The sequence below is a fragment of the Streptomyces sp. NPDC058274 genome (assembly GCF_042881375.1).
GTDB lineage: Bacteria > Actinomycetota > Actinomycetes > Streptomycetales > Streptomycetaceae > Streptomyces.
This window is the reverse complement of sequence record NZ_JBHVXW010000003.1, coordinates 90,142-253,438: the sequence shown is the minus strand read 5'-3', so window position 1 is coordinate 253,438 and position 163,297 is coordinate 90,142. Positions and strand designations below refer to the sequence as shown.

Below are 163,297 nucleotides of genomic sequence, written 5' to 3'. Positions count from 1 at the left end.
CGCGCGGGTGCGGCGGGCCCCCCCCCCGCGGGCGGCGGGGGGGCGGGGGCGGTGGTTGCCCGCGGGGGGGGGGGGGGGGCGCCCCCCCCCCCCCCCCGCCCCGGGTTCGTCAGGCGTTCGGGTCGAAGGCGATGCCGGCCGGCTTGGCCTTCTCCAGGTGGTAGTTGAAGTTGCCGTCCTTGAGGCCGAACACCGCGCTTCCGAAGTTGGCCTGGCTCAGCTTGTCGCGGAGGCCCGCGGGATAGCCGTTCCAGCCGACCAGCCTCGGGAACTGCCAGGAGTGGTAGTGATTCTCCGGCGGCTCGTCGTTGGCGTTCGCCGGGCGGAAGCAGTGCGTGCCCACGCCGTCCTTGTGGTAGACGGCCTTGGGGTGCGTCCCGTCCCACCGGATCTGGTCACGCGGGTAGACGTTGAAGTTGCCGTGGGCGGAGGTCGAGACGTACTGGGCCTGGTTGTTCTGCACCCACACCACGACGTGCTCCCAGTCGTTGCGGTGCCCGCCGAGGCTGCTGCCGACCACGGCCTGGTCCTTCTCGAAGTACAGGCCGTACATGATCGCGCACCAGCCGTTGTTGCACTTCTCGCGGGAGTACCCGTTGGTGTTGTCGAGGTCCCAGGAGTCGCGGCACTGGCCGTTCAGCGCACCGCTCGGGTTGAGACCCGGGTTGATCGTCCCGTCGGGACCGATGGCCGGCGTGGGGTAGCAGCCGTCCGTGTCGTAGTCGTAGGCCGGCTGGAAGGTCTGCTCCAGCCCGTCCGCGTTGGCGGGCAGGGCCGTGGGCGGGTCGGCGAGCGCGGTGCCCGAGAGAGCGACGACGAGCGCGACGGCGCTGCCGAGGATGAACGAGACCTTGCCGATACGCGAGGTTGTCTTCACTACTGCGTCCTCCTGGTCGACCGCGGGGTGGGGGCAGGCGGTCGTGTTGGCATGCCCAGATCAGCTTTTCGGGCAGCGGCCGACAGCACAAGCATCAGGGGGTGTCAGAGTGATGACGGATCAGCCAACCCGCGTCAACCAATGCGGGGAACGGGCCAGTTGGGGGCATTCGGACAGAAAGAAGGGACGCGCGGAGGCGGCCTCCGCGCGTCCCCGGGGGGAACGGGTCAGCACTTGTCCGGGATCAGCAGCCCCAGGAGAGGAATCCCGAGGAGGGTCACGCCGAAGTCGTTGTTGGCGCATTCCTTGTAGTCGCCGTAACTGCTGTGGTTGCCGCGGTTCACGCTCTCTGCGGCGTGGGCGGTCGCCGTCGTGCCACCGAGGACGGCGACGCTCAGCAGGAGGCCGGTGAGCACCGTGGTGGTGCGCTTCATGTAGGTCATGAGCACATCTTCAGCACACCGAGGCGATACACCCCTTTTGTCACGGCTGTCCGGGTGAACAAGATCCCCCGTAGGCCTGTCGGAGCGGGCCAATTGGCGGTGCGGGCGCGGGCTCCTGGAGGGGCGGCGAGCCCAGGACTCGCGGGTGTGCCGTGACCCGCCCCGGTCAGGCGAGCCGTCCGCCGCCGTCCACGTGCACCACGGTGCCGGTGACATACGGGTTGGTGAGGGTGAACAGAACCGCCTGGACGATGTCGTCGGGGGTGCCGACGCGGCGGGCGGGATTGCCCTCGGCGACCTGGCGCAGGAAGGATCCAGGTACGGCTGCTGGACCACCGGCACTCGGCGGAGTTGCACGACACGATGACCGCAGGCCGCGCAGACCTCGCCGTCGGGCCCCGGCCGCCGCGCTGGGAAGGGCTGCTGCGCGAGCTGGGCACCGAGGAGTTCGTCGTGGTCGTCGCGGCGGACGACCCGGCCGCCCGTCAGGGCGCCACCCGCGTACGGCTCGCCGACCTGGCCGAGCGCAGCTGGGTGCACTACGCCACGGGCAACGGCCTCGCCGAGATCCTCGACCGGACCTGCGCCGCCGCCGGATTCCGTCCCCTGACGGCGGTCCGCACCGAGCAGACCGCCGCCGCGCCCCTGCTCGCCGCGGCGGGCCTGGGCCCCGCGCTGGTCCCCGCCAATGTCATCCCACCGCACTTCACCGGCCGGCTGCTCCGCCCCGACCCGCCCGTGCGCCGCGCCCTGACCGCCTACGCCCGCCCGCATCCGGACCCGCTGACGACCGCCTTCCTCGACCTGCTCGCCGCCCACGCCCGTGTGCTGCCCCCACATGTGCAGGAGCACCTCGGCCCCGGCCTGGGCACGGACTGACGCCATGTCCGAGTGGCGGCCCGGTCCGGGCCTCCTCCGTCAGGGGGCCGCGCCCTGGAGCGCCGCTTTCAGCAGGCCGAATACGCCGTCCTCCGTGACCTCGCGCGGATTCGGGTAGGCCTGGCCGGCGACCTGCGTGGCGGCGAGCGCCAAGTCGGCCTCGGTGAGCCCGAGTTCGGCCAGCGAGCGGGGCGCGCCGAGCCGGCCGGCGAGGTCGCGGAGGAAGCGCGGGACGTCGTCGGTCGCCAGGGTTCGTTCCAGGGCGGCGATCGCCCGGGGCGCGGCGGGCGCGTTGTAGGCGAGGGCGTACGGCAGGACGACCGTGTGCGTCTGCGCGTGCGGCAGGCCGAAGGTGCCGCCGAGCACATGGCAGAGCTTGTGGTGCAGCCCCATGGTCGTGGCACCGAGGCAGGACCCGCACAGCCAGGCTCCGTACAGGGCACGGCCGCGCGCGCCGAGGTCGTCGGGAGCGGCGGCCACCGCGGGGAGGGCGCCGGCCATGGCCCGTACGCCCTCCTCGGCCATGAGGGCGACCAGGGGCGAGACGTCGGGCGCGTACAGCGCTTCGGCGGCGTGCGCGAGGGCGTTGATGCCACTGGTCACGGAGAGGGGCACCGGGAGGGAGAGGGTGAGCTCCGGGTCGTAGACGACGCCGCGGGGCTGGACGACGGGGTCGCGGCCGGTGCGCTTGGCGCCGTGTTCGGTCAGGCCCCAGACGGGGGTCATCTCCGAGCCGGAGTACGTGGAGGGCACCGCGATGAGCGGCAGGCCGGTGCGCAGCGCGATCGCCTTGCCGAGGCCGATCGCGGAGCCGCCGCCGACCGCGACGCACCCGTCGGCGCCCGCCGCCCGGACCACCTCGACGGCCCGGTCCGCGACCTCCACGGGCACATGCATCCTGGCGCCGGCGTGCAGCCCCGCGCAGCTGTCGCCGAGGGCGTCGGCGACCGCCCGCGCGGTGGCCTCGCCCCGGCTGCCGCACACCACCAGCAGCCGGCGCAGCCCGAGCCGCGCGGCCGCGTCCGGTGTCGCGGACACCGCGGCGCCGGGCCGGAAGACCACCCGGGCCGGCGGGGTCTCGTATGCGAAGTCGAGCGGTGCGTCAGGGGTGCTCATACCGGCTCCAGTACGAGGTCGAAGCGCGCGTGGCGGAACGGGTTCGCGACGCCGAACTCCCTTGCCAGGGACGGGTCGTCGGTCTGCGTGAAGTCCTGGACCAGGCTCTCCTTGACGGCGAACACGGCATCGGAGTCGAGGTAGTCGCTGCCCGCCACGAAGATGTGCGTCGTGACGGGGGTGTGCCCCGCGGCCGAAACGATGAAGTGGATGTGGGCGGGCCGGAAGGGGTGCCGGCCCGTGGCACGCAGCAGGGCGCCGACCGGGCCGTCGGTGGGGATCGGGTACGGGCTCGGGACGCAGGTGCGGAACCAGAACCGGCCGTCGCCGTCGGCCGTGAAGAGTCCCCGTCCGTTGCCCGGCGGCTGGACGTCCGGCTGCTGTACGTCGTAGTAGCCCTCGGTGTCGGCCTGCCAGACGTCGAGGACCGCGCCGGGCAGCGGGGTGCCGTCCGCGGCCAGCACCCGGCCGCTGACCACGCACGGCTCGCCGCCGCCCACCAGGTCGATGTCCGCGCCGAGCGCGCGGACCGGTGACTCGGTCAGGTGGAAGGGGCCGAGGACGGTGGACTCGGTGGCGGCCGGGCCGCGGTGGCCGTTGACCGACTCCACCAGCATCGAGACGCCCAGCACGTCGGACAGGAGGATGAACTCCTGCCGGGTGTCGGTGCACGTCTGGCCGGTCGCGGTCAGGAAGCCGATCGCCCGTTCCCACTCCGCGATCGTCGGCTCCGTCTCGCGGACGAAGGCGTGCAGGTGGCGGGTGAGCGCGGTCAGCAGCGCACGCAGCCGGGGATCGGCGGTGTCCCGGAGGCTGTCGACGACTGCCTCGGTGAGGCCGGCGTCCGCGGTGAGGCCGGCGGCGTCCGCCGGGCGTACGGATGGGGTGGAGCCGGTGGTGTCGGTGGATTCGGTCGTCATTCCACTCCCCTGGTCCCGCGGGTGATCGCCTCAGGCACGGTCCGAGGATCCGCCGTCGCGCGGGTGTCGGCAACCGCGCGTGCCCTGCGGGCTCCCGAGCGGGCGCCATTGATCACCACCACGTCGTACGTGCCGAGCGGGGCAGGCCGGCCGCGAGGGCGCCGCTGCGGAGACCCGCGGCGACCGCGAGCCCGGCGCCGTGACGGCCCGGTCGTCCGGGAGGGCTGGATGCGTCTCGCGGGTCCGCGCTCGTGGCCATGGCAGGTCGCTCCGGCGTGGCGGTGAGGACGAGGGAAGGGCGGAAGGGCGGAAGTGCGCGCGCCGTCGGCACCTGGGGTCAACGGCCTTCTGACACCACGGTTCTGATGCACAGTCAGGAATGTCGCGCGAGGGTCCTGTGAAGTCAGGGCGTGCGGAGCGGCCGCCCGCCAGGGCCTCAGGAGGCGTCGGCGAGCCAGGGCCTGACCTGCCTGCGCGCCTCGTGCAGACGGGACTTGAGCGTCCCGAGCGGGATGCCGATCCGCTCGGCGACCTCGGCGTACTCCAGCTGGCAGATGTCCCGGTAGACCAGCGGCGCCACCAGGTGGGGGTGCTCCCGCTCCAGGCGCTCCAGCGCCTCCAGCAGGTCGATCCGGGAACCCGCGATCACGCTCGTGGTGCGCGGATCGGCCTGCTGCGTCGCGTCGACCGGCACGGGCTGCTCGAGGGCCCTGCGCTTCAACTCGCGGTACTTCTGGCGCGCGCAGTTGGCGACCACCGTGTACAGCCAGGTACTGAAGCGGCTGCGGCCCTCGAAGCTGGTGATCTTCCGGGCTACTTGGAGGAGGACGTCCTGCGCCGCCTCCTCGGCGTCCTCGCGGCAGGGCAGGAAGCGCCCGCAGCGCCGGACGACCTCGGGCCGGACACGCTGGAGCAGCTCGTCCAGCGCCGCCCCGTCGCCCCCGGCCGCACGCAGCGCGAGCTCCTCGGTCCCCGCCGCGTCCTGCACTGGATGCTCCCCTCCGTGTCGCTCAGAGGCCAGGCATGATAGTCGCATGCACTCCCTGGAGCGGGTCGGCCGCTACCGCCTCGACCGGCGCCTCGGCGCGGGCGGCTTCGGCGTCGTCTGGCTCGCCCACGACGACGAGCTGGAGGCCACCGTCGCCGTGAAGGTGCTCTCCGAGAACTGGGTCGACCACCTGGACGTCCGGGAGCGGTTCCTCTCCGAGGCGCGGCTGCTGCGCCGCGCGGACACGAACCGGGTCGTCCAGGTCTACGACATCGGTGAACTGCCGGACGGCCGGCCCTACTTCGTCATGGAGTACGCCGACGGCGGCACCCTCGCCGACCGGGTCGGGGCGGGACCGCTGCCCGTGGCCGAGGCGCTGCGCATGACCGCCCTCGCCGCCCGGGGAGCCGCCGCGCTGCACGAGGCCGGCATCGTGCACCGGGACATCAAGCCGTCGAACGTGCTGCTGCGCTCCTCGGCGGCCGGCGACCGGGTCCTGCTCGCGGACCTCGGGCTGGCCAAGAGCCTGGCCCAGGCGTCCGGGCTGACCATGGCGGCGGGTTCGGCCGGCTACACCCCGCCGGAGCAGGCCGAGCCGGGGTACGGGATCGACGCGCGGGCCGACATCTACAGCCTGGGCGCCCTCGGCTATCACCTCCTCACCGGCACGGTCCCCGGCCCGCCCGGGAAGGTCGTCCGCCCGGACCGGCTCCGTACGGACCTGGACCCGGACGTCACCCGGGCCCTGATGCGCGCCCTGGAACCCGACCGTGAGCGGCGCTGGCCCACCGCGCCGGGTTTCGCCGACGAGCTGGACCGGCTGGCGGAGCAGGCGTCGCGCGGCGGCGCCCGCCGGCCGCGGCGCCGGCGCCGGACCGTGCTCACGGCGCTGGCCGCGGCGGTCGTGGTCGGTGCCGCCGGGGTGACCGTCGCGCTGGTGACACGGCAGCCCCCGCCCGGCCCCGTGCGCGTCGCGGACGCCTCCGGACGGGTCTCGGTGGAGGTGCCGGACGACTGGAGCCGGCAGCTGCGCGAGTCCGGCTGGAATCCGCGGGCGCTGGGCCTGCGGGACGCGAAGGAACCCGGACTCGCCGTCGCGGACGACCTGTCGGCATGGCAGGACCTGACCACGCGGGTCAGCGGGGCCTTCGTCGGACTGAGCGGACACGGCGACGTCACCGCGCAGGTCCGCACGATCGCCCACAACGACTGCCACTACGAAGGCAGCCGCCCCTACACCGGCGCCCACTGGCACGGGCTGACCCGGACCTGGAGCGACTGCCCGGGCAGCGGCTCCGTCACGGAGGCGGGGCTCACCGCCGCGGACGGCGATCCGCAGCCGCAGGTGTACGTGCAGATCCGCCAGGCCGACAGCGGCAGCACGGCCGCCGACCGCGTACTGGACTCCATTCGGGTCGGATCCTGACGGCACTGCGCAACAACTGCGGAACCTGCCTGTCGATTCGGCGAACTTTTCCGTACCTCAGTGCATCGGACACTGATGACGGGGCACAACGCGCCGTGTGCACGCGCCGAGCGCGGGCAGTGACGATCAAGGAGTTGTGGCATGGCGACCTACCGGCACGGTGACGCGGACAGGGACCACTCCGGCGCGGTTCCCGCACGTCGCCCATCCCCCCACGCTCGCCGCGCGGCATGGCTGGCAGGCATCGCGCTGCTCGGTGCGCTGACCGCCTGCGGCACTGACGACGGCTCGAGCGGTGCTCCGCAGAAACTGCCCGGTACGGCCGAGCCGGCCTCCGGCGACCGTACGACAGAGGCGACTTCGAGCCCCACCGCCCACCCGGCCGACAGCGCGGCCCCGACCGGATCCGGCAAGGCCACGAAGTCCGGCTCGGCCACGGCCTCGACCGGGAGCGGTGCCACCGGCACCCGCTGCCACACCTCCGAGCTGAACGCCTCGGTCGGCAGGAACGACCCCGGCGCCGGGCAGGAGAACTTCCCGCTCGTCCTCACCAACGCCTCCCAGCGCACCTGCACGCTGCGCGGCTTCCCGGGAGCGGCCTTCGTCGACGCGTCGGGCAAGCAGCTGGGCCCCGATCCGAAGCGCTCGTCGGGGTCGCCCACGACCATCACGCTGGCCCCCGGGCGGAGCGCGTCGGCCGGTATGACGTTCAGCAACCCCGAGGTGAGCGGGGCGAAGTCGGCCATGCCCGCCGCGCTCCTGATCACCCCGCCCGACGAGAAGGACCCGCTCAAGGTGAAGTGGACGCAGGGCGAGGTGCCCGTGTCCGGCAACTCCTCGTCCGTCTCCCTGACGGTCGTCCGCCCCGGCACCACCGCCTGACCGGGACTCCCCGCCGGACCTCCCGATCCATCCGGCGGGTCCGGCGTGTGCCCGGCTGCATGGACGCTGTCGAGGAGGCCGTCGAGCACATCGCCGCGTACGACGACGTACGCAGGGCGTTCTTCCGGCAGTTGGTGGATTGGATTGGCTGCAAGCACAGGACCCGGCGGTGCTGCGCAAGCTGCGTACCCTCGCTCCGGGTCAGTCGCCGCTCGGCGGCCGGCCGGAGTTCCTGGGCACCGCGGCTGCGCAGACGGCCGGGTCCTGATCTTGCTTCGGTGTACGTTCCCGCGCGGGACGTCAGTGCCTGCCGCCGCCCCCGTCCCTGCCGGAGCCGCCGTCGTGGCCGGAGCCGCCGTCATACCCGGAGCCGGAACCGGACCAGTCGTACTCTCCGGTGCCCGGGCAGTAGTAGTACGTAGAGCAGATGCCCCACGCGGGAACCGTGGCCGAGGGCGTCGGCTCCGGGGTGGCGGCCGGCGCCGAGGGCTTTGCCGTGGGCTCGGGTATGGGCGTCGGCTTCTTCGCGGACTGCGGGACGGGCTTGAGCGCGGGCGGCTCCGGGTCGTCACCGGCGGCCCAGTTGACGGCCTCCATCTGGAGCGAGGGGGACGACGTGTCGAATGTCCAGTGCTGGGCCGGCCCGTCCTTGCGGAGCTTGAGGACCAGGGGGGCCTTGCTCTTGGCGGAGCCGGGTGCCAGCGCCAGGTCCTGGTTCCAGCGCGGCACCAGGGTGCCCTGGACGGTGAAGTCGTAGCGCACGTTGTTGATGCTCGGCTGCGACGTGCCCGCGCAGGCCTCCAGCCGCAGCTCGAAGCCGAGACGGGAGTCGAGGCAGAGGTCGGGGGCGGCCAGATCGCGCAGCAGTCCGTCCGCTCCGTACGACCACTCGCGGCTCGCGGTCGAGGAGCACGGGGCGAGTTCGGCCTCCGCTCCCTTGACCGCCTGCTTGCCCGCGAGACCGATGCACTCTCCGGTCTCCTCGTTGCGCAGCCGGCCCCGCACGGCCCCGTCCGCGGCGTCGCCGGTCCCGATCCAGGACTTGCTCCCGCCGGGCGCCGTGTCCTTGCCGGTGCCGGGGGTGCCCGAAGAGCCGTCGTCGGCCATGCCGTTGGAGTCACCGCCGGCCCACAGGACCAGCGGGACCACGATCAGAGCGCTCAGGGTCAGCACGGCCAGGGCGATGTTCCGGCGCCGCGGGGCACGGCGGGCCCGGCGCGACGGCGGCGCGGAGCCGGCGTTGGTGGCACGTCGCTGTGCGGGCTCGGCCCGGCGGCCCTGCGGACGCGCCGGGGCGCGGGAGGAGCGGCTCTTCGGCTGCGGGGCACGGCCCGGGAGACGGGTGTCGCCTTCCGCGTCCACCGCGTCGGCCGGTATGCGCGGCACCTCGACGATCGCGATGGCACCCCCCGGCCTGGTGTCGACATACGCCTCGGCACCCCAGCCGATCACGGCCTCGGCCAGCGGAAGGGCGAGCGGGCCGTGGAACTGGTTCAACTGGTCGGCGGCATGGCGGCAGTGGGCACAGCCGGCCAGATGACGCCGGAGATCACGGTCGAGATTCAGGCCGCCGCGCCGGCAGGAGACGTCCAGCAGCCGGTTGTAGCGGCGGCACTCCTCGGCGGGGGCCAGTTCGCGGTGGATCTCCAGGCAGCTTTCGCGCAGGCGCTCCATGGCCCGCTGCAGTTCGTCGGAGGCGTCCTCGGTACTGAGGCCCACCAGCCCCGCCGGCACCGCCAGTTCCTCGGCCTCGACCGTGGTGTGCCACAGCAGACAGCGGGCGGGCTCCGAGAGCCGCTGGAACGCCCGGGACAGCAGACGCCGGTTCACCGGCGGGAGGAACCGCGCGGTCCGCTCGCCGGAGGCGGAGCCCGCCAGCAGTTCGGGACTGAGCATCTCCCGCCGTTGGTCCCTGTCCCATTCGGCCGCCATACGGCGGACGGTGACCAGCAGAAGCGGTCGCCAGGCCGCCGTCGGGCCGGTCGCCCGCAGGGACTCGCCGAACAGTCGGGTGAATGCGGCCGTGGTGAGCATTCCGGCGGGCCGAACACCATTCGTGCACAGCCGTGAGAAAGTAAAGGCCGCTTCCCAGTGCCGGTCCAGGAGTTCTCCGGCGGGATAGTTCGCCGGCCCCTTCCCCGCGGTCTTCTTCAGGTCCGCCGCGAGCTGAGCATCCGTGACTTCGAACAGACGAGCGGGACCGAGGGAATTCGACTGAGCTCCATCATTCACGTCCGCTTTCCTCCCAAAGGTAACGCAGGAATTAGTCCATACCAATGGGTATGTAGCCCACCCGACGAAGCGGAGGGACTACCCATGTGGGGGGTGCGCACCAGGAACGCCCCCCTCGGCCGGCTCTTTTGAAGCGAGGGGCGAACAGATGTGCAGCCAGCGCGCCAACGGAATCCAATTGTCTGCACACTGACAGGGGCACACCTTTGCACAGGGCACCGAGCCGGAACAAGTGATGACGCCGATTCGCGTATTCCATCAAGATCACGGTGATTGACGAGGCGTCAGAAGTGGCTCGGTGAAAGCAATTCGACCCCGACGCAAACCGGATCCAAGTCCACCGAATCACCGAATGGTCTATACCGGCCAACGCCACTTGAACATGAAAGGGATGCCGTACTTACCAATGAGTAACGGGTCTTGCGCCTGATGGCCGGGGCACTCGCTCGGGGCGGAACAGCCGGCGGCCGCCGGGAAACCCTGTCGGCTCCCGGCGCCCGGGACGCTCAGTGGCGCAGCAACTGAGCCTCGGCAAAGTCCAGTACGCCGTCGCGCCAGACCAGCCCGCGCAGATCCCGTACGACGACGGAGGCGTCGGTGGCCAGGGCGCGCTGCCCGACACCGATGACCGTCGCGCCCGCCGCCGTCCCCGCCTCGGCGCCCGCGGTGCTGTCCTCGAAGACGACGGTCTCCGCCGGGTCCAGGCCCAGGTGCCCGGCCGCCGCGCGGTAGCCGTCGGGGGCCGGCTTTCCGTGCCGGACGTCGTCCGCGGTGACGAGCACGGGCGGGGAGGGCAGTCCGGCCGCCGCGAGCCGGGCCCGGGCCAGGACGGTGACACCGGAGGTCACGACCGCCCACCGCTCTTGCGGCAGGCTCTCCAGAAGGGCGAGGGCTCCCGGGAGCGCGGTGGTGGTGGCCGCGGCCTCGACCTCCAGCCGGTCGATCTCGGCGAGCGCGGCCGGGCGCTCCCCGGGATCGGCCACCAGCAGCGCGACGGTGTCGGCCGAACGGCGGCCGTGCACCATCGCGGTGACGTCCCGTGGGGAAAGCCCGCGGGCTCGGGCCCACTGCCCCCAGGCCAGGCCGACGCCGTGGTCGGAGTCCACGAGGACACCGTCGTTGTCGAAGAGCAGGCCCTCACAGGGAATGCCGAGGACGGGGCCGGGACGGGACGAGTCGGTCATCAGCGCTCTCCGGAGTCGTGTGGGAGTGCGGTCCGGGGGTGCGGTCCGGGTGGTCTCAGGTGACGGGGCGGTTGCGGTAGCGGCCGACGAGTTCGCGCGCGGCGGGCTGCATCCGAGCGGGCGGCAGGCCCCGGGCCAGGAGCGTCAGATCGTCGAGGACCATGTCACCGATGCTCAGGAAGGCTTGCGGGATGCCGCCCGCGCGATGCGCGGAGAGGACCAGCCCCTCCAGCCCGCGCACCGGATCGTCGGCGGCCACCGGCTCGTCCGGCCACACGTCGATGCCCGCCAGGAGACGGCCGCGCGCCACGTGCGAGAGCAGCGCCGGATAGTCGACGACCGGAGCACGGCTCACCAGGATCAGCCGGGCGCCGTCGGGGAGCAGTGCCAGCTCCCGCTCCCCGATCAGCTGACGGCTCTCGTCCGTGACGGTGGCGAGGACGAACACGAAGCGGCTGCGGGAGAGCGTCTCGTCCAGGCCGGCAGGCAGCACGCCGAACTCCCGCAGGGCGCCCGGCGGCAGCCAGGGATCGTAGACGCGGAGGGTCGGCCGGAACGGGACGAGCAGCCGGTGCAGACTGCGGCCCAGGTTGCCGAAGCCGATCAGGCCGATGTCCGAGCCGTTCAGGAGTACGGCGTCGGCGTTGCCGTCGGAGACGTACCGCTCCCTGCCGGCGCGGAAGGCGCGGTCCTCCCGGCTGATGCCCCGGGCCAGATCGAGCGCGAGGGCCAGGGCGTACTCGGCGACGGCCTGTGCGTAGGCGGGCCCGCAGCCGAGGACGTGAACACCGCGCGCGAAGCAGGTCTCGTAGTCGACGTTCGGGAAGAAGTTGCCCTCGACGTTCAGCAGGGCGCGCAACGCGGGCGCGCGGGCGAGCCGTTCGGCGGGCAGATCGGGCTGGCCGATGATCGCGAAAGTCTCGGGCAGGATTTCGTCGAGGGCCTTCTCGGAGGGGTCGCCCTCCAGGTCCACCACGGTGAAGCGGTCACGCAGCAGATCCAGGGCGCCGGGCGTGAAGATGCGGTCGGTGCGCTGCGGGGCGGGGCGCAGGACGACGACCGGCTTGCCGGCCACGGCGCCGGGAGGCGTGGGTGAGCTGCTCACATGACTCCTCTGTCCTGGTCATTCTCTCCTGTTCCTCCGGCACGCGCCGGAGAGGTCAGACGCGCGGCCGGTTGATGAGGCGGGAGAGCACGATGACGCTCTCGGTCCGCTCGATGACCCGTGCCGCCCGGACCCGTTGGACGGCGCGCTCCAGGTGCGGGATGTCGAGCGCCATCATGTGGACCATCGCGTCCGCGGCGCCGGAGACCGTGTAGGCCTCCACCACCTCAGGCACGGTCTCCAGGTCCCGTTGCAGCTCACTGGGTGTCGGATTGCCCTTGCAGTACACCTCGACGAACGCCTCGGTCCGCCAGCCGAGCGCCTGGGTGTCGACGAGCGCGGTGAATCCGCGCACGGTGCCGTCGGCGACCAGCCGGTCCAGCCGTCGCTTCGCTGCCGGCGCGGAGAGCCCGGCGGCCTCCCCGATCTCTGCGTAGGTGCTGCGCGCGTTGCGCAGCACGCACCGCACGATGCTCTCGTCGATGGCGTCCATGCCCATGTGATCCCACCTTCCTCGCACGCAAGATTTCGCCATACGGATCGTGTTTTCGCAAGAAAGGCATCTCAACGGAGAACAAACGGCGATTGATTGCGCACTCCGCCCGCTCATAGCATCCACACACCCCCATCGACGCATGGCAGGCGACAGGAGTGTGCGGTTTGCGCGCGAGGCTCAGCGCGGAGGAGTCCGCCGCCCTGGAAGCGGTCGACGAGGCGGCCGTCGCCGCACTGCTGCTCGACGTGCTGGCCGTGCCCAGCGTGACGGGCAGCGCGGCGGAGTCCGAACTCCAGCACCATCTGGCCCGGCATCTCGACCGGCTGGGCCTGGACGTCGACCTGTGGCCGATGGACCTGGCCACCCTGCGTTCCGACCCGGACTTCCCGGGCACGGAGGTGCCGCGGGAGGAGGCGTGGGGCCTGGTGGCGACGCTGCCGGGCGCGGCGGACGGCCCGACCGTGATCCTCCAGGGCCATGTCGACGTGGTGCCGCCCGGCGACCTCACCCAGTGGGCCGGCGACCCGTTCGTGCCGAGGGTGCGCGGGGATGTCGTACACGCCCGGGGCGCCTGCGACATGAAGGCCGGTGTCGTCGCCAACATCGCCGCGCTGGCGGCGATCCGCGCCTGTGGAGTACGGCTGGGCGGCAGCGTGACCGGCCACTTCGTCGTCGGCGAGGAGGACGGCGGGCTCGGCGCCTTCGGGACCCTGCGCCGCGGACACCGCGGTGACGCCTGCGTCATCACCGAGCCGACCGGCGGCACCCTGATCACCGCCAACGCGGGCGCCCTGACCTTCCGTGTCACCGTGCCCGGCCGGTCCGCGCACGCGAGCACCCGGGACGCCGGTGTGAGCGCCATCGACGCCTACACGCCGATCGGCGCGGCGCTCGCCCGGCTGGAGGTCGTACGCAACAAGGTGCCGGACCCCTTGATGGCCGAATACCCCATCCCCTACTGCCTGTCCGTCGGCATGCTGCGGGCCGGGGACTGGGCCAGCAGCGTGCCGGGCCTCCTGGTCGCCGACGGGCGACTGGGGCTGCGGCTCGGTGAGGAACCCGCCGCGGCACGCGCCGAGTTCGAGCAGTGCGTGGCCCGGGCGTGCGCGGACGACCCGTGGCTGCGCGACCATCCGGCCGTCGTCTCCTGGACCGGCGGGCAGTTCGCCAGTGGCAGGCTCGCCCCCGGGCATCCGCTGCGTGAGGTGGTCGGCACCGCGCACGCGGACGCCTCCGGTTCCCCCGGCCCCCGGGAGCGCGGCGCGCCGTACGGGAGCGACTTGCGGCTCTACGCGGCGGCCGGCATACCGACGCTTCAGTACGGCCCCGGCGACGTGCGCCTCGCCCACGGCCCCGGCGAACGCGTATCGCTCGCCGAAACCGTCGCCGTCACCCGCACGCTGGTCCTCACGGCGCTCAGGAAAGCGGGGACCCGGTAACGGGAGGCGGCCGTGACCGAAGCCTCGGGAACCCGCTAACAGGAGACGGCCGCTCACCGAAGCCTCGGGAACCCGGTAACAGGGAAGCGGCCCCGGCCCGCCTGAACCGCGGGAGCCCGAGACGCCCGGTCCCACCGGGAGCCGCCCGGACAAGCGCCCGGCCCACCGGGACCGGCCGGCGGGAAGCGCCCGGCCCACCGCGACGACCGAGTGCGGACGCAGGACGTCACCGGCTCGGGCGGGTCCGCCAGCCGTGGTCGACCGGGCCCGCGCCCGGCCCACCGCGACGACCGAGTGCGGACGCAGGACGTCACCGGCCCGGGCGGGTCCGCCAGCCGTGGTCGACCGGGCCCAGGCCCGCGCCCAGGGCGAAGCCCGCGGCGATCGCACCCGTGACGTACTCCTTCGCCCGGCGTACCGCCTCCGGTACCGGATACCCCTGCGCCAGGCCGACCGCGATCGCGGAGGCCAGGGTGCAACCCGTGCCGTGTGTATGGCGGTTGTCGTGGCGCGGGGCCCGCAGCCAGTGCTCCTCGCTGCCGTCGGTCAGCAGGTCCACGGCCTCGCCCGGCAGATGACCGCCCTTCACGAGCACCCACCGCGGCCCGAACTTCAGGAGCCGTTCCGCGGCCCGGCGCATGTCGCCTTCACTCGTCACCGAGACGCCGGTGAGCTGCGCCGTCTCGTCGAGATTCGGGGTCGCCACCGTCGCGACCCGCAGCAGTACGGTTCGTACGGCGTCCAGCGCGTCGTCGGCGAGCAGCCGGTCACCGTGCTTGGAGACGCTCACCGGGTCCACGACCACGGGTGCGGCGGTGTCCGCGAGCAGCTCGGCGACGGTCTCGACCAGCAGGGGCGAGGCCAGCATGCCGGTCTTCACCGCCTGTACGCCGATGTCGTCCACGACGCTGCGGTACTGCGCCCGCACCGCCTCGGCCGGCAGCTCCCACGCCCCCTGGACGCCGAGGGAGTTCTGCGCGGTGACCGCGGTCAGCACGCTCATGCCGTGCGCGCCCAGCGCGAGCATCGTCTTCAGGTCGGCCTGGATGCCGGCGCCGCCCCCGGAGTCGGATCCGGCGACGGTCAGGACGCGCGGCGGCGCGACGGAGGCTGCCGGAACCGAGGGGGTCGCGGCGGCCGGCGAGTGGGCGGGCTGGGTCATACCCGGGCCTCCTTCGAGGCACCGCGGCCGAGGCCGAGGCGCAGCGGGGCGTACACGGCGAGCGCCACGACGAAGGCCACCCCGTAGGCGAGGTCGGCGCCGTGCAGGGCGTCGGCCACCGGACCCACGTACAGGCTGGTGCTCATGAACGGGACGGCGGCGGCGAAGGCGACGACGAACGCCGTGAGCGCGGGCCACCATGGCTGCGGGCGGGCGCTCTCGGCGGCCAGGTCGACCGGGGCGCCGGCGCGGGCCCGGGCGCGGACGAGCCAGTCGACAGCCACGATCGCGACGAATCCCGGGATCCAGTAGCCGACGAGCAGCAGCACGTTCTGGAAGCGGGTGGTGGTGTCGGCCGCGTGCATCCACAGGACGAGCGGGAAGCCGAGGACGGCGGCCAGTGCGGCGGCGACCGGGCGCGGCAGGCGCACCCCCATGGTCTGCAGGGCCAGCGAGCCGCTGTAGTCGTTCATGGCGTTGCTGGACAGGGCCGCGAGCGCGACGGCGAGCAGGCCGAACGCACCGAGGACACCGCCGCCGAGCAGGGTGTCGACGCCCCCGGCGGTCTGGTCGGTGAAGACGGACGCTCCCCACAGGCCCAGCGCCTGGACGGCCACGAAGGACACGCTGACCCCGAGCAGCGTGCACCAGAACATCCGCGGCCGGGACGCGGTGCGCGGGAGGTACCGGCTGAAGTCACTGGCGTAGGGGGCCCAGGACAGCGCGAGGCTCAGCGCGATGGTGCAGGTCAGGACGAACGCGCCGGCCCGGTCGGCGCCGTGGACCGTGGCGACGGCGGTCGGGTGGCTGCCGTTGAGCAGCTTGGCGGTCAGCGCGGCGAAGGCGGCGGCGAGGGCGAAGGTCATCACGGTCTGGAGCCGGTGGATCGCCTCGTATCCGAGGACACCGAGAGCTCCTTGGGCGGCCATCACGACCAGGACGCCCAGCCAGAACGGCCAGCCGCACAGCTGGGCCAGCGCGTCCCCGCCGAACAGGCCGATCAGCGCGTCCCAGGCGATCGAGGACAGCCACTGCAGGGCGCCCGGCACCGCGACGGCCCGGCCGAACGCCAGCCGGGCGAGCGGGAGTTGCCCCGCACCGGTCTGACTGCCCCAGGTGCCGAGGTACGCGGTCGGCACCGCGCCCAGGAGGGTGCCGAGGACGACGGCGGTGAGGGCGGTGGCGAAGTCGAGGCCGAGCGCGACGCCGACGGTGCCGGTGAACACGCCCGTCATGGTCAGGTTGGGGGCGAACCACACGGTGAACAGCCGGGCCGGGCTGCCGTACCGCGCGTCCTCGGGGACGGGTGCGATGCCACGGGCCTCGACCCGCAGATCACCGGGAGCGGCGGGCATCCGCCCGTCGAAGACGCGCTGTGGGGCCCCGACGGCCACCTCACCGCGGGCATGCGGCCATGACATGAGACATCCCTCCGCCAGTCCTAACTGGTTCAGGTTCGACGGGTGTGATCTCAGCCCTCGTGCGGGGCACCCCGTGTCCGGTACGCCGGCCAGGATAGCCCGGCGCGCGCGTACGTCCAGGTGGTGGGGGTGGACAGTGGCCGAGCACGGTCCGCGGACGGTGACCGGGCCGGTGCGGCGGGTCACGGCCGCGCCGCACGGTCCCGAAGTGCGCCTCGGGAGGGACGCCTCGGTGTGAATACCGTGATACGCGGACGACGTTCCCTTTGTCCGGGAGGGCGGGCTATGGTGACGCCCTGACGGGATCTTGAACAGAGGGGGCGCAGGTGGAGAACCTCGCGCGGGCACGCCGCGGCCGGCCGCCCGGGACCGGGTCGGTGGAGGGCGAGCTGACCGGCCGCCAGCAGGCCATCATCGAGTTCATCAGGACCGAGGTGGCTCGGCAGGGCTACCCGCCGTCGATGCGCGAGATCGGCGAGGCGGTCGAGCTGGCCAGCACCTCCTCGGTCTCCCACCAGCTGTCGGTGCTGGAGCGCAAGGGCGTCCTGTACCGCGATCCGCACCGGCCCCGCGCGTATCAGGTACGGCCCAGCTGGGCGCCGAGTCTGGACGCCGAGCGCGGGCCGGAGCCGGCCGCAGTACCACTGGTGGGCCGCATCTCCGCGGGCACGCCCGTCCTGGCCGAAGAGGCGATAGAGGACGTCTACCTGCTGCCGCGCCAAATAGTCGGCGACGGCGATCTCTTCGCGCTGACCGTGAGCGGCGACAGCATGATCGAGGCGGCCATCTGCGACGGCGACGTGGTGGCCGTCCGCCGCCAGGACAGCGCCGATCACGGCGACATCGTCGTCGCGCTCCTGGAGGACGAGGCCACGGTCAAGCAGCTGCGCCGGCAGGACGGTCAGGTGTGGCTCATGCCGCGCAACTCCGCCTACGCGCCGATCCCCGGCGAGGACGCGGTGATCCTGGGCCGAGTGGTGGGCCTGATGCGCCAGTTGTAGCGGCGACAGGGGGCCTGACCCGCCGGCGGCGGCTACGGGGACACGGCGGCCACGCGGGAGCGGTGCAAGCGAGAAAAGGCCCCCGCGGGCTCTCGCCCGCGAAGACCCTTCGCACCGTCGGGACGACAGGATTTGAACCTGCGACCCCTTGACCCCCAGTCAAGTGCGCTACCAAGCTGCGCCACGTCCCGGTGCGCTCGCCGCGGTGAACCGCGTGATCGCGCGAACAGCACTTTACCGCACACCACGGGCCGGTCCGCCGGGGGCGCGGGGGCGGCACCGGGGCCGGCGCGGGACAATCGGAACATGAACGGGACTCCCAGGGCCGGGACGGACGGCCGACGCGACCGGGACGCGGAGGGACGGGCACGCAATGCCCGTCCCCGGGACGGTCTCGGCCGGCCCCTGCCGTACGGCACGGACGGGGTGGAGCGGCAGCCCGAAGGGGTCGTACGCAGTCCCGCGGAGACGGTCGTCGAGGCGCAGGCGCTGCTGGCGGCGGGCAAGCCGTTCCACGCGCACGAGGTCTTCGAAGACGCCTGGAAGTCGGGCCCGGCGGACGAGCGCGCGCTGTGGCGCGGGCTGGCCCAGCTCGCGGTGGGGCTGACCCATGCGGCCCGGGGGAACACGACGGGCGGCGCCCGGCTGCTGCGACGCGGGGCGGACGCCACCGAGCAGTGGGCCGCCGAATCCGGACAGGACAGTCCGTACGGGATGGATCTGGCGGAACTGGCGGACTGGGCGCGGAGGTTGGCGGGGGTCGCGGAGCGGGACGGTACGGCGGTCGACGCCGTGGCGTGGGCACCGCGACTGCGCGGGAGCGAACCCGGATAGTCGCGGAGCGGGACGGTACGGCGGTCGACGCCGTGGCGTGGGCACCGCGACTGCGCGGGAGCGAACCCGGATAGACCGGCTGTCAGTGGCGTGGGGCAGACTCGGGGCGTGCGAAAGATTCATGTCATCGGAATCGGGGCGGGCGATCCCGACCAGCTGACCCTGCAGGCGGTCAAGGCGCTGAAGAGCACGGACGTGTTCTTCATCCTGGACAAGGGCGAGGTGAAGTCCGACCTCGTCCAGCTGCGCCGTGACATCCTCGACGCGCATCTGCCGGAGGGGGCGTACCGGCTGGTCGAGGCGCGCGACCCGGATCGCGACCGGGCCGCCGGGGGCGCGGCCTACTCCCCCGCCGTCGGTGACTGGCGCAGCGCCCGCGCCGCCCTCTACGAACGGCTGATCGCCGAGGAGTTGGGCGAGGACGGCAGCGGCGCGTTCCTGGTCTGGGGCGACCCCGCGCTGTACGACAGCACGCTCGGCATCCTGGAGGAGATCCTCGACCGGGGCACGGTCGCGTTCACGTACGACGTCGTTCCGGGGATCAGCAGTGTCTCGGCCCTCGTCGCCAGGCACCGCACGGGACTCAACCGGGTCGCGCGCCCCGTCCAGATCACCACCGGGCGCCGCCTGGCGGAGGGCTTCCCCGAGGGCGTGGACGACGTGGTGGTGATGCTCGACGCCCACCAGGCCTTCCGGGCGTACGCCGACCAGGACATCGACATCTACTGGGGCGCCTACATCGGCACCCCGGACGAGATCCTCGCCTCGGGGCCGATAGCCGAGGCGGCCCCCCGCATCGAGCGCCTGCGCGCGGAGGCCCGGGAGCGCAAGGGCTGGATCATGGACACCTACCTGCTGCGCAGGCGTCCGCGGGGCTAGGGCGTGTCCGTCGATCACGGCGGAGACGCGGAGTGTGGCACGTACATCCGACTGCCAAGGCGCCGCGGCTTCCCCTTCACCGTGATCGACCGGACAGGTACCGGCGTTCACGTACGCCGGGCGGATCTCCCGGCATGCACACGCCCTGCCCCGATGTGAGGGTGACCCTGTGACGACCACAGAGGAATCCGCGCCGCCCGCAGCCCCGGCGCCCGAGCCCCCGGTGCTGGACTCACGGCGCCGCAACATCGTCTTCGTGACGATCATGCTGGGCATGTTGCTCGCGGCCCTCGACCAGACGATCGTGGGCACGGCCCTGCCGACCATCGTGTCGGATCTCGGCGGCGCCGCGCACATGTCCTGGGTGGTCACCGCGTATCTCCTCGCGGAGACCGTGGCGACGGTGCTGGTCGGCAAGTTCGGTGACCTCTTCGGCCGCAAGCTGGTCTTCCAGGCGTCGGCGATCATCTTCATCACCGGCTCGTTCCTGTGCGGTCTCGCCACGAACATGTCGCTGCTGATCGCCTGGCGGGGAATGCAGGGCATCGGCGCCGGCGGGCTGATGGTCACGGCCATGGCCCTGATCGCCGATGTGATCCCGCTGCGCGAGCGCGGCAAGTACCAGGGCGCGATCGGCGCCGTCTTCGGCGTGGCCACCGTCATCGGGCCGCTGCTCGGCGGGCTGTTCACCGACCATCTGACCTGGCGGTGGGCCTTCTACGTCAACGTGCCCATCGCGATCGTGGTGGTGATCGCCGCGGCCCGCACGATTCCCGTCGTGAAGTCGGCCGTCCGGCCGGTGATCGACTATCTGGGCATCGCCCTCGTCGCGGTCGGCGCGAGCGCGCTGATCCTGGCGACGAGTTGGGGCGGCAACGAGTACGCGTGGGGCTCGGGCGTCATCATCGGCCTGTTCGTGGGCGGCGTGATCGCCCTCGGCCTCTTCTGCTGGGTCGAGACGCGCGCCGCCCAGCCGATGCTGCCGATGCGGCTGTTCACGAATCCCGTCTTCTCCGTCTGCTCGATCCTCAGCTTCATCGTGGGCTTCGCGATGCTCGGCGCGATGACCTATCTGCCGAGCTATCTCCAGTACGTCGACGGCGACTCGGCGACGATCTCCGGCGTCCGCACCCTGCCCCTGGTCATCGGCCTGCTCATCGCGTCCATCTTCAGCGGCAACGTGGTCAGCAAGACCGGGCAGTACCGGTTCTTCCCGATCATCGGCGCCCTGGTGATGGCGCTCGGGCTCTACCTCCTCTCCCTGATGGGCCCGGGGACCAGCACCTGGCTGTCGTCCGTCTACATGTTCGTGCTCGGCACCGGGATCGGTCTGTGCATGCAGGTGCTGACGATCGCCGTGCAGAACACCGTCGAGTACTCCGATCTCGGTACGGCGACATCGGGCGTCACCTTCTTCCGGACGCTGGGCAGTTCGTTCGGCACGGCGGTGTTCGGCACGGTGTACACCAACGCGCTCAAGCCGAACCTCGCGGACGGGGTGCGGGACGCGACGCGGACCGGTGCCGCCGACGCGGCCGCGATCGCCCAGGCCTCGCAGAGCCCGCAGGGGCTGCACAGACTTCCGTCGGCCGCGGCCCGGCCGATCATCCAGGCGTACGCCGACACGATCCACACCGTCTTCCTCTGGGCGGTGCCGGTCGCGCTCCTGGGCTTCCTGGTGGCCCTGTTCCTCAAGCAGGTGCAGCTGCGGGACAGCGCGCGGATGGGCTCGACGGACATGGGCGAGGGTTTCGCGTCCCCGTCCAGCGCGGATTCGCAGCGGCTGCTGGAGGCGGCCGTCGGAAAGATCATCGGCGGTACGGAGCTGGACACCGCCCGGCGGATCGTGCTGGATTCCGACACCCGGCTGGATGTCGCGGGGGCCTGGGCCGTGATGCAGGTCGAACTGTTCACCCGGATGGTCGGCCACGCCAACCTCGGGCTGATCGCCACCCGCCGCCACCTGCCGCCGGAGGTCCTGGTGCCGGTCTTCGACCGCATGGTCGACGAGGGCTACCTCACCCGTGACGGTTCGCTCTTCTCGCACACCGAGGCCGGCCGGCGCGAGGCGGACGTGATCGGCAAGGCCTGGGGCACCTGGCTCGCCCAGCGCGTCGAGCAGGACATCGGCCGCCCGTCCGGCGCGGATCTCCGGGCCGCGGTCGACAGCATCGCCAAGCGCCTCCTCGCCGAGGACCTGGCCAACGGTTTGACCACCCGGGTCCGTGCCCTGGCCCCTGCCGCGTCGGCCTGACGACCGGGGTCGGGGTCTTGGCCCTTGCCGCGTCGGCCTGAGCACCGGGGTCCGGGCCTTGGCTCCCCGCCGCGTTGACCTGACCACCCGGGTCCGGGCCTTGGCTCCCGCCGCCTCGCCCGCCTACCCCGGTCCGGGACTGGCCCCTGCCGCGTCCGCCTGACCACCCGGGTCCGGGGCTGGCCCCTGCCGCGTCCGCTTGACCACCCGATCGGGGCCTCGGCTCCCGCCCGCGTCGGCCTGCGGATCCGCGCCTGGGCCGGCTCACGGTGCGGCGAGGCGCAGCCGGTCCAGTACTCCGGCCACGTCGGGCACCGCGAGCACGCCCTCAGGCAGGGGCGGACGGCGTACGACGACGACCGGGAGGCCCAGTGCGCGCGCGGCCGTCAGCTTCGCCGAGGTCGCCTCTCCCCCGCTGTCCTTCGTCACCAGGACGTCGATGCGGTGCTCGCGCAGCAGGGCCGTCTCGCCGGGCACGGTGAACGGGCCGCGGGCCAGCAGCACCCGGGTGTGCGGCGGCATGGGCGGCTCCGGCGCCTCCACCGACCGTACGAGGAAGTGGAGTCCGGCCAGGTCGGCGAAGGCCGCGAGGCCCAGACGACCGGTCGTGAGGAACACCCGGCGCCCCAGGCCCGGCAGCAGCTCGGCCGCGGCGGCGAGGGACGTGACCGGGTGCCAGCGGTCGTCGGCATGTGGCCGCCACCCCGGGCGGCGCAGGACCACGGCCGGGACGCCGGTCGCCGCCGCGGCCCGCGCCGCGTTCGCCGTGATGCCGTCGGCGAAGGGGTGGGTGGCGTCGACGACGGCGTCCACCCGGTGCTCGCGCAGCCAGGCCGCCAGCCCCTCCGCGCCGCCGAACCCCCCGATGCGGACGTCCCCTTCGAGCGCTCCGCGTCGCGACACCCGTCCCGCGAGAGAGGTGGTGACGCGCACTCCGGGGCGTGCCGCCAGCCGGGCGGCGAGCTCGCGGGCCTCGGTGGTACCGCCGAGGAGGAGGAAGTGCGGGGACATGGCGTCGAGCGTACGGGGACCGCCTGTCGCTGCACCGCCGGGTGCCGGACTGCCCGGCGACGGGCCGGCGGACGACGGACGACGGACGACGGCAAGGGCAAGGGCAAGGGCAACGGCAACGGCAACGGCAACGACAACGGCAACGGCGGTCAGCGCAGCAGGAGCTGGACCCCGCCGACCACCGTCGCCGCGATCACCAGCCGCTCGAACAGCCGCTGGTTGATCCGGTTCACCGCCCACTTGCCGAGCAGCGCGCCCGGCAGCACGAACACCACCAGCGCCGCGTCGAGCAGCAGGGACTTCCCGTCGATCAGGCCGAGCCCCACGCTGAAGGGCACCTTGGAGACGTTGACGATGAGGAAGAAGAAGGCCGAGGTGCCCAGGAAGCCGAGCTTCCGGAAGCCCGCGGAGAGCAGATACATCGACATCACGGGACCGCCGGCGTTGGCGACCATCGTGGTGAAACCGCCGAGGACGCCGTACGAACGCGCCTTGACCCGGCCCGTCCGTGTCGCCACCGAGTCGGGCTCGTGGTCCTTGGCCGCCCTCCGGCGCCACAGGGTGACCGCGGCCATGAACAGCAGGATCGCGCCGATGGAGGTGCGGACGGCTGCGTCGTCGGCCCAGACGAGGAACAGCGTGCCGAGGACGACGCCCGCGGCGACCGCTGGGAACAGCCGCCACAGGGTGGGCCAGTGGGCGTGCCGCCGGTAGGCCAGGACGGCGAGGATGTCGCCGACGATCAGGACGGGCAGCAGGGCGCCGGTGGAGGCGCGGGCCGGCAGGACGGCGGCGAAGATCGCGAGGCTGACCGTGTTGGCCCCGCTCACGGCGGTCTTCGAGAAGCCGACGAGCAGAGCGGCCGCGGCCAGCGCGGCGAACTCCCAGAGGGATATGTGCCAGAGCGTCATCGTGTTCATGCGGGAACCGATGCTATGCCCACCTATCTCGCCGCCGTAAGGACCGTCTCGCCAGGTGGCCCCTTCCGCCGGGGTCAGCCGCCGTACCGCGTCCGCAGTTCCCGTTTGAGGACCTTCATGCTCGGACCGAGCGGCATCTCGTCGGTGAACTCCACGCGGCGCGGGTACTTGTGACGGCCCAGGTGCTCCTTGGACCACTCGGTGATCTCCGGGCCGTCCGCCGTGGCTCCGGGTGCGCGGACGACGACGGCGCACACCTCTTCGCCGTGCAGCTCGTCCGGCAGACCGATGACGGCGACCTGCGCCACCCCCGGGTGGCGCATCAGGACCTCCTCGACCTCCCGCGGATACACGTTGTAGCCACCGCGGATGATGATGTCCTTCTTGCGGTCGACGATCCGCAGGAAGCCGTCCTCGTCCTTGGTGCCCAGGTCGCCGGTGCGGAACCAGCCGTCGACCATGGCCTCGGCGGTCGCCTCGGGCCGGCCCAGATAGCCGGAGAACACGTTGTGCCCGCGGACGACGACCTCGCCGAGCTCTCCGGGCGGCAGCAGCTCGATGCGCTCCTCGGTCTCCGCCCTGGCGATCTCGACGTCCACGCCCCACAGCGGGTGGCCGATGGTGCCCGCCCGCGTCCCGAACAGCGGCTGGTTGACGGTCGCGGTCGGCGAGGTCTCCGACAGCCCGTACCCCTCGTAGATCCTCGTACCGAACGCGGCCTCGAAGCGCTCCAGGACGGCGACGGGCAGCGAGGCGCCTCCGGAATGGCACACGCGCAGTTCCGGGAGCGTGTCCGCGGCGGCCGCGGCCGCGGCCAGGGCGACGTACATCGTCGGCACGCCGTGGAAGGTGTTGACGTCCTCCTTGACCATCAGCTCGATCGCGCGGGCCGCGTCGAAGCGGGGCAGCAGCACGAGGGTCGCGCCGGCCCGCCAGACGGAGTTCATGGAGACGGTCTGGCCGAAGGCGTGGAAGAGCGGGAGCGCGCCGAGGGCGATGTCGTCGGGGCGGATGTCGTTGGCGTCGAAGGCGTTGACGGTCGCGTTCATCACCAGATTGAAGTGGCTGAGCACGGCGCCCTTGGGAACGCCCGTGGTACCGCTCGTGTAGAAGACGACGGCGGGGTCGTCGGCCTGGCGGGTGACGTACGACGGCAGCGGTTCGGCGTCCGCCGCGAGGGTCTCGAACTCGGCGCCCAGCGTGACGACCGGCACGCCCGCCTCCCGCGCGGCCTCCGTCCCCGTCGTCGCCTGCGCCGGATGGCAGAGCAGCAAGCTCGCCCCGCTGTCCTTCAGCACGTGCTCGACCTCGGCGGCGGACAGCAGCAGATGGACGGGGACCACGACACCGCCGGCCGCCGCGATCGCGTAATAGGCGGCTGGGAACTCGGCGGTGTTGGGCGCCATCAGCGCCACCCGGTCCCCCGGCCGGACGCCCAGCCCGACGAGGGCACCGGCCTGGGCACGGGCGCTTCGCCACACCTCGGCGAAGGTCAGGCGCAGGTCGCCCTCGACCAGCGCCGTCTTGTCCGGGCGGCGCCGGGCGTTCTCGGCGAGGATCGCGGCGAGGGACAGGGTTGCCATGGAGGATTGCTCCGTTTCCTTGCTGGTGCGGCTCTGGACCAGGGACTGCGGGTACGGAATCAGCGGCCCGGCGTCGTACGCCTCGGGGGTGGCCGAGCGTGCCGGCACCGCCGGTCGGGTTGACCAGGTCCGGATCGATGCCGGGGGGTCCACGGAGGCCGGCGCCCGGGCGGGCTGCCGCGGAAGGGACGGGACGCACGACAGGACTCCTGACGGACACCGGATGGACACCGGACGAAGTGACGATCCACCGTGTTAATTAGCACTGCTAGTTTTCGGCTATAGACCGGCGCCCCACCCCCTGGGAAGCTCTCCCCGCAGCCGGACCGCCGCACTCCGCCACCAACGGATCCGGCCGGTTTCCTCCCTTCCGCCCCGGGGCACCCGCGCCCCATGGACCGAATGCGCGAGGCGGTGGACGGCCCGTCGCTGCGTGCCGCCGGCACCGGGGAGCCCGCGCCGCACGTGGCCCCCGGCACGCCCGAAGAGTGGCACGCGGCCCCCGGCACGCCCGAAGAGGAGACACGATGACCGACGCCCTCGAGCTCGACGCGCTGTGGGCCGAGTTCCACCGCGTGGTGAACATGACCTCCCAGGAGCTGGCGGCCTGGCTCCGGGTCCAGGACGCCGTCGAGGACGCCGAGCCCCCGCCCGAGCACGCGGGCACGCCCACCGGAGAGCACGTCCTCGGGATCCTCCAGAAACGCCGCACCGACCTGACCGAGGACGACATCAGCGTGATGTACGAGGTGGTGGACACCGTCACCGAGGAGACGGACGAGGAGCAGGACCGCGCGGCCGACGACGAGCGGCGCCGCCACCGGCTGATGACACTGGGCCACGACCCGCTCAAACCGCCTCAGTAGGGCGTACCCACGAGCGACGGACAGCGAGGTGCACCATGGGCGAGCGGCAGCGACGCGTGATCGAGGAACTCGTCACCTCCTACGGCCGAACGTACGCCGAGGAAGCGGGCATCACCCTGCGGAACACCCCGCAACCGCTGTACCGCACCCTTGTGCTGGCCTGTCTGCTCAGTGCGCGCATCCGCGCCTCCGTCGCCGTCGCGACCAGCCGCGCCCTGCACGACGCGGGGCTCCGCGACCCCCGCCGCATGGCCGACGCGACCTGGCAGGAACGGGTCGACGCGCTGGGCGCCGGCGGCTACCGGCGCTACGACGAGCGGACGGCCACCCAACTCGGCGACGGAGCACGGCTTCTGACGGAACGCTGGGGAGGCGATGTGCGCCGTATGCGCGCCGAGGCCGACGGTGACCTCGACCGGCTGCGCGGCCTGCTGCGGGAGGTACCCGGCATCGGACCCGCGGGGGCGGACATCTTCCTGCGCGAGGTCCAGCGCGTCTGGCCGGAGGCGGCGCCGTACATCGACGCCAAGGCTCTGTCGGGGGCGCACCGGCTGGGGCTCCCGGAGGACCCGGGCCGGCTCGCCGGCCTCTCCGGTGACACCGAACCGGCGGTGCTCGCGGCCGCGTTGGTCCGCGCCGCGCTGGACAAGCAGGTGGCCGAGGAGGTCCTCGGCAGCGTCCGGTGACGAGGACGTCCTCACGCACGCCGCGGCCCTGCTGCCCGCAGCCCTGCCCGCAGTACGCGGTGTCCCGAAGTTCTGCGTCAGTCCTCGGAGCCGGCCGCGCGGACGAAGAGGCAGAACGGATGACCCGCCGGGTCGAGCAGGACCCTGACGTCGTCCTGGGGCTGGAACTCGGCCGGAGTCGCCCCCAGGGTCACGGCACGGTCGACGGCCGCGGACAGGTCGTCGACCTCGATGTCCAGGTGGAGCATCATCTGCTGGGCGCCGGGGGCGGACGGCCAGCGCGGCCGGACGAACCCCGGCTCCGTCTGGAACGACAGGCCGGCCCCGCCCTCCGGCGGAGCGAGCGTCACCCAGTCGGGCTCGTCCGCCCGTACCGTCCAGCCGAGCAGGTCCCGGTAGAACGCCGCCAGCTCACGGGCGTCGGGCGCGTCGAGCACGGACGCGGACAGCGTGAAACGCGGTGGAGTCTCCACCCGGTCACGCTACTGGCAGGGACCCCGACTACGGAACGTGACGCTTCAGCGGGCGGGGCCTGCTCCTCCCCCCTTACGTTGGGCGGGCAAGCACCCCCCCCACCCAAGGAGAAGCCATGGTCGACAAGGGCGGTATGGACAAGATGAAGGGCAAGGCCAAGGAGATGACCGGCAAGGTCACCGGCGACCGCGAGCGCGAGGTCGAGGGCAAGCTCGAGCAGGCACGCGGCGAGGCCAAGAAGGTCCGGGGGAAGGTGCAGGAGCGAGCCCAGGAGACCGGCGACTCCATGAAGCGCGACCGCCACTGACGCCCCCGGTGGGGAGGCTCCCGCGAAGCCGGCGGCCAATGCCTCCCCACCGGCCCCGCGGAGCGAGCCGCGGACACCTCCCCACCGGTCCGGTGGGGAGGTCCGCTGTGCCGGACCGCGGTCGTCTCGAACCGGCGAGCCCAAGGGTGCCGGTGTGCCGCCCTCTTGACGGCACACGAGCCCAACGGCGCCGGTATGCCGCCCTCTTGACGAACACCGGCACCGGCTCTGTCAGGCGGCCGGCGCCGGGGACGCGTCGGCCTCGGCCAGTTGAGCGGTCAGGGTCGCGCGGGCGCGGGCCACTCGGGAGCGGACGGTTCCGACGGGGCAGCCGCTGATCTCGGCCGCCTCCGCGTAGGGCAGGCCCGTCAACTGGGTGAGGACGAACGCCTCACGGCGTTCGTCGGGCAGTGCGGCAAGCAGGTCGAGGAGTGCGATGCCGTCCTCGAAGCCGGGCAGGCCGCGCGGCTGCGCGCGCTCGGCGGTGGGCCGCCAGTCCGGCAGGTCGGCCGGCCGCGGCCGGGTGGCGGCGTACCGGAGGCTGTCGACCACGGCGCGGCGCGCGATGGACAGCAGCCAGGCACGCGCCGAGGAACGGCCCTCGAAGCGATGCAGGCTGCCGAGCGCGCGCAGGAACGTGTCCTGGGCGAGGTCGTCGGCGGCCTGGGGGTCCGCGGACAGATGGGCGACGTACCGCACGACGTCACGGTGCAGGGCACGGACGAAGCGGTCGACGGCGTCCGGGTCACCGCCGCGGGCGGCCAGCGCCCAGGCGGTTGTCGACTCGTCGCTCGATGCCGTTCGCCGGCCGGCGTCGCGCGGGGCGGGCAGGGCAGGAGTGATCACCTGGAGTCCTTCTCGGTCATCCGGGTCCGCACCGGCCGGCGCTCTCGCGAGGACGCGGTGGCACGTCGGCGTCATGGCGGGAGGGCGGCGGGCACGGTGGTCCGGCGCGGGGGGTGCGGCCGTACGCGGAGGTACGGCCGAAGCCCGAGGCACGCGGGCGGCACCTCGGGGAACCGGCTGTCTCAGACGACAGCGGTCCCCACGGGCGGGCCCCGGGAGGTGATCGCGTGAGCGAGCAGGAGCCGCCGCGGCACCCACCGCTCATGACCACGGCGTCCGCGGATCCGCGGACGGTGCGGCGGCGTGGGCAGGGCGAGCAGCAGCCGCAGGGGTGCCGCCAGCCGGCCGGCCACGGCCCGCAGAATACGGAAGACGGCGCGCTCGCCGTGCGCGAGCCAGAGGCCGCACAGCAGCGCGGCCAGCAGGTGGGCGGTGAGCATGCCGACCGAGGACATGCCGAACAAGGACATGGCCCCCATGCCGTGTCCCGGTTGCGTCATGGGGCCTGCGCCCATGTGCCCCAGATCCATGGCATCCATCGAGACCGCATGCCCGGAACCCATGTGCATGGCGCTCATGGGACCAGCGCCCGTGTCATCGCCCATGGAGCCCATCGACATGGAGCCCATCGACATGGAGCCCATCGACAAGGAGTCCATCGACATGGGGTCCATGCCTGCCGGGCCCGGAGCCCCGCCGGAGGACAGCGGCTGCGCGAGTGAGAACGCCGTGTGGAGCAGCCCTTGCGCGACGACCACCACGGAGACGATCAGCACCGGTCCGCGTTCCCGGCCGGTCAGACTCCAGCCGGCACCACCGGTCACCACGGCTCCCCCGGCCATCGCCCACCAGGGCACCGAGGAGCCGGACATCATGACGTGTCCGAGGGCGGCGAGCAGCACGCAGACGACCGCGAACACCGCGGCCCGAACCGTGCGAGAACCCCATCCAGCAGTCATGACGGGCCTCATCCTCGCATTCGGAGCTCGGGCGTCATGGTCGGGTACGGAAATCGACCTGTGCGTCACTCGATCCGGAAGGCGTGATCCGCAACAACCGTCAGAAGATGCCCTGTCCCGGTACCAGGACTCCGCGCGGGTCGTACGTGTTTCTCGCAGTGGCCAGCCGACGCCAGGTGGGGCCGAAATGCTCGCGCCAGTCAGCCCGGTCGAAGGGGATGGAGCCGACCGGGTACTGGGTGCCCCCGGCCGCGTGGACAGTGTCGTAAGCCGTGCGGTTGGCGGCAAGGAGACGGTTGACGGTCACCGTGTCATCGGGCGGGGTGGTGCGCAGGACGGCCAAGAGGTACGGCACCGGGTCGTCGGGAGTGCGCAGCAGCGGAGTGTGGAGCCGCTCGCGCAGCAGCGGGTAGACAAGGACGACGCCTGAGCCGAGATCGGCCGGGGTGAGGTCGTCCAGCACGGTGGTGACGAGCGCCTCTGCCGAACGCCCCGGCAGCAACAGGTTGAGCCAGGGGTGGGCGTGCGACCAGAGTCCCGCCTCCTTCAGCGCGGCGACGCCGGGGGCGAGCCGGTCGAGGAAGTCGTAGTAGGCGAGGTCCGACGTCTGAACCCCGGACGGGGTGTGCCGCAGCCCGCGCAACAGTGCGCTGTCGTCAGGGGCGGGACCGACGGGTGGTCCGTAGGCGACGGCTTCCAGGAGGTAGCCACGGAAGTCCCCGTTGGCGTCCGCGGTGACCTGGCCCTCGACATAGGCGAATCGGCCTTCCCGCACGAGCAGTCGCTGGTCGTCGAGGAAGGTCCGCAGGTCGTCGTACGGCAGCAGGTAGTGGCGCACGGTCTCGGGGGCGCGGACCAGACGCAGGGTGGCGCCGACGATGATGCCGCACTGGCCGAGTCCGGCGAGTACGGCGAGGAACAGGTCACGGTGGCGGACCGGGGAGCAGGTGACGAACTCCCCGGCGCCGGTGACGACTTGGAGTTCGGTGACGTTGTCGACCTGGGCGCCGTGCCGGTGGGTCTGGCCGCCGAGGCCGCCGACCGACAGCGTGCCGCCGACGGAGAGTTCGAGGTAGTCGGTGAAGGTCGGGGGTGTGAGTCCGTGGGCCGAGGTGGCCTTGGCCACGTCGCTCCACTTGGCACCCGCCCCGACTGTGACCGTCGTACTCCGGGGTCCGACCGAACCAATGGCGTCGAGCGGTGTGGTCTCGATGACCAGGCCGCCGTCGACCTGCGCCTGGCCACGGGTGGCGTGCCCCTGACCGCGTGGGGCGCACGGCAGCCCGTGTGCGTTGCAGAAGCGGACCATCGCGACGACATCCCTGACGGAACCCGGCCGCAGTACCGCGGCCGGACGCCGATGGACGATGTGACCGAAGTCGTCGGCGGCAGCGTTGAGCGACGCCTCGTCCGTATGCACAGTCCCGTCCAGCGGCGGGAGTTCGGTCAGCGGGCGGTCGGACGCGCCGACCGCCCAACTGCGCGTGAAGGGGTCCAGCCCGATCACCGCGGCACCGGTGGCCACGAGGCCGTGCAGTGCGGTACGTCGCGATGGCGTCCGGGGCATGCGCGCCTCCTGGGGCGGGGCCGAATGATGCGGGCAACGGCCGTCAATACTAGGCCCTGTCGTGCGGAGCAGGTCGGCTACGGACGAGAGCGCCCGCACCCCGGTACGATCAGCCGGACCGGCCCTGTGCCGGCGGGGTCGCGGGCCGGCTCCCCGCGGAGCGTGGGCCCCACGACAAGGGTGAAGCGGTCTGCCCGGGTCACGTTCCGGGCCGTACGACACACTTCACGAATCCGGCCGGTTTTTTGGCGAGTTGGCGGAATCCCGCGTCGAGGTCGTCCAGTGGGACCTGGTGGGTCAGCAGTGGCTCCAGGGTCAGCCGCCGGTCGGACATCAATTGCAGTCCCTCACGGAGTGCTTGGAGCTGTCGGTGGCGCTGGGGGGTGAAGCCGTTGACGATGGTGACGCCCCGGTACCAGAGCTCGATGTCCAGGGCGCGGGAACCGTGATGGTGGTAGCCGGCGATGCACAACACGCCGTGTTCCGCGGTGAGTTCACCGGCCAGCTGCAGACCCCCGGCCGATCCCGTGAGCTCGACGACCATGTCGAAGGAGCCGGGTTCGGCATCGGCGGGCGCGCATCCGGCGTGCGCGCCGAGACTGGTGGCGAGGGCACGGGCCTCGGGTCGCCGGTCGACGCCCACGAGATGAACCGGTGCGGCGGCCGCGGCCACTTGGACGGCGATCAGTCCCATGAAGCCCAGCCCGACGACAGCGACCCGCCGCCCCGGAGTCAGGCCGCATCGGGACAGCGCCTCGACCACGCAGGCCACCGGCTCGCCGAGGACGGTGTCGGCGTTCAGGTTGGCGGGAAGCGGGACCAGATCCCTGGCCGGGACGTGAACAGCCTCGGCGAGGGCCCCTGTTGCGAAGCCGGTGACGTATTCACCGACGGTCCATCCGTGGACCCCGGGGCCGATCGCGCTGATCTCACCGGACAGTTCGTGTCCCAGGCGGAGGGGCGTGCCTCCGTCGTGTCCTGTCCAGGCGGGCAGTTCGGAGGTGCACAGACCGCTCAGCACCGTACGTACGACGACTTCGCCGGGGCGCGGCGGGGTGTCGGGGCCCTCGACGGACTCACTCGTGCGGGCGGAGATCACTTGGGACCAGCGCATGTCAGTGGCCTCCGTTCAGTGCCAGGGTCAGGGCTCCGCGCGCCGGCGGGGCGGTGAGCAGATGCGGTGCGGTCCCCGGCAACGCGTCGGCGAGACGGTCGGTGACAGCGGTCCAAAGGCGCGGCCGGCCGGTGATGACGCCGCCGGCAAGGACGACGGTGTCGGTGCGGGCACCGCGCTCGGCCAGGCGTATCACCAGGTCGGCCAGAGCGTGGCCGCCCTGTGCGATGACGTCGCGGGCCAGGGCCGAGCCGTCGTCCGCCGCGTTGAAGACCGCGTGGGTGTGGCGCCCCCAGGTCTCCACGCCGCCGTCCCAGCTCATCGCGGCGGCCAGCGCCGGGAGGTCCGCCGCGCCGTAGGAGCTGAGCAGTGCCTTCGCCAGAGGATCCGCGGAGAGGTCGGTGCCGGTGTCGGCGTGGGTGAGAAGCGCGCGTGCGGCCTCGCGCACCAGAGCGGAGCCGGATCCCTCGTCGCCCAGGACCCACCCCCAGCCTCCCGCGGACAGCCGGACGCCGGTGTCGCGATGCCGCCCGACAGCGATGGAGCCGGTGCCCGCGACGACTCCGATGCCGTGCGCGAACCCGGCTGCCGGGACAAGGAGTTCGGCGTCGTTGACGACGGTCACCGGGATGTCGCCCAGCGCGGTGCGCATGGCTCCGGCGAGAAGTGCGCACTGCGCGGTGGTCTCGCAACCGTGGGCGCCGACGGCGACGCGGACGAACTCCGCGTCGCCGGCGATGGCGCTCAACCGGGCGATGAGCCAGTCCGCCGCCCGGTGGAGATCGCGGGTCTGCCAGTCGGTGCTCGGGAGGGTGACATCCTCGGTCACCGTGTGAGTGACGGCGTCGGCGAGGAGGATGTGGGTTTTCGTGCCGCCGATGTCGATGCCTACGACGATGGGCGTCATGCCCTGCGCTCCTCGGTCTCGGTGTTGCCCGTGCGGTACTTGAAGGGGGTCGGGGTCATCCGACGGGCTCCTCGCTCTTCGTGTCGGCGTGGTGGAAGACGAAGTCCTCGATGTCCACGCCACGTGCCTGGGCCAGCGCGCCCGCGAGGCGCTGCACGACGATCGTCTGCAGGACCGTGCGGACCGGCTGGGAGAGGTGACCGGGGATCGGGGCGACGTGGAGCAGGCCGGCGCCGGTGAGGGGTGCGCTGGTGAGGGCGAGGGTGGGGTGGCCCGCCTCGGCCAGCGTGCGGGCGAGGTCGAGTTCGCGGCCGTCCCCGACCGTGACGTGCAGGGTCCCGCCCGCCGACTCCATGGCGCCGTGCAGGTAGTTGCGGGTGGCCAGAGCGGTGGCGGGCACCCGGCAGACCTCGCGCAGCAGAAGCGCTCCGGCTTCCGTGACGCTGCGTGCGGCCCCGGAGGCGACCAGGTCCGCGGCGACCGTGTCGGCGGCTCGTACGGCGAACTCGTCGACCGTGGTGGCGATCGCCCGCTCCTGTTCCTCCAACAGCCCCGCGATGCCCGCCCATTCGGCGGTGACCTGTGCCGGCTGCCGGCCGGTGAGGGCTCGGGCGATCATCGTCAGCGCGATGAGCGTGCCCGTGTAGCCGACGGTGGAGGCGTAGCTGTCGGGTTCGCTGCCGAGGTCGATACGGTGCGCCGCACTCTCGGCGAGCGGCGAGGACGCCGCGTTGACCAGGGCGGCGCGGTGTTCGCGTGGGACCTGGTCGAGCGCGTCGAGTGTCTCGGTGCTGCGGCCGGACTGCGAAACGCCGATGACGAGGTCCGCGTCGGCGAAGACCGCCTCGGGCACGAGGTCACCTGCGAGTACGCGGCGGGCGGGCAGACCGTGCTCCTCCAGCAGCCGTACGGGCAGCGCGAGCGCGGCATGGCTCGCGCCGATGCCGGTGAAGACGGGACGCCGAGCCGCCGACATGCGGCTCGGTACGTCGAGTTGAGCGGCTACGCGGGACACGATCCGTGCCAGGGCGGCGGGTTGTGCCGCTCGGCCCTGGGAGTACGGAATGGTCCCTTCGGGAGCTGCGGGCACGGGAGTTCCTTTCATGGGGGCGCCCCGATGTCGGCGCCGGGTTGCGACTGCGGATGGCGTCAGGTGCCCGACGGGCGGCACGCGGCCGGCTTGGTGTACGAGACCCGCGGCTCGCGCTGTGAGACGTACGAAGGGTCGGAGGTGGGCGGAAGGCGGACATCCGCCCAGCCGGCACACGGGTGCCTGGTGCCGGGACGGTGATCAGCCCGCTGCGCCGGCACTTACCGTTCGCACGTCGCAGGAGGGCATCGCCTCAGGCTGACCCGCCCCGTGCGAACGACGTCCGCAGCCGGTACCGGTCACCCCGATAGGTGATGGTTGTGATCAGCACGACCCGCCCCTTGGCGTCCGTCATCGCCGACTCCATGACGAGCACCGGATCACCGGGAGCCATGTCCAGGTGCGGAGCGAGGTCGGCGGGACAGCCGCGCGACTCGACCATCGACTCGGCGTTGACGGGTTCGGATCCGGTCGCGGTCAGTTCGTCCAGCATGGATGCGTGGGCGAAGTCGACGTGCGCCAGGCCGGGGGCCAGGTTCAGCGGGACCCGCGAGGAGTCGACGCCGATGGGCAGCCCGTCGAGCATCCGGACCCGGTCCAGCCGGAAGAGTTCCGTCCCTGCGGCCACCCCGAACTCGTCGCCCTCGTCGAGCGTGGCCGGGCTGACGTCTGCGCTCAGCACCAGCGAGGAGGGCGTCAGACCCTTGCGGCGTGCGGTCTCGCTGAACGACTCCAGGAAGTTGGGCCATTCCCGGTCGGTGCCGCCGTGTTCCGCGACGTACCAGCCGCGGCCGTGCGAGGACCTGAGCACCCCCTTCTCGACCAGCTCACGCAGGGCGCGCCGCAACGTGACACGGCTGATGCCCAGTTGACCGCAGAGCTCACGCTCGGCGGGAAGGCGACGTCCGGCCGGGAGCGAACCGTCCTTGACCCGCTGCTCGATCGCCGCGACGGCCTGGACCCACAGGGGTTCGTGATGGTCCGCGGCGATGGGCGCCAAGGTGTCCTCAGGCGTCGTGTTCACCGTGTCCTGACCTTCCCTTTTTCCTGCAGCTTTTCCTGCGGTGTCGAATTCGCGTGGGTTCCGGTCCGTTGTTCGCTTCCGGTCCATTGTTCCATTCGGGCGCCCCGTTTCATCCGGCCAGTCGGTCGAAGGCCGCATCGAGTTCCTTGTCGGTACGCCGGCGCCCGGGATCGCCGTCGAACCAGTCGACGATGCCGACGGCGCCCCGGCGGAAGGGCGTGCCGGGCGTGAACTGCGGGAGCAGCCGGTGGAGTTTGCTGTTGTCGTAGATGAGGGAATGCCGGAAGTCCTCCGTGAGTACGGTCCCCATCCACGGGATCTCGCGGCCGATGTCCTCGCTGGAGCGGTGCACGAGCAGCGGTTCGACGCCGGCGGCGCGGGCCAGCGTCGTGTGGATGCCGTCCCAGGTGAGGAGCTCGTCCGAGGTGATGTGCAGGGATTCGCCGGTGAGCCGGTCGTCGCCGAGCAGCCGGGTCAGGGCGTGGGCGAAATCGCGGGCGTGCATCAGGTTCCACAGCGAGGTGCCGTCGCCGTGCACGACGGTGGGCAGTCCGCGTCGCCAGCGGTCGATGGCCGTCCAGCCCGCGAGGAGGGGCACCACCGTCTCGTCGTAGACGTGCGCGGGCCGGATGATCACCGCGGGGAATCCGTCCCGGTGGTAGGCGCGTTCCAGGGCGTCCTCGCACTCCAGCTTCAGCCTCGGGTAGTCGAAGTCCGCGGCGCGGCGGGCGGAGGACTCGTCCACGGGGAGGCGGGGCGCGGGACGGGCGTAGACCGAGCCGGTGGAGATGAAGACGTACTGTCCTGTCCTGCCGGTGAAGCGGGCGACGTCGGCGGCGATGTCGTCGGGGTGGTAGCCGATGAAGTTGACGACGACGTCGAAGTGCTCGGTCTCGGCGAGCGCGGTGTCCATCGCGGCGCCGTCGCGGACGTCTGCCTGCAGGTGCCTGACCTGAGGCGGGACGGGTCGGCGCGTGTCACGGCCCCGCGTGACGATCGTCAACTCGACGCCCTGCCCGGCGAGGTCGGATACGCAGGCGGCGCTGAGGACGCCGGTGCCGCCGAGGAAGAGGACGCGCATCGTGGAACTCACCGCTTTCCGCGGGCCAGGCCGCGCCCGACCAGATGGGTGTAACTGCGGCCGAGGAGTTCGTACATGTCGTGGTGGGAGCGGTCCATTTCCACGATGTTCCAGCGCACGGCCGGGTTGGCGCGGGCGGCGGCCTCCACATCCACGACTCCTTCGCCGAAGGGCACCATGTGGTCGTCCATGCCGCGCGCCGGCCCGTCCTTGAGGTGGACGGAGAGGAGACGCTCGCCGAGCGACGCGGCGAGTGCGGCTGGATCGACGCCCCCGGTGTGGGCCCAGTAGGTGTCGAGCTGGAGGAGCACGGCGGGGTCGAGCGCGTCGAGCAGGATGTCGTACGCGGTACGGCCGTCGAAGACGTTGCGGAACTCCGCGAAGTGGTTGTGGTAGGCGATGGTCAGGCCGCGAACGGCGGCGTTCGCGGCGGCGCGGTTGATGCGCTCGGCGCCGCGATGGAGGGCGTCGAGAGTCGTGAACTCCTCGGGCTCCAGGCTCCACACGAGAGTGCCGGCGCCCAACGCCTCGTAGGTGTCGAGGATGTCGTCGGCGTCCTCGCCCACGGGGAAGGGGGCATGGGCGCTGCACAGGACCAGACCCAGGGCGTCCAACTCGGCGTGTACTCGGGCGGGTTGGTGTCCGTACAGGCTGATCGTCTCGACCGCCGGATATCCGAGTGCCGCGACCTTGGCCAGGACGCCCAGCAGGTCGTGGGCCGCCTCGCTGTGCAGCGACCACAGTTGCGCCGCGATCACGGGCGGCGGGGACGTGGTCATGCGCGGTCTCCGATCGTGCGCCCGTTGCCCAGCGGCCAGCGGGTGGACCAGCTGTCCACGCTGTCCACGTCGTCGAGCCCGGCGGCCCAGAGTGCGGCCTGTCGCACCAGCTGCCGGAAGCCGGGGCTGCCCCAGGCGCGCGGGTCGTGGCCGAGTGCGCTGTAGCAGACCCGGCCCGCGCCGTGCTCGCGCACGTAGACGAGCGGTTCGGTGTAGCCGTCGGGCCGTTCGCGGTCGGCGAGGACCTGTACGTCGTCGGCGTACTCCAGGACGTAGTACTCGTCGTCGATGGCGAAGTCGTCCAGGTGGCGGGTGACGGGGTGCTCGGCGCGGATCCGGACGTCGAAGCGGCCTTCGGAGCCGGAGTCGCCGTGGGAGAGGTATCGGGACCCGATGAGTTCGTACGCCGTGCGGTCCGCGTCGAGGCCGCCCTCGCCGAAGCCGAAGAGGTTGCTGGCGTGCAGCACGACGAGGCCCTTCCCGGCGGCCACCAGGTCGGCCAGTGCCTTCTGCTGGCGCGGCTCGAAGACGGTCGACGAGCGGTACAGGACGTACACGTCGGCTTCCGCGGTGGCGGGCATCGGGTCGGTGAAGCGGTCGAGGCCGACGGCGCGCGCCGTGGACAGTCCGGCTTCGGTGACGATCTCCTGGAGCGCCAGGGCGGCGCCGATGAGGTCGTGGTGGAGGTCGGTTCCCTCCACCACCACAAGGGCCGAGGCGGAGCCTCGCAGTTTCATCCGGGTCCTTCCTGGGGACGGCCGCGTGCGGGGCGCGGCCGTGCGGTGCGGTTACGCCTTCTGTGCGGACTCGGCGTACTCCTTGGCCATCCGGTCGCCGCCGTTCTGCTTCCAGGTGCGCACGGCGTCCTTGAGGCTGGAGGCGGGTGAACGGCCCAGCGTGACCGCGGTGATGGCGTCCTTCATCTGCTGTTCGAGGGAGGCGCCCTTGGTGTCGTACGTCGCGGAGTAGAGGTGGGCGGCCGGATTGGGCAACAGCAGCGGTGCGGCCTTGGACTGCCACGCGTGGTACATGGCGTCGACGCCCGGGGCGCCCTGTGGGTCGCACAGCACCTGGGGTCCGCCCGCGATGTAGGCGAAGCCGAGGTCCTGTTCGCGCTGACCCTGCTTGCTGAGGACGGGGGCCTTGTCCTTGACCGTGTAGTCACTGCCCTTGACGCCGTAGCTGAGGACGAAGGACTCCTGCGAGCCGAAGGGGGAGGCGAGGTAGTCCAGGACGCTCAGGAAGCGGTCGATCCGCTTCTTGTCGCTGGTCTTCTTCAGCATGGTGATGGCGTAGGCACCGGTCCCCTGCCAGTAGGTGGCCTTGCCGCCGTCCTTCTCGAACGGGGGGATCATGCTGAACTTGACGTCGTGGTCGTCGAAGGTGATACCGACCGAGCGGTTGCCGTCGACCATGACGGCGATCTTCCCGGCGCGGAACAGAGCGCCGCGCTGCACCTCGCTCATGGTCGCGGTGTCGGGGTGGAAGTAGCCCGCCTTCTTCAGGTCGGCGACGGCGGAGACGGCGGGTATGAACTGCTCGTGCTCGAAGTGGGAGACGAAGCTGCCGTCGCCCTTCTGCGTCCATCGGTTGGGCACGCCGAAGATCATCATCATGTTCTCGACGGTCTGCATGTCGTTGACGACGCCGCAGAACGCGTAGACGCCGGCCTTGTGGTCGGTGACGGCCTTCGCCATCTCCTTGAACTCGGCGAGCGTCTTCGGTTCGGGGTTGGCCCCGGCCTTCTGCAGTACGTCGATCTTGGCGAAGAGCTGGCTGGTGAACGGCGGGTCCGACTTCGGGACGGCGTAGAGACGGCCGTTGAGGTAGCCGTTGAGCCAGCTCGCCTCCTGGATGCCGGCGAGATTGGGGTACTTCTTCACCGCGTCGCCCGACAGGTATTCGCTGAGGTCGGTGAACTGGGCCTGGGCGAGCTGAGGCAGGCGGGACACGTTCATGCCCATCGGCACGGACACGACCTCGGGCAGGTCGTTGCCGGCGACGAGTGCGGGGAACTTCGTGCCGAAGTCGGCGTACGGCACTCTGAGCGGCTTGAGCTGGAGGTCCAGCTCCTTGTTCAGCAGCTGCCAGTAGACGTTCTCGCCGAGCGACGGGGCGGGCTGCCCGTAGGTCATGACCAGGAACTCGAACTCCTTGCCGTCGCCGGGCGCCTGCTTCACGGTGCGTGCGCCGTTCAGCGGGAAGGAGGCGTAGACGTCCATGACGCCTTGCGCGGTGCCGGGCAGGAGGGGCTTCGGCTTGTTCGCCGGCTCGACGTAGGTGGGGATGGGAACGGCCTTGCCGGCGGGGGCGGCGCTCACCCCTGTGCCGTTGGAACACGCGGTCAGCGCGGACAGCGAGGTGGCGCTCAGCGCGGTGAAGGCGGCGCCCTTGAACAGGGTGCGGCGGCTGAGCTGGGGGTTGATCGGCATTCTGTCTGTCTCCTAGCCCTTGATGGCCCCGGTGAGCATGCCTTTGGACATGTGCTTGCTGAGGAAGGGATACGCGCACAGGATCGGAAGCGTGGCGACGACGACCAGCGCCATCTGCATGGCCTGGGCCGGCGGCAGGTCCTGGACCGCGGTGTTCTGCGAGGTCGTCGCGACGCTGCTCGCCAACACGAAGTTCCGCATGACCAGTTGGAGCGGCCACTTGTTGGAGTCATTGAGGTAGAGCAGCGGATCGAAGTAGTTGTTCCAGTAGCCGACGGCGATGAAGAGGCCGACGACCGCGATCACCGCCTTGGACAGCGGCAGCACGATGGACGCGAAGATGCGCCACTCCCCCGCCCCGTCCATCCGCGCGGCGTCGAAGAGTTCCTGCGGGATGGCCTGGATGAAGCCCCGGACGATCACGATGTTGAAGGCGCTCACGGCGCCGGGGATGATCAGCGCCCAGTAGGTGTCGAGCATGCCGAGCTGCTTGACCATCAGGTAGACGGGGATCATGCCGGGCGCGAACAGCAGCGTGAGGAGCACGAAGGACAGCAGACCGCGCTGGAAGATCGCCCCCCGGCGGCTGAGGCCATAGGCGGCGAGGACGGTACAGACGAGGCTGAAGGCCGTGCCCACCCCGGTGACGCCGACACTCACCACGATCGAGCGGGCGACCCCGGTTCCGTCGAAGATCTGCCGGTAGGCGGCGAAGGACACGCTGGTGGGCCACAGTACGTAGCCGCCGTTGGCGTCGATCTGCTGTCTGGTGGCCAGACTGGTGGAGACGACAGTGAGGAACGGGAAGATCACCACGGCGGCGATCAGGAACAGCGCCAGGCCCTTGAGCGCGAGCGCGATCGGCTTTGGCTTGCCCTGCCACACAGGGCGGTGGACGAAGGAACTCATCGCCGGTAGATCCCTTCCTCGCCGAAGCGGTGGGCGAGCTTGTTCGCGGCGAGCACGAGGGCGAGGCTGACCACGCCCTTCAGCAGCCCCGCGGCGGTGGCCACGCCCCAGTTGCCGTCCTGGACACCGTTGAAGTACACGTAGGTGTCGATGACTTCGGCGGCTCCAGGGCCGACCGCGTCGCGCTGCAGCAGGATCTGCTCGAAGCCGACGGTGAGGGCGTCGCCGAGCCTGAGGATCAGCATCAGGATGATGATGGGGCGCATGCCCGGCAGCGTGACGTGCCAGAACCTGCGCAGCGCGCCGGCGCCGTCGATGGCGGCGGACTCGTACAACTGCGCGTCGATGGCGGCGATCGCGGCGAGGAAGACGATGGTTCCCCAGCCGGCGTCCTTCCAGATGGCCTGCGAGGTGAGCAGGAGCTGGAAGGTGCTCGGGTCCGACATGATGCCGATGCCGCTCATCCCGTGGGTGACGAGGATGCGGCTGATGATCCCGCCGCCGCCGAGCATCTGCTGGAACAGGGCGACGATGATCACCCAGGACAGGAAGTGCGGCAGATAGATCACCGACTGCACGAAGCTCTTCACCGCCGGCATCGCCACCGAGTTGAAGAGCACGGCGATCAGGATCGGCACGGGGAAGAACAGAAGCAGTTGGAGGAAGGTGATCTCGAAGGTGTTGCGCAGGGCGCCCCAGAAGAGGTCGTCCTGGAAGAGCGAGGTGAAGTTGTCCCAGCCGACCCACTGCGACTGGGTGAAGCCGAGGAACGGCACGTAGTCCATGAACGCGACGACACTGCCGAGCAACGGTATGTAGGTGAACAGCAGCAGGACCAGGACGGCGGGGGCCGTCATCACCAGCAACGGCGAGTCCTGGCGCAGGCGCGTGACGAAGGACTTGGCGCGAGCCGCGCGCGACGTCTTCCCGGCCTTGTTGTGCGGTCCGGTCTTCTTGTGCGGTGGGGAGTGAGCCGGCCGGTCCTGCAAGGACTCGGCCGGGCGTGACTGCGCGGCGGCATTGACGGTCATAGGGACCTCTCGACACTGGGAACTGCGCAGATACCAGAAGAGTTTGGGGAACGTACCACTTGAACCAAAGCAATACAACAAGTAGCGTCGCGGCGGGACTTGAACGACGATCACCCTTCACCGGCGACAGTTGGGACCCGTCTTGGACGCCTTTCGAGCTCTGTTGCCCCGCCCCAAGAAAGCCCAAATCAGCGCCGGTCACTGCACGTTGACAGCCGACGCGACCATCGAAGGGGCCCACTCACCGCTGGCCGGAGCCATGCTGCGGAGCTTTCTCTCCGAACTGCTCCATGGCCCGATGTCAGGCATACCAAGCAATACCACTGAGTACACACAGGTATTACTCACGGACGGGGCGGAGGGCTACGGCCCCGGGGCTCACACCCTGCGTATCTCATCCGCCCGGGTCGAGATCACGGCGGGTGACACCGAGGGGGTCGCGAACGCCCTGACCACGCTGCGCCAGTTGCTGCCCGACGCGGTGCTCCGTCGCGCGGCCACCCCGCCACCCGACGGCTGGCGGGTGCCCTGCGGGGTCATCGAGGACGAACCCGTCTTCGTCTGGCGCGGCGCCATGCTCGACGTCGCCCGTCACTTCTTCCCCAAGCGGACGATCCTGCGCTACGTCGACCTGCTGGCCGCCCACCGCTTCAACCGCCTGCACCTGCACCTCTCCGACGACCAGGGCTGGCGGGTGGAGAGCCGCCGCCACCCCGAGCTGCACACCACCGGTTCCTGGCGCACCTCCACCCGGCTCGGCCCCGACGGCCCCGACGACGGAACCCCGCACGGCGGCTACTACACCCTCGACGACCTCGCGGAGATCGCCGGCTACGCCCGGCTGCGCGGCATCACCCTCGTCCCGGAGATCGACGTGCCCGGGCACACCTCCGCCCTGCGCGCGGCAGCACCCCAGCTCGGCCGCCCCGGAGAGCCGCAGGCCGTGCTCGACACGGTGTGGGCCGGCGGCACCTCGATCGCCCCGGTCGCGCTCAGCGAGACCTATCTGTGCGACGTGCTGGCAGAGATCGTCGAGGCGACCGGCGCACCGTACGTCCATCTCGGCGGGGACGAGTGCGCGATGGACTGGTGGGCCGAGGATCCCGAGGTGGCAGCGGCGATGGCGGCGGCCGAATGCGCCGAACCACGCGAGATGCACGGCCATTTCCTGCGTTCGCTCGGCCGCTTCCTGGCCGGTCTCGGCGTACGGATGATCGTCTGGGACGAGGGATACGTCACCGGAGGCGTACTGCCCGACACGATCGTCATGGCCTGGCGGGGCGACGAGGCCGCGGGGCGGGCCGCGACCACCCACGATGTCGTGCGCTCCCCGCTCTTCCCGACCTACTTCAACTTCGACCAGTCGGACCTCGACGCCGAACGCCGGTCGGAGGGCGGCCCGATCACCCTGACCGACGTGGCACACTTCGCGCCCGCCCCGGCCGCCTGGTCCGAGCAGCGGCGGGCCCACGTCCTCGGCGGGCAGTTCCAGATCTGGACCGAGTGGGTGCCCGACGAGCGGTACCTGGACTATCTGGCCTTCCCGCGCGCCTGCGCGCTCGCCGAAGTCCTGTGGTCGGGCGGCATCCCGGACGCCGCCGACTTCGACGCCAGGCTCGTACGCCAGCTGCGGCGGCTCGACGCGCTGGGCGTGGAGTACCGGCCACTCGCCGGTCCCCACCCGTGGCAGACCGGCGGCACCGGCGTATGGAAACGCTCCTCACCCGGCCGGATCGAGGAAACCCGCAAGTGGCTCGACTCCATCTCCGACCAGCCCTGACAACCGGCCTTCGCATGACCACAAGACCGGAGAGAGTCCCGTGACAGACATCCTGATCAGCCATGTCGGCTACAACACTGCTGCGTCCAAGAAGGCGATCGTGCTGCTCAACACCCCGGGCACGGAGGCGGAGTTGCCTGCCACGGCGACTCTGGTCGGCGAGGGCACCCGGCGGCAGCTGCCGGTCGGCCCGGTGGAAGCCGTCGACCGCTGGTCCGTCGGCTCCTTCCGCCGGATCGACTTCTCCGAACTGCGCACCGCAGGCACGTACCACATCGAGTACGGCGCCGATCGCTCCGCCGACTTCCGCGTCGACGCGTGCCTCCTCCAGCAGAGCACGCTCTCGGACGTCCTGTACTACTTCCGCTCGGTCCGCTCGAGCGGCGCCATCGACCGCAAGGACCGCCACGCCCGCTTCTACGGGGACGATTCGGGCCGCACGGTCGACGCGCGCGGCGGCTGGCTCGACGCCTCGGGCGACTTCAGCAAGTTTCTCAGCCATCTCAACTACACGCGCATGATGAATCCGCAGCAACTCCCCTTGTGCGCCTGGGCGTTCATGGAGACGCGGGACACCCTCGCGGACCGACAGCCGCGCCTGCACCGGACACTCGGCGACCGTCTGCGCGACGAGGCGCTGTTCGGGGCCGACTTCCTGGTCCGCTTCCAGTCCCCGGAGGGCTACTTCTACACCGCGATCTTCGACGCCCTCACCAAGGACCTCGACGAGCGCGTCATCAACGCCCCGCTCCAGGAGTGCGTGCGCACCCAGCGCTGGCAGGCGGCCTACCGTCAGGGAGGCGGCCTCGCGATCGCCGCCCTGGCCCGCGCCGCCACACTGGACGACCACGGTGACTTCGACAGCTCCGCGTACCTGACCGCCGCCCGCCGCGGCTTCGAGCATCTGGAGCAGCACAACAAGGAGTACTTGTACGACGGCGAGGAGTCCGTCATCGACGACTACTGCGCCCTGCTCGCAGCCGTGGAGCTCGTACGCGCGGGCACCGGCGAGCCCGATCCCGTACTCCTGGCCGCCGCCGAGCACCGCGCCGCCTCCCTCGCCGACCGCTACACCGACTCGGGACACGGATTCGGCTATCTCGTGGGCGATGTGACGGGGCGTCCGTTCTTCCACGCCGCAGAATCCGGACTCCCGGCCGTCGCCCTGCTGCGCTTCGCCGACATCTGCGCGGACTCCCCCCTCGCCCAGGCCGCTCGCACCACCGCACTCTCCTTGATGCGCGACGCGGCCACCCTCGCCGACGAGGTGGCCAACCCCTTCGGCTGTGTACGCCAGTACGTGCAGCCGACCGGCTCCGCGCCGCGCACCAGCTTCTTCTACCCGCACGACAACGAGACCGGGTACTGGTGGCAGGGCGAGAACGCCAACATCTGCTCGGTGGCCTACGCGGCCCAGCTGGCCGCCGAACTGCCCGACTGTCCGCCGGAGTTGCGCCCTCGGCTGCTGCGCCTGGCGGAGGACCAACTGCACTGGGTGACCGGCCTCAACCCCTTCGACGCCTCCATGATCAAGGGGATCGGACGCAACACCGTCGACTACCACCCGGACTATCCCAACGTCCCCGGCGGCATCCTCAACGGCATCACCTCAGGCTTCGAGGACGAGCACGACATCGCCTTCATGCCCGAGCACCACCGGGACACCGGCAACAGCTGGCGGTGGACCGAACAGTGGATCCCGCACTCGGCCTGGTTCCTGCTGGCCTCGGCGGCGGCCCGATGACCGCGGTCCCACATTCCTTCGGTCCAGCCGTCGTACGCCCTTTCCATCCGGCCGACCTGCCCGGCATGTACCGGGTGTGCCTCAGGACCGGCGACTCGGGACGGGACGCCACGCCGCTCTACCGCGACCCCGATCTGCTCGGCCACGTCTATGCCGCTCCCTATCCGGCCGCCGACCCCGCCCTCACCTTTGTCGCCACCGACGAGCAGGGTCTCCTCGGATACATCGTCGCCACGGCCGACACGTACTCCTTCGAGGTGTGGCAGGAAGAGCACTGGTGGCCCGGTCTGCGCGCCCGCTACCCTCCCGCGCTCGCCGTGGACCCGGGGGACAGGACGCATGACTGGCGCCGCGTGGACCATCTCCACCGGACCCGGCCGCACCGTCACGACCTGTACGTCCGCCACCCCGCGCACCTGCACATCGACATCCTTCCCCGCGGCCAGGGCAGGGGGCTCGGCCGCCGCCTGGTGAACGCGCTGACCGCCGCCCTGCGTGGCAGCGGCGTACCGGGGCTGCACCTCGGCGTGGGCAGCGGCAACCCGGGGGCCCGCGCCTTCTACCTGACGGTCGGCTTCACCGAGCTCAGCCGCCAGGAATGGGGCTCACAGATGGTGATGGCACTGGACTGAAAGCCGCCGAGATCCGTCGGACCAGCCTGGCCCGCGAGCAGCGTGACCGCCGTCAGCGGAGTCATGGCCGGGCGCGCGCCCACGCCGTCCGAGTGCGGGCGCGGGGCAGGTTCGTTCTCGCTCACAGCGCCGCCGCGCGCCGGCCCCGTCGCGCCATGGGCGCGGCCGACGCGCGGACCGCGCCGAGGACCGTCATGGCCTGCATTGCGCGCGTACGTCAGCCGAGGACCGTCATGGCCTGCGTTGCGCGTACGTCAGTGGCACGCGGGCCCGTCGCCGTGACCGCGTCCGTTGCTGTTGCGCGGCACGTCCAGGGTGGGATTGCGGTCGAAGAAGCCGACGGGCCTGAGCGTGAAACCCGTGTGGTCGACGGGCATGACGGGCCAGTCCTCGGGGCGCGGGAAATGGGTGAGCCCGAAGGTGTGCCAGAGCACGATGTCCTCGCCGTCCACGCTGCGGTCGGCGGCCGTCCAGGCCGGCAGCCCGGCGCCGCCCGGGTGCTGGTTGACCAGGTCACCGGCCGGATAGCGCTCGTCGTCGGCGTGCCGGGTGACCCAGAGGTGCTTGGTCGCGAAGGCCGCCCGCTCGGTGACCGACGCCGAGTCGTCGGCCAGCAGGGTGGGCAGACCCTCGGGCATCAGGGCGTAACCGACCGGCTGCCCAAGGCGGTTGGTCACGTCGGGGTTGACGATGTGCCAGACCCGGCCCTTGCTGCCGTCCGCCTGCCGCTGCGCCCGGCTCTCCGCGCCGAGGCGGGTGACCTGGCGGGCGAAGGCGTTGCCGTACGGGTTCTTCTCGCTGATGGGGATGCGGACCGCGTCGACCTCGTCGACCGCGTTGCGCTGCCCGTCGACCGCCATGTCGAGGCGGGCCGAGAACAGGTGCTGGTGGAAGGGGGCACCGAGGCCGGGGGCGATCTCGGTGGCGAACTCCCGTCCCTGCTCCGAATATCCGGAGGTGAAGACGACGCCGGTCGCCTTGGCCTCGCACTCGATGGTGCCGTCCAGGTAGAGGTACCAGTAGAAACCGTAGTCGTAGTTGCCGACGGTGGTGAAGAAGGAGATGACCATCCGGCGCTGGCGGCGGGTCTCGTCGGAACCCGCGAAGAGGTCGCTGTGCTTCCACAGCACCCCGTGGTCCTCCTCATGCATGCAGATCGCGTTGCGGATGACGGACGGCTCACCGAGCTCGTCGGCGATGGTCACGTCCGTGTAGTGGATCTCACCCAGGCAGTCGCAGCCCAACTCCAGGGAGTTGGTGTACCGGCCGAAGAGGTACTCGCCCTGGTCGAAGTAGTTCTGCCAGAACCGTACGGGAGAGGCGTCGGCGTACGGGACGACCATTTCGGCGATCGAGGCACGGTGCACCACCGATCGGTCGCGCCCCAACTCCCGGTCGTAAAAGGATATCTGATGAAGCGTCAGCCCCTCGCGGACGTTGAAGCCGATGCGCAGCGACCAGTTCTCCCAGCGCAGCAGCCCCTCCTCGACGGTGAAGGAGACACCCTCGGGCTGCGTGATCTCGATGGGCTTGAGGGTGGTGCGGGCCGGCCCGGTGTACTCGGGGTCCTGGAAGTTGCCCGACTCCTTCGGCACGGCGAGGAGTTCATGGTCGATGATCTCCATGACGGTGCGTGCGGTGAGGTCGACATACGCCACCAGACCGTCCACGGGGTGGGCCCACGGGTGGTCCTGCTCATGGTCCTGATGGAAGCCGAAGCTGCGCACGATCCGCCGGCCTGTCTCGCCCTCGTATCCGTAGTGCCCCGCCGAAAGCGGGCACGCGCGTACGGTCCCGGGAGTCAGGCCCCGCCTGGCGAGCGCCGCCTGCCAGCCCTCGTCGACGTCGAGGATCTCCTGACAGATCTCGAACTCCGAGTCCAGAATGGGCAGTTGACCGGCTACCGAGGTGTCGATCTTCTCGAAGCTGTCGATCGCTCCGCGGGTGACGGAGACAATCGTGTCGTACGAGTCGCCGTTCGCGCGGTCGAGCAGCATCACCCGCAGCCTTCGGTCCACGGGACCGCCGGGGGTGAAGGCGAGCAGGTCGGCCTTGGCGGGCTCCTCGGGGCCGACGAAGACGAACCGGATGTCGCCACCGAGGTGTCCGGCCGCCTCCAGTACGGCGCGCGCGGTGCGTATCTCGTCGGCGGTGAGCAGCGCGAGGGGGTGGCTGGTCGTCATGTGTGCCCTCCTGGGACGGGGACCGGGGCCGGCCTGGGGAATGTCAGGTCACGCGGAGACAGGCAGTTCGGCGGGGACGGTTCCGCGGTGCCTGCGGGCCCAGCCGAACACGAAGGCGGCAGCGAGCAGGCCGAGCAGCGCGGATGCGAACGCGGCCGAACCACCGATCAGCAGGGGAAAGTTGAGCAGCGTCAGGACAAGGAGCACAAGGAGGCCCGCGCCACCGAGTGCGGGCGCCCAGAGAGTCTGCCAGCGGCGGGTGTCGCTGCGCGTGCGGCGGAAGTAGACCACCACCGCCACGCAGGTGAGCAGCATCAGCACGTCGACTCCCACACTGGCGAGGCCGCCCATCCAGGTGAAGACCTCGGTGATCGGGTCCATCCCGGCGAGGGCGAACACCGCGATCAGCACGACCGCGCTGCCCGACTGGGCCAGCGACGCCGCATGCGGCGAGTGATGGCGGGCGTGGGCGCGGCCGAGGCCGGCGGGCAGCGCACCATGGTCGGCGAGCGAGTGCACATAGCGGGCGATGACATGGTGGAAGGAGAGGACACAGGCGAACAGACTGGTCACGAACAGCACTTGGGCGAGGTGCTCGGCGGGCGAGCCCAGATAGCGGTGCACGGTCGTCATCAGCATGCTCTCCGGATCGCGGCGCGCCTCGGCGACCGCCCCCTTGTCACCCCAGGCGGAGATCAGCGCCCAGCTGGAAAGCGCGTAGAAGACTCCGACGAGAGCGAGGGCGAAATAAGTGGCGCGCGGGATGGTGCGGTCGGGGTCGCGGGCCTCGCCGCGGAAGACGGCGGTGGCCTCGAAGCCCAGGAATCCGGCGATGGCGAAGGTGACGGCGAGTCCCGGCGCTCCCGAGGTGAGCCGGTCGGGGCTGATCAGCGCGGTGGACAGGCCGTGCTCGCCGCGCACCAACACCGCCATGTTGAGCACGAGGACGATGCCGACCTCGCCGGCCATCAGCACACCGAGGATCCTGCCACTGAGGTCCACCTGGCGGTGGCCGAGCACACCGACCACCAGGGCGACCGCTCCGGCCCAGGCCCACCAGGGCAGATGAGGGCAGCCGTACGACTGGACGAGACTGTCGAGCGCCACCCCGATGTACCCGTACACCGCCGCCTGGATCGCGGTGTAGGTGACGAGCGCGAGGTAGGCGGAGCCGAGCCCCGCGCGCCTGCCGAGGCCCTGGTCGACGTACGCGTAGAACGCTCCCGCCTCCTTGACGTGTCGCGCCATCGCGCAGAAGCCGACCGCGAAGAGCAGCAGGACCACACAGCACACGACGAAGGCGGTGGGGAAAGCGGCGCCGTTGCCGAGGGCGATACCGAGCGGAACGCTGCCGCCGACGACGGAGAGCGGGGCGGCGGCCGCGAGAACCATCAGCACGATGGAGGCCGTGCCGAGGGAGCCGCGGAGGGCGGGCGGTACGGTCGCGGTGGGCGGGCTCGCCGTACTGGTCATCGCGGGCTCCTCTGCGATCGCGGGTGCCGGAAGCGGCTTGTGCCGCAGTCTCAACAGCGCGCGTTGCCGGGCCGTCACGCGTCGGTGAAAGCCCCCCGCACACCGAACGGGAGAGCGCCGCGTCCGCTTTCCCGTTCCGGAACACGCCCCGGCGATCTGCCGCTCATGCGGCCGAAACAGAGCGGTCCTACCGTGCGCCTCGGCACCACCGGCACCAGGGCTCGGAAGGGGCGGTTGATGAGCGTCCACGGCACGGCTGCTCCTCCCCTGCTGCGCGGCCGTTCCCCCGTCGGCGGGCTCGACCGGCGCTCGCTCGGCCCGCTACCGGTCCTCGCCCAGTCGGTCTCCGCCGTCGCGCCGACCGCCGCGATGGCGACCACCCCGGGTCTGGTCAGGGCGGACACCGGCGTCTCGGCCGTGTGGTCGGTGGCACTGGCGACGGTCCTCGCGCTGCTGGTCGCCGCGTGCGTACGGACCTTCTCGCGCCGGATGGCCGCACCGGGCGCCCTCTACTCGTTCACCGCCAAGGGGCTGGGTCCGGCCGCCGGGTTCTGCTGCGGCTGCGCGCTCCTCATCGGGTACGGGGTGCTCGCGATGGGTGCCCTGATCGGCTCGGGACTGTACGCAGAGCAGTTCCTGGCCCGTCTGGACATCTCGCCCGGACCACCCCAACTCCCGGTGGCGGCCGTGGTGTTGGGGGCCGGGATCGTCGTCGGGTGTTTCCTCGTGCGGGGCGTGCGCCTGTCGGCGGGGCTGGCGCTCTGCCTGGAGGCGGCGTCGATCGTCCTGGCGCTGACGTTCTTCGCGGTACTGCTGGTGCGTCACGGCGCTCATCCCGATATGCGGCAGCTCACCCCGCCGGTCTCCGCGCCGGGTCCCGTGGTGGCCGGGGCGCTGCCCGCCTTCGCCGCGTTCATCGGCTTCGAGAGCGCCGCCGCGCTGGGCGCCGAAACCCGGCGGCCCTTCCTGACGGTGGGGCGGGCGGTGCGGTGGACCGTGGTCTGTTCCGCCGCACTGTTCCTGCTCGCCGCCTACGCCCAGGTCCTCCCCACGCCCAGGCAGACCTCGGTCCGGCTGCCGGCCCTGCTCGATCTGGGCGTCTCCCTCTCCTTCTTCGCCTGCGTCATGGCGTCGGGAACCGCGCTGGTGCGGCTGCTGTTCTCGATGGGACGCGAACGGATGACGCCGCGCCGCCTGGGCCGTACCCACCCCACCCACCGCACCCCGCACATCGCCATCGCCGTGGTCCTGCCGGTCCTCGTCCTCGTCCCACTGGCGTTCATCGCGGCGGGTGCGGCACCGCAGGTGCTGTTCGCGCGCCTGGTGAACCTCTGTGTGTACGGATTCCTCACCGCGTACGCCCTGGTGTGCCTGGCCGCCCCCGTCTTCCTGCACCGCATCGGCGAGCTGACCCGCGGCCCGGTGGCCGTCGCGGTGCTCTGCGTGCCGTCACTGCTCGCCGTCCTGCTCGCCCACGCGGCGACCGGCGGTGCCCTCGTCCCGTCCGTCTTCGTGGCGCTGATGGCGGCGGGGACGGCCCGGTTCCTGTGGATGCGCCGGCGCGATCCGGGGAGTGTCGGGGCGATCGGCGTGTACGACGAGACGAGCGTCGCCGACGTGTTCCCCGGGCCGCCCCGGTGAGCGGGGAGACGCTGCCTCTCAGCGGCCGCCAGCCCCGCGCCGTACGCAACGCGCTTTCGGTACTTCAGCAGGTGGCCCGGGCAGGGCCCGGGGTCACCGCCAAGGAGATCTCGGCGGCCCTGCGCCTCGCGCCCGCGACAACGTACCGGCTGCTGAACGTGCTGGTGGAGGAGGAGTACCTGGTGCGGATGCCGGATCTGCGCGGTTTCGCGCTGGGCCGCAGGGTCTCAAGCCTGGCCGGACCCCGGCCGGCACACGAGGTACCCGCCGCCGCGCATGCCGTGATCGCCCGGCTGCGGGACCAAGTGCGCTTCGGCGTCCATCTGGCCGGTTTCACCGAAGGTCTGGTCCACCTCACCGACCCGGACCCGGACCATCCGCCGGCCGACGGCGGCCTGCTGGCGGAGCTGGCGCGCATACGCGACGACGGGCTTGCCGTACGCCGCTTCGCGCTCGGCCCGCACCATGCATGTCTGGTTCAGCCGGTCCGCAGCGCCGCGAACGGACGGCTGGCCGCTGCGCTGGCGGTGTGCGGGGCGGCCGGCCGCCTCGAAGCGCCCGACGACCGGCTCGTACACCAATTGAAGCTTTCAGCCGAGGAGTTGGCGCTCCTCGTGGTGTGAAGCTCTCCCAGGCGCGGTGAGGGGCGGCAACTTTATCCGCTGCGGGTGGCCGGCCGAGCCTCCGGCTGCCCGGGAACCTGCCGGGGATGTGCGTCACTCCCGCGCAGCTGCGGCTGCCCTGCTGAGCGGGCACCGACGACGTCCCGAAGCGGTCGGTGCGGTCACCGCGCGCTCTGCCGCTGGGGACCGTCAGCTCGGACCGAGCGGGATCGACCGCCTGGTCCCCCACCGGCCCCGGAAACGAGTGAGAGGCAGTCTCGGGATGCCCCGATACTGCCTCTCACCTGCGACTCTCACGAGTCGGGACGACAGGATTTGAACCTGCGACCCCTTGACCCCCAGTCAAGTGCGCTACCAAGCTGCGCCACGTCCCGGCGCCCGTCTGACCTGGGCTTTCCCCTGGCTGAACGTGCACCGAAACAATACCGCACTCGGGCCGGTGGTCGCGCACCGCTTTATTTCGGGGCCGGCGCCCCTCGCGGGCGGGACGAGAGGTGTCGCTTGACCTCAAGTTTGGTCGAGGTTGCACGATCGTCGGCATGACGACCACGACGCAACGCGACGACCCGCGATACCGGTACGCGGACCTGCCCCGGCTGATGGGGCTGATGACCGGCGACGAGAAGCACGGGCCCGCGGCGACGTCCACGCTGGACGCGCTGTGGGTGCTCTACGACCAAGTGCTGCGGGTCGGTCCCGACCGGGCCGAGGACCCGGAACGGGACCGGTTCCTGCTGTCCAAGGGACACGGTCCGATGGCGTACTACGCCGTACTCGCCGCCAAGGGCTTCGTGCCCGTCGACTGGCTGCCCGGGTTCGGCGCGTACGACTCTCCCCTGGGCCACCATCCGGACCGGGTGCTGGTACCGGGCGCCGAGATCGGCAGCGGCTCGCTCGGGCACGGGCTGCCGATCGCGGTCGGCATGGCGCTCGGGCTGCGCGCCCAGGGGCTGGGCGAGCCGCGCGTGTGGGTGCTGGTCGGGGACGCCGAGCTGGACGAGGGCAGCAATCACGAGGCCATCGCATATGCCGGGCCCGCGGGTCTGGAGCGGCTGCACACCGTCGTGATCGACAACTCCTCCGCCAGTCACGCCCGGCCCGGCGGCATCGCCGCCCGGTTCGAGGCGGCGGGCTGGTCCACCCGGACCGTCGACGGGCGTGATCACCGGGCCCTGTACGACGCCTTCACCGCACCTCATCCGGGGCGCCCTCACGCCGTGGTCGCCCGGGTCGAGCCGAAGTCCGCGTGAGCCCGCGGGCCTGGGTGCGGGTCCGAGCCGGATACCGGATGCCGGATACCGCTCGCGCCTCGCCGGCCCCTGCGCCCGTGGCCCCGCATTTCTCCGCCGAACAGTCATCTCATCTCGTAGAAGGACCAGCCCATGGACACCATGCGTGACCGTTTCGCCCCCGTCGTCTCGCGGCTGCTCGACGAGGATCCGCGGGTCGCGGTCGTCCTCGCCGAGATCGGCAAGGACGGCTTCGCGGAGGCCCGGCGACGGCATCCGGACCGGATGATCAACGTCGGGATTCGCGAACAGCTCCTCGTGGGCGCCGCATCGGGACTCGCGCTGACCGGGCTGCGGCCCGTGGTGCACACGTTCGCGAGCTTTCTGGTCGAGCGGCCGTTCGAGCAGGTCAAGCTCGACCTCGGCCATCAGGACGCGGGCGCTGTCCTGGTGAGCGCCGCCGCTTCCTTCGACTGGCCGGCCGGCGGCTACACCCACATGTCACCCGGAGACGTGGCCCTGCTCGACACGCTGGACGGCTGGACCGTTCACGTCCCCGGGCACCCCGACGAGGCGGAGACGCTGCTGCGGCACGCGGTCGCCGCCGGCGACGACAAGGTGTACGTGCGGCTGTCCGTGCAGGCGAACACCCGGGGACTCGCGGTCGACGGGACGCGGTTCCGCACCGTCCGCGAGGGACGCGCGGGCGTGGTCGTCGCGGTGGGCCCGATGCTCGACGCCGTGCTCGACGCCACGGAGGGACTGGACGTGACGGTTCTGTACGCGAGTACCGTCCGCCCCTTCGACGCGGCGGCGCTGCGCCGGGCCACCGAGACGGCACCTGCGGACGTCGTCCTGGTCGAGCCGTACCTGGCCGGTACGTCGACGGCCGCCGCGAACGACGCGCTCGCCGAGCTGCCCCACCGTGTCCTCGGCCTCGGCGTCGGGCGCCGCGAACTGCGCCGGTACGGCAGCGTCGACGAGCACCTGGCCGCCCACGGGCTGGACGCCGGGGCACTGCGGGAGCGGATCGGCGGGTTCGTCGGCGCCGGGGCGCGTGTCTGACCGTTCGACGCGGAGCACTCAGCCGGCCGGGCGCCCCAACTCCGGGTACGCGTCGAGGAGTCGGGGCGGGGCCGCCTGGCGCCAGGAGTCGGCCAGGATGTCGTGGAGTTCGGCCTCGTCCTCCAGCACTCCGAGGCGTACCCGGACCCAGGCGAAGCCCGCCTCGTGATCGGCGATCCAGAACTTCCCGGGCTCGGCCAGGGTGAGTTCGTCGCGCTCCTCCTTCGGGCAGCGCACCGCGATCGACGTCTCCTCCTCGGGCAGCGTGGCGAACATCTTGCCCGCGACCCGGAAGGTGGGCATGTTCCAGGCGACCTTCTCCGCGGTGTCCGGCAGGGAGAGGGCGATACGGCGTACGTCTTCGGCATCCGGCATGCCTCGCACCGTAGCCAATGCCACCGACAATCACCTGGTGGGGCCGGGGAGACCCGGGTGCGGGTGCCATCCGGCTAGTACGAGGGCAGGGTGACCGCCCGCCGACCGCAGTCCGGCTCCGGTGCGGTGACGGCCCCGATCGCGAGGCACCCGCGGCAGCCGCCCTGGCGCCCGGAGGCGTCAGGCGCTGAGCACCCCCGCCCCCGTCCGCTTGTAGAAGATCGTCGTGGGATGCAGCGTCCCCCGCGGCGTCGCCGCGTAGTCCGGGATCGCCCCCACCCGGGTCCAGCCGGCCGACCGGTAGAGGGACTCCGCGGGGCTGTCGGTCTCGGTGTCGAGGTGGAGCAGGGTCACGCCGGCCGCGGCCGCCGCCTGCTCCGCGGTGGCCAGCAGCGTACGGCCGAGACCTTGCCCTCGGCCGTCCCGGTGCACCATCAGCTTCACGAGCTCGGCGCGGTGGCGGCTGTTGGGCTTGTCGGGGAAGGCCAGGCCGACGGTGCCGAGCACGCGGCCCGCGGAGCGCGCCACCCAGACGGCGAGCTGCCCGGCGGCGACGGCCGCCGCCCGCTCCTCCCACCAGGCGACGGCCGCCGCGCGGTCGAGCGGGGCGAGGAATCCGATGGAGGCCCCGCCGTCCACGGTGTCGGACAGCAGGTCGGCCAACTCCTCGGAGCAGGCTATGAGTTGTGCCGCGTCGAGGCGGGAGACGGTCGTCACGGCAGGACCACCACCAGCGCGTAACGGACCTCGTCGGGGCCGGGGCACCGGAAGCGCGTCGGCCCCCACACCCGCATCCGCAGGCAGTCACCGGCGTCGAGATGGTGCTCGACGTCCTGGGCCGTCACGTCGAGCGCCCCGTCCAGAACCCAGATGTGCTGCTCGAGACCGGGCACGGGCGGGCGGTCGTACGCGATGTCCGCACCGGCCGCGAGCCGGCCCTCGACGAGTTCGCCGCGCAGTCCCGCGTGCGGCGGCGACACCGATCGCCGTACGAAGCCGGAGGCCCGGTCCTTCCAGATCGCCTGGTCGGCCGCCCGGACGGTCAGGGCCGGTTCCGCCTCGACCTCGCTGAGCAGCTGCGACATGGTCCGCCCGTGGACGTGGCACAGACGGTTCAGGAGCGAGGCAGTGGGACTGATCTCCGCGCGCTCGGCCCGGGACAGGGTCGAGCGGCTCACCCCGCTGCGCTCCGCCAACTCCCCGAGGGACCAGCCGCGTTCGGCCCGCAGCTCGGCCAGCCGGGCGGCGAGCCGGGCATCGACGGCGTCCTCCACATCGTTTCCCATATTCGGGATGCTATCCCATATTTGAAACGCGATCAGGTCGCCCCTCCTTCGCGCCCGGGAACGCGCCTCCAGGAATCGTCCTGCCGACCGAAGGGCGGCCGGGTCGCGGCGCGAGCCCCGACCCCTCAGGTCGCGGCCTTGGCCAGCGCCTCCAGCACCGGCCGGATCAGCGGATGATCCTCGGCACCCCGGCGTACGGCGGCGAAGACGCGGCGGGTGGGGGCGGTGCCGTCGACCGGGCGGACGACCACACCCGTGAGATCCATGCCGCGCAGGGCGGACCGGGGCACCAGGGCGACGCCCGCGTCGGCGGAGGCGAGGGCGACGACGGCCCGGAAGTCGTCCGAGGAGTGCTCGAGGCGGGGCTGGAATCCCGCGCTCTCGCAGGCCAGGACGACCACGTCGTGACACGGGTTGCCGGGGTAGGGCCCGATCCAGGGGTCCTTGGCCAGTCCGGCGAGCGGGACCTCGCCGGCGTCGGCCAGCGGGTGGGTGACCGGCACGACCGCGTCGAAGGGCTCGGCGTACAGCGGGACATGGGTGAGACGCGGGTCGTCCGCGGCGGGGGCGCCCCGGTACTCGACGGCGACCGCGACATCGACCAGCCGGTCCAGGACCATCGGCAGACTGGCGTCCCCCTCGGCGTCCTGGACGCGGACCCGGATACCGGGTGCGGTGGTGGCGAGGCGGGCCAGCGCGGGAGCGACCACCAGGCCGATGCCGGTCGCGAAGGAGGCGACGGTGACCGTGCCCGCCGCGCCCGAGCTGTACGCGGCCAACTCCGCCTCGGCGCGCTCCAGTTGGGCCAGGACCACATTCGTATGACTGAGCAGGATCTCGCCGGCGGGCGTCAGCCGTACGCCGCGGGCGCTGCGCTCGACGAGCCGGTGACCGGTCTCCTGCTCCAGGGCGGCCAGCTGCTGGGAGACCGCCGACGGGGTGAGATAGAGCGCGGCGGCAGCCGCCGTCACCGTGCGGTGGTCGGCCACCGCACGGAGGATGTGGAGCCGCCGCGCTTCGATCATGTGACCGATTCTCTCAGGTCACGCGGGCCTTTGAGCCCTCACGCCCGTCCGCCCGGACCGACCCGTGGATACGGACACTCGGACCGACCCGTGGGTACGGACACTCGGACCGGCCCGTGGGTACGGACACTCGGACCGACCCGTGGATACGGACACTCGGACCGACCCGTGGGTACGGACGGCGCCCGGCCGGACCTCCGGCGCCGGCCCCAGGCCGGGCCGCCGTACGGACGCCCGGCCGGGCCGCCGTACGGGCGCCCAGGCCGGACCACGGGAACGGACGCCCGGCCGGACCGCCAGTACTGGTGCCCCGGCCGGCCCGCGGGTACGGGCCTCCCGGCGCCCGCGTCAGCCTTCGAGTTCCGCGCGTGCCGCCATGAACGCGTCGACCGCCCGGTTCACGTCCTCGCTCGAGTGCGCGGCGGACAGCTGCACCCGGATCCGGGCCTGTCCCTGCGGCACCACGGGGTACGAGAAGCCGATCACGTACACGCCACGCTCCAGGAGCAGCTCCGCCATCCGTCCGGCGACGGACGCGTCGCCGATCATGACGGGGGCGATGGCGTGGTCGCCGGGGAGGATGTCGAAGCCCTCGGCGGTCATCCGGGAGCGGAACAGCGCGGTGTTCTCGGCGAGCCGGATCCGCAGGTCGTCGGCCGACTCCAGCAGGTCCAGCACCTTCAGCGAGGCCGCCGCGATCACCGGGGCAAGCGTGTTCGAGAAGAGGTACGGGCGCGAGCGCTGGCGCAGCAGGGCGACGATCTCGGCGCGGGCGGCGACGTAACCGCCGGACGCGCCGCCGAGTGCCTTGCCCAGGGTGCCGGTGATGATGTCGACGCGGTCCATGACGCCGTGCAGTTCGGGGGTGCCGCGGCCGCCGGGGCCGACGAAGCCGACGGCGTGCGAGTCGTCGACCATGACCATGGCGTCGTAACGGTCGGCGAGGTCGCAGATCTCGCGCAGCGGCGCCACATAGCCGTCCATCGAGAAGACGCCGTCGGTGACGATCAGCCGGCGCCGGGCGTCGGACGCCTCCTTGAGCTGGGCCTCCAGGTCGGCCATGTCGCGGTTGGCGTAACGGAAGCGACGGGCCTTGGACAGCCGGATTCCGTCGATGATCGAGGCGTGGTTGAGCGCGTCGGAGATCACCGCGTCCTCGGCGCCGAGCAGGGTCTCGAAGACGCCTCCGTTGGCGTCGAAGCATGAGGAGTAGAGGATCGTGTCCTCCTGGCCCAGGAACGTGGACAGCCGCTGCTCCAGTTCCTTGTGCACCTCCTGCGTACCGCAGATGAAGCGCACGGACGCCATGCCGTAGCCCCAGCGGTCGAGGGCCTCGTGGGCCGCGGCGACGACCTCGGGGTGGTCGGCGAGACCGAGGTAGTTGTTGGCGCAGAAGTTGAGCACCTCGCCGGGGCGGCCGCCCGCGGTGACGCTGACGGTCGCGGACTGCGGGGTGCCGATGACCCGCTCGGGCTTGTGCAGGCCCGCGGCGCGGATCTCGTCGAGGGTGGTGCGGAGATCGTCGCGAACAGAGTTGAACATGGGGGACTCCATAAGGTGCAGAGGCAAACCGAGCCGGAAGATCAGGCAGTCCAGTCGAGGATGACCTTGCCGCCGCGGCCGCTCGCCGCGTCGGCGAACGCCGCCTCGTAGTCGCGGTAGCCGTACCGGCCGGTGATCACGGGGGCGAGGTCGAGGCCGCCTTCGAGCAGGACCGACATCGCGTACCAGGTCTCGAACATCTCCCGGCCGTAGATCCCCTTGATCGTGATCATCGAGGTGACGATCCGGGACCAGTCGACCGGGAACTCCTGGGAGGGCAGGCCGAGCATCGCGATACGGCCGCCGTGCGTCATGTTGGCGAGCATGTCGCGCATCGCCTCGGGCCGCCCGGACATCTCCAGGCCGATGTCGAAGCCCTCGCGCAGGCCGAGGGTGCACTGGCCGTCGGCGATGGTCGCGTCCGAGACGTTCAGCGCGAGGCTCACGCCGATCTTGCGGGCGAGGTCCAGCCGCTCCTCGCTGACGTCGGTGATGACGACGTTGCGGGCGCCGGCGTGGCGGGCCACCGCCGCGGCCATCAGGCCGATCGGACCGGCGCCCGTTATCAGGACGTCCTCGCCGACCAGCGGGAAGGAGAGGGCGGTGTGCACGGCGTTCCCGAACGGGTCGAAGATCGCGGCGACATCGAGGTCCACGGGAACGCGGTGCACCCACACGTTGGCGGCGGGCAGCGCCACGTACTCGGCGAACGCGCCGTCGCGGCCGACCCCGAGTCCGACCGTGGCCCGGCACAGGTGGCGGCGACCGGCCAGACAGTTGCGGCACCTGCCGCAGACCAGGTGGCCCTCGCCGCTCACGCGGTCGCCGGCCTTGATGTCGGCGACGTCGCGGCCGGTCTCGACGACCTCACCGACGAACTCGTGCCCGACGACGAGCGGGGTGGTGATCGACGCCTGCGCCCAGCCGTCCCAGTTGCGGATGTGCAGGTCCGTACCGCAGATCCCGGTCCTGAGGACCTTGATCAGTACGTCACCGGGGCCGATGGACGGTTCCGGGACGTCCGTGAGCCAGAGGCCGGGCTCTGCCTTCTCCTTGACGAGCGCCTTCAACGCAACGGCTCCTGTGGGTGAGTCCCGGACCCGGGCATGCCGAAGGAGCCCGTACCGGGGAGGGGGTGAGAAAGACGGGGTGAGATCCCGTAGAAATCTGCCGTACGGCGGTGCCCCCGGTCCATCGAGGTTTTCTTAAGCGCCGCCCCAGCTTTCCTTCACGCCTCACCGAAACCGGGCCCTGCCGTCGCCGGGTACCCGCACGGATCCAGCGGTCCCGGCGGTGCACGGCTGTCCGTCCACCGCCTACCGCGTCTGCCCGCGCTCGAAATAGGCGACGAGGCCGGGATCGAGCGCGGGTACCTCGCGCGGGGAGCCGCCGTCCCGCAGCGACTGGGTGGCCCGGAAGCCGGCGGCGACCGCCATCCGCGCGGCCACCGGCGAGGTGTCGGTGCGGCCTCCCTCGCGGACGAACCGCAGGAACTCGTCGATCAGCAGCGGATCGGCGCCCCCGTGCCCGCCGTCCTGCGCGGCATCCGGCACCGGGTACTCCGCGTCGGCCCGCTCCCGGTAGCCGGAGCGCCGGGTGTTCCAGACCTTCACCACTGCCCCGGGCCCGTCACCGAAGTTCTCCAGCCGGCCCGCGTCGCCGATGACGGTGTAGTTGCGCCAGTAGTCGGGCGAGAAATGGCACTGCTGGTAGGTGGCGAGCACGCCGTTGTCGAGACGCATGTTGACCAGTGACACGTCCTCGACGTCGATCACGGGATTGAGCGCCCGCTGGGTGCGCGGGGGCCAGTGGCCGTCCTCCGTGTACCAGTCGTCGGCCTTCGGCTCCCCCGGTGGCCGGCGGTGCGGCAGATCGCCGTAGACCATGAGATCGCCCAGCGCCTGCACCTGCCGGGTGTAGCCGCCGGCCAGCCAGTGCAGTACGTCGATGTCGTGGGCGCCCTTCTGCAGCAACAGGCCGGTGGTGCAACGGCGTTCGGCGTGCCAGTCCTTGAAGTACCAGTCGCCGCCGTAGCCGACGAAGTGGCGTACCCACACGGTCTTGACGACGCCCAGGTCGCCGCGCTCGATGAGGTCGCGCATCCGCCGGATCACCGGCATGTGCCGCATGTTGTGCCCCACGTAGAGCCGGGTGCCCGTCTCGAAGGCGGTGCGCAGGATGAGGTCGCAGCGCTCGATCGTGATGTCCAGCGGCTTCTCGACGAGCACCGGCCTGCCCGCGCGCAGCGCTGCGCAGGCGAGGTCGGCGTGGGTGTGGTCCGGGGTGAGGACCAGCACGGCGTCGACGTCCGGGGCGTGGAGTACCTCGCGATGGTCGCCGACGGTACGGACGCCGGGGATGCGGTCGGCGGCACGGTCCCGCAGCACGGGGTCGTGCTCCGCGACGACGGTCACGCGGGAGCCCCGGCCGGGGCGGTGGGCGATCCGGGCGAGCGAACCGCGCAGGCCGAAGCCGAGCACGCCGAGACGCAGGTCGGTCATGGTGCCCCTTTCCGAGCGGTGGTACGGGAAGGGAAGGGCGGGGTCAGATGCCGCCGCTCTCCCGGCGTTCGAGCTCCGCGACCAGTTCCGCCGCCATCGCCTTGATGGTCTCCAGGCCTGCCCGGCCCCAGGGGCGCGGCTCGACGTCGACGACACAGACCGTGCCGAGGGCGATGCCGGTGCGGTCGATGAGCGGCGCGCCCAGATAGGAGCGGATGCCGATCTCGTCGACCACCGGGTTCCCGGCGAACCGCGGGTAGTCACAGACGTCCTCCAGGACCAACGCCTTGCGCCGGACCACCACATGGGGGCAGAAGCCGTAGTCGCGCGAGAGTTGGCGGCCCAGCGTGCGCTTGCGGCCGTCCGCGGCCACGGCGGTGGTGAGCACAGCGCCGGAGCCCGCGCCGTCCGGGGTGTGCAGTCCGGCGAAGAACTGCCGGTTCTCGTCAATGAAGTTGACCATGGAGTAGGGCGCCGCGGTGACCTCGGCGAGCCGGCGGGCGAACGCGTCGAAGGCCGGTTCGGCCCGCTCCCCCAGCCCGAGCCGGCGCAGCCGCCGTACCCGGGCCGGCGCGTCCTTGTCCTCCGGGGTCAGCAGCAGACGACCTGCCGGGCGCGGCGGGTCGTAACTCATGTGCGTGCTCCCTGATATGACGGGTGCTCAGCTGAGAGCTCCCTGACCTGGTCATAACTCACCTATGGGCTCCGTGACTCGGGGTGCGCGTCGGCGCGTGGGCGATGAGGTGCCGTACCAGGGTGAGCAGGGTCTGCACTCCGGAGCTGGAGATCCGGGCGTCGCAGCGCACCACGGGCACCTCGGGATCGAGGTCTATGGCCGCGCGCACCTCCTCGGGGTCGTAGCGGTACGAGCCGTCGAACTCGTTGATCGCGACGATGAATCCGAGGCCGCGCTGCTCGAAGAAGTCGACCGCGGCGAAGCAGTCCTCGAGCCGGCGGGTGTCGGCGAGGATCACCGCGCCGAGCGCGCCTTCCGAGAGCTCGTCCCACATGAACCAGAACCGCTGCTGCCCGGGGGTGCCGAACAGATAGAGCACGTGTTCCGGGTCGAGGGTGATGCGCCCGAAGTCCATCGCCACGGTCGTCTCGACCTTGTTCTCGATGCCGTCGAGATGGTCGGTCGCGGCGCTGACCGTGGTGAGCAGCTCCTCCGTACTCAGCGGCGCGATCTCGCTCACCGCGCCGACGAAGGTCGTCTTGCCGACTCCGAACCCTCCCGCCACCAGGATCTTCAGTGCGGTGGGAAAGGGGTCAGAGCTGTCGTCGTAATCCATCGAGCACTGCCTCCAGAAGAGACCGGTCAGTGGGGTTGTGGTGGAAGGCGGGAGCCTTGGTGGTCAGTGCCCCGCAGTCGACGAGGTCGGACAGCAACACCTTGGTGACCGCGGCCGGCAGCTTGAGATGCGCGGCGATCTCCGCGACCGAGACGGGTCCCCGGCACAGTTCGAGCGCCTGGGCGTGTTCCGGGCCGAGGTAGCCGAGCGGGGTTGCTCCGGTGGCCCTCACCTGAGACAGCAGATCGAGCGCGGTCGTCGGCCGGGTCCGGCCGTTGCTGACCGTGTAGGGGCGTACCAGGCGTCCGGCCGCATCATCGAGCCAGGGCCCGTCGCCGGCCGCGGTCACGCTCAAGGCCTCGACGCCGAGGGTTCGACGGCGGCCTGCCGGGGCGCGGTCATCAGATACGGGCGGACGCTCTTGACCAGCATCGCCATCTCGTACCCGAGCACCGCGGCGTCGGCCTCCCGCCCGGCGAGCACGGCGAGACAGGTACCGGAGCCGGCCGTGGAGACGAACAGCAGCGTGGAGTCGAGTTCGACGACGACCTGTCGTACGTCGCCGCCGTCCCCGAAGCGGACGCCCGCGCTGCGTCCGAGCGAGTAGAGACCGGCGGCCAGCGCGGCCATGTGGTCGGCGCTGTCCGGGTCGAGGCCGTGGACGGACTTCACCAGTCCGTCGCAGGAGAGGAGTACCGCGCTCTTCGTGTGCGGTACGCGCTGCACGAGGCCGCTCATCAGCCAGTCGAGATCGGATACATGGGCGGTCGGCGCGTCGCTCGCCATGGTGGATCGACTCCTTGGAATACGAAGGTCCCCGGGAGCGGGGTGAGTGGGGGTGAGGCTGGAGTGGGGGGTGAGGAGAGCGCTCGTCATCCGGCCGGTGTGCTCCCGTCGTGCCGGGCCGTGCGGTCGGGCGCGGGCGCGCTTTCCCGTGTCCCGCGCGCCTCGTAGTGCGCGGACGCGTGCGCGGAGCGCGCTTCGCCTATGTGCCGCACGTCCGCGGACGGTCCGTCCCAGTGCGTCGCCTCCCTGTGCGCCGCAGTCATGTGGCCGGCGTCCACGTGCGCCGCAGTCGTGTGGCCGACGTCCATGTGCGCCGCGTCCATGTGCGCACCCTCCATGGCGCGTCCGTCCAGGTCTGCCGCCCTCAGGTGCGCGACACCCTGGTCCGTCACGTCGGCGGGTGACACATCGGCGGGTGACACGTCGACGGGTGACACATCAGTGAGTGACACATCGGCGGCCGGTACGTCGAGACGGGTGTGGGCGTCGGGAGGCGCGGGTACGCCGGCATCCCCGAGGCCCGCCTCTCTGCGGCCGGTCTCCACAGGGCCGGTGTCGCCCTGGTCCGTCTCCCGGTGCGCGGCTGCCTCCGCGAGCCCGATCCCGCGCTGGAACGCGGCCATCAGACCTGGATCGTGGCCGACGTGCTGGTCGGCGTCCGGCCGGGGCAGGGGCGTGGGGCCCCCGCGCAGTTGGGGCGCGAGGTGTTCGTGCGCCCGCCGCCGGGGCAGCTGCGGTTTACCCATGGTGCCGCGTACCGTGCCGCCGCGCGGGGTGGGCGGCACTGACGTGTTCCCGTCCACCGTCGGCCGGTGCTCCGGGCGGACCCCGGGCAGGGCCTCCGCGGGAGTGGGCCGCTGCGGACGGGCGCCGCGCATGGGCAGCGGAGCCGGACGGCCCCCCTCGGCGGCGGACGCCCCGGGCAGGCCGGACGGCGGACCGGGCAATGCGGACGGTGCGGGATCCCGTCGCGGCGCCGACGGCTGTCGCGCGGATCGCGGCTCCCGTGCCCCGCTCGCCTGCCCCGGCACGGAAACCGGCGCGGGGGCCGAAACAGGGGCCGAAACGGAGGCAGACGCGGAGTGCCGGACCGGCTCCGGTTCCGAGACGGGCGCCGAAGTCGTCGCGTACTGCGGGCTCACCGGGACCCGTGGCGCCCCGGTCGCCTCCTGCGGCTGCGGGTGCGGACGCGCCTGCACCGGCTCTCCGGGCGCCCCCGGTGCCGTACCCAGGAGCGCCTGTGGCACGACGAGTACGGCCTGGACTCCGCCGTAGATGTTGGTCTGGAGCCGGACATGGATGCCGTGCCGCCGGGCGAGCTGCGAGACCACGAAGAGACCGATGCGGCCGTCCTGCAGCAGGCTGGCGACATTGACCTGGTCGGGGTCGGCGAGCAGCGCGTTCATCTTGCTCTGTTCGCCGACGGGCATGCCCAGGCCCCGGTCCTCGACCTCGACGGCGAGCCCCGAGGTGACGAGATTGGCGCGCAACAGGACCTGGGTGTGCGGGGCCGAGAAGACCGTGGCGTTCTCGACGAGTTCGGCCAGCAGGTGGATCACGTCGGCGACCGCGTGCCCGCGCAGGGTGCCGTCGATCGGCGGCACCAGCTTGACCCGCGAGTACTGCTCGACCTCGGCGATCGCGGACCGCAGCACCTCGGTCATGGAGACCGGGTTGCTCCACTGCCGGCGCGAGACGGCGCCGCCGAGGACGGCGAGGTTCTCGGCGTGGCGCCGGATGCGCGTGGCGAGGTGGTCGACGTGGAAGAGGCCCTTGAGCAGGTCCGGGTCCTCGATCTCGTTCTCCAGCTCGTCGAGGATCGAGATCTCGCGGTGCACGAGGGACTGGAGCCGCCGGGCCAGATTGACGAAGACCTCGACCTTCTGTTCGCTGCCCGCCTGGCTGGAGAGTTGGGCAGCGTGGACCACCGCGGTCATCGCGCCGTCGCGGGCGCGTGCCAGGTCGGCGGCGAGCAGCTCGAAGTCGTCGGCGTCCGCGGGCGGACCGCTGCGCGGCCTGCGGGCGGGCGGCCCCTCGCCGCGGCGCAGTGCCTCGACGAGGGCGCGCAGATCCGCCTCGCCACGGGCGCTGGTGCGGCGCAGGGCGCCGAGACGTTCGCTCATGGACCGGGCGGTCCGGTCGGCCGCGAAGGCGCCGATCACGATCCCGGCGAAGGCCACGCCCACGGCTCCGGCGAGGATCGTCCACAGGGTCGGGCTCGGCCGTACCCCGGTGGTGCGGACGGTGAACAGCACCGCGGCGCAGCCGCTGAGTGCCACCGCGACGGGCGGCAGGACGGCCAGGCGCAGCAGTTGGGGCCGTATATGGGTCTCGGGCAGTGGCGGAGTGGCACGGGTGACGGGTCGTCCGTGCCGCCCGCCCTCACGGCGGTCTGCGCGTGCGGCCGGTGCGCGAAGGTGAGACATCGGCGTCCTCGTACTGGTGCGTCGGGGGCAGGGGGAGGCTCCCGCGGGTCTGCGCGACTCGGGCGTGCGCCATCGCGGTGCCGGTCGAGAGGGCCGAAGAAATCGGCCCTGCGTCGCCCGACGGCCACTCACAGTAGTCGCCAACGCATCATGTGCGGTGGGCAGTTGACAAAGTCCCCCGCAGAGGGTCCCGCTCTGGTATGAGGTGTCGCACGACAGACCGATACCGTCTCGGACGCCCGTTCGCATGGGACGCCGACGCCGATCAGAGCTGTTCAGAAGCAGTCACGAACAGACGGCGAGGGCCGAGGAGCACTGCGCTCCTCGGCCCTCGCCCTCCAGCCTTCTCCCTGCCGCGGTCACCCCGCGGGGACGGTCTCCGGCTCTCCGCTGCCGTCGGCCGACACCTGCGGAGGGTTACCCGGTGTGGTGCTCGTCGTCGTGGCGACAGCCTTCGCGAGCGTGGCCCAGCCGCCCCTGGGTTCGACCGCGACACCGCGCCACCAGGGCTCGGACGGAATGGTCTCGGCCGTGGGTTCGAAGGGCTCTCCGGGGTGCGGCAGGGCGATACGGGCGCCGGCCGCCTCGGCCGCCTCGATCGTGCCCTCGCCCGGCTCCACCCAGGGGTGGGTCGCGAGGTTGAACGTGGCCCAGTGGATCGGCAGCATCGCACCGGCGGGCCGGCCGCCCTGGAGATCCAGATGGGCCCGCATGCCCTCCTGGGGCGTCATGTGGATGTCCGGCCAGAACTCGCTGTACGCACCGATCTGGATCATCGTCAGGTCGAACGGGCCGTGCTCGGCGCCGATGTCCTTGAAGCCCTCGAAATAGCCGGTGTCGCCGCTGTGGTAGATCCGGTGCTGGTCGCCCGCGACCGCCCAGGAGGCCCAGAGGGTGTGCTGCTGGTTGCGCAGGCCCCGCCCGCAGAAGTGCCGGGCCGGGGTGGCGGTCAGGGAGAGGCCGCCGATCTTCGTCGATTCGTTCCAGTCCAGCTCGCGCAGGCGGTCCGCGGAGACGCCCCAGCGCTCCAGGTGCGCGCCGACGCCGAGCGGCACCGCGAAGACGGTGTCCGTATCGGCCAGCGCCTTGATGGTGGGCAGGTCGAGGTGGTCGTAGTGATCGTGGGAGATGACGACGACGTCGACCGGGCCGAGGGCGGCCAGCGGGAGGGGCACCGGGTGCAGCCGCTTGGGTCCGGCGAAGGCGAACGGGGAGCAGCGGTCACCCCAGACCGGATCGAAGAGCACCCGGTGCCCGTCGATCTCCGCGAGAACGCTGGAGTGTCCCATCCAGGTGATCCGCAGCCCACTCGCCGGAGGCTTGGCGAGGTCGGCGACGGTCGTGGGGTGCACGGGCACCGTGCCGGCCGGGGCGCGGTGGGCGCGCTCCTCCTTGCGGAAGAAGACCTTCGCGAGCTCGATCATGGATCCGTCGGGGCGGATGCGGGCACCCTGCGGATTCTGGAAGACACCGTCCGCGAAGTTCGGCGATCTGCGGATGCGCTCCATGCGCTCGCCGGCAGGATCCGCGCCGAAGGCGGCGGGCCGCAACGAGCGGAGCCCGGAGCTCAGGGAACGGAAACCGGTCACGGTTACCTCCAGGTGGAGTCGGTCTGGCATTCCATTATGGTCCGCCCCGCCGACAGCGCCGGGTCCAGCGGGTGACAACACGGTGTCCCCGGGGTGCAGGGCACAGCTGTCCCGTGAACGGCACCCGCCCCGAGGGCCGATCAATCGTTCGACTGTCAACGTTGACACAGGAGTCACGCACTCCGGATACTGACCCGCGATTCAGTTGCCGTCGTCAGCTGCCGGCCACGGTCACCGCACCGGAACGCCCGGAGTTCCGGCCACGGCCACCGCACCGGAACACGACAGGGCACCGCCCGCACAAGGAGACCGCATGACCGCCCGCGACGACGCCCCGCTGCTGACCCTCACCTGGACCGACCATGTCACCGGACGCCGGGGCCATCTCGTCGTCGACCGGCTCGTACGGGGCGTCTCCAGCGGCGGGCTGCGGATGCGGGAGGGCTGCACGCTGGACGAGGTCGCCGGACTCGCGCGCGGTATGACCATGAAGGAGGCCCTCCACTACAACCCCGAGGGCCACTACGTCCCGCTGGGCGGCGCCAAGGGCGGCATCGACTGCGACCCGCAGGACCCTCGGGCGTACGGCGTGCTCGTGCGCTATCTGCGGGCCATGCGCCCGTACCTCGAGAGCTGCTGGACCACCGGGGAGGACCTCGGCCTCAGCCAGGACATGGTCGACCGGGCCGCCGCCGAGGCGGGGCTCGTCTCGTCCATCCAGGCCGTGTATCCGCTGCTCGACGACGAGGCGACCGCGCGGCGACGGCTCGCTGACGCCTTCGCGGTCGAGGTGGACGGCATCGGACTCGACGAACTGGTCGGGGGCTGCGGTGTCGCCGAGTCCGTGCTCGCGGCCCTGGACCGGGCGGGCGTGCCGTACGCGGGTACGCGCGTGGCCGTGCAGGGGTTCGGCACGATGGGCGGGGCGACGGCGCGGTTCCTCACGCGCGCGGGGCTCACCGTGGTGGCCGTCGCCGACATCAAGGGCACGATCGGCAACCCGGAGGGGCTCGACATCGACGCCCTGCTCGCCGCGCGCGACGCGTTCGGGACGGTCGACCGCGGCGCCCTGCGGCCAGCCGACCGTGAACAGCCCGGTGACGCCTGGCTGCACACGGACGCGGAGGTCCTGGTCCCGGCGGCCGTCTCGTACGCCGTCGACACAGACAACCAGCGCTGGATCAAGGCCCGTTGGATCGTCGAGGCGGCCAACATGCCCGTCCTGCCCGCTGCGGAGACGCTGCTCGCCGCGCGCGGGGTGACGGTCCTGCCGGACGTGGTCGTGAACTCCGGTACGAACGCCTGGTGGTGGTGGACGCTGTTCGGCGACATCGGTCCGCACGCGGACGAGGCGTTCGCGTACACCCGGCGCTCGATGCGCGCCCTCATCGACCGGGTGCTGGCCCGCGCGGAGGCCGACGGCACGACTCCCCGGGCGGCCGCACAGGCCATCGTCGCCGACCGGCTGCCGGTGATCGCGGAGCGTTTCGGCTGGTACCGGTGAGGCTCCTCGGTGGAGTCGGCCCCGCGCCGCAGGGGTGGCCCGCGACGGATTAGGGTTGCCGCGTGGCGAGAGTGCGGTTGAGTGTGGGCGAGCGGCGCAAGGAGTTGCTGCTGGCCGCCATCGGGCAGATCGAGGCGCGGGGCATCGCGGCGGTGCGGATCGCCGATGTGGCCGCCGCGCTCGGCGTGAGCAACGCGCTGGTGCTCTATCACTTCTCGACCAAGGAGAAGCTGGTCGCCGAGGCGTTCACGTTCGCGGCCGAGGCCGATCTCGCCCGCCTGCGCAAGCTGGTCGGCCGTCGTACGTCGGCGCTACGGCGACTGCGGGCGGCGGTGCGCTGGTACGCGCCGACCGGTCAGGCCAAGGGCTGGCGCCTGTGGATCGAGGGCTGGGCCGCGGCACTGCGCGAGCCGGTGCTGCGGGAGGTCACGCAGGATCTCGACCGGCAGTGGAAGGCCGCGATCACCGAGGTGATCGCCGAGGGTGTGGCCGCGGGCGAGTTCCGCTGCCCCGACCCGGCGAGCGCCGCCCTGCGCCTCACGGCCCTGCTGGACGGGCTCGCCGTACAGATGACCGCGTATCCCGGTGCGGTCTCGCGGGCGCGCACACAGGAGTGGGTCGACGAGGCACTCGCGCGCGAACTGGGGCTGGAGCGCGAGGCGTTGACCGCGTCGACACGCTGAGCCGTGCACACGTCCGGGCTTCCGCACGCACGTTGAGCACCGCAGTCGCGTAGGCCTCTCCGCATCCCTCCGGAGCGGCGACCGGTCCCGACGCGCGCACCGGAAGCCGCGCCGCGCCGCCCGGGCAACCGCGCCGAGATCGGCCGCGACGTGGTGGCCACTCCACGGTGGGCCACACCGTGGCGGGTGGGCCACACCGTGGCGGGCCGGCCGCCTCAGACCGCCGACGCGATCCACGTCTTGATGTCGTCCGGCGACAGACTCCCCTTCGCCGCCACGTGGTCGCCGGAGGACTCACCGCGCAGCCGGCGTCCGATCCAGGGCACCAAGTACTCGCGCGCCCAGTGGATGTCGTCCCGGCGGACCTCCAGCGTGCCGCGCGGCGGCAGCGGGGGCCAGGCCTGGTCCGGGTCCGCCGGTACCTCCAGGCCGAGCACCTGGCCCGCGCGCAGCGCGACCCGGGTGTGGCCCTCGGGCGAGAGATGGAGCCGGTCGCCGTCCCAGGCCCGCCGGTCCTGGACCGTCTTGAGCGACCACAGGTCGAGCACCGGACAGCCGTAGCGGTCGGCGACGGCCCGCACGTGTCCGTTGTACGTGGCGATCTTGCCGCGCAGATGCTTCAGCACGGGCACGCCACGGGTGTCGAAGCCGGTCGTCACCAGGACGGTGCCCACTGCCGAGGTGAGGTCGGCGATCGCGCGCTCGAAGCGCTCGGCGACCTCGTCGGGGTCGGTGCCCGGCCGGATGATGTCGTTGCCGCCCGCGCAGAAGGAGACCAGGTCGGGCGCGAGCTCCTTGGCCCGCGGGAGCTGGTCCTCGACGATCTGGTCGAGCAGTTTGCCGCGTACGGCGAGATTGGTGTAGCCGAAGTCGCCCTCGGGACGCCGGTCCGCGAGCAGCACCGCGAACCGGTCGGCCCAGCCGACAAAGGCCCCGTCCGGACCGGGATCGCCGACGCCTTCGGTGAAGCTGTCCCCCACCGCCACGTACGACCCGATCACTGATCTGTTGTCACTCTTCGAATCGTCTGCCACATCGAGCCATAATTCACCTTCCGATGTGACCTACGCGACCGTATTAAAGGGTTGACGCGCGGTGACAAAAGCCACTCGTCAAGTATTGGTCAATCCGGAATAACAGCGCACTCAGGGACAGTTGACGAGCCTCAATACCCAACAGTCCGGTCCGGGAGCGGAAACCTCGCCCGGCACGCGGTACACCGAAGGCCGGCCCCGGGGATCAGGGGGCCGGCCTACGGAGGCGGTGCGGGCGTCAGCCGACGGTGACGCCGTGCGCGCGCAGGTACGCGACCGGGTCCACGTCCGAGCCGTAGTTCGGCGTGGTGCGGATCTCGAAGTGCAGGTGCGGGCCGGTGACGTTGCCGGTCGCGCCGGACAGGCCGAGCTGCTGACCGCTGGTCACGGTCTGGCCGGTCGAGACGGAGAGCTGCGACATGTGGCCGTACTGCGAGTACTGGCCGTCCGCGTGCCGGACGATGACCTCGTTGCCGTAGGCGCCGCCCCAGCCGGCCGAGACGACGGTGCCCGCGGCGACGGACTTGATGCTGGTGCCGGTCGGGACCACGAAGTCGACACCGGTGTGGTAGCCGCTGGACCACATGCTGCCCGCGGTCTTGTAGGAGGTGCCGATGGTGGCGCCCTGGACGGGCAGGGTGTAGCCGGAAGCGGCCGCGGGCTTGGCGGGCGTCGTCTTGGTCGTCTGGGTCGACTTGCCGGACGACTTGGCGGCCGGGGAAGCGGCCTTCCCGCCGAGCGTGAGCTTCAGACCCGGGTGGATCAGGGCCGGATCGCCGCCGATCACCGTGCGGTTGTCGTCGTACAGCTTCTTCCAGCCGCCGCTGACGTGCTGGTCACCGGCGATCTTCGAAAGGGAGTCACCGGCCTTCACCGCGTACGTCTTCGTCGAGGCCTTCTCGGCGGCGCTCGGAGCCGCGGCGGCGGCCTTCTGCGGAGCCGAGGACACGGCGGCCGCCGGAGTGGCGGCGTGCGCGCCGGTGGCCCCCATCAGCGGCAGTGCGAGTGCGGCGCCGCCGGTTCCGGCGACGGCTATCGAGCGGGAGAAGCGCGGGGACTTCGGACGGCGGTGCTTACCCTTCGCGGGCATGGGAATTTCCTCTCCGGCGCCTGCGAGGTGAGCTGTCGGGTGCGAGCTGGAGCTGCCCGGCCGCGCTTCGCGCGGCTTAACCCCTAGCCGTTCCGGAGACCGGAACAGGCGTGGTACCTGTGGGTCCCCCGCTCCTGCCGTACACGGGTGGGTGTGCGGGATACCGGGCGGCGGCAGGATTGGGCGTCCGTCCGGAGTGAGGGTGAACGTAAGCGAGATGAGAGCGCGTCTACAAGCTTGTGGGTTTCCTGTGCGCACCGCTTTCTTGATCCATGCCCGAATTACCGGTCACTGTCCGTGGATGGGTGATCTTGTCGGGCAGGTAATCCCCAGGTAAATCGGGCAGGTTGAGAACGTCGAACCGCGACGCATTGTCACGAATATGACGCTGCTCACGCGCTCGCGCCCCAGCTGCCCCTATTCCATGGGTAGTTGGTCCGAAGACGGCAAATCGCCTAGAACAGTCAGATGCGATACCGACGGACAATCCTCACATCGGTGCCGCCCTGCGGCTCGGTCCGCAGCCGTGGTGCGGCAGCATCGCGCCTCGGTGGACCTCGCCCGTTTCGCGGCACTCGTACGCTTCCGTCGGGTCGGGGCCACGCAGTCGGAGCGGCGCGGCTTCCCCGGGCCCTGGTGCCTCGCGGGCAGCGCCTGTGGACAACTCATTGCCCCGGGAACCCATGTCGTATCGTCGAGAGCGGACCCCGTCGGCGAGCACGCAGAGCTGCGCCGGCGGACGAATGGGAGGAGCCCTCGTGACGCAGCAGATCCCGTCGACCGAGCCGGAGCTGGCAGCAGTGCGCAACTTCCGCGACGTGGGCGGCCTGCCCACCGTGGACGGCCGACGGGTGCGGTACGGGCAGCTGTTCCGCAGCGGTCACCTGGCGCACGCCACGCAGGAGGACGCCGCGTTCCTCGCCTCCCTCGGGCTGCACACGATCTTCGACTTCCGCAACGCCGCGGACCAGCGCCTGGAAGGCCCGGACGTCGAGCTCCCCGGCGTGCGGAACGTGAATCTGCCGCTGACCGACCCGGCGGACGGCGCCGAGTTCTGGAAGATGGTCCGGGACGGAGACATCGACCAGCTGCGCGCGATCCTCTCGGACGGCAAGGCGGCGAACCGCATGATCGGCTCGTACCGCACGATCATCAAGGAGCGCACAGCCGAGCACTCCCAGGTGCTGCACGCACTGGCCGAGGACAGCGTGCCCGCGCTCATGCACTGCGCCGCGGGCAAGGACCGCGCGGGCCTGTCGATAGCCGTGACGCTCCTCGCCCTCGGCGTCGAGCGCGACGCCATCCTGGCCGACTACCTGGAGTCGAACGCGGCACACCGTCGCTACAAGGTGCACCGCAGCAGCTCCTCCGCCTCCGCGTACTCCCCGGAGGTCATGGAGCTGCTCAGCCCCCTCTTCGACGCCCGCGCCGAGTATCTGAACACCGCCTTCGAGACGATCGAGGCGACCTGGGGCGGAGTCGACGCCTACCTGGATCAAGGACTGAAGATCACCCCGGAGCTGCGGGACCGCCTGCGCGAGCGGCTGCTCGACTGACCCCGCGGTGACCGGCGGCTACTGGTTCTGCGCGCCCAGCGTGAAGAGCAGGTAGACGAAGAGCGCGAAGAGGTGGCCCACGGCCACGTAGACGAGGAGCCGCACCCACAGCGCGCGGGGGAACTTCTCCTCCATGGACCGCCGGGCGGGCTCGGTGGGTTCGGTCATGACGTCTCTCCCGGGGTCGGGTGCTCCGTCGCCGGGCCGAGGCACAGCGCGGCGGCGGGGCTCTGCAGCAGGGTGTGTACGAAGAGGAGCTCGGCCCCGTCACGGTCGGCGGCCGCGATGCGGTGGGGGGTGTCCGAGTCGAAGTGCGCGCTGTCGCCCGGCGCGAGGGCGTGCGCCGTGTCCCCGAGCCGCAGCCGTAGCCGCCCGCGGAGGACGTACAGCCACTCCTCGCCGGGGTGGACGCGCACGATGTCGCCCTGCGCCCCGTACGGGACGTGCACGCGCAGGGCCTGCATTCCGCGTCCGGGGGCGCCGGCCTGCCAGTAGGTCCAGCCGCCCGCCTCGCTCGGTTCGACATCGGCGGCCCGCACGACGGCGTCCCGCTCGGCGACCGTCTCGCCGAGCAGCTCCGAGACCGTCGTGCCGTAGATGCGGGCGAGGGCGAGCAGCATCGGCAGGGAGGGCTGGCGCTGCCCGGTCTCCAGACGGGAGAGATGGGCGGGCGACAGCCCGGCGGCGCGAGACGCCGCCTCCAAGGTCAGCGAGGCTCGGCGCCGCAGCGCACGGAGCTGGGGCGCGACGACGGGAAGTCCGTCGGAAGCACCCGGCCGGGAAGGGGTCGTACCCTCGACAGGGCTCATGTCTTCCATTGAGCCGCAGGCTTGCCCGGCAGGCAAATTTCTTGCCTCAGAGGCAAGAAGGCTCCGGCCGGCCCCGGTCCGCGAAGGCGCTCGCCCGAGCCACCGCACAGCATCGGCCACTCCAGCCGCCCCACCGCACAGCCCCAGCGCTCCGGTCGGCACCACCGCACAGGCCAAGCCCCTCCAGCCGCCCCACCGCGCAACCTCACCGCTCCGGCCGGCACCACAGCACAGCCCAGCCACTCCAGCCGCTCCACCGCACAGCCAGCCCCAGGCGAGAGGGGCGGGCCGCGTCGGCCCGCCCGGCCGGCGCCCACCCCTACCGGTTCGCCACCGCCTGCTTCACGAGCGTCTTCCCGAAGTCCCACATCAGTCCGCCGCCGCTGTGCGCGTCGTCCATCACCGCGGTGAAGGCCTCGATGAACCGGTCCACGTCCCGCTCGCCGATGATCAGCGGCGGAATCAGCTTGATCACCTCCAGGTGGTCGCCGGAGACCTGGGTGAGGATGCGGTGCCGTTGCAGCAGCGGTACGACCACCATCTGCGCGAACAGTCCCTTGCGCGCGGCCTGCAGCATCGCCCAGCGGCTGCGCAGCTTCAGCGACTGCGGCCGTCCGAACTCGATGCCGATCATCAGGCCCCGGCCGCGGACGTCGCTCAGCAGCTCGTACTTGTCGACGAGCGCGGCCAGCCGCGAGGTCAGCTGCTCGCCCATGGCGCGGGCGTTGGCGACGATCTGCTCGTTCTCCAGTACGGAGAGCACGGCGAGTCCGGCCGCCATGGCCTGCGCGTTGGAGCCGAAGCTCGCCGAGTGGACGAGGACGCGGTCCATGGACGAGTAGACCTTCTTGAAGATCCAGTCCCGGCCCAGCGTGGCGCCCACCGGCACATAGCCGCCCGACAGCGCCTTCGCCACGCAGACCAGGTCCGGCTCGACACCCTCGTCGTGCTGGTAGGCGTAGAAGTCGCCGGTCCGCCCGAGCCCGGTCTGCACCTCGTCCGCGATGAGCAGTGCCTTGTGCTTGCGCAGCAGCTCCTGGGCGGCGCGCAGATAGCCGGGCGGGGCCTCGTGCACACCCTTGCCCTGGATGGGTTCGACGATCAGGCCGGCGACGTCACCCTTCTTCAACTCCCTTGCCAGCGCGTCCAGATCGCCGAGCGGTACGGCCGTGTCGGGCAGCAGCGGTGCGAAGCCGTCGCGGAAACCGTCCTCGCCGTTGACGGACAGCGACCCGGTGGTCAGCCCGTGGAAGGCGTGCGAGCAGTAGAGGATGCGCGGTTTCCCGGTCGCGTACCGGGCGAACTTGAGCGCGGTCTCGACGGCCTCCGTCCCGCTGTTGCCGAAGAACACCCGGTCCAGGTGCGGACTGTGGGTGAGCAGTTTCTCCGCGAGCAGCCCGGGCAGCGGCTGGCAGTCGAAGCGGGTGAGGTCGGCGAGGGAGGCGTCGAGGACGTCGTGCAGCGCCGCCCGGACCACGGGGTGGTGGCGGCCCAGGCCCATCACCCCGAACCCGGCGAGCATGTCCAGGTAGTCGTTGCCGTCCGCGTCCCAGAAGTGGGCGCCCTCGGCCCGCTCGTAGACCTTGTCGAAGCCGATGGTGTGCAGCATGCGCGGGAGCTGGTGATTGAGGTACCGGGTGTGCAGCTCGTAGCGCTCGGCTCCGCGTTCGGCCAGCAGCGCGCCGAGGTCGAACTCCGGCTTCCCGGAAGGGGACTTCCCGACCGGGGACTCCCCGGTGACGGGCGGCTCCTCCGAGGGAGCCGTCCCTGAAGGACTGGTCATTCCTGTTTCTCCTTGGCGAACTGGTCCTTCGCCGCCAGGCCGGCACTGATCCGTCCGGCGACCTCGACGGGTGTGAGGCCTATGTCCGCGAGCAGCTCACCGCGTTTGGCATGCGCGAGAAACTGCTCGGGAATGCCGAACCGCCGTACCGGCACGTCGACTTCGGCGTCTCCGAGCGCGAGGGCGACGGCGCCGCCGACCCCGGCCGCCCTGCTGTTGTCCTCAACGACGGCGACGAGCCGGTGCTCCGCGGCCAGGCCCGGCAGCGAGGGGTCCACCGGCTTGACCCAGCGCGGGTCCACGACCGTGCAGCCGATGCCCCGGGCCTCCAGCAGCTCGGCGGCCTGCAGACACACGGGAGCCATCACGCCGACGGCGACGAGGAGGACCTCGGGCTGGTCGGCGCGGTGCAGCACGTCCATGCCGCCCACCTGGTCCACCGCGGCAATCGTCGGCCCGACCGACTCCTTCGGGAAGCGGAGGAGCGTCGGGGCGTCGTCGACCGCGACCGCCTCCCGGAGCTGGGCCCGTAGCTGGTCGGCGTCGCGCGGCGCGGCGATCCGCAGACCGGGCACGACCTGGAGGATCGACATGTCCCACATGCCGTTGTGCGAGGCGCCGTCCACCCCGGTGACGCCGGCCCGGTCCAGCACGAAGGTCACTCCGCAGCGGTGCAGCGCGACATCCATCAGCAGCTGGTCGAAGGCCCGGTTGAGGAAGGTCGCGTAGACGGCGACGACGGGGTGCAGTCCGCCGGTGGCGAGCCCGGCCGCCGACACGGCGGCATGCTGCTCGGCGATCCCGACGTCCCACACCCGGCCGGGGAACCGCTCGGCGAACTTGCCGAGGCCCACCGGGTGCAGCATGGCCGCGGTGATGGCCACGACGTCGTCGCGTTCCTCCCCGATGCGGACGATCTCGTCGCCGAACACCGAGGTCCAGGAAGGGCCGTTGGAGGGCGCGAGGGGCTCGCAGGTGAGCGGGTCCATCACGCCGACGGTGTGGAAGCGGTCCTCGTCGTGTGCGAGCGCGGGCTCGTAACCGCGGCCCTTCTCGGTGAGGCAGTGGATGAGGACCGGCCCGTGGAAGCCCTTGGCCCGTCGCAGCGCCGACTCCACCGCCCGCATGTCGTGCCCGTCGATCGGCCCGACGTACTTGAGGCCGAGGTCCTCGAACATGCCCTGCGGCGCGAAGGCGTCCTTGAACCCCTTCTTCGCGCCGTGCAGCGACTCGTAGAGGGTGCGCCCGACGACGGGCGTGCGCAGCAGTACGTCCTTCCCCCAGGCCAGCACCCGCTCGTAACTGTCCTTCGTCCGCAGCGTGGCGAGGTGGTTGGCGAGGCCCCCGATGGTCGGGGCGTAGGAGCGCTCGTTGTCATTGACGACGATGATCAACGGGCGGTCCTTGGCCGCGGCGATGTTGTTCAGCGCCTCCCACGCCATACCGCCGGTCAGCGCGCCGTCGCCGATGACCGCGACGACATGGCCGCGCTCGCCCTGCACCTGGCGGGCCTTGGCGAGGCCGTCCGCCCAGCCCAGTGCGGTCGAGGCATGACTGTTCTCGATGATGTCGTGCTCGGACTCCTCGCGCGAGGGATAGCCGGAGAGGCCGCCCTTGCTGCGCAGCTTGGAGAAGTCCTGGCGGCCGGTGAGCAGTTTGTGCACATAGCTCTGATGGCCGGTGTCCCACAGAATGCGGTCACCGGGTGACTCGAAGACCCGGTGGAGGGCGATGGACAGTTCCACCACCCCCAGATTGGGCCCGAGGTGTCCGCCGGTCCTGGCCACCGCCTGGACCAGGAACTCGCGTATCTCACCGGCCAGTTCACCGGTCTGCGCCTCGGACAGCGCCTTCAGGTCGCGTGGTCCCCGGATGCTCTCCAGAATCGTCACGCTCGGGCCCCCTCTCGGTCCGTGCCTAGGTCAACTCACCGTCACCGCGGGTGTTCCCGTGACGGCGGGGGCGCCTGACGCGACGCCGTCCTGCTCCATCTGCTCGGCGAGCTTCATCGCCTCGTCGATGAGGGTCTCCACGATCTTCGACTCGGGGACGGTCTTGATGACCTCGCCCTTGACGAAGATCTGGCCCTTGCCGTTGCCGGAGGCGACACCGAGGTCCGCCTCCCGCGCCTCACCGGGGCCGTTGACGACGCAGCCCATGACCGCGACGCGCAGTGGGACCTCCATCCCCTCCAGACCGGCGGTGACCTCTTCGGCCAGCTTGTAGACGTCGACCTGGGCGCGACCGCAGGACGGGCAGGAGACGATCTCCAGACGCCGTTGGCGCAGCCCGAGCGACTCCAGGATCTGGATGCCGACCTTGACCTCCTCGGCCGGCGGCGCACTCAGGGAGACCCGGATGGTGTCCCCGATGCCCTCGGAGAGGAGGGCCCCGAAGGCGACCGCCGACTTGATCGTGCCCTGGAAGGCCGGACCCGCCTCGGTCACGCCGAGGTGCAGCGGGTAGTCGCACTGGGCCGCGAGCTGCCGGTAGGCGTTGACCATCACCACCGGGTCGTTGTGCTTGACCGAGATCTTGATGTCCCGGAAGCCGTGCTCCTCGAACAGGGAGCACTCCCACAACGCCGACTCGACCAGCGCCTCCGGCGTCGCCTTGCCGTACTTCTGGAGCAGCCGCTTGTCGAGCGAACCCGCATTGACCCCGATCCGGATCGGGGTGCCGGTGTCCTTGGCGGCCCGCGCGATCTCCTTGACCTGGTCGTCGAACTGCTTGATGTTGCCCGGGTTCACGCGCACGGCCGCACAGCCCGCGTCGATCGCCGCGAAGACGTACTTCGGCTGGAAGTGGATGTCCGCGATCACCGGGATCTGCGACTTGCGGGCGATGGTGGCGAGGGCATCCGCGTCGTCCTGCGTCGGACAGGCCACCCGCACGATCTGGCAGCCGGACGCGGTCAGTTCGGCGATCTGCTGCAGCGTGGCCCCGATGTCCGACGTACGCGTCGTCGTCATCGACTGCACCGACACCGGCGCTCCGCCCCCGACCGCCACCGGTCCGACCTGGATCTGCCGTGAGACACGGCGCTCCGCGATCGGGCGGACCGGCACCTCGGGGAGGCCCAAGGAAATGGCGGTCATGACGTCACACGCGGCTTTCCGTGAAGGTCTCGCGGGAGGCGCGGATGGACTCCTTGAGGGAGCTCATGGTGGCCAGGACGGCCGTCGGCTCGTAGCCGCAGTGCGCCATGCAGTTGGCACACCGGTCGTCCTTGCCGCGGCCGTAGGAGTCCCAGTCGGTCTCCTCCAGGAGCTGCTTGTACGTCTGTACGTACCCGTCGCTCATCAGGTAGCAGGGTTTCTGCCAGCCGAAGAGCGAGTAGCTCGGGATCGCCCAGGCCGTGCACGGGAAGTCGACCTTGCCCTCCAGGAAGTCCAGGAAGAGCGGGCTGTGATTGAGCCGCCAGCGGCGCCTGTTGCCGCCCGCGAAGGCCTTCTTGAACAGTTCCCGGGTCTGCTGGACCCCGAGGAAGTGCTCCTGGTCCGGCGCCTTCTCGTAGGCGTAGGCGGGCGAGAGCATCATCTCGTCGACCTTCAGGTCGTCGTTGAGGTAGTTGAGGACCTCGATGATGGTCTGCGGGGTGTCGGTGTTGAAGAAGGTCGAGTTGGTGGTGACCCGGAAGCCGCGCCGCTTGGCCTCCTTGATCGCCGCCACCGCCTCGTCGAAGACGCCCTCCTTGGCGACCGACTCGTCGTGCCGCTCGCGCAGCCCATCGATGTGCACGGCCCACGCGAAGTACGGCGAGGGCTCGAACTTGTCCATCTTCTTGCGCAGCAGCATCGCGTTGGTGCACAGGAAGACGAACTTCTTCTTGGCCACCAACTGCCGGACGATCTCGTCGATCTGAGGGTGCATCAGCGGCTCACCACCGGCGATGGACACCATCGGCGCGCCGGATTCGAGCACCGCGCCGACGGCCTGGGCCACGGGCATGCGCTGCTTCAGCACCCCCGCCGGGTGCTGGATCTTGCCGCAGCCCTCACAGGCGAGGTTGCACGCGAAGAGGGGTTCCAGCTCGACAATCAGCGCGAACTTGTCCCGCTTCCTGAGCTTCTGTTCAAACAGGTATGCAGCGACCTTCATGGACTGCCGAAGCGGCATGGCCATCTGGCTCACCTCCGAGGGAGCAGCAAAGAACGGTGCCATTCATAAAAAGCGGGAAGGACGGCACGAAGAACACGGAAAGCCGATATTCCACCGCGGACCGTGCCGATACGGACGAGTTCATGTTCTGGAGCGTCCACGACCACCCGGACGGCCGCAACCGGGCGGGCGCCCGTGCGGACGGCGCTGTGGAGCGTGGCGGCGGACTCCATGTCGACCGCGATTGCGCCGGTCGCGAGCAGCGCCGCCCGCTCGTGGCCGCGGACGACATGGTCGGAGCCGGTGAGCGGCCCCGTGTGGACGGTGCGCCCGGGCAGGGCGCGGGCCAGTTCCTTGACGAGGAGCTCGGTGCCCACGCAAGGGGTGGTGCCGCGTGGATCCCGGGTCTCCTCGGCGACGACGAGGTCACCGGGGTGCATGCCGGGGGCGAGCCCGGCACAGAACCCGGTGGCCAGGACGGCCGCGTCGTGCAGCCCCGGGCCGGCGAGCACCCGGGTGACCGAGCGCTCGGCGGCCTTGGGTCCCATCCCCGTCCGCAGGACGGTGACGGGCCCGTCGGCGCCGCCGCGGTCGCCGCTGCGCAGGGCGAGGTGCTCGATGCCCAGCGCACAGGCGATGAGCAGCGGAGCCGGATCGGGCCTGGTGCTCATCAACCCCCCTCGGTCTCGGCGAACGGCTCGCCGTTGACGTACCGGCCGAGTGCGGTCAGCGGGAAGACCTGCCGGTAGAGGTGGTAGTTGATCGAGAAGTCCCAGGGGAAGCCGGTGCCGGTGAAGTACGGCTCGTCCCAGGAGCCGTCCTCCCGCTGGGTCCCGGCGAGCCATTCGACCGCGCGCTCCACCGCCTTGGACTCGCGTTCGCCCGCCGCGAGCAGTGCGAGCAGCGCCCATGCGGTCTGGGAGGCGGTCGAGGCGCCGCGGCCGCTCCACTCGGCGGCGTCGTGGTAGGAGCGCAGGTCCTCGCCCCAGCCGCCGTCGTCGTTCTGCACGGTCTCCAGCCAGGCGACGGCCCGGCGGATCGCCGGGTGCGAGCCGGGCAGTCCGGCGGCGACGAGTGCCGGGACCACCGATCCGGTGCCGTATACGTAGTTGACCCCCCAGCGGCCGAACCAGGAGCCGTTCGCCTCCTGTTCGGCGAGCAGCCATTCGATGCCGCGCCGGGTGCGCGGGTCGTGCGAGAGCCCTTCCACGGCGAGCATCTCGACGACGTGCGCGGTGACGTCCGCGGACGGCGGGTCGATGACCTCCCCGAAGTCGCAGAACGGCAGCCGGTTGGGGAAGGGGCTGGTGTTGTCGACGTCGAAGGCGCCCCACGCGCCGTTCTTCGACTGCATGCCGAGGTTCCAGCGCACCCCGCGCCCGATGGCCTTCTCCACGCGCTCCGGGTCGTGGTGCTTGACCCGGCGCAGCGCGAGGACGACCTCCGCGGTGTCGTCGATGTCGGGGTAGTTGTCGTTGTGGAACTCGAACGCCCAGCCGCCCGGCGGGAGTTGCGGCCGCTTCACCGACCAGTCACCGGGCCGGACGATCTCCTCGCCGAGCATCCAGTCCGCGGCCTTGACCAGCTGGGGATGGTCGGCGGGCACCCCGGCGTCGGCGAGCGCGATCGTGGCGAGGCAGGTGTCCCACACCGGCGACTGACAGGCCTCGATCATCCGGGCACCGTCCTCACGCCATACGGCGAAACGGTCCAGCGACGCCAACCCCTCGCGCATCACCGGGTGTTCGAGGTCGTAGCCGAGCAGATGCAGGGCGATGACCGAGTAGACGGCGGGTGGCTGGATGCCTCCCCAGCAGCCGTCGTTCTCCTGTCGCTCGATGATCCAGCGGGCGGCCGTGTTCACCGCCGCCCGGCGCAGCCGGCGGGGCGCGACCTTGCGGTAGAGGTGCAACGCCCTGTCGAGACGCTGGAAGGCTCCGTCCCAACTCGCCAACGGGGCAAAGGGCTTGACCGGGTTCGGATTGCCGGGGTCGACATGCAGTTCGTCGAGCGGGAACGGCGCGGGCCGCACCGGACGCTTCGCGGAGACGACGGTGAGCGGCACGATCGTCTGCCGCGCCCAGCAGCCGAAGTCGTAGATGTTGAGCGGCATCCACTTCGGGAAGTAGATGAGCTCCGGGGGAAGTTCGGGCAGGTCGTCCCACTTCCACCAGCCGAACAGGGCGAGCCAGATCCGGGTGAAGACCCGGGCCGAGGCGATACCGCCCCGCTCACGGATCCACGCGGACGCCTTCGCCATGTGCGGCTCGTCCGGCAGGTCCCCGGCCAGGCGCAGCGCGACGTACGCCTCGACGGTGGTGGAGAGTTCGCCTGGGCCGCCGTAGAAGGTGGCCCAGGCGCCGTCCTCGCGCTGCTCGCCGCGGATGAACAGCCCGGCGGCGTGGGTGGTCTTCTCGTCGCGGATGCCCAGGAACTGACGGAGAAGCAGGTCCTCGGCGTCCATCGTGACGTTCGTCTCGAGGTCGCCCTTCCACCAGCCCTCGGCGTCCTGCCGCGACAGCAGGAAGTCGGTGGCACGCCGCATGGCGCGCGCGGCGGCGTCCTGAGTACCGACAGTCCCGGCCGCCTCCGGGAGCGTGTCGCTGTGCTGCTGTGGTTCGCTGGCCGAGGCAGCGCGGGGCGGCAGGGCCCCGGTGCTTCCGTCGGTCGTCGCTGTCATGGCTTCCCCTTCGTGCAGTGATATGTCTGCTGTGGGTCCGCCGTCGGCCGGTGCGCTCTCTCCCGCGGCACCGGCCGGCGACTACGCGAGGCTTATTCGACCGATAGTGATCATCTCTTCCGTACGACGACGAAGTCGGCGAGCGCCACGAGCTGGGCCCGCACCTGGTCGGGCATCCGGACGGTGTCCAGGGCCTCGATGGCGATGGTGTGCTGGCGGCGCGCCTCCTGGGCGGTCCACTCGCGGCCGCCCGCCTCCTCGATGAGCGCGGCCCGCACGGCGAACTCCTCCTCGGAGAAGTTCTCGAAGTCGCTGGCCTTGGCATCCGCGGCGAGCAGCTCGCCGAGCTGCTCGGAGGCGGGCCCGCCCGCGGCGAGCGCGGCGACGACCGGCAGGGACTTCTTGCGCTGGCGCAGGTCGCTCCAGGTCTGCTTGCCGGTGGCCTCCGGGTCGCCCCAGATGCCGAGGAGGTCGTCGACGGCCTGGAAGGCCAGGCCGAGGTGGTAGCCGTACTTCTCCAGGATGTCGGCGGTGCGGTCGTCGGCGCCGCCGAGCACCGCGCCGATGGAGCAGGCGCAGGCGAGCAGGGCGCCCGTCTTGTTGCCCTCCATCTCCAGGCACTCCTCGACGGTGACCCGCTCGCGGTGCTCGTAGGAGATGTCCTGCGCCTGGCCGTCGATCAGGGCGCGGGTCGCCGTGGTCAGCCGGCGGGTGGCGCGGCCCGCCTCGACGGTGCCGAGCTCCAGCAGGATCTCGTTGGCCAGCGCGAACAGGGCGTCGCCGACCAGGATGGCCTGGGCGGGTCCGTGCACCTTCCAGACCGTGTCGCGGTGGCGGCGCTGTTCGTCGCCGTCCATCAGATCGTCGTGCAGCAGCGAGAAGTTGTGGACCAGTTCGACGGCGACCGCGCCGGGGACACCCACTTCCGGGCGGGCACCGGCCGCCTGCGCGGAGAGCACGGCAAGGGCGGGGCGTACGGCCTTGCCGCCGTCGCCGTCCGAGGGGTTGCCCTCCGCGTCGATCCAGCCGAAGTGGTAGGCGGCGACGGTGTCCATGGGCGCTGCCAGCCGGTCGACGGCCGCGCGCAGCACCGGGGTGGCAAGGGTCCGGCCGCGCTCCAGGAGCGCGGTCACGTCCACCGCGTCGGCAGCCGTTTCCGCCGGGGGCACAGTGGGCACAGTCTCTCCTCTTGTTGCGATACCGGGGGTGCGGGGACCGGTCCCCGGCAGATCGAGCGTCACGCCGCCTCCTCGAAGAGTTCGAGAAGGTGATCGCGCGGCCGGCCCAGGGCGCTCAGCGCGGCACCGGCCGCGCTGACACCACTGCGGACCGCGCTCTCCATGGTCGCGGGCCACCCTGTGGCGGTCCACGCGCCGGCCAGGTAGAGGCCGGGGGTCCTGGTGCGGGCGCCGGGCCGCAGCCGCCCGACACCTGGAGCGGGAGCGAACGTGGCGGTTCGCTCCCGGGTCACGAAGAAGTCCTTCACCGCCGCGCCGCGCGTGCCGGGGAGCAGCCGCTCCAGCTCCGGCAGATAGCGCTCGCGCAGTGCGGCGACGGGCTCGTCGATCTCGTCCTGCGCGGCCGACTGGGACAGCGCGAGGTACTGCCCCTCGGCGAGCCCCGAGGCCTCGGTGCGGTCGAAGACCCATTGCACCGGGGAGCCGAGCGCCGCGAAGAACGGCCGGCCGAGCACCTTCCGGTCGTAGACGACATGGATGTTGAGGATCGGCGCGGTGCCGATCTCCAGCAGCCGCTCGGGGGCGTCGAGCGCACCCGCCGGCAGCAGATCGTGGGTCTCCCGCTGAGGTACGGCGAGGACGACCGCGTCGGCGTCGATGTTCTCGCCGGGAACCTGAACGCTCCAACGCCCGTTTTCGTACCGGGAGATGGAGGTGACGCGTGTACGGACTTCGGTGCGCACGCCCGCGGAGTCGAGCGCCTTGCGGGCGAGCCGGTCATGCAGGTCGCCCAGCGGGACGCGCGCCCATCCGATGTCGGCCGCGCCCGGGTCGGACAGCAGACCGGTCTTGAACACCATCGCGGCGAGTGCGAGCGAGGAATCGCCGGCCACCGCGTTGAGGGTGGCGACCCCCACGAGGTCCCACAGTGCTTCGACGGCACGCTCCGACTGACCGTGCCGGGCCAGCCAGGTACCGAAGTTCTGCGCGTCGAGGGCCGGGTCTGCGAGGTCGAGCCCCTTGAGCGCCAGTGCGGCACGGCCGACCTTGGCGCGCTCGGCGAGGGAGAGGTGCGGATACGTCGCGAGGCTCTTCGCCAGATGCAGCGGGACGGGCAGGGCGGTGCGGCTGAGTCTGCCCAGCCGCTTGCCCGGCGTGCCCGCCGCGTCGAGTACGGGCACGTCGAGACGATCCTGCAGCGGCGCGAGCTCGGCTCCCTCGATGCGGTCGAGGAACCAGCGGTAGGCGGTGCAGCAGCGCAGATACACGTGCTGCCCGTTGTCGACCGTCAGTCCGCCGCGCTGGAAGGAGAACGCGAGCCCGCCCAGGCGGGGCCGGCCTTCGAGCAGGGTCACGCGCACGCCGGCGTCGGCGAGCGCGAGCGCGGTGGTGATCCCGGCGAGCCCGCCGCCGACGACCACAGCGGTCGCGCCCGCGGAGTGTTCCGGGATGTCCACGTCCGGCCCTTCGGACGGTGTCCCGTCGGTCATCGTGTCCCCTCCCCCGCAACCGGGCCGCGGTGCTTGAACGGTGCACGGCCGGTCGTTGCAGTCAGGGACGCCGCGCGACTCCGGAGGGTTGCCTGCCGCTTTTCGCCGGAGGAATCACTTTGGAGCGGATTGTCCATCAGACACGCCTCCTGACGGCGCCCCGGGACACATGGCGGGCGTCGAGGCCCGACAGACCGCGTACGGCGACGTACGCCTTCTCGCGGCCGGGCAGCGAGACGCGGCCGCGCAGCACGGCCTCCGGATCCCGCTCGATGCGGTCCAGGAGGCGACGGTAGATGCCGGCCATGGCGGCGACACAGGCTCCGCTGCGCCTGTCCAGCATCGGCAGCAGCCGGTAGCCCTCGGCGAACAGCGTGCGGGCCCGACGCACTTCGAAGTGCACGAGGCCCGCGAAGTCGGAACCGGCCGGTGGCGTCGGCCCGCTGAACCCGGCCGAGCAGCCGAACTTGGCGAGGTCGTCGGCCGGCAGATAGATACGCCCGCCCTCGGCGTCCTCGCGCACGTCCCGCAGGATGTTGGTGAGCTGCAGCGCGAGCCCGAGCGTGTCGGCGTACTCGGACGCCCGCTCCACACCGCGCGCCCCCGGCTCCGTGCCGAACACCGCCAGTGAGAGCCGCCCGATCGCTCCGGCGACACAGCGGCAGTACACCTTCAGGTCGTCCCAGGTCTCGTACGTCTCACCGCGTACGTCCATCAGGACGCCGTCGATGAGCTCGTCGAGGCCGCCGAGCGGCAGCGCGAACGCCTCGGCCGCATGGCTGAGGGCGACCGCCACCGGGTCGGTGTCGTCCTCGTCCACGGAGCCCTCGCGGACCCGGGTCAGCAGCGCCCGGGTTTCCTCGAGCCGGGTCGCCTTGACGTCCGGTGCCAGCACACCGTCGCCGATGTCGTCGACACGCCGGGAGAACGCGTAGAGCGCCGACATCGCCCGGCGCTTGGGCGTAGGCAGCAGTCTGATGCCGTACGCGAAATTGCGGGCCTGCTGTCCGGTCACTGTCTCGCAGTAGCTGTAAGCGGCGAGTACCGGTGCGGACGCAAGTTGTTCCGACTCCACGCTCCGGATCACCCCTCTCCTCGCAGAGTCACTCCCACCTCGCGCAGCAACTGGAGCTTGCCGGGCTTGGGCGGGCCGGGAAGTACGTCGTATTCAGCGGCGGCAATCGCACGGATCGCCGCCCTTCCCCCCGCCACGAACCCCGCAAGCAGCAGCTTCAGCCTGCCGTGGACGCTACCCACGAGGGGGGTGCCTTCATTCAGGAGGTTCAGGGCGCGTTCTGATTCGTATGCAACCAGTGCGCGCACCGATGCGCCTGCCGTGGGCGTGGCGAGATCCGCCTCCTGGACATGGAATCGCTTCATGTCCTCGGCGGGCAGGTAGATGCGGTCGCGTCCGAGGTCCTCGGCCACGTCCTGGAGGTGCTCGACGATCTGCAGCGCCGTGCACACGGCGTCCGAGCGGCGGATCCGCTCGGGGGTCGAGGTGCCGGTGACGGAGAGGACCAGGCGGCCGACGGGATTCGCGGACAGCTCGCAGTAGGCGAGGAGGTCGTCGTAGGTCTCGTAGCGCTTGACGAGCTGGTCCTGGCGGTTGGCGGCGATCAGGCCGAGAAAGGGCTCGGGGGTGAGTCCCGCGCGGCGGACCGTGGGCTGCAGCGCGCGCAGCAGGGGGTGGCCGGGGACCGAGTCGAAGACCTTGTGGAGGTCGGCCTCGAAGGCATCGAGGAGGAGCAGCCGGTCCTCGGCGTCCTCGGGGGCGACACCGAGCAGCCGGGCGTCCGCGCCACCGGGGGCCAGATCGCCGTCGCCGATGTCGTCGACCAGCCGGGCGAAGCCGTACACGGCCATGAGGTCGTCGCGCCAGGCCCTGGGCAGGAAGAACGGCGCCACGGGGAAGTTCTCGTCCGCGGCCTTGTCGAGCGTGCCACGCTCCGGATGGCCGGCGCGCGCCGTCCGGGCTTCGGTCACCACTCGCCACCCGGCGCGGCGACGGCACATGCATCGCGGAGCCGGAGTGTTTCCGTAGCCATTGCCGTCACATCTCCCGTTCTACACTGCTGACCCGATACATCCCATTTCGGACACGCCGCTCAGCGGGCCCCGGGGCCCGCCCGGTGCCGGGTGTCGCGCATTATCGCCCTACTTGCCGCGAATCAGCACCGGTACAGCTTACGTTGTACAACGCGCCACGCCTCGTCGGGGTGTCCTGCACATCACAACAACACACCGATTGGTGTCAAGATTCCTAAGGGGAACGAGAGTTGGGGCTCTCTTTGCACAGTGGATCTCCTCCGGCGCGTCCCCTCGCCCGTCAGGACACCCGCGGCCGGGCTCCGGTTGCACGACTGAACCCCGCCGGAGAGGCTCCGGCGGGGTTCAGTCGTGTGCACACGAGAAGGGCGGCGGCTACTTGCCCGTGAACTTCTCGTACTCCTTGAGGACCTCTTCGGTCGGACCGTCCATCCGCAGTTCCCCGCGTTCCAGCCACAGCACGCGGTCGCAGGTGTCGCGGATCGACTTGTTGTTGTGACTGACCAGAAACACGGTGCCGGCTTCCTTGCGCAGCTCGCGGATGCGGGCCTCCGAGCGCTTCTGGAACTTGCGGTCACCGGTGGCCAGCGCCTCGTCGATCATCAGGACGTCGTGGTCCTTGGCGGCCGCGATGGAGAAGCGCAGCCGCGCCGCCATGCCGGACGAGTAGGTCCGCATGGGCAGCGTGATGAAGTCGCCCTTCTCGTTGATTCCCGAGAAGTCGACGATGTCCTGGTAGCGCTCGCGGATCTGTTCCCGGGACATGCCCATCGCGAGGCCGCCCAATATGACGTTGCGCTCGCCCGTCAGATCGTTCATCAGCGCCGCGTTCACGCCCAGCAGGGAGGGCTGGCCGTCGGTGAAGACCTTGCCCTTCTCGGCGGGCAGCAGACCGGCGATGGCGCGCAGCAGGGTGGACTTGCCGGAGCCGTTTGAGCCGATCAGGCCGATGGCCTCGCCGCGGTAGGCGATGAAGGAGACGCCCTTGACCGCGTGCACCTTGCGCACGCCGCGCTCCTCGCCGCGCTTGACGATGCGGCTGAGGGCCGAGGTGGCACTGCCCTTGCCGGTCTTGGCGCCGTTCACCCGGTAGACGATGTGCAGCTCGTCCGCGATGACGGTGGGGATGTGGGAGTCGGTCCTCTGCTCAGCCACGGCCGTACCTCTCTTCCGCCTTCCAGAAGTACACGAAGCCGCCGAGCGCGACGAGTGCCGCCCAGCCGCCCGCGACCGCCCAGACGTGCGGGGGCAGGTTCCCGGAGCCGTACCCGTCGATGAGGGCGAAGCGCATCAGGTCCATGTAGATGGCGGCCGGGTTCCACTGAAGGACGTCGGCGATCCACTCCGGCCGGCCCTTCAGCATGATCCGGATGGAGAACATCACGCCCGACGCGTACATCCACGTACGCATCACGAACGGCATCAGCTGGGCGAGGTCCGGGGTCTTGGACCCCATGCGGGCCATGATCAGCGCGAGACCGGTGTTGAACAGGAACTGCAGGGCGAGGACCGGGACGATCAGCAGCCACGACAGCTTCGGGTAGCTGCCGAAGCCGATCGCCACCAGGAACAGCACGATCATCGAGAAGAGCAGCTGCTGGAGCTGCTGGAGCGAGAACGAGACCGGCAGCGCGGCGCGCGGGAAGTGCAGCGCGCGGACCAGTCCGAGGTTGCCGGAGATCGCCCGGACCCCGGCCATCACCGAGCTCTGGGTGAAGGTGAAGACGAAGACGCCGGTCACCAGGAACGGGATGTACACCTCGCGGGTCATCCCGCGGTCGGCCTTCAGGATCAGGCCGAAGATCAGGAAGTACACCAGCGCGTTCAGCAGCGGGGTCGCCACCTGCCACAGCTGGCCGAGCTTGGCCTGGCTGTACTGCGCGGTGAGCTTCGCCTGCGAGAAGGCGAGGATGAAGTGACGGCGTCCCCAGAGCTGGCGGACGTACTCGACGAGTCCCGGCCGGGCACCACTGACCGCGAGCCCGTACTTGGCAGCCAGCTCGGTTGCGGAGAGCCCGTCATCGGGCGACGGTCGGTCGCTCACCGCGACCCCGCCGTCATGCGTTGTCTCACTCACAAGTGGAAACTTTCGTCCTCAAAGTGCGCAGCCTGGTCGGGCCTAGGCGGAAGCCAGGGACCGGGGTACGGCCGCATGCTCTCAGATATCGAGCTTGTCAGATGACGGGAGGTCGGCCCAGTCGAGTCAGGCGCCACACCGTACGCCACTTCATGGGGCGCCGGGGGCCGCACGGGCTGGTCCACCCCTCTCTGAAGCCGCCGAACCACGCCTTGAGGGCGGGGCCCGAGGGGCGGCGGAGCAGGGTCAGCAGCATCCAGACGCCGAGATAGACCGGGACCAGCGGCGCGGGCAGATTGCGCCGGGCCAGCCAGACCCGGTTGCGCGCGACCATGCGGTGGTAGACCGCGTGCCGCGAGGGCGCGGTCGTCGGGTGGTACAGCACCATGTCGGACCGGTAGTCGATCATCCAGCCCGCGTCGAGGGCCCGCCATGCCAGGTCGGTTTCCTCATGGGCGTAGAAGAATGCGTCCGGAAGCCCGCCGACTTCGGCGATGACCTTCGTACGGACGGCGTTGGCACCGCCCAGGAACGTGGTGACGCGTGAGTTGCGCAGCGGGTCGGCGGCGCGCAGCCGGGGCACGTGCCTGCGCTGCGTCTCACCGGTGTCCGGATCGGCGATGCGGAAGCTGATGATGCCGAGCTCGGGGTCGGCGGTGAAGGCCTCGCGGCACAGCTCGGCGGTGTCGTGCCGGGCGAGCAGGCCGTCGTCGTCCAGGAAGAGCAGGACGTCGACGTCGGTGCCGCCGGGACCGAAGGCCTCGATGCCGACGTTGCGGCCGCCGGGGATGCCGAGGTTCTCGGGCAGCTCGACCGTGCGGACGCCCTCGGGGACGTCCGGGACGGGCGAGCCGTTGCCGACCACGACCACCTCGACCGGGTCGCCGTCCTGCTTGGCGACCGAGTCGAGAAGGGCGCGCAGTTCGTCGGGGCGGTTGCCCATCGTGATGATGACCGCCCCGACCTTTATGGCGGCACTCACTTCAGCCTGCTCGACGCGAGGATGGACACGAGGTGCAGCAGGGTCTGCAGGATCGCGATGCCGGCCAGTACGGCGACACCGAGCCGGGAGAAGAACAGGTCTCCGCGGACGGTGTCGGCGACGGCCAGGACCAGGATCAGCAGCGAGGCCTCGACGCCGAGGATGAGCCGGTGGAACTTCAGCGCCCCGGCGGCCCTGCGGGCCAGTGCCATGCCGGACGAGCGCGGCTCGGACGCCGACTCCTGGACCGGCGGCTTCCCGGTCTGGTGGCGGGCGACACCGACGAGGTCGGTCTCGGCCTTGATCAGGATGGCGCCGAGAGCGGCCAGGGTGCCGAGGAACGCCCACAGCCAGTCGATCCGGCCGGAGCCCCACAGGTCGGCCGCGCGCAGGCCGAAGCCGACCAGGACCGCGGCGTCGCACAGGTACGCGCCGACCCGGTCCACGTAGACCCCGGCCATCGAGAACTGCTTGCGCCAGCGGGCGAGTTCGCCGTCGACGCAGTCGAACAGCAGGTAGAGCTGGACCATCAGCACACCGAGCACGGCGCCCGGTACGCCCGGCACGAGCAGGGCCGGGGCGGCGAGGACGCCGAAGACGGTCATGAGGTAGGTCAGCTGGTTGGGCGTGACCCGGGTGTTCACCAGGTGCCGGTCGATGCGGAGCGACAGCTCGCGCATGTAGAGCCGGCCGGCCCAGTGTTCGCCGCTCCGCCGGTCCTTCACCCCCGGGGGGTGGACGACCGGGCGGAGCTCAGCTACCGATGGCTTTTGCATAGTCGGCGTATGCGTCCCTGATCTGGTCGGTGGTCAGGTCGAGGTGTTCGAGGATCGTGTAGCGGCCGGGCCTGGTCTGCGGAGCGAACTCCACGACCTGGACGAACTCGTCCACGGTGAAGCCGATCTCCTCCGGCGTCACCGGCAGCCCGTGCCGGCGCAGTACCTCGGCCATGTACACGGACTCCTCGCGGGCTCCGCGCAGATGCATCGCGAAGGCCGCGCCCAGGCCGCACTGCTCGCCGTGGCTGGCCGCGCGCTTGGGGAAGAGGAGGTCGAAGGCGTGGTTGATCTCGTGGCAGGCGCCGGAGGCCGGGCGGGAGTCACCCGCGACCGACATGGAGATACCGGTGAGGACCAGGCCCTCGGCGAGCACCTGGAGGAAGGCGTCGTCGCCGACGCCGCCCGGGTGGCGCAGGACGGCCTCGCCGGCCTGCCGGGCCATCGCGGCAGCGAGGCCGTCGATCGACTCGCCCTTCTCGCGGTGGGCCAGCTCCCAGTCGGCGACCGCGGAGATGTTGGACAGCGCGTCGCCGATGCCGGAGCGCACGAAGCGGACCGGTGCCTCACGGATCACGTCGAGGTCGATGACGACGGCGATCGGGTTCGGCACACCGTAGGAGCCGCGGCCCGCGTCGTTGTCGAGGGTCGCGACCGGCGAGCACAGACCGTCGTGCGAGAGGTTCGTGGCGACGGCGACCAGCGGGAGGCCGATACGCGCCGCGGCGAACTTCGCGCAGTCGATGATCTTGCCGCCGCCCAGGCCCACGACCGCGTCGTAGTGCCCGGACTTCATGGCGTCCGCGAGCTTGATCGCGTCGTCCAGGGTGCCGCCGCCGACCTCGTACCAAGTCGCGCCCGGCAGCGCCGGGGAGAGCCGCTCGCGCAGCTTGGCCCCGGAGCCGCCGCTGATCGCGACGGCGAGCTTGCCGGAATGCGAGATGCGCTGGTCGGCGAGGATCTTCGCCAGGTCGTCCAGGGCGCCCGGACGGATGTCGACGACGACCGGCGAGGGGATGAGCCTCGTCAGTACTGGCACGCGATTTCACGTCCCTTGGCGAGGTCCTCGTGGTTGTCGATCTCGACCCACTTGACGTCGCCGATGGGCGCGACGTCGATCCGGAAGCCGCGGTTCACGAGCTCCTGGTAGCCGTGCTCGTAGAACTGCTGCGGGTCCGTCTCGAAGACCGTCTTCAGCGCGTCGGCGAGCTCGTCGGCCGCGTCGCCCTCGATGAGGGTGACGCCGATGTACTCACCGGTCGCCTCGGCCGGGTCCATGAGCTTGGTGATCTTCGTCATGCCGCCCTCGGGGCCGACGACGACCTTCATCTCCTCGTCGGCGAGGGACTTCACCGTATCGAGGGCGAGGATGATCTTCTTGCCGTCGCCACGGGCGGCGAGCAGCGTCTTCTCGACGGAGACCGGGTGCACGGTGTCGCCGTTGGCGAGGATCACCGAGTGCTTGATGGCGTCACGGCCGCACCACAGGGAGTAGGCGTTGTTCCACTCCTCGGCCTTGTCGTTGTCGATCAGGGTGATCTTGACGCCGTACTTCTGCTCCAGCGCCTCGCGGCGCTCGTAGACGGCCTCCTTGCGGTACCCGACGATGATCGCGACCTCGGTCAGGCCGATCTCGGCGAAGTTGCCGAGGGTCAGGTCCAGGACGGTGAGGCTGTCCTCGTTGCCCTCAGGGCCGACCGGCACCAGTGCCTTGGGCAGGGTGTCGGTGTAGGGGCGCAGACGCCGTCCGGCGCCGGCCGCCAGCACGAGGCCGATCATGCGGGTTCTCCTTCATCGTGTACGGCGGGTGCATGGGAGGACACCCAGAAGCGGATGCTCTCGACGAGCACCACGAGTGCCACGGCCACGGCGAGTGCCGTGAGCGCGACCTTGAAATCTGTGGCGGCGAGCAGCGCGGCCAGGACGGTGACCAGCAGCGTCCTGCCTTCGTGCCCGCCGATCGCACGCACCAGCCAGTGCGGCGGCGCGCCGGCGTTGCCGCGGATGCGGTACACCGTGTCGTAGTGATGGTAGGCGACAGCGGCCACCAGCCCGAAAGCCGCGGGCAGTGCTCCGTTCACGTCGGCCTTGACCGCCAGTACCAGAACGGTGCCGTATTCGGCCGCCCGGAAGAACGGCGGGACCAGCCAGTCCAGGGCGCCCTTCAGGGGCCTTTGCAGCGCCACCGGCGACAGGAGTACGTACAGCGCGGCGGCCAGGACGGGCCACCAGCTGCCGTACGGGAGGAGCACGGTGACCATGACCACAGCGGCGCCGGCGGCGAAGGCCAGGAAGGCCGGGCCGCGGCGCGGGAGACCGCGCGTGAAGCGGGTGAGCAGCTCGGCGAGCGGACCCGAGTCGGTGAGGTCGGCCAGGGCCTGGGCCGCGCGGTCGGTGCGCCGTGCCGTGCGCGTCAGCGAGCGCAGGACGCGGCCCGCCGTGGTGTACGTCGCTGCGATGCCGCAGCCGATGAGCAGGGCGTAGAAGGTGATGCGGGGCGTCGTGAACGCGGTGAGGACGGCGATCATCGCCCAGCGCTCACCGATGGGCAGCACGATCATCCGGCGCAGCCAGACCGTCCAGCCGACGCTGTCGAGCTTGTCCGAAAGGGCCGCGGTGGGACTGGTGTTGGCGGTCGCGTCGTGGTTCGCCTCGTTGAAGGAGAAGTCGACGACGTGCCGGCAGATCTGCAGGATCATCGCGCCGAGGGCGAGCTCCCACACGTCGTCGCCGCCGCGGGCGGCGCCGAGGGCGAGGCCCGCGTAGTAGGCGTACTCCTTGGCGCGGTCGAAGGTCGCGTCGAGCCAGGCGCCGAGTGTCGAGTACTGCAGGGAGTAGCGGGCCAGCTGCCCGTCCGTGCAGTCGAGGACGAAGGAGAAGAGGAGCAGCAGGCCCGCGGCGACGAAGCCGGCGCGGGTGCCGGTGGCGGCGCAGCCCGCCGCGATCAGGGCGGTGAGCAGCGAGGCGGTGGTGACCTGGTTCGGGGTCAGACCGCGCCGGGCGCACCAGCGGGCGATGTAGCGCGAGTACGGGCTGATGAAGTGGGTGGTGAAGAACCCGTCGCGGGACTTCACGGCGGTGCGCAGCCGTACGGCCTCGTCGTCGACGGCCGAGACGGCCTGCCGTGCCTCGTTGCGGGCCTGCGGGTCGGCGGGGACCGCGGCCACGAGGGTGCCGAGGTCGGGCCGGTGCACCGCGACGCCGTCCGCGTCGAGCGCGGCCGTGACCCGGTCGGCGAGGTTGTCGATGACGACGGTGGCGCCGCCGCCCGCGGCGGAGCTCTCACGGGCCACCGCGCGGGTCAGCGCCTGGCGCGCGCCGGGCTGGACCGTGACGGCCCCGGGCAGCGCGGCGGCCGGGAAGCGCGGGTCGGTGAGACCGAGGCGCAGTGCGTGGACGTGGCCCACGAAGCGGGCGTCGACGATCGCGACCCGCCGCCCGGCGGGCACCGCGGCGAGGAGCGTCTCGGCGTCACCGGCGTCGGAGGCGACCCGCACGTCGAAGCCCAGCGACCGCAGATCGCCTTCGAGCGACGATCCGGGGACCGGCTGACCGGTGAGGATGGCGGTCGACAGACGAACTCACTCCCTGGGGTGCCGACGCGTCGGCGCCGGGCATGTGCGTGGTGGGATGGCCCTGCGCCTGAGGCGGCGGGCGGCATGTCGGCAGAGGCTATCGGATGACGGGAAGCGCACGTTCACCGCCCGTTCACGGCCCGATCAACCCGGTCTGCGTGGCCGCCTTTGCCGAGATCATCATCGGGGATCCGGGGCCCCCGCCACAAACCGTGGCCCCAGACCGCCGCATTCACGGCATCGAGCATGTCCCCGGCGTACCGCCTTGGAACGGCTCATCGGGCACACTTCGGGACAAGGGGAGCCGGGCGCGGAACCCGGCATAGGGTGGGCGTCCATGACATGGCTGATCACAGGTGGGGCCGGATACATCGGGGCGCACGTCACGCGGGCGATGGCGGAGGCCGGGGAGCACGTGGTCGTGCTCGACGATCTCTCGGCCGGTGTGCCGGAGCGGCTCCCGGAGGACATCCGGCTGGTGCAGGGCTCGTCGCTCGACGCAGAGCTGCTGAAGCGGGTCTTCGCCGAGCACGCCGTGACCGGTGTGGTGCATCTCGCCGCACGCAAGCAGGTCGCTGAGTCCGTCGCGCAGCCCACGCGCTACTACCAGGAGAACGTGGGCGGTCTCGCGACGCTCCTGGAGGCGGCGGCCGGCGCCGGCGTCGAGCGCTTCCTCTTCTCCTCCTCGGCGGCCGTCTACGGCAACCCCGGTGTGGATCTCATCACCGAGACCACGCCCTGCGATCCGATGAGCCCGTACGGCGAGACCAAGCTCGCCGGTGAGTGGCTGGTCCGGGCGGCGGGCCGGGCGCACGGCATCGCGACCGTGTGTCTGCGCTACTTCAACGTGGCGGGCGCCGCCGCTCCGGAGCTGGCCGACACCGGCATCTTCAACGTGATCCCGATGGTCTTCGACCGGCTCTCCCGCGGTGAGGCCCCGCGAATCTTCGGCGACGACTATCCGACGCCGGACGGCACCTGCGTACGCGACTACATCCACGTGGCCGACCTCGCGGAGGCGCACCTGGCGGCGGTCCGGCGGCTGTCCGGGGGCGCCACGGGCGACCTGACGGCCAACATCGGGCGCGGTGAGGGCGTTTCGGTTCGCGAACTGGTCACCCTGATCGGCGAGGTCAGCGGCGACCACCGGCCCGCGGTCGTCGAGCCGCGGCGTGCGGGCGACGCCCCGCGCGCCGTCGCCTCGGCCGCGCTGGCCGCCCGGGAGCTCGGCTTCACGGCACGGCGGGGGGTACGCGAGATGGTCGAGTCGGCGTGGCAGGGATGGCAGGTGCACCAGCGGGGAACGTCCGCGGTCTGACCGGTTCCGTGCTCTGACCTGCGCATCGTTTTCGCAGGTCAGAGCATATGACAACGGTGTTCAATGCCGCGTTGCCACATACCCCCCGCCCGTAGTTCACTGTGATCCCGGGCAGAGCACAGGAGGCGGCTTCCATGGGGGCTGGGCACGACCACGGACATGCGCACGGCGTTCCCCCGACGGGTACGGCGGCAGCGGCGTACCGCGGGCGGCTGCGCGTCACGCTGTCGATCACGCTCACCGTCATGGTGGTCGAGATCGTCGGTGGGCTGCTCGCCGATTCGCTCGCGCTCATCGCGGACGCGGCGCACATGGCGACGGACGCGCTGGGTCTGGGCATGGCGCTGCTGGCGATCCACTTCGCCAACCTGCCGCCGAGCGGCAACCGCACCTTCGGGTACGCCCGTGCCGAGATCCTCGCCGCGCTCGCCAACTGTCTGCTGCTGCTCGGCGTGGGCGGCTACGTGCTGTACGAGGCGATCCAGCGCTTTGTGACCCCGGCCGACACCCAGGGCGGCCTGACCGTCGTGTTCGGTCTGATCGGCCTGGTCGCGAACATGGTCTCGCTCACCCTGCTGATGCGCGGCCAGAAGGAGAGCCTCAATGTCCGGGGCGCCTTCCTGGAGGTGGCCGCGGACGCGCTGGGCTCGGTCGCGGTGCTCATCGCCGCGACCGTCATCCTGACCACCGGCTGGCAGGCCGCCGACCCGGTCGCCTCGATCCTCATCGGCCTGATGATCGTCCCGCGGACCTGGAAGCTGCTGCGCGAGACCCTCGACGTACTGCTGGAGTCGGCGCCCAGGGATGTCGACATGACGGAGGTGCGGGCGCACATCCTGGCCCTGCCCGGGGTCGAGGACGTCCACGATCTGCACGCCTGGACCATCACCTCCGGGATGCCGGTCCTCTCCGCTCATGTGGTCGTCGGCACCGACACCCTGAACGCGATCGGTCACGAGAAGATCCTTCATGAACTCCAGGGCTGCCTCGGTGACCACTTCGATGTCGAACACTGCACCTTCCAGCTCGAACCGGGCGGGCACGCCGAGCACGAGGGGAAGCTCTGCCACTAGGGCGTGTCCGGTCGATCACGGCGGACAGACAGGGCCCCAGCCGGGCCGACGGGACCCTCGGGACAGCGACAGGAGCCGACGGGACCCGGACAGGCCGTCGAGACGCGGTCGCCTGCGCTCCGGGCGGCACCCGCCCCCCGGGGGGTACCGAGCGGAGGCCGGCTTCGTGCCCGCTTCGGAGTACGGCATCCGCCCCGGATCCGGGGTACCGGCCGAACACATGACGGCCCTGGCCCTGAGCGGTTCCTCGTCCGTGGCAGCGGGCACGATCAGGTATCCGGCCGCTTTCGGCGTCTGACCCACGTCGACCGCGTGTCCCGTTGCGATGTCGGGGGGAGAGACATGCGGAGCGCCGCGAGTGTCCGGAGTGCCGGTTTCGTACGGCAGACTTGGGACCCGAAGACCGATGCGAAGGATGGGTATGCCGATCACACCTGCCACCGCGACGCACAGTTCGTCGAACGGCACCGCTGAAGCGATCTTGCTCGAACTGGTCGACGAGGACGGCACGACGATCGGCACAGCGGAGAAGCTCACCGCCCATCAGCCCCCCGGGCAGCTGCACCGGGCGTTCTCCGTCTTCCTCTTCGACGAGCGCGGGCGGCTCCTGCTGCAGCAGCGCGCCCTCGGCAAGTACCACTCCCCCGGTGTCTGGTCGAACACCTGCTGCGGCCACCCCTACCCGGGCGAGTCGCCCTTCGCGGCGGCGGCCCGGCGGACGTACGAGGAGCTCGGGGTGTCCCCGTCGCTGCTGGGCGAGGCGGGCACGGTCCGCTACAACCACCCGGACCCGGACTCGGGCCTCGTGGAGCAGGAGTACAACCACCTCTTCGTGGGGATGGTCCAGGCCTCGCTGCGCCCCGACCCGGAAGAGGTCGGGTCGACCGCCTTCGTGACCGCCGACGAGCTGGCAGCGCGGCACGCGAAGGAGCCCTTCTCGTCGTGGTTCATGACGGTCCTGGACGCGGCGCGTCCGGCGGTCCGAGAGCTGACGGGCCCTTCCGCCGGCTGGTGACGTCTCCCGGGACAGGGCCTAGCCGACGTACGGCTTGAGCGGCAGGGCGGCCCAGATCACCTTTCCGCCGCCCGCCGTGTGCTCGACGTCGCACACCCCGCCCGCCTCCTTGGTGATCTCACGGACCAGCAGCAGACCACGGCCTCCGGTCTGCCCGTGGTCGGCCTCCAGGGCGGTGGGGCGGTAGGGGTGGTTGTCCTCCACGGAGATCCGCACCCACTCGGCGCCGACGGCGACCTCCACGGCCAGCATCGGCGACAGCAGCGCCGCGTGCCGGACCGCGTTGGTGACCAGCTCGGAGACGATGAGCAGCAGCCCCTGGACAAGGTCGTCCGAGAGGGGCACTCCCTGGCGGACGAGCAGGTCCCGCACGGCGTGGCGCGCCTGCGGCACGGAGGGGTCGACGGCGGGGGCGGTGAACCGCCAGACGCCCTCGTACGGCAGCGGGTCCGGGGGTCTTGGACCGAGGGGCACCTCCCCGCCGCCCGCAGGGCGTGAGTCGGCCCCCCGCCCCTGGTTCTCCATCGTCCGGTCGCCACCCTTGCGCTCGATTGTCACCACACAGTCGAGTGTTGGGAACGCGCTGGTCCGTACCGAAGTACTGAACAGAAGTCAGCGAGTATCGACAGCTTTCCGACTGTCGGCGCACGACTTCGACGGGAGCGTGACTGTTCCTGTCGCCGTTGTGCCGCCTTCGGGAACTATTCGGGTTGTACGGGTTTGGCGCCGGGCTCGTCCGATTCGTACCGCCGCCCCAGCCCCGGCGTCGATGATCGTACGGAGGAGGGGTGCGGTTAGCATCCGGTGCATGGAGCCGCAGCTGCTGCACAGCGTCGCCGACGGGGTGGCCACCGTCGTCATCCGCCATCCGGCCAAGCGCAACGCCATGACTGCCGGTATGTGGGCGGCGCTGCCGCCCCTGCTCGACGGGCTGAGCGCGGACGCCGCCGTGCGCGTGCTGGTGCTGACGGGCGAGGGCGGGACGTTCTGTGCCGGGGCCGACATCTCCGCCCTGCGCGGCTCACCGGACGAGGCCCAGGGGCTTTCGGTCCGGGCCGAGGAGGCGCTCGCGGCCTTTCCGAAGCCGACGCTGGCGGCCGTCCGCGGGTACTGCGTGGGCGGCGGCGCCCAGCTGGCGGCGGCCTGCGATCTCCGGTTCGCGGAGGAAGGCGCGCTGTTCGGGGTGACACCGGCGAAGCTGGGGATCGTCTACCCGGCCTCCTCCACCCGGCGGCTGGTGTCGCTGGTGGGGCCCGCCACCGCCAAGTACCTGTTGTTCTCGGGCGAGTTGATCGACACGGAGCGGGCCCTGCGGACGGGCCTCGTGGACGAGGTGCTGCCGGAGGGCGAACTCGGCAAACGTGTCGCCGAGTTCGCCCGGGTCCTGGCCGCGCGCTCGCAGCTGACGCAGGCCGCCGCCAAGGAGTTCGCGGACGGGCGCACGGACCGGGACGCCTACTGGTCCGGGCAGGCGCGTGGCAGCGGCGACACCGCGGAGGGTGTCACCGCGTTCCTGGAGCGCCGGCAGCCGCGCTTCAGCTGGACGGTGTCGGGCTGACACCGCGCCGGCGCCACTGCTCGACCAGGTCGGCCGGCGCCTTCTCCGGGGATCCCGCGTCGTAAGGAGGCTGCGGGTCGTACTCGGTGAGCAGCTGAACGGACTGGGCGACCCGGTCACCGGCGATCCGGCCGACGAGGGTGAGGCCCATGTCGATGCCCGCGGAGACCCCGGCCGCGGTGACGTACTTGCCGTCGGTCACCACGCGGTCGCCGGCCGGCTCCGCTCCGAACTGCTCCAGGTCGTCCAGCGCGAGCCAGTGCGAGGTGGCGCGGCGGCCCTTGAGGAGGCCGGCGGCGGCCAGGACCAACGAACCCGTGCACACGGACGTGGTCCAGGTGCTGGTGGCGTCGGCACCGCGCAGCCAGTCGAGCAGGACGTCGCTCCGCATCGCGCCGCTGGGGTCGGGGCCGCCCGGCACGACGACGATGTCCGGGCTCGGGACCTCGGCGAGGGAGCGGTCGGCGGTCAGGGAGAGGCTGTCCCGGTCGTCCCTGACCGGCCCCTTCCGCTCGGCGACGAGGACGACCTCCGCGTCCGGAATGCCACCGAGCATCTGGTACGGGCCCACCGCGTCGAGGACGGTGAAGCCTTCGTAGAGGACGATCGCGATCTGCATGGAGTTCCTTTCGGTGCGTGACTGTCCCGCAGGACGGTTGGGCCGGCGGCGGGTGCTTCAGCGGGCCGGGTGGAAGCGACGCCGGTATTCGGCCGGGGAGGCGGCGAGGGTCCTGACGAAGGCGCGGCGCATCGCCTCCGGGGTGCCGTAGCCGCAGGCGCGGGAGATCTCCTCGACTCCGTCGGTGGTGTCCTCCAGCAGGCGCCGGGCGTGTTCCAGGCGGACCCGGTCGACGTACCGGCCCGGCGTCATGCCCGTCTCCGCCTGGAAGGCGCGGGCGAAGTGCCGGGGCGAGAGCCGCGCGCGGGCGGCGAGCGACTCGACGGACAGCTCGTCGCCGGGGTGTTCGGTGATCCACTGCTGGACTTCGCGCAGCGGCTCGCGCTGGGCGGTCTGGACGGCCAGCTGGGCGCTGAACTGGGCCTGGTTGCCCGGCCGGCGCAGAAAGACGACCAGATGACGCGCGATGGTGAGGGCGGCGTCACGGCCCAGGTCCTCCTCGACGAGGGCGAGCGCGAGATCGATTCCGGCGGTCACTCCGGCCGATGTGGCGACGTTTCCGTCGCGTACGTAGATGGGGTCCGGGTCGACCTCGATCGCCGGGTGGTCGCGTGCGAGCTCGGCGCAGTACGCCCAGTGCGTCGTCACCCGGCGGCCGTCCAGGAGACCCGCCTCGGCGAGCAGCCCGGCTCCGGTGCAGACGGAGACCAGACGCTCGGCGCGCGGGCCGTGCCTCCTCAGCCAGTCGATCAGACGCGGATCCGCGTCCCGGGTGCCCGGACCGCCCGGGACGAGGAGGGTGTGCGGGGCGGGGGCGTCCGCGAGCGAGTGGTCCGGTACGAGGGTGAGGCCGCTGCTGGTGCGCACCGGAGCGCCGTCCAGCGAAGCGGTGACGATGCCGTACGAACCGCCGCGGTAGACGTCCGCACCCGCGAAGACCTCGATGGGGCCCGTCACGTCGAGGCTCTGCACGTCGTCGAAGAGGACGACCAGGACGGTTCGCATGTGTTGATTCTGGAAGCCGGGACCGATGGCCGCAATGACGAGCACCCCACCTTTCCTGACATGGCGCGCACTGCGGTTCCTCACGTACCGACCAGTCGGTAATGTGCCCTCATGACCTCTCTGCCGGAGCGCGCCGGGCGGCGCTGCCACAACGTCCTCAACCCGCTGCACTCGACGCACTACTTCTCCCCCGACCTGGGGCGCGAGCTGGCCGCGGTCGGGATCGACGACGACAGGGGCGCGTATTTCGCCGCGCGGGCCGCCGCCATGGGCGCGGTGGGCCCCGGCACGGTGACGGCGACGTTCTACAACTTCAGCCACGAGCTGGTGTCCGGGCATGTGCCCGGGGTGTGGCGGTCCGCGTCCCCGGAGACGGTCCTCGCCGCACGCGTGCGTGCCGTGGACACCACGCTGCGGCGGCTGCTCGGCGAGGAGCTGATCGCCGCCAAGGAGATGGCCGAGGCGGCGGAGCTCGCGCTGCGGGCCACCGAGGCGTGTGTACGGACCGCGCGTCCGCTGTACGCCGCGCACGCCGACCTGCCCGTCCCCGAGGAGCCGCACCTCGCGCTCTGGCACGCGGCCACCCTGCTGCGCGAACACCGCGGCGACGGCCATCTCGCGGTGCTGCTCGGCGCCGAACTCGACCCGGTCGAGGCACTGGTGAGCCACACCGCGACCGGCCGGGGCATGGCGCCGCGGTGGGCGCTCGCGACCCGGGGCTGGACCCGGGCCGACTGGGAGGCGGCCGTGGCCCGGCTGCGCGGGCGCGGGCTGCTGGACGCGGAGGGCGAGCTGACCGAGGCCGGCGTGGCCCTCCGCGCGACGATCGAGGCCGATACGGACCGGCTGGACCGGGCCCCCTACGAACACCTCGGCGCGGCGGGTGTGGAGCGGCTCACGGAGCTGGCCAAGGCCGTGCTGACCACGGCTCTGACGAATGGGGCGTTCCCCGAAGGCATGATCGGCAAGGACTGAGGTACCCGTTCGTCACCCGGCTTCGTTCACGTCAGAGCGGGAGTCCGTGCCGGGAGACGAAAGGGGAAGCGCGTGTTTCGTGCGATCGCAGATGTCCTGAAGCAGATCGGCGGTGCCATCGCCACAGTGGTGACGCTTCCGTTCCGGGCGCTGGCCCGGTTGTTCGGCGGAGCCTCCGGCTCCGGTGGGGGCCGCAGGGCCTGACCACAGCACGGCCCCGACGCGTCGGGGCCGCCACGATCCCGGCTCGGAAGCCGGACGCGACCAAACGCGTCCGGCTTCCGGCGCGTTGCGGGGCCGCCCTGATCCCCCGCTGTCGGTGCCACCTGCCACAATTGCCGCGCAACCTCAGTGGAGAAGGCGGTACGGGATCGTGACGACACCCCTCGTAGGGTCCATCGAAGGCAGGATCGCCGAGGAGCTCGGCGTACGGGAGCGGCAGGTCAAGGCCGCCGTCGACTTGCTCGACGGCGGATCGACGGTGCCCTTCATCGCCCGCTACCGCAAGGAAGCGACCGAGATGCTCGACGATGCGCAGCTGCGCACGCTCGAGGAGCGGCTGCGTTATCTGCGGGAGCTGGAGGAGCGCCGCACGGCGATCCTCGAATCGGTCACCGAGCAGGGCAAGCTCACCGAGGAGCTGGCGGCGCGGATCCGCGGCGCCGAGACCAAGGCGCGCCTGGAGGACATCTATCTGCCCTTCAAGCCGAAGCGGCGCACGAAGGCGCAGATCGCCCGTGAGGCGGGCCTGGAACCGCTGGCGGAGGGTCTCCTCGGCGACCCGTCGGCCGATCCGCTCGCCGCGGCCGCCGCGTTCGTCGACGAGGGCAAGGGGATCGCCGACGCGCAGGCCGCGCTGGACGGCGCCCGGGCCATCCTCACCGAGCGGTTCTCGGAGGACGCCGACCTGATCGGCGAGCTGCGCGAGCGGATGTGGAAGCGCGGGCGGCTGGCCGCCAAGGTCAAGGAGGGCAAGGAGGAGGCGGGCGCCAAGTTCGCCGACTACTTCGACTTCGCCGAGCCCTTCACCCAGCTGCCCTCGCACCGGGTCCTCGCGATGCTGCGCGGCGAGAAGGAGGACGTGCTCGACCTCGTCCTGGAGCCGGAGGAGCCGTCCGAGCAGCCCGGTCCGTCCTCGTACGAGGGAATGATCGCCCAGCGCTTCGGGGTCGCCGACCGCGGCCGTCCCGGCGACAAGTGGCTGACGGACACGGTCCGTTGGGCCTGGCGGACCCGCATCCTGGTGCACCTCGGCATCGATGTGCGGCTGCGGCTGCGGACGGCCGCCGAGGACGACGCGGTCAACGTGTTCGCGACGAATCTGCGCGACCTGCTGCTCGCCGCACCGGCCGGCACGCGCGCGACGCTCGGGCTCGACCCCGGCTTCCGTACGGGCGTCAAGGTGGCCGTGGTGGACGCGACCGGCAAGGTCGTCGCCACGGACGTCATCCATCCGCACGTCCCGGCCAACCGGTGGGACGAGGCCATCGCCAGGCTGGCCCGCCTCTCCAAGGAGCACGCGGTCGACCTGATCGCCATCGGCAACGGCACGGCGTCCCGCGAGACGGACAAGCTCGCCGGTGAACTCATCACGAAGCACCCGGAGTTGAAGCTCACCAAGGTGATGGTCTCCGAGGCGGGCGCGTCGGTGTACTCGGCGTCCGCGTTCGCCTCGCAGGAGCTGCCCGACATGGACGTGTCGCTGCGCGGCGCGGTGTCCATCGCCCGCCGGCTCCAGGACCCGCTGGCCGAGCTGGTGAAGATCGACCCCAAGTCGATCGGCGTCGGGCAGTACCAGCACGACCTGTCCGAGGTGAAGCTGTCCCGCTCCCTCGACGCGGTGGTCGAGGACTGTGTGAACGGCGTGGGCGTGGACGTCAACACGGCCTCCGCGCCGCTGCTCTCCCGCGTCTCCGGCATCACCTCCGGCCTCGCCGAGAACATCGTCGCGCACCGTGACGCGCACGGCCCCTTCCGGTCCCGCAAGGCGCTCAAGGACGTGGCCCGGCTCGGTCCGAAGGCGTACGAGCAGTGCGCGGGCTTCCTGCGGATCCGTGGTGGCGAGGACCCGCTGGACGCCTCCAGCGTGCACCCCGAGGCGTACCCCGTCGTACGGCGCATGGTGAAGACGGCGGGCAGCGAGGTCGCGTCCCTCGTCGGCAACACCGATGTGCTGCGCTCGCTGAAGCCGGCGGATTTCGTGGACGAGACGTTCGGCCTGCCGACCGTGACGGACATCCTGAAGGAGCTGGAGAAGCCGGGGCGCGACCCGCGGCCCGCCTTCAAGACGGCGACCTTCAAGGACGGTGTCGAGAAGCTCTCCGACCTCGTGTCCGGGATGGTGCTGGAGGGCGTCGTCACGAACGTGGCCGCGTTCGGGGCGTTCGTGGATGTGGGTGTCCACCAGGACGGTCTGGTGCATGTGTCGGCGATGTCCAAGACCTTCGTCAAGGACCCCCGGGACGTCGTGAAGTCCGGGGACATCGTCAAGGTGAAGGTGCTGGAGGTCGACATTCCGCGGAAGCGGATCTCGCTGACGCTGCGGCTCGACGACGAGGCGGCGGCCCCGGAGCCCGAGGGGGGCGGGCGGCCCCAGCGTGGGAACCGGCCGCCTCAGCAGCGGCAGCAGCAGTCGCGTCAGAGCCAGCCGCGTCAGGGGCAGGTCCGCTCCGGCGGGGGGTCGCGGCAGGCGCCGCCGCCGGCCAACAGTGCGATGGCGGACGCGTTGCGGCGGGCGGGGCTGACGGATCCCAAGCGGGGCCGGGGCTGACGTTCCGGCGTTCGGTGCCGGGTTCCCGGTCAAAGGGACCCGGCACCGGCGGGGCAGGCCGGCAGCTACCGCTCCGTCACCTTGCCGTCCGCGACCTCCAGGCGGCGGGTGGTGCGGACCGCGTCCAGCATCCGGCGGTCGTGGGTGACCAGGAGCAGCGTGCCCTCGTAGGAGTCCAGGGCGGATTCCAGCTGCTCGATGGCCGGCAGGTCGAGGTGGTTCGTCGGCTCGTCGAGGACGAGGAGGTTCACGCCCCGGCCCTGGAGGAGGGCGAGGGCGGAGCGGGTGCGCTCCCCCGGTGAGAGGGTCGCCGCCGGGCGCAGCACGTGCTCGGCCTTGAGGCCGAACTTGGCCAGCAGCGTACGGACTTCGGCGGGCTCCGTGTCGGGTACGGCCGCGCCGAACGCGTCGAGCAGGGACTCGGGCCCGTGGAACAGCTTGCGCGCCTGGTCGACCTCGCCGACGACCACACCGGAGCCGACGACGGCGTGCCCCGCGTCCAGCGGCACCCGGCCCAGCAGGGCGCCGAGGAGCGTCGACTTGCCGGCACCGTTCGCGCCGGTGACGGCGACCCGGTCCGCCCAGTCGATCTGCAGTGTCGCGGGGCCGAAGGTGAAGTCGCCGCGCCGTACCTCGGCGTCCCGCAGCGTGGCGACGACCGCTCCCGACCGGGGCGCGGCCGCGATCTCCATCCGCAGCTCCCACTCCTTGCGCGGCTCGTCGACGGTGTCGAGGCGCTCGATCATGCGCTGTGTCTGCCGGGCCTTCGCGGCCTGCTTCTCGCTGGCCTCGCTGCGGAACTTGCGGCCGATCTTGTCGTTGTCGGTGTTCGCCTTGCGCCGGGCGTTCTTGACGCCCTTGTCCATCCAGGAGCGCTGCATCTGGGCCCGGCCCTCCAGGGCGGCCCTCTTGTCGGCGTACTCGTCGTAGTCGTCGCGGGCGTGCCGGCGGGCGGTCTCGCGCTCTTCCAGGTACGCCTCGTAGCCACCGCCGTACAGGGTGATCTGCTGCTGTGCGTGGTCGAGTTCGAGGACCTTGGTCACCGTGCGGGTGAGGAACTCGCGGTCGTGGCTGACGACGACGGTGCCCGCGCGCAGGCCGCTCACGAAGCGTTCGAGCCGTTTCAGGCCGTCCAGATCGAGGTCGTTCGTGGGCTCGTCGAGCAGGAACACGTCGTAGCGGGACAGCAGGAGCGAGGCGAGTCCCGCGCGGGCGGCCTGGCCGCCGGACAGGGAGGTCATCAGCTGGTCGAGGCCGACACCGAGGCCGAGGGAGTCGGCGACCTCCTCGGCCCGCTCGTCGAGGTCGGCGCCGCCGAGGTCGAGCCAGCGCTCCAGGGAGGTGGAGTACGCGTCGTCCGCTCCCGGCGTCCCGTCCACCAGGCCCTGGGTCGCCTCGTCCATCACGCGCTGGGCCTCGGCGATGCCGGTGCGGCGGGCGAGGAACTCCCGTACGGTCTCGCCGGGCCGCCGCTCCGGCTCCTGCGGCAGATGTCCGACGGTCGCGCTCGGCGGGGAGAGCCGCAGCTCCCCCTCCTCCGGGGCGAGCAGCCCGGCGAGCAGCCGCAGCAGTGTGGACTTGCCCGCGCCATTGGCACCGACCAGCCCGATCACGTCCCCGGGCGCGACGACGAGGTCGAGCCCGGAGAAGAGCGAGCGGTCGCCGTGGCCTGCGGCGAGATTCTTGGCGACGAGAGTGGCAGTCATCAGGGGCCCGATCCTACCGAGCGCCGGTGCGGGCCTGCTCAGCGCGCCATCGCGGTCACCAGCACGCTCCCCGAGGTCCGTGCCACCACGAAGGACTCCCCCTTGACGGCCTTCGCGTCGAGGGCGATGCGATGGCTGCCCGTCTCCAGGATGCCGTCGAAGACCTCGTGGGCGTGGGTGCGGTACAGCCGGTCGAGGCGGTAGGCGGTCAGCCGGACGCGGCAGGTGGAGGTGACCTCGACCGCGGCCTCGCCGTCGGCGGCGGTCAGCCGGGTGAGGCGGCGCAGTTCGAGGGGGCGGCGGTCCAGCGCGTGCTCGATCTGGGCGACGAGGAGCGGGATGACGGGGGCCAGGCCGTCGACGTACGCGACGTCGACCTCGGCGCGGTCGAAGGACCGGCGTACGGCGGCACGTTGCTGCTCGCCGACGGCGCGGCCGAAGGCCACCGCGCCGTAGCCGCGCAGTTCGTCGGCCGGGACGTCGGCGGCGTCCTGCGTGATGTCGGCGCCGATGCCGATGGTGCGCAGGGCGGCGGCGAGCTTGGCGAGGACGGCGACACGGGCGCCGATGAGCAGGACCCGGCGCCCGGCACCGGAGTCGCCGTCGAGCAGGGAGTTCAGGGCGCTGCGGTACTCGCCGCCGTGGAAGCGGAACGGGCCGATTCCGTGGTAGCCGTTGAGCTCCAGGTCGGCCCGCTCGTCGGTCTGCCAGGCGAAGTCGCGCCAGACGAAGTCGTCGCCGGCCCGCTCGATGACCGCGGTGACGGCGCCACAGCCGATGCCCTCGCACTCGGGGCAGCCGTAGATGACGTAGCGGCCGTCGGTCAGCGGCGCCCCGGCCTCCAGCAGGAGGCTGCGCACGTGCTCGGTGAAGATCGCGGGCGGTACGTCGGAGGCGAGCGGGGAGACGGCGTCGAGGTCGGAGAGCTGGAACAGCAGGGGGCGTCCGTCGACGACGAAGTCGACGAAGTCCCGGTGCACTTGGTAGTCACCGTTGGCGAGGACTCCACCGGCACGCATCGCCGGTGCCAGGCCGAAGGTCGCGTACTCGGCAGACATGCTGTGAGTATTCCCAGAGTGAGCCTGATGTGAGCACGGCATGACATATTCCGCTAACGTCCCCGCGTGGACATGGACCCGAGCGGTGACGTGATCGTGATCGGCAGCGGCGTTATAGGGCTGACGACGGCCGTCGTCCTGGCCGAGAGCGGCCGGCGGGTGAGGGTGTGGACCCGGGAGCCCGCCGAGCTCACCACCTCGGCGGTCGCGGGTGCGCTGTGGTGGCCCTACCGCATCGAGCCGAAGGCGAAGGCCCGCGCCTGGGCGCTGCAATCACTCGACGTGTACGAGGAGTTGGCGGGCCGGCCCGAGGAGACGGGCGTACGCCTGGTCGAGGGCGTACAGGGCGAGTCGCGACTGGACGAGCAGGACGGGTGGACCTCCCGGGTGCCGGGGCTGCGGGCGTCGACGGCCGAGGAGTACGCCGGTACGGGGCTGTGGGCGCGGCTGCCGCTGATCGACATGCCGGTGCACCTGCGGTGGCTGCGGGAGCGGTTCCTGAAGGCGGGCGGGGCGATCGAGACGCGTACGGTCGCGGACCTCGCGGAGGCCGGGGCGCCGGTCGTCGTCAACTGCACGGGGCTGGGCGCCCGCGAGCTCGTACCGGATCCCGCGGTGCGGCCGGTGCGCGGACAGCTCGTGATCGTCGAGAACCCCGGCATCCGGACCTATCTCGTCTCGACCGACGCGACGGCGGGGACGACCACGTACTTCTTCCCGCACCCCGACCGGCTGGTCCTGGGCGGCACGGCTGATGAGGACGCGTGGTCGCTGTCGCCCGACCCGGCGGTGGCCGCGGAGATCGTCGCGCGGTGTGCGGCGCTGCGCCCCGAGATCGCCGGGGCGCGCGTGCTCGAGCACCGGGTGGGGCTGCGGCCGGTCCGCGACGCGGTACGCATCGAGCGTGAACCGCTCGCCGACGGACGGCTGTTGGTGCACAACTACGGTCACGGTGGCGGGGGCGTCACGGTGGCCTGGGGCTGCGCGCGGGAGGCGGCGGCACTCGCCTCCCGCTGAGCCGTCGCGTGATCCGCTGCGGAGCGGCGGCCCGGTCCGCGGAGTCCCCCTGCCGGGAGCACGAGCACGAGCCCGGTCCCGGCCGAGCGTGCGCGTCCCCGGAAGCCGTATGGGTGCTTTGCCCCATTGTGCCCATACGGCCTATCACAGGTGCCGCCGCATCACCGGGCTCAGCAGCCGGTGTCGGGCTCCCCGGCCGTGAGGTGGTACGGCGCACGCTCGTCGAGCAGGAGCGGGACGAGCGCACGCAGGGACTGCCGCAGGGGCACGAGGACGCCGTCGGCACCGCGCCGCACATGGACGCCGTGCAGAGCGAGTTCGTCGCCCACGTCGGCGAACTGCTCAGCGGTGAGCCGGTACCCGCAGGGCGGGTTCTGCATCACCTCGGCGGGCTCGGCGGGGTCGTTGTCGGCGCCGCCCACGTACACCGGCCCGCTGTCCCGGTAGCCCGCGACCCTGGCCGCGTCGGTGGCGGCCGCGAGGCGCCGACCACGTTCACCGGTGAAGGTGAACAGGCCGCCCAGCGCGGCCAGTTGGGAGTGGACACGGCGCCGGTGGTTCAGCGCCGGATCCGCCTGCTCGGCGTCGGTGAGCGGGTCGACGCGGCTTTCGATGAGCAGTCCGGCGGAGTGCTTGACGCCCGACATGTTCCGCAGGATCCGCTCCTGTCCGTCGCCCGCGGTCTGCTTGACCGGGTCGCCGGTCACGGGGTCGGTCCAGATGCCGTACGTGCCCGTCGAGTAGCCGGCCTGCTGGGCGGCGGGCCGTACGTACTCCTGCGACAGGGTGTGCGCCGCGTCGTGCACGGCCGGGTCCGTGTTGAGGTTGCGCGGCCAGAGGTCGAAGAGGTCCTTGTCGTAGTACTTGGGCGTGGCGCCGTACTCGTGCAGGTCGTAGACGATGTCGGGTGCGCGGTCGCGCAGGACCGCGGCCATGGCGCGCGTCTCGGCCGTCCTGAGGGCGAGGTGGTCGCGGTTGATGTCGACGCCGTCGCTGTTCTCGCGGGTGTCGGCGGCGCGGCCGTCGGGATTGGCGGTGGGCACCACGAGCAGGGTGGTGTTCTTCAGGAACCGCTGGGCCGGCTTGTCCTTGGCGTACGCCAGGTCGCGGATCGTGGTGAGACAGGCCTCGCGGCCGGACGGCTCGTCGCCGTGCTGGGAGCACACCAGGAGCACGGTGGTGGCCGCGCGGCGGGCGCCGACCCGGACGAGCTGGAGCGGGCGGCCCTGCCGGGTGGTGCCGATGCGGTCGACGGACATCCGGCTGCTCGCCCTGTCGACGGCTGCGAGGAAGTCCTGTTCCTCGGGCTGGGTCGTCCAGCGGGCCCCGTCGGTCCGCTCGAATCCGGTGCGCGGCGGGGTGGCGGTGGCGTGGGCGGGCACGGTCAGCAGAGGCGCGGCCAGGGCCGTGGCGGTGACCGCCACGGCCAGCGCGCGGGTGTTCAGGGGCATCAGCGGCCGTCTCCCGGGACGCGGTGGGCGGCCTGCGGGTCGCGTACGCCGTCGAGGACGGACGGGTGCGACGCGGTGGAGGAGCCGGCCGTCGCCCTGGTGAAGGCGCCGGCGCCGCCGACCAGCGGGACCCGGGCCGAGGTGCGGGACAGGTCGAGGGTGAGCGTCGGAGTGGTGGACGGCGGGTCGATCAGGTCCTTGTCGGTGCCCGCGACGATGAGCGCGAGCCGGTGGCCCTTCGGGACGACGTGGTCGGTGGCCGCCAGGTCGAGCGTGATCGTGTACGCCTTGCCCGGGGTGAGGGGGACGCCCTTCGTGTCCGAGGCATGGTTGCCGAGGTCCGCCCAGCCACGGCTGAGGACGGTGTAGTCGACGTCCGCCGTCTTCGCCTGTGTCTCCTTGAAGCAGGAGCTGTCCCCTGCGGTGCTCGGCCCCCAGCAGGTGCGGTTGGTGAGCGTCGTGATGCCCTCGCCGGCGGCGGCGTAGTCGCGGATCGTGTCCGGGCCCAGATCGACCAGGACCGCGGAGAGATGCGCCGTGGACGTGGTCGGGGTCGCCGTGACCGTCACCTTGGAGGAGCCGGCGAGCCGGAGGTCGCGGGTGAGCTGCTTGGTGACGAAGCCGGCCTTGTCGGGGGTCGGCTGGTCGATGTGCGCGGCCCAGTCGGTCTCGCTGAGCTGCGGGTCGTCCGTGAAGGTCTCGGTCCCGGGCTGCTTGCGGAGACCGAGGGTGCCGACGCCGGCCTGGGTACCGGTGCCCGGACGCAGGCTCACGCTCGCGGTGCCGCCCGGCGGCCAGGTGGCGGAGGTGACCCAGGTGTCGGGGCTGCGCTCGATGTCGGCCACCGGCTCGTCGTCGATGCCGTTGTCGTAGCCGAGGAGTTCGTGGTCGAACCAGCGGTGCAGGGTGTCGGCCCAGGCGGCGCGGCGGAAGTCGAAGGGGTCGACGTGACCGGTCTGGGAGAGCCAGATCTTGCGCTCGACGCCGTTCTCGGCGAGGGCGCTCCACCACTGGCCGAAGTTCTTGGTGCGGACGTTGAGGTCCTGCAGTCCGTGCACGACGAAGACGCTGGCCTCGACACGGTCGGCGTGGCGCACATAGTCGCGTTCGGTCCACAGCGAGGTCCAGTCACCGGTGCGGGGTGCCTGGTCGACGAGCTTCTGCTGCACGGCCGCGCACCGGGTGCGGGCGGCCGGGCTCTCCACGTAGTCGGACAGCCAGTCGGGGCCGGAGTCGTAGAGCGGGGCACCCTTGGCGAAGTAGTAGTCGTACCAGGAGGAGATGGCGCTGATCGGGACGATTGTCTTCAGGCCCTCGACTCCGGTGGCGGCGACGCCGTTGGCGACCGTGCCGTCGTAACTCTTGCCGATCATGCCGGTCTTGCCGTTGGTCCAGCCGGCCTTGGCCTTGGCGGTGCCGGTGCGGGAGGTGTAGCCCTTGGCCCGGCCGTTGAGCCAGTCGATCACGGCCTTCGCGGACTGGACGTCGGAGCGGCCGCCGACGTCCACGCAGCCGTCGGAGCGGTTGGTTCCGGCCAGGTCGACGCCGACGAAGGCGTAGCCGCGCGGCACGAAGTAGTTGTCGTAGAAGAGCGGCATCTGGACGACGTCGCCGTTCGCGTCGTACGTCTTCTTCTGGCTCTCGTTGCCGCGTCCGCAGCAGGAGTAGTACGGGCTCGCGTCCATGATCACGGGGACCTTACGGCCCTGCTGGGCGGGTTCGCGGGGGCGGACGATGTCGACGGCGACGCGGTCGCTCTTTCCGTCGCTGTCGCCGTCCAGTCCGGTGTCGACCCAGACGGATTCACGGATGGCGTTCTCGTAGGAGTAGACCGGTGTGCTCTCCCGGGGCGCGCTGTGGGCGGCAACGGGGGACACGAAGGCGGCCAGCAGGGCGGCGGTGGCCGCGGTCGCGAGCGATCTCCAGGTGATGAGGCGCACACGGCGCACACGTATCGGCATGCGCGGAAGCTACCCCGGTCAACTCCCGCGCAAAAGGGGGTTCTTGCAAGGTGCATGGGACGCAATCGGTCATGTCGGCCGAATGGCGATCGTGTGACAGGCGGGGCCATGGACATGACCGGGACAGCCGGGACTGAATAGGCTCCGAACAGACTTCGTGCCCCTACCACTTGGAGCTTGACGTGCACCGCAGATTCATCGCCCCGGGCGCACTCGTGGCCTCCCTGCTGCTGGCGATCCCGGCATCGGCGGCCAGTTACTCCCCCGGGGCGCCGGGCATCGGCGACCCCTACTACCCGGCCTACGGGAACGGCGGATACGACGTCTCCCACTACGACCTGCGGCTGCGCTACGAGCCGAAGACGGACGAGCTGGAGGGCACGGCGACCCTGCTGGCCACCGCCAAGCAGGACCTCTCGCGGTTCAATCTCGACTTCCTGCTCGATGTGAGCGAGGTGCGGGTCAACGGCGCGAAGGCGTCGTTCAAGACTTCGGGCCAGCACGAACTGGAGATCACGCCGGCGACGCCGCTGCCCAAGGGCACTGCGGTCACGGTCGTGGTCCGCTACAGCGGAGTGCCGTCCACGAAGACCGCCTACGGCTTCTCCACCTGGCACCGCACCCCGGACGGGGCCGTCGCCGCGGACGAGCCCGAGTCGGCGTGGTGGTGGTTCCCGAGCAACGACCACCCGCTCGACAAGGCGACCTACGACGTGTCGGTGTCCGTCCCGGACGGTACGCAGGCGATCTCCAACGGCACGCTCCAGTCGACGAGTTCGAAGCTGGGCCGGACCGTCTACAACTGGCGCTCCAACAAGCCGCAGGCCACGTATCTGACCACACTCGCGGTCGGCAAGTTCGACATCACGACGGGCAAGACGTCCGACGGCGTCCCGGTCATCAACGCCTACAGCAAGGACCTCGGCGACAACGACGGGGCCGCGCGGGCAAGCGTGGAGCGGACCGGCGAGATCGTCGACTGGCTGACCGGCTACCTGGGCCCGTACCCCTTCAGTGCGGTCGGCGGATACGTCCCGAACACCACGACCGGGTACGCGCTGGAGACCCAGACGCGCGTGTTCTACAGCCCCAAGCAGTTCGCGAACGGGTCGAACACCTCGGTCGTCGTCCACGAACTGGCCCACCAGTGGTACGGCGACAGCGTGTCGCTCTCCGGCTGGAAGGACATCTGGATCAACGAGGGCTTCGCGCGGTACGCGCAGTGGCTGTGGTCGGAGCACGAGGGCGAGGGCACGACGCAGGAGCTCGCGGACTACGTGTACGCGTCGCACCCCGCGGACGACGCGTTCTGGACGGTCGAGCCCGGTGACCCGGGTGCGGACAACCAGTTCGACATCGCCGTGTACGACCGGGGCGCGCTGGCCGTGCAGGCGCTGCGCAACGAGGTCGGGGACGACGCGTTCTTCGCCATCCTGAAGGGCTGGCCGAAGGAGCACCCGTACGGGAACGCGTCGGTGGCCGACTTCCAGAAGTTCGCGGAGAAGGTGTCCGGCAAGCCGCTCGCCGAGCTCTTCGACACGTGGCTGTACCAGCCGTCGAAGCCGAGCGCACCGACGGCGCGGGGCGCGTCGCTCACCTCGTCCCGGACGGCGAAGGCGCCGGTCCAGCCGAAGTCCTGGAAGAAGATCGCGGCGACCAACGCGGTGCACTGAGCGGTTCTCGGTGCGCTGGTCGGTACGCGGTGCATTGACCGGTACACGTGCACTGATCCGTTCTCGGTGTACTGGTGCGTACACGGTGCATTGACCGGTACACGGTGCACTGATCCGTTCCGGGATCGGCCGCTCACACCCGCCCCGCCCTGATCGGGGCGGGCATCCGGCCCCGGTCCCTGCGCCGGTTGCGCCGCCCGTCCGCCACTCGTGCGGCGTCAGTTGCTCCGCTCGGCGCGAGCGGCCACCGGTTCGCCGACGATGCGGTGGGCCAGCTCCGAGGCCAACTCCGAGACGGACATCCGGAGTTCGGCCTCGGCGGCCTGCCGTTCGGCCGCGATGCGCTCCTGCCCTGCGATCAGGAGCGCATCGCGCTCCCGTTGTCCGTCCGCGCGGGCCTCGGCGATCAGCACGGCACCCTGCTCACGGGCCTGCTGGCGCGTCCGGGCGGCGTCACGACGTGCCTCGGCCAGGAGGGCTTCCGTCCTGTCGCGCTCACTCTCGGCGCGGGCGCGCGCGGTAGCGGCGCGCTCGGCCGCACCCCGGATCGCGTCGTCCCGCGCCTCCAGGACCCTGTTCATCCGCGGCAGAGGAATGACGCCACCATAGATGCCGCCACTGACAGTCGGCGGGGACCGGCTAGCGGGTGAGCTTGCCCAGTTCCTGGTCCTCGTCGCGGGAGACCCGGCGGCGGACCGCGAACCAGCCGCCGACCAGCAGGAGGGCGATGAGCGGGATGAGGGCGAGGGTCTTGCGGCCGACCTCGGGGTCGTTCCACATCAGGCCGAGCACGGCGATCAGGAAGACGATCGTGACGATCTCGGTGAACGGGCTGCCGGGGAGCCGGAAGGACGGGCGGGTGACCAGCCCCTCCCTGGCGCGGCGGACGAAGACCAGGTGACAGATCATGATGATCACCCAGGTGCTGATGATGCCCAGGGACGCCACGTTCAGGACGATCTCGAACGCCTGGCTCGGCATGAGGTAGTTCAGGCCGACGCCCAGCACGCACACCGCGCAGGTCAGCAGGATGCCGCCGTACGGGACCTGGCTGCGGTTCATCCTGGCGGTGAACTTGGGGGCCGAGCCCGCCATGGCCATGGAACGCAGGATGCGGCCGGTGGAGTACAGGCCGGAGTTCAGCGACGACATGGCGGCCGTGAGGACCACCAGGTTCATCACGTCACCGGCCGCCGGGACACCGATCTTCGACAGGACGGTGACGAAGGGGCTCTCGTCGCCCGAGTAGACGGATCCGGGCAGCAGCAGGGCGAGCAGGACGACCGAGCCGACGTAGAAGAGGCCCACGCGCCACATGATCGAGTTCACCGCGCGCGGGACGACCTTCTCCGGCTCGGCGGTCTCGCCCGCGGCGACGCCGACCAGCTCCAGGGCGGCGTACGCGAAGATCACGCCCTGCATCACCAGGACGACCGGCATCATCCCGTGCGGGAGCAGGCCGCCGTGGTCCGCGATGACGCTGACGCCGGGCGTGGTCCCGCCCACCTCGTGCTGGGTGGCCAGCAGGAAGATGCCGATGAACATGAAGCCGACGAGCGTGGCGACCTTGATGATCGCGAACCAGAACTCCATCTCGCCGAAGATCTTCACCGAGATCAGGTTCACGGCCAGCACGACCGCCAGGGCGATCAGTGCCAGCGTCCACTGCGGGATGTCGGTGAACAGGCTCCAGTAGTGCGTGTAGAGCGCGATCGCGGTGATGTCCGCGATACCGGTCGTGGACCAGTTGAGGAAGTACATCCAGCCGGCGACGTACGCACCCTTCTCGCCGAGGAACTCGCGCGCGTACGACACGAAGGACCCGGAGGAGGGCCGGTAGAGGACCAGCTCGCCGAGGGCGCGCACGACGAAGAAGGCGAAGACGCCGCAGACGAGGTAGGCGAGGGCGAGGGCGGGGCCCGCGGTGTGGAGGCGGCCGCCCGCTCCCAGGAAGAGTCCGGTGCCTATCGCTCCGCCGATCGCGATCATGTTGACGTGGCGGGGCTTGAGGTCCTTGCTGTAACCGGCGTCGCCCGCATCCGCGGGCCGCTGGGCCGCTTCGGTACGGGATGCGGCCATGGCCGTGTCTACGGCGTCCTTGCTCACGGGTGGATCCACTCTCTGGTGCCCCCGCGTACGCGGTACGCGGGTGTCCGGATGTGCCTCGGTCCGCACCCGTTGCGTCGCAGCACAGACCAAGGCGTCACCTTCCCCCAGAGATCGCCCCGCATGCGATGGCACATGTCACATAGCGGCGCATCTCACATGATGATCAAGGGGTGTACAGCACCGCGACGACGTGCTGAGGGTGCGGCCGGATCGCCCGGCCCTGGGGCGGCAGGGGCCGCCGCGAGCGCGTATACCTGTGGTGAATGGCTTTCACAACACTGGTGAGACAGCAATACTGTTCCACCGGGATCACCGCACACCGAAGAGGCGAGGGGCTGCCATGACGACGGATACCGAGGAGCCGGCGCTCACGGTCGACGAACTGGCCGCGCGAGCGGGCGTCACGGTCCGTACGGTCCGCTTCTACAGCACCAGGGGCCTGCTTCCGCCGCCGGTGATCGGCCCCCGGCGCGTGGGGCACTACAGCGAGACCCATCTGGCCCGGCTCGCACTCATCGAGGAGCTCCAGCACCAGGGCATGACGCTGTCCGCGATCGAGCGGCATCTGCAGCAGCTGCCGTCGGACCTGAGCGCGCAGGACCTCGCCATGCACCGTGCCGTGGTGGCTTCCTGGGCGCCCGAGGCGACGGCGGAGGTGACGCGCGGCGAGCTGGAGCGCAGGGCGGGCCGGCCCCTCACCGAGGAGGAAGTGGACCGGCTCGTCGCGATGGACGTCGTCACCCGCGACACCGATGCCTTCCGGGTGGACCCGGGGCTGCTGCGGCTCGGCGTGCAGCTCCTCGACGCACCGATCGCGCACGAGGCGATCCTCGCGGCGCGCAGCGTGCTGCTGGAGCATTCGCGGGCGGCGGCCCACGAGTTGTCCACGCTGCTGCGCGACGCGGTGGGCGAGCGGGACTCCGTCGCGGAGGTCAAGTCCCTCTCCGCGCACATGCAGCCGCTGGTGGTGCAGGCGCTGCTCACCACTTTCCAGCGCTCCCTGAAGGAGGAACTGCGGAAGTGGCTCAAGGAGTCCTGAGAGTCCCGGCTCAGGTGCGCGGGAACCGGTCCGTCCGGTCCCCGCACACCGAGAGGCGACAACCACACACCCCTCAGGGCGACTTCAGCGCGCGTCGCTGAACTTCTCGCCCTTCTCCGCCTTCTCGACGAGCAGCGCGGGCGGCAGGAACCGGTCCCCGTAGCGCTCGGCGAGTTCACGCGCGCGTGCCACGAACCCGGCCGGGCCGGCACCTGCCGTGCCCTCGTACCCGTTGATGTACTGCAGCACGCCGCCCGTCCAGCCCGGGAAGCCGATGCCGAAGACGGACCCGATGTTGGCGTCGGCCACGGACGTCAGGACGCCCTCCTCCAGCAGTCGGACGGTGTCCAGCGACTCGGAGAAGAGCATGCGTTCCCGCATGTCCTCGAACGGGATCTCGTGGCCCGGCTTGGTGAAGTGCTCGCGCAGCCCCGGCCACAGCTTGCCGCGCTTGCCGTCCTCCCCGTACTCGTAGAAGCCCGCGCCGCCGCTGCGCCCGGTGCGCCCGAACTCGTCGACCATGCGGTCGATGACGGCCTCGGCCGGGTGCGTCTCCCAGGTGCCGCCCGCCTCCTCGACGGCCCGCTGGGACTCCTTGCGGATCTTGCGAGGCAGGGTGAGCGTCAGCTCGTCCATCAGGGAGAGGACCTTGGCCGGGTAGCCCGCCTGCGCGGCCGCCTGCTCGACCGACGCGGGCTCGATGCCCTCGCCGACCATCGCGACACCCTCGTTGATGAACTGCCCGATGACGCGCGAGGTGAAGAACCCGCGCGAGTCGTTGACGACGATCGGGGTCTTGTTGATCTGGCGGACCAGGTCGAAGGCGCGGGCCAGCGCCCCGTCCCCGGTGTGCTCCCCCTTGATGATCTCGACGAGCGGCATCTTGTCGACGGGCGAGAAGAAGTGCAGTCCGATGAAGTCGGCCTGCCGCTCCACGCCTTCGGCGAGCGCGGTGATGGGCAGGGTCGAGGTGTTGGAGCACAGCAGCGCGTCCGGCTCGACGATCCCCTGGATCTCCTGGAACACCTTGTGCTTGAGGGACGTGTCCTCGAAGACGGCCTCGATCACGGCGTCGCAGCCGGCCACGTCCTGGGGGTCCGCGGTCGGGGTGATGCGGGCGAGGAGCGCGTCCGCCTTCTCCTGGGTCGTACGGCCCCGGGAGACGGCCTTGGCGCACAGCTTCTCGGAGTAGTTCCTTCCCTTGGCCGCGGCCTCGGCGGTGACGTCCTTGAGGACGACGTCGATGCCCGCGCGGGCACATGAGTAGGCGATCCCGGCGCCCATCATCCCGGCGCCGAGGACGGCGACCTTCCGGACCGGGCGCGGCTCGATGCCCTGGGGCCGGTTGGCGCCGGAGTTGACCGCCTGGAGGTCGAAGAAGAACGCCTGGATCATGTTCTTGGCGATCTGTCCCGTGACCAGCTCGGTGAAGTAGCGCGCCTCGATGACCAGCGCGGTCTCGAAGTCGACCTGCGAGCCCTCGACGGCCGCCGCGAGGATGTTGCGCGGCGCGGGGTAGGGGGCGCCGTTCAGCTGCTTCTTCAGGTTGGCCGGGAAGGCGGGCAGGTTGGCGGCGAACTTCGGGTTCGACGGGGTGCCGCCCGGGATCCGGTAGCCGGGCTTGTCCCACGGCTGCTGCGACTCGGGGTTGGCGTCGATGAAGGCGCGCGCCTTGGCGAGCATCTCCTCGGGGGTGGCGGCGAGTTCGTGGACGAGGCCGTTGTCCAGGGCGCGCTGCGGGGAGTACTGGGTGCCCTGGAGCAGCACCTTGAGCAGCGCGTCCGCGATCCCCATGAGGCGCACCGTACGGGTCAGGCCGCCGCCGGCGGGCAGCAGGCCGAGCGTGACCTCGGGCAGGCCGATCTTGGAGCCGGGCGCGTCCAGGGCGACGCGGTGGTGGGAGGCGAGGGCGATCTCGTAACCGCCGCCCAGGGCCGCGCCGTTGATGGCGGCGACGACCGGCTTGCCGAGGGTCTCGATGCGGCGCAGCGAGGACTTCATGGCCGTACTGGTGTCGAAGACCTGCTGGGCATTCTCCGGGCCGACCTGGATCATGTCCTTGAGGTCGCCGCCGGCGAAGAAGGTCTTCTTGGCGGAGGTGTAGATGAAGCCGCGGATGGAGTCCTTCTCGGCCTCGGCGCGCTCGGCGACCGCCGCGATCGAGTCCCGGAAGGCCTGGTTCATGGTGTTGGCGGACTGGTTGGGGTCGTCGAGGACGAGCGTGACGACGCCGGTCTCGTCCTGTTCCCAGCGGATGGTGGTGCTCTCGGTCATGGGGAGGGTCTCCGGTCTCCGTTGAAGTCTGGTGGTCCGCTGGGGAGTTACAGGCGCTCGACGACGGTCGCGATGCCCATGCCGCCGCCGACGCAGAGCGTGGCGAGGCCGTACTGCTTGTCCTGGCGCTCCAGTTCGTCGACAAGGGTGCCCAGGATCATCGCGCCGGTGGCACCAAGCGGGTGGCCCAGTGCGATGGCGCCGCCGTTGACGTTGACCTTGTCCAGGGACAGGCCCATGTCCCGTGCGAAGCGCAGGACGACCGCGGCGAAGGCTTCGTTGATCTCGACGAGGTCGATGTCGTCGATGGTCAGGCCGGCCTTGGCGAGCGCCTTGCGGGTCGCGGGGGCCGGGCCGGTCAGCATGATGGTGGGCTCGGAGCCGGAGACGGCCGCGGAGACGATCCGCGCGCGCGGGGTGAGGCCGTAGCGCTCGCCGACCTCCTTCGAGCCGACGGCGACGAGCGACGCGCCGTCCACGATGCCGGACGAGTTGCCCGCGTGGTGGACGTGGTCGATCGCCTCGATCCAGTGGTACTTCTGCAGCGCCACGGCGTCGAAGCCGCCCAGGTCGCCGATGTCGGCGAACGACGGCTTGAGCTTGCCGAGCGAGTCGGCGGTGGTGCCCGGGCGCAGGTGCTCGTCGTGGTCGAGGACGACCAGGCCGCTGCGGTCCTTCACCGGGACGACGGACCGGTCGAAACGGCCGTCCTTCCAGGCCGCGGCGGCGCGCTCCTGCGAGAGGGCCGCGTACTCGTCGACATCGCGGCGGGTGAAGCCCTCGATGGTGGCGATGAGGTCGGCGCCGATGCCCTGCGGCGCGAAGTTGGTGGCCAGATTGGTCATCGGGTCGGCGAACCAGGCGCCGCCGTCCGAGGCCATCGGCACCCGGGACATCGACTCGACACCGCCCGCGAGCACCAGGTCCTCCCAGCCGGAACGGACCTTCATCGCGGCGAGGTTGACGGCTTCGAGGCCGGACGCACAGAAGCGGTTCTCCTGGACACCGGCGACCGTGTCGGGCAGCCCGGCGGCGATCGCGGCGATCCGGGCGATGTCGGAGCCCTGGTCGCCGACAGGGCCGACGACTCCGAGCACGATGTCGTCGATCGCGGCCGGGTCGAGTCCCGGGAAGCGGCGCTGGATCTCGTGAATGAGACCGACGACCAGGTCGATGGGCTTGGTGCCGTGCAGGGCGCCGTTCGCCTTGCCACGGCCGCGCGGGGTGCGGATCGCGTCGTACACGTACGCTTCGGTGCTCACTGGGAAGCCTTTCGGGAGGGTTGGCCGAGCAGGGAACGGCCGATGATCTCCTTCATGATCTCGGTCGTCCCGCCGTAGATGGTCTGGATGCGTCCGTCGGTGAAGGCCTTGGCGACCCGGTACTCGGTCATGTAGCCGTAGCCCCCGTGCAGTTGGAGACAGCGGTCCGCGACACGCTTCTGCAGCTCGGTGGCCCACCACTTGGCCATCGAGGCGTGTACGGCGTCGAGCTCGCCGTTCGCGTGGTCGACGATGCAGCGGTCGAGGAACGTGCGGGTGACGGCGCACTCGGTCGCCATCTCCGCTATCTCGAAGCGGATGTGCTGGAGCTTGGAAAGGGGCCGTCCGAAGGCCTCGCGCTCCTTCACGTACTGGGTGGTGATCTCCAGCAGGTACTCGGCCGCGGCGATCCCGGCGACGGCGATCCCCATGCGCTCCTGCGCCAGGTTCGTCATCAGGTGCAGGAAGGCGCCGTCGAGCTCGCCGAGGAGGTTCTCCTTGGGCACGCGGACGTCGTGGAAGAACAACTCCGCGGTGTCCTGCGCCTTCTGGCCGATCTTGTCGAGGTTGCGGCCGCGCTCGAAGCCCTCCGTGCCCCGCTCGACGACCAGCAGGGACAGGCCCTTCGCGCCGCCCTCGGGTGCCGTCCTCGCGACGACGATCACGAGGTCGGCGAGGATGCCGTTCGAGATGAAGGTCTTGGAGCCGTTGAGCAGCCAGTGGTCGCCCCGGTCCTCGGCGTGCGTCCTGATGCCCTGCAGGTCGGATCCCGCGCCGGGCTCGGTCATCGCGATCGCCGTGATCAGCGTGCCGTCGCAGAAGCCGGGCAGCCAGCGCCGCTTCTGCTCCTCGGTGGCGAGGCCCGTCAGATAGGGCCCGATGATGTCGTTGTGCAGTCCGACGGCGAGCCCGGAGACTCCCGCGCGCGTGAACTCCTCGGCGAGGACGGCGCTGTAGCGGAAGTCGGCGTTGCCGCCGCCCCCGTACTCCTCCGGCACGGCGAGCCCGAGCAGCCCTTGTTTCCCGGCCGCCCGCCAGGCGTCCCGGGAGACGATGCCGTCCTGCTCCCACTGCTCGTAGTGGGGCAGCACCTCCTTGGCGAGGAAGCTGCGGACGGTCTCACGGAACGCGTCGTGCTCGGCGCTGAAGATCTGCCGCTTCATTGCTCCCCAGCCCCCTAGAGCCAGCTCTTGACGGTCTCGATCAACTTGGCCGGCTCCGGGCCGACAGGCGTCACGTTCAGCATCGTGACGCCCGCCTCCCGGAACGCCTCCACGCGCTCACGGACGTAACTCTCGGGCCCGCAGAGCGACATGAGCTCGCAGAACTCGTCCGGTACGGCGGCCTCGGCCTCCCGCTTCTTCCCGGAGAGGTACAGCTCCTGGATGAGGCGGGCCTCCTTCTCGTAGCCGTACGCCACCGCGAGGTCGTTGTAGAAGTTCTTGCCCGGCGCTCCCATGCCTCCTACGTAGAGGGCGATTCTGGGGCGCGCGAGGTCGCGCAGGGCCGACGCGTCCTCGCCGATGGCGAGCAGCCCGCCCGCCACGGTCTGCAGGGGTCCGAGGGCCGGGTCCCGGCGGGCGGCGCCCTCGGCGAGCGGGGTCCCCCACACCTCGCGGGCCTTCTCCGGGATGTAGAGCGTGGGCAGCCAGCCGTCGGCGACCTCCGCGGTCATACGGACGTTGGCGGGCCCCAACGAGGCTACGTACAGGGGTACTTCGGCGCGCACCGGTTTGGCGAGGATCTTCAGGGGTTTCCCCAGGCCACCAGGGCGGGGCATGTCGGTGATGCCGTGGTGGTCGATGGTCTCGCGGCGCAGGATCCGGCGGGTCAGCTCGATCGCCTCGCGGGTGCGGCCGAGCGGCTTGTCGTACGCCTTTCCGTGCCAGCCCTCGACGACCTGGGGGCCCGACGCGCCGAGTCCGATGAGGGCACGGCCCCCGGAGACGGCATCCAGCCCGGCGGCGGTCTGCGCGATGAGGGCGGGGGTGCGCGAGTAGACGTTGAGGATCGCGGCGCCGATCTTCATGCGCTCGGTGCGGGCGGCGAGATAGCCCATGATCGTGGGCGAGTCGAAGCCGTAGGCCTCGGCGACCCAGACGGCGTCCAGGCCCGCGGACTCCAGGGCGGCGACGTCGTCGGCGGCCTGCCGGGGGTCGCCCGCGTAGTCGAGCGGGAGGGAGAGCTCCATCAGTCGGCGTCCTTCATGAGAGGGGGTACGTCCCAGTCACGGGCCACGTCCGCGGTGTCGGCGCCCGGCTGGGCGGGGCCGCCGCGGACGGAGGTGGGCGTGCGGGAGAAGCGGGGAGCGGGGGCAGGCTGGGTGATGCCGCCGTGATCGGTGAAGGTGCCGCGGGCGGCGAGATGCGGATGGGTGGGGGCCTCGCGCAGCGACAGGACGGGCGCCACGCACGCGTCGGAGCCGTCGAAGACGGCGGTCCACTCCTCGCGTGTACGGGTCCTGAAGCGGGCGGCGACGCTCTCGCGCAGCTCGCCCCAGCGGGTCACGTCCTTGCGGTCCGGCGCCTGGTCCGCGATGCCGAGCAGGTCCACGAACTCGTCGTAGAACTGCTGCTCCAGGGCGCCCACGGCCATGTACTGCCCGTCGGCGGTCTCGTACGTCCCGTAGAACGGGCAGCCGCCGTCCAGCAGGTTGGCGCCTCGCCGGTCCTGCCAGCCGCCGGCGGCCACCATGCCGTGGATCATCGCGGTCAGGTGCGAGGTGCCGTCGACGATGGCCGCGTCCACCACCTGGCCGGCGCCCGTGGCGCGCGCGTGGTGGAGGGCGGCGAGGACGCCGACGACGAGGTAGAGCGAGCCGCCCGCGTAGTCCCCGACGAGGTTCGCGGGGACCGTGGGCGGCTCGTCCGGCTTGCCGATCATGCCGAGGGTGCCGGTCAGCGCGATGTACGCGATGTCGTGCCCGGCGCGGGGGGCGAGCGGGCCGTCCTGCCCCCAGCCGGTCATCCGGCCGTAGACGAGCCCGGGGTTGCGGGCGTGGCAGCTCTCGGGCCCCACGCCGAGGCGCTCGGCGACGCCGGGGCGGTAACCCTCGACGAGGATGTCCGCACGCTCGACCAGGTCGAGGACCCGGGACGCCCCGTCGGGTGCCTTCAGGTCGATGACGACCGAGCGTTTGTTGCGGTTGGTGATGTCGAACCGCGGGTCGATCGCGAGGCCGGCGCCGCCGGGCCGGTCCACGCGGACGACGTCCGCGCCGAGGTCGGCGAGGAGCATGGCGGCGAACGGTCCGGGACCGATGCCCGCCAGCTCGACCACGCGCACTCCGGCCAGCGGGCCGTGTTCTGCCGTTCCTGGCACTGCCATCGAGCCCCCAGCACTGTGACACTACTGATGTGACATCAGCGATGTTAAGAACGTGTTCCACTCCGGGCAAGCCCTGCACGAGCAAGCGCTTAGTTAAATTCCGGCTGACGGATCACGCCGGACCGGGCGAAAACGGGATCGGCCGACCGGTGGGCCGGCGCCGCGACCAGCCTCGTCAGCGGGTGCCCGGCTGCGGTCCCGTCAGCCGGCGTCCAGCTATCGATGCCGAGGTGAGGAGGACGAACACCTTCTTGCCGGCCTTCGCGACGGACTCGCCCCGGGGGAACCTCTCGACGGCGCCCGGCAGACCGAGGGCGAACTCGCGCACCTTCTCCCGCTTTTTCAGGGCGTTCTCCGGCACGGCCACGGCCACCTCCGACCTCCTCGTCCGGCTGTTCGTACCTCACGCTAGCCTCAGCCACCGACAACGGCGCGGGACGGACGGCTGAGAGGTGTCATGACCAGGCAGGGCAAGGCGGATCGCGCGTACGACATCGTCCTCTTCGGAGCCACCGGCTTCGTCGGGACGCTCACCGCGGAGTATCTCGCCGCGCATGCGCCCGAGGGACTGCGCTGGGCGATCGCGGGGCGCAGCACGAAGAAGCTGGAGCTTTTGCGGGAGCGGCTGGCCGGCGCGCCGGCGGCTTCGGAGATCGGTGTGCTGCACGCCGATGTGTCCGACCCGGCGTCACTGCGCGAACTCGCCGGGAACGCGCGCGTGGTGGCTACCACGGTCGGCCCGTACGTCACCTACGGCCAGGAGCTGGTGGCCGCCTGCGCGGACGCCGGTACGGACTATGTGGACCTCACCGGTGAGCCCGAGTTCGTGGACCTGACGTACGTCCGGCACGACGCACGCGCGCGGGAGACCGGCGCCCGGCTCGTGCACGCCTGCGGTTTCGACTCGGTCCCGCACGACCTGGGCGCGTACTTCACCGTGCGTCAGCTGCCCGAGGGGGTACCGCTGACGGTCGACGGATACGTCCGGGCACAGGCGATGTTCTCCGGGGGTACGTTCGCCTCCGCGCTCAACCAGTTCGCCCGGGGCCGGCACATCCTGGCCGCCGCCCGTGACCGCAGGCGGCACGAGCCGCGCCAGGTGGGCCGGCGGGCCTCCGCGCCGCCGAGCGCGCCGCGGTTCGCCAAGGAGGTCGGGGCGTGGGCCCTGCCGCTGCCCACGATCGACCCGCAGGTCGTGCAGCGTTCCGCGCGGGCCCTGGAGCGGTACGGGCCCGACTTCCGCTACCGGCACTACGCGGCGGTCGAGCATCTGCCGGTCGCCGTGGGCTCGGTCGCCGCGATCGGCGCGGTCTTCGCGGCGGCCCAGCTGCCGCCCGCGCGGCGCTGGCTGTCCGACCGGATCAAGCCGGGAGAGGGCCCGAGCGAGGAGCGGCGCGCGAAGAGCTGGTTCTCGGTGCGGTTCGTCGGCGAGGGCGGCGGGCGTCGCGTGTTCACGGAGGTCTCGGGCGGCGACCCGGGCTACGGCGAGACCGCGAAGATACTCGCCGAGTCGGCGCTCTCGCTCGCCTTCGACGCGCTGCCGGAGACGTCCGGGCAGGTCACGACGGTGGTGGCGATGGGTGACGCGCTGACGGAACGTCTCCGCGCGGCGGGCATCGTGTTCCGGGTCGCGGCCACGCGCTGACACCGCCACGGCCGGAGCCGCTCGCCACGCGGCGCCCGGCCCCCGGCCCCCGGCCACGCGCTGACGCCGCCCGGCCGGGGCCGCCCGTCACTCGCCGCCCCGCCAGGGTTTCCCGGACGAGGGCGGCATCCCTCAGGAAGCCGTCTCCTTCAGGGCCCGCCGGCACAGGGAGTCCGCTCGCCGTGTCGATTCGGGGAGCCGGTATTCCGGAGTGAGCGCGAGGGTGTGCGCGCAGGCGGTGTCGAGGCTCACCCGGTGGCCGACGGAGACGAACACCGGCTTGGTGCCGTCCCGGGTACGCAGCGCACGGCCGACCTCCTCGTCGCCCGCGAGCAGCGGGGACGCGCTGCCGCGCCGGGCGCCCGGGTCGTCGTACGAGAAGGTGAACGGGTTCTTGGCGACGCCGATCGTGGGGAGCCCGGTGAGCACGCCGAGGTGGCTGGCGAGGCCGAACCGGCGGGGGTGGGCCAGGCCGTAGCCGTCGCAGACGACGAGGCCGGGCGCGCAGGGCAGGGCGTCGAGCGCGGCGAGGACCGTCGGGATCTCACGGAAGGCGAGGAGCCCGGGAACGTACGGGAAGGAGACCTGGCCGACGGCGGTGGCCTCGGCGACCACGTCGAGGGTCGCCGCGTCCAGCACCACGGCCGCGGCCACCACCACGTCCCGGTCGTCGTCGTAGGCGACGTCGACGCCGGTCACCCGGCCGCTCCCGGGCGGCGGTCCCGGCTCCTCGCGCACCACCCGCCCCCGCAACTCGTCCTGCACGGCGCGCGCTTGCTCTTCGGTGGCGGGCCAGCCCGCCGGGATGCCTACGGTCGTCATGGTGGTGACGAGCGTACGGGGCAGGCCCTTGGGGACGGTCGGCGAGATCCCCCCGCGCGAGGCGGCCCCTGGGCGCCGGCCGGAAAGGTCACCTGCCACGGCGGGAGAATCCCCCGTGACGGCGGTGTCGTCCTCGCCGTCACGGGGGACCGCGCCCGCGCCGGACGGACCGACGGGGGCGCCACGTCTCCGAGCGCGCGGCTACTTGCCCAGTGCGCGCTGCAGTTGCTGCTTGTTCATGTCCGAGCGGCCCTGGATGTTGCGCCGCTTGGCCTCCTCGTAGAGCTGGTCGTAAGTCGGTCCCTGGGAGCCCTGGTGGGAGCGCTGACCGCCGCGCTTGCCGGACGACATGTCCTTGGTGGAGGTGCGGCTCGCGGTCTTCGACTCACCGGAGCGGGCGCGTTCCTTGTTCACGGTGCGCGCGGCGATCTCCTCGGCGCGCCCCTTGCTCTCCCCGCGGTCCTGCGCGCTCTCCTTGATGTGCTCGTACTGGCGTTCCCGCTTGGGACTCGAGCCACGAGGCATGACGGCTCACTTCCTTTCGTCACGTGGGACGGGTACCGCCCTCGTCATCCGGGCGGGTACCCCGTGCCCACGCAAACACGACCACCGACCTGCCGCACGGCGAGCGACGGGTCAGCGCTCCAGGCGGGCCACCCGGCCCTTTTCGCCGGCGGCCCAGCAGCCGAAGTCGGCCGCGCAGTCCACGGTGTCGTACGAGCCGGTGTCGACGGTGCGCCAGGTGCGGCCGCCGTCGGTGGTCAGGTCGGTGCCGGTGGGGCCGACCGCGAGGGCGGTGGAGCGGCTGTGCGGGAGCCAGGTCACACCGGAGCGGTAGGCGGGCGGAGGCTCGGCGGACGGGGTCCAGGTGCGGCCGCCGTCGCGGGTGACCGCCGCGGCCCGGGGCGACGCCTGGTCGGCCCGGTAGTCGCCGCCGACCGCGAGGCCGTGGGTGCGGTCCCGGAAGGCGACGGCGAACACGCCGCGCGCCGGATCACCGGCCGGGATCGGCGACTCGGCGGCCTGCCAGGTCAGCCCGCGGTCGCCGGAGTGCAGCACACGCGCGCGTGCACCCCCGCCGGTCGCCAGCCACACGTCGTGCGACCCCGAGGCCACCAGGCACTGCCCACTGGCGGCGAAGCCCGCCTCGCCCTCCTGCGCCGCCGGCATGCCCTCGTTCGGCAGCTCCTTCCAGGAACGGCCGCCGTCACTGGTCGACAGGATGCGGAACTTGCCGTCGACCGGGTCGCTCATCGCCAGGCCGTGGCGCGGGTCGAAGAAGGTGAGGCAGTCGTAGAAGGCCTTCGGGTCGGTGTTGCGGAAGGACTCGGTCCAGATCGCTCCGCCGTCCTCGGTGCGAAAGACCCGGGACGTCTCGCCCTCTCCGATGGCCAGGACCACGGCACGGCGTGCGTCGAACGCCTCGATGTCGCGGAACTCCAGGTCGGCCGCGTCCGGCGGCGAGACGTTTCGCCAGCGCGCACCCCCGTCGGTGGTGCGCAGGACGGTGCCCTTGGATCCGGCCACCCAGGCCGTGTCCCGGCCGACCGCCGACAGTCCGCGGAAGCGGATGTCCGTGCCGCTGTCCTTGAGCTGCCAGTGCGGCCGGGGCCGCTCCGCGCGGTCCGCCGCCGCGGGTGCGCTCGCCGCGGCGGCCAGCGCCGCCACGCACAGTCCCACGGTGACCATCCGACTCGTACGTCTCGACTTCCCCAAGCCCTTCATGGCGGGCGAAGCTAGCCCACTCCCCCGGTCCCGTCCAGATGGCGTTCGGCGGGAACCCCTGGGCCACGACAAGTGTCCTTCCGGGTGTCCGGAGACGACGCGATGAGAAATGGATCACCTCACCGTATGAACTCGGTGACAGAGGTCACTAGAACCTCATGTGCACGGATTGACTCATTCCATCGTCTCTTCAAGTGCCAGGTCTCATCCACCCGGAGTCCGTCCAGTCGTCACAGTCAAGTCGTCACAAGGGAGCAAGGCGTTGTCCATCGTCATCGAGCAGCCCGTAGAGGCCCGCCTCGTCGCCGCCGCGCCGCGGATGCCGAGCATTCCCGCCAAGCTCCATTACGACCGGAGCGATCCGTTCGCCGTGCGCATGACTTTCCCCGCCCCGTCGACGCTCGAGGGCGTGGAGGTCTGCTGGACCTTCGCGCGCGAGCTCCTCGTGACGGGTATGGACCAGGAGGAGGGCCACGGCGACGTACGCGTGCGCCCGTACGGCTACGACCGCACCGTGCTGGAGTTCCACGCCCCCGAGGGCACCGCCGTGGTGCACATCCGGTCGGGCGAGCTGCGCGCCTTCCTGGAGCGTACGACGGAGCTGGTGCCCCTCGGTCTCGAACATCTCCAGCTCGACCTGGACCACGACCTCGCGGAGCTGATGCGGGAAGCCTGATCAGTCCGGCGCAGTCGATCCCCTCGGCCGACGCATCGCAGGTCCCCGCGCGCAGCAGCTCCCGCGCCGCGCGGCGGATAACGGCGCCCGCCTGTCCGGCACCCGTGCCCGCGCGCGCCTGTCCGGCACCCGTGCCCGCGCGGCAGGAGCCTCAACCGCCCGAGGACGCCCCCGCGGACGACGCCGCCGTGACCGCGACGATCATCGCCGTCCGGACCTCCTGGATGACCTTCTTCAGCGCCGGAGCCGCCGCACCACTGCGCTCCGTCAGCTCCTCGATGCGGTCCTTGTACTGCTTGCGCTCCTTGCCCGACACGAAGGTGCGCAGCTCGGCCGCGGCGGCCAGCGCGACCAGCGCCGCGTCACGGTCGCCGACCGCGGAGACGGGCAGCGGTCCCTCAAGCACCTGCCGTGCCTCCTCGCGCAGCGCCTCCACCACCGGCACCCGCGCCAGGACGTAGTCCACGGACGGGAAGACCCCGAACACCCGCTTCTTCTCGGCGCGCAGATATCCGTCGGCCGCCAGTTGCGCGCGGACGGCGTCGAGGGTGACCCGGGCCCGCAGCGTCACCCATGTCTTCCACTTGCGCGGCCGGGATTCCGCGACGAGTTCCAGCAGCCCGTCCAGGACGAGGTCGCCGGTGGCGCCGTCGGCATCGGCCGGTGTGGTGATGCCGTCCACGTCCTTGAGCAGGCCCCGCTGAGCCAGTTCCGTGAGCGCGCCGGCGCGGACCAGATGGTGCACGTGGGTACCGCCGGTGAGCTTGAGTTTCGTGGTGTCCCACGCCAGCAGATAGAGGCGGGCGGGCAGCGAGAGCGAGCCGTCGGGCAAGGGGTCTCCTTCACGTGTCGGGGGCGCAGCCCACCGTAGGCGGTCGGGGCACTTCCCGCGTCGTCCCGGGCGTCCGTGCCCGCGTTGTTCCGGTCCGCGTCCCGCATCAATTCCGTTGACAGCCCCGGCGCCCCTTCCTACGGTGTACAGCGGTCCTGTTGTCGTCGATTGGAGAAGGACGTTGCTCGTCTGAGGTCTTGAGACACCGCGTCACACGCAGCCGGCTTTGCCTGGCCTCCGTGTGCGCAGCGTGCGACCTCGGCATACGAGCCGTCCTCCCGGCGCGGGGCATTTCTTGTACCCCGCTTCCGGACCGTCGTCACCTCGCGGTGTTCTCCACGCGTTCCCCCCGACCGCTCCGGCAACTGCGAGGTCTCATGTCTACTTCTCCCACTTCCATCACCTGTACGTCCCTGTCCTTCGCCTGGCCCGACGGCACCACCGTCTTCGACGGCCTCCAGGCCGCCTTCGGCCCCGGCAGGACCGGTCTGGTGGGCGTCAACGGCTCAGGAAAGTCAACCCTGTTGAAGCTGATCGCCGGCCGGCTCACCCCGTCCGACGGCACCGTCCGGGTCGCGGGCGAGGTCGGTCATCTGCCGCAGAACGTCACGCTCGACACCGCTCTGCGGGTCGACGAGGCACTCGGCATCGCCGCCACCCGGGCCGCGCTGCACGCCATCGAGGCGGGCGACGTCTCCGAGGAGCACTTCACGGCCGTCGGCGACGACTGGGACGTGGAGGAACGCGCCGAGGCGATGCTCGGCGAACTCGGACTCGGCCACATCGGCCTCGACCGCACCATCGGCGAGGTCTCGGGAGGCGAGTCGGTGCTGCTGCGGCTGGCCGCACTGCTGCTGCGCCGGCCCGACGTACTCCTCCTGGACGAGCCCACCAACAATCTCGACCTGTACGCCCGTCAGCGGCTGTACGCGGCCGTGGAGGCCTGGTCGGGAGTGATGGTCGTGGTCAGCCACGACCGTGAACTCCTCGATCTGGTCGACCAGATCGCCGATCTGCGCTCCGGAGAGGTCACCTGGTACGGCGGCAACTTCTCGGCGTACGAGGAGGCGCTGGCCGGCGAACAGGAGGCGGCGGAGCGGATGATGCGCGTCGCCGAGGCCGACCTGAAGAAACAGAAACGCGAACTGGTCGACGCGCAGGTCAAGTTGGCCCGCCGCAAGAGGTACGGCCAGAAGATGTGGGACCAGAAGCGGGAACCGAAGATCGTCATGGGGGCACGCAAGCGCGCGGCGCAGGAGTCCGCGGGCAAGCACCGCATCCTGCACGAGGAGCGGCTCGCCGGGGCGAAGGAGCGTCTCGACGAGGCGGCCCTCGCCGTACGGGACGAGGACGAGATCCGGGTCGACCTGCCGCACACGGCCGTACCGCCGGGCCGCACCGTACTCGCCCTGGAGGAGCTGGAGTTGAGGTACGGCGCGCGCGTGAAGGGGTCGTTCGAGCTGCGCGGGCCCGAGCGGGTCGCGCTGATCGGGCGCAACGGCGCGGGCAAGACCACGCTGCTGCGGACGATCGCCGCCGAGCTGGAGCCCGTGTCGGGCGAGGCACGGGCCCAGGTGCCGCTGCGCTTCCTGCCGCAACGGCTCGACGTCCTCGACGACGGGCTGACCGTCGTCGAGAACGTGGCCCGCTTCGCGCCCGCGGCCACCAACAACCGGATCCGGGCGCGGCTGGCCCGCTTCCTGTTCAAGGGCGCCCGGGCCGACCAGCTCGCGGCCACGCTCTCCGGCGGCGAACGCTTCCGGGCCGCGCTCGCGGCGCTGATGCTGGCGGAGCCCGCACCGCAACTCCTGATGCTGGACGAGCCCACGAACAACCTCGACATGGCGAGCGTCCGGCAGCTCACCTCGGCCCTGGAGTCGTACGAGGGCGCACTGATCGTGGCCAGCCACGACATGCCGTTCCTGGAGTCGATCGGCATCACGCGCGGGCTGCTGATGGAGGGAGGAGAACTGAAGGAAATCACGACAGAAGCTGTCGGGTACCCCGATTAGCTTCGACGGTATGCACTCGTTCATCACCCTTGACGGAGCCCGGGAGAACAACCTCAAGGACGTCAGATGACGGCCGATCAGGCGCTGGGCTTCTTCACGGATGACGGCGTACGACGGCGGCTGCGCGCCCTGCGGGACGTGGGGCTCACGTATCTGAAGCTCGGTCAGCCCCTGTCGGCGCTCTCCGGCGGAGAGCGCCGACGCATCAAGCTCGCGACGCGGCCGCACCGCACGGGCGCGGTGTACGTGCTCGACGAGCCGACCACCGGACTGCACATGTCCGACGTCGACGGACTGCTCGCGCTGCCGGACCGGCTGGTGGACGCCGGCAACACGGTGGTGGTCGTCGAGCACAACGCGGCCGTCGTCGCGCACCCGGACTGGATCATCGACCTGGGGCCCGAAGCAGGCAGGGACGGCGGCCGGGTGATCTTCGAAGGGCCGCCGGCGGAGCTGCTCGCGGTACGCGACTCGTATACGGCGGAGCATCTGCGCCGGGCCCTGGCCTGACCTCCACCGGAGCCCGGCCCCGGCACCGCGAGGGCCCTGCCGCGGCCCCTGCGGGCGGAGGCCCGGAACCTCGGGGGGTCTTTTGTCCGCGCGGGTCTGCCTGCATGATGTGCGCCGAGACACCCTGCCGATTCGGAGACCCGCACGTGCCCAGCAAGAAGGCCCTCGTCCGCCGCCCCAGCCCGCGCCTCGCGGAGGGGCTGGTGACGCACATCGAGCGCACGGAGGTCGACGCCGGCCGGGCGGTGGAGCAGTGGGAGGCGTACGGGGAGGCCCTGCGCACGCACGGCTGGGAGACCATCGAGGTGGACCCGGCCGACGACTGCCCGGACTCGGTGTTCGTCGAGGACGCGGTGGTCGTCTTCCGCAACGTCGCGTTGATCGCGCGCCCGGGAGCCGAGGCCCGGCGCGCCGAGACCGCAGGCGTGGAGGAGGCCGTGGCCCGCCTCGGCTGCTCCGTGAACTGGGTCTGGGAGCCCGGCACCCTCGACGGCGGTGACATCCTCAAGATCGGCGACACGATCTACGTCGGACGCGGCGGCCGGACCAACGCCGCCGGCGTCCAGCAGCTGCGGGCGGCCTTCGAGCCGCTCGGCGCCCGGGTCGTCCCCGTCCCCGTGAGCAAGGTGCTGCACCTGAAGTCCGCGGTCACCGCGCTGCCCGACGGCACGGTCCTCGGTCACATCCCCCAGGTGGACACCCCGTCGCTGTTTCCGCGCTTCCTGCCCGTACCGGAGGAGTCGGGCGCGCACGTGGTGCTCCTCGGCGGCGAAAAGCTGCTGATGGCCGCGAGCGCGCCGAAGACGGCCGAGCTGCTCTCCGACCTCGGCCATGAGCCCGTGCTCGTCGACATCAGCGAGTTCGAGAAACTGGAGGGCTGTGTGACATGCCTCTCGGTACGGCTGCGGGAGCTGCACGTCTGAACAGGCCGCGGGGGCGCCCGTCCGGCCGTTGGACCTGCGCGTCCTGGTGTGGACGGCCGCTTCAGGGGAACCCCGCAGATCAGCGGCCTTTACGGCCCCCTTAACCTACGGTCTCGTAACCTACGGATACGTAGCCTACGATGCCGTAGGTTCACCCCCGCTCTCCGCTCGCACGTCCCCCTGGAGCCCCCGTGACCATCACTTCTCCCCATCTCGGCAGCCCGTCCACTGTCTGGACCGACGCTCGACTGCTGTATGCGCTGGAAGAAGTGGTCGAGACCGAACTCAACCGCCACCTGAAGGTGGCGAAGGACTGGATGCCGCACGAGTACGTGCCGTGGTCGGACGCCCGGAACTTCCCCGGCCTCTTCGAGGACGGCGAGGCCTGGGACAAGGAGCAGTCCAAGGTTACCGAACTCGGCCGGATCGCCCTGGTCGTCAACCTCCTCACCGAGGACAACCTCCCCAGCTACCACCACGAGATCGCCTCACTCTTCGGCCGCGACGGCGCCTGGGGCACCTGGGTGCACCGCTGGACCGCCGAGGAGGGCCGGCACGGCATCGTGATGCGCGACTATCTGCTCGCCTCGCGCGCCGTGGACCCGGACAAGCTGGAAGCCTTCCGCATGCAGCACATGAGCGAGGGCTTCGAGTCGGACAACCGGCACTCGATGCTGCACTCCGTCGCGTACGTCGCCTTCCAGGAGCTGGCCACCCGCGTCTCGCACCGCAACACGGGCCACCAGTCGGGCGACCCGGTCTGCGACCGCATGCTGGCGCGCATCGCGACCGACGAGAACCTGCACATGGTCTTCTACCGCAACCTGCTGAAGGCCGCGTTCGAGCTGGCCCCCGACCTGACGATGCAGTCCGTCCGCGACGTCGTCGTCAACTTCCGGATGCCCGGTCACGGCATGCCCGGCTTCGAGCGGGCCGCCGCGCAGATGGCCATCGGCGAGGTCTACAACATGCGGATCCACCACGACGACGTGCTGCAGCCGGTGCTGCGCCACCTCAAGGTCCTGGAGATCGACGGCCTGGGCCCCGAGGGTCTCAAGGCCCAGGAGGAGCTCGGCCTCTACATGGGCGGCCTGAACTCGGAGGCCTCGAAGTTCGACGAGAAGCTCGCGGCCCGCAAGGCCCGGATGGCCGCCCGCGCGGCCGGCTGACCTTCCCCGGGCCCGGCACCGGGCCTCCCTGCCTCACTCATGCGCCGTCTCCCGGTCGAGTGCCACGTCCCGTACGTCGGCCACCGGGTGGCGGCGCAGTGCTCTCCGGTCCGCTCCCGCACGCGCGGGGACGCTCACGCCTGGAGACGCGGGTCGCTCATTCCTGGAGGCGCCGGAGGCTGAGCCGCTCCTTCTCGGAGAGGCCGCCCCAGACCCCGAAGCGCTCATCGTTGTTCAGCGCGTACTCGAGGCAGGCGGGGCGCATCTCGCACATCCCGCAGATGCGCTTCGCCTCGCGCACCGAGCTGCCCGGCTCGGGAAAGAAGAACTCGGCACCGGTCTGCGCGCACAGCGCCTGCTCCTGCCAGGCGATGTCGGCCTCGATGATCGTGTTGATGTGCATGGCGAGATCGTGCCGGGCAGCGAAAAACGTTCGATCAATGCCGGATCAACGCGGCCGTTCACGGGCCTCCGGCGGGCCCTTGATGATGGTTCCGGGCAGACTCCCTATGCACGGCGGCGCGCTGAACCGGCGGGCGGTTGCGCGGGTGGTGCGGTTCCGTATGACGTGATCCGTATGACGCCGTATGACGGGATCCCGTGCGAGGTGATCCCGTGCGAGGTGATCCGTGTGTCGTGAAGGGGCGCGCCTGCGGATTGCGCCGACGGCTCGCGCGCCTCCCTGAAGGGTCACTGCACGTATCCGGGGCGTTGTGCCGGTGTGCGGTAGCGCGTCGGGAGCCATTGTCGGTGAGCGGTGCAAGACTCGGCAGTGCAGGCAAGGCAACGGGACCCCTCGAAGGAGCACATCATGCTCACCACCCGTTTTGTCACCGGCGCCCCGAACTGGATCGACGTCGGCACACCCGACATCGACGGCGCCACGTCCTTCTACGGCGCACTCTTCGGCTGGCAGTTCCAGTCGGCGGGCCCGGACTCGGGCGGCTACGGATTCTTCCAGCTGGACGGGAAGACCGCGGCCGGCGGCATGCAGACGACTCCGGAGCAGGGTCCGCCCTCCTGGACGGTGTACTTCCAGAGCCCGGACGCGGAGGCCACGGCCAAGGCCGTCGAGCACGCCGGGGGCACGGTCCTGATGCAGCCCATGGACGTGATGGGCGAGGGCCACATGGCGATCCTCGCCGACAAGGCGGGAGTGCCGTTCGGCGTCTGGCAGCCGGCCCGGCTGAAGGGCCTGGACGTCGCCGGTGACCCCGGCTCGCTCTGCTGGACGGAGCTCTACACCCCGGACATCGCCGCGGCCGCCGCGTTCTACCACTCCGTGTTCGGCTGGGACACCTCGGGCGTGGCGTTCCCGGGCGGCACCTACACCTGCATCAACCCGGCCGACGCGGGCGACGAGGGCATGTTCGGCGGCCTGGTCCCGCTGGCCGACGACCCGACGGAGTCCGAGTCCGGGGCGTACTGGCTGCCGTACTTCGAGGTCGGCGACACGGACGCCGTCCTCAGCAGGGCCCAGGAACTGGGCGGCACGGTGCGGATGCCCGCCACGGACGCGGAGGGCGTCGGCCGCGTGGCCAAGCTCGCCGACCCGTACGGGGCGCGGTTCGCGGTGATCAAGAGCGCGCCGCACGGCTGACGCGCCGCGGCAGGGCCGGCCCTTCGCAGCAGCCTCGCGTCGAAGGCGAGCGGGCCCGCCTCGCCGCAACGGATCCAGCCTCGTGGCTTCCGCGGCTTCGCCGCCTCGGTCCGAGGGCCCCCTCCCGCCGGCACCGCGTCGCTGCTACGCCGAAGCCCGCCGCACCAGCGTCGTCGGCAGGACCACGCTCGACGGGGCGCCGCCCAGGCCGCCTCCCTTGCCGTTGCGCCGGTCGAGACCCTGGATCAGCAGCCGGGCCATCAACCGGCCTATCTCCTCTATGTCCTGGCGCACCGTGGTGAGCGGTGGGTCGGTCTGCTCGGCGACCGGCAGCATGTCGTCGAAGCCGATCACGGCGACGTCCTCCGGTACCCGCCGCCCCCGCTCGCGCAGGACCCGCAGGGCGCCCGCGGCCGTCAGGTCGTTGGCTGCGAACACCGCGTCCACGTCCGGGCAGCGGTCCAGGAGTTCGCGCATCGCGCGCTCACCGCCACCGGGCGTGAAGTCGCTCTCCACGATCAGGCGTGGGTCGGCGTCGACCATGACGTCCCGGAAGCCGTCGAGCCGGTCCACCGCCGAGGTCTGGTCGAGGGCGCCGGCGATGTGCGCGATCCGCGTCCGCCCGAGCTCCACCAGATGACGTACGGCCTCGCGCGCCCCGCCCCGGTTGTCCACGTCCACGTAGACCGGGGATCCGGCGCCGCGCGACCCGTCCCCCCAGCCGGGCCGCCCGCCGAACACGGTGGGCACGCCCGCGCCGTGGATCAGCTCGGGCAGCGGGTCGTCGAGGTGCAGCGAGAAGACGAGCGCGCCGTCGACGTGACCGCCGGCGAGATAGCGCCCGACGCGGGCGTGGTCGTCGCGCCCCTCGGTCAGCAACAGCACGAGCTGGGTGTCGTGCAGCGTCAACTCCTTGCTGATTCCCCGGAGTTGCAGGGCGAAGAAGGGGTCGGCGAAGACCCGGGTCTCCGGTTCCGCGATCACGACCGCGACCGCGTCATGACGTCGGGTGACCAGGCTGCGCGCGGCCTGGTTGGGGACGTACCCGAGCTCCTCGACGGCTCGTCTGACCCGCTCGACGAGGGGTTCTCGTACGCCGTCCCCGCCGTTGACGACGCGTGACGCGGTGGCCCGGGACACTCCGGCCCGGGCGGCCACTGCCTCCAGCGTGGGGCGCGACTCTGTCGTCGGCTCGGTCACCTCAGGGCTCCTCCTCGGCGGTTGCCGATCAGGATAGCCGCGCCGCCCGCACGCCGTGAGAGCGCTCCCCCGGCCCCGTCACCCCGCGATCCTGTCCGGCTGATTCCGCCGTGGCCGCGGGGGCCTGCCCCTCGGAGCCGACCTGATCCGCCGGACCACCCCCAGGATGCGTCCGCAAAGTCCCGTCTGCCCCGCGAGGCCTGGCACGCCTAGTGCTCGTGCGGCTCGTACCCCGGGATCGTCCCGTCCGTCTTCTTCACCAGGAACAGGCCGACCATCCCCATGTCGGAATGGCTCTGCACATGGCAGTGGTACATCCATGCCCCGGCCCCCACACCCTCCCCGGCGATGACCTGGAAGCCGAAGGAGTCCGCGGGGCCCACGATCTTGTTGTCGATGACCTGGCTGGGGTCGTCGGGGCCGGTCAGCAGGCCCGTGCGGTTGTCGGCCCAGCGATGCCCGTGCAGATGGAACGTGTGGTAGTACTCGCCGTGGGTGATCATCACGATCTCGACCCGGTCGCCCACCGTGGCCTCGAAGTCGGGCCCCGAGTGGGCGGGTTTGTTGTTGATCGTCATGTCGTTGAAGACGATCGTGTGGGTCCTGTCCGGCAGGATGTCGCCCTTGCGGCGGACGATCACGGGACCGTAGAGGCCCTTCCGGATGCCGCCCGTGCCGTGCTCGGTGCCGACGACGTGGTCGTGGTAGTGCCAGTAGCCCGCGCTGCCCGCGCGCCAGGTACCGTCCGCGCGCCGGCCGGGCGCATGGGTGCGCCAGGTGTACGTGCGGGTGCCGCCGGGCTCGACGTCGCTCCGGTTCAACTTTGTTCCGTCGCTGGAGATCTCGTAGTCCAGGCCGTGGACGTGCAGGCTGGCGGCCACGTCCAGCGTGTTCTCGAACTCGATGTGCAGCGTGTCGCCCTCGTTGAGTTCGATCAGCGGCCCCGGGATCGACGCCTTGCCCTTCTCCAGGCCGTACCCCAGCTGTCCGTCGGCGAGCTTCTCGGCGTACAGCTTGATGTGGCGTACCTCGCCGCCGGCCGGGGCCGTCCGCACCGGTCCGCCGGCGCTCACCGCCTGCTGCGCCGACGACAACGATGTCGCACCCGCCGCGACCGCCGCCCCACCCAGCAGCATCCGCCGATTGAAGCCGCGTCGGTCCATGCCGAACTCCCCACCCTGGTACGGAATTTACGGAGATGAACCTGTGAGACGGTAGCGGCCCTCTCTCCGTTTATCCACACTCAGGACAAAGTTCGTTCCATTCCGGTGATACCTATTGGCGCGCCGCGAAAAGAGGTCTAGCTTCCTTGGCGCTGTAGCTGTGACCGACGAGGGGTGGATGACCACATGCGGTTCACATCGCACCAAGAGCCGTCAGTCTCAAGAGGTTTGAGCGCGAGGAGACGCCGAAGGCAGCACCGCGCCTGGGCGGCCGTCCTGGCCGCCGGAGCCGTCACCGCCGGGGTGCTCTCCGGACCCGCCGCGAGCGCCCGCCCGGCTCCGGATCCGGCGCTGACAACGATGTCCATCACCTCGCCGCCGGGCGGCGCCGACGTACGGGTGCTGGTCTTCTACGGTTCGGCGGCGGCCGGCGACGAATCGCCCGTTGTCAACGCCGGGATCGAGGCGATCGAGAAGATCGGCCTGTCGGGGCCGGCGGCGGAGCGGTTCGCTGTCGAGGCGACCGGCGACGCCTCGGTGTTCACCCGGGAGGCCGAGCTGAGCCGGTACAACGCCGTGGTCTTCCTGACGGGTGGCGGCGACGTCCTCGACCCGGAGCAGGAGGCCGGGCTGGAGGCGTACATGGAGGCGGGCGGCGGTTTCGTCGGCGTCCATGACGCGGCCCGCGCCGAACCGTACTCGGACTGGTTCACCGGCCTCATCGGCGCCCGCCCGGCGAGCGGCGGCCCAACCGGCGTGCAGCGGGCGACCGTTGAGGTCGGCGACCGCCGGCATCCCGCGACCAAGGACCTCCCCGTCCAGTGGAAGCGCTCCGACCAGTGGTTCAACTGGGTGAAGAACCCGTCCGGCGACGTGCACACCGTGGCCCGGGTGCGCGAGTCGACGTATCAGCCGGGCGCGGGCAAGAACGGCTGGGACCACCCGGTGAGCTGGTGCCGCGACTACGACGGCGGCCGCTCCTTCTACACCGGCATGGGCGGCACCGTCTCCTCGTACGACGAGACCGACTTCCGGAGCCATCTGCGCGGCGCCCTGCTCTGGACCACCCGGCTCGCGCAGGCCGACTGCAAGGCCACCATCAACGGCAACTACAAGGCGGAGCGCCTGACGCAGGCCAACCAGCCGGGCCAGAACGACCAGATCGGTGAGCCGCACGGCCTGGTGACCGCGCCCGACGGAAGGGTGTTCTACATCGGCCGCGGTGGCGCCGACTCGAGCCAACCCGTGATCACCGACTGGAACAACCCCGACATCGGCAAGGGCCGGGGCGAGATCCACGTCTACGACCCGAAGACCAAGAAGGTCACCCTGGCGGGCGCGCTCACCGTGTTCGGCAACAAGGGCGGCGGCGACGAGCTGACCAAGGTCGAGGAGGGACTGCTCGGCATCGAGCTGGATCCGCAGTTCGAGCGGAACGGCTGGGTGTATCTGCACTACACCCCGCACTCCGAGATCAACCGCGACACGCGGATGGCTCAGCGCCGGGTCTCTCGCTTCACCTTCGATCCGGGGACCGGCAAGCTCGACCTGGGCAGCGAGAAGGTGCTGCTCAAGTGGCCGGTGCAGATCCACAGTTGCTGCCACGCGGGCGGCGGCCTTGCCTGGGACTCCAAGGGCAACCTCTACATCGCGACCGGCGACAACAACTCCAGCCAGTTCAGCGACGGTTACTCGGGCAACAATCCGCAGCCCAACTACAAGGGTGTCTCGTTCGCCGACGCACGCCGCACCGCGGGCAACACCAACAACCTCAACGGCAAGATCCTGCGCATCCACCCGGAACCGGACGGCACGTACACCCTGCCGGCAGGCAATCTGTTCACGGGCGAGGAGACCGCCGAGGGCGGTGGCAAGACCCGCGGCGAGATCTACGTGATGGGTGTCCGCAACCCCGCCCGCATCTCCGTCGACAAGGCGACCGACACCCTGTACGCGGGATGGGTCGGACCGGACGCACCGGCGCCGTCGACCACCTGGGGCCCCGCCAAGTACGACACGTTCGCGGTCATCACCAAGGCGAGCAACCGTGGTTGGCCGTACTGCATGGGCAACAAGCAGCCCTACCGGGACCGCAATCTGCCGGACCCGACGAAGCCGCTCGGCTGGTACGACTGCGACCACCCCAAGAACGAGTCCCCGAACAACGACGGCCTGGTCAACCTGCCGCCGGTCACCGGGAACAACATCTGGTACTCGCCCCAGGGCGGTGCCCCGGACTACCCCCGCGACGCGGCCGGGGTCCCCTCGTACAAGCAGGAGGAGGCCACCTATCTGCTGCCGTGGCTCAAGGGCGGCGGCCAGGCGGCGATGGACGGACCGGTCTACCGCTACGACGCGTCGGTCACGAGTGCGACGAAGTGGCCCGCCTACTGGGACGGCAAGTGGTTCGTCGGCGACTTCTACGACTCCGACCAGCCGCGCAACGCCGTGCTCACCGACCCGAGGACGGCCGGTGACGGCGGACTCCCGGTCCACTCGGAGTCCCTGAAGAAGATCGTTCCGATCGGCAACGACGGCATCAAGAACCTCATGGACTGGAAGTTCGGTCCGGACGGCGCGCTGTACGTCCTCGACTACGGACGCGGCTTCTTCACCTCGGACGCCAAGTCGGCGCTGTGGAAGGTCACTTACACGGGCGGCGGGCCGACCCCGGCCGCCGATCAGCTGGCCCGGAAGGCGGAGTGATGGGCATACGAAGGCGAAGAGCCGTACAGCTGTGGACGGCCCTGCTGGCGTCCCTCCTGATGGTGCTCGGACTGACGTCGACGTCCGCGTTCGGGCGAACGGACAACGCACCCGCCCCCGCGGCCACCGCCCAGGTGCTGACCTGGACGGGCAACGACAACACCACCAAGTACGCGTCCGTACCCCAGACCGCGGTCGCGGGCCCGACGACGATCGTCTTCGAGAACAGCGCGGCGACCGGCAACACCACCGGAATGCCGCACACGTTGACCTTCGACGTCTCCGATCCGGAGTACAACAACGACGTCCCGCTCAACATCCTGGCCAATCCCTTCGACGACCAGGGCGGCCGGCACACGGCCGAGGTCACGCTGACGCCCGGCCGCTACCGCTACTTCTGCACGATGCCGGGCCATGAGCAGATGCAGGGCATCCTCGTGGTGACGGACGGCGGAGGGCAGGACACGACCGCTCCCGAGACGTCCGCGGCGGTGAGCGGGACGCGGAACTCCCAGGGCGCGTACGTGGGTTCGGCGACCGTGGCCGTCACCGCGAGCGACGCGGGTTCCGGCGTCGACCGGGTCGAGTACGCGATCGGGGACACGGGCGCCTGGCAGCCGTACACCACGCCCGTCGTCGTCGACCAGGTCGGCTCCCACGTGGTCCGCTACCGGGCGGTCGACAAGGCGGGCAACACGGCGGCCGAGAAACGAGCCGAGTTCACCGTGGTGGCGCCGCCGACGGACGACACGACACCGCCGGAGACCTCGGCGACGGTCAGCGGGGAGCGCAATCCCGACGGGACGTACGTCGACATGGCGACCGTCACCGTCTCCGCCTCTGACACGGGTTCCGGTGTCAACACGATCGAGTACGCGGTCGATTCGGGGGCCTGGCAGCCGTACACCGCACCGGTGATGGTGCACGCGCTCGGTGCGCACACCGTGAAGTACCGCGCGACCGACAAGGCGGGGAACACGGCGGCCGAGAAGAGCGTCGAGTTCACCGTGGCCGCGCCGCCCGCCTCCGACACGACAGCCCCGGTGACGGGCGCGACCGTCGACGGCACGAAGAACTCCGACGGCGCGTATGTGAAGAGCGCCAAGGTGACCGTCAGCGCGACGGACGAGGGCGGTTCGGGAGTCGCCGCGATCGAGTACTCACTGGACGCCGGGCCCTATCTGGCCTACACGGCACCGGTGGTGGTCGACCGCGTGGGCGCGCACACCGTGGCCTACCGGGCGAGCGACAAGGCCGGCAACACGTCCGCGTCGCGCACCGTGAGCTTCACGGTCGCGGCCGGCGGCGGTGTTCCGGCGCCCAACTGCCCCGAGTACGACGAGCGGTTGACGGTGATCGTCGGCACGGTGGACTCGGGTGTGCCGAACCGTGTCACCAACAGCCGGTGCCGGGTGAACGAGTTGATCGAGGACGAGAAGGAGTGGACGTCGCAGGCGCTGTTCCTCAAGCACGTGACGACGGTCCTCGACAAGCTCCTCAAGGAAGGGGTCGTCGACCAGCGCGAGTACGACGCGGTCAACGAGGCGGCGCAGCGGTCCGGGATCGGCAAGCCGGGCCAGACCACCGGCTACCGCACGATCTTCGACGGCTCCGCCGCGTCCCTGGCCAAGTGGGAGCAGGTGGGCGGCGGTTCGTTCGGACTGAACGCCGACGGGTCGATCACGTCGGGCACCGCCAAGGGCGGTCTCGGCATGCTGTGGTACCCGCAGCGCAAGTACGGCGACTTCTCGCTGAAGCTCCAGTGGCGTGACGACGCTCCGGGCACCGGCAACGCCAACTCCGGTGTGTTCGTGCGGTTCCCGTGGGTCCACGACCACCCCCAGGAGTCGCGTCCGGAGTGGGTCGCCATCGAGTACGGGCACGAGGTGCAGGTGTTCGACCGGCCCGACGGCGACATGTACAAGACGGGTTCGGTGTACGGCTTCGACCGGGTGGGACTCGCCGGTGCGGGTATCACCCAGAAGGGCACCTGGAACGACTACGAGATCCGCGTGGTCGACCAGCACTACTCGGTGTACCGCAACGGTGTGCTCATCAACGAGTTCGACAACATCGGCGGCCAGGACTTCTACCCGCCGCGCTCGGACGACCCGGGCACGGACGGGCGGCGGTTCGCCTCCGGCTATGTCGGCCTTCAGGTGCACAGCACGACGGATGTGATCTCGTACCGCGACATCCGGATCAAGGAGCTGTGAGCCGCTCCGTCTGAACCGCCGTCAGTGGCGTGCGGTATGCCGAGAACCAGCGGCAGCCGCACGCCACCCAGGTCCTAGCCGTTCTCGTGCTTGGCGCGGCTCGGCTGCACCCGTTTCGGCTCGCCCGGCATCTTCGGGTATTCGGGCGGATACGGCAGGTCCCCGAGCCCGTGGTCGTGTTCGTCACGGGCGGCGAGCTCCAGCAGGGCCTCGAGGGAGAAGGCGTGGTCGTCCATGTCCGCGTGCACATCGCCCAGTTCGGCGAAGCGCCCGGGCATGGTCGCCAGGTCGAAGTCCTGGGGCACGGCGTCGCCCACCTCGTCCCAGCGCAGGGGCGCGGAGACGGGCGCGTGGGGGCGGGGGCGTACGGAGTAGGCGGAGGCGATGGTGCGGTCGCGGGCGGTCTGGTTGTAGTCGACGAAGATCTTCGCGCCGCGCTCCTCCTTCCACCAGGCCGTGGTCACCTGCTCCGGCATGCGGCGCTCCAGCTCGCGCCCGGCGGCGATGGCGGCCCGGCGTACCTGCGTGAACGTCCAGCGCGGCTCGATCGGCACGAAGACGTGCAGGCCCCGGCCGCCGGACGTCTTGGGCCAGCCGCGCAGATCGCCGTACTCGTGGAGGACGGCGCGCAGCTCGTGGGCGGCGCGCACCGCGTCGCCGTAGTCGGTGCCGGGCTGCGGGTCGAGGTCGATGCGCAGTTCGTCGGGGTGGTCGACGTCGTCGCCGCGCACCGGCCACGGATGGAAGGTGAGGGTGCCGAACTGGGCGGCCCAGACGACGGCGGCGACCTCGGTCGGGCACATCTCGTCCGCGGTGCGGCCGCTGGGGAAGGCGATATGGGCGGTCGGGATCCAGTCGGGCATGTTCTTGGGCGCCCGCTTCTGGAAGAACGACTCCCCCGTCACGCCGTCGGGGTAGCGCTCCAGCGTGGTGGGGCGGTTGCGCAGCGCCCGCAGGATGCCGTCGCCGACGGCGATGTAGTACTGGGCCAGGTCCAGCTTCGTGAAACCGCGCTCCGGGAAGAAGATCTTGCCCGGGCTGGACAGGCGCACCGTCCGCCCGGCCGCCTCGAGTTCCACCGCATCGCCCATGCGAGCCACGGTAGGCCTGCCCCGCATCCCCCGCACACCGGAGGCATCCCGCAGGACGCACACCGGGCGCATCCCGGGAAATGCCCGCAGAATCAGAGCATGGATCTGCCGGTGATGCCTCCCGTGAAGCCGATGCTCGCCAAGTCCGTGGCGAAGATCCCGCCGGACATGCACTACGAGGCGAAGTGGGACGGCTTCCGGGCGATCGTGTTCCGGGACGGCGCCGAGATCGAGCTCGGCAGCCGCACCGGCAAGCCGCTGACCAGGTACTTTCCCGAGCTGGTCGAAGCACTGCGGGAGCGGTTGCCCGAGCGCTGTGTGATGGACGGCGAGATCGTCATCGCCCGGGACGGACGGCTCGACTTCGACGCACTGACCGAGCGCATCCATCCGGCGGACTCACGGGTGCGGATGCTCGCCGAGAAGACACCCGCCTCCTTCGTGGCCTTCGACCTGCTGGCCCTGGCCGACGAGAAGCTCCTGGACGTGCCGCTCGTGGACCGGCGCGACCTGCTGGCCGGAGCCCTGTCCGCGGCCGACGCACCGGTCCATCTCGCGCCCGCGACGACGGACATCGAGGTGGCCCGGCAGTGGTTCGAGCAGTACGAGGGCGCCGGCCTCGACGGGGTGATCGCGAAGCCGCTGACCTTGCGCTACCGCCAGGACGAGCGACTGATGTTCAAGATCAAGCACGAGCGCACCGCGGATGTCGTGGTCGCCGGCTACCGCCTCCACAAGAGCGGCCCGATCGTCGGCTCCCTGCTCCTCGGCCTGTACGACGACCAGGGCGCCCTCCAGCATGTCGGGGTGTCCGCCGCCTTCACCATGAAACGGCGCGCGGAGCTGGTGGCGGAGCTGGAGCCCCTGCGCATGACGGACTTCGGGGCGCACCCGTGGGCCGCGTGGGCGGATGAGGCGGCGCACGAGTCGGCCCGGCTGCCGGGGGCGCCGAGCCGGTGGTCGTCGAAGAAGGACCTGTCCTGGGTGCCGCTGCGGCCCGAGCGGGTGGTGGAGGTGGCGTACGACCACATGGAGAACGGGGCGCGTTTCCGGCACACGGCCCGCTTCCGCCGCTGGCGCCCGGATCGCACCCCCGAGAGCTGCACGTACGGCCAGTTGGAGGAGCCGGTGCGCTACGACCTCGCGGAGATCTTCGGTTCCCGGGGCTGACGGGGGACCGCGGCCCCGGCGCGCGCCACCCTCGCACCGGGTGACATCCGCCCGGGGGCCGCTGTGCCTCGCCGGACGACATTCCGCCGGGGACCGCTCCGGCTCGCCGCCCGGCAGCCGCAAGGGCCGTTCCACGCTCTCGCGACAAGCCCGGCCCACCGCCGCGGGGTCCCCGCCGCGCCCGTTCCCCGGGAGCCGCTGAGCCGACCGGCCCACAGAGCCGGCCCCGATCCGCTGAGCCAATCAGCTCTGTGGACGCGCGCAATCAGAAGCGAGCGGGTATGGGCATCGATGAGCGTATAAGCGCACAATCGACACACAGGACATGGTGGCCACGGTGGGCATGGGACAGAAGGCTCGGATGCGGCGCGGTGTGATGACGGCGGCGCTGCTGGCGGCCGCGGTGACGGGCTCCCTGATGACGGGCTGCACCGCCGGCGGGGGCCCGGCCGACGACGGGCGCGGCCGGCACCCGGAGCAGACGCCGGGGCAGACCCAGACGGCGAGCGCCGGTCAGGTGCTCGCGGTGAAGATCGACAACGTGAGCGCGGCCCGCCCCCAGACGGGTCTGGGCGAAGCCGACGTCATCTACGCGGAGCAGGTCGAGGGCGGCCTGAGCCGGCTGATGGCGGTGTACGCGACCGCGCTGCCGAAGGCCGTCGGGCCGGTGCGCAGCGCCCGCGAGTCGGATCTGGAACTGCTGCACCAGTTCGACGACCCGACGCTCGCCTTCTCCGGGGCCCAGCACAAGCTGCTGCCGCTGATCGACGAGGCGCCACTGCGCGCGGTGCGTCCCGAGGAGAACTCCGACGCCTACTACCGCGGCAGCGACAGAGCGGCTCCGCACAATCTCTATCTGCGGCCCCAGAAGCTGATGGGGTCCGCACCGGGCGCGAGCGCGCTGACGACGGGCTTCCGCTTCGGTGCGGCGCCCGCGGGTGGCACCGCCGAGAACACCCGCACCGTCCGCTTCCCCTCCGCCCGGTTCACCTTCACCTGGTCCGCCGAGCGGCAGCGCTGGCTGGTGTCGATGGACGGGACGCAGACGGTCTCGGCGGACGGCAAGGCGGTGGCCCCGGCGACGGTGGTCGTGCAGTACGTGAAGGTGCGCACCTCCAAGTTCCACGACGTGCTGGGCAACAACACGCCGTACACGGAGACCGTGGGGTCCGGAAAGGCCCAAGTGCTGCGCGACGGGCGGGCCTTCGACGCCGAGTGGACGCGCCCGTCGGCGACGGACGGCACGGACTTCACGACGGCGGACGGCAAGCCGATGAACTTCGCGAACGGTCAGGTGTGGGTGGTGTTCGCCAAGGCCTGACCAGTACGTACGAACACGCGCGGTGGGCGGCCGATCGCCGCCCACCGCGTCACGGCGGGCGGCGGCGTGGCTCCGAGGGCAGAGGCGGGACGGGCCCGGTCGAGTGCGGGGAGCGTATGCAACAGGTCGGGCTCTTTTGTGCGCTTTCTGTATCCATGCGCTCTCGCTCGTGCCTCGTCACCTGCGTCTTGTTAGCGTGACCGTCGTGTAGGTGTCCGTACACGACCAACATTCGGGGGGACAAGGTCATGGCGTGGGAAGAGTGGGAAGAGCTCAAGGCGCAGGCGGCTGCTCGGGGCTCGACGCCCATGCGGGTGAACCAGCTGGCCCCCTTGGACGGGGCGGCCGGGGCCCGTCCCGACTGGTACTGATGACGACTCCCACCCACGCTTCCGCGTCCGCCACCCTCCCCCCGGCCTGGCGCCGGAGGGCGCTGCTCGTGCCGGCTCTGGTCGCCGTGTCGATCGGACTCCTGGTCGCGCGCCTCGCCTTCGACGGCGACACCTTCCAGAACTGCCGCTATCTCGGCCCGTCCACACGCATGTACGTCACCTCATGGGCGGGCGTGCTGTGCACCGCGGCCGCCCTGTTGCTCCAGCTGTCCCTGAGCCGCGGCGCACTCCGCAGCGGCTCACGTACAGGGGCGGTCTGGCAGGGGCGCCTCGCCCTCGCTGCCGCGTGCCTCGCCCCGCTGGTGTTGCTGGCGCAGCTCGCGACGCTGTACTGGCTGTACGCGTCGGATCCGTCCGGAGGTCAGGACTGCTCCGGGCTTTTCCTGCTCCGTACGGCGCCGTGGTAGCGGGTGACGCGCTCTCGCCTGCTGCCTCCGCCGGACGGCGGGCCTTGATCAGAGCTTGCTCACGCCTTGCTCGTGACGAGGGGTTCCGCCGGGTTGCGGAGCCCCTCCGCCGCGTCCGAGACGCGCTGGATGAGGTCGAAGAACAGGGTCCGCTCCTCGGCCGACAGCGGGGCGAGGAAGACCTGGTTCATCCTGGCCGTGCGGACGGTCAGCTTGCGGTGCGTCCGCGTGCCCTCGTCGGTGAGGCGCAGCAGGAAGCGGCGGCCGTCCTGCGGATCGCGCACCTTGTCGAGCAGACCGCGCCGGCCGAGGCGGCTGATGACCTCGGCGATCGTGGACCGGTCCAGGCCCACCCGCTCCCCCACCGTGCGCTGGTCGAGTCCCGGCTCGGCGACGAGCGCGTTCAGGACCGCGAACTGCGGCGAGGTGATCTCCTCGGAGACCATCGTGTTCCACAGCAGGTAGTGCGCCTGCTGCAGCCGCCGGGCCAGGTGCCCGGGGTGCGTGGAGAGGTCCACCGCGGCCATGTGCGCTCCTCGGCTCCAGGTACGCGCGAGCTACGCGGCATACGGGTCGTATTCGTTGGTGCACTGAACGATACCCGGACGCGACATCGCCTGTCCCGTGGACCTACGAGACTCCTACCTGTGCGATCTCTTGGAGCCTTGACGGGCGAGGGATCGGGTGGCAGCGTGTTTGTCACCTCGAAGAAATAATCAGTGCCCTGACTAATTGAGGTGCTGGAGGCTCGGGAGAGATGGGGCTTCACGGATGGACAAGGTGGTCGACACAGCCCTGGAGGCGGTGGCCGATGTACCGGACGGCGCGACTCTCGCGGTGGGCGGATTCGGGCTGAGCGGTGTGCCGAACGTGCTGATCCAGGCTCTGTACGAGCGCGGGGTCTCGGGGCTGGGCGTGGTCTCCAACAACTGCGGGGCGATGGAGTCGGGTCTCGCGGTGCTCCTCGCGGCGGGGCGGATCGCCCGGGTCACGGGGTCGTACATCGGCGGGAACAAGGAGTTCGCCCGGCAGTACCTGGCCGGTGAGCTGGAGGTGGAGATGATCCCGCAGGGCACCCTCGCCGAGCGGCTGCGGGCGGGCGGCGCCGGGATCCCCGCGTTCTACACCCCCGCCGGCGTCGGCACGCAGGTCGCCGAGGGCGGACTGCCGTGGCGGTACGACGGTTCCGGTGGTGTCGCGCTGGCCTCGCCGCCCAAGGAGGTGCGGGAGTTCGAGGGCACCGAGTACGTACTGGAGCACGGCATCCGCACCGACTTCGCGCTGGTGCGGGCCGCCAAGGGCGACCGGCACGGGAACCTGGTCTTCAACAAGTCCACCCGCAATTTCAACCCGCTGGCCGCGATGGCCGGCCGGGTGACGATCGCCGAGGTGGAGGAGCTCGTGGAGCCGGGCGGGATCGACCCGGACGCGGTGCATCTGCCGGGCATCTTCGTGCAGCGTGTCCTTGCCCTCACGCCCGAGCAGGCGAACGCGAAGATGATCGAGAAGCGGACGGTGTCGGCACCCCGGGCCGGCGGGACGGTGGGCGAGTGATGGCCTGGACACGTGAGGAAATGGCTGCCCGGGCGGCCCGCGAACTGGCGGACGGACAGTACGTCAATCTCGGCATCGGGCTGCCGACCCTGATCCCCAACTACCTTCCGCCAGGCGTCGAGGTGATCCTGGAGTCCGAGAACGGCATCCTGGGCACCGGCCCGTATCCGGCCGAGGACCAGGTGGACCCGGACCTCATCAACGCCGGCAAGGAGACGGTCACCGTCCTGCCCGGCGCCTCCTACTTCGACTCCTCGCTGTCCTTCGGCATGATCCGCGGCGGGCACATCGACGTCGCCGTACTCGGTGCGATGCAGGTGTCCGCGGGCGGCGACCTCGCCAACTGGGCCATCCCCGGCAAGATGATCACCGGCATCGGCGGGGCGATGGACCTCGTGCACGGTGCCCGCACGGTCATCGTCGTGATGACCCACACCGCCAAGGACGGCTCCCCCAAGATCCTTGAGGAGTGCGCGCTGCCGCTGACCGGCAGGGCCTGTGTCGACCGGGTGATCACCGATCTCGGTGTCCTCGACGTCGCCGAGGACGGCCTGGTGCTGAGGGAGACCGCGCCCGGCGTCACCGTCGAGGAGATCATCACCAGGACAGCCGCCAAGGTCCGCGTCGCGGACGGACTGGCCGAGGAGGTCACGTCGTGAAGGACGTCTACATCGTCGATGCGGTGCGCACGCCGTTCGGCAGGTACAACGGATCGCTGGCCGCCGTCCGCCCCGACGACCTGGCCGCCCACGCCATCCGTGAACTCCTCGCCCGCACACCCGCCCTGGACCCGTCACGGATCGAGGACGTGTACGTCGGCAACGCGAACGGCGCCGGCGAGGACAACCGCAACGTCGCCCGCATGGCCGTGCTGCTGGCGGGCCTGCCCACCTCCGTGCCCGGCGTGAGCGTGAACCGGCTCTGCGCCTCCGGTCTCGAAGCCGTCATCCAGGCCGCGCGGGCCATCGCGGTCGGCGACGCCTCCATCGCCCTGGCCGGCGGCGTCGAGTCGATGACCCGCGCCCCCTACGTCCTGCCCAAGAGCGACCAGCCCTTCCCCGCCGCCCACGCCGAGCTGTACTCCACCACCCTCGGCTGGCGCATGGTCAACCCGGGGATGAACCCGCAGTGGACCGTCCCGCTCGGCGAGTCCGCCGAACTCATCGCCGAGAAGCACAAGATCACCCGGGAGCAGCAGGACGAGTTCGCGCTGCACAGTCACCACAAGGCGGCCGCCGCGCAGACGGCCGGGCTCTTCGACGGCGAACTCGTCCCGGTCTCCGTCACGCGCCGCAAGGGCGACCCCGTCGTCTTCGACGCGGACGAATGCGTGCGCGCCGAGGCCTCCCTGGACGCGATGGCCAGGCTCAAGCCGTCCTTCCGCACCGAGAACGGAACGGTGACGGCCGGCAACGCCTCCCCGCTCAACGACGGCGCCGCCGCACTGCTCCTCGTCGACGACGAAGGGCTGAAGGCCACCGGCCGCGAGCCGCTGGCCCGGGTCTCGGCGAGCGGCGTCTCCGCGATCGATCCGCAGTACTTCGGACTCGCGCCCGTCGAGGCCGTCAACCGCGCACTCAGCAAGGCCGGCAGGACATTCGACGACCTGACGACTCTCGAACTCAACGAGGCCTTCGCCGCGCAGGTGCTCGGCTGCGTGGCCGAGTGGCCCGGGTTCGACCAGGCCGTCCTCAACCCGCAGGGCGGCGCCATCGCCCTCGGTCACCCCCTGGGCGCGTCCGGCGCCCGGCTCGCCGGCACCGTCGCCCATCAACTCGCCCGCGAAGGCAGCGGAGTCGGCGTCGCCACCCTCTGCATCGGCGTGGGCCAGGGCCTCGCCCTCGTCCTCGAGCGATAGGAACCCACCCATGGCTCTCACCCAGTCGGACATCGACGCCGAGATCGACGACATCCAGAACGCGTACGACAAGGCGGTGGCCGGCGGAGCGCCGGTACGCCACCACCCGCCGCGCGACTACGCGCCGTACCGCAGCTCGGTGCTGCGCCACCCCAAGCAGCCGCTCGTCGCCGTCAGCGGCGGTGACCCGGAGACGGTCGAGCTGTCCGGGCCCGTCTTCGGCCCCACCGACATCACCGAGACCGACAGCGATCTCACGGTCCAGCACCAGGGCGAGCCGCTCGGCGAGCGCATCACCGTCTCCGGACGGCTGCTCGACAGCGATGGCCGTCCGGTACGCGGTCAGCTCGTCGAGATCTGGCAGGCCAACGCCTCCGGCCGGTACGCCCACCTGCGCGACCAGCACCCGGCCCCGCTCGACCCCAACTTCACCGGTGTGGGGCGGACCCTGACGGATGATCAGGGACGGTACCGCTTCACCACGGTCAAGCCCGGCGCGTACCCCTGGCGCAATCACACCAACGCGTGGCGGCCCGCGCACATCCACTTCTCGCTGTTCGGCACGGCGTTCACCCAACGCCTCGTGACGCAGATGTACTTCCCGAACGACCCGCTGTTCCGTTACGACCCGATCCTGCGGTCGGTGACCGACGAGCCGGCCCGGGACCGGCTGGTCGCGGCGTACCGGCACGACCTCTCCCAGCCCGAGTTCTCGCTCGGCTACGAGTGGGACATCGTCCTCGACGGTCCCTCCGCCACCTGGATCGAGGAAGGTCGCTGAACGCCATGAGCGAGAAGCTTCTCCCCACCCCGTCCCACACCGTCGGCCCGTTCTACGGCTATGCCCTGCCCTTCCCGGAGGGCGAGCAGGTGGCCCCGAAGGGGCACCCCGACACGATCACGCTGCACGGGTACGTGCTCGACGGCGCGGGCCGGCCGGTCCCGGACGCCCTGCTCGAGTTCTGGCAGGCGGCCCCGGACGGATCGCTGGAGGGCGTGCCCGGGTCCCTGCGCCGTGACCCGGTGACCGGCGGCCACCTCGGCCGCAACGGCACCGACTTCACCGGCTTCGGCCGGGTCGCCACGGACGCCGATGGCCACTACTCGCTGCACACGCTGCCGCCGGGCAACGCCGGGCTGCCGTACATCAGTGTGTGCGTGTTCGCGCGCGGGCTGCTGCACCACCTGTTCACCCGCGCCTATCTCACGGACGGCGTGGACCCGTTGCTCGACTCGCTGCCGGCCGGCCGACGCGCCACGCTGATCGCGAGCGAGGGCACGAACCGGACGTACCGTTTCGACATCCGCCTTCAGGGCGAAGGCGAAACGGTCTTCCTGGAGTTCCAGTGACAGCTGACGACCCCGCCGACTCCGACACCGGCCTGCTCGCGCCCGGATGGGCGGGTACCCCGGCGGCGTCCGCGACCGGCGACACCGCCTATCTGCGGGCCCTGCTGGACGCGGAGGCCGCGCTGACCCGGGCGCAGGCGGCGCTCGGGCTGGCCCCGGCGGAGGCGGCCTCGGCGGTGTCGGGCGCGGCCGACGTGACGCGTTTCGACGTACGGGCGATCGCGCTGCGGGCCCGGAGCGGCGGCAATCCGGTGATCCCGCTCGTCGCCGATCTGACGGCGGCGGCCGGCCCGGAGCACGGCCCGTACGTCCACCGGGGTGCCACCAGCCAGGACATCATGGACACCGCGGCGATGCTGGTGGCCGCCCGCACGCTGGACCTCGTCCTGGCCGACCTGGAGCGTACGCAGCGAGCGCTGGGCCGGCTCGCCGCCCGGTACCGGGATGCCGCGATGCCCGGGCGGACGCTCACGCAGCACGCTGTGCCGACGACCTTCGGTCTGAAGGCGGCGGGGTGGCGCTCGCTGGTCCTCGACGCCAGGGACCGGCTCTCCGCCGTACGCGCCTCGCTGCCGGTCCAACTCGGCGGCGCGGCGGGCACGTTGGCGGCGTTCGCGGTGTTCGGGGCGGAGGCCGCGCGTGCCGGCCGGGGCCGGGACGGGAGTCCGTCGGGGGGCGCGGCGCGGACGCCGGCCGGCACTGCGGGCGAGCCCTCCGGCGACGGCGCAGGCGCAGGCGCAGTCACGCCCGCACCGACACCGGTGGACACTCGAGCCCTGATCGCCGCGTACGCCCGTGAACTCGGCCTGGCCGAACCGGTGTTGCCATGGCACACCCTCCGCACCCCCGTCGCGGACCTGGCCGGAGCACTCGCCTTCACGGCCGGTGCCCTCGGCAAGACCGCGGTCGACGTGCTCACCCTCGCGCGTACCGAGATCGCCGAAGTCGCGGAGGGCACCGGCGGCGGCTCGTCCGCGATGCCGCACAAGGCGAACCCCGTACGGGCGACCCTGGTGGCGGCCGCGGCCCGCCGGGCGCCGCAGCTCGCCGCCACTCTCTACGGGTCGATGGCCGCCGAGGACGAGCGGCCGGCCGGCGCCTGGCATGCCGAGTGGGAGCCGTTGCGTGAGCTGCTGCGGCTGGTCGGCGGCGCGGCCCATGACGCGGCGGAGCTGGCCGGAGGCCTCCAGGTGAACACCGACGCCATGCGGGAGCACCTCGGCCTCACCCATGGGCTGATCGTCTCCGAACGGCTGGCCGCCGGACTCGCGCCCGTGCTGGGCCGGCCGCGTGCCAGGGAACTGCTGACGCGGACCGCCCGGCGTGCCGTCGCCGAGGACCGCACCCTCCTGGAGCTGCTCCGCGAGGAGCCGGAGCTCAAGGACCTCGACCTCGGTGACCTCACCGATCCCACCCGCTATCTCGGCTCCGCCGGAGCCCTCACCGACCGTGCCCTGGAGCGACCTTGACCACCGAGCCGTCCGGCACGCTGCTGCACCACCGGGCCGAGGGGCCCCACGCGGCTCCCCCACTGCTCCTCGGCCCCTCCCTCGGCACCTCCACGGCGCTGTGGGACCAGGTCGCCCCCGAGCTGTCCGTCACCCATCGGGTGATCCGCTGGGACCTGCCGGGGCACGGCGACTCGCCCGCGGACCTGATCGGCCCGGGCGCGACGGTCGGCGACCTCGCGGGCCTGGTCCTCGCGCTCGCCGACGCGCTGGGCATCGACCGCTTCGCGTACGCGGGCGTCTCGCTGGGCGGCGCGGTCGGTCTGCACCTGGCCGTGTACCACCCGGAGCGCGTCGCGTCCCTCGCCGTCATCTGCTCCTCCGCGCACTTCAACGGCTCCAAGCCGTGGCAGGAACGCGCCGGGCTGGTCCGCCGGGAGGGTCTGGCGCCGGTCGCGGCGACCGCCGACGCCCGCTGGTTCACGCCCGGCTTCACGGTGCCGCGGCTGGTGGCGGACCTTCGCGAGGCCGACCCGGAGGCATACGCCGCCTGCTGTGACGCGCTCGCCGCGTTCGACCTCCGGGACCGGCTGCCGGCGATCGGGGCCCCGACCCTGCTGATCGCGGGCCGCGAGGACCCGGCGACACCGCCCGCGCATCTGCGGGAGATCGCGGACGCGGTGCCCGGCGCCTCGCTCACCGAGATCGCGGGTGCCTCGCATCTGGCCCCCGCCGAGCGCCCGGAAGCCGTGCTCGCCGCGCTGCGCGGGCATCTGGACGGACTGGCGCGGCGCGGTATGGAGGTACGCCGTCAGGTCCTCGGCGATGCCCATGTGGACCGCGCCCAGGCCCGGCAGACGCCCTTCACCGCCCGCTTCCAGGACTTCATCTCGCGCTACGCCTGGGGCGAGATCTGGACGGACCCCACGCTCTCGCACCGCGAGCGCAGCCTGATCACGCTGACGGCGCTGGTCGCACACGGCCACTCCGACGAACTGGCGATGCACGTGCGGGCGGCGCGGCGCAACGGACTCACCCCGGAGGAGATCGGCGCGGTGCTGCTCCAGACCGCGGTGTACTGCGGTGTCCCGGCGGCCAATTCGGCGTTCGCGGTGGCCCAGCGGGTGCTGGCGGAGGAGGACGCGGACGGGGGTTGAGGGTTCCCCGAGGGCGGCACGGCCGGGGCCGAGCCGATCGGAGCTAGAAGCCCTTCAGCGCTTCCTCCGCCTTCGCCGCCAGGCCGTCCGCCCCGCACGAACGGGCCAGTGTCAGGCCCTTGTTGAGCTCCATGGCCGAGCGGGAGACAAGGCCGTACTCGACGCGGGCGGCCGCGTGTTCGTACTGGCAGGGGGAGGCCTCCAGGTAGGTGACCGCCTGGGCGGCCAGCCGTACCGCCCGCTGGCCCGACTCCAGGGCCGCCGCGCAGCGCAGCGCCTCACCGATGGCGGTGTCGGTGCCGAAGCGCTCGGCCTGGCGCCGGGCGTCGGCGGCCACCGCCGCCGCGCGCACCGGGTCGTCGACCGCCAGCGCCCTGGCCAGGTCGACCGCCCAGGGTGCCAGCACCGTGTTGTGGTGCCCCCGAGCGGTGGCCGCCTTCTCGGCCGCCTCCAGTTCGTTGATGCCTTCCTTGGTACGGCCGAGGGCCAGCAGCAGCCGGCCGCGGACGGAACGGGTGTCCGGCAGCACGATCGTGGACGGGTACGGCGGTGCGAAGCCGAACCGCTCGGCGAGTTCCGCGGCCTGCCCGACGTGGCCTCGGGCGAGGAGCGTGTCGATGAGGCCGCAGGTCGAGGACCAGTACAGGGGCAATCCGCGGCCCACGCGTTCGGCCAGGCGCAGCGATTCGCGCTGGGCGGCCTCCGCCTCGACGAGGCGGCCCCGCCTGCGGTGCGCGAGGCCGAGATAGGCGTGGGCCAGGGCGAGATGGCCGCCGCTCCAGCCGGCCGACTCGTAGGCGCGTAACGCTTCGCTGAACAGGCTCTCCGCCCGGTCGAGCCGGTCCGCGTAGGCGTACGAACTGCTCAGCATCATCAGGAGCTCGATGCCCCACTCGGTGTCGGTCCAGCCGAGTCCGGGTGCGAGGCGGCCGTTGACGAGGGCACGGTCGCAGAGTTCCACGACCTCCTCGGCGTTCTCGCCGCGGGTCATCGCGTCGAAGCCGCGCAGAATGAGCAGCGCGCGCTCGGAGTTGTCCCGGCCGGTGCACGTCCCGGCGAGTTCGGCGAGGCCGCGGGAGCGCCCCGGGGACCCGTCCTCTCCGGCGTGGATGCCCTCCCACATGTAGTGCACGGCCTGCAGGCGCATCCGGGCCGGCCCCGGTTCGAGGCGCGCCGCCTCGGCGTCGACCGTGCGGACGGCCTCCTCCAGCTGGTCGTTGTGCAGGAGGGCCTGCGAGAGGCGGTAGACGGCGTCGACGCGCAGTTCGCCTTCGAGGCCTCGCATGTCGAGCGCGGCACGCAGGTGGCCGATGGTCTTGGCGGGCGCGGTCAGCAGGGTGGCGCAGCCCAGTTCGTAGAGCACGCGCGCGTGGATGTCCGGCAGGGGCGGTTCGCGCAGGGCGCGCTCGAGACAGCGGCGGGCCGCGTCGGGGGCACCGACGGCGAGGTGTTCGCGGGCCGCGTCCCGCATCTGCTGGACCAGCTCCGGATCGTCGTCCGGGTGTACTTCGAGGAGGTGCCGGGAGGCCGCCGCGGGCCCTCGGCCGGACTCGGTGACGGCCCAGGCCGCCTGGCCGTGCATCGCGGTGCGCAGGGCGTCCGGGATCGAGCGGTAGACGGCGCTGGCGATCAGCGGGTGCACGAACTCCAGGTCGCCTTCGGGTACTTGGTCGTTCGCGGGCGGGCCGGTGGTGAGAATGCGGGCGGCGCCGAGCAGTTCGGCGCAGCGCAGCCCCTCGTCACGGGGCATTCCGGCGAGCTGGGCGGCGAGGTCGAGGGAGATCTGGGTGCCGAGGATCGCGGCCGCCCACGCGAATCGGGTGGCGTCGACGCCGAGGCCTTCGAGGCGCGCGACGAGGCCGCGGCCACGGGCCGAGCGGTTCAGGGCGCGCAGTTCCGCGGCGGATCCCTCGGCCGGGTCCAGCTCGCTGTCCTGCACCTTCGCGAGGAGTTCCACCGTCTCGTACGGATTGCCGCCGGTGACCGCCCACACCTCGCGGCAGAACGGCGCGTCGGCGTGCTCGCCGAGTGTGGCGCGGGTGAGCCCGGCCGTGGCGTCGGGGGTCAGCGCGCTCAGCTTGGTGATCGTGCTTCCCGCGGCGGCGACCGTGTCGAGGTGGCCTGCGCTCTGCCCGCCCGCCTCGCCGGGGCGGCGGGCGACCACGACCAGGACGGACAGGTCATTGAGTCGCTCGGCGAACGCGGCCAGCCAGCGCAGGGTCTCCTGGTCGGCCCAGTGCGCGTCGTCGATGAGCAGCACGAGCGGCCACTCGCGTCTGGCCAGCCGGCGCACCGCCGCGACCAGTCCGTCGCACACGCCCTGCGGGTCGGGCTGCCGGTCACCCGGATCCGTCACACCGAGGGCGGGCCCGGCGATGTCGTACCAGTCGCCCAGATACTCGCGGGCCTCCTCCGGCATCAGCGAGACCAGAGCGGGCTGCAGCAACTGGCGTACGACGTTGAAGGGAACGGACGTGACGGTCTCGCCGCCGCGTGCCGACCACACCGTGCAGCCGCTGCTCTCCGCGATCCGGCGCGCCTCGGCGAGGAGTGCCGTCTTGCCGAGGCCCGCCTCACCGGTGAACACCAGCAGACTTCCCGAGGATGCCGAGTCCGCGCGCAGGGCGGTGATCGCCGCCTCGACCGTGGCGACTTCCCCGGCGCGTTCCCACAGGGCGCCCGAGGCGACCACTCCGGGCCGTGCGTCCGTCATCCCGCTACCTCCCCAGGCGTCGCCCGAACGACGTACAGATATCGAGCCTAGCCCTCCGGAAGGCGCGGTGGAGGCCGGTCACGGCCACCTGTTGCCGTGTCGGGTGACGGCGGGTGTCCCAAGGCGACGCGCCGGGGCTCCGACCAGCCGCCGTGAAAGTTATTGACAGTCAACAGCCCCTGAAATGAAGCTAATTTTCCAACATCAGCGGGGGCCGGCCCGGTCCCGGCACCCGACCGCCCCGCTTCGGCCAGGCCCCCGGGAGGAGCCGACATGACCGCCCCCGTACACGGCCCGGACCCCAGCGCCGTCCGGCCCGAGCACTCCCGCCGCGCCCTGCTCGCGGGTTCGGTCGGCAACTTCATCGAGTGGTACGAGTTCGGCGTCTACGGCTACTTCGCGACGATCATCGCGGCGCGGTTCTTCACCCCCGAGGGCGGCAGCGAGGCGGAGGCACTGGTGAAGACGTACGCGTCCTTCGCGCTCGCGTTCTTCTTCCGGCCCGTCGGTGCCGCGCTGTTCGGGCGGCTCGGCGACCGGATCGGCCGCCGTCCCGTCCTCATCATGGTGATCGTCCTGATGACGGCGGCGACGACCCTGATCGGCGCGCTGCCCACGTACGCGACCGCCGGTGCCCTCGCCCCCTGGCTGCTCACCTTCCTGCGGGTGCTCCAAGGGCTGTCCGCGGGCGGGGAGTTCGGCGGGGCGGTCTCGGTGATGACGGAGTTCGCGCCGCCGGGCCGGCGGGGGCTGTACGGATCGTGGCAGTCCTTCACCGTCGCGCTGGGGCTGCTCGGCGGGGCCGGGGTGGCGGCGCTGCTGGCCACCGTGCTGAGCGAGGCGCAGCTGGGCGACTGGGGCTGGCGGCTGCCGTTCCTGCTGACGCTGCCGCTCGGTCTCGGCGCGCTGTGGCTGCGGTTGCGGCTGGACGAGACGCCGTCGTTCACGCGGGAGCAGCGGCTCGACAGCCCGCCGGGCCGTGCGGTCGCACGGGCGATCGCCCTCGGGGCCGGGCGCATCATGGGCTGGGCGGCGGCCGGCTACACCTTCCTGGTCGTGCTGCCCTCCTATCTGCAGAGCACGCTGAACGCGACCTTCCAGCAGGCGCTGCTCGCCACGGTCGTGGCCAATCTGGGCTTCGCGGTGACCATCGTCCCGGCGGGGCTGCTCAGCGACCGGATCGGGCGGCGCCCGGTGATGCTGACGGGCGCGCTCCTGGTCACCGCGCTGGCCGTCCCGCTGCTCAACCTCCTGCAGGACGGCGGCACATCGAACGCCGTGAAAGGCGCGGCGGTGTTCGTGGCGGGCGCCGTCGTCGGGCTGATGGCGGGGCCCGGTCCCGCGATGCTCTCCGAGATGTTCCCGACGAGCGTGCGCTGCACCGGCCTGGGACTCGCCTACGCCCTGTCCAATGCGGTCTTCTCGGGCTGCGCCGGCCTCATCATCACGGAGACGATCAAGCGGACCGGGAGCGTGGACATTCCCGGGTACTACGCCGCGGCCACCTGCGCCGTCAGCGTGTTCGCCCTGGCCACGCTCCGCGGGAACGGGCAGCGGGAACAAGGGAGTTGAGCACGTGCGGGTGATCGGCCTGATGTCCGGGACGTCGTACGACGCGATCGACGCGGCGGCTGCCGCCCTGACCCTCGACGGGGACAGCCTCGTCCTGCGGCCGCTGGGACTGGTCAGCGAGGCGTACGACGACGAGCTGCGGGAGGCGCTCGCGGCGGCGCTGCCCCCGGCGGCCACCAGCCTCGCCGAGGTGTGCCGGCTGGACACCCGGATCGGGCAGGCCTTCGCGGCGGCGGCCGTCCGCGCCGACCGCGAACTGTGCGACGGCGGAGCCGAGTTGATCGCCTCGCACGGCCAGACCGTCTATCACTGGGTGGCCGAGGGACGGGTGCACGGCACGCTCCAGCTCGGGCAGCCCGCGTGGATCGCCGAGGCGACCGGCCTGCCGGTGGTCGCCGACTTCCGTCCTCGTGACATCGCCGCCGGTGGTCAGGGGGCGCCGCTGGTGAGCCTGGTCGACCTGCTGTGGCTGCGCGGCCGGCCGGGCACCCCGGTCGCGCTGAACCTCGGCGGCATCGCCAACCTCACCGCACCCGACGGAACGGCCTTCGACACGGGTCCCGGGTGCGCACTCGTGGACGCCGCCGCACGGGGCCTGAGCGGCGGGCGGCTCGCCTACGACGTGGACGGCGCCCTCGCCGCCCGGGGTACGGTCCACGAGCCGCTGCTGCGGCGGCTGCTCGACGAGCCGTACTACGCGCTGCCCGCCCCCAGGACGACGGGCAAGGAGCTGTTCCATGCCGGCTATCTGCGGGACGCGCTGGCCGGCCTCGGCACGCTGCGGGCCGAGGACGTCATCGCGACCCTGACCCGGCTGACCGCCCGGACGGTCGCGGACGCCGTGCGCTCGGTGCGGGCGACGGAGGTGATCGCGTCCGGCGGCGGCACCCGCAATCCGGTCCTGATGTCGATGCTGGGCGCCGAACTTCCCGGTGTGCCGCTGCGCAGTTCCGACGAACTGGGTCTGCCGTCGGCCGCCAAGGAGGCGTACGCCTTCGCCGTCCTCGGTTTCCTGACCGCGCACGGACTGGCCGGCACCGATCCGGCGAGCACCGGGGCCCGGCATCCCAGCGTGCTCGGCTCGCTCACCCCGGGACGGGACGGGCTGCGGCTGCCGCCGCGTGCGGACCGGCGCCCGGTGCGGCTCGTCCTGAACTGACCTCTGCGGGAGGGCCTCTCATCCGCCTTTCACGCAGGGCTCATACGGTGGACCCATGACGCAGGTGACTCCCCCCGGCTGGTACTCCGACCCCGGGCAGACAAGTGACGCTCCGCCCACCGAGCGCTGGTGGGACGGCAAGGAATGGACGGAGCAGACCCGTCCCGTCGGATCGGCCGCCCCCTGGGGTCCGCCGGCGCATCCGCCCGCGGCCGGCGGGTATCCGGGCCAGGCGCCTGCCTCCGGGCGGCGCGGACTGCGCACCGGCATAGCCGTCGCCGTGGCCGTCGCGGTCCTCGCGGGCATAGGCGGCGGTGTGTACGCGCTGACCAAGGACGACGGCAGCAGCAGCGCCGGCTCCCAGGTGCCGGCCGCCCCGCCCGGCGGGCAGGGCGGCACGGAGACCGCGCCGGGCGGTCCCGGCGGACCCCCGGGAGGCTCCGGCGGCCAGGGCGGACGGACGCCCGCACCGGGTCAGTCCGGACAGCCGCAGCCACAGACCGAGGACGGCTATGCCACCGACATGCTGGGCGGCATCGCGATTCCGGTGCCCGACGGCTGGACCGGCGAGAGCGGCATGGGCACCGCCGCGGTGACGTCGAAGGACTCCTACAAGTGCCCCGGTGACACCTCCAAGGACTGCACCAAGGGCGGGGCGTACTCCGCGCCCGCGGTGGCGCTGAAGCTCAAGGCCACCACCGCCGAGGCCGCCGCCAAGGAGGACGTCTCCAAGAACGCCGAGGAGTCCTACGGCGGTACGACCTACGGCAAGATCACCTCACACCAGGAGCTGGACTCCAAGGCGGTGACCGTGGCCGGGCAGAAGGGCTATCTGGTCCGCTGGAAGGTCGTCACGAGCAAGGGCGACGACGGCTACGTCGAGTCGCTCGCCTTCCCCTCGCCGGCCGACTCCAAGACGCTGATCGTCGTCCGCTTCGGCGTCGACGTCAGCTCCAAGGCGACCGTGATCGACCAGATCACCAAGGGCATCAAGGTGGCGTCGGGAACGGGCGGCAACGGGCAGAAGGTGTAGGACACAGATCGGCCGGGTGGGGCGCCCCTCCGCTCAAGAGGAACCCCACCCGGCCGGGGGGTGCGCGCCGCCCCCGTCCCCACGGTGCGGCGCGGACAGGCCGTCGTCCGGTCATCCCGCGGACGGCGGCCTGAGTCTCAGGTCAGGCCGAGGGCCGGAATCACGACCGCCTCCACAAAGCCCTGGAGATACGCGGCGTCCGCGTACTGCCCCTCCAGTACGGGGCGGACCCGCAGGACGCCGAGCAGCTGGGCCGGGATGTACGCCAGCGCCGGATGATCGGCGGCGATCTCACCGCGGGCCACCCCGCGGTCGATCATCCCCTTGAGCGCGGAGACCTCGGGTTCGACCAGCGCGTCGCGCAGCGCCCGCTGCAGTTCCTCGTCCTGCATCATCGCGTGGCCGAGCGCCGAGAGCAGCTGGGTGTCCGCGCCCGACTGCTCGCCCGCCGCCCGCGCGGCCTCGCGCAGGTCCCCGGCGAGCGAACCGGTGTCGATGCCCGCGAACCGCGGACAGCGGTTGGAGCGCAGTGCGGCGGCCACGAACTGGGGCTTGGTCTTCCACTGCCGGTAGAGCGTGGACTTGCTGCACCGGGCGCTCGCGGCCACGCCCTCCATGGTGAGCGCCTCGTAGCCGCAGCCACGGATCTGTTCGAGCACGGCGTCGTAGAACTCCTGCTCACGCTCGGGCGTGATCTTGGAGCGGCGCGAGGCGACGACCGTCTCCGGTCCCTCCGCTGCCTGCGACGTCATGGCTCTTCTCCTCGCTCGGGTCGGACGATCGGCCGGGTGCTCCCACCCAGTGTATCGATACGTCAGTGTACCGGTACGGGGCCGTACCGGAACGCGACCGTATCGGTACACTGGCGTATCGGTACACTGACGTATCGATGAGCCTTGGACAGGATCCACACCCTGGCGTGGACCGTGTCCTGGGCTCACCAAGCACCACCCCAAGCAATGTCGTCAGCAAAGGGGCCGGGGGATGGATTCCCAGACCGAGCCTGCGGACCAGGAGCCGGACGCCGTACGGCGGCCACGGCGGGAGACCCCCGCACGGCCGTCGAGCGCACCCCCGGCATCGCGCGACACCCTCGCGCGGCCTCCCCTGGTGCGCGAGCTCCTGCTCGTCGTAGGACTCTTCGTCGTCTACAAGGCCGGCCGGCAGCTGGCCACCGGCCACACCGCCGAGGCGTTCCGCAACGCCCACCGGGTGTGGGACTGGGAGCGGGCCGCGCATCTGCCGGGCGAAGGAGCCGTGCAGAGCGCCCTGCTGCACAGCGACACCCTCGTCCACATCGCGAACACCTACTACGCGACCGTCCACTTCCCGGCCACCGCGGCCTTTCTGATCTGGCTGTATCTGCGGCGCCCCGCGCACTACGTGTGGGCCCGCCGGATCCTCGCCGCGGTCACCGCCGCCGCCCTGGTGCTGCATCTCACGTTCCCGCTCGCCCCGCCCCGGATGCTCGCCATGACGGGTCTCGTCGACACCGGGCAGGTGTACGGGCCGACGGTGTACGGGGCACGGCCCGCGACCGACTCGATGGCCAACCAGTTCGCGGCGATGCCGTCGCTGCACTTCGGCTGGGCACTGATGGTGGCGATCGGCCTCATCGCGGCGACCAGGTCACGATGGCGCCGGCTGTGGCTGCTCCATCCACTGCTCACGCTTCTCGTGATCGTCGGCACGGCCAACCACTACTGGCTCGACGCGATCGTGGCGGGCGCGCTGCTCGGCATCGCCCTCGCGGTGATCCACCTGCCGCACCGGACGGCGACGACCGCGGGACGCACCGGGCGCCTGGTCGGTGCCGAAGGCGCGGAATCCGTACCGGAGCTCGTAGGAGCGGGACGATGAGCGCCACCCTCGTCGCCGTCGTCCTGTCGCTGTTCTCCGCGGTGGCGTACGCAGCCGCCGCGGTGGCCCAGGAACGGCTCGCCGCCAAGGGGGCCGACACCGGCATCCTGCACCTGCTCGGCAACGGGGCCTGGTGGTGGTCGGTGACGCTCAACGCGTCCGCCGCGCTGCTGCACGTCGCGGCCCTCAAGTACGGACCGCTCACCCTGGTCCAGCCGCTCGGCGCGCTCACCCTGGTGGCCGCGGTGCCGCTGGGCGCGCGGGTCGCCGGACGGCGGGTCAGCTCCGTCGAATGGCGCGGGACGGCGCTCACGCTCATCGGGCTCGCGGCGCTGCTCGTCACGGCTTCCGGCCCGGCGCCCGAGGAGCTCCTCAGCGCGCCTCAGGCGCTGGCCGTCGCCGCCGCGACCGCGGCGGTGATCGGGGTGCTGGCGCGGCCCGGCGCCAAGCCGGGGCTGCGGCACGCGGGCGCGTCCGGCTTCGCGTCGGGTGTCGCCTCGGCGCTCACGCAGACGGTGACGGTGGCCGCGACCGACCGCACGGGCCCGCTGCTCAGTCCGCAAATCGTCGTCGTGGCCCTGCTGGTCGCCGCCTTCGCGACCGGCGGGCTGCTGCTGTCGCAGACCGCGTACCGCGGTGGTCTCGGCGCCCCGCTCGCCGTGGTGACGCTCGCCAACCCGGTCGCCGCCGCGGCCATCGGTCTGGTTCTGCTCGGCGAACGTCTGCAGGGCGGCGCGGCGGGTGTGCTGCTGGCCGCGGTGGGCGCGGGCGTCGCGGGCTGGGGTGTGGTGACGCTGTCGCGCTCGGCACCCGAGCCGGCGGCCGGGACGGCCCTGGACGACCACCCCGTGGCCGCGGTACTGGCACTCGAACCCGGATCGGCGGCGCAGGAGCCCTCGCTGGTGCCGCGACAGCCGAAGCGGCGGCCGAAGCGAGGACATCTCACACCGCTCTAGAAGTCCCCTCCGGGAGGCACCCCGGCCGGGCGGACCCCAACGGCACAGACGAGAAGGGGGGGTGGGGGCCCCCCCCACCCCCCCGCCGTACGCCCGGGTGGGCCGGGGCCGCCCCCCCCGCGGGGGTCGAGGGTAAGCCCCGGGTGGGCCGGCCGGGGGGGGGC

At 71.4% G+C, this 163,297-nt stretch carries 147 protein-coding genes, 2 tRNA genes, 2 pseudogenes and 2 riboswitches; of the genes and pseudogenes, 58 read left to right on the top strand and 93 right to left on the bottom strand.

All coding sequences use genetic code 11. From position 1 onward, the window contains the following. Nucleotides 1-109: 109 nt before the first annotated feature. Nucleotides 110-877 (bottom strand): NPP1 family protein, encoded by a 768-nt coding sequence (locus tag ACFVYF_RS08415; RefSeq protein WP_389452746.1) that lies wholly within the window; start codon nucleotides 875-877, stop codon nucleotides 110-112. 227 nt (nucleotides 878-1,104) lie between these two features. Next, nucleotides 1,105-1,320 carry a hypothetical protein gene (locus tag ACFVYF_RS08410; RefSeq protein WP_389452743.1) on the bottom strand — a complete coding sequence of 72 codons (216 nt, stop codon included), beginning with the start codon at nucleotides 1,318-1,320 and terminating at the stop codon, nucleotides 1,105-1,107. A 312-nt stretch (nucleotides 1,321-1,632) separates the two neighbouring features. Here ACFVYF_RS08410 and ACFVYF_RS08405 point away from each other — a divergent pair, with 312 nt between their 5' ends. Beyond that, nucleotides 1,633-2,199: a LysR family transcriptional regulator substrate-binding protein gene (locus tag ACFVYF_RS08405; protein ID WP_389453594.1), complete on the top strand. Its 567-nt coding sequence runs from the start codon at nucleotides 1,633-1,635 to the stop codon at nucleotides 2,197-2,199. A 39-nt stretch (nucleotides 2,200-2,238) separates the two neighbouring features. Here the strand turns inward: ACFVYF_RS08405 and ACFVYF_RS08400 are convergent, their stop codons facing one another. The 3 genes from ACFVYF_RS08400 to ACFVYF_RS08390 form a co-directional block, all read right to left on the bottom strand. Further along, nucleotides 2,239-3,315: a maleylacetate reductase gene (locus tag ACFVYF_RS08400; RefSeq protein WP_389452740.1), complete on the bottom strand. Its 1,077-nt coding sequence runs from the start codon at nucleotides 3,313-3,315 to the stop codon at nucleotides 2,239-2,241. Further along, entirely contained in the window at nucleotides 3,312-4,235 is a 924-nt protein-coding gene (locus ACFVYF_RS08395; protein WP_389452737.1) for an intradiol ring-cleavage dioxygenase, read from the bottom strand. Before ACFVYF_RS08395 ends, ACFVYF_RS08400 begins: the two co-directional genes overlap by 4 nt. 436 nt (nucleotides 4,236-4,671) lie before the next feature. After that, on the bottom strand, nucleotides 4,672-5,223 hold the full coding sequence (locus ACFVYF_RS08390) for an RNA polymerase sigma factor (protein ID WP_389452734.1): 552 nt from the start codon (nucleotides 5,221-5,223) through the stop codon (nucleotides 4,672-4,674). A gap of 46 nt (nucleotides 5,224-5,269) precedes the next feature. Between ACFVYF_RS08390 and ACFVYF_RS08385 the strand changes: the two genes are divergently transcribed. Further along, nucleotides 5,270-6,649: a serine/threonine-protein kinase gene (locus ACFVYF_RS08385; protein WP_389452731.1), complete on the top strand. Its 1,380-nt coding sequence runs from the start codon at nucleotides 5,270-5,272 to the stop codon at nucleotides 6,647-6,649. Nucleotides 6,650-6,790: 141 nt separating this feature from the next. Next, nucleotides 6,791-7,531 carry a DUF4232 domain-containing protein gene (locus ACFVYF_RS08380; RefSeq protein ID WP_389452728.1) on the top strand — a complete coding sequence of 247 codons (741 nt, stop codon included), beginning with the start codon at nucleotides 6,791-6,793 and terminating at the stop codon, nucleotides 7,529-7,531. A gap of 300 nt (nucleotides 7,532-7,831) precedes the next feature. Here the strand turns inward: ACFVYF_RS08380 and ACFVYF_RS08375 are convergent, their stop codons facing one another. The 4 genes from ACFVYF_RS08375 to ACFVYF_RS08360 all read right to left on the bottom strand — a co-directional run bounded on the left by ACFVYF_RS08375 (nucleotide 7,832) and on the right by ACFVYF_RS08360 (nucleotide 12,545). After that, complete coding sequence (locus ACFVYF_RS08375) at nucleotides 7,832-9,763, bottom strand: ricin-type beta-trefoil lectin domain protein (protein ID WP_389452725.1); 1,932 nt, start codon at nucleotides 9,761-9,763, stop codon at nucleotides 7,832-7,834. 506 nt (nucleotides 9,764-10,269) lie between these two features. After that, nucleotides 10,270-10,947 (bottom strand): HAD-IA family hydrolase, encoded by a 678-nt coding sequence (locus tag ACFVYF_RS08370; RefSeq protein ID WP_389452723.1) that lies wholly within the window; start codon nucleotides 10,945-10,947, stop codon nucleotides 10,270-10,272. Between the two features lie 55 nt (nucleotides 10,948-11,002). Then, the gene (locus tag ACFVYF_RS08365; protein ID WP_389452720.1) at nucleotides 11,003-12,052 is read right to left on the bottom strand and encodes an NAD(P)-dependent oxidoreductase; all 1,050 of its coding nucleotides are present in this window, start codon (nucleotides 12,050-12,052) and stop codon (nucleotides 11,003-11,005) included. A gap of 55 nt (nucleotides 12,053-12,107) precedes the next feature. Beyond that, nucleotides 12,108-12,545 carry an Lrp/AsnC family transcriptional regulator gene (locus ACFVYF_RS08360; RefSeq protein ID WP_389453591.1) on the bottom strand — a complete coding sequence of 146 codons (438 nt, stop codon included), beginning with the start codon at nucleotides 12,543-12,545 and terminating at the stop codon, nucleotides 12,108-12,110. A 167-nt stretch (nucleotides 12,546-12,712) separates the two neighbouring features. Here ACFVYF_RS08360 and ACFVYF_RS08355 point away from each other — a divergent pair, with 167 nt between their 5' ends. Next, entirely contained in the window at nucleotides 12,713-13,987 is a 1,275-nt protein-coding gene (locus tag ACFVYF_RS08355) for an ArgE/DapE family deacylase (protein WP_389452717.1), read from the top strand. Nucleotides 13,988-14,297: 310 nt separating this feature from the next. Here ACFVYF_RS08355 and thiD read toward each other — a convergent pair whose 3' ends face one another. After that, nucleotides 14,298-15,149: a bifunctional hydroxymethylpyrimidine kinase/phosphomethylpyrimidine kinase gene (gene thiD, locus ACFVYF_RS08350; RefSeq protein ID WP_389452715.1), complete on the bottom strand. Its 852-nt coding sequence runs from the start codon at nucleotides 15,147-15,149 to the stop codon at nucleotides 14,298-14,300. After that, nucleotides 15,146-16,570, bottom strand: a complete 1,425-nt coding sequence (locus ACFVYF_RS08345; RefSeq protein ID WP_389452712.1) for a purine-cytosine permease family protein — start codon at nucleotides 16,568-16,570, stop codon at nucleotides 15,146-15,148. Before ACFVYF_RS08345 ends, thiD begins: the two co-directional genes overlap by 4 nt. Then, nucleotides 16,560-16,654: riboswitch (TPP riboswitch) on the bottom strand. Its footprint overlaps the gene before it by 11 nt. A 242-nt stretch (nucleotides 16,655-16,896) precedes the next feature. Here ACFVYF_RS08345 and lexA point away from each other — a divergent pair. After that, nucleotides 16,897-17,571 carry a transcriptional repressor LexA gene (lexA, locus tag ACFVYF_RS08340; RefSeq protein WP_389452710.1) on the top strand — a complete coding sequence of 225 codons (675 nt, stop codon included), beginning with the start codon at nucleotides 16,897-16,899 and terminating at the stop codon, nucleotides 17,569-17,571. Between the two features lie 117 nt (nucleotides 17,572-17,688). Here lexA and ACFVYF_RS08335 read toward each other — a convergent pair. After that, nucleotides 17,689-17,762: transfer RNA gene (locus tag ACFVYF_RS08335), tRNA-Pro, on the bottom strand. Between the two features lie 115 nt (nucleotides 17,763-17,877). On the opposite strand from ACFVYF_RS08335, the gene ACFVYF_RS08330 reads away from it, so the two are divergent. From ACFVYF_RS08330 to ACFVYF_RS08320, 3 genes are all read left to right on the top strand, one after another. Beyond that, entirely contained in the window at nucleotides 17,878-18,405 is a 528-nt protein-coding gene (locus tag ACFVYF_RS08330) for a DUF309 domain-containing protein (RefSeq protein WP_389452707.1), read from the top strand. Between the two features lie 108 nt (nucleotides 18,406-18,513). Continuing rightward, nucleotides 18,514-19,284 carry a precorrin-6A synthase (deacetylating) gene (gene cobF, locus ACFVYF_RS08325; RefSeq protein ID WP_389452704.1) on the top strand — a complete coding sequence of 257 codons (771 nt, stop codon included), beginning with the start codon at nucleotides 18,514-18,516 and terminating at the stop codon, nucleotides 19,282-19,284. A gap of 169 nt (nucleotides 19,285-19,453) precedes the next feature. Next, nucleotides 19,454-21,538 (top strand): MDR family MFS transporter, encoded by a 2,085-nt coding sequence (locus ACFVYF_RS08320; RefSeq protein ID WP_389452701.1) that lies wholly within the window; start codon nucleotides 19,454-19,456, stop codon nucleotides 21,536-21,538. Between the two features lie 264 nt (nucleotides 21,539-21,802). Here ACFVYF_RS08320 and ACFVYF_RS08315 read toward each other — a convergent pair whose 3' ends face one another. From ACFVYF_RS08315 to ACFVYF_RS08305, 3 genes are all read right to left on the bottom strand, one after another. Then, nucleotides 21,803-22,549 (bottom strand): cobalt-precorrin-6A reductase, encoded by a 747-nt coding sequence (locus ACFVYF_RS08315; protein ID WP_389452698.1) that lies wholly within the window; start codon nucleotides 22,547-22,549, stop codon nucleotides 21,803-21,805. Nucleotides 22,550-22,698: 149 nt separating this feature from the next. Beyond that, a complete protein-coding gene (locus ACFVYF_RS08310; protein WP_389452695.1) occupies nucleotides 22,699-23,469 on the bottom strand; it encodes a sulfite exporter TauE/SafE family protein in 771 nt (256 codons plus the stop codon). Nucleotides 23,470-23,543: 74 nt separating this feature from the next. Continuing rightward, the gene (locus tag ACFVYF_RS08305) at nucleotides 23,544-25,052 is read right to left on the bottom strand and encodes a long-chain fatty acid--CoA ligase (protein WP_389452693.1); all 1,509 of its coding nucleotides are present in this window, start codon (nucleotides 25,050-25,052) and stop codon (nucleotides 23,544-23,546) included. Nucleotides 25,053-25,445: 393 nt separating this feature from the next. On the opposite strand from ACFVYF_RS08305, the gene ACFVYF_RS08300 reads away from it, so the two are divergent. From ACFVYF_RS08300 to ACFVYF_RS08290, 3 genes are read left to right on the top strand one after another with little or no spacing between them, the layout of a single operon-like run. Then, entirely contained in the window at nucleotides 25,446-25,583 is a 138-nt protein-coding gene (locus ACFVYF_RS08300) for a hypothetical protein (RefSeq protein WP_389452690.1), read from the top strand. Further along, nucleotides 25,580-25,918, top strand: coding sequence for a DUF3140 domain-containing protein (locus tag ACFVYF_RS08295; protein WP_389452687.1), 339 nt, complete (start codon nucleotides 25,580-25,582; stop codon nucleotides 25,916-25,918). Before ACFVYF_RS08300 ends, ACFVYF_RS08295 begins: the two co-directional genes overlap by 4 nt. 35 nt (nucleotides 25,919-25,953) lie before the next feature. Then, on the top strand, nucleotides 25,954-26,604 hold the full coding sequence (locus tag ACFVYF_RS08290; RefSeq protein WP_389452685.1) for an endonuclease: 651 nt from the start codon (nucleotides 25,954-25,956) through the stop codon (nucleotides 26,602-26,604). 77 nt (nucleotides 26,605-26,681) lie between these two features. On the opposite strand, the gene ACFVYF_RS08285 is transcribed toward ACFVYF_RS08290, so the two are convergent. Further along, nucleotides 26,682-27,077 carry a VOC family protein gene (locus ACFVYF_RS08285; protein WP_389452682.1) on the bottom strand — a complete coding sequence of 132 codons (396 nt, stop codon included), beginning with the start codon at nucleotides 27,075-27,077 and terminating at the stop codon, nucleotides 26,682-26,684. 116 nt (nucleotides 27,078-27,193) lie between these two features. Between ACFVYF_RS08285 and ACFVYF_RS08280 the strand changes: the two genes are divergently transcribed. Further along, nucleotides 27,194-27,385: a CsbD family protein gene (locus ACFVYF_RS08280; RefSeq protein WP_389452679.1), complete on the top strand. Its 192-nt coding sequence runs from the start codon at nucleotides 27,194-27,196 to the stop codon at nucleotides 27,383-27,385. 231 nt (nucleotides 27,386-27,616) lie between these two features. Here the strand turns inward: ACFVYF_RS08280 and ACFVYF_RS08275 are convergent, their stop codons facing one another. From ACFVYF_RS08275 to ACFVYF_RS08215, 13 genes are all read right to left on the bottom strand, one after another. Further along, nucleotides 27,617-28,231 carry a sigma-70 family RNA polymerase sigma factor gene (locus tag ACFVYF_RS08275; protein ID WP_389452676.1) on the bottom strand — a complete coding sequence of 205 codons (615 nt, stop codon included), beginning with the start codon at nucleotides 28,229-28,231 and terminating at the stop codon, nucleotides 27,617-27,619. Between the two features lie 182 nt (nucleotides 28,232-28,413). Next, on the bottom strand, nucleotides 28,414-29,190 hold the full coding sequence (locus tag ACFVYF_RS08270) for a hypothetical protein (protein WP_389452674.1): 777 nt from the start codon (nucleotides 29,188-29,190) through the stop codon (nucleotides 28,414-28,416). 100 nt (nucleotides 29,191-29,290) lie between these two features. Then, nucleotides 29,291-30,757, bottom strand: a complete 1,467-nt coding sequence (locus tag ACFVYF_RS08265) for an FAD-binding protein (RefSeq protein ID WP_389452672.1) — start codon at nucleotides 30,755-30,757, stop codon at nucleotides 29,291-29,293. Between the two features lie 199 nt (nucleotides 30,758-30,956). Further along, a complete protein-coding gene (locus ACFVYF_RS08260; protein WP_389452669.1) occupies nucleotides 30,957-31,871 on the bottom strand; it encodes an alcohol dehydrogenase catalytic domain-containing protein in 915 nt (304 codons plus the stop codon). A gap of 1 nt (nucleotide 31,872) precedes the next feature. After that, entirely contained in the window at nucleotides 31,873-32,778 is a 906-nt protein-coding gene (locus ACFVYF_RS08255; RefSeq protein ID WP_389452666.1) for an N-acetylglucosamine kinase, read from the bottom strand. Nucleotides 32,779-32,833: 55 nt separating this feature from the next. Continuing rightward, on the bottom strand, nucleotides 32,834-33,868 hold the full coding sequence (locus ACFVYF_RS08250; protein ID WP_389452663.1) for an SIS domain-containing protein: 1,035 nt from the start codon (nucleotides 33,866-33,868) through the stop codon (nucleotides 32,834-32,836). A gap of 253 nt (nucleotides 33,869-34,121) precedes the next feature. Continuing rightward, nucleotides 34,122-34,892: a GntR family transcriptional regulator gene (locus tag ACFVYF_RS08245; RefSeq protein ID WP_389452660.1), complete on the bottom strand. Its 771-nt coding sequence runs from the start codon at nucleotides 34,890-34,892 to the stop codon at nucleotides 34,122-34,124. Between the two features lie 109 nt (nucleotides 34,893-35,001). Next, nucleotides 35,002-35,985, bottom strand: a complete 984-nt coding sequence (locus ACFVYF_RS08240; RefSeq protein ID WP_389452657.1) for an NAD-dependent epimerase/dehydratase family protein — start codon at nucleotides 35,983-35,985, stop codon at nucleotides 35,002-35,004. Next, entirely contained in the window at nucleotides 35,982-36,752 is a 771-nt protein-coding gene (locus tag ACFVYF_RS08235) for a sugar phosphate isomerase/epimerase family protein (RefSeq protein ID WP_389452654.1), read from the bottom strand. The genes ACFVYF_RS08240 and ACFVYF_RS08235 overlap by 4 nt, the downstream gene beginning before the upstream one ends. Next, nucleotides 36,749-37,489 (bottom strand): ThuA domain-containing protein, encoded by a 741-nt coding sequence (locus ACFVYF_RS08230; RefSeq protein WP_389452651.1) that lies wholly within the window; start codon nucleotides 37,487-37,489, stop codon nucleotides 36,749-36,751. Before ACFVYF_RS08230 ends, ACFVYF_RS08235 begins: the two co-directional genes overlap by 4 nt. Nucleotides 37,490-37,540: 51 nt before the next feature. Next, nucleotides 37,541-39,184 (bottom strand): hypothetical protein, encoded by a 1,644-nt coding sequence (locus tag ACFVYF_RS08225; protein ID WP_389452648.1) that lies wholly within the window; start codon nucleotides 39,182-39,184, stop codon nucleotides 37,541-37,543. 12 nt (nucleotides 39,185-39,196) lie between these two features. Further along, a complete protein-coding gene (locus ACFVYF_RS08220) occupies nucleotides 39,197-40,093 on the bottom strand; it encodes a carbohydrate ABC transporter permease (protein WP_389452645.1) in 897 nt (298 codons plus the stop codon). Further along, complete coding sequence (locus ACFVYF_RS08215; protein ID WP_389452642.1) at nucleotides 40,090-41,124, bottom strand: ABC transporter permease; 1,035 nt, start codon at nucleotides 41,122-41,124, stop codon at nucleotides 40,090-40,092. The genes ACFVYF_RS08220 and ACFVYF_RS08215 overlap by 4 nt, the downstream gene beginning before the upstream one ends. Before the next feature lie 130 nt (nucleotides 41,125-41,254). On the opposite strand from ACFVYF_RS08215, the gene ACFVYF_RS08210 reads away from it, so the two are divergent. The 3 genes from ACFVYF_RS08210 to ACFVYF_RS08200 are packed head-to-tail and all read left to right on the top strand — an operon-like array spanning nucleotide 41,255 to nucleotide 45,280. Then, on the top strand, nucleotides 41,255-42,904 hold the full coding sequence (locus ACFVYF_RS08210) for a beta-N-acetylhexosaminidase (RefSeq protein WP_389452639.1): 1,650 nt from the start codon (nucleotides 41,255-41,257) through the stop codon (nucleotides 42,902-42,904). 40 nt (nucleotides 42,905-42,944) lie between these two features. Further along, complete coding sequence (locus ACFVYF_RS08205; RefSeq protein ID WP_389452636.1) at nucleotides 42,945-44,648, top strand: glycoside hydrolase family 9 protein; 1,704 nt, start codon at nucleotides 42,945-42,947, stop codon at nucleotides 44,646-44,648. Then, nucleotides 44,645-45,280: a GNAT family N-acetyltransferase gene (locus tag ACFVYF_RS08200; RefSeq protein WP_389452634.1), complete on the top strand. Its 636-nt coding sequence runs from the start codon at nucleotides 44,645-44,647 to the stop codon at nucleotides 45,278-45,280. Before ACFVYF_RS08205 ends, ACFVYF_RS08200 begins: the two co-directional genes overlap by 4 nt. Nucleotides 45,281-45,534: 254 nt before the next feature. Here the strand turns inward: ACFVYF_RS08200 and ACFVYF_RS08195 are convergent, their stop codons facing one another. Further along, nucleotides 45,535-47,463, bottom strand: coding sequence for a primary-amine oxidase (locus ACFVYF_RS08195; RefSeq protein WP_389452631.1), 1,929 nt, complete (start codon nucleotides 47,461-47,463; stop codon nucleotides 45,535-45,537). Nucleotides 47,464-47,511: 48 nt separating this feature from the next. Next, the gene (locus ACFVYF_RS08190) at nucleotides 47,512-48,936 is read right to left on the bottom strand and encodes an APC family permease (RefSeq protein ID WP_389452628.1); all 1,425 of its coding nucleotides are present in this window, start codon (nucleotides 48,934-48,936) and stop codon (nucleotides 47,512-47,514) included. 237 nt (nucleotides 48,937-49,173) lie between these two features. Between ACFVYF_RS08190 and ACFVYF_RS08185 the strand changes: the two genes are divergently transcribed. Next, nucleotides 49,174-50,577, top strand: coding sequence for an APC family permease (locus ACFVYF_RS08185; RefSeq protein WP_389452625.1), 1,404 nt, complete (start codon nucleotides 49,174-49,176; stop codon nucleotides 50,575-50,577). Continuing rightward, nucleotides 50,574-51,200, top strand: a complete 627-nt coding sequence (locus tag ACFVYF_RS08180) for a helix-turn-helix domain-containing protein (RefSeq protein WP_389452622.1) — start codon at nucleotides 50,574-50,576, stop codon at nucleotides 51,198-51,200. Before ACFVYF_RS08185 ends, ACFVYF_RS08180 begins: the two co-directional genes overlap by 4 nt. Before the next feature lie 300 nt (nucleotides 51,201-51,500). Here ACFVYF_RS08180 and ACFVYF_RS08175 read toward each other — a convergent pair. Further along, nucleotides 51,501-51,574: transfer RNA gene (locus ACFVYF_RS08175), tRNA-Pro, on the bottom strand. 165 nt (nucleotides 51,575-51,739) lie between these two features. Between ACFVYF_RS08175 and ACFVYF_RS08170 the strand changes: the two genes are divergently transcribed. Next, nucleotides 51,740-52,450, top strand: coding sequence for a transketolase (locus ACFVYF_RS08170; protein WP_389452619.1), 711 nt, complete (start codon nucleotides 51,740-51,742; stop codon nucleotides 52,448-52,450). Nucleotides 52,451-52,582: 132 nt separating this feature from the next. After that, nucleotides 52,583-53,494 carry a transketolase family protein gene (locus ACFVYF_RS08165; protein ID WP_389452616.1) on the top strand — a complete coding sequence of 304 codons (912 nt, stop codon included), beginning with the start codon at nucleotides 52,583-52,585 and terminating at the stop codon, nucleotides 53,492-53,494. A gap of 18 nt (nucleotides 53,495-53,512) precedes the next feature. Here ACFVYF_RS08165 and ACFVYF_RS08160 read toward each other — a convergent pair whose 3' ends face one another. The 13 genes from ACFVYF_RS08160 to ACFVYF_RS08100 all read right to left on the bottom strand — a co-directional run bounded on the left by ACFVYF_RS08160 (nucleotide 53,513) and on the right by ACFVYF_RS08100 (nucleotide 66,316). Further along, nucleotides 53,513-53,869, bottom strand: coding sequence for an MmcQ/YjbR family DNA-binding protein (locus tag ACFVYF_RS08160; protein ID WP_389452613.1), 357 nt, complete (start codon nucleotides 53,867-53,869; stop codon nucleotides 53,513-53,515). Nucleotides 53,870-54,049: 180 nt separating this feature from the next. Further along, nucleotides 54,050-54,586, bottom strand: a complete 537-nt coding sequence (locus ACFVYF_RS08155) for a GNAT family N-acetyltransferase (protein ID WP_389452610.1) — start codon at nucleotides 54,584-54,586, stop codon at nucleotides 54,050-54,052. After that, nucleotides 54,583-55,155, bottom strand: coding sequence for a helix-turn-helix domain-containing protein (locus ACFVYF_RS08150; RefSeq protein WP_389452607.1), 573 nt, complete (start codon nucleotides 55,153-55,155; stop codon nucleotides 54,583-54,585). The genes ACFVYF_RS08155 and ACFVYF_RS08150 overlap by 4 nt, the downstream gene beginning before the upstream one ends. Nucleotides 55,156-55,280: 125 nt before the next feature. Beyond that, nucleotides 55,281-56,180, bottom strand: a complete 900-nt coding sequence (locus ACFVYF_RS08145; RefSeq protein WP_389452604.1) for a LysR family transcriptional regulator — start codon at nucleotides 56,178-56,180, stop codon at nucleotides 55,281-55,283. A 348-nt stretch (nucleotides 56,181-56,528) separates the two neighbouring features. Beyond that, nucleotides 56,529-57,722, bottom strand: a complete 1,194-nt coding sequence (locus ACFVYF_RS08140; protein ID WP_389452601.1) for a glycine C-acetyltransferase — start codon at nucleotides 57,720-57,722, stop codon at nucleotides 56,529-56,531. A gap of 41 nt (nucleotides 57,723-57,763) precedes the next feature. Continuing rightward, nucleotides 57,764-58,792: an L-threonine 3-dehydrogenase gene (gene tdh, locus ACFVYF_RS08135; RefSeq protein ID WP_389452598.1), complete on the bottom strand. Its 1,029-nt coding sequence runs from the start codon at nucleotides 58,790-58,792 to the stop codon at nucleotides 57,764-57,766. 246 nt (nucleotides 58,793-59,038) lie between these two features. Beyond that, nucleotides 59,039-60,223, bottom strand: coding sequence for a Gfo/Idh/MocA family protein (locus ACFVYF_RS08130; RefSeq protein WP_389452595.1), 1,185 nt, complete (start codon nucleotides 60,221-60,223; stop codon nucleotides 59,039-59,041). A gap of 43 nt (nucleotides 60,224-60,266) precedes the next feature. Further along, nucleotides 60,267-60,857 carry a GAF domain-containing protein gene (locus tag ACFVYF_RS08125; RefSeq protein WP_389452592.1) on the bottom strand — a complete coding sequence of 197 codons (591 nt, stop codon included), beginning with the start codon at nucleotides 60,855-60,857 and terminating at the stop codon, nucleotides 60,267-60,269. 58 nt (nucleotides 60,858-60,915) lie between these two features. Beyond that, nucleotides 60,916-61,515, bottom strand: coding sequence for an ATP/GTP-binding protein (locus ACFVYF_RS08120; protein WP_389452589.1), 600 nt, complete (start codon nucleotides 61,513-61,515; stop codon nucleotides 60,916-60,918). Continuing rightward, on the bottom strand, nucleotides 61,493-61,864 hold the full coding sequence (locus ACFVYF_RS08115; RefSeq protein ID WP_389453588.1) for a DUF742 domain-containing protein: 372 nt from the start codon (nucleotides 61,862-61,864) through the stop codon (nucleotides 61,493-61,495). The genes ACFVYF_RS08120 and ACFVYF_RS08115 overlap by 23 nt, the downstream gene beginning before the upstream one ends. Nucleotides 61,865-61,866: 2 nt before the next feature. Further along, nucleotides 61,867-62,301, bottom strand: a complete 435-nt coding sequence (locus ACFVYF_RS08110) for a roadblock/LC7 domain-containing protein (RefSeq protein WP_389452586.1) — start codon at nucleotides 62,299-62,301, stop codon at nucleotides 61,867-61,869. Nucleotides 62,302-62,387: 86 nt separating this feature from the next. After that, nucleotides 62,388-64,727 carry an ATP-binding protein gene (locus ACFVYF_RS08105; protein ID WP_389452583.1) on the bottom strand — a complete coding sequence of 780 codons (2,340 nt, stop codon included), beginning with the start codon at nucleotides 64,725-64,727 and terminating at the stop codon, nucleotides 62,388-62,390. A gap of 359 nt (nucleotides 64,728-65,086) precedes the next feature. Beyond that, nucleotides 65,087-66,316 carry an MBL fold metallo-hydrolase gene (locus ACFVYF_RS08100; RefSeq protein WP_389453585.1) on the bottom strand — a complete coding sequence of 410 codons (1,230 nt, stop codon included), beginning with the start codon at nucleotides 66,314-66,316 and terminating at the stop codon, nucleotides 65,087-65,089. Between the two features lie 313 nt (nucleotides 66,317-66,629). Between ACFVYF_RS08100 and ACFVYF_RS08095 the strand changes: the two genes are divergently transcribed. Both ACFVYF_RS08095 and ACFVYF_RS08090 read left to right on the top strand, forming a co-directional pair. After that, nucleotides 66,630-67,820, top strand: a complete 1,191-nt coding sequence (locus tag ACFVYF_RS08095; RefSeq protein ID WP_389452580.1) for a Glu/Leu/Phe/Val dehydrogenase dimerization domain-containing protein — start codon at nucleotides 66,630-66,632, stop codon at nucleotides 67,818-67,820. A gap of 62 nt (nucleotides 67,821-67,882) precedes the next feature. Then, nucleotides 67,883-68,503, top strand: coding sequence for a TetR/AcrR family transcriptional regulator (locus ACFVYF_RS08090; protein WP_389452577.1), 621 nt, complete (start codon nucleotides 67,883-67,885; stop codon nucleotides 68,501-68,503). A gap of 215 nt (nucleotides 68,504-68,718) precedes the next feature. On the opposite strand, the gene ACFVYF_RS08085 is transcribed toward ACFVYF_RS08090, so the two are convergent. Then, a complete protein-coding gene (locus tag ACFVYF_RS08085) occupies nucleotides 68,719-69,504 on the bottom strand; it encodes an SGNH/GDSL hydrolase family protein (protein ID WP_389453583.1) in 786 nt (261 codons plus the stop codon). A 271-nt stretch (nucleotides 69,505-69,775) separates the two neighbouring features. Then, nucleotides 69,776-70,627: a peptidoglycan DD-metalloendopeptidase family protein gene (locus tag ACFVYF_RS08080; protein WP_389452573.1), complete on the bottom strand. Its 852-nt coding sequence runs from the start codon at nucleotides 70,625-70,627 to the stop codon at nucleotides 69,776-69,778. 2 nt (nucleotides 70,628-70,629) lie between these two features. Beyond that, a riboswitch (cyclic di-AMP (ydaO/yuaA leader) is annotated at nucleotides 70,630-70,791 on the bottom strand. A 594-nt stretch (nucleotides 70,792-71,385) separates the two neighbouring features. Here ACFVYF_RS08080 and ACFVYF_RS08075 point away from each other — a divergent pair. Further along, nucleotides 71,386-72,183 carry a tyrosine-protein phosphatase gene (locus ACFVYF_RS08075; protein ID WP_389452570.1) on the top strand — a complete coding sequence of 266 codons (798 nt, stop codon included), beginning with the start codon at nucleotides 71,386-71,388 and terminating at the stop codon, nucleotides 72,181-72,183. An 18-nt stretch (nucleotides 72,184-72,201) separates the two neighbouring features. Here the strand turns inward: ACFVYF_RS08075 and ACFVYF_RS08070 are convergent, their stop codons facing one another. The 20 genes from ACFVYF_RS08070 to ACFVYF_RS07975 all read right to left on the bottom strand — a co-directional run bounded on the left by ACFVYF_RS08070 (nucleotide 72,202) and on the right by ACFVYF_RS07975 (nucleotide 93,683). After that, nucleotides 72,202-72,318 (bottom strand): DUF6126 family protein, encoded by a 117-nt coding sequence (locus ACFVYF_RS08070; RefSeq protein WP_389453581.1) that lies wholly within the window; start codon nucleotides 72,316-72,318, stop codon nucleotides 72,202-72,204. 29 nt (nucleotides 72,319-72,347) lie between these two features. After that, nucleotides 72,348-72,992, bottom strand: a complete 645-nt coding sequence (locus ACFVYF_RS08065) for a helix-turn-helix domain-containing protein (protein ID WP_389452567.1) — start codon at nucleotides 72,990-72,992, stop codon at nucleotides 72,348-72,350. Nucleotides 72,993-73,311: 319 nt separating this feature from the next. Continuing rightward, complete coding sequence (locus tag ACFVYF_RS08060; RefSeq protein ID WP_389452564.1) at nucleotides 73,312-74,775, bottom strand: aspartate aminotransferase family protein; 1,464 nt, start codon at nucleotides 74,773-74,775, stop codon at nucleotides 73,312-73,314. Continuing rightward, on the bottom strand, nucleotides 74,772-76,667 hold the full coding sequence (dxs, locus tag ACFVYF_RS08055; protein WP_389452561.1) for a 1-deoxy-D-xylulose-5-phosphate synthase: 1,896 nt from the start codon (nucleotides 76,665-76,667) through the stop codon (nucleotides 74,772-74,774). The genes ACFVYF_RS08060 and dxs overlap by 4 nt, the downstream gene beginning before the upstream one ends. 30 nt (nucleotides 76,668-76,697) lie before the next feature. Beyond that, on the bottom strand, nucleotides 76,698-77,873 hold the full coding sequence (gene ispG, locus ACFVYF_RS08050) for a flavodoxin-dependent (E)-4-hydroxy-3-methylbut-2-enyl-diphosphate synthase (RefSeq protein WP_389452559.1): 1,176 nt from the start codon (nucleotides 77,871-77,873) through the stop codon (nucleotides 76,698-76,700). Between the two features lie 4 nt (nucleotides 77,874-77,877). Beyond that, nucleotides 77,878-78,900, bottom strand: coding sequence for an adenosyl-hopene transferase HpnH (gene hpnH, locus ACFVYF_RS08045; protein WP_389452556.1), 1,023 nt, complete (start codon nucleotides 78,898-78,900; stop codon nucleotides 77,878-77,880). 5 nt (nucleotides 78,901-78,905) lie between these two features. Next, a complete protein-coding gene (locus ACFVYF_RS08040) occupies nucleotides 78,906-79,547 on the bottom strand; it encodes a 1-hydroxy-2-methyl-2-butenyl 4-diphosphate reductase (protein ID WP_389452553.1) in 642 nt (213 codons plus the stop codon). After that, nucleotides 79,547-81,556, bottom strand: a complete 2,010-nt coding sequence (gene shc, locus ACFVYF_RS08035; protein ID WP_389452550.1) for a squalene--hopene cyclase — start codon at nucleotides 81,554-81,556, stop codon at nucleotides 79,547-79,549. Before shc ends, ACFVYF_RS08040 begins: the two co-directional genes overlap by 1 nt. A gap of 110 nt (nucleotides 81,557-81,666) precedes the next feature. Beyond that, the gene (locus tag ACFVYF_RS08030; RefSeq protein ID WP_389452547.1) at nucleotides 81,667-82,797 is read right to left on the bottom strand and encodes a polyprenyl synthetase family protein; all 1,131 of its coding nucleotides are present in this window, start codon (nucleotides 82,795-82,797) and stop codon (nucleotides 81,667-81,669) included. Then, entirely contained in the window at nucleotides 82,794-84,224 is a 1,431-nt protein-coding gene (gene hpnE, locus ACFVYF_RS08025; RefSeq protein WP_389452544.1) for a hydroxysqualene dehydroxylase HpnE, read from the bottom strand. Before hpnE ends, ACFVYF_RS08030 begins: the two co-directional genes overlap by 4 nt. Next, nucleotides 84,221-84,361 (bottom strand): DUF6380 family protein, encoded by a 141-nt coding sequence (locus ACFVYF_RS08020; RefSeq protein WP_389452541.1) that lies wholly within the window; start codon nucleotides 84,359-84,361, stop codon nucleotides 84,221-84,223. The genes hpnE and ACFVYF_RS08020 overlap by 4 nt, the downstream gene beginning before the upstream one ends. Next, nucleotides 84,361-85,311, bottom strand: coding sequence for a presqualene diphosphate synthase HpnD (gene hpnD, locus ACFVYF_RS08015; RefSeq protein WP_389452538.1), 951 nt, complete (start codon nucleotides 85,309-85,311; stop codon nucleotides 84,361-84,363). The genes ACFVYF_RS08020 and hpnD overlap by 1 nt, the downstream gene beginning before the upstream one ends. Continuing rightward, nucleotides 85,308-86,240 (bottom strand): squalene synthase HpnC, encoded by a 933-nt coding sequence (gene hpnC, locus ACFVYF_RS08010; protein ID WP_389452535.1) that lies wholly within the window; start codon nucleotides 86,238-86,240, stop codon nucleotides 85,308-85,310. Before hpnC ends, hpnD begins: the two co-directional genes overlap by 4 nt. A 408-nt stretch (nucleotides 86,241-86,648) precedes the next feature. Further along, complete coding sequence (locus tag ACFVYF_RS08005; RefSeq protein WP_389452532.1) at nucleotides 86,649-87,428, bottom strand: ABC transporter ATP-binding protein; 780 nt, start codon at nucleotides 87,426-87,428, stop codon at nucleotides 86,649-86,651. Beyond that, nucleotides 87,421-88,350 (bottom strand): ABC transporter permease, encoded by a 930-nt coding sequence (locus ACFVYF_RS08000; protein WP_389452530.1) that lies wholly within the window; start codon nucleotides 88,348-88,350, stop codon nucleotides 87,421-87,423. Before ACFVYF_RS08000 ends, ACFVYF_RS08005 begins: the two co-directional genes overlap by 8 nt. 97 nt (nucleotides 88,351-88,447) lie before the next feature. Next, the gene (locus ACFVYF_RS07995) at nucleotides 88,448-89,320 is read right to left on the bottom strand and encodes a glycosyltransferase family 2 protein (protein WP_389453578.1); all 873 of its coding nucleotides are present in this window, start codon (nucleotides 89,318-89,320) and stop codon (nucleotides 88,448-88,450) included. A gap of 8 nt (nucleotides 89,321-89,328) precedes the next feature. Beyond that, nucleotides 89,329-90,057 (bottom strand): CDP-alcohol phosphatidyltransferase family protein, encoded by a 729-nt coding sequence (locus tag ACFVYF_RS07990; protein ID WP_389452528.1) that lies wholly within the window; start codon nucleotides 90,055-90,057, stop codon nucleotides 89,329-89,331. Nucleotides 90,058-90,085: 28 nt separating this feature from the next. After that, nucleotides 90,086-91,147: an iron-containing alcohol dehydrogenase family protein gene (locus ACFVYF_RS07985; protein WP_389452526.1), complete on the bottom strand. Its 1,062-nt coding sequence runs from the start codon at nucleotides 91,145-91,147 to the stop codon at nucleotides 90,086-90,088. Then, on the bottom strand, nucleotides 91,135-91,887 hold the full coding sequence (locus tag ACFVYF_RS07980) for a sugar phosphate nucleotidyltransferase (protein ID WP_383272099.1): 753 nt from the start codon (nucleotides 91,885-91,887) through the stop codon (nucleotides 91,135-91,137). Before ACFVYF_RS07980 ends, ACFVYF_RS07985 begins: the two co-directional genes overlap by 13 nt. Beyond that, a complete protein-coding gene (locus tag ACFVYF_RS07975) occupies nucleotides 91,884-93,683 on the bottom strand; it encodes a DUF5941 domain-containing protein (protein ID WP_389453575.1) in 1,800 nt (599 codons plus the stop codon). The genes ACFVYF_RS07980 and ACFVYF_RS07975 overlap by 4 nt, the downstream gene beginning before the upstream one ends. Before the next feature lie 337 nt (nucleotides 93,684-94,020). Between ACFVYF_RS07975 and galE the strand changes: the two genes are divergently transcribed. The 3 genes from galE (at nucleotide 94,021) to idi (ending at nucleotide 97,089) form a co-directional block, all read left to right on the top strand. Further along, entirely contained in the window at nucleotides 94,021-95,001 is a 981-nt protein-coding gene (gene galE, locus ACFVYF_RS07970; protein ID WP_389452522.1) for a UDP-glucose 4-epimerase GalE, read from the top strand. Between the two features lie 134 nt (nucleotides 95,002-95,135). After that, entirely contained in the window at nucleotides 95,136-96,074 is a 939-nt protein-coding gene (locus ACFVYF_RS07965; RefSeq protein WP_389452519.1) for a cation diffusion facilitator family transporter, read from the top strand. 421 nt (nucleotides 96,075-96,495) lie between these two features. After that, the gene (gene idi / locus ACFVYF_RS07960; RefSeq protein ID WP_389452516.1) at nucleotides 96,496-97,089 is read left to right on the top strand and encodes an isopentenyl-diphosphate Delta-isomerase; all 594 of its coding nucleotides are present in this window, start codon (nucleotides 96,496-96,498) and stop codon (nucleotides 97,087-97,089) included. A gap of 18 nt (nucleotides 97,090-97,107) precedes the next feature. Here idi and ACFVYF_RS07955 read toward each other — a convergent pair whose 3' ends face one another. Continuing rightward, complete coding sequence (locus tag ACFVYF_RS07955) at nucleotides 97,108-97,614, bottom strand: ATP-binding protein (protein WP_389453573.1); 507 nt, start codon at nucleotides 97,612-97,614, stop codon at nucleotides 97,108-97,110. A gap of 283 nt (nucleotides 97,615-97,897) precedes the next feature. Here ACFVYF_RS07955 and ACFVYF_RS07950 point away from each other — a divergent pair, with 283 nt between their 5' ends. Continuing rightward, the gene (locus ACFVYF_RS07950) at nucleotides 97,898-98,647 is read left to right on the top strand and encodes an enoyl-CoA hydratase/isomerase family protein (protein WP_389452513.1); all 750 of its coding nucleotides are present in this window, start codon (nucleotides 97,898-97,900) and stop codon (nucleotides 98,645-98,647) included. On the opposite strand, the gene ACFVYF_RS07945 is transcribed toward ACFVYF_RS07950, so the two are convergent. Further along, nucleotides 98,625-99,266, bottom strand: coding sequence for a DJ-1/PfpI family protein (locus ACFVYF_RS07945; RefSeq protein ID WP_389452510.1), 642 nt, complete (start codon nucleotides 99,264-99,266; stop codon nucleotides 98,625-98,627). The genes ACFVYF_RS07950 and ACFVYF_RS07945 overlap by 23 nt on opposite strands. Before the next feature lie 57 nt (nucleotides 99,267-99,323). After that, nucleotides 99,324-100,271 (bottom strand): GlxA family transcriptional regulator, encoded by a 948-nt coding sequence (locus ACFVYF_RS07940; protein WP_389452507.1) that lies wholly within the window; start codon nucleotides 100,269-100,271, stop codon nucleotides 99,324-99,326. Between the two features lie 111 nt (nucleotides 100,272-100,382). Between ACFVYF_RS07940 and ACFVYF_RS07935 the strand changes: the two genes are divergently transcribed. The 3 genes from ACFVYF_RS07935 (at nucleotide 100,383) to ACFVYF_RS07925 (ending at nucleotide 104,016) form a co-directional block, all read left to right on the top strand. Then, nucleotides 100,383-101,246 (top strand): hypothetical protein, encoded by an 864-nt coding sequence (locus ACFVYF_RS07935; RefSeq protein ID WP_389452504.1) that lies wholly within the window; start codon nucleotides 100,383-100,385, stop codon nucleotides 101,244-101,246. A gap of 72 nt (nucleotides 101,247-101,318) precedes the next feature. Continuing rightward, nucleotides 101,319-101,450 carry an LPFR motif small protein gene (locus ACFVYF_RS07930; RefSeq protein WP_389452502.1) on the top strand — a complete coding sequence of 44 codons (132 nt, stop codon included), beginning with the start codon at nucleotides 101,319-101,321 and terminating at the stop codon, nucleotides 101,448-101,450. Between the two features lie 169 nt (nucleotides 101,451-101,619). Then, nucleotides 101,620-104,016 carry a Tex family protein gene (locus ACFVYF_RS07925; protein WP_389452499.1) on the top strand — a complete coding sequence of 799 codons (2,397 nt, stop codon included), beginning with the start codon at nucleotides 101,620-101,622 and terminating at the stop codon, nucleotides 104,014-104,016. A gap of 65 nt (nucleotides 104,017-104,081) precedes the next feature. Here the strand turns inward: ACFVYF_RS07925 and ACFVYF_RS07920 are convergent, their stop codons facing one another. Both ACFVYF_RS07920 and ACFVYF_RS07915 read right to left on the bottom strand, forming a co-directional pair. Next, nucleotides 104,082-105,722: an ABC-F family ATP-binding cassette domain-containing protein gene (locus tag ACFVYF_RS07920; protein ID WP_389452496.1), complete on the bottom strand. Its 1,641-nt coding sequence runs from the start codon at nucleotides 105,720-105,722 to the stop codon at nucleotides 104,082-104,084. Between the two features lie 38 nt (nucleotides 105,723-105,760). Then, the gene (locus tag ACFVYF_RS07915) at nucleotides 105,761-106,780 is read right to left on the bottom strand and encodes an oxidoreductase (protein WP_389452493.1); all 1,020 of its coding nucleotides are present in this window, start codon (nucleotides 106,778-106,780) and stop codon (nucleotides 105,761-105,763) included. 72 nt (nucleotides 106,781-106,852) lie between these two features. On the opposite strand from ACFVYF_RS07915, the gene ACFVYF_RS07910 reads away from it, so the two are divergent. Beyond that, on the top strand, nucleotides 106,853-107,797 hold the full coding sequence (locus tag ACFVYF_RS07910) for an FAD-dependent oxidoreductase (RefSeq protein ID WP_389453570.1): 945 nt from the start codon (nucleotides 106,853-106,855) through the stop codon (nucleotides 107,795-107,797). A gap of 170 nt (nucleotides 107,798-107,967) precedes the next feature. Here ACFVYF_RS07910 and ACFVYF_RS07905 read toward each other — a convergent pair whose 3' ends face one another. Both ACFVYF_RS07905 and ACFVYF_RS07900 read right to left on the bottom strand, forming a co-directional pair. Beyond that, nucleotides 107,968-109,248 (bottom strand): M14 family metallocarboxypeptidase, encoded by a 1,281-nt coding sequence (locus ACFVYF_RS07905; protein WP_389452490.1) that lies wholly within the window; start codon nucleotides 109,246-109,248, stop codon nucleotides 107,968-107,970. Beyond that, a complete protein-coding gene (locus ACFVYF_RS07900; protein ID WP_389452487.1) occupies nucleotides 109,248-111,209 on the bottom strand; it encodes a Xaa-Pro dipeptidyl-peptidase in 1,962 nt (653 codons plus the stop codon). The genes ACFVYF_RS07905 and ACFVYF_RS07900 overlap by 1 nt, the downstream gene beginning before the upstream one ends. Before the next feature lie 182 nt (nucleotides 111,210-111,391). On the opposite strand from ACFVYF_RS07900, the gene ACFVYF_RS07895 reads away from it, so the two are divergent. After that, nucleotides 111,392-112,882: a M1 family metallopeptidase gene (locus ACFVYF_RS07895; protein WP_389452484.1), complete on the top strand. Its 1,491-nt coding sequence runs from the start codon at nucleotides 111,392-111,394 to the stop codon at nucleotides 112,880-112,882. A 218-nt stretch (nucleotides 112,883-113,100) separates the two neighbouring features. On the opposite strand, the gene ACFVYF_RS07890 is transcribed toward ACFVYF_RS07895, so the two are convergent. Together ACFVYF_RS07890 and ACFVYF_RS07885 are read right to left on the bottom strand one after the other, a co-directional pair. After that, entirely contained in the window at nucleotides 113,101-113,463 is a 363-nt protein-coding gene (locus tag ACFVYF_RS07890; protein WP_389452481.1) for a F0F1 ATP synthase subunit B, read from the bottom strand. 58 nt (nucleotides 113,464-113,521) lie between these two features. Further along, nucleotides 113,522-114,988, bottom strand: a complete 1,467-nt coding sequence (locus tag ACFVYF_RS07885; protein ID WP_389452478.1) for an amino acid permease — start codon at nucleotides 114,986-114,988, stop codon at nucleotides 113,522-113,524. Nucleotides 114,989-115,331: 343 nt separating this feature from the next. Between ACFVYF_RS07885 and ACFVYF_RS07880 the strand changes: the two genes are divergently transcribed. After that, the gene (locus ACFVYF_RS07880) at nucleotides 115,332-116,030 is read left to right on the top strand and encodes a MerR family transcriptional regulator (RefSeq protein WP_389452475.1); all 699 of its coding nucleotides are present in this window, start codon (nucleotides 115,332-115,334) and stop codon (nucleotides 116,028-116,030) included. A gap of 84 nt (nucleotides 116,031-116,114) precedes the next feature. Here the strand turns inward: ACFVYF_RS07880 and ACFVYF_RS07875 are convergent, their stop codons facing one another. The 6 genes and pseudogenes from ACFVYF_RS07875 to ACFVYF_RS07850 form a co-directional block, all read right to left on the bottom strand. Further along, a complete protein-coding gene (locus ACFVYF_RS07875) occupies nucleotides 116,115-118,304 on the bottom strand; it encodes a 3-hydroxyacyl-CoA dehydrogenase NAD-binding domain-containing protein (protein ID WP_389452472.1) in 2,190 nt (729 codons plus the stop codon). A 47-nt stretch (nucleotides 118,305-118,351) separates the two neighbouring features. Further along, nucleotides 118,352-119,566 carry an acetyl-CoA C-acetyltransferase gene (locus ACFVYF_RS07870; protein ID WP_389452469.1) on the bottom strand — a complete coding sequence of 405 codons (1,215 nt, stop codon included), beginning with the start codon at nucleotides 119,564-119,566 and terminating at the stop codon, nucleotides 118,352-118,354. Then, complete coding sequence (locus ACFVYF_RS07865) at nucleotides 119,563-120,729, bottom strand: acyl-CoA dehydrogenase family protein (RefSeq protein ID WP_389452466.1); 1,167 nt, start codon at nucleotides 120,727-120,729, stop codon at nucleotides 119,563-119,565. The genes ACFVYF_RS07870 and ACFVYF_RS07865 overlap by 4 nt, the downstream gene beginning before the upstream one ends. Before the next feature lie 14 nt (nucleotides 120,730-120,743). Continuing rightward, on the bottom strand, nucleotides 120,744-121,757 hold the full coding sequence (locus tag ACFVYF_RS07860; RefSeq protein WP_389452463.1) for an LLM class F420-dependent oxidoreductase: 1,014 nt from the start codon (nucleotides 121,755-121,757) through the stop codon (nucleotides 120,744-120,746). Beyond that, on the bottom strand, nucleotides 121,757-122,893 hold the full coding sequence (locus ACFVYF_RS07855; RefSeq protein WP_389452460.1) for a CaiB/BaiF CoA transferase family protein: 1,137 nt from the start codon (nucleotides 122,891-122,893) through the stop codon (nucleotides 121,757-121,759). The genes ACFVYF_RS07860 and ACFVYF_RS07855 overlap by 1 nt, the downstream gene beginning before the upstream one ends. A gap of 232 nt (nucleotides 122,894-123,125) precedes the next feature. Further along, nucleotides 123,126-123,260: pseudogene (locus tag ACFVYF_RS07850) on the bottom strand (MmcQ/YjbR family DNA-binding protein); the annotation flags it as partial. 90 nt (nucleotides 123,261-123,350) lie between these two features. Here ACFVYF_RS07850 and ACFVYF_RS07845 point away from each other — a divergent pair. Beyond that, entirely contained in the window at nucleotides 123,351-124,538 is a 1,188-nt protein-coding gene (locus ACFVYF_RS07845; protein ID WP_389452458.1) for a saccharopine dehydrogenase family protein, read from the top strand. A gap of 132 nt (nucleotides 124,539-124,670) precedes the next feature. Here ACFVYF_RS07845 and ACFVYF_RS07840 read toward each other — a convergent pair whose 3' ends face one another. The 3 genes from ACFVYF_RS07840 to ACFVYF_RS07830 all read right to left on the bottom strand — a co-directional run bounded on the left by ACFVYF_RS07840 (nucleotide 124,671) and on the right by ACFVYF_RS07830 (nucleotide 127,085). Continuing rightward, on the bottom strand, nucleotides 124,671-125,360 hold the full coding sequence (locus ACFVYF_RS07840) for an endonuclease V (RefSeq protein WP_389452456.1): 690 nt from the start codon (nucleotides 125,358-125,360) through the stop codon (nucleotides 124,671-124,673). A gap of 201 nt (nucleotides 125,361-125,561) precedes the next feature. Beyond that, nucleotides 125,562-125,885, bottom strand: a complete 324-nt coding sequence (locus ACFVYF_RS07835) for a plasmid stabilization protein (protein ID WP_389452453.1) — start codon at nucleotides 125,883-125,885, stop codon at nucleotides 125,562-125,564. Between the two features lie 111 nt (nucleotides 125,886-125,996). Continuing rightward, complete coding sequence (locus ACFVYF_RS07830) at nucleotides 125,997-127,085, bottom strand: WD40/YVTN/BNR-like repeat-containing protein (RefSeq protein WP_389452451.1); 1,089 nt, start codon at nucleotides 127,083-127,085, stop codon at nucleotides 125,997-125,999. Between the two features lie 262 nt (nucleotides 127,086-127,347). Between ACFVYF_RS07830 and ACFVYF_RS07825 the strand changes: the two genes are divergently transcribed. Next, on the top strand, nucleotides 127,348-127,761 hold the full coding sequence (locus tag ACFVYF_RS07825; protein ID WP_389452449.1) for an SsgA family sporulation/cell division regulator: 414 nt from the start codon (nucleotides 127,348-127,350) through the stop codon (nucleotides 127,759-127,761). Between the two features lie 151 nt (nucleotides 127,762-127,912). Here the strand turns inward: ACFVYF_RS07825 and ACFVYF_RS07820 are convergent, their stop codons facing one another. Beyond that, nucleotides 127,913-128,593, bottom strand: coding sequence for a GPP34 family phosphoprotein (locus ACFVYF_RS07820; protein ID WP_389452446.1), 681 nt, complete (start codon nucleotides 128,591-128,593; stop codon nucleotides 127,913-127,915). Between the two features lie 377 nt (nucleotides 128,594-128,970). Between ACFVYF_RS07820 and ACFVYF_RS07815 the strand changes: the two genes are divergently transcribed. The 4 genes and pseudogenes from ACFVYF_RS07815 (at nucleotide 128,971) to ACFVYF_RS07800 (ending at nucleotide 133,207) form a co-directional block, all read left to right on the top strand. Next, the gene (locus tag ACFVYF_RS07815) at nucleotides 128,971-130,605 is read left to right on the top strand and encodes an ABC-F family ATP-binding cassette domain-containing protein (RefSeq protein ID WP_389452443.1); all 1,635 of its coding nucleotides are present in this window, start codon (nucleotides 128,971-128,973) and stop codon (nucleotides 130,603-130,605) included. Between the two features lie 66 nt (nucleotides 130,606-130,671). Continuing rightward, nucleotides 130,672-131,115, top strand: a pseudogene (locus tag ACFVYF_RS07810) (excinuclease ABC subunit UvrA); the annotation flags it as partial. Nucleotides 131,116-131,261: 146 nt separating this feature from the next. Next, the gene (gene ddaH, locus ACFVYF_RS07805) at nucleotides 131,262-132,038 is read left to right on the top strand and encodes a dimethylargininase (protein WP_389452440.1); all 777 of its coding nucleotides are present in this window, start codon (nucleotides 131,262-131,264) and stop codon (nucleotides 132,036-132,038) included. A 191-nt stretch (nucleotides 132,039-132,229) separates the two neighbouring features. Next, nucleotides 132,230-133,207, top strand: a complete 978-nt coding sequence (locus ACFVYF_RS07800) for an acyl-ACP desaturase (protein WP_389452437.1) — start codon at nucleotides 132,230-132,232, stop codon at nucleotides 133,205-133,207. Nucleotides 133,208-133,364: 157 nt separating this feature from the next. Here ACFVYF_RS07800 and ACFVYF_RS07795 read toward each other — a convergent pair whose 3' ends face one another. Beyond that, nucleotides 133,365-133,610, bottom strand: a complete 246-nt coding sequence (locus ACFVYF_RS07795; RefSeq protein WP_389452435.1) for a WhiB family transcriptional regulator — start codon at nucleotides 133,608-133,610, stop codon at nucleotides 133,365-133,367. Between ACFVYF_RS07795 and ACFVYF_RS07790 the strand changes: the two genes are divergently transcribed. Continuing rightward, nucleotides 133,605-133,847, top strand: coding sequence for a hypothetical protein (locus ACFVYF_RS07790; protein WP_389452432.1), 243 nt, complete (start codon nucleotides 133,605-133,607; stop codon nucleotides 133,845-133,847). The two genes, ACFVYF_RS07795 and ACFVYF_RS07790, sit on opposite strands and share 6 nt — an antisense overlap. A 171-nt stretch (nucleotides 133,848-134,018) precedes the next feature. After that, on the top strand, nucleotides 134,019-134,807 hold the full coding sequence (locus tag ACFVYF_RS07785) for a VOC family protein (RefSeq protein ID WP_389452429.1): 789 nt from the start codon (nucleotides 134,019-134,021) through the stop codon (nucleotides 134,805-134,807). A 144-nt stretch (nucleotides 134,808-134,951) separates the two neighbouring features. On the opposite strand, the gene ACFVYF_RS07780 is transcribed toward ACFVYF_RS07785, so the two are convergent. Further along, on the bottom strand, nucleotides 134,952-136,007 hold the full coding sequence (locus ACFVYF_RS07780) for a LacI family DNA-binding transcriptional regulator (RefSeq protein WP_389452426.1): 1,056 nt from the start codon (nucleotides 136,005-136,007) through the stop codon (nucleotides 134,952-134,954). A gap of 209 nt (nucleotides 136,008-136,216) precedes the next feature. Further along, nucleotides 136,217-137,170 carry a multicopper oxidase domain-containing protein gene (locus tag ACFVYF_RS07775; protein ID WP_389452423.1) on the bottom strand — a complete coding sequence of 318 codons (954 nt, stop codon included), beginning with the start codon at nucleotides 137,168-137,170 and terminating at the stop codon, nucleotides 136,217-136,219. Between the two features lie 186 nt (nucleotides 137,171-137,356). Between ACFVYF_RS07775 and ACFVYF_RS07770 the strand changes: the two genes are divergently transcribed. Both ACFVYF_RS07770 and ACFVYF_RS07765 read left to right on the top strand, forming a co-directional pair. Beyond that, on the top strand, nucleotides 137,357-139,876 hold the full coding sequence (locus ACFVYF_RS07770) for a ThuA domain-containing protein (RefSeq protein WP_389452420.1): 2,520 nt from the start codon (nucleotides 137,357-137,359) through the stop codon (nucleotides 139,874-139,876). Next, entirely contained in the window at nucleotides 139,876-142,092 is a 2,217-nt protein-coding gene (locus ACFVYF_RS07765) for an OmpL47-type beta-barrel domain-containing protein (RefSeq protein WP_389452418.1), read from the top strand. The genes ACFVYF_RS07770 and ACFVYF_RS07765 overlap by 1 nt, the downstream gene beginning before the upstream one ends. Nucleotides 142,093-142,166: 74 nt before the next feature. Here the strand turns inward: ACFVYF_RS07765 and ligD are convergent, their stop codons facing one another. Further along, nucleotides 142,167-143,183 (bottom strand): non-homologous end-joining DNA ligase, encoded by a 1,017-nt coding sequence (gene ligD, locus ACFVYF_RS07760; RefSeq protein ID WP_389452415.1) that lies wholly within the window; start codon nucleotides 143,181-143,183, stop codon nucleotides 142,167-142,169. 99 nt (nucleotides 143,184-143,282) lie between these two features. Between ligD and ACFVYF_RS07755 the strand changes: the two genes are divergently transcribed. The 4 genes from ACFVYF_RS07755 (at nucleotide 143,283) to ACFVYF_RS07740 (ending at nucleotide 146,473) form a co-directional block, all read left to right on the top strand. Next, on the top strand, nucleotides 143,283-144,353 hold the full coding sequence (locus ACFVYF_RS07755; protein WP_389452412.1) for an ATP-dependent DNA ligase: 1,071 nt from the start codon (nucleotides 143,283-143,285) through the stop codon (nucleotides 144,351-144,353). Nucleotides 144,354-144,696: 343 nt separating this feature from the next. Further along, nucleotides 144,697-145,674 carry a DUF3048 domain-containing protein gene (locus ACFVYF_RS07750; protein ID WP_389452409.1) on the top strand — a complete coding sequence of 326 codons (978 nt, stop codon included), beginning with the start codon at nucleotides 144,697-144,699 and terminating at the stop codon, nucleotides 145,672-145,674. A gap of 248 nt (nucleotides 145,675-145,922) precedes the next feature. Continuing rightward, nucleotides 145,923-146,045: a hypothetical protein gene (locus tag ACFVYF_RS07745; RefSeq protein ID WP_389452406.1), complete on the top strand. Its 123-nt coding sequence runs from the start codon at nucleotides 145,923-145,925 to the stop codon at nucleotides 146,043-146,045. After that, the gene (locus ACFVYF_RS07740; RefSeq protein ID WP_389452403.1) at nucleotides 146,045-146,473 is read left to right on the top strand and encodes a hypothetical protein; all 429 of its coding nucleotides are present in this window, start codon (nucleotides 146,045-146,047) and stop codon (nucleotides 146,471-146,473) included. The genes ACFVYF_RS07745 and ACFVYF_RS07740 overlap by 1 nt, the downstream gene beginning before the upstream one ends. 59 nt (nucleotides 146,474-146,532) lie before the next feature. On the opposite strand, the gene ACFVYF_RS07735 is transcribed toward ACFVYF_RS07740, so the two are convergent. After that, nucleotides 146,533-147,000 (bottom strand): MarR family winged helix-turn-helix transcriptional regulator, encoded by a 468-nt coding sequence (locus ACFVYF_RS07735; RefSeq protein WP_389452400.1) that lies wholly within the window; start codon nucleotides 146,998-147,000, stop codon nucleotides 146,533-146,535. Between the two features lie 244 nt (nucleotides 147,001-147,244). On the opposite strand from ACFVYF_RS07735, the gene ACFVYF_RS07730 reads away from it, so the two are divergent. From ACFVYF_RS07730 to pcaD, 7 genes are read left to right on the top strand one after another with little or no spacing between them, the layout of a single operon-like run. Beyond that, nucleotides 147,245-148,027, top strand: a complete 783-nt coding sequence (locus tag ACFVYF_RS07730; protein WP_389452397.1) for a CoA transferase subunit A — start codon at nucleotides 147,245-147,247, stop codon at nucleotides 148,025-148,027. Continuing rightward, nucleotides 148,027-148,686, top strand: a complete 660-nt coding sequence (locus ACFVYF_RS07725; protein ID WP_389452395.1) for a CoA transferase subunit B — start codon at nucleotides 148,027-148,029, stop codon at nucleotides 148,684-148,686. The genes ACFVYF_RS07730 and ACFVYF_RS07725 overlap by 1 nt, the downstream gene beginning before the upstream one ends. After that, nucleotides 148,683-149,885, top strand: coding sequence for a thiolase family protein (locus ACFVYF_RS07720; protein WP_389452392.1), 1,203 nt, complete (start codon nucleotides 148,683-148,685; stop codon nucleotides 149,883-149,885). The genes ACFVYF_RS07725 and ACFVYF_RS07720 overlap by 4 nt, the downstream gene beginning before the upstream one ends. Nucleotides 149,886-149,895: 10 nt before the next feature. Continuing rightward, nucleotides 149,896-150,666, top strand: a complete 771-nt coding sequence (pcaH, locus tag ACFVYF_RS07715; RefSeq protein WP_389452389.1) for a protocatechuate 3,4-dioxygenase subunit beta — start codon at nucleotides 149,896-149,898, stop codon at nucleotides 150,664-150,666. Nucleotides 150,667-150,671: 5 nt separating this feature from the next. Continuing rightward, nucleotides 150,672-151,235, top strand: coding sequence for a protocatechuate 3,4-dioxygenase subunit alpha (pcaG, locus tag ACFVYF_RS07710; protein ID WP_389452386.1), 564 nt, complete (start codon nucleotides 150,672-150,674; stop codon nucleotides 151,233-151,235). Further along, nucleotides 151,232-152,704 (top strand): adenylosuccinate lyase family protein, encoded by a 1,473-nt coding sequence (locus tag ACFVYF_RS07705; RefSeq protein WP_389452384.1) that lies wholly within the window; start codon nucleotides 151,232-151,234, stop codon nucleotides 152,702-152,704. Before pcaG ends, ACFVYF_RS07705 begins: the two co-directional genes overlap by 4 nt. Further along, entirely contained in the window at nucleotides 152,701-153,840 is a 1,140-nt protein-coding gene (gene pcaD / locus ACFVYF_RS07700) for a 3-oxoadipate enol-lactonase (RefSeq protein WP_389452381.1), read from the top strand. Before ACFVYF_RS07705 ends, pcaD begins: the two co-directional genes overlap by 4 nt. A gap of 43 nt (nucleotides 153,841-153,883) precedes the next feature. On the opposite strand, the gene ACFVYF_RS07695 is transcribed toward pcaD, so the two are convergent. Continuing rightward, complete coding sequence (locus ACFVYF_RS07695) at nucleotides 153,884-156,553, bottom strand: ATP-binding protein (RefSeq protein ID WP_389452378.1); 2,670 nt, start codon at nucleotides 156,551-156,553, stop codon at nucleotides 153,884-153,886. 273 nt (nucleotides 156,554-156,826) lie between these two features. Here ACFVYF_RS07695 and ACFVYF_RS07690 point away from each other — a divergent pair, with 273 nt between their 5' ends. From ACFVYF_RS07690 to ACFVYF_RS07680, 3 genes are read left to right on the top strand one after another with little or no spacing between them, the layout of a single operon-like run. Next, complete coding sequence (locus ACFVYF_RS07690) at nucleotides 156,827-158,125, top strand: MFS transporter (protein ID WP_389452375.1); 1,299 nt, start codon at nucleotides 156,827-156,829, stop codon at nucleotides 158,123-158,125. Nucleotides 158,126-158,129: 4 nt separating this feature from the next. Then, a complete protein-coding gene (locus ACFVYF_RS07685) occupies nucleotides 158,130-159,284 on the top strand; it encodes an anhydro-N-acetylmuramic acid kinase (RefSeq protein WP_389452372.1) in 1,155 nt (384 codons plus the stop codon). Nucleotides 159,285-159,339: 55 nt separating this feature from the next. Next, nucleotides 159,340-160,317, top strand: coding sequence for a DUF2510 domain-containing protein (locus ACFVYF_RS07680; protein WP_389452369.1), 978 nt, complete (start codon nucleotides 159,340-159,342; stop codon nucleotides 160,315-160,317). Between the two features lie 137 nt (nucleotides 160,318-160,454). Here ACFVYF_RS07680 and ACFVYF_RS07675 read toward each other — a convergent pair whose 3' ends face one another. Further along, nucleotides 160,455-161,069 carry a TetR/AcrR family transcriptional regulator C-terminal ligand-binding domain-containing protein gene (locus ACFVYF_RS07675; protein ID WP_389452367.1) on the bottom strand — a complete coding sequence of 205 codons (615 nt, stop codon included), beginning with the start codon at nucleotides 161,067-161,069 and terminating at the stop codon, nucleotides 160,455-160,457. Nucleotides 161,070-161,301: 232 nt separating this feature from the next. Here ACFVYF_RS07675 and ACFVYF_RS07670 point away from each other — a divergent pair, with 232 nt between their 5' ends. Together ACFVYF_RS07670 and ACFVYF_RS07665 are read left to right on the top strand one after the other, a co-directional pair. Beyond that, the gene (locus tag ACFVYF_RS07670; RefSeq protein ID WP_389452364.1) at nucleotides 161,302-162,177 is read left to right on the top strand and encodes a phosphatase PAP2 family protein; all 876 of its coding nucleotides are present in this window, start codon (nucleotides 161,302-161,304) and stop codon (nucleotides 162,175-162,177) included. Beyond that, nucleotides 162,174-163,133 (top strand): DMT family transporter, encoded by a 960-nt coding sequence (locus tag ACFVYF_RS07665; RefSeq protein ID WP_389452361.1) that lies wholly within the window; start codon nucleotides 162,174-162,176, stop codon nucleotides 163,131-163,133. Before ACFVYF_RS07670 ends, ACFVYF_RS07665 begins: the two co-directional genes overlap by 4 nt. Nucleotides 163,134-163,297 lie beyond the last annotated feature (164 nt).

What these genes read in the sequence shown, in the direction of transcription:
- ACFVYF_RS08410 (WP_389452743.1), bottom strand. Translation starts at nt 1,320, where the DNA reads ATGACCTACATGAAGCGCACCACCACGGTGCTCACCGGCCTCCTGCTG.
- ACFVYF_RS08400 (WP_389452740.1), bottom strand. Translation starts at nt 3,315, where the DNA reads ATGAGCACCCCTGACGCACCGCTCGACTTCGCATACGAGACCCCGCCG.
- ACFVYF_RS08395 (WP_389452737.1), bottom strand. Translation starts at nt 4,235, where the DNA reads ATGACGACCGAATCCACCGACACCACCGGCTCCACCCCATCCGTACGC.
- ACFVYF_RS08385 (WP_389452731.1), top strand. Translation starts at nt 5,270, where the DNA reads ATGCACTCCCTGGAGCGGGTCGGCCGCTACCGCCTCGACCGGCGCCTC.
- ACFVYF_RS08380 (WP_389452728.1), top strand. Translation starts at nt 6,791, where the DNA reads ATGGCGACCTACCGGCACGGTGACGCGGACAGGGACCACTCCGGCGCG.
- ACFVYF_RS08370 (WP_389452723.1), bottom strand. Translation starts at nt 10,947, where the DNA reads ATGACCGACTCGTCCCGTCCCGGCCCCGTCCTCGGCATTCCCTGTGAG.
- ACFVYF_RS08360 (WP_389453591.1), bottom strand. Translation starts at nt 12,545, where the DNA reads ATGGACGCCATCGACGAGAGCATCGTGCGGTGCGTGCTGCGCAACGCG.
- thiD (WP_389452715.1), bottom strand. Translation starts at nt 15,149, where the DNA reads ATGACCCAGCCCGCCCACTCGCCGGCCGCCGCGACCCCCTCGGTTCCG.
- ACFVYF_RS08345 (WP_389452712.1), bottom strand. Translation starts at nt 16,570, where the DNA reads ATGTCATGGCCGCATGCCCGCGGTGAGGTGGCCGTCGGGGCCCCACAG.
- ACFVYF_RS08330 (WP_389452707.1), top strand. Translation starts at nt 17,878, where the DNA reads ATGAACGGGACTCCCAGGGCCGGGACGGACGGCCGACGCGACCGGGAC.
- ACFVYF_RS08315 (WP_389452698.1), bottom strand. Translation starts at nt 22,549, where the DNA reads ATGTCCCCGCACTTCCTCCTCCTCGGCGGTACCACCGAGGCCCGCGAG.
- ACFVYF_RS08310 (WP_389452695.1), bottom strand. Translation starts at nt 23,469, where the DNA reads ATGAACACGATGACGCTCTGGCACATATCCCTCTGGGAGTTCGCCGCG.
- ACFVYF_RS08305 (WP_389452693.1), bottom strand. Translation starts at nt 25,052, where the DNA reads ATGGCAACCCTGTCCCTCGCCGCGATCCTCGCCGAGAACGCCCGGCGC.
- ACFVYF_RS08300 (WP_389452690.1), top strand. Translation starts at nt 25,446, where the DNA reads ATGGACCGAATGCGCGAGGCGGTGGACGGCCCGTCGCTGCGTGCCGCC.
- ACFVYF_RS08295 (WP_389452687.1), top strand. Translation starts at nt 25,580, where the DNA reads ATGACCGACGCCCTCGAGCTCGACGCGCTGTGGGCCGAGTTCCACCGC.
- ACFVYF_RS08290 (WP_389452685.1), top strand. Translation starts at nt 25,954, where the DNA reads ATGGGCGAGCGGCAGCGACGCGTGATCGAGGAACTCGTCACCTCCTAC.
- ACFVYF_RS08280 (WP_389452679.1), top strand. Translation starts at nt 27,194, where the DNA reads ATGGTCGACAAGGGCGGTATGGACAAGATGAAGGGCAAGGCCAAGGAG.
- ACFVYF_RS08270 (WP_389452674.1), bottom strand. Translation starts at nt 29,190, where the DNA reads ATGACTGCTGGATGGGGTTCTCGCACGGTTCGGGCCGCGGTGTTCGCG.
- ACFVYF_RS08265 (WP_389452672.1), bottom strand. Translation starts at nt 30,757, where the DNA reads ATGCCCCGGACGCCATCGCGACGTACCGCACTGCACGGCCTCGTGGCC.
- ACFVYF_RS08260 (WP_389452669.1), bottom strand. Translation starts at nt 31,871, where the DNA reads ATGCGCTGGTCCCAAGTGATCTCCGCCCGCACGAGTGAGTCCGTCGAG.
- ACFVYF_RS08255 (WP_389452666.1), bottom strand. Translation starts at nt 32,778, where the DNA reads ATGACGCCCATCGTCGTAGGCATCGACATCGGCGGCACGAAAACCCAC.
- ACFVYF_RS08235 (WP_389452654.1), bottom strand. Translation starts at nt 36,752, where the DNA reads ATGACCACGTCCCCGCCGCCCGTGATCGCGGCGCAACTGTGGTCGCTG.
- ACFVYF_RS08230 (WP_389452651.1), bottom strand. Translation starts at nt 37,489, where the DNA reads ATGAAACTGCGAGGCTCCGCCTCGGCCCTTGTGGTGGTGGAGGGAACC.
- ACFVYF_RS08225 (WP_389452648.1), bottom strand. Translation starts at nt 39,184, where the DNA reads ATGCCGATCAACCCCCAGCTCAGCCGCCGCACCCTGTTCAAGGGCGCC.
- ACFVYF_RS08220 (WP_389452645.1), bottom strand. Translation starts at nt 40,093, where the DNA reads ATGAGTTCCTTCGTCCACCGCCCTGTGTGGCAGGGCAAGCCAAAGCCG.
- ACFVYF_RS08215 (WP_389452642.1), bottom strand. Translation starts at nt 41,124, where the DNA reads ATGACCGTCAATGCCGCCGCGCAGTCACGCCCGGCCGAGTCCTTGCAG.
- ACFVYF_RS08200 (WP_389452634.1), top strand. Translation starts at nt 44,645, where the DNA reads ATGACCGCGGTCCCACATTCCTTCGGTCCAGCCGTCGTACGCCCTTTC.
- ACFVYF_RS08195 (WP_389452631.1), bottom strand. Translation starts at nt 47,463, where the DNA reads ATGACGACCAGCCACCCCCTCGCGCTGCTCACCGCCGACGAGATACGC.
- ACFVYF_RS08190 (WP_389452628.1), bottom strand. Translation starts at nt 48,936, where the DNA reads ATGACCAGTACGGCGAGCCCGCCCACCGCGACCGTACCGCCCGCCCTC.
- ACFVYF_RS08185 (WP_389452625.1), top strand. Translation starts at nt 49,174, where the DNA reads ATGAGCGTCCACGGCACGGCTGCTCCTCCCCTGCTGCGCGGCCGTTCC.
- ACFVYF_RS08170 (WP_389452619.1), top strand. Translation starts at nt 51,740, where the DNA reads ATGACGACCACGACGCAACGCGACGACCCGCGATACCGGTACGCGGAC.
- ACFVYF_RS08165 (WP_389452616.1), top strand. Translation starts at nt 52,583, where the DNA reads ATGGACACCATGCGTGACCGTTTCGCCCCCGTCGTCTCGCGGCTGCTC.
- ACFVYF_RS08160 (WP_389452613.1), bottom strand. Translation starts at nt 53,869, where the DNA reads ATGCCGGATGCCGAAGACGTACGCCGTATCGCCCTCTCCCTGCCGGAC.
- ACFVYF_RS08150 (WP_389452607.1), bottom strand. Translation starts at nt 55,155, where the DNA reads ATGGGAAACGATGTGGAGGACGCCGTCGATGCCCGGCTCGCCGCCCGG.
- ACFVYF_RS08145 (WP_389452604.1), bottom strand. Translation starts at nt 56,180, where the DNA reads ATGATCGAAGCGCGGCGGCTCCACATCCTCCGTGCGGTGGCCGACCAC.
- ACFVYF_RS08140 (WP_389452601.1), bottom strand. Translation starts at nt 57,722, where the DNA reads ATGTTCAACTCTGTTCGCGACGATCTCCGCACCACCCTCGACGAGATC.
- ACFVYF_RS08130 (WP_389452595.1), bottom strand. Translation starts at nt 60,223, where the DNA reads ATGACCGACCTGCGTCTCGGCGTGCTCGGCTTCGGCCTGCGCGGTTCG.
- ACFVYF_RS08125 (WP_389452592.1), bottom strand. Translation starts at nt 60,857, where the DNA reads ATGAGTTACGACCCGCCGCGCCCGGCAGGTCGTCTGCTGCTGACCCCG.
- ACFVYF_RS08120 (WP_389452589.1), bottom strand. Translation starts at nt 61,515, where the DNA reads ATGGATTACGACGACAGCTCTGACCCCTTTCCCACCGCACTGAAGATC.
- ACFVYF_RS08110 (WP_389452586.1), bottom strand. Translation starts at nt 62,301, where the DNA reads ATGGCGAGCGACGCGCCGACCGCCCATGTATCCGATCTCGACTGGCTG.
- ACFVYF_RS08105 (WP_389452583.1), bottom strand. Translation starts at nt 64,727, where the DNA reads ATGTCTCACCTTCGCGCACCGGCCGCACGCGCAGACCGCCGTGAGGGC.
- ACFVYF_RS08095 (WP_389452580.1), top strand. Translation starts at nt 66,630, where the DNA reads ATGACCGCCCGCGACGACGCCCCGCTGCTGACCCTCACCTGGACCGAC.
- ACFVYF_RS08080 (WP_389452573.1), bottom strand. Translation starts at nt 70,627, where the DNA reads ATGCCCGCGAAGGGTAAGCACCGCCGTCCGAAGTCCCCGCGCTTCTCC.
- ACFVYF_RS08070 (WP_389453581.1), bottom strand. Translation starts at nt 72,318, where the DNA reads ATGGAGGAGAAGTTCCCCCGCGCGCTGTGGGTGCGGCTCCTCGTCTAC.
- ACFVYF_RS08065 (WP_389452567.1), bottom strand. Translation starts at nt 72,992, where the DNA reads ATGAGCCCTGTCGAGGGTACGACCCCTTCCCGGCCGGGTGCTTCCGAC.
- ACFVYF_RS08060 (WP_389452564.1), bottom strand. Translation starts at nt 74,775, where the DNA reads ATGACCAGTCCTTCAGGGACGGCTCCCTCGGAGGAGCCGCCCGTCACC.
- ispG (WP_389452559.1), bottom strand. Translation starts at nt 77,873, where the DNA reads ATGACCGCCATTTCCTTGGGCCTCCCCGAGGTGCCGGTCCGCCCGATC.
- hpnH (WP_389452556.1), bottom strand. Translation starts at nt 78,900, where the DNA reads ATGGCCATGCCGCTTCGGCAGTCCATGAAGGTCGCTGCATACCTGTTT.
- ACFVYF_RS08040 (WP_389452553.1), bottom strand. Translation starts at nt 79,547, where the DNA reads ATGAGCACCAGGCCCGATCCGGCTCCGCTGCTCATCGCCTGTGCGCTG.
- shc (WP_389452550.1), bottom strand. Translation starts at nt 81,556, where the DNA reads ATGACAGCGACGACCGACGGAAGCACCGGGGCCCTGCCGCCCCGCGCT.
- hpnE (WP_389452544.1), bottom strand. Translation starts at nt 84,224, where the DNA reads ATGACCGACGGGACACCGTCCGAAGGGCCGGACGTGGACATCCCGGAA.
- ACFVYF_RS08020 (WP_389452541.1), bottom strand. Translation starts at nt 84,361, where the DNA reads ATGGACAATCCGCTCCAAAGTGATTCCTCCGGCGAAAAGCGGCAGGCA.
- hpnC (WP_389452535.1), bottom strand. Translation starts at nt 86,240, where the DNA reads ATGTGCCGTCGCCGCGCCGGGTGGCGAGTGGTGACCGAAGCCCGGACG.
- ACFVYF_RS07980 (WP_383272099.1), bottom strand. Translation starts at nt 91,887, where the DNA reads ATGATCGGCCTCGTGCTGGCGGCCGGCGCCGGACGGCGTCTGCGCCCC.
- galE (WP_389452522.1), top strand. Translation starts at nt 94,021, where the DNA reads ATGACATGGCTGATCACAGGTGGGGCCGGATACATCGGGGCGCACGTC.
- ACFVYF_RS07965 (WP_389452519.1), top strand. Translation starts at nt 95,136, where the DNA reads ATGGGGGCTGGGCACGACCACGGACATGCGCACGGCGTTCCCCCGACG.
- idi (WP_389452516.1), top strand. Translation starts at nt 96,496, where the DNA reads ATGCCGATCACACCTGCCACCGCGACGCACAGTTCGTCGAACGGCACC.
- ACFVYF_RS07955 (WP_389453573.1), bottom strand. Translation starts at nt 97,614, where the DNA reads ATGGAGAACCAGGGGCGGGGGGCCGACTCACGCCCTGCGGGCGGCGGG.
- ACFVYF_RS07950 (WP_389452513.1), top strand. Translation starts at nt 97,898, where the DNA reads ATGGAGCCGCAGCTGCTGCACAGCGTCGCCGACGGGGTGGCCACCGTC.
- ACFVYF_RS07945 (WP_389452510.1), bottom strand. Translation starts at nt 99,266, where the DNA reads ATGCAGATCGCGATCGTCCTCTACGAAGGCTTCACCGTCCTCGACGCG.
- ACFVYF_RS07940 (WP_389452507.1), bottom strand. Translation starts at nt 100,271, where the DNA reads ATGCGAACCGTCCTGGTCGTCCTCTTCGACGACGTGCAGAGCCTCGAC.
- ACFVYF_RS07935 (WP_389452504.1), top strand. Translation starts at nt 100,383, where the DNA reads ATGACCTCTCTGCCGGAGCGCGCCGGGCGGCGCTGCCACAACGTCCTC.
- ACFVYF_RS07920 (WP_389452496.1), bottom strand. Translation starts at nt 105,722, where the DNA reads ATGACTGCCACTCTCGTCGCCAAGAATCTCGCCGCAGGCCACGGCGAC.
- ACFVYF_RS07915 (WP_389452493.1), bottom strand. Translation starts at nt 106,780, where the DNA reads ATGTCTGCCGAGTACGCGACCTTCGGCCTGGCACCGGCGATGCGTGCC.
- ACFVYF_RS07910 (WP_389453570.1), top strand. Translation starts at nt 106,853, where the DNA reads ATGGACCCGAGCGGTGACGTGATCGTGATCGGCAGCGGCGTTATAGGG.
- ACFVYF_RS07905 (WP_389452490.1), bottom strand. Translation starts at nt 109,248, where the DNA reads ATGCCCCTGAACACCCGCGCGCTGGCCGTGGCGGTCACCGCCACGGCC.
- ACFVYF_RS07900 (WP_389452487.1), bottom strand. Translation starts at nt 111,209, where the DNA reads ATGCCGATACGTGTGCGCCGTGTGCGCCTCATCACCTGGAGATCGCTC.
- ACFVYF_RS07890 (WP_389452481.1), bottom strand. Translation starts at nt 113,463, where the DNA reads ATGAACAGGGTCCTGGAGGCGCGGGACGACGCGATCCGGGGTGCGGCC.
- ACFVYF_RS07880 (WP_389452475.1), top strand. Translation starts at nt 115,332, where the DNA reads ATGACGACGGATACCGAGGAGCCGGCGCTCACGGTCGACGAACTGGCC.
- ACFVYF_RS07875 (WP_389452472.1), bottom strand. Translation starts at nt 118,304, where the DNA reads ATGACCGAGAGCACCACCATCCGCTGGGAACAGGACGAGACCGGCGTC.
- ACFVYF_RS07865 (WP_389452466.1), bottom strand. Translation starts at nt 120,729, where the DNA reads ATGAAGCGGCAGATCTTCAGCGCCGAGCACGACGCGTTCCGTGAGACC.
- ACFVYF_RS07860 (WP_389452463.1), bottom strand. Translation starts at nt 121,757, where the DNA reads ATGGAGCTCTCCCTCCCGCTCGACTACGCGGGCGACCCCCGGCAGGCC.
- ACFVYF_RS07855 (WP_389452460.1), bottom strand. Translation starts at nt 122,893, where the DNA reads ATGGCAGTGCCAGGAACGGCAGAACACGGCCCGCTGGCCGGAGTGCGC.
- ACFVYF_RS07845 (WP_389452458.1), top strand. Translation starts at nt 123,351, where the DNA reads ATGACCAGGCAGGGCAAGGCGGATCGCGCGTACGACATCGTCCTCTTC.
- ACFVYF_RS07840 (WP_389452456.1), bottom strand. Translation starts at nt 125,360, where the DNA reads ATGACGACCGTAGGCATCCCGGCGGGCTGGCCCGCCACCGAAGAGCAA.
- ACFVYF_RS07835 (WP_389452453.1), bottom strand. Translation starts at nt 125,885, where the DNA reads ATGCCTCGTGGCTCGAGTCCCAAGCGGGAACGCCAGTACGAGCACATC.
- ACFVYF_RS07830 (WP_389452451.1), bottom strand. Translation starts at nt 127,085, where the DNA reads ATGAAGGGCTTGGGGAAGTCGAGACGTACGAGTCGGATGGTCACCGTG.
- ACFVYF_RS07815 (WP_389452443.1), top strand. Translation starts at nt 128,971, where the DNA reads ATGTCTACTTCTCCCACTTCCATCACCTGTACGTCCCTGTCCTTCGCC.
- ACFVYF_RS07795 (WP_389452435.1), bottom strand. Translation starts at nt 133,610, where the DNA reads ATGCACATCAACACGATCATCGAGGCCGACATCGCCTGGCAGGAGCAG.
- ACFVYF_RS07785 (WP_389452429.1), top strand. Translation starts at nt 134,019, where the DNA reads ATGCTCACCACCCGTTTTGTCACCGGCGCCCCGAACTGGATCGACGTC.
- ACFVYF_RS07775 (WP_389452423.1), bottom strand. Translation starts at nt 137,170, where the DNA reads ATGGACCGACGCGGCTTCAATCGGCGGATGCTGCTGGGTGGGGCGGCG.
- ACFVYF_RS07770 (WP_389452420.1), top strand. Translation starts at nt 137,357, where the DNA reads ATGCGGTTCACATCGCACCAAGAGCCGTCAGTCTCAAGAGGTTTGAGC.
- ACFVYF_RS07765 (WP_389452418.1), top strand. Translation starts at nt 139,876, where the DNA reads ATGGGCATACGAAGGCGAAGAGCCGTACAGCTGTGGACGGCCCTGCTG.
- ligD (WP_389452415.1), bottom strand. Translation starts at nt 143,183, where the DNA reads ATGGGCGATGCGGTGGAACTCGAGGCGGCCGGGCGGACGGTGCGCCTG.
- ACFVYF_RS07755 (WP_389452412.1), top strand. Translation starts at nt 143,283, where the DNA reads ATGGATCTGCCGGTGATGCCTCCCGTGAAGCCGATGCTCGCCAAGTCC.
- ACFVYF_RS07750 (WP_389452409.1), top strand. Translation starts at nt 144,697, where the DNA reads ATGGGACAGAAGGCTCGGATGCGGCGCGGTGTGATGACGGCGGCGCTG.
- ACFVYF_RS07745 (WP_389452406.1), top strand. Translation starts at nt 145,923, where the DNA reads ATGGCGTGGGAAGAGTGGGAAGAGCTCAAGGCGCAGGCGGCTGCTCGG.
- ACFVYF_RS07740 (WP_389452403.1), top strand. Translation starts at nt 146,045, where the DNA reads ATGACGACTCCCACCCACGCTTCCGCGTCCGCCACCCTCCCCCCGGCC.
- ACFVYF_RS07735 (WP_389452400.1), bottom strand. Translation starts at nt 147,000, where the DNA reads ATGGCCGCGGTGGACCTCTCCACGCACCCCGGGCACCTGGCCCGGCGG.
- ACFVYF_RS07730 (WP_389452397.1), top strand. Translation starts at nt 147,245, where the DNA reads ATGGACAAGGTGGTCGACACAGCCCTGGAGGCGGTGGCCGATGTACCG.
- ACFVYF_RS07725 (WP_389452395.1), top strand. Translation starts at nt 148,027, where the DNA reads ATGGCCTGGACACGTGAGGAAATGGCTGCCCGGGCGGCCCGCGAACTG.
- pcaH (WP_389452389.1), top strand. Translation starts at nt 149,896, where the DNA reads ATGGCTCTCACCCAGTCGGACATCGACGCCGAGATCGACGACATCCAG.
- pcaG (WP_389452386.1), top strand. Translation starts at nt 150,672, where the DNA reads ATGAGCGAGAAGCTTCTCCCCACCCCGTCCCACACCGTCGGCCCGTTC.
- ACFVYF_RS07695 (WP_389452378.1), bottom strand. Translation starts at nt 156,553, where the DNA reads ATGACGGACGCACGGCCCGGAGTGGTCGCCTCGGGCGCCCTGTGGGAA.
- ACFVYF_RS07690 (WP_389452375.1), top strand. Translation starts at nt 156,827, where the DNA reads ATGACCGCCCCCGTACACGGCCCGGACCCCAGCGCCGTCCGGCCCGAG.
- ACFVYF_RS07680 (WP_389452369.1), top strand. Translation starts at nt 159,340, where the DNA reads ATGACGCAGGTGACTCCCCCCGGCTGGTACTCCGACCCCGGGCAGACA.
- ACFVYF_RS07675 (WP_389452367.1), bottom strand. Translation starts at nt 161,069, where the DNA reads ATGACGTCGCAGGCAGCGGAGGGACCGGAGACGGTCGTCGCCTCGCGC.
- ACFVYF_RS07670 (WP_389452364.1), top strand. Translation starts at nt 161,302, where the DNA reads ATGGATTCCCAGACCGAGCCTGCGGACCAGGAGCCGGACGCCGTACGG.
- ACFVYF_RS07665 (WP_389452361.1), top strand. Translation starts at nt 162,174, where the DNA reads ATGAGCGCCACCCTCGTCGCCGTCGTCCTGTCGCTGTTCTCCGCGGTG.